Annotated in this window: 167 protein-coding genes, 3 tRNA genes, 1 other RNA gene and 1 pseudogene (1 of these 172 running past the window's edge); 118 read left to right on the top strand and 54 right to left on the bottom strand. The window is 52.5% G+C overall.

Features of this window, described 5'->3' with window-relative positions:
• Nucleotides 1-1,301 (top strand): protoporphyrinogen oxidase (hemG, locus tag OEV59_02850; GenBank protein MDH4226682.1); only part of this gene is annotated, 1,301 nt, incomplete at its 5' end.
• A gap of 66 nt (nt 1,302-1,367) precedes the next feature.
• Here the strand turns inward: hemG and OEV59_02845 are convergent.
• Nucleotides 1,368-1,790: a hypothetical protein gene (locus OEV59_02845; GenBank protein MDH4226681.1), complete on the bottom strand. Its 423-nt coding sequence runs from the start codon at nt 1,788-1,790 to the stop codon at nt 1,368-1,370.
• 246 nt (nt 1,791-2,036) lie between these two features.
• Between OEV59_02845 and OEV59_02840 the strand changes: the two genes are divergently transcribed.
• A complete protein-coding gene (locus OEV59_02840) occupies nt 2,037-2,264 on the top strand; it encodes a hypothetical protein (GenBank protein ID MDH4226680.1) in 228 nt (75 codons plus the stop codon).
• Nucleotides 2,265-2,421: 157 nt separating this feature from the next.
• Here OEV59_02840 and OEV59_02835 read toward each other — a convergent pair whose 3' ends face one another.
• From OEV59_02835 to OEV59_02805, 7 genes are all read right to left on the bottom strand, one after another.
• Nucleotides 2,422-5,961, bottom strand: coding sequence for an SPOR domain-containing protein (locus OEV59_02835; GenBank protein MDH4226679.1), 3,540 nt, complete (start codon nt 5,959-5,961; stop codon nt 2,422-2,424).
• Nucleotides 5,936-6,643 carry a fimbria/pilus periplasmic chaperone gene (locus OEV59_02830; GenBank protein MDH4226678.1) on the bottom strand — a complete coding sequence of 236 codons (708 nt, stop codon included), beginning with the start codon at nt 6,641-6,643 and terminating at the stop codon, nt 5,936-5,938. Before OEV59_02830 ends, OEV59_02835 begins: the two co-directional genes overlap by 26 nt.
• 268 nt (nt 6,644-6,911) lie before the next feature.
• A complete protein-coding gene (locus tag OEV59_02825) occupies nt 6,912-7,421 on the bottom strand; it encodes a spore coat U domain-containing protein (GenBank protein ID MDH4226677.1) in 510 nt (169 codons plus the stop codon).
• 29 nt (nt 7,422-7,450) lie between these two features.
• Complete coding sequence (locus OEV59_02820) at nt 7,451-7,999, bottom strand: spore coat U domain-containing protein (protein MDH4226676.1); 549 nt, start codon at nt 7,997-7,999, stop codon at nt 7,451-7,453.
• A 68-nt stretch (nt 8,000-8,067) separates the two neighbouring features.
• Nucleotides 8,068-8,598, bottom strand: a complete 531-nt coding sequence (locus OEV59_02815; GenBank protein MDH4226675.1) for a spore coat U domain-containing protein — start codon at nt 8,596-8,598, stop codon at nt 8,068-8,070.
• Nucleotides 8,599-8,771: 173 nt separating this feature from the next.
• Entirely contained in the window at nt 8,772-9,209 is a 438-nt protein-coding gene (locus tag OEV59_02810) for a spore coat U domain-containing protein (protein MDH4226674.1), read from the bottom strand.
• Nucleotides 9,203-9,607, bottom strand: coding sequence for a hypothetical protein (locus OEV59_02805; protein MDH4226673.1), 405 nt, complete (start codon nt 9,605-9,607; stop codon nt 9,203-9,205). Before OEV59_02805 ends, OEV59_02810 begins: the two co-directional genes overlap by 7 nt.
• 140 nt (nt 9,608-9,747) lie before the next feature.
• Here OEV59_02805 and OEV59_02800 point away from each other — a divergent pair, with 140 nt between their 5' ends.
• Entirely contained in the window at nt 9,748-10,380 is a 633-nt protein-coding gene (locus OEV59_02800) for a FecR family protein (protein ID MDH4226672.1), read from the top strand.
• Nucleotides 10,381-10,838: 458 nt separating this feature from the next.
• Here OEV59_02800 and OEV59_02795 read toward each other — a convergent pair.
• Together OEV59_02795 and secG are read right to left on the bottom strand one after the other, a co-directional pair.
• A tRNA-Leu gene (locus OEV59_02795) sits at nt 10,839-10,923 on the bottom strand.
• A gap of 25 nt (nt 10,924-10,948) precedes the next feature.
• Nucleotides 10,949-11,293 carry a preprotein translocase subunit SecG gene (secG, locus tag OEV59_02790; GenBank protein MDH4226671.1) on the bottom strand — a complete coding sequence of 115 codons (345 nt, stop codon included), beginning with the start codon at nt 11,291-11,293 and terminating at the stop codon, nt 10,949-10,951.
• Between the two features lie 282 nt (nt 11,294-11,575).
• On the opposite strand from secG, the gene rpoD reads away from it, so the two are divergent.
• Together rpoD and OEV59_02780 are read left to right on the top strand one after the other, a co-directional pair.
• A complete protein-coding gene (gene rpoD, locus OEV59_02785) occupies nt 11,576-13,222 on the top strand; it encodes an RNA polymerase sigma factor RpoD (protein ID MDH4226670.1) in 1,647 nt (548 codons plus the stop codon).
• 305 nt (nt 13,223-13,527) lie between these two features.
• A complete protein-coding gene (locus tag OEV59_02780; GenBank protein MDH4226669.1) occupies nt 13,528-16,665 on the top strand; it encodes an N-6 DNA methylase in 3,138 nt (1,045 codons plus the stop codon).
• Nucleotides 16,666-16,761: 96 nt separating this feature from the next.
• On the opposite strand, the gene hgcB is transcribed toward OEV59_02780, so the two are convergent.
• Genes hgcB through OEV59_02765 form a run of 3 tightly spaced genes read right to left on the bottom strand, consistent with a single transcriptional unit; the run spans nt 16,762 to nt 18,391 of the window.
• On the bottom strand, nt 16,762-17,025 hold the full coding sequence (hgcB, locus tag OEV59_02775) for a mercury methylation ferredoxin HgcB (protein ID MDH4226668.1): 264 nt from the start codon (nt 17,023-17,025) through the stop codon (nt 16,762-16,764).
• Nucleotides 17,022-18,122 carry a mercury methylation corrinoid protein HgcA gene (gene hgcA, locus OEV59_02770; protein ID MDH4226667.1) on the bottom strand — a complete coding sequence of 367 codons (1,101 nt, stop codon included), beginning with the start codon at nt 18,120-18,122 and terminating at the stop codon, nt 17,022-17,024. Before hgcA ends, hgcB begins: the two co-directional genes overlap by 4 nt.
• Nucleotides 18,122-18,391: an HgcAB-associated protein gene (locus tag OEV59_02765; protein ID MDH4226666.1), complete on the bottom strand. Its 270-nt coding sequence runs from the start codon at nt 18,389-18,391 to the stop codon at nt 18,122-18,124. The genes hgcA and OEV59_02765 overlap by 1 nt, the downstream gene beginning before the upstream one ends.
• Before the next feature lie 182 nt (nt 18,392-18,573).
• Between OEV59_02765 and OEV59_02760 the strand changes: the two genes are divergently transcribed.
• On the top strand, nt 18,574-19,311 hold the full coding sequence (locus OEV59_02760) for an isoprenylcysteine carboxylmethyltransferase family protein (GenBank protein MDH4226665.1): 738 nt from the start codon (nt 18,574-18,576) through the stop codon (nt 19,309-19,311).
• A 7-nt stretch (nt 19,312-19,318) separates the two neighbouring features.
• Here OEV59_02760 and OEV59_02755 read toward each other — a convergent pair whose 3' ends face one another.
• Nucleotides 19,319-20,146, bottom strand: a complete 828-nt coding sequence (locus OEV59_02755; protein MDH4226664.1) for a hypothetical protein — start codon at nt 20,144-20,146, stop codon at nt 19,319-19,321.
• Nucleotides 20,147-20,181: 35 nt separating this feature from the next.
• Nucleotides 20,182-20,439: a zinc-ribbon domain-containing protein gene (locus OEV59_02750; GenBank protein ID MDH4226663.1), complete on the bottom strand. Its 258-nt coding sequence runs from the start codon at nt 20,437-20,439 to the stop codon at nt 20,182-20,184.
• Between the two features lie 115 nt (nt 20,440-20,554).
• Between OEV59_02750 and msrB the strand changes: the two genes are divergently transcribed.
• The 4 genes from msrB to OEV59_02730 all read left to right on the top strand — a co-directional run bounded on the left by msrB (nt 20,555) and on the right by OEV59_02730 (nt 23,859).
• A complete protein-coding gene (gene msrB / locus OEV59_02745; GenBank protein MDH4226662.1) occupies nt 20,555-21,646 on the top strand; it encodes a peptide-methionine (R)-S-oxide reductase MsrB in 1,092 nt (363 codons plus the stop codon).
• Between the two features lie 79 nt (nt 21,647-21,725).
• Entirely contained in the window at nt 21,726-22,211 is a 486-nt protein-coding gene (locus OEV59_02740; protein MDH4226661.1) for a hypothetical protein, read from the top strand.
• A gap of 146 nt (nt 22,212-22,357) precedes the next feature.
• Entirely contained in the window at nt 22,358-22,858 is a 501-nt protein-coding gene (locus OEV59_02735; protein ID MDH4226660.1) for a hypothetical protein, read from the top strand.
• Between the two features lie 110 nt (nt 22,859-22,968).
• Nucleotides 22,969-23,859, top strand: a complete 891-nt coding sequence (locus tag OEV59_02730; GenBank protein ID MDH4226659.1) for a M28 family peptidase — start codon at nt 22,969-22,971, stop codon at nt 23,857-23,859.
• A gap of 73 nt (nt 23,860-23,932) precedes the next feature.
• On the opposite strand, the gene OEV59_02725 is transcribed toward OEV59_02730, so the two are convergent.
• The 15 genes from OEV59_02725 to OEV59_02655 all read right to left on the bottom strand — a co-directional run bounded on the left by OEV59_02725 (nt 23,933) and on the right by OEV59_02655 (nt 45,813).
• Nucleotides 23,933-24,766: a hypothetical protein gene (locus OEV59_02725; protein ID MDH4226658.1), complete on the bottom strand. Its 834-nt coding sequence runs from the start codon at nt 24,764-24,766 to the stop codon at nt 23,933-23,935.
• Nucleotides 24,767-25,032: 266 nt separating this feature from the next.
• The gene (tpiA, locus tag OEV59_02720) at nt 25,033-25,794 is read right to left on the bottom strand and encodes a triose-phosphate isomerase (GenBank protein ID MDH4226657.1); all 762 of its coding nucleotides are present in this window, start codon (nt 25,792-25,794) and stop codon (nt 25,033-25,035) included.
• Nucleotides 25,795-25,829: 35 nt separating this feature from the next.
• Nucleotides 25,830-27,035, bottom strand: a complete 1,206-nt coding sequence (locus tag OEV59_02715) for a phosphoglycerate kinase (protein ID MDH4226656.1) — start codon at nt 27,033-27,035, stop codon at nt 25,830-25,832.
• A gap of 19 nt (nt 27,036-27,054) precedes the next feature.
• A complete protein-coding gene (gene gap / locus OEV59_02710) occupies nt 27,055-28,062 on the bottom strand; it encodes a type I glyceraldehyde-3-phosphate dehydrogenase (GenBank protein ID MDH4226655.1) in 1,008 nt (335 codons plus the stop codon).
• A 35-nt stretch (nt 28,063-28,097) separates the two neighbouring features.
• Nucleotides 28,098-28,802, bottom strand: coding sequence for a type I 3-dehydroquinate dehydratase (gene aroD, locus OEV59_02705; protein ID MDH4226654.1), 705 nt, complete (start codon nt 28,800-28,802; stop codon nt 28,098-28,100).
• Nucleotides 28,803-28,940: 138 nt separating this feature from the next.
• Nucleotides 28,941-29,297, bottom strand: coding sequence for a roadblock/LC7 domain-containing protein (locus tag OEV59_02700; GenBank protein ID MDH4226653.1), 357 nt, complete (start codon nt 29,295-29,297; stop codon nt 28,941-28,943).
• Nucleotides 29,298-29,320: 23 nt separating this feature from the next.
• Nucleotides 29,321-32,872 carry a chromosome segregation protein SMC gene (gene smc, locus OEV59_02695; GenBank protein ID MDH4226652.1) on the bottom strand — a complete coding sequence of 1,184 codons (3,552 nt, stop codon included), beginning with the start codon at nt 32,870-32,872 and terminating at the stop codon, nt 29,321-29,323.
• 182 nt (nt 32,873-33,054) lie between these two features.
• Nucleotides 33,055-34,635: a HAMP domain-containing histidine kinase gene (locus OEV59_02690; protein MDH4226651.1), complete on the bottom strand. Its 1,581-nt coding sequence runs from the start codon at nt 34,633-34,635 to the stop codon at nt 33,055-33,057.
• The gene (locus OEV59_02685; GenBank protein MDH4226650.1) at nt 34,632-35,321 is read right to left on the bottom strand and encodes a response regulator transcription factor; all 690 of its coding nucleotides are present in this window, start codon (nt 35,319-35,321) and stop codon (nt 34,632-34,634) included. Before OEV59_02685 ends, OEV59_02690 begins: the two co-directional genes overlap by 4 nt.
• A 62-nt stretch (nt 35,322-35,383) precedes the next feature.
• Complete coding sequence (locus OEV59_02680; protein MDH4226649.1) at nt 35,384-36,937, bottom strand: DUF4173 domain-containing protein; 1,554 nt, start codon at nt 36,935-36,937, stop codon at nt 35,384-35,386.
• A 475-nt stretch (nt 36,938-37,412) separates the two neighbouring features.
• Nucleotides 37,413-39,530, bottom strand: a complete 2,118-nt coding sequence (locus OEV59_02675) for a hypothetical protein (GenBank protein ID MDH4226648.1) — start codon at nt 39,528-39,530, stop codon at nt 37,413-37,415.
• 1,019 nt (nt 39,531-40,549) lie between these two features.
• Nucleotides 40,550-41,950, bottom strand: a complete 1,401-nt coding sequence (locus OEV59_02670; GenBank protein MDH4226647.1) for an adenylosuccinate synthase — start codon at nt 41,948-41,950, stop codon at nt 40,550-40,552.
• Nucleotides 41,951-41,973: 23 nt separating this feature from the next.
• Nucleotides 41,974-42,987 (bottom strand): ATP phosphoribosyltransferase regulatory subunit, encoded by a 1,014-nt coding sequence (hisZ, locus tag OEV59_02665; GenBank protein ID MDH4226646.1) that lies wholly within the window; start codon nt 42,985-42,987, stop codon nt 41,974-41,976.
• Between the two features lie 66 nt (nt 42,988-43,053).
• Entirely contained in the window at nt 43,054-44,640 is a 1,587-nt protein-coding gene (serA, locus tag OEV59_02660; GenBank protein ID MDH4226645.1) for a phosphoglycerate dehydrogenase, read from the bottom strand.
• Between the two features lie 27 nt (nt 44,641-44,667).
• The gene (locus OEV59_02655; protein MDH4226644.1) at nt 44,668-45,813 is read right to left on the bottom strand and encodes an alanine--glyoxylate aminotransferase family protein; all 1,146 of its coding nucleotides are present in this window, start codon (nt 45,811-45,813) and stop codon (nt 44,668-44,670) included.
• A gap of 430 nt (nt 45,814-46,243) precedes the next feature.
• Between OEV59_02655 and OEV59_02650 the strand changes: the two genes are divergently transcribed.
• The 4 genes from OEV59_02650 (at nt 46,244) to OEV59_02635 (ending at nt 50,146) form a co-directional block, all read left to right on the top strand.
• Nucleotides 46,244-46,957 carry an SIMPL domain-containing protein gene (locus OEV59_02650; GenBank protein ID MDH4226643.1) on the top strand — a complete coding sequence of 238 codons (714 nt, stop codon included), beginning with the start codon at nt 46,244-46,246 and terminating at the stop codon, nt 46,955-46,957.
• A gap of 193 nt (nt 46,958-47,150) precedes the next feature.
• The gene (locus OEV59_02645) at nt 47,151-47,720 is read left to right on the top strand and encodes a hypothetical protein (GenBank protein ID MDH4226642.1); all 570 of its coding nucleotides are present in this window, start codon (nt 47,151-47,153) and stop codon (nt 47,718-47,720) included.
• A gap of 17 nt (nt 47,721-47,737) precedes the next feature.
• Nucleotides 47,738-49,294 (top strand): SPFH domain-containing protein, encoded by a 1,557-nt coding sequence (locus OEV59_02640; GenBank protein MDH4226641.1) that lies wholly within the window; start codon nt 47,738-47,740, stop codon nt 49,292-49,294.
• A gap of 138 nt (nt 49,295-49,432) precedes the next feature.
• Complete coding sequence (locus OEV59_02635) at nt 49,433-50,146, top strand: SIMPL domain-containing protein (GenBank protein MDH4226640.1); 714 nt, start codon at nt 49,433-49,435, stop codon at nt 50,144-50,146.
• 45 nt (nt 50,147-50,191) lie between these two features.
• Here OEV59_02635 and OEV59_02630 read toward each other — a convergent pair whose 3' ends face one another.
• Entirely contained in the window at nt 50,192-50,485 is a 294-nt protein-coding gene (locus OEV59_02630) for a DUF1330 domain-containing protein (GenBank protein ID MDH4226639.1), read from the bottom strand.
• A 196-nt stretch (nt 50,486-50,681) separates the two neighbouring features.
• Between OEV59_02630 and OEV59_02625 the strand changes: the two genes are divergently transcribed.
• Nucleotides 50,682-51,875, top strand: a complete 1,194-nt coding sequence (locus OEV59_02625; GenBank protein ID MDH4226638.1) for a murein transglycosylase domain-containing protein — start codon at nt 50,682-50,684, stop codon at nt 51,873-51,875.
• A gap of 15 nt (nt 51,876-51,890) precedes the next feature.
• Here the strand turns inward: OEV59_02625 and OEV59_02620 are convergent, their stop codons facing one another.
• From OEV59_02620 to OEV59_02610, 3 genes are all read right to left on the bottom strand, one after another.
• The gene (locus OEV59_02620; protein ID MDH4226637.1) at nt 51,891-52,727 is read right to left on the bottom strand and encodes a hypothetical protein; all 837 of its coding nucleotides are present in this window, start codon (nt 52,725-52,727) and stop codon (nt 51,891-51,893) included.
• A 68-nt stretch (nt 52,728-52,795) separates the two neighbouring features.
• Nucleotides 52,796-54,031 (bottom strand): ankyrin repeat domain-containing protein, encoded by a 1,236-nt coding sequence (locus tag OEV59_02615; GenBank protein MDH4226636.1) that lies wholly within the window; start codon nt 54,029-54,031, stop codon nt 52,796-52,798.
• Nucleotides 54,032-54,083: 52 nt separating this feature from the next.
• Entirely contained in the window at nt 54,084-54,620 is a 537-nt protein-coding gene (locus tag OEV59_02610; protein ID MDH4226635.1) for a tetratricopeptide repeat protein, read from the bottom strand.
• 229 nt (nt 54,621-54,849) lie between these two features.
• On the opposite strand from OEV59_02610, the gene mdh reads away from it, so the two are divergent.
• From mdh to OEV59_02505, 21 genes and pseudogenes are all read left to right on the top strand, one after another.
• A complete protein-coding gene (mdh, locus tag OEV59_02605; protein ID MDH4226634.1) occupies nt 54,850-55,779 on the top strand; it encodes a malate dehydrogenase in 930 nt (309 codons plus the stop codon).
• A gap of 40 nt (nt 55,780-55,819) precedes the next feature.
• Nucleotides 55,820-56,656 (top strand): fumarate hydratase, encoded by an 837-nt coding sequence (locus tag OEV59_02600; protein ID MDH4226633.1) that lies wholly within the window; start codon nt 55,820-55,822, stop codon nt 56,654-56,656.
• Between the two features lie 97 nt (nt 56,657-56,753).
• Nucleotides 56,754-57,314, top strand: a complete 561-nt coding sequence (locus OEV59_02595) for a Fe-S-containing hydro-lyase (protein MDH4226632.1) — start codon at nt 56,754-56,756, stop codon at nt 57,312-57,314.
• On the top strand, nt 57,311-57,718 hold the full coding sequence (locus OEV59_02590; protein MDH4226631.1) for a 4Fe-4S dicluster domain-containing protein: 408 nt from the start codon (nt 57,311-57,313) through the stop codon (nt 57,716-57,718). Before OEV59_02595 ends, OEV59_02590 begins: the two co-directional genes overlap by 4 nt.
• 90 nt (nt 57,719-57,808) lie before the next feature.
• Nucleotides 57,809-58,660 carry a CoB--CoM heterodisulfide reductase iron-sulfur subunit B family protein gene (locus OEV59_02585; GenBank protein MDH4226630.1) on the top strand — a complete coding sequence of 284 codons (852 nt, stop codon included), beginning with the start codon at nt 57,809-57,811 and terminating at the stop codon, nt 58,658-58,660.
• Nucleotides 58,661-58,663: 3 nt separating this feature from the next.
• Complete coding sequence (locus OEV59_02580) at nt 58,664-58,969, top strand: hypothetical protein (GenBank protein MDH4226629.1); 306 nt, start codon at nt 58,664-58,666, stop codon at nt 58,967-58,969.
• 31 nt (nt 58,970-59,000) lie between these two features.
• The gene (locus tag OEV59_02575; GenBank protein ID MDH4226628.1) at nt 59,001-60,671 is read left to right on the top strand and encodes a glycosyltransferase family 39 protein; all 1,671 of its coding nucleotides are present in this window, start codon (nt 59,001-59,003) and stop codon (nt 60,669-60,671) included.
• Between the two features lie 4 nt (nt 60,672-60,675).
• Nucleotides 60,676-62,649 (top strand): CoB--CoM heterodisulfide reductase iron-sulfur subunit A family protein, encoded by a 1,974-nt coding sequence (locus OEV59_02570; protein MDH4226627.1) that lies wholly within the window; start codon nt 60,676-60,678, stop codon nt 62,647-62,649.
• 12 nt (nt 62,650-62,661) lie between these two features.
• Complete coding sequence (locus OEV59_02565; GenBank protein ID MDH4226626.1) at nt 62,662-63,138, top strand: hydrogenase iron-sulfur subunit; 477 nt, start codon at nt 62,662-62,664, stop codon at nt 63,136-63,138.
• Between the two features lie 5 nt (nt 63,139-63,143).
• Nucleotides 63,144-63,608 carry a hypothetical protein gene (locus tag OEV59_02560; protein ID MDH4226625.1) on the top strand — a complete coding sequence of 155 codons (465 nt, stop codon included), beginning with the start codon at nt 63,144-63,146 and terminating at the stop codon, nt 63,606-63,608.
• Nucleotides 63,609-63,626: 18 nt separating this feature from the next.
• The gene (locus OEV59_02555) at nt 63,627-64,550 is read left to right on the top strand and encodes a 4Fe-4S dicluster domain-containing protein (GenBank protein ID MDH4226624.1); all 924 of its coding nucleotides are present in this window, start codon (nt 63,627-63,629) and stop codon (nt 64,548-64,550) included.
• A gap of 15 nt (nt 64,551-64,565) precedes the next feature.
• The gene (locus OEV59_02550) at nt 64,566-65,576 is read left to right on the top strand and encodes a 4Fe-4S dicluster domain-containing protein (protein ID MDH4226623.1); all 1,011 of its coding nucleotides are present in this window, start codon (nt 64,566-64,568) and stop codon (nt 65,574-65,576) included.
• Nucleotides 65,577-65,679: 103 nt separating this feature from the next.
• Nucleotides 65,680-66,522 (top strand): FAD/NAD(P)-binding protein, encoded by an 843-nt coding sequence (locus OEV59_02545; protein MDH4226622.1) that lies wholly within the window; start codon nt 65,680-65,682, stop codon nt 66,520-66,522.
• Between the two features lie 37 nt (nt 66,523-66,559).
• Entirely contained in the window at nt 66,560-67,348 is a 789-nt protein-coding gene (locus OEV59_02540; GenBank protein ID MDH4226621.1) for a 4Fe-4S dicluster domain-containing protein, read from the top strand.
• A 74-nt stretch (nt 67,349-67,422) separates the two neighbouring features.
• The gene (locus OEV59_02535) at nt 67,423-69,084 is read left to right on the top strand and encodes an FAD-binding protein (GenBank protein MDH4226620.1); all 1,662 of its coding nucleotides are present in this window, start codon (nt 67,423-67,425) and stop codon (nt 69,082-69,084) included.
• An 87-nt stretch (nt 69,085-69,171) separates the two neighbouring features.
• Nucleotides 69,172-70,341 carry an ADP-forming succinate--CoA ligase subunit beta gene (sucC, locus tag OEV59_02530; protein ID MDH4226619.1) on the top strand — a complete coding sequence of 390 codons (1,170 nt, stop codon included), beginning with the start codon at nt 69,172-69,174 and terminating at the stop codon, nt 70,339-70,341.
• A 27-nt stretch (nt 70,342-70,368) separates the two neighbouring features.
• Complete coding sequence (sucD, locus tag OEV59_02525) at nt 70,369-71,241, top strand: succinate--CoA ligase subunit alpha (protein ID MDH4226618.1); 873 nt, start codon at nt 70,369-70,371, stop codon at nt 71,239-71,241.
• Between the two features lie 69 nt (nt 71,242-71,310).
• On the top strand, nt 71,311-71,514 hold the full coding sequence (locus tag OEV59_02520) for a 4Fe-4S binding protein (GenBank protein MDH4226617.1): 204 nt from the start codon (nt 71,311-71,313) through the stop codon (nt 71,512-71,514).
• Between the two features lie 55 nt (nt 71,515-71,569).
• A complete protein-coding gene (locus tag OEV59_02515; protein MDH4226616.1) occupies nt 71,570-72,706 on the top strand; it encodes a 2-oxoacid:acceptor oxidoreductase subunit alpha in 1,137 nt (378 codons plus the stop codon).
• A gap of 30 nt (nt 72,707-72,736) precedes the next feature.
• A pseudogene (locus tag OEV59_02510) lies at nt 72,737-73,599 on the top strand (2-oxoacid:ferredoxin oxidoreductase subunit beta).
• 135 nt (nt 73,600-73,734) lie between these two features.
• Entirely contained in the window at nt 73,735-74,289 is a 555-nt protein-coding gene (locus OEV59_02505; protein MDH4226615.1) for a 2-oxoacid:acceptor oxidoreductase family protein, read from the top strand.
• Nucleotides 74,290-74,487: 198 nt separating this feature from the next.
• On the opposite strand, the gene OEV59_02500 is transcribed toward OEV59_02505, so the two are convergent.
• Complete coding sequence (locus OEV59_02500; GenBank protein ID MDH4226614.1) at nt 74,488-75,984, bottom strand: MFS transporter; 1,497 nt, start codon at nt 75,982-75,984, stop codon at nt 74,488-74,490.
• Between the two features lie 352 nt (nt 75,985-76,336).
• On the opposite strand from OEV59_02500, the gene OEV59_02495 reads away from it, so the two are divergent.
• The 8 genes from OEV59_02495 to OEV59_02460 all read left to right on the top strand — a co-directional run bounded on the left by OEV59_02495 (nt 76,337) and on the right by OEV59_02460 (nt 85,007).
• Nucleotides 76,337-78,007, top strand: coding sequence for an FAD-dependent oxidoreductase (locus OEV59_02495; protein ID MDH4226613.1), 1,671 nt, complete (start codon nt 76,337-76,339; stop codon nt 78,005-78,007).
• Nucleotides 78,008-78,010: 3 nt separating this feature from the next.
• Nucleotides 78,011-78,838 carry a 3'(2'),5'-bisphosphate nucleotidase CysQ gene (gene cysQ, locus OEV59_02490; protein ID MDH4226612.1) on the top strand — a complete coding sequence of 276 codons (828 nt, stop codon included), beginning with the start codon at nt 78,011-78,013 and terminating at the stop codon, nt 78,836-78,838.
• Between the two features lie 4 nt (nt 78,839-78,842).
• Nucleotides 78,843-79,820, top strand: coding sequence for a succinate dehydrogenase/fumarate reductase iron-sulfur subunit (locus OEV59_02485; GenBank protein ID MDH4226611.1), 978 nt, complete (start codon nt 78,843-78,845; stop codon nt 79,818-79,820).
• Between the two features lie 144 nt (nt 79,821-79,964).
• A complete protein-coding gene (locus OEV59_02480) occupies nt 79,965-80,723 on the top strand; it encodes a hypothetical protein (GenBank protein MDH4226610.1) in 759 nt (252 codons plus the stop codon).
• A 215-nt stretch (nt 80,724-80,938) separates the two neighbouring features.
• Nucleotides 80,939-81,808, top strand: coding sequence for a CoB--CoM heterodisulfide reductase iron-sulfur subunit B family protein (locus OEV59_02475; GenBank protein ID MDH4226609.1), 870 nt, complete (start codon nt 80,939-80,941; stop codon nt 81,806-81,808).
• Nucleotides 81,809-81,951: 143 nt separating this feature from the next.
• Complete coding sequence (locus tag OEV59_02470) at nt 81,952-82,839, top strand: diacylglycerol kinase family lipid kinase (protein ID MDH4226608.1); 888 nt, start codon at nt 81,952-81,954, stop codon at nt 82,837-82,839.
• 28 nt (nt 82,840-82,867) lie between these two features.
• Complete coding sequence (locus tag OEV59_02465; GenBank protein MDH4226607.1) at nt 82,868-84,115, top strand: glycoside hydrolase family 15 protein; 1,248 nt, start codon at nt 82,868-82,870, stop codon at nt 84,113-84,115.
• A gap of 10 nt (nt 84,116-84,125) precedes the next feature.
• Complete coding sequence (locus OEV59_02460; protein ID MDH4226606.1) at nt 84,126-85,007, top strand: cation diffusion facilitator family transporter; 882 nt, start codon at nt 84,126-84,128, stop codon at nt 85,005-85,007.
• Between the two features lie 11 nt (nt 85,008-85,018).
• Here OEV59_02460 and OEV59_02455 read toward each other — a convergent pair whose 3' ends face one another.
• From OEV59_02455 to OEV59_02445, 3 genes are read right to left on the bottom strand one after another with little or no spacing between them, the layout of a single operon-like run.
• Entirely contained in the window at nt 85,019-85,597 is a 579-nt protein-coding gene (locus OEV59_02455; GenBank protein MDH4226605.1) for a hypothetical protein, read from the bottom strand.
• A gap of 15 nt (nt 85,598-85,612) precedes the next feature.
• Entirely contained in the window at nt 85,613-86,836 is a 1,224-nt protein-coding gene (locus OEV59_02450) for a radical SAM protein (protein MDH4226604.1), read from the bottom strand.
• Entirely contained in the window at nt 86,823-87,758 is a 936-nt protein-coding gene (locus OEV59_02445; protein ID MDH4226603.1) for a Gfo/Idh/MocA family oxidoreductase, read from the bottom strand. Before OEV59_02445 ends, OEV59_02450 begins: the two co-directional genes overlap by 14 nt.
• A gap of 149 nt (nt 87,759-87,907) precedes the next feature.
• On the opposite strand from OEV59_02445, the gene OEV59_02440 reads away from it, so the two are divergent.
• Nucleotides 87,908-88,315 carry a hypothetical protein gene (locus OEV59_02440; protein MDH4226602.1) on the top strand — a complete coding sequence of 136 codons (408 nt, stop codon included), beginning with the start codon at nt 87,908-87,910 and terminating at the stop codon, nt 88,313-88,315.
• A 61-nt stretch (nt 88,316-88,376) separates the two neighbouring features.
• Here the strand turns inward: OEV59_02440 and OEV59_02435 are convergent, their stop codons facing one another.
• Nucleotides 88,377-88,925, bottom strand: a complete 549-nt coding sequence (locus OEV59_02435) for a DJ-1/PfpI family protein (GenBank protein MDH4226601.1) — start codon at nt 88,923-88,925, stop codon at nt 88,377-88,379.
• A 55-nt stretch (nt 88,926-88,980) separates the two neighbouring features.
• Nucleotides 88,981-89,754: a hypothetical protein gene (locus OEV59_02430; protein ID MDH4226600.1), complete on the bottom strand. Its 774-nt coding sequence runs from the start codon at nt 89,752-89,754 to the stop codon at nt 88,981-88,983.
• A gap of 218 nt (nt 89,755-89,972) precedes the next feature.
• On the opposite strand from OEV59_02430, the gene OEV59_02425 reads away from it, so the two are divergent.
• The 6 genes from OEV59_02425 (at nt 89,973) to OEV59_02400 (ending at nt 98,093) form a co-directional block, all read left to right on the top strand.
• Complete coding sequence (locus tag OEV59_02425; protein ID MDH4226599.1) at nt 89,973-91,124, top strand: citrate synthase; 1,152 nt, start codon at nt 89,973-89,975, stop codon at nt 91,122-91,124.
• A 116-nt stretch (nt 91,125-91,240) separates the two neighbouring features.
• Nucleotides 91,241-91,909: a FecR family protein gene (locus OEV59_02420; GenBank protein ID MDH4226598.1), complete on the top strand. Its 669-nt coding sequence runs from the start codon at nt 91,241-91,243 to the stop codon at nt 91,907-91,909.
• A gap of 174 nt (nt 91,910-92,083) precedes the next feature.
• A complete protein-coding gene (locus OEV59_02415) occupies nt 92,084-93,835 on the top strand; it encodes a FecR domain-containing protein (protein MDH4226597.1) in 1,752 nt (583 codons plus the stop codon).
• A 219-nt stretch (nt 93,836-94,054) separates the two neighbouring features.
• Entirely contained in the window at nt 94,055-95,818 is a 1,764-nt protein-coding gene (locus tag OEV59_02410) for a FecR domain-containing protein (GenBank protein MDH4226596.1), read from the top strand.
• A 184-nt stretch (nt 95,819-96,002) separates the two neighbouring features.
• A complete protein-coding gene (locus OEV59_02405; GenBank protein MDH4226595.1) occupies nt 96,003-97,376 on the top strand; it encodes a peptidoglycan DD-metalloendopeptidase family protein in 1,374 nt (457 codons plus the stop codon).
• Nucleotides 97,377-97,469: 93 nt separating this feature from the next.
• Nucleotides 97,470-98,093 (top strand): methylated-DNA--[protein]-cysteine S-methyltransferase, encoded by a 624-nt coding sequence (locus OEV59_02400; protein MDH4226594.1) that lies wholly within the window; start codon nt 97,470-97,472, stop codon nt 98,091-98,093.
• Here the strand turns inward: OEV59_02400 and OEV59_02395 are convergent.
• Nucleotides 97,993-98,475, bottom strand: a complete 483-nt coding sequence (locus OEV59_02395) for a hypothetical protein (protein MDH4226593.1) — start codon at nt 98,473-98,475, stop codon at nt 97,993-97,995. The two genes, OEV59_02400 and OEV59_02395, sit on opposite strands and share 101 nt — an antisense overlap.
• A gap of 218 nt (nt 98,476-98,693) precedes the next feature.
• Here OEV59_02395 and OEV59_02390 point away from each other — a divergent pair, with 218 nt between their 5' ends.
• The 8 genes from OEV59_02390 to OEV59_02355 all read left to right on the top strand — a co-directional run bounded on the left by OEV59_02390 (nt 98,694) and on the right by OEV59_02355 (nt 105,343).
• Nucleotides 98,694-99,128, top strand: a complete 435-nt coding sequence (locus OEV59_02390; protein MDH4226592.1) for a transcriptional repressor — start codon at nt 98,694-98,696, stop codon at nt 99,126-99,128.
• On the top strand, nt 99,125-100,129 hold the full coding sequence (locus OEV59_02385; protein MDH4226591.1) for a cytochrome-c peroxidase: 1,005 nt from the start codon (nt 99,125-99,127) through the stop codon (nt 100,127-100,129). The genes OEV59_02390 and OEV59_02385 overlap by 4 nt, the downstream gene beginning before the upstream one ends.
• 56 nt (nt 100,130-100,185) lie before the next feature.
• The gene (locus OEV59_02380) at nt 100,186-100,779 is read left to right on the top strand and encodes a peroxiredoxin (protein ID MDH4226590.1); all 594 of its coding nucleotides are present in this window, start codon (nt 100,186-100,188) and stop codon (nt 100,777-100,779) included.
• Nucleotides 100,780-100,867: 88 nt separating this feature from the next.
• A complete protein-coding gene (locus tag OEV59_02375; GenBank protein MDH4226589.1) occupies nt 100,868-101,755 on the top strand; it encodes a sigma-70 family RNA polymerase sigma factor in 888 nt (295 codons plus the stop codon).
• Nucleotides 101,756-101,918: 163 nt separating this feature from the next.
• Entirely contained in the window at nt 101,919-102,896 is a 978-nt protein-coding gene (gene cbiM, locus OEV59_02370) for a cobalt transporter CbiM (protein MDH4226588.1), read from the top strand.
• Nucleotides 102,893-103,768, top strand: a complete 876-nt coding sequence (gene cbiQ / locus OEV59_02365) for a cobalt ECF transporter T component CbiQ (GenBank protein ID MDH4226587.1) — start codon at nt 102,893-102,895, stop codon at nt 103,766-103,768. Before cbiM ends, cbiQ begins: the two co-directional genes overlap by 4 nt.
• A gap of 20 nt (nt 103,769-103,788) precedes the next feature.
• The gene (locus OEV59_02360) at nt 103,789-104,592 is read left to right on the top strand and encodes an energy-coupling factor ABC transporter ATP-binding protein (GenBank protein ID MDH4226586.1); all 804 of its coding nucleotides are present in this window, start codon (nt 103,789-103,791) and stop codon (nt 104,590-104,592) included.
• Between the two features lie 34 nt (nt 104,593-104,626).
• Entirely contained in the window at nt 104,627-105,343 is a 717-nt protein-coding gene (locus OEV59_02355) for a creatininase family protein (protein ID MDH4226585.1), read from the top strand.
• On the opposite strand, the gene OEV59_02350 is transcribed toward OEV59_02355, so the two are convergent.
• Both OEV59_02350 and typA read right to left on the bottom strand, forming a co-directional pair.
• Nucleotides 105,336-105,659 carry a PilZ domain-containing protein gene (locus OEV59_02350; protein MDH4226584.1) on the bottom strand — a complete coding sequence of 108 codons (324 nt, stop codon included), beginning with the start codon at nt 105,657-105,659 and terminating at the stop codon, nt 105,336-105,338. The two genes, OEV59_02355 and OEV59_02350, sit on opposite strands and share 8 nt — an antisense overlap.
• Before the next feature lie 125 nt (nt 105,660-105,784).
• Nucleotides 105,785-107,602 (bottom strand): translational GTPase TypA, encoded by a 1,818-nt coding sequence (typA, locus tag OEV59_02345; GenBank protein ID MDH4226583.1) that lies wholly within the window; start codon nt 107,600-107,602, stop codon nt 105,785-105,787.
• A 276-nt stretch (nt 107,603-107,878) separates the two neighbouring features.
• On the opposite strand from typA, the gene OEV59_02340 reads away from it, so the two are divergent.
• Genes OEV59_02340 through OEV59_02325 form a run of 4 tightly spaced genes read left to right on the top strand, consistent with a single transcriptional unit; the run spans nt 107,879 to nt 112,528 of the window.
• Nucleotides 107,879-108,295 (top strand): cytochrome c, encoded by a 417-nt coding sequence (locus OEV59_02340; protein ID MDH4226582.1) that lies wholly within the window; start codon nt 107,879-107,881, stop codon nt 108,293-108,295.
• A 43-nt stretch (nt 108,296-108,338) separates the two neighbouring features.
• Nucleotides 108,339-109,667, top strand: a complete 1,329-nt coding sequence (locus OEV59_02335; GenBank protein ID MDH4226581.1) for a cbb3-type cytochrome c oxidase subunit I — start codon at nt 108,339-108,341, stop codon at nt 109,665-109,667.
• Complete coding sequence (locus OEV59_02330) at nt 109,664-110,482, top strand: AAA family ATPase (GenBank protein ID MDH4226580.1); 819 nt, start codon at nt 109,664-109,666, stop codon at nt 110,480-110,482. The genes OEV59_02335 and OEV59_02330 overlap by 4 nt, the downstream gene beginning before the upstream one ends.
• A gap of 6 nt (nt 110,483-110,488) precedes the next feature.
• Nucleotides 110,489-112,528 (top strand): hypothetical protein, encoded by a 2,040-nt coding sequence (locus tag OEV59_02325; protein MDH4226579.1) that lies wholly within the window; start codon nt 110,489-110,491, stop codon nt 112,526-112,528.
• Nucleotides 112,529-112,600: 72 nt separating this feature from the next.
• Here the strand turns inward: OEV59_02325 and OEV59_02320 are convergent, their stop codons facing one another.
• Entirely contained in the window at nt 112,601-112,984 is a 384-nt protein-coding gene (locus tag OEV59_02320) for a YbgC/FadM family acyl-CoA thioesterase (protein ID MDH4226578.1), read from the bottom strand.
• Nucleotides 112,985-113,351: 367 nt separating this feature from the next.
• Here OEV59_02320 and OEV59_02315 point away from each other — a divergent pair, with 367 nt between their 5' ends.
• From OEV59_02315 to OEV59_02260, 12 genes are all read left to right on the top strand, one after another.
• Nucleotides 113,352-115,784, top strand: a complete 2,433-nt coding sequence (locus tag OEV59_02315) for a vitamin B12-dependent ribonucleotide reductase (GenBank protein MDH4226577.1) — start codon at nt 113,352-113,354, stop codon at nt 115,782-115,784.
• Nucleotides 115,785-116,141: 357 nt separating this feature from the next.
• Nucleotides 116,142-116,609 carry a hypothetical protein gene (locus OEV59_02310; protein ID MDH4226576.1) on the top strand — a complete coding sequence of 156 codons (468 nt, stop codon included), beginning with the start codon at nt 116,142-116,144 and terminating at the stop codon, nt 116,607-116,609.
• A gap of 410 nt (nt 116,610-117,019) precedes the next feature.
• Nucleotides 117,020-117,193, top strand: a complete 174-nt coding sequence (locus OEV59_02305) for a hypothetical protein (protein MDH4226575.1) — start codon at nt 117,020-117,022, stop codon at nt 117,191-117,193.
• Between the two features lie 582 nt (nt 117,194-117,775).
• Nucleotides 117,776-118,216 carry a hypothetical protein gene (locus tag OEV59_02300; GenBank protein ID MDH4226574.1) on the top strand — a complete coding sequence of 147 codons (441 nt, stop codon included), beginning with the start codon at nt 117,776-117,778 and terminating at the stop codon, nt 118,214-118,216.
• A 280-nt stretch (nt 118,217-118,496) separates the two neighbouring features.
• Nucleotides 118,497-119,033, top strand: a complete 537-nt coding sequence (locus tag OEV59_02295) for a sel1 repeat family protein (GenBank protein ID MDH4226573.1) — start codon at nt 118,497-118,499, stop codon at nt 119,031-119,033.
• A gap of 195 nt (nt 119,034-119,228) precedes the next feature.
• Nucleotides 119,229-120,050, top strand: a complete 822-nt coding sequence (locus OEV59_02290; GenBank protein MDH4226572.1) for a methyltransferase domain-containing protein — start codon at nt 119,229-119,231, stop codon at nt 120,048-120,050.
• 143 nt (nt 120,051-120,193) lie between these two features.
• On the top strand, nt 120,194-120,673 hold the full coding sequence (locus OEV59_02285) for a hypothetical protein (GenBank protein ID MDH4226571.1): 480 nt from the start codon (nt 120,194-120,196) through the stop codon (nt 120,671-120,673).
• Nucleotides 120,674-120,683: 10 nt separating this feature from the next.
• Complete coding sequence (locus OEV59_02280) at nt 120,684-121,577, top strand: tetratricopeptide repeat protein (GenBank protein ID MDH4226570.1); 894 nt, start codon at nt 120,684-120,686, stop codon at nt 121,575-121,577.
• Nucleotides 121,570-122,820 carry an AAA family ATPase gene (locus OEV59_02275; GenBank protein MDH4226569.1) on the top strand — a complete coding sequence of 417 codons (1,251 nt, stop codon included), beginning with the start codon at nt 121,570-121,572 and terminating at the stop codon, nt 122,818-122,820. Before OEV59_02280 ends, OEV59_02275 begins: the two co-directional genes overlap by 8 nt.
• A gap of 127 nt (nt 122,821-122,947) precedes the next feature.
• Nucleotides 122,948-123,664, top strand: a complete 717-nt coding sequence (locus OEV59_02270) for a hypothetical protein (protein ID MDH4226568.1) — start codon at nt 122,948-122,950, stop codon at nt 123,662-123,664.
• A 39-nt stretch (nt 123,665-123,703) separates the two neighbouring features.
• Complete coding sequence (locus OEV59_02265) at nt 123,704-123,922, top strand: hypothetical protein (protein ID MDH4226567.1); 219 nt, start codon at nt 123,704-123,706, stop codon at nt 123,920-123,922.
• A gap of 126 nt (nt 123,923-124,048) precedes the next feature.
• A complete protein-coding gene (locus OEV59_02260; protein ID MDH4226566.1) occupies nt 124,049-124,456 on the top strand; it encodes a hemerythrin domain-containing protein in 408 nt (135 codons plus the stop codon).
• A gap of 79 nt (nt 124,457-124,535) precedes the next feature.
• On the opposite strand, the gene OEV59_02255 is transcribed toward OEV59_02260, so the two are convergent.
• From OEV59_02255 to OEV59_02235, 5 genes are all read right to left on the bottom strand, one after another.
• Nucleotides 124,536-124,856 (bottom strand): DUF167 domain-containing protein, encoded by a 321-nt coding sequence (locus OEV59_02255; protein ID MDH4226565.1) that lies wholly within the window; start codon nt 124,854-124,856, stop codon nt 124,536-124,538.
• Between the two features lie 6 nt (nt 124,857-124,862).
• A complete protein-coding gene (locus OEV59_02250) occupies nt 124,863-125,165 on the bottom strand; it encodes a YggT family protein (GenBank protein ID MDH4226564.1) in 303 nt (100 codons plus the stop codon).
• 18 nt (nt 125,166-125,183) lie between these two features.
• A complete protein-coding gene (gene proC / locus OEV59_02245; protein ID MDH4226563.1) occupies nt 125,184-126,023 on the bottom strand; it encodes a pyrroline-5-carboxylate reductase in 840 nt (279 codons plus the stop codon).
• 4 nt (nt 126,024-126,027) lie between these two features.
• Nucleotides 126,028-126,726, bottom strand: coding sequence for a YggS family pyridoxal phosphate-dependent enzyme (locus OEV59_02240; protein MDH4226562.1), 699 nt, complete (start codon nt 126,724-126,726; stop codon nt 126,028-126,030).
• A 170-nt stretch (nt 126,727-126,896) separates the two neighbouring features.
• Nucleotides 126,897-127,754, bottom strand: a complete 858-nt coding sequence (locus OEV59_02235; protein ID MDH4226561.1) for an EamA family transporter — start codon at nt 127,752-127,754, stop codon at nt 126,897-126,899.
• Nucleotides 127,755-127,829: 75 nt separating this feature from the next.
• Here OEV59_02235 and OEV59_02230 point away from each other — a divergent pair, with 75 nt between their 5' ends.
• Both OEV59_02230 and OEV59_02225 read left to right on the top strand, forming a co-directional pair.
• Complete coding sequence (locus OEV59_02230) at nt 127,830-128,558, top strand: PilZ domain-containing protein (protein MDH4226560.1); 729 nt, start codon at nt 127,830-127,832, stop codon at nt 128,556-128,558.
• A 19-nt stretch (nt 128,559-128,577) separates the two neighbouring features.
• The gene (locus OEV59_02225; GenBank protein MDH4226559.1) at nt 128,578-129,306 is read left to right on the top strand and encodes a hypothetical protein; all 729 of its coding nucleotides are present in this window, start codon (nt 128,578-128,580) and stop codon (nt 129,304-129,306) included.
• 101 nt (nt 129,307-129,407) lie between these two features.
• Here OEV59_02225 and OEV59_02220 read toward each other — a convergent pair whose 3' ends face one another.
• The gene (locus tag OEV59_02220; protein ID MDH4226558.1) at nt 129,408-129,803 is read right to left on the bottom strand and encodes a bacteriohemerythrin; all 396 of its coding nucleotides are present in this window, start codon (nt 129,801-129,803) and stop codon (nt 129,408-129,410) included.
• Nucleotides 129,804-130,018: 215 nt separating this feature from the next.
• On the opposite strand from OEV59_02220, the gene mtnP reads away from it, so the two are divergent.
• The 27 genes from mtnP (at nt 130,019) to OEV59_02085 (ending at nt 152,055) form a co-directional block, all read left to right on the top strand.
• A complete protein-coding gene (gene mtnP, locus OEV59_02215) occupies nt 130,019-130,879 on the top strand; it encodes an S-methyl-5'-thioadenosine phosphorylase (protein ID MDH4226557.1) in 861 nt (286 codons plus the stop codon).
• A 36-nt stretch (nt 130,880-130,915) separates the two neighbouring features.
• Entirely contained in the window at nt 130,916-131,827 is a 912-nt protein-coding gene (locus OEV59_02210) for a PfkB family carbohydrate kinase (GenBank protein ID MDH4226556.1), read from the top strand.
• Nucleotides 131,824-132,597, top strand: a complete 774-nt coding sequence (locus OEV59_02205; GenBank protein ID MDH4226555.1) for a tetratricopeptide repeat protein — start codon at nt 131,824-131,826, stop codon at nt 132,595-132,597. The genes OEV59_02210 and OEV59_02205 overlap by 4 nt, the downstream gene beginning before the upstream one ends.
• A gap of 19 nt (nt 132,598-132,616) precedes the next feature.
• The gene (locus tag OEV59_02200) at nt 132,617-133,591 is read left to right on the top strand and encodes a DUF4115 domain-containing protein (protein ID MDH4226554.1); all 975 of its coding nucleotides are present in this window, start codon (nt 132,617-132,619) and stop codon (nt 133,589-133,591) included.
• A 67-nt stretch (nt 133,592-133,658) separates the two neighbouring features.
• Nucleotides 133,659-134,372 carry a GAF domain-containing protein gene (locus OEV59_02195; protein MDH4226553.1) on the top strand — a complete coding sequence of 238 codons (714 nt, stop codon included), beginning with the start codon at nt 133,659-133,661 and terminating at the stop codon, nt 134,370-134,372.
• A 99-nt stretch (nt 134,373-134,471) separates the two neighbouring features.
• On the top strand, nt 134,472-135,056 hold the full coding sequence (locus OEV59_02190) for a hypothetical protein (GenBank protein ID MDH4226552.1): 585 nt from the start codon (nt 134,472-134,474) through the stop codon (nt 135,054-135,056).
• Between the two features lie 72 nt (nt 135,057-135,128).
• Nucleotides 135,129-135,222 (top strand) — tRNA-Ser (locus OEV59_02185).
• A gap of 73 nt (nt 135,223-135,295) precedes the next feature.
• A tRNA-Ser gene (locus OEV59_02180) sits at nt 135,296-135,386 on the top strand.
• A 245-nt stretch (nt 135,387-135,631) separates the two neighbouring features.
• Nucleotides 135,632-135,731, top strand: an RNA gene (gene ffs / locus OEV59_02175) — signal recognition particle sRNA small type.
• Between the two features lie 57 nt (nt 135,732-135,788).
• Nucleotides 135,789-137,486 (top strand): DNA polymerase III subunit gamma/tau, encoded by a 1,698-nt coding sequence (dnaX, locus tag OEV59_02170; protein MDH4226551.1) that lies wholly within the window; start codon nt 135,789-135,791, stop codon nt 137,484-137,486.
• Complete coding sequence (locus OEV59_02165; GenBank protein ID MDH4226550.1) at nt 137,479-137,799, top strand: YbaB/EbfC family nucleoid-associated protein; 321 nt, start codon at nt 137,479-137,481, stop codon at nt 137,797-137,799. The genes dnaX and OEV59_02165 overlap by 8 nt, the downstream gene beginning before the upstream one ends.
• 14 nt (nt 137,800-137,813) lie before the next feature.
• The gene (gene recR, locus OEV59_02160; protein MDH4226549.1) at nt 137,814-138,410 is read left to right on the top strand and encodes a recombination mediator RecR; all 597 of its coding nucleotides are present in this window, start codon (nt 137,814-137,816) and stop codon (nt 138,408-138,410) included.
• Between the two features lie 116 nt (nt 138,411-138,526).
• The gene (locus OEV59_02155; GenBank protein ID MDH4226548.1) at nt 138,527-139,141 is read left to right on the top strand and encodes a 2-oxoacid:acceptor oxidoreductase family protein; all 615 of its coding nucleotides are present in this window, start codon (nt 138,527-138,529) and stop codon (nt 139,139-139,141) included.
• Between the two features lie 9 nt (nt 139,142-139,150).
• Nucleotides 139,151-139,453: a 4Fe-4S binding protein gene (locus tag OEV59_02150; GenBank protein MDH4226547.1), complete on the top strand. Its 303-nt coding sequence runs from the start codon at nt 139,151-139,153 to the stop codon at nt 139,451-139,453.
• Nucleotides 139,453-140,640 (top strand): pyruvate ferredoxin oxidoreductase, encoded by a 1,188-nt coding sequence (gene porA / locus OEV59_02145; GenBank protein MDH4226546.1) that lies wholly within the window; start codon nt 139,453-139,455, stop codon nt 140,638-140,640. The genes OEV59_02150 and porA overlap by 1 nt, the downstream gene beginning before the upstream one ends.
• Nucleotides 140,641-140,656: 16 nt before the next feature.
• Complete coding sequence (locus OEV59_02140; GenBank protein MDH4226545.1) at nt 140,657-141,586, top strand: thiamine pyrophosphate-dependent enzyme; 930 nt, start codon at nt 140,657-140,659, stop codon at nt 141,584-141,586.
• 104 nt (nt 141,587-141,690) lie between these two features.
• Nucleotides 141,691-142,173, top strand: coding sequence for a roadblock/LC7 domain-containing protein (locus tag OEV59_02135; GenBank protein MDH4226544.1), 483 nt, complete (start codon nt 141,691-141,693; stop codon nt 142,171-142,173).
• Between the two features lie 58 nt (nt 142,174-142,231).
• Nucleotides 142,232-142,819, top strand: coding sequence for a GTPase domain-containing protein (locus OEV59_02130; protein MDH4226543.1), 588 nt, complete (start codon nt 142,232-142,234; stop codon nt 142,817-142,819).
• 110 nt (nt 142,820-142,929) lie between these two features.
• Nucleotides 142,930-143,379 carry a GatB/YqeY domain-containing protein gene (locus OEV59_02125; GenBank protein MDH4226542.1) on the top strand — a complete coding sequence of 150 codons (450 nt, stop codon included), beginning with the start codon at nt 142,930-142,932 and terminating at the stop codon, nt 143,377-143,379.
• A 10-nt stretch (nt 143,380-143,389) separates the two neighbouring features.
• The gene (locus OEV59_02120) at nt 143,390-144,343 is read left to right on the top strand and encodes an NGG1p interacting factor NIF3 (protein ID MDH4226541.1); all 954 of its coding nucleotides are present in this window, start codon (nt 143,390-143,392) and stop codon (nt 144,341-144,343) included.
• Nucleotides 144,344-144,413: 70 nt separating this feature from the next.
• A complete protein-coding gene (locus OEV59_02115) occupies nt 144,414-146,756 on the top strand; it encodes an endonuclease MutS2 (protein ID MDH4226540.1) in 2,343 nt (780 codons plus the stop codon).
• Between the two features lie 11 nt (nt 146,757-146,767).
• Nucleotides 146,768-148,486, top strand: coding sequence for a DNA primase (dnaG, locus tag OEV59_02110; protein ID MDH4226539.1), 1,719 nt, complete (start codon nt 146,768-146,770; stop codon nt 148,484-148,486).
• A gap of 28 nt (nt 148,487-148,514) precedes the next feature.
• Nucleotides 148,515-149,918, top strand: coding sequence for a sigma-70 family RNA polymerase sigma factor (locus OEV59_02105; GenBank protein ID MDH4226538.1), 1,404 nt, complete (start codon nt 148,515-148,517; stop codon nt 149,916-149,918).
• Nucleotides 149,919-149,936: 18 nt separating this feature from the next.
• The gene (locus OEV59_02100; GenBank protein MDH4226537.1) at nt 149,937-150,470 is read left to right on the top strand and encodes a cob(I)yrinic acid a,c-diamide adenosyltransferase; all 534 of its coding nucleotides are present in this window, start codon (nt 149,937-149,939) and stop codon (nt 150,468-150,470) included.
• A gap of 2 nt (nt 150,471-150,472) precedes the next feature.
• The gene (locus OEV59_02095) at nt 150,473-151,108 is read left to right on the top strand and encodes a histidine phosphatase family protein (protein MDH4226536.1); all 636 of its coding nucleotides are present in this window, start codon (nt 150,473-150,475) and stop codon (nt 151,106-151,108) included.
• A gap of 41 nt (nt 151,109-151,149) precedes the next feature.
• Nucleotides 151,150-151,440, top strand: a complete 291-nt coding sequence (locus OEV59_02090; GenBank protein MDH4226535.1) for a hypothetical protein — start codon at nt 151,150-151,152, stop codon at nt 151,438-151,440.
• Nucleotides 151,441-151,464: 24 nt separating this feature from the next.
• Nucleotides 151,465-152,055 (top strand): metal-dependent hydrolase, encoded by a 591-nt coding sequence (locus OEV59_02085; GenBank protein ID MDH4226534.1) that lies wholly within the window; start codon nt 151,465-151,467, stop codon nt 152,053-152,055.
• Nucleotides 152,056-152,070: 15 nt separating this feature from the next.
• Here OEV59_02085 and OEV59_02080 read toward each other — a convergent pair whose 3' ends face one another.
• The 4 genes from OEV59_02080 to OEV59_02065 all read right to left on the bottom strand — a co-directional run bounded on the left by OEV59_02080 (nt 152,071) and on the right by OEV59_02065 (nt 156,432).
• On the bottom strand, nt 152,071-153,009 hold the full coding sequence (locus tag OEV59_02080) for a sugar kinase (GenBank protein MDH4226533.1): 939 nt from the start codon (nt 153,007-153,009) through the stop codon (nt 152,071-152,073).
• On the bottom strand, nt 152,987-154,051 hold the full coding sequence (locus tag OEV59_02075; GenBank protein MDH4226532.1) for an SPFH domain-containing protein: 1,065 nt from the start codon (nt 154,049-154,051) through the stop codon (nt 152,987-152,989). Before OEV59_02075 ends, OEV59_02080 begins: the two co-directional genes overlap by 23 nt.
• A gap of 33 nt (nt 154,052-154,084) precedes the next feature.
• On the bottom strand, nt 154,085-154,774 hold the full coding sequence (locus tag OEV59_02070) for an NUDIX hydrolase (GenBank protein MDH4226531.1): 690 nt from the start codon (nt 154,772-154,774) through the stop codon (nt 154,085-154,087).
• A 128-nt stretch (nt 154,775-154,902) separates the two neighbouring features.
• Nucleotides 154,903-156,432, bottom strand: coding sequence for a YifB family Mg chelatase-like AAA ATPase (locus tag OEV59_02065; protein ID MDH4226530.1), 1,530 nt, complete (start codon nt 156,430-156,432; stop codon nt 154,903-154,905).
• A gap of 229 nt (nt 156,433-156,661) precedes the next feature.
• Here OEV59_02065 and OEV59_02060 point away from each other — a divergent pair, with 229 nt between their 5' ends.
• The 14 genes from OEV59_02060 to gnd all read left to right on the top strand — a co-directional run.
• Entirely contained in the window at nt 156,662-158,668 is a 2,007-nt protein-coding gene (locus OEV59_02060; GenBank protein ID MDH4226529.1) for a thioredoxin domain-containing protein, read from the top strand.
• A 41-nt stretch (nt 158,669-158,709) separates the two neighbouring features.
• A complete protein-coding gene (locus OEV59_02055) occupies nt 158,710-159,033 on the top strand; it encodes a hypothetical protein (GenBank protein MDH4226528.1) in 324 nt (107 codons plus the stop codon).
• Nucleotides 159,034-159,114: 81 nt separating this feature from the next.
• Nucleotides 159,115-160,248 carry an aminotransferase class V-fold PLP-dependent enzyme gene (locus OEV59_02050; protein ID MDH4226527.1) on the top strand — a complete coding sequence of 378 codons (1,134 nt, stop codon included), beginning with the start codon at nt 159,115-159,117 and terminating at the stop codon, nt 160,246-160,248.
• A 5-nt stretch (nt 160,249-160,253) separates the two neighbouring features.
• Nucleotides 160,254-161,252 (top strand): tRNA (adenosine(37)-N6)-threonylcarbamoyltransferase complex transferase subunit TsaD, encoded by a 999-nt coding sequence (gene tsaD / locus OEV59_02045; GenBank protein MDH4226526.1) that lies wholly within the window; start codon nt 160,254-160,256, stop codon nt 161,250-161,252.
• Between the two features lie 6 nt (nt 161,253-161,258).
• Entirely contained in the window at nt 161,259-162,488 is a 1,230-nt protein-coding gene (locus OEV59_02040; GenBank protein ID MDH4226525.1) for a CapA family protein, read from the top strand.
• Nucleotides 162,488-163,303, top strand: a complete 816-nt coding sequence (gene rsmA / locus OEV59_02035; GenBank protein ID MDH4226524.1) for a 16S rRNA (adenine(1518)-N(6)/adenine(1519)-N(6))-dimethyltransferase RsmA — start codon at nt 162,488-162,490, stop codon at nt 163,301-163,303. The genes OEV59_02040 and rsmA overlap by 1 nt, the downstream gene beginning before the upstream one ends.
• Before the next feature lie 43 nt (nt 163,304-163,346).
• Nucleotides 163,347-163,991, top strand: coding sequence for a deoxynucleoside kinase (locus OEV59_02030; protein ID MDH4226523.1), 645 nt, complete (start codon nt 163,347-163,349; stop codon nt 163,989-163,991).
• Nucleotides 163,992-164,135: 144 nt separating this feature from the next.
• Nucleotides 164,136-164,936 carry a 3-methyl-2-oxobutanoate hydroxymethyltransferase gene (panB, locus tag OEV59_02025; protein MDH4226522.1) on the top strand — a complete coding sequence of 267 codons (801 nt, stop codon included), beginning with the start codon at nt 164,136-164,138 and terminating at the stop codon, nt 164,934-164,936.
• On the top strand, nt 164,937-165,809 hold the full coding sequence (panC, locus tag OEV59_02020; protein ID MDH4226521.1) for a pantoate--beta-alanine ligase: 873 nt from the start codon (nt 164,937-164,939) through the stop codon (nt 165,807-165,809). It begins immediately after the preceding gene.
• A gap of 11 nt (nt 165,810-165,820) precedes the next feature.
• Nucleotides 165,821-166,198: an aspartate 1-decarboxylase gene (locus OEV59_02015; protein MDH4226520.1), complete on the top strand. Its 378-nt coding sequence runs from the start codon at nt 165,821-165,823 to the stop codon at nt 166,196-166,198.
• The gene (locus OEV59_02010) at nt 166,195-166,911 is read left to right on the top strand and encodes a DUF502 domain-containing protein (GenBank protein ID MDH4226519.1); all 717 of its coding nucleotides are present in this window, start codon (nt 166,195-166,197) and stop codon (nt 166,909-166,911) included. Before OEV59_02015 ends, OEV59_02010 begins: the two co-directional genes overlap by 4 nt.
• A 74-nt stretch (nt 166,912-166,985) precedes the next feature.
• Nucleotides 166,986-169,001 carry a transketolase gene (tkt, locus tag OEV59_02005; protein ID MDH4226518.1) on the top strand — a complete coding sequence of 672 codons (2,016 nt, stop codon included), beginning with the start codon at nt 166,986-166,988 and terminating at the stop codon, nt 168,999-169,001.
• Nucleotides 169,002-169,058: 57 nt separating this feature from the next.
• Entirely contained in the window at nt 169,059-170,798 is a 1,740-nt protein-coding gene (locus OEV59_02000; GenBank protein ID MDH4226517.1) for a glucose-6-phosphate isomerase, read from the top strand.
• Nucleotides 170,799-170,828: 30 nt separating this feature from the next.
• Nucleotides 170,829-171,028, top strand: partial view of a decarboxylating 6-phosphogluconate dehydrogenase gene (gnd, locus tag OEV59_01995; protein ID MDH4226516.1) — the start only. Its footprint extends 703 nt past the window's final position; the window shows 200 of its 903 coding nt (coding positions 1-200); the start codon lies at nt 170,829-170,831; its stop codon lies off the right edge, out of view.

Here is a 171,028-nt window from a genome sequence, read left to right as displayed (position 1 = left end):
GCACCGAGAAGACAGAGGGTTATCTCATAGAGGGCGGGCCGGATTGTTTCTTATCCGAAAAGCCATGGGCAATGGCGCTTTGCAGAAAGCTTGGGCTTGGCGACAGGCTCATGCCGACCGCCAGGCCAAGAGGCAAGACCTTTGTTCTTTCAAAAGGCAAGCTTCATCTTCTGCCAGAAGGCGTCATATTAATGGTCCCGACAAAGATGCTCCCGCTTCTTACGAGCAGTCTTATCTCCATACCCGGAATGATAAGGATGGGGCTTGAGCTCTTTATACCTAAGAAAAAAGGAAATAAGGACGAGAGCCTTGCCGAGTTCGTGACAAGGAGGCTTGGTAAAGAGGCCCTGGATAAGATAGCAGAGCCGCTCGTTGCCGGAGTGCATGCAGGGGACCCCGATACCATGAGCATTCGCTCGAGTTTTCCGAAGTTCGTTGAGCTCGAAGAAAAGTACGGAAGTCTGATAAAAGGCATGCTGGCGAGGATGAAGAGCGGCGGTATGCACGGCGGCGCAAAGCCCGCGGCTTCTCAGGCAGGCCCGAGGCCCACGATGTTCATGACGCTAAAGGGCGGGCTTGTCGAACTGATAGATAAGCTTGTGGAGAGGTCAAAGGACGCGGTCGAGATACGCACAAATACCATGGCCGCTGATATAAAGGAGAATAAGGAACTCGGGTATGCCATAACACTTGGCGACGGGTCTTCTCTGAGGGCGGATGCGGTAATATTCACAACCCCTGCGCATGTGACCGCGAACCTCATAGGCGGCGTTGACAGAGAACTGCCACAGCTTTTGAGAACGATTGCGTATGTTTCAACAGCGACCGTTTCTATCGCATTCGAGAAAAAAGACATAAAACACCCGTTAGACGGTTTCGGCTTTGTCATACCGAGGACAGAGGGCAGGAAAATCATGGCAGCCACGTGGAGCTCGGTTAAGTGGGAGGGCAGGGCGCCCGATGATAAGGTGCTTATCAGGTGCTTTGTCGGAGGCGCTTCGAACGCCGCGCTCGTTGATATGACCGATGAGGAGATGAGCGCTGTTGTGAGGGCCGAGTTGAAGGACATAATGGGAATAGACGCGGTTCCTGTGCTAACGCGCATATACAGGTGGAAGAACTCCATGCCGCAGTACACTATCGGGCACATAGAGAGAGTGGAGGAGATAATGAAGCTTAGCTCCAGGCACAAGGGGCTTTATCTTACCGGAAGCGCGTATAAGGGCATAGGCATAAGCGATACGGTAAGAGAGGCCGAGGAAACGGCAAAGGCGGCGTTTGGCGCGCTAAAGAACGCCTGATTTTCTCTTAGGTAAGTATATGTTGCGGCGCGGGGATAATTCCCTTGCGCCGTATTTTTTTGTGTTTTACTGTCCCGGCAGCTCGGTCAACGGAGCCATGACATTGTTTGTTTCCTCTATCGTTTGCGCCAGGGTAAAGAAAAGTTCTTTTGTGTCCGTCACAAAAGCCTCTGTGGCGTTTAATATGGATGTCTCGCTTTCCCATTTGCGTATGTATATCTCTGCGGTATTGCCAAGGTTCGCTACTTTTGTTTTTAGTTTTTCCGCGCTGCTTCTTATGTTTTCGTCGACGTGGGCGTTTAGAAGCGGATATATAGACTGGTAGTCCAGCGCAAGGTTTAGTGTCAGCGTGCCGGCAAGTTTCGCAAGAAGCCGCCTTGAGCCGCCCCTGTTTTTCGAGATTTCCTCGCTGTTGATTCCTGTTGCAATATTTTTTGCGATGGTGTGCATGTAGTCGCGATGTATTTTCGGTTTGAGTGTTGGTTGCATCGCGTGTTACCTCCTTTGCGGTTTTTGCAGGCGGGGCAAAGGTGTGTGGCTTTAGGTGTGCGCCGTGCTATGAGTAGAATATAGCCGATATCAGCGGCATGTCAAGGCGCACACAGGCGAAAAATTTTTAGCTCTTGACACTTGCCAAATATGAGAGTAATATTCTTGATTAAACCTATCATGGTTCTTGATATATAACCCTCAGGGTATGCGTTAAAAAAATATTCCATCTGGAGGAAAGAAAAAATGAAGAAGATATTTGCGATGTTTGCAGCGGCAGCACTTGTGCTCCCGCTCGCGGTAATGACCGGTTGTAAGAGCGAGGCCCCGGCCCCGGCTCCTGCTCCGCCCGCAGCACCTGCGGCAGCACCGGCACCTGAGGCAACTCCGGCCCCTGCGGCAGTTCCTGCACCTGCGGCAGCTCCGGCTCCTGCAGCAGCTCCGGCACCGGCAAAGACCACGACCAAGAAGTAAGTTTCAAAGATAATCGTGCAACAGAGAAGGGGCGGCCCTATGGCCGCCCCTTGTTTTTTGAGTAACCAGCTGTTTTTACTTTAGTTTTCCGTGTTTCCAGCGGAGCAGTTTTTTGGTGTTGTTATCGAATTCGAGTGCCAGGATTTTGATTTTGCCTCTAAGGTTGTTTGCCGGGTGCCGGTTTGATTTCAACAACGGAAGTTTCTTTGGCCAAGCGTTTCTTTATCAGGCCGCGTTCTTCTGAGGCTTCTTTTTTTGTATTGAATTTGCCTATCAGCACGCGTATCGTGGTGTTTTCGTATATGTGTGCATCGTAGCCTTCGCTCCGATAGTATTTAAGAAGAGCCTCGGCCTCAGAGCGGTTTTTGAAGGTTCCGGCCTGCACTGCGTAATAGCTGCGTTTGCCTGCGCGAGACGCAAGTTGGGCGCGCGTAACGGCGGTTACGAATGTGTCGAATCCTTCTTTTGCTTCGATGCTTCGCCCAAGCGATGTTGCTTCGGCGAGATTGTCGAACTTACCGACCAGCACCCGTGAGAATGTCCTGTCGCTATATATAAAGGCATCGTAACCTTTTTCTCTTAGAGTGTTTAACCGTTCTTCAGCGTGCTCGGGGACGAGGAAGGCACCGGCCTGTACCGTAAAGGAGCTTGCTGCTCCTGTTGTTTTCGGGGTGAGCGAAGTTTTTGCGAATTCCATGACGTAGGCGTCGCTGTCCGTTGATTTTCTCAGGTTGCGTGCGAGGCGCGCGGCATCGCCTCTTTTTTCGAAGCTGCCGACCCATACCCTGACAAGCGTGTCTTCGTATATAAAGGTGTCGAAGCCGCCGTCTTTGAAGCGGCGAAGAACTTCTTCTGCATTGTCTCTTTCCTTGAATGCGCCGACCTGCACCGAGTAATTTTTACCTTCCATAGAGGTCAGAGCGTAGAGTTCTGTGCAGGTTATGGACGGAAGTGCAATGGAATTGCCGGTAGAGGGCGGTATCATGAGCGGGAAATCGCAAATAGCGTTGCCTGTGGTGTTGGTTGCCGTGCCTTCGTAGGCGCCACCGGCCACGTCTTTGGCTGCAAACGAGCCTTTCTCGTCCAATGCGAAGCTGTGCTCGTCTTTGGCGTTTTCGAGCGTTACCGTCCAATTTGCCGCTGGTTTTGCCGTAGTGCCTTCGAGAATAAGCAGGGTGCCGCTTATAACCGGGATTTTTGCGGCCGGTTTGCCTGCTGCGGCTCCTATCGGATGCGTGGTGCCTGCCGCCGTCGGCTTGGAAGGCGGCGGTGCTATTGCCGTTGCAAAGCCCGTATCCTCGGTCTTAATAGCAACCTTTTCCTTTTCGTCGACACCGGGGCCCTCGGCCATGTTTTTGCATAGTATAAGGCCGACGCTTATCTCTACGGCCTTGCTCTCCGGTACGGAGATATCAACGGAGCAGTTCTTGTCGCCGCGCCGTATCTGCGCGGTATGTTTTCCTACAGGAATGTTTTCGAGGTAGAACTCGCCGTTCTGGATAAGAGGCGATCCGTAGTCAACGCCCGCTGCGGTTACTGTCATGAGCCAGAATTCTGCCGGCGTTATTCTGCCGTTTTCCACTATGTGTACATTTCCGGTTATTGCCTGCAGCTTTGCCGGAGCGAAGTCAAGCAGTGTTCCTCCCCTAGTCTGGAGCGAGACGTAGCGCGTGTAGGTCGGCAGAGAGTATCCGAGCGGCACTTCGTCGTCTTTGATGCTTATGTTGTTTGCCTCATATGCCGTAAGCCTGGTAAGGAGCGTTTCGCCGCGCCAGTCGGTCGGATAGGCTGTCGCGCCGTTTGCCGTTACGCCGAGGCCTTTTATGTTGCCTGTCTTGACTATCGCGAAGGAATCGCTTATCGGTTGTCCGAGATGCACGCTTCCGCCTGCCGTTGCTATGCTGCCGGCAGCCCGCGCGCTGTAGGACGATATGTCGAATGTTTCGTTGTATCGCGCCGAGTAGATGCCGTAGCGCGCATAGTACATGGCTTCGTTGTCGTAGTTTGTTGTTTGCTCTTCCGTGCGCTCTGCCCGAAGCCTCAGGGCCGCGCCTTTGTCGTTAATCGGCGCTTTGTTAATAGTTGCTATGCCTTTGGCCGTGCCGTCGGTGTTTTCGTAGCCGAGCGCGGCCGTGGTGGTATTTCCTATCATGTATCGCAGGTTCGCGAATATCTCTTCAGTGCGTCTGGTGCTCGTTTGGGTGACAGAGAGCGTTGTGTCGAAGGATAAGCCCCTGAACAGGCTCCGTGAGTATTTAAGCGAGTATTTTTCGAAGTCTTCCTGCTCGTAATGGTGGGCGTTGGTATACCCGAGAGATACGCTTCCCATCAGGCGGTTTGCGTAGGATATGGATGCTATGAGTTCTTCGCTTGCCCTGTCCTTCGCAACTGGCATGGAGAGGTTCGTGTAGTACCTGCTGTAGGAGCGGAGCGTACCTCTTAGGTTTACTCCGTACTTGCCGATGGAATAGGTATATCCTACGGAGTACGCATCGCCGGATTTGTCCGTGACCTCTTCTTTGGAGCTTGCGTATGCAGCGTCGAAGAAACCCAGCGGGCCGAGCATGAAGTTCGTCATGAGGCCGCCGCTTGCCATGCCGTTTGTTCCTTCGGCCCTGTAGCCGAGGGTGAGGGCCTCGGTCAGTCCGTAGCGGTGGAAGGCAAGGAATGAGGGATTTTTGTCGTAGTCGTCGCTTTCCTGGCCGAGGTGTAGCCTTCTAAATCCTGTGTTGTATGAGTATTCGTGAAATCCTTTGGCCAGAAGTGTCGAAAAGAAATAAAACGGGACGACGATGCGCTTTTCCTTGCCAAACGAGTCGCGTATGACCATTGAGGCCTCGCCAACGCCGCTTGTAAGAGGAATGTTTTTGAACTCGAATTCGCCCGGGTGAAGGGTCTGCTTGCTTACAAGCGAGCCGTCGACCCATAGTTCTACGTCCGATGGCGATGTTATGATGCCCGTTAGAGTGAGACCTGGGTAGCGAAGGAAGAACGGGTTTAGCGAGTAATTTTTAGAGATGCCGAGTCCGCCTATGGTCGAACCGCCGCCGAGTTCCATGGTCGTAGCGTTTAAGTCGCCGAGTATGTAGCGGCGCATGCGCGCGGTGTCGTCGCGCACGATGTTTGTCATCATGCGAACCGAGGTCTCTCCGTCGTTGTTTTTTGTGTAGGAGTAAGTAGAGTAGAGGAGGTATTTTCTGTACCTTACGCCTAGTTCGAGCGGCATGGAGAAGGCCGTCGGGTCGAAGTAATGGTCGCGCGTGAAGTCGAATGAGTAGTTCAGGAACGCGGAGCTTGTCTCAGGGGACTCTAGCCCCTTGGGCCTTAGTCTGCCGAGCCCTATGACGGTTTGTTCGAATGCGCTTGGCGGGGCTGTCAGCTTCAGTGTGGCTACCGACGCGTCCAGGGCGTAGTCAATGCCGGTGGCTTTCAGAGATTTCAGCGAGGTATGGCGCTGGCCGCCTATGACGGTCTCCTTGCCTTTTACGATGATGCCTATCTCGGTCAGGTCTTCCGAGAGAACGAGCACGTCGCCGGACTCCGTGGTGTAGACGAAGCCGTCGCCTTTTTCGACATCGTTTAGGTAGAATGTAAGGATTGCCTTTTCGCTTGCCGTGGCGGACGTTGAGAAAAGGAAAATGTAAAATAGGGCAGAGAGAAAAAGCGCAATCTTAATTGCACATTTTCTTGTCCACATTGACGGTTTCTTTCAAGGTGAGGCCCGCGGCCTCGGCGGTCATTGCCAGTTTTGCCGCTGTTTTGCATATATCGGGCGGTATCTCTGCAGAGTGTGGCCTTTTTTTGCCTGAAAGCACGTACCAGCTTTTTATGGGCACGTTTCCTATTTCTTTTCCGGAAGCGTCAAGTATTGCAACACTTGCCTTGGTTATCTGGAAGTGCGTCTTGCCGGTGTTTTCTATGTCAAAGGAGAGGGCGCCTTTGGATGTATTGACGCCGGTTATCTTGCCAGACGGCACGGCTTTTTTCGACGGAGCTATGAATATGGGGACCGAGATCCTTAGCGCTATTTTCAGCACCGGAGTATCCGATGTGAACGACTGCGGCACCTCTTCGATTATGATTCTGTAGGTTCTCTCCGCCGGCTCGGAGCCCTTATCATAGTTGTAGCCTATCTTTATTCTGCCTTCGCCCTTTGCGTTAATGGTAAGGATTTTCGGCATGTAGGCGATATCTTCGGCGGCCTTTTCGGTTATGTCAGCGCCCTTGTCGTTCTGGGTCCATTCGTAGACCTTTACCTTGATGGTGACTGTTTCATCGCCTTCGTTTTTAAGGACAAGGCTGTCGGTTTTCTTGTCCGGGGTTATGAATACTTTTAGCGGGAGCACATTCAGGGAACTGGCGTAAACGATCGATGGCATGAGCAGAAATAGCGGTAGTAAAAAAAGAATGGCTTTTTTGGTCATGGTGTTTCTCCTGCCATGGTTTGACATTTTCTTGAAATTACATTGGAATACTACAACTAAAAAGCGCCTAAGTCAAGGATTTTTTTATGTTTATTCGGTTTTTGGCAGCTTGTGGCCAAGTGTGTGGCAATGGCGTTAAATGACCGGTTAAAGATAGTGGGCGGCCGGAAAAGCAAAGGGCCCTCGAAAGGGCCCTTTGAGCATATCTTTATGCAGAAGCTTGTCAGTAGGTTACTGTTACGCCGACTGTGTCTGTATAGGCTCCTGGTACCGCCGCCTGTCCGCCAGGTATTACGCCGTAAAGGCCTTGCGCCTGGACTGCGCCGTTTCCGGTAATCGATGCAGTGGCTGCGCCGCCGGAGACAGAGCCTGCCACCTGCGTTGACCCCGCATCCCAGTAAAGGGTGTAGTTTAGGAGGTTTGCGCCGGCATCCTTCATGCTTCTTTGCGGCGCTGTTCCGTTTGCGCCGTTATCTAAATCTATAGTATAGGGCACGCCGTTTGCGCAGGTGACGTTTACCGGAGCGTTAGGCGCCGCTACGTTGCCGGGCTGCGTTGTTATATACTGCGGGAATACTACGGCGCTGGTCGTTACCGAACAGGCTATTACGACAGTTCCGGAGACGCTTATCGAGCCTGTGGCGCTCATTGCCTCTGCCTTGTGCGTTGAGAGTGAAAGTGCCAGTATTGCCGCTGTTGCTATTATTGCCGAGATGATTATAATGCGCTTCATATTTGTCTACGTCTCCTTATCTGTTTTTTTTAATATGTTACCGTAACCGTTGCAGAATCCGTGTATGTGAGCCCTGTGTTGCCCCACTGATTGCCCGGGACGGTCACGCGAACCTTGAAGTTCTGTGTTGCGCCTGTGCCCGAATCTATCCGTGGGGTGCCAGCGTCAGCGCCAATGCCAGCAGGCCCTTCAAGGGCTTGGGTAAGCGGGTTTATCCAGTTGAGCAGGTATGCTATATGGCTCATATTTAACGGGTCTGCAAGGGCCCTTGTGTTAGTATAGGTTGGATTTGGGGACAGACCCTTATGCAACCCACCATCTATGTCTATGCCGTAATTTGTGCCCATTGGGCAGTATACCGAAATTGTGGCATCTGTTGTGTTATTCGTGGGTTGATTGCTTGCGTATGGCGGTATGGTTACGGCTGAGGCTGTTACCGAGCAAGTGCCTTGCACAAGCATCGAGAAGTTCATGGTCGTTGTCGATGTAAGCGCCTGGGTAGACGGCGGTGCAACCGCTATCAGTGTGATAATGATGGTTGCTATAGCGGCAAAGGTTAAAATAAGACGTTTTTTCATGGCATTATCTCCCTTAGTGAGCGTATGTTCTATATTTTAGCCGTGTGGCACTATACGGGTTGTTATTCTTACCAAGTTACGTCTATGGTGACCGTATCCGCGTATGGTGCCTGCACAGTTACCGGCTGGTTTGCCAGGGCAACACCTGTTAGCTCTATAAGTTGCACCGAACCGTTGCCAACGCCTCCTTTGGAGGTGCCGGTAGGAATGGTCGAGCCGGCAATTTGTGTTTTAGCTGTATCCCAGTATAACCTGTATGAGAGGAAAGTGGTGCCTGCGCCGCCGTCCTTAAGAGACCTGCCGCCTTGCGGACCAAGACCGAAGTTCGAGCCCTGTCCCAAGTCGACTGTATAGTTTACGCCGCTTGTGCAGGTCACCACTATGGCGTTTGTTACCGTGTTGACATTTTCGGTTGGCTGCAGGTTGCTGTAGTTACCAAGGTTTATCGGATTGGTTGCGACACTGCAAGTGTTGGCGGTGCTGAGACTTATGTTCAACGAGGTTGTAGCCAGTGCTGCATGTGACGGTGCCGGGATAAAGACCATTACGGCAAATATAACGGCAATTGTCAGAAGTGTCTTTGCGGCGAAGTTACTCATACTATTTATCCTCCTTATTGGTAAACAAGTTATTTTTACTTATTTATGTTTGGTAATAAACAAAATGACAGTTTAAATGTTACACCTTCGTCCGATATAAGTCAAGTTGTTTTTGCCGGCAATGTGGTTGTAGATAGCTGTAGATAAAGGTATGTGCGGTGCAGGATAAGTGCTTAGTAGGTAACCGTTACGATGACGGTATCTGTGTATGTCCCGGGCGGCAGCGATTGCACGGCAAATACCCTGGAAAAGACCGAGTATGTCTGGTCTGTTCCGGTGCCCATGCCGTATACGAGTTCTTCCGTAAGTGCCAGCCCCCATTTTTGCGTGCGCGAGGCGTCCTTATATAGGTCGTAATTGGCGAAGCTGGCGCCGTTTTGCAGCCGTCTGTAGGGCGCGGCGTAGTGAAGGCCGTTATCAAGGCCGATGTTGTAGGGGGTTGTGCCGGGGCAGTTTACAGTTACAAAGCCACTCGAATCGTTGTTGACCGGCTGATTCGTGGCGTACGTGCCAAGCCCCGGAGTCGTAGCCTTTACAGTGCATGCCATGGCCTCGCCAGAGCAGAGCATAAGGGCCGCGAATGCGGCTATTGCAAATATTTTTTTCACCATGTGACGGTCACGCCGGCCGGTGTGGCCGTCTTGTCACCGCAGCCCTTCTTTTGCAGAGAGCTCTCCTCCACAAGCCCGGGGCTGTAGGCCGTGCTAAACGAATCGAAGTCCTTTGTTTCGTAGAGGGTTTTGGGGTCAAGGGTTATATCCACGTTTGAGCCTGCCGCCGTGCCGGAGCCCGAAAGCAGCGTATCTGCCGAGACGCTTGTTTGCGAACCGGCGCTGTTTGTGCATGTGACCTGGAGGCCGTTGCCTGCGGTTGCGTCGACCGAGCACGCATCAACGACAGTGCCAGATACCGGGACGAAATCCGTTGTTGTCATGCCTTCTTCGGCAGCGGCGGTGGATGCCGAAAACAGGGCCGAGCATGAAAACGCAATGATAACGGCATATGCCATACGTGTGCCCATATAAAATATGTAATCCATATTCGTTTAAAAGTCAAGCAAACATAGATGGGATGTTTAATTGGCGGCGTTTTGCCTGGGGGGAAATAAGTTGTTGACATCCGCCCGGCAAAAATATACGCTTTTTGGGTATGGGAAGGATTATATTGATCATAGCGGTGTTGTTTGCCGTTGTCGGTTATTGTTCTGTAAGTTACGCCGCGGGCCCTGCGGGGCACGTTGCCGCGCTCAAGGGCAAGGTGACGATAAAGCGCGGCAAGGTCGTTCGCGAGGCCGCCCTGAACGATGCCGTGTATGTGAACGACAAGATTGAGACATTTGGCACAAGCAGGGTAAAGCTTCTTATGAAGGACGACAGCGTGCTTACGCTGCAACCCGATTCAACTATGGTTATAAACGAGTTCTCCATGCGTAAAGACAGAAAACGCGGACGTTCCATGGTCAGTCTTTTCGAGGGCAGGCTAAGGTCGCTTGTAAGCAAATCACAGGCAGGTTCCTTCCGCGTCAATACCCCTACCGCGGTTGTCGGCGTAAAGGGCACTTATTTCAGCGTATGGGTTGGCACCGATGCCGGAAGGCTCTTTACCGGCGTCGGGCTGCACGAGGGCGCTGTAACGGTAGAGAACATAGACAGGAAGGTCAAGGGCGAGGTTTCGCTAAAACAGAACCAGATGACCCTTGTCTACGAGAAAGAGCCGCCGCGAAAGCCGACTACCATTCCAGAGGAGCGAAAGGATGAACTGCTAAGCTGTCAGCCCGAGTAGGCGCTAGCCGCCTGGGCGCGGATATGAGCGTATAATATATTGATAAAAAAACCGGCCTTGCGGCCGTTTTTTTATTGTTGTAGGTTTGAACGGGGAATCGCTCTGCTGTATTTTGTTGTTATTTGCTTTTTTTCGTAGAAGAAAACGGTCTGTTGCTTGGATTGATTAGGCTGGTACTGTGAGCGTGTTGCAAGATTTTTAATTACGCCACGGGTTTCTTTGCTTGCTTTCTTTTTTCGTAGAAGAGAACGGTGTGGTGCGTGGGTTGATTAGGCTGGTACTGTGAGCGTGTTGCAAGATTTTTAATTATGCCCAGGTTTCTTTGCGTACTTTCTTTCGTAGAAGAAGACGATGTGGTGCGTGGATTGATTAGGCTGGTACTGTGAGCGTGTTGCAAGATTTTTAATTATGCCCCAGGTTTCTTTGCTTACTTTCTTTTTTCGTAAAAAGAAAGTAAGTGGTGCCGAAGGGGGGACTCGAACCCCCACGGGTTGCCCCACCACCCCCTCAAGATGGCGTGTCTGCCAATTCCACCACTTCGGCGTTTTACCCTGGACTTGAAACTATGTTATTTCGCAGCAGGCGCGTTTTCCGGCGTGCCCTGCTTTACCGGAGCCTCTGGGGCTGCCGGAGCAGCCGGCGCGCTCTCTACCGCCTTTACGTCCGTCATTATGGACGAGGTAGACGGAGTGCTTGCCACGTACGAGAGGTATAGAGAGGTGACCATGAATATCGCTGCGCACGCTATCGTGACTTTGCCCATGAACGACGTTGGGCCGCTGCTTCCAAACATCGTCTGGCTTGCGCCAGCGCCGAAGCTTGCTCCCATGCTCGCGCCCTTGCCAAACTGCATGAGGATGGCGGCCACGAGAAATACGCTTACAAGCACATGGATTATTATTACGAGTGTCATCATTTTGGTTTTGTTTCGCGGGTTGCCCCGTGCCTCCCGAAAAACAATATTAAAAAACATCTTGAGGAAAAAAGCAAGAGAAAAATGGAGAGAAAATAGTTGCGGGTTTTCTTGTAAAAATTATTCTTTAAAAACAACTAGTTAGGGTTGGGCTGTTTGTGGCATCTTGGCGCGTCGGCTTGACACGCGGCATTGTTACGTGCTATACTCGAATATTAAAAAGCCCGTTATTTCGAAGAGATAGATTGTCTTAAAATAACTAATATGGCAGGGAAAGCGACCATGAAAACGGCAAACAAAAAAAAGGACACGGCCGTTAATAAGGCGGCAGCCAAAAAGGCTCCGTTAAAAGCGGCAAAGCCTGTGAAAGCGGTAAAGCCTGTGAAGGCGGCAAAGGCTGCCGGCAGCAATGCAAGCGGCGAGGATATAGTCGTTGTAAAGGGCGGCGACAACAGCACCGAGATTGCCGCGCTTATAAGCACGGGCAAGGAAAAGGGCTTTCTCACCTACGATGAGATAAACGACGCATTCTCGGACGAGAACTTCTCGGTTGAGGAGATGGACACGCTGCTTGAAACGCTTGGCGAGCTCGGCATAGAGGTCGTTGATACGGCCGAGGACGCGCGAAGCGCCGAGGGCGAGGCCCCCGAGGCAAAAGAAGAGTTCGAGACCGAGAGGGTCGAGGACCCGGTGCGCATCTACATGCGCGAGATGGGCTCCGTATCGCTTCTAAAGCGCGAGGAAGAGGTCGTGCTTGCAAAGCGCATCGAAGAGGCAAGAGAGGAGTTAAAGCGTCTTGTGCTTGGCAGTCCGTTTGCCTCGCGCGAGGTGCTTAGGGTGGCAGAGAGGATAGAGCAGGAAAAGGCCTCTTTGAGAAAACTTCTTGACGAGGTGGAGGAAGGGCAGTTCGACGAGGAGTATGCCGAGGACGTGCTCGAGCAGGTCGCGAAGTTGAAGCGCCGTAAGGGCGAGAGCGCGTATAAGCTTCTAAAGGACATGAACCTTAGCGGCGCCTTGCTTGCAAGAATCGTCCGCCGCATCACAAGGCTCGAGGACAGAATCGAGACCCAGGAGCGCAGGAGAAGCGGCAAGAGGGCCGAGAGGTCAAAGCTTCGGATAAAGCGCGTACTTAGAAAGATAGAGATGAAAAGAGAGGAGTTAAAGCAGCTCTCTCGCGACGTCAAGATAAACGACTACAACATGAACGAGGCAAAGCAGCGCCTCATCGAAGCCAACTTGAGGCTCGTTGTCAGCATCGCAAAGCGCTACGTGAACCTCGGGCTTAAGTTCTCCGACCTTATTCAGGAAGGCAACATCGGCCTTATGAAGGCCGTTGACAAGTTCGACTATAAGAAGGGCTATAAGTTCTCTACATACGCCACGTGGTGGATACGGCAGGCGATAACGAGGTCCATTGCCGACCACGGAAGAACGATCCGTATTCCCGTGCACATGATAGAGACAATAAACCGCCTTCTCCAGACCTCAAGGCAGCTTCTTAAGGAGCTTGGCAGGGAGCCTGACCCCGAGGAAATCGCCGAGAGGATGGATATTCCGATAGTAAAGGTAAGGCGTATCCTTAGGCTCATGAAGCAGACGCTTAGCCTCGAAACTCCGATAGGAGATGACGAGGAAAGTTCGCTTGGAGATTTTATCGTGGACGAGAAGTCGCCTTCTCCTGCCGAGACGGCAATCGAGAAAGACCTTTCTTACCAGACAGACCTTGCGCTCGATACGCTTACGCCGAGGGAGCAGAAGGTTCTAAAGATGCGCTTTGGCATAGGCGAGCGGCAGGATTATACGCTCGAGGAAGTCGGCAAGGTGCTTGGCGTTACAAGGGAGCGTGTGCGTCAAATTGAGGCAAAGGCAATAAGGCGGCTACGCCATCCAACAAGGGCGAAGCTGCTTAAAGGCTTTGCCGAGGGTTAAGGTTTACAAGCCGTCGGTTTTTGCAGCAGGCCGAGGGCCTGCACCCGAATATAAAAGCAATCTTTGTTGAGGCCGTTTTTTAGTGCCGGGCGTATTACAAAAATACGCCTCTGCAGGGAAAACGGCCTCGTCGCGTCTGGCGCAAAACCTGACGGCTTGCTTATGTTTTTGTACGGTCTGACGGCCAACTTGCCGGTTTGTTAGAGAGTATATAGTATGCTCCCCCACGCTTACAGCGCGGGGGTTTTTGTTTTGAGGCAAAGGGTTGTTGATATAAAAACCTGTTTATGGTAAAAACATAGGCAATGTTAAAGGAATATTTAAAGGGCATTTATGAAATCCAACAGCGCGGGGACGCGAGGGAAGAAAGTTATTATTCGACCCTTGAAGAATTGTTGGAACGATATTCCGAAGAAAAGAAATTAAAGGAAGTTCAAGTAACAACCCTTCCCAAAAAAACCGAAGCCGGAAATCCTGATTTCAGAGTTTGGGACGGCAAGACGCGGATTACCGGTTATATCGAGGCCAAAGACCCGTCCAAGGAAGACCTTGATAGCATAGAAGAAACAGACCAACTCCAGCGTTACCTGCATACTTTCCCCAACCTGATATTGACTAATTTTTACGAGTTCAGGCTCTACCGCGACGGTAAGCGCATAGCTTTGGCGCGTGTGGCAAGGCCGTTTATATCCAGAAAACTCAAGACCCTGCCTCCTGTCGAAGAAGAAAAAGAGTTTTATGCCTTGCTTGACAAGTTTTTCTCGTTTTCAATCCCAAAGACAGTGAGTGCCGAGGCCCTTGCCGTAGAGCTTGCGAAAAGAACGCGTTTCTTGAAAGATGAGGTAATGCTCGAAGAGGTGACTAGCGGGCGCAAGGGAAGTATCTATGAGTTCTATGAGGCATTTAAGAAATACCTGATTCACGATTTGAGCGAAGAGGATTTCGCGGATTTATATTCCCAGACAATAGCCTACGGCCTGTTTGCCGCGAGGTCGAGGTGCAAGGAGCGGTTTTCGAGAAGGGCTGCTTACGACTTCATACCCCATACAATCGGGATATTGAGGGAGGTTTTTAAGTTCATTTCGTTGGGCGACCTTCCAAAGCAGATGGAGTGGGTGGTTGACGACATAGTAGAGGTGCTGGCAAACGCGGATGTCGGAAAAATCCTGCACGATTATTCCAAAGAGGGCAAGGGAAAAGACCCGATTGTGCATTTCTACGAGACGTTTCTTAAGGAATATGACCCCAAGACAAGGGAAAAAAGGGGCGTCTACTATACGCCGGAGCCGGTTGTTTCCTATATTGTAAGAAGCCTCGATAAAATACTTGAAGACAAATTTGACAAGGAAGACGGTCTTGCAACGCGCGCTGTTACGGTATTGGACCCTGCGGGAGGGACGCTGACCTTTCCGGCTGAGGCCGCGAAACTGGCAGTCGAAAGGTGCGTAAAAAAGTACGGCGAAGGAGCGCGTGAAAAGCTGATAAGGCAGCATGTCCTTGAAAACTTCTACGCCTTCGAATTGATGATGGCTCCCTATGCGGTCGGGCACATGAAGATGGGGTTTTTGTTCGAGGAACTGGGCTTTAGGCTCGGCGATGAGGAGAGGTTCAAGTCCTATCTTACCAATACGCTCGAGTTTGAGGAGTTCGAGCAAAGCAATTTCCCGTTCATGAAGGCGCTTTCCGAAGAATCGCACGAGGCCGGAAAGGTAAAGCGCGAAACCCCAATCCTCGTCATTATGGGCAATCCGCCGTATTCCGGGCATTCGGCGAACGTCGGCGAGTGGATATCTAAGCGTATAGGAGCGTATAAGCAGGTTGACGGTAAACCGCTTGGAGAGAAGAACCCGAAGTGGTTGCAGGACGATTATGTAAAGTTCATAAGGTTCGCTCAATGGAAGATAGATGAGGCAGGCAGAGGGATGGTGGGCTTTATTACAAACCACAGCTGGCTCGATAACCCGACGTTCAGGGGCATGAGACGGTCTTTGATGACGAGCTTTGACGAGGTTTATGTTTTGGATTTGCACGGAAATAGCCTTAAGAAGGAAAAATGCCCGGACGGCAGCAAGGACGAGAACGTATTTGATATTCAGCAGGGTGTAGCGATTTCGATTTTCGTAAAGACCGGCAAGAGCAAGGAAAAGGGCGTTTATCATTCGGAATTATACGGTTTGCGCGAAAAGAAATACTCATGGCTCGAAGGCCATGATTTGTACGATACGAAGTGGAAGAAGCTTAATCCCAAGTCCGACGCCTATTTTTTCATACCGAGAAACGAAAAGGCTCTAAAGGAATATGAGACCTTCTGGAAGGTTACGGATGTATTCCCGGTAAACAGCGTAGGTATAGTTACGGCAAGGGACAATCTGACGATAAAATTTACCAAAGATGAAGTTTGGCAAACGGTTTTGAATTTTTCGAGACTCGACGCTGATTTTGCCAGAAAGGCTTATGAACTCGGCGATGATGCGAGGGATTGGAAGGTTGATTTGGCGCAGAAGGACTTAATGGCCAGCGGTATGCGTAAAGAGATGATAGTTCCTATTCTATACAGACCGTTTGACGTTAGGTATACGTATTATACTGGTAACTCGCGTGGATTTCATTGTATGCCGCGCAAGGATGTTATGCGGCACATGATGAGGGAGAATCTGGGGCTGATAACCGTAAGACAGGTTGCCGAAGGAATTTTTGACCATGCTTTTTGCGTTGATTCAATCGTAGAAAGTAGAATTACATTGAGCAACAAGGGCATCGGGTATCTTTTCCCCCTTTATCTCTACGAAGAAGTCGAGCCTCAGAAGAAAAAATCCACTTTCGGCGGCTCAATGATGATGCTATTCGAGGAAAAGAGCGAGTATACATCCAAAAGGCCGAATATATCGCCTAAGCTCATAGAGGCCTTAACAAAGGCCTACAAAAAGGCACCTACGCCCGAAGAGATTTTTTACTATATTTACGCGGTTCTTTATTCGAATACATATAGGGCAAAATACGCCGAATTTTTAAAGAGCGATTTTCCGCGTGTGCCTTTTACAGGCGATTATAAGTTATTCAAAAAAGTCGGCGTATTTGGTCAGGAACTTGCGGAGTTGCATCTCCTTAAATCAAAGAGCCTCAATAAACCATTGGTAAAATTTCAGGGCAAGGGCAATCATAAGGTGGAAAAGCCCAAGTATGATCCGAAGGATAAAAAGGTTCATATAAACGAAGGTCAATACTTCGAAGGCATATCAAGCGAGGTCTGGGATTACCACATCGGCGGCTATAGAGTCATGGAAAAATGGTTAAAAGAAAGGGCGAAGGCAGAGAGGCCGCTATCGCTCGATGACATTAAACATTATTGCAGAATGAGCGTTTCGATAGAAGAAACAATCGAGTTGCAGGGAAAAATCGACAAGGTATATTCCGAAATTGAAGAGAATGTCATAGAAGCATAGAAAGGCAGCTACCGTGAGTCTATAAGAGCTGCTTGGTTTTTGTTTTAAGGCCCATTCGGGTGCAGGCCCTCGGCCTGCTGCAGGCGTCACGCCTGCCTAGCCGCAGCAGGCTTCTTCGCCGGTGTTCTCTGCGTAAATCAGCGCCTGGGCGCAGCCCACTCCTGCGTCGACCTTTATGGCGTCGTGAGCGCAGTTTTTCTGGCACGCGCCGCACTCCATGCAAAGGTCTTTGTCCGTTATGCGGGCCTTGTTGCCGTCCATAACAAACACTCCTCTTGGGCATACCTGTTCGCACCTGGTGCATCCCGTGCATTTTGAAGTGTTGTATTCGAGGGTGGAGACGTTTTTAAGGTATATCATAGCGTGCCTCCTTTTGTTGCGATGTGCGTAATGAGCGAGAGCGCAGATACTGCTATTGCCGCCTTGTAGAGCGGCAGCGCGTATTTGAGTTCCTTTGCAACCCCGGATTTATTGGTATACGCTGTCGCGCCGGTAAACTGAAGCGCGAGGTACGAGCTTACTGCCGGGAAAAATGCGTAAGCAAAAACAGTAAGGGCCGTGTTCTCTGCTGCGCTTATCCCGGAAATATAGAGCACGCCGAAGGTCGCGAGTATTCCTGTGATAAGCCCCTTTAGCGCAAAGGAGCGAATGGGCACGAGCGGCAGGATTACAGGCGTTATGAGCGCGCCGGTGAATATTGTTGCAAGAGAGAGTATCACGAGCGGCAGCGCATCTGTTGCGTCGGCGTAGAGGAATCCCTTTTCCCCGATACCGGCTATGATGAATAAAAACGCCGCAACATACGGAAGTGTTTTTAGCGCAGGGATGAACTCCATCGGCGTAAGTACCAGCCTGTCAACGTAGCCAAAGTCCGGCACGCGCATCTTTGGCGTTGTCTTCATGTTGTTATCAATAAAGGCCTTTATGTCGCGTGCATTGGCAGGGCCGTAGATAACGTGGAACCCTGTCTGGCGCTTTACTTCATGGGCAGCTACACCCGGGGCGCCAAGAAGCGGAACGATTATCTTTCCGTGCGAGACATGGGAGCCGAGCCGTGCCTTGAATATCCGTGTTACGAGCTCTTCGGTGCCGAAGGTGCCTTTGCCTGCCGCGCACCAGACGTTTATGCCCTTGGTGTCGAGGACAAGGATATGGGCGTTTATTCCCTTTAGTTCGCGCCGCAGCACATCGAAAGAAAGCTTATAGTTTGCGGTGACGAACACATGGCTGTCCTTTGACGGCGTTCCTATGGAGTAGAGCCCGGGTTCTATTGAATAGTTCATGCGGAATCTGTTAGAGAGGCGCGCCATAACTGCGCCGTAGCGGTCGCATAACGCCCACTCAGAGGTTGTCGCCTTTGGCGCGGACGCGGCTTCAGCAGGTGGTGGACAACACGATGTTGCCTTCGGCGTGCCAAAGGCCTTTGGGGATTTTGGTTTTGGCGGACAGCATTCCATCAGAGCACCTCCTTTAAGACCGGGCCGAGTTTATCCTTTACCATACCCACGAGCTCGTCGGTCCTTATAAGCGCGATACAGCATACCTTCCCGTCTTTTTCAAAGCTTGCGAGCGCGAAGCGGTCGCCTGCCTTTATGGACGCTTTTTTTCTTAGTTCCTTCGGCAGTACCATCTGGCCTCTTTCGTCAACGGCGATTATGGTCTCGACCGTGCAGACCGCTTTTACACCGCAGCAGCCGGCGCCGCTTTTTTTGGATGTTTTTGCCATAAGCCCTCCGTAAGTATAATCAGCTTGTTCTGATTATACTGAAAAAGCGCGCTCTTGTCAAGACCCTCAGCCTTTGCCGCGGCGCCAGGGGCCGCGTGGCCGCGGATATTGCCAATTTTGATGACACGGGCATATATTTCTGGTAATATTTCTTATTCAATGACCAGGGATAAGGGAGACACATGCCGCTAAAAGAGGAGTTTCGCACAACCGGAGAATGGATGTTTCGCCACAGGAGCTATCTGCCGCTCCTGATACTTGTGCCAATGCCCTTTGCCGTGTATTTTTCGGTAAGGCCCATAAGCGCGCATTTTGGCGGCCTTGCCTCCGACATATTCTTTATAGCCATCTCCGTTCTCGGGCTTTTAGTAAGGTGCGCGATAGTCGGTTTCACGCCAAAGGGTACTTCCGGAAGGAATACCAAGAGGCAGGTTGCAGAGAGCCTCAACACAGCCGGCATATACGCCTACGTGAGGCATCCTCTATACGTTGGTAATTTTCTCATATTCATGGGCATTGTCGCGGCCGTTGAGTCGCTCTGGTTCTTCGTGTTCTCGTTCCTTACGTACTGGCTCTATTACGAGAGGATAATGTATGCCGAAGAGGAGTTTTTGAGGGACAAGTTCAAGGCAGATTTTGTCGAGTGGGCCGAGAGGACCCCGGCGATAATACCGAAACTTGGCGGGTGGAAGCAGCCGCCACTTGAGTTCTCGCTTCGTAACGTGCTAAAGCGCGAGTACAGCGCTTTTTACCTCATAGTCGTTTCGTTCTTTATACTTGCGACCGTTGAGAGGCTTATCGCGGGTAGCAGTTGGTTTAGTCCCGGCTGGATAGTATTTCTTGCTGCCGGCACGGCTATCTACGTGATGCTTTTGATGCTAAAGAAAAAGACCAAGCTCCTCTTTGTCGAGGGCCGCTAAAGGCCGTTTATTTGAACTCGATGGTTATTTCCGGGCTTCTGTCGTAGCGTATTTCCTCGAATTGTTCGTCGGCGCCGCCAATATCTTCAACGAAGTGGTATGTCGTCCCGAGAAACTCCTCGTAATTCACCGTGCGTATAAAGCGGCGCACCTTGTCTTCGTCCTTGGTTATTTTGTCCAGGTCTATGTCTATGAGCGTTACCGTGGCGTTTCGCATGTCTGCCGTCGAGGCGTTGGTGCTTGTTATTTTGCCGTCTACCTTTACGCGAAATTTTAAGCGGTTTTCCCTGAGCAGTTTTTTTGCCCCGACGATACTTTCCCTCGAAACCATCTTCGAGTCCTGAGTGGAGCGTTTTTTGCCGCTGTTTTTCCCCTTGTCCTTTATGTCGGGCATGGGCTTTATTATGGTAAGCCTGGATTTTTCTCCCGGAGCGAACGTAAAACGGGTTAGCATTTCTTCTTTGTATTGATTGGTGTCGTCCTCAAAAAAACCCACTGTCAGGAGAAATGGGCTAAGCCGCACCTTGTTTATGTCGGCGAACGAGTAGACGGTCTCTATTTTGATGAAGCCGGGGCGCGAGACCGTGTCTGTTTTGAACGAGTCGAGCGTTACGCCGCGGCCGAGTATGGGAGCGATATCCTTGTACATGCGCTCGTCGGGGCCGCTGGGCCCTTTTTTCCCTGGCGTTCCATCTTCGTCCTTTGTGGCGCGCAGGCTTGTTTTGCTTGTAATAGTGCCGCTGCCGTCCTTCTTTACGTTAATGGTTATGTCGGAATCGACGCAGCCGGCAAGAACGAGCGGCAGTAGCGTCAAAAGCAGCAGATATTGTCTCATGCTCAGGTCTCCGGCAGGCGTTTTTTGGGACGGGATTATTTCCCAGTGAATTTTTCGATAACGTTCATTATGTCGTCGAAAAAGATATATGCAAGGATGAAGAATACGACAAGAATAATGGCGGTCTTGATGGATTTTGCGAGGCCGCGCGCTTCCTCGGCCTTTTTGTATTTTTCTATTGTAGCCTGCTGCTCCTCCGCTGTCTTTAGAAGCTTGCCGCACCCGGGGCAGCGCATCGCGCCCTTTAGTATCTGTTTGCCGCAAAACGGACATTTATCCATGCCTGCAGTCATTTCAATATCCTCCGAAATATAAGTTTACCATAAAACCGGGCTGTTAACAGCCATTTTGTGTTTTTGTGATTTGTTAAGGCGCCAATCGATGCTATAATTATTATCGGGGGTGTCTATGAGAGGCTTTTCCGTGGCGCTCCTTTTGGCTGCGGTTTTCGTATTTGGGTGCGAAAGCGCTGCCGTGAACGAGGAGGCCAAAGTGGAACAAAAAGGACAAAAAATTGCCGTGTTCGCCGGCGGGTGCTTCTGGTGCATGGAACCTCCGTTCGAAAAGACCGACGGGGTTATAAGTGTCGTGTCAGGATATACAGGAGGCCGTGATACAGAGCCGACATACGAAGAGGTGTCGAGCGGTTCTACCGGCCACTATGAGGCGATTCGTATTGCTTACGACCCGGCGAAGGTTTCCTACGCCGATCTTATCGAAATATTCTGGCGCCAGATCGACCCAACGGATGATGGCGGAAGCTTTGCAGACAGGGGCCCCCAGTATAGGAGTGTGATTTTCTATGCTGACGAAAAAGAGAGAAAAATTGCAGAGGAAAGCAAAAAGCGTATCGAGGCCTCCGGTATATTCAAGGAGCCGGTTGTCACCGAGATAAAAAAGCTCGATGCATTCTACGAGGCAGAGGACTACCATCAGGATTATTATAAGCACAACCCCGTGCGTTATAAGCTCTACCGCGCAGGCTCCGGGCGCGACGCATTCATTGAAAAGGCGTGGAAGGGTTACCAGCCAAATGCCTTCGTAGAAGCGGGCGCGTACATGCGCCCCTCTGACGGCGAGCTTAAGAAATGCCTCACGCCGCTTCAGTATGTGGTTACGCAGGAAGAAGGCACGGAACCGCCTTTTGAAAATGAGTTCTGGGACAGTAAAAGAGAAGGCATATACGTGGACATCGTAAGCGGCGAGCCGCTCTTTAGTTCAACGGATAAGTTCGACTCTGGCACAGGGTGGCCAAGCTTCACAAAGCCAATAGAGCCGGCTACCATCATCGAGCGCGAGGATAAAAAGCTCTTTATGACGAGAATAGAGGTAAGGAGCAAAAAAGCAGGCTCGCATCTCGGGCACGTCTTTCCAGACGGCCCAAAACCAACAGGACTTAGATACTGCATAAATTCAGCATCGCTTCGTTTTATCCCCACAGAAGACCTTGAAAAGGAAGGCTACGGCATTTATAAGAAGCTTTTCGGTAAGGGTAAGTAAAATTTCGTTTTGATAATCCTTCAGGCCGATGCTATGCTTGTGGCTATCGGCGTAAACGCTATATAAGGCGAGGGGCTAAATGGTTGAGGAGAAGTCAGCTGCACCGGAACCGAGCAATGCAGCGGCACGGATTGAAGGCGAGAAAAGTCTTGGTAGAGGCGTTTTGGCCGGGATTGTGGCGGCAGTTGTACTCGGCGTGGTGTGGGTGGCGGTCGCAGCCCTGACAGGCAGCAAAATAGGGTTTTTAGCCTGGGGCATGGGTGGGCTCTGCGGCTATGCAGTGTTAAAGTTCTCGGGTAGGGGCACGGCGTCTCAGGCCACAGCCATATTAATAAGCGTAGTAGGGATTATAATAAGTAAGTACTTTATAGTTTATTGTGCTTACAAGAGTATTGTTGTGAAGGATTTTGGGGTCGAGGCGGCTTCTGCCGTAAGCGTATTTGGAGCGGAGACGATATACGTCTTTATGGAGAATCTCTGGACTGTTTTCGGCGGCTTCGAGATACCGTTTGAGGTGCTTGCGGTTGTGAGCGCTTGGAAGATTACGGAGCGTAGTTTTTGTTGATAAAAACGGCGGCGCGTTTAAAAAACGCGCCGCCGCAGTTGCCTAACGTGCGAAGCGCTTAAGACCTTGTCTTTTGCCGGCGCGTGGAATATAATTTTACAAGTTTGTTGCGTGTGCTCAAATCGAACATGCCGGAAGGGATATTTATGGAAACAATGAATGCGGAAAAACCAACGGGCGAGCAGTACAAACCAATTGCGCCGGAGGGCGAGGGCTCTCTTGGAATGGGGATAGTCGGGGGCCTTGTTGCCGCTTTGATCGGCGGTGTGGTATGGGTGCTGGTAGTGGTTTTTACGGACACTGAAGTAGGAATTGTTGCTTGGGGGATAGGGTTTATATGCGGCCTCGGGGTTGTATTCCTTGGCAAGGGCAGGGGCGCGGCCTTTCAGATTGCGGCGGTCGCCACCAGTATATTAGGCATAGCCATTGGCAAGTATGGGGCGTATTATGTGTTTGTAAGGCGCGCCGTGATAGAGGAGTATGGAGTAGAGGTGCTCGAGAAACTCTCGCCGCTTTCCGTTGCCATGTTGTCGGCGTTCATAAATGAGGTGCCTTTGTTGTTTGGATGGTTCGATATCCTCTGGGTCGTGCTTGCCGTGGTGACAGCATGGAAGGCAGTAGGGGGAAGGATGCCGCAAGCCGCGTGAGCCTTGTGGAAGAGGCGGTTATATCTCCAATGGCGTGCGCCAGGGCCTTGGTTTCGGCCATTTGCGTACTATCCTGTTTTTTTCTATTTTCCGGTGTATCTATTGCCGCTGTGCCTGCAAACGGGCAGGCGGTTGCAGGAAGCGCGGACAAGGCGCTTCTGTACGGACACGTAAAGTTCCTCTCTACCATCCATCCACGCCGTAATCACGCGTACCCCGAAGCTCTGGATAAGGTTGCGGCCTATATACGAAAGTCCTTCGAGGCCTCGGGGTGCAGCGTGAGCGAGCAGGTATTCAAGCCCGACGGTATAATTGAGTATAGAAATGTAATCTGTTCTCTTGGCCCGGAAGATGGCGCGCTGCTTGTCTTCGGCGCGCACTACGATGTCGAAGGGTATAGCGACGGCGCCGACGATAATGCAAGCGGAGTAGCCGGTGTTCTCGAGCTTGCGCGTCTGCTTGGCGGCAGAAAAGACGCGTTAAAAAGCAGGGTGCAGCTCGTCGCATATACGCTCGAGGAACCGCCTTACTTTTCAACCGACATGATGGGAAGCGCAGTGCACGCAAAGAGCCTTAAGGAGTCGGGTCAGGAGGTACGGCTCATGGTGGCCGTTGAGATGATAGGGTATTTTACTTCGAAGCCAAAGTCGCAGCGTTACCCGGCATTCTTTCTGAAATGGTTTTATCCTTCTACCGGGGATTTCATAGCCGTTGTCGGGAGATGGGGGCAGGGCTCTATAGTGAAGCGCGTCCACCGTATTATGGCAAACGGGTCTTCTGTGCCGGTAAGTTCGCTTGGCGCCCCGCGCTCTCTTACCGGGATTGATTTTTCCGACCACAGGAGTTTTTGGAAATATGGTTTTCCGGCAGTTATGGTGACGGATACGGCGTTTTTCAGGAACCCAAACTATCATGAACTTGGCGACAGGGTAGAGACCCTTGACTTCGACAAGATGTCGGGCGTGGTGGACGCACTTTTAAGGGTCGCGCTCGAGTATTGATAGTGCTGCGTTCCAAAGAAACGGCGGCGCGTTTAAAAACGCGCCGCCGCAGTTGTTTTACGTGTGAAGGTATTTATTTGCTGCTTACCGGCATGATTGCCGTTGGAAGCCCCTTTATCACCAAGTCCACGTAGGTGCCTAAGTTGTTTGAGTCAGGGTCAGTGCCATCGTCGGAGGCGAATGCCTTTGTTATTAGCACCTCTCCGGTGGCCTTCTCTATAACCGACAATTCGAGAGAGATCTCGTCCATCATAATGAAGACGGGTATGTCGCCACCGCCACTGCTTCCGCCAAACATCATGAGCCCGATTAGCAGCACGTTTACGGCCCCAAGCGGCACGTTTGCTGCCATCTGCCCGCCGCTTATGTAGCGGCCTTTTGCCTTGACTACAACGAGAAGCTCTCCGTTTATGTCCTTGGTGTCAGAGGCCGTAAGTGGGGCCTTTGCGGCCACGCTCTTTGCCAGGCTTCTTGCCGAAGCGGTATCAGGCGTTAGCATAAACGGCGCCGAATCGGCTGTTCCGGTGGTAGAGGCCTGGGCCTTCTCATCCGCTGTCTTCAGTAAGTCGTAGGTCTTTCCGCTTGGCAAGTTTATGCCTATTGAGTTGATGCCGGGGGTATGTACCGTGTAGCCCTTTGCCCGAAGCGCTGCTACAGTGCGTTCCTCGACGGCCTTTGCTATGGACATGTTCTCTTCCGTGGCAACGATGTCATTGCCGGTTGTCTTGCCGTGTATTACGCTGCTGTCGACTATGACGGTAAGACCCTGGGCCACAGCTATCCTTCTTAGCGCCGCCTCTTCTTTTTCATTTTTTTGGGGAACATGTGCGCATCCGGCTGCGAATGCCAGCAGGGCTATCGCAACTGTTGACAGTATGGAGCTTTTCCTGAGCTTTTTGAGAATCATGGTCTGTCCCTCCTTCAGGTTAGTGGTTGGCATCTTTGAGCGGTAAGTTAAATTAGACAACACAGAGGCAGGATTGTCAACAGTTTAATGTTGGACACTGTTGTCCTGTATGGTCTGTGTTTTAAAATGTCAAAGGATTGTTACCGAAGGGCTATGGAATTTTCTTTTGGCGTGTCGAAATGGTGCGGTAAACGGCCTGCCGTGGTGCAGGTTTTTATATCCCGCCTGCTTGCAAAAGCTCCTTTGGCAGAATAAGGCGGCGTTTTTTAGACGCTTTTCTTGAAGTTTACTATCCTTGCGAAGTCGTCGGCTTTCAAGCTTGCGCCCCCCACGAGCGCGCCGTCGATGTTGGGCTCTGCCATGAGAGAGTCAATGTTGTCGGGCTTTACGCTGCCGCCGTATATTATACGCACGGCCTTTCCCGAAGCCGGGCCGCCGGTTTCGTAGATTATCGAGCGAATCGAGTTATGAATCTCTTCGGCCTGCCCGGGAGTTGCTGTTTTACCTGTGCCTATGGCCCAGACCGGCTCGTATGCGAAGGTGAGCTCTTTTATTACGCCCGGGCCAAGCCCCATAAGCGCGCTCTTTATCTGGCGGGATACGACGTCCATGGTTTTGCCGGTTTCTCTTTCGTCGAGTGTTTCGCCGACACAGACTATGGGCTTTAAGTTCATCTTTAGCGCTGCAAGGAGTTTTTTCTTGACGATATCGTCTGTGTCGCCAAAGAACTGGCGTCTCTCCGAGTGCCCGAGTATTACGTACTCGCATCCCACGTCCTTTAGCATTTCGGCCGAGACCTCTCCGGTGAATGCGCCGCTTTTCTCCCAGTGCATGTCCTGGCCCGAGAGCTTAAAGGAGCTCTCTTTAGTAAGGAAGTGAAGATGATATAGCGAGGTAAATGGCGGGGCTATGACTATCTCGACGTGCTTTGCCGCCTTGGTAAGCTCGCGAAGCTTCATCACGAGCGCTACACCTTCGGCAACGGTAGTGTGCATCTTCCAGTTGCCGGCTATGAGGGGGGTTAGCACGTATTGCGTCTCCCTTGGTTTTTGTGAAGAGGCAGTTACTTCTTAGAGGCCTTTTTCTTTAAGGCGCTTATGCCGGGTAAATCGTTACCCTGGAGAAGATCAAGGAACGCGCCGCCGCCCGTTGAGATGTAGCTTATCTTGGCGTACTCGCCGGCCCTGTGCACGGCCACGTCTGTGTCGCCGCCGCCGACTATTGTCATGGCGTATGAGTTCGCGACGTTACTTACCATTGCGAAGGTGCCTCTGCTGAAAGCGTCCATCTCGAAAACTCCCATCGGGCCGTTCCAGATGATTGTTTTGGCGTTCTGTATGGCCTCGGAAAATAGCGTCACTGTTGCGGGCCCTATATCCAGGGCCATCCAGTTCGAAGGTATTTCCTGGTATGTAACGACCTTTGTCTCGGCCGAGGCCGAGAACTTGTCTGCCACAACAAAGTCAACGGGCAGATAGAGCTTGATGTCCTTCTTCCGTGCTTTTTCTATGACAGAGAGGGCTTCCTTAAGCGCCTTTGGCTCGTAGAACGATTTGCCGACCTCGTAGTCGAGCGCTTTAAAGAACGTCAGCGCCATGCCGCCGCCGATAACGAGCTTATCGACCTTCTCAACAAGGGCCGAGAGGATGCCTACCTTGTCGGAGACCTTTTTTCCGCCTACAATTGCCACAAGCGGCCTTACCGGGTTGTCCATGGCCCTGGCAAAGTACGTAAGCTCCTTTTTCATCAGGAACCCTGCAGCGGATATTGGCACGTGCTCGGTTATGGCGACGTTCGATGCGTGCGCCCTGTGAGCCGTTGCGAATGCGTCGTTTACGTATACGTCGGCAAGTTCTCCGAGCTTTTTCCCAAACGAGTCTTCGTTCTTTTCCTCTTCAGGGTGGAACCTGAGGTTCTCAAGCAGTATGACCGAGCCCGGTGCCATGGCCTCGACCATCTTCTTTACTTCCGCGCCAACACAGTCAGGGGCAAGGAGCACTTCCTTTTCAAGCAGCCTCGAGAGCCTCTTTGCAACAGGGGCAAGACTAAGGGCCGCGACCTTTTTGCCGCTTGGGCGTCCGAGATGAGAGGCAAGGATGACCTTCGCGCCTTCGTCAAGGGCGTAGTTGATGGTAGGAAGCACGCTTCTTATGCGCGTGTCGTCTGTGATGTTGCCGTCGTCGTCCAAGGGGACGTTAAAGTCCACGCGCACGAGGACGCGCTTTTGTTTTATCTTGACGGTGTCTATGTGGTTCAAGTCCTTGTTCACGAAAGCGGCCTCCGATGTTTTATATGCCGGTCTTTGACATGTGGAGCATCAGATCCTTCATCCTGCAGGAGAAGCCCCATTCGTTGTCGTACCAGGAGAGTACTTTTACGAGGTTTCCGCCCATTACAGAGGTCAGCCCGGCGTCCACGATGGAAGAGTGGCAGTCGGCCCTAAAATCCGATGAAACGCATTCCTCGATGCAAAAGCCGAGTATGCCTTTAAGTTCGCCCTCGGAGGCCTTTTTCAGCGCGGCGTTGACTTCTTCTTTGGATGTCGTCTTTTCGACTTCGCACACAAGGTCCACCATGCTTACTGTCGGCACCGGCACCCTTATCGCGAGCCCGTCGAGCTTGCCCTTTAGTTCCGGAAGTACGAGCGCAACCGCCTTTGCAGCGCCCGTTGTCGTCGGTATCATCGAGAGCGCGGCTGCCCTGGCCCTTCTTAGGTCCTTATGCGGCAAATCAAGTATCTTCTGGTCGTTCGTGTATGCGTGCACAGTGGTCATAAGGCCCTTCTTTATGCCAAAGGAGTCGTTTATCACCTTGGCAACAGGGGCAAGGCAGTTCGTTGTGCACGAGGCGTTGGATATTATTTTATGTTTTGCCGGGTCGTAGAGCTTGTGGTTAACGCCCATGCAAAGCGTTATGTCCTCGTTCTTTGCCGGAGCCGATATTATGACGCGCTTTGCTCCTGCGTCGAGGTGCGCTGCGGCCTTGTCCCTCGATGTGAAGTGCCCCGTGCACTCGAGCACAATGTCGACCCCGAGCTCTTTCCACGGTAGCTTTGCCGGGTCGTGCTCTGCAGTGACCTTTATCTCTCTGCCGTTTACGATTATGGAATGTTCCGTTGCAGAGATCTCGCCGTCGAAGCGTCCGTACACAGAGTCGTATTTAAGCAGATGCGCGAGAGTAGAGGGCGCTGTCAGGTCGTTTATCGCGACGAACTCGAGGGACTTCTCGTTTATCGAGGCCCTTAACACGTTCCTTCCTATGCGTCCGAAGCCGTTGATTGCTATTTTTACTGCCATTTGTGCCTATACCTCCGTTTGTCTGTTGCCTACAGTCAGTTTCTGGCGTTATAGAACGCCAGTTCCTGCTTTAGCCGTTTTACCATCATCTGCCCCGGGGCAGTGGGCTCGCCAAGCGAGCCGTAGGTTATAAGAGAGCCAAGGAGCGGAAAAAACACCCGCGTCATCATGCCGTAGCGCCCCATGGCTATCACTATCAGGTCGCGGTTCGCGGTGAGAAGGGATGCGAGCCTTAGGATGTCGGCCCTGGTGTTTGCGAAAGCCGCTATCTTTACTGCGTCGGCGCCGAGCCCTCTTGCGCGCCGTATGACGTTCTTTAGCGCCGCATCTGGCGGCGTTTTCTTGAAATCGTGGAACGAGATTATAGTTTTCTTGCCGGCCCGCCGGGCTTTTCCAACGACCTCTTTTGCGATTGCCTTTGACGATAGCTCTATGTCAACGGCGTCGACGTGCGGCGTAAGGGCCGTAAAGAGCTCGAGCCGCTTTGCGGCGGTCATTTCTCTCCAGCCGCCTTCATCTTTGCTTCTTACGGTTAAGAGCAGAGGCAGGCACGGTTTTTTAAGCTTGGAGAGCGCGGCCTTCAGCTTTCCGGTATCGAGGTCGTCGAAGGTATCGAGCCTTATCTCGGCCAAGTCCGCGCCGAGGTTCTTCACCGCAGCGAGCTTTTTAGAGCCGATGCTTGTGGTTATAACGCCGCATACAGCCGCGTCCTTTGAAAGGTCTCTACCCCTAAGTTTCATTTCGCGAGGGCTGAAACGGCCGACTCCTTCGATTATTCGACGGATTTTTTACCTTTATATATTTACCCAAACCAGGCGTGTTGTCAAGGAAAATGCCGAAAAAAACAGGGTGTGATTTCGAAGAAAAAGCGGGGCGCTCTACATCTCGGCAAGGAGCCGTTTCGATGCCTTTTTGGTCTCGAACATGGCCCTGCCAAGCTGCTTGTCGCGGTCCATCGTGAGGAGCACGTAGTAGCCGTCCTTTAGCACATGCAGTATGATGCGCGAGTTGGAGGTGGATATGCCGACATGCTCGACCACTGCCTGGTTGTCGACGCGCTGTGTGGCTTCCTTTAGAAGGTTTAGTATTATGCCCTTGTGCGCGCCTAGCGCCGCAAGCTCGAGATTGGCGTCGGTCGAGTACATGTCAACGGCCTCGCCCTCCCAGTCGAGCATGATGGCGCCCTTGGCGCCTGTTCTGTCGCAGAGTTCCTTGAGTATTTTCTTGAAAGGCATGGGGTGAACCTTGCTTGTTCGCCTTAGAGTTCAACGGAGACGGTCTTCGAAACCCCGGGCTCCTCCATGGTTATGCCGTAGAGAGTATCGGCTATCTCCATGGTCCGTTTGTTGTGCGTAATCAGTATGAACTGGCTCTTCTCCGACATTTCCTTTACAAAGCCGTTGAAGCGGTCGATGTTGGCGTCGTCAAGCGGCGCATCGACTTCGTCCAAGAGACAAAACGGCGAGGGCTTTATAAGGAATATCGAGAATATCAGGGCCGTTGCGGTAAGGGCCTTTTCTCCGCCGGAGAGAAGCGTTATGTTCTGGAGCTTCTTACCGGGAGGTGAAGCCACTATCTCGACGCCGCACTCGAGCACGTCGCCTTCGCCCGTTAGCACGAGCTCTGCCTTGCCGCCGTTAAAGAAGCGCGGGAAGTTCTTTGTGAACTCGGCGTTTATGGCCTCGAATGCCTCCTGGAAGCGCTCCCTCGTAGTTCTGTTGATGCGCGTGATGGCGCTTCTTAGGCTCTCGATAGACTTCTCGAGGTCTTCTTTCTGCTCGTTTAAGAAGGTGTGTCTCTTATCAAGCTCTTCGTACTCTTCGAGCGCTCCGAGGCTTACCTCTCCCATGGAGCCTATCTTTTCCCTGAGCTCTGCTATGCGTCCGGCCATCTCTTCGGGCGTCATGGCCGTTGCGGCCTCTGTTGGCGCGTACTCGGCAAGCGAGACGCCGTAGCGTTCTATTGTATTGCTTTTCATGTTCGCAAGGGCCATCTCCGCTTCCCGTGCCTTCAAGCTAAGGGCGGATTTCTCGGCAACGGTTGCGTTTATTTCGGACGTCAGCTTTTTAAGCGCTGCCTCTGCATCTTTTACGCGAGCGTTGAAGGAGTTTAGTATCTCCTCTCTCGATGATTCGTCTTTTTTGAGTTCGTCCCTCTTTGCAAGGAGCCCTTCAAGCGCTTCCTTATGGCGAAGCGTTTCTTTTTCCTTCTCGGCAGCCTCCGTTGCCCCGGCCGATATCTCCGCTCTCTTTACCTCTATGCGGCGCTCCGACTCTGCCATCAGGCGGCTTTTCTCGGCTGCCATGCTCCTTAGATGCTCGAGTCTTTCTATTGCAGCGGCCGCCTTGACGCGGATGTCGGATGCCTCTATGGATATGGCGTCCTTTCTCGTCTTTAGCGCCAGGACCTCTTCCGTAGCCGCGATTGCCGAGCCTTCGGCGTTTTTCAGCCCGGTCTCGAAAGACTCTCTTTCCGTTGAAAGGGTGGATTTCTTCGAGCCTGCCGCATTAAGTCCGGCCTCGGTTGTCTCGAGTTCTGCCTTCAGGCTGGAGAGCCGTTCTTCGAGCCTCCTGGCCTCGTTTTCAAGTCTCTTTATTTCGCCAAGGCTGTTTACTCTGTCTATGTCCTCGGCATGAAGGCTCTTTCTGCCTGCTTCAAGGGAGGTTCTTGCCTCTACTATATCCTTGTCGAGCCGCACAAGCCCTGCCTCTGCCTCTGCAAGGGCCTCTTCGGTTGCCTTTACCTCGCCGGAGAGTTCCTTTGCTTCTCTTCTTTTGTAAAGGAGGCCGCCGTCCGAGCCGTTTGTGGAACCGCCGGTGATGATGCCCTGCGGGTCTATGAGTTCCCCGTCCGGGGTAACGAGCGTTCTTGCAACTCCGTTTTGTCTCCAGATGTCTACGGCGCGGTCGAGGGTATTAACCACAACGACGTTACTAAAGAGGTAATTTATTATCTTAGAATATCCTTCTTTAACGGTTATGCGGCTAAGCAGGTTTTCCGCGCCTTCGGGCAGCGCGTGGCCGTTGCCATTGCCGTTCCCGTTAGAGTAGGAAAGCCTTGCTTCGGTAACAGGGATAAAGCTTGCGCGGCCGGAGGCGTGGGTCTTAAGATAATCTACCGCCTCGATGCCTTCTCGGTGGCTCTGTACGATGACGTACTGGAGCCTTTCGCCAAGCACGGCCTCTACGGCGCGTTCGTAGCCCGGAGCCGTCTCTATGACGTCGGCTATCATGCCGTGCACGCCGGTTCTATTCTCATGTATGAGGCTCTTTACGCCGTCCTTTACGCCTTCCATCGAGGCGTTCATCTCGTTTAGGGCGTTTAGACGGGCGTTCTTGGTTGCGAAGCTTTCTCTTAGGGTTTCGAGGCGGGTAGCATTGTCGCCGCGCGCAGTCTCGAGGGATTTAAGCCGCTCCTCCGTTGTCTTGATGCCCGAGTCTATGGACTCTTTTCTTCTCTCGAGCTCGCTCATAGCGCCCTGTAGCATCTTAAGCGGCGATGCGTTCTCTTCGATCGCGCGCGCGGTAGAGGCTATCTCGCTTGTAAGGCGCGCAGAGCGCTCCCTTAGCGTTTCTTCTTCCTTTATAACGGCCTGAAGCGCGTGCTTTGCGTCAGCAAGTTTGGTCAGAAGCTCTATCTTCGTTGCCTCGATAGAACGTAGCGCGTCTTCCTTTGCCTTCAGCTTCGCGTCCGCGTCGTTTGCCTCGGCCTCTTTTGCGTTAAGAAGGCTCTTTTCCTCGGATGCGATCGTCTCGGCGCTCTTTATCTCGGAAGATACGAATTCGAACTCGCCCTTCATCGTATGTATCTGTGTTGAGAGCTCTTCTATGTCGCCGGAGAGCCGCTCTGCAAGGCGTTTTATTTCCTCTATCCTAAGCGCGGCGATTTCTCTTAGGCGCTCTTCTTCCTGGATGTTTCGTTCGAGGCTGGAGGTTTTTTCCCTTATGTCGCGGTATTCGTTCTCTCTGGATGTCTGCTCGAGCCTTAGCTCGTCTATGGCGCTCTGCTTTGCGCCTGCTTCTGCGCCAAGGGCCGCTTCCTTGTCGTTTGCGGCCGTTATCTCGGAGGCAAGGCGCGTAAGGTCTGCCGAGAGGCGCGCAAACTCAGCGTGCGAGTGGAAGAGGTCGAGCCCCTTAAGCTCGTCCTTTAGTATCTTATAGCGCTCGGCCTTCTTGGCCTGCCTGTTTAGCGAGTTAAGCTGTCTCTTTACCTCGGCGATGATGTCGGTTACGCGCGTGAGGTTCTCTTGCGTTGATTCGAGACGTCTAAGTGCCGCGTCCTTTTTGTGCTTATATTTGTTTATCCCGGCTGCTTCCTCGAATATCTCTCTTCTTTCTTCCGGTTTGGCGTTTACGAGCCATCCGACCTGGCCCTGCTCTATAATGGAGTAGGCCCTGGTGCCGATGCCCGTGTCAGTGAAGAGCTCGACGATGTCCTTTAGGCGCGAGGGGACCTTGTTTATGGCGTACTCGCTCTCGCCGTCCCTGTAGAGGCGGCGCTGAATTTCTATTTCAGAGAAGTTCGCGTACGCGGCAGGCGCTGCTCCGTTGTCGTTTGCGAGGGTGAGCGTTACCTCCGCCATACCGACCTGCTTTCTCGATTCGCTTCCGCCGAAAATCAAATCCTCCATGTGCTTGCCTCTTAGGTGGCGCGCGTTGTGCTCGCCAAGCACCCAGCGTATGGCATCTACGATGTTACTCTTGCCGCAGCCGTTTGGCCCTACGATGCCGCTTACACCTTCGTGAAAGGCAAAGGTCGTCCTGTCGGAGAAGGACTTGAAGCCGTGTATGGTGAGCTTTTTTATCTTCATTGTTAGGAGGTTTTTATCCCGTCTTTTGTATCGTTGAACGTAAGAGTAGCAAAGTTCATTTGCTTTGTCAAAGGAAAAAATACCACAGAAAGTATAATTTTTCTAAATGGCCACAATATGTAGGGGGTGGGGCAATGACCTGATTTTGTTGAGGTTTTTGGGGTGTGTCTGTAAAAAACCTGTTATGAAGGCCTTTTGGGAAGCGTTATGGAGAAGGTTGTCTCGGCCCCGGGTGTGCTCTGTGCGCTTATGGTGCCGCCGTGCGCATCCACGATTGATTTGACTATAGTGAGCCCAAGCCCCGTGCCCCCGGTCTTTCTGCCTGTTGTAAAGAAGGGCTCGAATACGTGTTCAAGGTTCGCTTCGCTTATGCCCCTGCCGTTATCGCTCGTGGTAAGCGTGACAGTGCTGCCGTTATTGGCGGCTGCTATCCTGATAGCAGCCGCCTCGTTTGCTATTGCGTTGTCTATGAGGTTGATGAATATCGTCTCGAGCATCTCCGTGGCCGCAGGGATGCTCATGCCATGCGACGCCGGACGGAATTCGAAGGCAACACCCATGCCTTCGTACTTTGTTTTTATAAGGGCGAAGAGGGCGGATGCATCGGAAGACTCGTCCTTTGGCTTTAGCATATCGGCCCTGGCAAGCTCTGTTAGCTTTTCGGTTAGCCTTTCAAGGCGCTTTGCATCCAGCCGTATCATCTCGAGGAATTTTTCTTTCTCCTCTTTGCTCATCTCCTCCATGTGCTCTTTTAAGAGCTCGACCGTTGCAAGTGTCGAGGCAGTGGGCGTCTTGAATTCGTGAGAGACGCGCACGGCAAAGTCCCTTATGTAAGAGGCCCTTTTTTCGACCGCCTCGGCCATCCTTATCATGCTCTCTGAGATAAGCTCTATTTCCAAAGGCGCCGGGCTTCTAAGCGGCGGCGGCGTTTGAGAGCGCATGACAGCCTCGGCCTGCGCTATGAGGGACTCAAGCGGCCTCGTTATGGCGTACGCGGACGCGAACCATATAAGGAGCGTAAGGGCGATTGCGAGAATAGCTGCGTAGAAAAACGTGTTCAACTGCGAATAAAGCGTTTTTGATAAGCTCTCCGGCGTCCTCGACATGTACACGGCACCGATGACGCGGTTGTCTACCGTTATCGGCATTGCGGTGAATACGCGCACCGCGGTCCTTCTGCTTACGGAGGAGAGGGCTGGCTTCGGGCCGTCCGAGTTTCTTTTTCTTAGAACGCTTGTGAAGGAGCCGGTAAGGGCTTTGTCCACCTCTTCGATGCCAGAGAGCGAGAGCCCGAGTTCGTCTCTTCCGGCAACGACCGTGCCGTTATAATCGAGCACGCGTATGCCGGCAAGGGTTTTCTTCTGCGCCTCGGTAAGGATTGGAGAAATGTCTTTGCCTATCAAGATAGCGCGCGCGTCGGCCTTTACTCCCGGGTTTGCGGCCGCGCGGTCTTCGAGTATCGCAGCACTTGCAAGGTCTATTTGCGGGTTAACGGGGGTGAGCGCGCCTTTTTCCGTTTCTATGACGCCTGCTGGCGCGAGGTTTGGCCTGCCGTAAGTTGAAAAGTTCTTTATATGCTTTGCTGCGGCCTGCTTATACGCCGCCTCGATGAACGCGGACTGGGCAATGAGCTCTGCCTCGGTCCTTCTGATAAGCTCGCCGTCGTAGATGCGCGCAGAGTATATTACCGCTACGGGCACGGCAAGTACCGCGGCATTAACGAGAAGGAGCATGCCTTTGATGCTAAATATCCCTTTTTTCATTCGCAGCCGCCTATGCGGTACCCGACGCCGCGCATGGTCTCGATTATGTCCTTTGCCCCGGCCTCTTCGAACTTTGCCCTTACGTGGCGCACGTGGCTGTCGATGGTCCTGTCGTTTACGTGCACGTCGTTCTTATACACCAAGTCCATCAGGTTGTCCCGTGAAAATACTTTTCCCGGCCGCTGCATGAGGGTCAAAAGAAGAGAGAACTCGGTTGCAGTAAGCTCGATTGGAGTTTTCTTCCAGAGCGCGGTCCTTCCCTCGGTGTCGAGTGTTAAGCTGCCGTGCCTTAGGCGTTCCTCTTTTGGTGTAAGCGCGGCCCCAGAGGCGCGCTTTAGTATTGCGTTTACGCGCGCAACCAGTTCCCTCGGGCTAAACGGCTTTGTTACGTAGTCGTCGCCGCCAAGCTCAAGCCCCACGACGCGGTCTATTTCATCGGAGCGCGATGAGAGAAACAGTATCGGCACGGACGACCTTTTACGTATTTCTCTGCACACCTCGAGGCCGTCTTTTTCGGGCATCATTACGTCGAGTATTACGAGCGAGGGCTTCTCGCGCGTAAAGAGAGAGATGGCCTCTGCCCCGTCCTCGGCAGATATCGCGCGAAGCCCGGCCTTTTCAAGGGCAAAGCGCGCCACTTCTCTTATGTGCGGGTCGTCGTCTGCTATGAGCACGGTGTGCGGCATCATGGTCTCCGTTGTCTTTATACCGGCAGAGTAATTATATAATAATCAAGCCGCGCGTTCACTTATTTTGTGACAGCGGCGCGCCTCTCGGAAGTATCGGCCTTTGTGACGAATGCGAGCAGGGCTCTTCGCCTCACTGTCATGGTGCCGAAGCTGCCGGTCGTTTGCCGTAATTCTTTTACGAGATAGTCTCTTGCGTAGACAGTCTCGGTGAATTTAGTGTCCGTAAGCTTTGCCGTATCTATGTACTTTGTCAGCGCCGGTATTGCCTCCGGGCCGAGCTTTCTTAGGTACTGCACGTCGAGTGTCAGCCCTGTGCCCTCGACCTCGAGGCTGTGCGCGACGTTATACGAGGCGATAAAGCCGCGAAAGTTTACAAAGAGTGATACCACCAGCACAGCAAGAACTGCAGCGCCGTTGGCATTGACGAGCCATGAGTCGGACTTGTTCTTGTATATGCGTATGACGAGGAGAGTAAGGCCCGCTGCAACAAGCCCCATCCACACGAGCGCGGCCACGCGAAAGAGAGTTAGCGAGTACGCTTCTATATAGAGCACTGTCCTTAGCGCGGATGTGAACACGAGAAATATATTCTGCGCTATCCAGAGAGAGAGGAGTTTCTTAACGAGCGCGGACTTGGATGAATCGCTTCCGGGCTTTACAGCAAGCACTGTGAACGCTCCGGCAAGGAGCGCTGTGAATATGAGAATGTACGCGCCTCTGTGCGCGTATTCGGCGAATGTAAAGCCCGGGGGAAGCGCTGCGTTGCCAAGCAGGTAGACGCAGTCCATGGCCGTCTGAACGAGGAATATGGCGTTGAATGCAACCAGGGCGCGCGTAAGAGAGGCAGGGCAGGAGAGCTTGTCCTTTAGCGTCCTGCCTTTTTTGTCCGCGAACGCTTCTTCGTAGAATATGTGGCCCTTCGGCTCCGTGAGCCTGAACCCTTCGGTAGCAAGGAGCGGCCAGCAGAGCATGGCGGTCATAAGCCAGAAAAACACCCTGAACGGGTCCACGAGCGCGTTCCACGCCCACGTGAGGCCGCGCGACAGCGCGCTCTCGATTAGCGGGTTGGCTATTGCAAATAGCATTATGAAGGTAATCGAAAAAAGGGCCGCAGGCACCCAGAACACAGTGGACTTAAGCGCGCCGCCGCGCATACTTTCTCTCGCGCTGCGCTTTAAGTCCGGCATAAGCTTGTAAAAGAAGCGGGGCAGGAACTTTACGATGTTGTTTGCAAGCGACTCGGTGTCGAAGTACCTGCCTGTTGCGTTTGGAAGTAGCGCCAGCGCTATTGCCCCTGCCACTGAGAGCGCGAGCGTCAGCATGGACGGCTCGATAGCGCATGAGAGGGCAAGCGCTGCGTTTAGCGTAAAGAGCAGGTTACGCGCGCTGCGGCGTTCTTTTAGCTCGCTCCACCTGGCAGCTGCGATTGCGGCGTTAAGTACTATGAAGAACGCCCCGGCGCTCCATCCGGCGTAGGCAATCGAGTACGCCTTGGAGCTCCACTTTGGCGCGTAGTTGTAGAGAAGCTGGTCGGTTATCGCCACTACTGCCATAAGCAGCAGCAGCCTCGTTCCCTTTGGCGCGGCCTGTGCGTCTTCGCGGATATTTTCCATAACGTGTCCTCCGTGATTGGGTTTGTTGTTACGCCGATATCTTACATTTCCAATATGGAGGGAGTGTGGAGGGCTTATGGAAAGTTTGTGGCAGAGTAAACCCGCGATTTTGGCGTCATACTTCGTTATCACGGCGTTTTTGTTCCTCGACGTATCGGACGTGTGATACGCCTGCGGACAAAAACGCCGTGCTGCCACGTCTGACACCAAACTTGCGGGTTTATGATGGGGTAAAGACCGCTTCTTCGTCTGACGCGAAATCCCGTATCAAGCACGGGACATGCTTGGCGATTTTTGAGAGGTGTGGTAGAATTGAGGCGGTAAAGAATGGTGGGCGGTGCCCGCCCTACGGCTTATGCCACGTGTAGTTAGTGAGGTTGGTTTGTTATCCTTCTTCCCGCTGCAATTTGGGAAGAGGGCTTTTGTTTTTAGATGTGCGCGGCGGAGGCTGTAGATTTAACAGATAATCCGTATATTATTTTACGGATTTTTTACTTGTGGCGCCTGAAGTGGTGGTTGGTGGTTTTGGGTCGCAAATAGTACCTATGTGTTTGGTTATCTCTTCCTGGCAGTTAAAGTGCTTTCCCGTAAGATGGTATAGCTCGTTGTAGAAAAGTTTCTCGCCCTCTTTTATGGAGCAGTCTTGGTTTGTGCTCTTTTTGTTTTTAAGTTCCGTGTATAATAGACATATTTTATCCTTGACAGTGCCTTGTCCTTCAAGTTTACGCAGCACGGCGCGTTCTTTGTTGTAGCTGTTGTGAACCTCTGTCAGTGCTGTTTTCAGTTTTTCGATGTCAGCCGTGGCTTGCATGTCGGTTATTTTTTTGTTGAATTCCTCCGCACTTGTTTTCAGTTTTAGGTGCGCCGGCGTGCCTTCGCCGCCAAGCGATCTGCTAATTGTAAATACTATATTTGTATGTGTGGGGTATTGCGCAAGGAACGTGTAGGCAGTCGGGTACATTATCACAGGGTACTCGAAGTAAAGCGTATCGCCGGTTTTAATGACTTCCCCAAAACCGTTTGTTCCACTTATGTAAGAATCTGTGTCCTCACCCGTATTTGTGGAAAGTTGCGGCTCCACACGACGAGAATCATCATAGATGCCTTTTACTGCGTCTACGATGCATTGGGCAACATCTACTACGCCAAGGTTTACATTTTCGTTGTAGCCGAGTTTGACCTCGCGCTCTCTTTTTGCTTCTGGGCCGTTAACGTAGTTGTCAAGAATTCCGTTAAATATTTCCCTATCAGTATAGTTACACTTATATTGAGAGCTAATGCTTTTTTGTATCCCATACATTGGACAACTTTTTTGTGCGCTATCTTTACTCCATACCCCAAAGGTCGATAGTGTGATTGCCGAATTGCCTTCCCGTATACCGCCGTAGAGTGTCTTTTTTTCGCCTGCGAGTATGTTTGTTAAGGGGGGGCGTTGGTTCTCCGGTGTTTCACACTTGGTCCCTGTGTAGTTCAATTCGGGATATGGTAAGTAATTGTAAGTTTTAAATATTCTCGATGAATATGTGTCATACCGCATGTCGTTTATTGAAATCGGTGACGTCGATACGCGGGCCTCTTCTCCTATGTTTTTATCGGTAAATCTGTCGGATTGCAGCATCACCACGTATTTGCCGTAAAGTAGCGGGGCGGTGGCGAATTGGGACGGCGTGTCGCTGCCAGGGACCCTTTTAAGTGAAAACCTCTGGTCCAAAATGATGTCGTCGCTATTCATGCTTAAAAGCACATCCATGAGTTCCAATGGTATTGCTGTTGCCGTTGCTGTTCCTGGTTTTAGCGTTGTAGCGACGTTTGCGATTTTGCGAATAAGTATTTTGGTCTCTTCGTTTTCAACCTTGTCTATTTCTATCATGACTAATCTTATTTTAAGGTTGTCACCCTTTATTGTTATAGGGCCTATCATGGGCCAGTCTTCGGCATTCAGAAAAGAACCGCTGGTCTGTCCCTGACTGCCGTATATAAGGATATCGTCCCTTGAATCGTTGCCGCTTTCAAAGGACAGGACAAGCGCTATTTCTCCCTTTTTTTGTTCTGAAGACCAAGGCCATATACTTTTCTTTTCCTTAAAATATTTTATAAACGCTGAGTCCAGCGTGATAGTCACAAGGTCGTCATTTGTGACAGTGTTTTGAGGGCAGTACAGGCCGGCCGTGTCCATCTTATGGCGAAGTTTTACAAAGCGGCCAATATCTTCAGGTAACCAGCTAGCAACGTCATTTTGTATTTTTTGGCTATGTTGCTCGGGTGTTTCTTTGTTGGGCGGCGTAAGTTCGGGTGCATCTGTACCGGCTGCTGCGGATGGGGCGGGCAGTACTGCAGTCGGCGAGGGTGGGGCTGTTTTTGGATTGTTTGCTGCAGGTGCGGCTGCCTCTTTGTCAGCCGAATCGGATGTCACTCCGTTGGTGAGTGGCGGGCAAGCTTTTGGGTTGTCAACCCTTAGTAATGTTACAGTGCCGGTGTGCATGCCTTGGTCGTAAAGTCCTGTTTTGGTCTTGGTTGAGCTGCATCCGGCTACAATCAAAATAATGATTGATAATGCTATATGGTAGAATGCTGTTTTTCTTGGTGCTGGCATGTGGTCCTCGTCGTTTTATGATTAGTTGTGGTGTTTAATTTTCCGGTTCAAGCGTGCTTTGTGGCGGTGTTGTAGTGTTATCATCTAATGCCGGTAAGTGGTGTTTGTCGGCTGGTTTTTCCATCATAGACGGCGTGGTAGATTTTGTTTTTGGAGCAGGCAGGTGTGCACAGCCGGAGCATATTATTAACGAAAAAACAATAAGCCCTGTAGAGTATAATATTTTTTTTGTCGAGGTGATCATTGATGAACTCCTTGGCATGTTAAACTTTTAGCCATATATAGGAATCTATGGTCTTTGAATAGTTTCTTTTTTTATACGAATCTCATCATCCTCTTCTGGTGCTGGTAGCTTGTGAGCTGGGGTTAGGGTCCCACTATCTTTTTTATGTCCCTTAGGTTTTTTAGGTTTATTGGGTTCTGGGGACGGTAAATGTGCGCATGTTAAACAGTCTGATGGTGATATTTTTGCTGGAGCTGGAGCCGGAGCTGAAGGCACGGGTGGTTTTGTTGGCGATACAGTCGGTGGTGCTGATGATTTGTCAGCTGCCGATGATTCGGCGGCATATGTGTGCGTCTGGCTCAGAAATGTGATGGATATTATGAGTAAAAGCAATGTGAACGTAAATAGAATTGGGTTGTTTTTTAAGCATGAGAACATAATTAGCTCCTTGCTTGATAAAATGTTCTATTGTTGCCCAAAGTCGATATTCGTATTTAATTTTTAGTTAGCAGAAAGGAATGGCACTACTATGCAAAATAGTAGTAGAAAGAATAATTGTTGTCAAGATTTATTTTACATGATTTGTCGAAATGTAACTGTTGGTAGGGTTTTTGCTGCAGAGATGGTGTTTGTGGCAGCAATGTTGCTATTTTTTTTGACCCAACAAAGCGGTAAGTTTGCCGTTAGGCAAGGCGCACGGAATTTTTGACCGCAGGCGTATAACGTCCGATACGTCGAGGATCAAAAATTTTCGTGCAACGAAGCATCACGGCAAAATCGCCGCTTTCGTAGCCTGCTATCTGAACGGGTCTTCCCGGAAGATGACACTATTACGTTCCGCGCCAACAGATACGATAATCACCGGCACGCCCGTTACTTTTTCGATTGCCTTTATGTACTGCTTTGCGAGGTTGGGAAGCCTTGCAAAGTCTTTAACCCCGTGTGTGGGCGCCATCCACCCCTTGAAGCTCTCGTACACAGGTGTGCAGTCTTTAAGTATGTGCGGCTCGGACGGGAATTCCGTCAAAACGGTGTTCTTATACTTGTATCCGGTGCAGATTTTTATCTCGGCTATATTATCCAGAACGTCCATCTTTGTAATGATAAGGCCCGAGAGCCCGTTTAGCCTTGCTGCGTAGCGTACGGCCACGGCGTCGAACCAGCCGCACCTTCTCGGCCTTCCTGTTGTAGAGCCGTACTCGCCGCCCTGTTCCCTTAAGTTGTCGCCGTCCTTTTCGAATAGTTCTGTTGGGAAGGGGCCTTCTCCGACCCTTGTTGCGTAGGCCTTGGCAACGCCAACGACCTTGTCTATGAGTGTGGGGCCGATGCCGCTTCCAACCGCTGCCTCTCCGGCTATGGTGTTACTCGATGTGACGAACGGGTAAGTGCCGAAGTCAACGTCCAGGAGCGTGCCCTGCGCGCCTTCGAATAGGACCGCCTTCTTCTCGCGGATGCGGTTATTGATGTACACCGAGGCGTCTATTATAAAGGGCTTAAGCTTCCTGCCAAACTCAACATACGCCCCGAAGATGTCGTCGGTAGAGAAGCCGCTTTCGTTAAGAAGCGTTTTGAAGTACTGGTTTTTCTCTTTAAGATTTGCTTCGAGCTTTGCCTTGAACTCGCTCTCGTTTAAAAGGTCTCCGACACGTATGCCGCATCTCGATACCTTGTCCTCGTATGCCGGGCCTATGCCGCGCCCTGTGGTGCCGATCTTGGATGAGCCTCTTAGCCTCTCCTTTGCCGCGTCGAGTTTCTTATGGTAGGGCATGATGACGTGCGCGTCTTTGCTGATTAGCAAATCGTCGGCATTGAAGCGGCCCTTTGCCTTCAGGTTGTCGATTTCCTTTAGTAGCACCTCGGGGTCGACTACCACGCCGTTTGCAATGACGCATTTTTTCCCTTTGTGCAGTATGCCCGAGGGGATGAGGTGGAGTATCGTCTTTTCGCCGTTTACGATGACGGTGTGGCCTGCGTTGTTGCCGCCGTGGTAGCGTACCACCACATCGGCCTTTTCGCTAAGTATGTCGACGATTTTGCCTTTACCCTCGTCGCCCCACTGCGCGCCGATTATGACGACGTTCTTCGATGCACCGCGCGAGGTTTTTACCGCTTTTTTTACCGTTGTTTTCCCGGTTGCCGAGGCCGTGCTTTTTTTGGCCGCCTTTTTCTGGGCGGATGTCTTCTTTGTCTTCGCCATTTTGTCTTCTTTTTTAGAGGAAGTTATTTTTTGTCGAGCGCTGTTACGAGGTTCGCCATGTTGAAGGCAAACCCTGTTGATTTGGCCGGGAACCCGTACTTCGCCGTAAGGGTGTCGTAGCGTCCGCCGCTAAGGATCGGCTCGCCGACATTCGCGGCGAACCCTTCGAAAATTATGCCCGTATAGTAGTCCAATCCTCTGACCTCGCCCATGTCCACGGTTACGTATTCTTTATAGCCCTTTTTCTTCACTATTGCAAGGATTGACTGCACGTACTCGAGAGATTCAGTGAGCTCGCTCATGCCCTTTACGAGCGAGAGGGCGTTTTTTACCGCGTCCGCGCCGCCGTAGAGTGTCGGGAGCGCCATGAAAAGCTTTTTATTCTTGGGTGACGGCTTTGTCTTAAGAAGCTCGAGCGTGTTCTCGAGGGTCGAGGAGTCCTTCTTGGCTATTGCTTCCTTGATGACGAGCTTTTCCTCAAGAGAGATGTCGAGCCTTAAAAGCGCCTTTTTCACAAACCCCACGTCGCCAAGGTCTATGGTGAACTTCTTGATGCCGGACTTTTTCATGGCCTCCGCTGCCATGACTACCATCTCCGCGTCCATCTCGGGCGTTGCCTCTGCGGATATGAGCTCCGCGCCTATCTGGAGCACCTCTCTTGCCTTTGCAGAGCCGCCGTTATTTGAGGAACGGATTACGTTTTCGTTATAGTAGAGCCGAAGGGGCAGGGGGCAGTCCTTCATTCTGGTTGCAACGACCCTTGCGATTTGCGGCGTGATGTCGGGCCTTATGGCCATGACGCGGCCGCTCTGGGCGTCTATGAACTTTAGAAGGTCGTTTCTTAGCTGCTCTCCGATGCCAAGAGAGAGCACGTCGACGTATTCGAGTAAAGGCGTTATTACGCGGCCGTACTTGAAACGCCGAAAGACCGCCGTAATGGCGGCCTCGGCCTTTGCAATCTTTTCCGCTTCTTCCGGGAGTATGTCTCGTACGCCCTGCGGAAGCGATATCGCCTGGTTTTTTCCGGTGTTCGTCATTTCAAGTTGCGCGTTCCCCGCAATCCTCAGCGATACCGCCTCGCGGCGTTTAAAGGAACTACGGTGTTAGAGTTTTACTGCCTTTGCCGATATCATGTGCGGGAGCTTTTTTAGCTTATCCGACACGTCCTTTGAGAGCGGGCCGTCTATGCTCCATACACTTACCGCTTCTCCGCCGGCCTTTGCCCTTCCAAGGTGCAGCCTTGCGACGTTTACCTTGTTCTCGCCAAGTAGCGTGCCGACATTTCCGATGACCCCGGGCTTGTCCTCGTTATGGAGGATAAGGAGGTTACCTTCTGGCACGGCGTCGAGGAAGAACTTGTCGAGCTTTACAAGCCTTGGCTCGGACTTTCCAAAGAGAGCGCCCTCTACGAGTTGCTCCTTGCCGGAAGCCTTTACGGTTATGGTTACGGAGCTTGCGAAGTCTATTGCCCTCGAGCTCTTTGTTTCGCTTACTTTGATGTTCCTGTCCTTTGCAAGGCTCGATGCGTTTACGAGGTTTACGCCCACGTCCTCCATGACGCAGCTAAGGAGCCCCTTAAGCACCGCCGTTGTTATGGGCGCGGTGTTATGGCCGACCACTTCGCCTGCGTACTCAATTGAGACCTCTTCGATGCCGCCGCTAAGGAGTTGGCCCTGCAGGCTTCCAAGCTTCTCGCCAAGGGTGATGTACGGCCCGATTGCGGCAAGCACGTCTCCGGATACGCTTGGCACGTTTACCGCGTTCCTTACAGTTCCGGTCGTAAGATAGTCCACCATCTGCTCTGCAACCGCTATTGCGACGTTTTCCTGCGCCTCGAAGGTCGATGCGCCAAGATGCGGCGACATGATTACCTCTTCGAGAGCAAGCAGCGGGTGGTCCTTTGGCGGCGGTTCCTGCTCGAACACGTCGAGCGCGGCTGCCGCGACCTTCTTATTCTTTATGGCCTCTAGAAGGTCCTGCTCGTTGACGATTCCGCCTCTGGCGCAGTTGATGAGCTTTACGCCCTTCTTCATCTTGTCAAAGGCCTCTTTGTTGACGATGTTCTTCGTTTCCTTTAGAAGCGGCACGTGTATGGAGAGAAAATCGCTCTTCTCGTAGAGCTCTATGAGAGATACGAGCGTGATGCCCATCTTCTCGGCTGCCTCCGTCGATATGAACGGGTCGTAGGCAATGACGTTCATCTTTAGGCCTTGGGCCCTGTTTGCAACTACACTTCCGATGTTACCGACTCCGAGTATGCCAAGTGTTTTCCCGGTAAGTTCTGTGCCTTCGTACTTCTTCTTTTCCCACTGGCCCCTTTTCATCGAGGCCGTTGCCTGCGGAATGTGCCTTGCAAGCGATACCATCATGGCGATGGCGTGCTCTGCCGTGGTTACGGTGTTGCCGCCGGGCGTGTTCATTACGACCACACCTTTTTTCGTGGCAGCCGGGACGTCTATGTTGTCGACACCCGTGCCGGCGCGGCCTACGACCTTTAGGTTCGTCGCCGCTTCGAGGATTTCCGCCGTTACCTTGGTCCTGCTCCTTACTGCCAGGCCGTGGTACTGGTTTATGGTCTTTTTAAGGTCTTCGGGCGTGATCTTCGTATCTACGACGCACTCGATGCCCTTTGCCTTCTTGAATATCTCTACAGCCGCTTCCGAGAGGCTGTCGCTTATAAGTACCTTCATCTCGCTTTTACGCTCCGTAATTGTTTTTTATTTGTAGCCTTCGAGAAGTATCTTCTGTGCCGCGGCAACACCCTTGCCGAATTCGACCTTGTGGCCGTGCTTACTTAGCGCCATCTCGATTGCCGATACGGCGATTATCATGTCGAATGTGTCGATGTAGCCAAGGTGCGCGATCCTGAATATCTTGCCCTTTAAGTGGTCCTGGCCGCCTGCCATCGTGACGCCAAGGGTATCGCGCATGTACTTAACAAGCTTTCCGCCGTCAACGCCCTCTGGTACGTACACGCCCGTTGTTGCGAAGCTTGGGGCGTCAGGGGCAAGGAGCTTAAGCCCAAGGGCCTTCATCGCCTCTCTTGCGGCGCGTCCGAGCCTTTCGTGCCTTGCAAACGTGTTCTCAAGGCCCTCTTCCTTTATCATGAGAAGGGCTTCCCTGAGGCCGATGATTAGCGATACGCCAGGGGTGTAGGCGGTCGTCTTGTCCGCCATGTTCTTTCTTTCCTTCTTAAAGTCGAAGTAGAAGCGCGGACACTTCGATGTCTCATTGAACTTCCATGCCTTTTCGCTAAGTGCTACGAAGGCAAGGCCCGGCGGCAGCATGAACGCCTTCTGGCTTCCGGATACGAGCACGTCTATGCCCCACTCGTCCATGGGGAGCGACATGACGCCGACTGCAGTAATGCCGTCTACGATAAGAAGACAGTTCTTATCCTTCGTAAGCGCTGCGATTTCCTTTACCGGATGCTGCACGGTAGTTGAGGTCTCGCTTGCCTGGCAGAATACGCCTTTTATATTGGCGTTCTTATCGAGAGCTTCCTTTACTGCCTTCGGGTCTACGGCATTGCCCCACTCTACCTTTATTTCTGTTACCTTAAGCCCGTATGCCTGGGCGATCTTTGTCCACCTTTCGCCGAACTTTCCGGCGTTTATCGTAAGCACTTCGTCTCCGGCGTTGAAGAGGTTCGTGACCGAGCCCTCCATGGCGCCTGTTCCCGAGGCCGCGAGTATGAGCACGTCCTGCTTGGTCTGGAACACATATTTTAAGAGCTCGCACGTTTCCGCGAATATTGCCGAGAACTGCGGGGTTCTGTGGTGCATCATGGGTTGAGCCATGGCGAGGAGCGCTCTTTCGGGTACAGGGGTGGGCCCCGGCGCCATCAGGAAATGCTTTTTCATACGGCGGAAATCCTCCTTTTTCTTTTCGGTTAGGGGTTAGGTGCGTTTTAGGCCTTTTAGTCCAAAAAGGTAAGCCTAACAGAGGTTTTGGGGCCTGTCAAGAGGGAAGTATAGCCCCCCGCGATTTTGGCGTCATACTGCGTTATCGGGGCGTTTTTGTTCCTCGACGTATTGACGACATACGCCTGCGGACAAAAACGCCCCGTTGCCTCGTCTGACACCAAACTTGCGGGGGGTGACGGTTTTTAAGGTAATTTCAGCCTCGTCTGACAGGCTTGCAGGTTTGTGGAGGTGGTAATCTGCCTGTTTCAGACAGATTACCCAATAAAGCGGCAACGTGGCGCGTCCAATGTATAATAGGTAGCATAGCCGGGTAGGGCAAGGCTGTGGATAAGTCCGGCGTGCTGCCAAACCAAGGAGGAGGTTTCCAATGAAAAGACTTTTTTATGTTGTTTTCGTACTGATGTTGGTTTTGAGTGTTCCTGCCATCGGGATGGCAGGGCAAGACGACGGGCGGCGTACCGTCATGGTCCAGGACTTTGCCGAGGGCGAGCTTGATGCCGAGTACGCTACCGTATCGCTCGATGTAACGCATGTAAGCGAGAAAAGCGCATCCGAGAGCTACGAGGCTACCGTGACAACAATGAAAAAGCTCTATGCCTCGCTTAAAAAGACGGGCATGAAGGAAGACGATATCAAGAAGTCACTGATAGTACAACGCATGAGGCGCGATTACAGGAACGAGGATGGAAAGTTCGTGCCCGGATACTTTTCTACCGTGCTTCTTGAAATTACGTTAAAGGATATCGGTATGCTCGGCAGCGTGTATGCCGCGTTGTCAGGCTTTGATAGCGTTACAATTGGCCGTACCGCATTCAAGCGCCACGACGAGGCCGGGCAGAAGGAAAAGCTCCTTAAAAAGGCCCTTCTTTCGGCAAGGGCCAGGGCAGAGGTCATGGCAAAGACGCTCGACGCCGCGGTAGGAGAGGCTTTGCAAATCAGCGCTACCGACATGTCGGAGCAATACCAAGGCCCTGCGTTTGGCATGGTGTCTTATAAGGGCGCGCCCAGTGACGACGTCGGAGGCGATTACGGCAGGCGCAGGCTTAAGATAATGGTCAATGTTTCGTTCGAACTTAAGTAAGGGGCCGGTATTACATTGCTTTGAAAAAAGCAACCAGATGCTTTACGGTGTTCTCGTGGCATGAATGGGCAACGGGCGTATGGCCGGCGCTTTGCAATTCGTTTGACGATTATCCGAATATTGTGATAAACTACCATGAAATTTTCACGCAGTCATAGGTTATATGGCGTGAAAACACGGAGGTGTATCCATAATGTTCGAAGCGATGAGCGGTCTCGAGAAGTTCTTTTTGGTATGCGCCGTGATAGGCGGTCTGCTTTTTCTTGTTAAGTTCATTGCCGAGCTTATCGGCTTTGGCGAGCACGGGGACGTGCCCATAGACGTCGGTAATTCCGACGTCAGCAGCGCCGAGGCCGCGGAGAGCTTCAAGATACTCACGCTCCAGAGCCTGACCGCGTTTTTTATGATGTTCGGGCTCGTAGGGTTTGTAATGTCGAACCAGGGCGGCATAAACGTCGTTATCACGTTTATCGCTTCTATTGCCGCGGGTGTCGGGACTGTATGGGCCATAGCCGCGATATTTTCGCGCGCGAAGAAACTTCAGGCAAGCGGCACGATGCAGATAAACGACATGCTCGGCGCACAGGGTAGCGTTTACCAGAGGATTGCCGAGGGCGGTGTCGGCAAGGTGACGGTTACGGTAAAGGGGCGGCAGAGGGAGTATGAGGCCGTTTCTGCCGATAAAAAAGAGCTCAAGACAGGCGATACGATAAAGGTCGTGGATATCTCCGGCGACAGGCTGATTGTAGAAAAAATCAACTAAGAAGAGAGGGTAAACACATGTCGGCTTTCTGGATACTTCCGATTCTTGCGTTCATAGTTTTCATAGTCTCGACGGTAATATTCCTTGCATCGAGGTACAAGCGCTGTCCCTCGGACATGATACTTGTCGTGTACGGCCGCGTGGGAGAGGGGCAGTCGTCGAATTGCATACACGGCGGAGGCGCGCTCGTGTGGCCGCTCATACAGGACTACGCGTACTTAAGCCTTACGCCGATGACCATACCGATACCGCTCCAAAACGCGCTCTCGCAGCAAAACATACGCATCAACGTGCCAAGCACGTTTACAGTCGGTATCAGCACCAACGCAGCCATCATGAACAACGCTGCCGAGCGTCTCCTGAATCTCCAGACAGCGAAGATAGAGGAGATGGCAAAGGAAATAATATTTGGCCAGTTGAGGCTCACGGTCGCATCCCTTACAATCGAGCAGATAAACCAGGACAGGGAGAGCTTTCTCGAGGCGGTGAGAAAGAACGTCGAGCCGGAGCTAAACAAGATAGGGCTCTACCTCATAAACGTCAACATCACCGACATCACGGATGAGTCCGACTACATACAGAGTATAGGTAAGAAGGCGGCTGCCGAGGCCATAAACAGGGCCAAGGTCGACGTTGCAGAGGAGGAGAAGAGGGGCGCTATCGGGCAGTCTTCGGCAAACAGGGAAAAAGACATCCGTGTGGCCGAGAACACCGCAGAGGCAGAGAAGGGAAAGAAAAAGGCCCAGGCCGACATGCGTATCTACGTGCAGCAGCAGGAAACGACTGCCGCGGTCGGAGAGATAGAGGCAGTAAGGGAAAAGGAGATAAGAACAGCCGAGAATATCGCTCAGGCCGATAAGGGTAAAAAGAAGGCCGAGGCCGATATGCGTATCTACGTGCAGGGGCAGGAGGCTGCGGCAATAGGCGGAGAAAACAAGGCCAAGGCCGACATAGCCGACGCCAATGCAGAGCTTGCGGTTAAGCAGGCCGCAGCGCTTCAGAAGGGCGAGGTCGCGAAGCGCGAGGCCGAGGCGGAGATACAGAAGGCGCAGTACAAGGCCGAGCAGGAGAGGTTGAATGCCGAGCAGGTCGTTATCCAGGAAATCGAGAAGCGCAAGGTGGAGATAGCCGCCGAGGCGATAGCAGAACAGACGCGTAAACACGCCAAAGGAGACGCCGACGCCATATTCATGAAGTACGAGGCAGAGGCCAAAGGTATCAGGCAGCTACTCGACAGCAAGGCCGAAGGTTACGAACGCCTTATAAAGAGCTGCAACGGGGATCCGAAGGCCGCTGCCACCCTCATGATGATAGAGAAGTTAGAAGAGATCGTCGGCATGCAGGTCGAGGCCATAAAGAACATAAAGATAGATAAGATAACTGTCTGGGATTCCGGCAAGGGAGACGACAAGGGCTCTTCTACCGCGAACTTCATATCGAGCCTTATAAAGAGTGTGCCTCCGCTCCACGACATTGCCGCGGTTGCGGGAGTTGATCTGCCAAAGTACCTTGGCGAGGTTGCCAAGTCAGCCGAGGCGCCAAAGCCAGCTGACGTAAAGAAAGAAGAAAAGTAAGTTTTCATGCGTGCTGTTGCCGTAGAAGCGGCAACAGCACGTCTTTCTTTGATTCCGTAATATCCTTTCATTGTATCTTGGCGTCTGTTTCCGAAAAAGTTGTCTAAGTAATAACCCAAAACACACAGGAGGTCGGTTATGAAGAAATGGCTGGCGGCTGGATTGTTTGCTTTGGTAGTGTGCGCGCTGTCACCGGAGGGTGTGATTGCAAAGGACAATGTGGCTGGCGGCGAAGCGAGAAGGACCATTTCTGTTTCCGGGGTTGCCGAGGCCGTGCTGGATGCGGAGTACGCAAAGGTATCTATAACGGTAAGCAATGCCAAACCGAAGATGTCGGAGAGCCACGATGCGACCGTCAATGACGTAAAGAGCCTTTATTCGGACATTAAAAAGGTTGGGGTAAAGGAAAGCGACATAGACAAATCGTTGATGGTGCAAGAGAGAGAGTATGAATACGACGAGAAAAAAAAGAGAAGGTATAGGTCATCGGTGTATATGGTCATTACGGTTAGAGATGTGAACAAGCTTGACGGGGTTTATGCAGCGCTTGCTGGCTATGACAGCGTGACCGCCCCGAGGACACAATTTGAACGTAATGATGAGTTCGAGCAGAGAAAAGAACTTTTCAAGAAGGCCCTTCTTGCCGCAAAGACCAAGGCTGAGTTGATGGCAAAGACGCTTGGCTCCGAGGTCGGCGAGGTAGTAAGCATAGAGGAGAATGCCTGGGCGGAGAATTATTTTGTAGGGTCGCAGCATACCAATGGCACCATACAAGTCGGGGAAAACGATATAAGAAGCTACGGCAGCGTTACGATAAAGGCGCGGGTAATCGTTGTTTTCGAGCTTAAGTAGGTTTAATCTTGACAGATAAGCGGCGGCGGATAAATCCGCCGCCGCTTATCCCTCCAACCCCTCGATTATCACCATGTCCATTGTTGAGACCGGTTGGCGAAGTTTGATTGCCGCCTGGTACTCAGCAGACCGCCAGCACTCGAGCGCCTTTTCGTACGAAGGGAACTCAATTATGCCGTTACGCGGCCTTGATGTGCCTTCCGGGTTCTCGAACTTTCCGGCCCTGACAAGAACTTTAGCGCCGTATTTTTGCAGGGCAGGGGCTGCGGCAGTAACGTACTCCTTGTATTTTTCCATGTCGCGCACCTCGGCGCGCACTATCCAGTAACCCTTTGGCATAATAAGCTCCTTTAGTAATTATTGTGCGGCAAATGGACATTACCATAAAATGCGCGGCGCGGCAACCATGTCCGGACGCGGCCCGTGTATGCTTGACACGGCCTGCTTTTTTATGTGATAAATAAGGGTACCGGTTATTTCATGTGTCTTTTGTCCTTTCGGTGTCTAGCTCTTTAATTTCAAAAGGAGGCTGTTGATGGCGAATCTAAAAACGCTTTTTATCCTGTGCGTTCTTGCCGTGTTCTTTCAGGCCTGTACCGTGCGCGATGCCGTGAAGATAGCGGCCAGTAAGGACCCCAAGGTCGCGCTCAAAGCCTTTGCCAACAGTAAAAAGGAAATATACAAGGAAGACCCGCTGCAGGCCCTCGATGACCTGCAGATGGCAAAAAACGAGTTCTCTAAGGTAATGGGCAAGCTCGAGCGCCTTGCCGGAAAGAAGTGGGGCGGCAAGGAGGCAAAGAAGCTCCCCACACAGAAACAGTACGTAAAGTACACGCAAAACTACGCGAGCCGCGCAATCGTGGACTTTGACAAGGGCATTGTCACTGTCGAGACCGTTGACGAGAAAGACCCGCAAAAGAGCCTTAAAAACGCAATCGTCACTACCATCCTCACCCCTGACGACCCGAGGTCAGTAGATCTTTTCTCGGATAAGGAGATAACTCTTACCGGGAAGCCCTATCTGGACGGCCTTATCGAGGATAATAACGGCAATCCCGTGTCCGGCCCTGACGCTGCCGAGAAGTATGCCGGTTATCTGGTGGCACAGAAGGCAGAGACACGTGAGGTCGACAACGACGGCGTGAAAAAGAAGGTACTATACGTCGAGTTCCTGCTTGTTAGCGACTATAACGAGAAAAAGGCCGCACAGTTCGCCTCAACGGTCGAGAAACACTCGAAGCAGTACAACATAAATAAGAGCCTCGTCTTCGCAGTCATAAAGACCGAGAGTAACTTTAACCCCTTTGCAGTAAGCTATGTTCCTGCGTACGGCCTTATGCAGCTTGTTCCAACAAGCGGCGGTAAGGACGCGTACAAGCACGTACACGGCGAGAACGAGGTGCCGACAAAGGAGTATCTCTTTGTCGCGGAGAATAACATCGAGCTTGGCACCGCGTACTTGAACCTTGTTATGTACACGTACTTCGAGAAGATAGATAATCCTCTCTCTAGAGAGTACTGCACAATAGCGGCCTATAACACGGGTGCTGGCAACGTGTTTAAAACCTTTTCCGGTGATAGAAAGGACAAGGTAGGGGCCATAAACAAGATAAACTCCATGACCCCGCAAGAGGTGTTCGAGAAGATGAAGAAGGATTTGCCGTTTGAGGAAACGCGCCACTATATCGTAAAGGTCACGGATTCCCAGAAGAAGTTCGTGAAGATGTAAGGGTGGTTTGCGGTTTTACCTGGAATAATAGATAAGGTCGTAGCTGTAATCGCGCCATTTCCAATCCACCTTGTACAGATTGAAGCCGTCGTACAGGGATTTGCTCGATTTTACCAGAATCATGATTTCATGCAGGCCGTTTTTGGGCGATGAACCGCCGGCCCATTCAATCGTAAATTTTTCGTTTGGAAATTTTTCTGCGATTTTTTCGCGGGCCTCTGTAAGGCACGGTTCGGCCTCCTCGCCGAAAAATCCTTTGCAGAGCAGGTTAAACCGGAATTCCCCTTCATACAGGGCCCACTCGGGCGTTGGCATGAAGAGCAGATTCCTGTCGTCTTTGAGCTTGCCAAGGAACTCCCTTGCATCTTTGATGGAAGAGAATTCTTCCGTTTTTCTTGCCGGCTTTTTGTATTTATCGGAAAGTTGTTTAATAAGTTCCTTGTGAAAATAATACGACGCCCCGTCCTTTACCAGTGTTCCGCAGTCGTTAGAAAGATTGATATCGAAGCCGTCAACTTCTTTTCTGTCCTTATATAAACGGATCAAGTAATGATAGCCGCAGGCATACATCGGGGCGTACCCGTGCGTAACCCAGATTTTCTTGAGTTCTTCGAGCACCTCAGGGTCGTCTACGTAAAATGTCCTTATTTCGTCCACGATGGGGTCGCCGAAATCGGCCTGAAACCCGATAAGGGTATAGCCGCCTTTCATGAAATCATGCCCTTCGAGAACGTGTATTACGCCTTCGTTTGGCGGCTTGCCGTGCGAAGTGTTATGGTCTGTTGCCCATAGGGAGCATGGTGATAAAATTAATAGAAGCAAAACAAGAAATGTTGTGCCTGATTTTGTCATGGGGCCTCCTGTTATTCAGGGTATTTATCGGCGCTTCGTCCACCCATGTACCGGGTGGGGCGCGTTTTTCACTTTGCGTGTTTTTTAAGTGTCTCGATGACAGCCGTGTTGTTGTTCTTTACGGCGATATCAAGCGGCGTGAGGCCGTTTTCGTCTGTTACATTAATGTCAGCGCCTTTCGATATAAGAAACTCGACCATGGCAGCGCTCTTTGCCTCGTAGATGGGGGTTTGTTTTTTTATATTTTTTGCTTTTACGTCGGCACCATTTGATATAAGAAGCTCGGCTATTGGTATTAAATCTTTCCACGCAGCCGTGTGAAGCGGAGTGTGTCCGTAATTGCTTTTTGAGTTCACGTCCGCGCCTTTTGCCAGTAAAAGCTTTGCCAAGTCGATATTCCTCACTCGGCTAAGAGATGTTTCGTTGTAACTGGTTTTTGCGTTAACATTTGCGCCGTTATCTATAAGTAGTTTGGCGACCTCAATGCTGTTATTGGCTGTTGCATAGATAAGAGGGGTGTGACCAAAATAATTATCTCGTGCCTCTATGTTTGCGCCTTTTTGTATGAGTAATTTGGCAATGTCAGGCAGGTTTTTCAATGCGGCCTCGTGAAGCGGGGTTTTAAGCCATTTATTGTCAGTATCCTTAGGGTTATATCCTTTGCTGTCCACGACCGGCGCGTTCACGTCCGCGCCTTTGTTTAGCAGGTGCTCTACTTCTGTCTTATTGCCGTTTTGTACGGCGTTGAAGAGGGCGGTATTTAGTTCTGTGAGTGATGTACTTTGCGTAATTGTGGTTTCACTGGGCTTTGGCAAAGGCGTGGTGGTTGTAATTTCCTCTGCGGCCGGAGCTGCGCCAAGATTATATTTTTTTGTAATAAGCAGCCGGGCAACATCTTTATTGCCTGTGTTTGCGGCAATTGCTGCTGCCGAGTTGCCGCTATTGTCGTGAGCGTCTATATCCGCGCCGCTCTCGATGAGTAGCCTTGCCGTGTCCGTGTTGCCGTGTTTTGCCGCCGTATGCAGAGGCGTCTGGCCGCGCGCGTCCTTTGCGTTAACATCGGCGTTCCCGGCTATAAGGAGCGTGGCCATTGTTGTGTCATTCTTTGCGGCGGCAATGTGGAGAGGGGCCTGCCCTTGTGCGTCTCTTGAGTTTACGTCAGCGCCGATAGCGACGAGGATGCGCGCGCGTACGAGGCTGCCGTCCTTTAGCGCGCCGTGGAGGCCCGAGTGCACGGTGAATGCCATGTATGCCGCAGCCGCTATGATTATGATTGCTGTTGTTATCAGGATTTTGTTTTTCACAGGCATGTTCTTGTCAGCCGGCAGAGTTTGTTGTTCTTGTGCGCGTACCGGGTTAATTGTCTTTCAGCGTCCTTAGCATGTACGCTGCTTCGTAGTCCGAGGGGTTTAGGCGCACGACCTCTAAGAGTTCCTTTATAGCGCTGTCTTTTTGTCCGGTTTTTATGTACGCGTGCGCGAGGTTGAAGCGCGTATCCGGCCTGTTCGGCGTTTTTTCGAGTGCCTTCTTGTACGCGTTCACGGCCTCAGGGTATCTGCCGTTCATGCTGTAGGCATTGCCGAGGTTGTTGTAGAGCTCCGGGTAATCGGGGTGTATGGCTGCGGCGCGCTCAAGAACCGTGAGTGATTCCTTTATGTACCCGTGCCTGGCAAGCACCATGCCGAGGTTAGTAAACCCGCGCGGCTTGGATTGGCTTTTTTTCGTTATGTCGTTCCAGAGAGATATTTCGTTTTTCCATACAGCGTTACGGGAGAACGTGGCTGCGGTAATGATTACGGCTATTGCCAGGAATATTACGGCACTAAGGTTTGCGGCAAAGTGTTCGTTTGACGCCGTTTTGCCGGCCACATCATTTAGGGAACCGTTCTCCATGCGCCATAATTTATCACTATTTTGTCGGTATATCAAGCGGTTGTGCAGGGGGTGGGTGAGGGCGTATTTTTTACTCATTCTTATGCTTGACAGTGCTTCTTTTTTTGGATACAGTATACAGTAGGCCTTGTGCCGAGCCGTATGGCACAAGGGATTTTTTTTCACAGGGCCGCCCTGTTTGGGTAGTGTTAGCGGCGGTTGTGTCATTACTTTTTGTTAGGGAGGCGCTATGGCGCGTAAGAAAATTACGGTCGTTGGCTCCGGCAATGTCGGCGCAAATACCGCGCTCTGGATAGCGCAAAAGGAGCTTGGCGACGTCGTGCTTGTCGATATCCTGGACGGCATGCCGCAGGGCAAGTCCCTTGACATGATGCAGGCCTCCACTGTCGAGAAGTTCGATTCGAACATTTCCGGCTCAAACGATTACTCCGATACAGCAGGAAGCGACGTCGTTGTCATCACTGCGGGGCTTGCGAGAAAGCCCGGCATGAGCAGAAGCGACCTTATCGTAAAGAACACCGAGATACTAAAATCCATTGTCGGCGAGATCGCAAAACACTCCCCGAACGCAATCCTTATAATAGTAACCAATCCTCTCGACGTCATGGTGCATGTGGCGTGGAAGGAGAGCGGATTCCCGCCAGAGCGCGTTATCGGCATGGCAGGGGCGCTCGATAGCGCAAGGCTTCGGGCATTCCTTGCAATGGAGCTTAACGCCTCGGTCGAGGACGTGCACGCCATGGTGATTGGCGGACACGCAGACGAGATGGTGCCGCTTAAGAGGTATTCGACGGTTTCCGGCATTCCCGTTACCCAGTTCATAAGCAACGCGCGCATGGACGATATCATGCAGCGCACAAAGACCGCGGGAGGCGAGATAGTTGCGCTTCTTAAGACAGGCAGCGCGTACTACGCCCCGTCAGCCGCAGCAGCCGAGATGGTCGAGGCCATCATTAAGGACAAGAAGAGGATAATGCCCTGCGCCGCGTACTGTAAGGGCAAGTATAAGCTCGACGGCGTGTTCGTGGGCGTGCCCGTAAGACTCGGCTCCAAGGGGGTCGAGGAAATCATACAGATAGAGCTCGATAAGGAAGAAAGAGCGGCCTTCGACCATTCGGTCGGCGCAATCAAGGCCCTCATAGCGGAACTTAAACTTTGATAGAGCGCGTTTTTGGCGCTTGGCTTAATAGAGGAATTTCTTGAAGACCGTAAAAGCATCGGATATAACAGCCAGGGTAAGAGACCTTTGCATAAGCGCGGCAACGGACTTGGAGCCCGATGTCGTCTCTGCCCTCGACGGCGCGCTTAAAAAGGAAGAGTCGCCGCTTGGCAAGGAAGTCCTCGAGCAGATAATAGAGAACTTCAATATCGCGAGGCGCGAAAAAGTCCCGATGTGCCAGGACACAGGCGTTTCCGTGTTCTTTGTCGAGATGGGCAAGGACGTTATGGTGGACGGTTCTCTCGAGGATGCGATAAACGAGGGCGTTAGAAAGGGCTATACAGAAGGGTTTCTTAGAAAGTCCGTTTGCGACCCGCTCTCAAGAAAGAACTCCGGCGACAATACGCCCGCTGTCATACACGTAAGGGCGGTCCCGGGCGATAAATTGAAAATCAAGTACGCACCAAAGGGCGCAGGAAGCGAGAACATGAGCGCGCTTCGGATGCTAAAGCCCGCAGAAGGTATCGAGGGCATAAAGGCCTTTGTCATCGACACGATAAAGAACGGCGGCGGTAATCCCTGCCCTCCGATAGTCGTAGGTGTGGGCATAGGCGGGAACTTCGAGAAGGCCGCGCTCCTTGCAAAGGAGGCGTTACTGAGGCCGCTTGGCAATTCGAATAAGAAGGCCGACATAGCCGTGCTCGAGGCGGAGCTTCTTCAAAAGATAAACGGCTTAGGTATCGGGCCAATGGGCTTTGGCGGCACTGTTACGGCCCTTGCCGTGCATGTGGAGACCTACCCCTGCCACATAGCAAGCCTTCCGGTCGCGATAAACATACAGTGCCACGCAGACAGGCATAAGGAAACGGTGTTATAAAGAAGTTATCGGTGGACGGTTATCCGTGAACGGTAAAAGCAACAGGATAACCTATGACCGATAACAGATAACCGATAACAGATAACCGGAAATCGACATGTCGGAAATGAAGAAAATAACAACGCCGCTCTCCGATGCGGACGTTGAAAAGCTTAAGGCCGGGGATAAGGTCCTTATAAGTGGCGTCATATATACGGCCAGGGATGCGGCGCATAAGCGCCTTATCGAGCTTCTCGATAAGGGCGAAAAATTGCCATTTGACTTGAAGGGCCAGCTCATATATTATGTCGGCCCCACGCCGGAAAAGCCCGGAGAGGTTATCGGGGCTGCAGGGCCTACGACTAGCGGCAGGATGGACGCGTACACGCCGCGGCTACTTGAACTCGGGCTAAAGGGCACCATAGGAAAAGGCCAGAGAAACGACGCGGTGCTGGAGGCCATGAAAAAGCACAAGGCCGTGTACTTTGCGGCGGTCGGAGGCGCAGCCGCACTTATAAGAAAGAGCATAAAGAAGGCCGAGATAATAGCGTATGAAGACCTTGGCGCAGAGGCAATACGAAAGCTTACGGTCGAGGACTTTCCGGCAATAGTCGTAAATGATTGCAGTGGCGGCGACCTTTTTAAGGCAGGTATAGAGAAGTACAGGAGAGCGTCATGAAGATGAAATTATCCAACGAGGAGCTTCACTCCGGCGACATCGAGCATGTCGAGAGGGTAAGCGGCGAGGATAGTAAGAAGTGCTACCAGTGCGGTAACTGCTCGGCCGGGTGCCCGGTAAGCTATGCAATGGATCTGCCGCCAAGCAAGATGATACGTATGCTGCAGCTTGGTAAATACGAAGATGTCATGAAGTCGACCTCCATGTGGGTGTGTGTGGGATGCCTGCAGTGTTATTCGAGGTGCCCTAAGTCCGTAAGCGCTGCAAGCTTTTTCGAGGGACTTAGGCAGATAGTGCTTAGAAAAGGCACGAACCACGACGAGATCGGCGATATGGCCGCGTCTTTCATAAAGAAAGCGCCGCAGCAGGCAATCGTGTGCGGCTTTAGAAAGTTCGTAAGCTGATAGAAAAATTGTCGAAGGATGGTTGTCGGAAATATTTGACCACCGATAACCTGTAACCGGTAACCGATAACGGATAACAGATAACTATAAATGAAGATACCGTACTATCCAGGATGCACTTTGAATACAGTTGCCAAAGGCTTTGACCTTTCGGCAAAGGAGTCCTCGAGGGCCTTAGGCTTCGAGCTTGAGGAGCTTCGCCAGTGGAACTGCTGCGGCGCGACATTTCCTCTGACTCCAGATAATGTGATGGCGCTTACAGCCCCTGCAAAGGTGTTGTCCCTTGCTAGGAAGGCAGGAGAGAAGGTAACGACACTTTGCAGCGTTTGTTATAATGTTTTAAAGAGAACGAACCATGCGCTAAAGGGCGATAAGGAAAAGCGTTCGGTCGTAAATGGGTTCATAGAAGAAGAGTACGACGCAAGCCTGAATATCGTCCACTATCTTGAAGTGCTTAGGGACGACGTTGGTTTCGACAAGGTAAAGGCCGCTGTAAAGAGGCCGCTTAAGGGCATAAAGGCTGCTGCGTACTACGGCTGCATGCTCCTTAGGCCTGCCAAGGAAGTCGGCATAGATAACCACGAAGCACCGGTTATTATCGAAAATCTTATGAAGGCACTTGGCGCGGAGCCGATAGACTTCCCGAATAAGATAGAATGCTGCGGCGCGCACCTTGCCATGGACAGGGCAGATGTGGTGGAGAAGCTCTCCGGAAGTGTCATAGAATCGGCAGTTGGCATGGGAGCAGAGATGATAGTGACGAGCTGTCCGCTTTGCCAGTATAACCTCGAGACAGCGCAGGCAAAGTCGGTCGGGAAGACCGTGCCGGTAGTATACTTTACGCAGCTTCTGGGTCTCGCGCTCGGGCAGGATGAGAAGATGCTTGAGTTCGAAAAGAATAAGTGGGATGCGAGGCCGCTTCTTAAGGAGAAGGGTGTATAAGCCGTGAGCGCCGAGCGCATAGCGGAGTTCGAGGCAGCGATAGAAGAGGTAATGAACGAATCAAAGCGCATGGGGTGTAATCCCGTGCGGTTCTGGAAGATGGTTGACCAGACCGGAAGCGTTATGGAGGTCTGTAGAGGTGTTATGGGCATAGACGAGCCCATGCTGACATTCAACCTTCTGGCAGAGAGGGGCAGGCTGGATCTTTCGATAGAGGCGGTTGCTCTAAAGTTTCAGGATATTTTTTCGAAGGAAGATATTGTAAGGGCAGCTTCGAGGTTAAAGAAAGCAGGGTACGAGCCGAGGTAGGATAGTCGGTATGTATTTAACGATGGATACAATGCGTAACAATATTGATATCGAGCGCTACGTTTTCCGTGGTGTGGCGTTTGCGGTAATTGCGGCGGTGTTCTATGCCAGGCTGCGTTACTTAAACGTGCCCTTCGAGAGAGACGAGGGCGAGTATGCCTACGGCGGCTGGCTTCTTCTCCAGGGCATTCTGCCATATGAGCAGATGTATACGGTGAAGCTTCCGGGCATACATGTGATATATGCGCTTATCATGGGCGTGTTCGGAGAAACCGTTGGCGGCGTGCGGCTCGGGCTGCTTTTTGTTAGCGCCGTAAGCACGGCGCTTGTGTTTTTGCTTGCGCGCAGGCTCAGAGGCGAAATGGCCGGTCTTGTTGCGGCCGCCGTGTTTGCGGTTTTATCAATGGGCCATATGTTCCTTGGTTTTACGGCCAATGCCGAGCATTTTGTACTGCCTTTTGTGCTTGGCGGCCTTATACTGATACTTATTGCCGCCGAGAAGGAAAAGAGGCTGTACTTTTTTCTTGGCGGCCTTCTGCTTGGCGTCGGGTATATAGTAAAGCAGCATGCGTTGTTTTTTATACTGTTCGCCGCGGCATGTCTTTTGTGGAGGTTTTATGCCGCGCGCGGAGACAAAGCCGTAATGACAAAACGGTTTGGCGACGGCGTGTACTGCGCTCTCGGTGCCGTGCTTCCGTTTGTGGCCGTATGTCTTGTGTACGTGGCGGCCGGAACATTCGATAAGTTCTGGTTCTGGACATTCGATTACGCCAGAAGCTACGTCTCCATGGTGCCGCTGTCGCGAGGAGCGAGCATGCTGGCAGTGATAGTGAAGATGGCGGCCAGCTTTTATCCGTTTGTTTTTCTGTTGTTTGTGATAGGGTTGGTTGCCCCGTTATGGGACAAGAGCGTAAGGGCGATATATCCGTATGCCGCGTTGTTTTTTTTGTTCTCGTTTTTTTCGGTTTGCCCGGGTCTGTATTTCAGAAGCCATTATTTTTTGTTGCTGGTTCCGGCAGTTGCGATATTATGTGCAATCGGATTGGCTGCGCTGGAGGGAGTATTCTCCGGGGCTAAAAAAAAAATGGTTTCCGTGTTCGTGGCAGTGCTTGTCTTCGGGCAGTTGTTCTACAGCGGCTGGAATTATCTGTTTGTATGGCCTCCTGAGTTGTTGCCATCCGGCATCTATCAGGGGCAGCCTTATGCCGAGGCCGTTGTTTTTGCGGAGCAGATAAAGAAAAATACTGCTAACGACGATACCGTGGCGATACTGGGCTCGGAGCCGCAGATACTTTTTTATTCCGGCAGAAAGAGCGCCACAAGCTATGTATATATGTATCCGCTCACGGAGAGGCATAAATATGCCGACGCCATGCAGCGCGAGGTTACGGAGCAGATAGAGGGAAAAAAGCCAGGGTTCCTGGTTTTGGCGTGGACCAGGTTCGGTTGGTATAACGGGCAGGATAACGGCATTAGGAACATATTCGACTGGTCTGGCGATTATATAGGAAAGAATTATTCGATGGAAGGTTTTGTAAGATTGGACAACATGCACAGATATTATTGGGGAGACGGGGTAAAGGGCGTGCCAAGGGATAAGAACGGCATCCCTGATGGAGAAAAATGGATGGCGCTATTCAAGCGTAAGGATGCGGCCTGGGTAAAGGCGCCGCTTGTAACCACAGGTAAGGAAGCGAGGTAGCATTATGCCGAGGATAGGCGTATTCGTTTGCCAGTGCGGCAACAACATAGAATCAACGGTCGAGACCAAGGACGTTGCCAAGGAGATGGGCGAACTTCCGGGGGTGGTCTATACCTGCAGCTATAAGTTTATGTGCTCGGCACCGGGCCAGGAAATGCTTAGGAACGCCATAAAGGACAATAACCTTGACGGCGTTGTCGTTTCTGCCTGTTCTCCGCACATGCATGAGAAGACTTTCAGGAAGGCAAGCGAGGCAGCAGGGCTAAATCCTTATAAGTGCGAAATCGCGAACATTAGGGAGCAGTGCTCCTGGGTTCATCACGACGAAACGAAGAAGACCGGAACGGTAAAGAGCATAGACTTAACCAGGATGACGATAGAGAGGCTAAAGCGGAACAGGCCTCTAAAGAAGATATCGATACCCGTAAATAAGCGCGCCCTTGTTGTTGGCGGCGGCATCGCCGGCATACAGGCAGCGCTCGATATAGCAGAGGGCGGCAGAGAGGTAGTACTTGTAGAAAAAGAGCCGTCGATTGGCGGCAACATGGCAAGGCTCTCCGAGACCTTCCCGACGATGGACTGCTCGCAGTGCATCCTTACGCCAAAGATGGTCGAGGTCGAGCTTAACGAGAACATCACGCTCTATACGTACTCCGAGGTCGAGAAGGTAGACGGCTACATCGGCAATTTCACCGTTAAGATAAAGAAGAAGGCCAGGTATGTGGACGAGTCAACATGCACGGGCTGCGGCGAGTGCATGGAGAAGTGCCCGTTCAAGGCAGGCAGCGAGTTCGAGCTCGGGCTAAATAAAAGAAAGGTCATATACACGCCTTTCCCGCAGTCGGTGCCCAATATTCCGGTCATCGACGCGCCGAACTGCCCGATGCTAAAAAGCGGCAAGTGCGGCATATGCGCGAAGGTCTGCGGCCCCAAGTCCATAAACTACGAGCAGAAGGATGAGTATATAGAAGAAAAGGTCGGGGCCATAGTGGTTGCAACGGGCTATGAGCTTATGCCAAACGAGCGTTTTGGCGAGTACGGGTACGGTAAAATAAAAGACGTCATCAGCGGTCTTCAGTTCGAGCGTCTTGCTTCGTCTTCAGGCCCGACCGGTGGGGCGATAAAGAGGCCCTCTGACGGTAAAACCCCCGAGACTATCGTATTCATACAGTGCGTAGGCTCGAGGGACGAGGCAAAGGGAGTTAGCTATTGCAGTAAGATTTGCTGCATGTACACTGCCAAGCACACGATGCTATACAAGCACAAGGTGCACCACGGCCAGGCGTATGTGTTCTACATGGACATAAGAAGCGGCGGCAAACGTTACGAAGAATTCACAAGGCGCGCAATCGAGCACGAGGGCGCGATGTATCTAAGGGGCAGAGTATCTCGCGTTTATGAAAAGAACGGCAAGATAATGGTGCAGGGAGCCGACACCATAGCGGGCACACAGGTTGAGATAGAGGCCGATATGGTCGTCCTTGCGACAGCGCTAGTGTCGAGAAAGGGCGCAGATACCTTTGCGCAGAAGCTTGGCATTGGATACGACAAGCACCTGTTCTATAATGAGTACCACCCGAAGCTTAAGCCGGTTGAGACCGTCACTGCAGGCGTGTTTCTCTCTGGCACGTGCGTAGGCCCGATGGATATACCAGAGTCCGTCTGCATGGGAAGCGCGGCTGCAAGTAAAGTCCTTGCGCTCTTCTCAGCTGACAGGATGGCGAGGGAGCCAATCGTTGCCGGCGTGAATAAATCCACTTGCAACGCATGCTGGGATTGTTACACTGCGTGCCCGTACTCGGCAATAGAAAAAGACGAGGTAAAGGACAGGCAAGGCAAAACCGTTAAGTGGCTTGCCAGAGTGAACGAGGGCGTTTGCCAGGGCTGCGGCGTGTGTGTTGCAGCATGCAGAAGCAAGGCCATAGACCTCGCCGGCTATACCGACGAGCAGGTCTTTGCCGCGATAAACGCGTTCTAAGAGGGAAGGGATATGTCTACGGCAACCGTAAAAAATACTGCGGCAGAACAGGCAAGCGGCATACCAGGGCCGAAGATAATGGCCTTTGTGTGCAACTGGTGCACGTACGCAGGCGCTGACCTTGCGGGCACGAGCCGCATGGAGTATAAGCCGAATGTGCGAATCATAAAGCTTCCTTGCACAGGCAGGATAGACCCGCTATTCATAATAAAGGCATTCGAGAACGGCGCAGACGGCGTGCTCGTCTCGGGCTGCCATCCGGGGGATTGCCACTATACCACCGGCAATTACCACGCAAGAAGGCGCTGGATTGCCTTCAAGAGCCTGATGGAATTTACAGGCATAGACATGAGGAGGCTCCACTTTGCGTGGGTTTCCGCCTCTCAGGCGATAAAGTGGGTTGACCTTATTAACCAGATAACAGACGAGGTCGGTAAGCTCGGGCCGTTTGCCGAGTACAAGGAGCTTTCAAAAGGGGAAGGCAGCTAAAGGGGATGATAAGCCGGGTTGACCAGGACAAGGTAAAGGCAGCGTTTGTTGATGCGTTGAAGATTCGCGGTTTTGAGTTATTCAAGAGGTCCGGGTTCTTTAAGTGGATGGACCAGGAAGTATACCTTGCGCAAAGCGAAGACCTCTCGGGCGTGATGTTCATAAGGGCCGAGAGCGAGGAAAAAGACGGCACGGGCTGGATGCTAAACGAAGAGATGTTCGTGAGCTTTCGCGACATGGCCGCAGAGGATAAGGATACCGGGCTCTACGTCGTGCTCCTCGAGAACGAGGGCAATGGATTCCTTCTAAATGGCGAGGAGTTCGACGGCGTAAGGGAAGGCTTTAAGAAAAACGATAAGGGTAATTACTTTGTCGATAGAAATGTTATAAGGGAAAAGTTTCTGGCGAACTCGTTTGCGAAGTCAGAGGAGTTTTTCTTAAAGTTGAATGCCGCGCACAAGGGCGCATAATCGTCGATAGGATAGAAGATGGAAGATATACTTAGAAAAACAGCAAAAGAGCTTCTTGAAAAGGGCGCGGTAAAGGTCGTCATAGGCTACGGCTGGAACAGGCGTAAGACGCATACGACCCCGGTGTTCATAAGAAAGCCCGAGGATGCGGCAAAGCTTGTATTTAATCCGCTTTGCGTCAACAATCTTTCTGTGTACCTGACGCGTAAGTACCCGGATGTGAAGGCCATGGGCAAGGCCGCAATAGTTGCGAAGGGCTGCGACATACGTAACCTTGTCGTGATGATGAGCGAAGGCCAGCTTAAGCGCGAGGACGTGCATATAATAGGCATGACCTGCGAGGGCATGATCTATAAGCAGGAACTCTGGCCAAGGGCCTCTGACGGCACTGCCGACATGGGCGCGAAGCTTAAGCCCGAGGTCATGCCGACAAAGTGCCATAACTGCGATGTCAGGAACCCGCATGTTACGGATGCCGTTATAGGCAATAAGTCCACCTTTACGCCGCCGGAAGAGCCAACGGGCATGGTGTACGATAAGATAAAGGAACTCGATAAGAAGACCGCCTCCGAGAGATGGGCGTTCTGGAGTGAGCAGTTCTCGCGCTGCATAAAGTGCTATGCCTGCCGCCAGACGTGTTCGCTCTGCTACTGCGAGCGCTGCATAGCCGATAAGAACATGCCGCAGTGGATAGAGACCTCGGCTCACCCGAGAGGCAACATGGCGTGGAACCTTATCCGGGCCCAGCACCTTGCCGGACGCTGCACCTTCTGCGGGGAGTGCGAGAGGGCCTGCCCGGTAAACATCCCGCTAAATCTCGTTAACCAGAGAATAGCGCTCGAGGTAAAGGCGGCCTTTGACTATAAGTCGGGTTATAATCCCAACGAGCATCCGCCGATGATAGTGTTTAAGCCCGACGATAAAGAAGAGTTCATTAAATAAAAGAGACCTATAGAGATGAGCAAAAAGATACTTAAAAAAGACAGCATAAAGGCAGTGTTCGAGGCCGTGACAAAGGCCGGGGGCGCGTTCGTCGCGCCGAAGGTCGAGGCCAGGCAAACGGCATTCAGGCCGCTTACCAAGTCCGAGGACATGACCTTCGACTACGTGGTGCCGAGGAATTCCTTTAAGGAGTTCTTCTTCCCGCAGACAGAGCCGGTTCTTACGATTAAGAACACGAAGGAAGGCGTAAAGGTCGAGGGAGTTGAGGTAAATCCGCAGGGTACCGTTATATTCGGCTCAAGGCCCTGCGATGCGGCAAGTGCGGCGTCGCTTAGAAGCGTGTTTACCTGGGATTTTATAGACGAGTTCTATACGAAGAGAGAAGACAAGGCCGTCGTTATCTCTATTGCATGCACAAAGGGCGATGATTCGTGCTTTTGCACCTCTGTTGGGCTTACCCCTGACGCAAAGGAAGGCTCGGATGTGCTGCTTCGTGAAACCGAGTCCGGTGATTTTACGGCAGAGGCAGTGACCGATAAGGGCAAGGCCTTTATCGAAAAGCACAAGGCGGCATTTGTAGAAGGGGATGCAAGGGAAAAGGCGATATTCAAGCCCGCGAAGGTGAACGCGGATATAGATAAAATCAAGGCAAGGCTTAAGGACACGGCGCATTACGACGAAAAGGACTTATGGCCAGACCTTGCCCGTAAATGCGTTGGCTGCGGCGCGTGCACCTTCTCGTGCCCCACGTGCCACTGCTTCGACATAACCGACGAGGGAAGCTTCACAGAGGGCGAGAGAAGAAAGAACTGGGACGCGTGCCAGTTCGAGTTCTTTACTCTTCATGCAAGCGGACATAACCCGAGGGATACGCAGTTCAAGAGATGGCGTAACCGCTTCATGTGCAAGTTCCATATCTACCCCGGAAAGTTCAAGACAAAGGGGTGTGTCGGGTGCGGCAGATGCATACGCGTGTGCCCGGTAAGGCTCGATATAACAGAGGTAATGGAAGAGCTTTCGAAGTAGCAGGGGAGCGCGTTGTCCGGAAGGTTGCTTTCGGGTGACAGATATATAAAGCGTGCAGTAAAGGCATAAGTAATAGAAAGGTCTATTATAAGGGACTAAGAAAATGTGTAAGCCAGGAAACATATATCTTCCGGAGATGATGACTGTAGCCGAGATAAAGGACGAGGCTCCGGACGTAAGAACTCTAAAGCTTAAGTTCCAGGACGAGGCAAAGGGCAATGCCTTTAGCTTCAAGACAGGACAGTTCGCGCTCTATTCTTCCTTTGGGCTAGGAGAGAGTACGTTCTGTATAGCATCTCCTTCTACCCGCAAGGGCTACATCGAATGCACCTTCAGGAGAAGCGGAAGGGTTACGGGCGGACTTAGCCAGTTAAGTGTCGGCGATACCATGGGCTTTCGCGGCCCGTACGGCAACTCCTTCCCGGTGGATGAATGGAAGGGTAAAAATATAGTATTCATAGCAGGAGGCATCGGGCTTCCTCCGGTGCGCTCGGTTATATGGTCGTGCCTTGATAACAGGAAGGACTACGGCGACATAACCATCATCTACGGCGCAAGGACAGTCGCGGATCTGGTCTACAAGCACGAACTCGAAGAATGGGACAAGATGGCGGATGTGAACCTCTTGCAAACCGTTGACCCGGGCGGAGAAACGCCTGAGTGGAAGGGCAAGGTCGGGTTCGTTCCAAAGGTTGTAGAAGAGAGCGGCGTTAAGCCAGCTAACACGGTCTGCGTAATCTGCGGCCCGCCCGTGATGATAAAGTTCTCGCTTCAGTCGCTTGAAAAGCTCGGCTTCAATAGCGACAACGTTTATACGACACTCGAAAACAAGATGAAGTGCGGCGTTGGCAAGTGCGGCAGATGCAACGTCGGCGATGTCTACGTGTGCAAGGAAGGCCCTGTTTACACGGCAACGGAAGTTAAAAAGATGTACAACGACTTTTAAGGGAAGTTTAACCGACAAACTCTACGGAGCATACGCTATGAGCAAGGACACGAAGAAATTAAAACAAATAGCCACCGGCGACATGACCATCCCGCCAAAGGACGCGAAGATGATACCGGTCTTCATCATGGGCCGCGAGTACAAGGTCCCCGAGACCATTACGGTGATGAAGGCCATAGAGTACGCAGGCTTCAAGTACATAAGGGGCTGCGGTTGTAGAGGCGGCATATGCGGCGCTTGCGCGACCTTCTACCGTTTTGTCGGCGATTATAAGCTTCGCGCAGGGCTTGCGTGCCAGACGGTTGTTGGCGAGAATATGATAGTCGTTCAGCTGCCGTTCTTCCCGGCAAACCGCCCGAACTATGAACTCGATAAGATGAGCTCCGACCACCACGGCGAGCTTAGGCGCCTGTATCCGGAGGTCTTTAAGTGCGTTGGCTGCGGCACGTGCACGAGAACATGCCCCATGGACATAGATGTCATGGACTATATCGCCCTTATGAAGAGAGGCGACCTTGAGGGCGCGGCCCATAAGAGCTTCGATTGCGTGATGTGCGGGCTTTGCGCGTCAAGGTGCCCGGCGCAGATTTCCCAGTTTACAGCTGCGATGTTCGTAAGGCGTCTCTACGGCGGCCACATACTTCCAAAGGCCGAGCACCTTGAGAAAAGGGTTAAGGACGTTAAGAGCGGCAAGTACGAGAAGTTTTTAAAAGAACTTACGAAGATGAAGCCCGAGGATGTAAAGAAGCTTTATGTTGAGAGGGAAAGAGAGCCGGATCTCGCAGAGCCCGGCACGTGGCTTCCCAAGGACACAAGTAAGCTTTAATAGCGGCGGAGTTTGGGGAAACGGTTTTTTATAAAGTGCGGGTAAGGCCTGCGCTTTAAGACTCGGAGGAGAAAATGAGCGGCTACACTAAAGAATTGATGGAGCTTGTAAAAAAGGTCGAGGCTACACGCGCAAAGCGCGTCGAGCTTGCCAGAAAGGGCGAGCACTTCCCGGCCCTGACCATGGACCAGAGGAAGGAGTGGCTCGGTAAATACCATCCAGACTATAAGGATGACGGCAGAAGGAAGGTCCTCGTTGGGCCGAATAAAGGTGACGTGTTCCCCGAAGAAGTGGCCGTGCTGCTTGAGTCCAAGAGCAGGCTCGATATAGATAACGTAGACCTTTCCAAGGCAGATATCGAGGTAGATGTGCTTGTCCTCGGCGGCGGCGGCGCAGGCACTGCCGCGGCTTTGACCGCGGCCGACGAAGGCTGCTCGGTTTTACTTGCCACCAAACTTCGCCACGGCGATTCAAACACCGTCATGGCAGAGGGCGGCATACAGTGCGCTGACCAGGAAGGTGATTCCCCGTACTTCCATTATCTGGACGTGCTTGGAGGAGGCCATTTCACCAACCAGCCCGATGTCGTAGCCGCGCTTACAAACGACGCGCCGATAATAGTACATTGGCTTGAAAAGCTCGGCATGATGTTCGATAAGATGCCCACCGGCAGGATGAAGGTCAGGCACGGCGGCGGCACCTCGCGTAAAAGGATGCATTCCGCAGGCGATATGACAGGCGCTGAAATAATGAGGGTCGTTAGGGACGAGGCGCGTAACAGGAGCGACGTCATTAAGGTGATGGAGTTTGCCCCGGCAGTAGAGCTCCTGACTGATAAATCCGGAAGTGTTGCCGGAGCCATCCTTTATAACCTCGAGACAAAGGAATATTACATCGTAAAGGCAAAGGCCGTTATCATGGCAACCGGAGGGTTCGGACGCCTTCACATACAGGGCTTCCCGACTACCAACCACTACGGCGCGACCGCAGACGGCATTGTCATGGCCTACAGGGCTGGCGTAAAGCTTCAGGACCTCGATTCGACCCAGTACCACCCGACAGGCGTTATATACCCCGAGCAAAACGTCGGGCTTCTCATTACCGAAAAGGTCAGGGGCCTTGGCGCGCAGCTCATCAATAACGAAGGCAACCAGTTCTGCTTCCCGCTCGAGCCGCGTGATGTTGAAAGCGCCTGTATCATCAGAGAGTGTTTTGACATAGGCAAGGGCATTGTTACGCCGACCGGAAGAATCGGGACATGGCTCGATAGCCCAATGATAGACATGCTGCACGGCGAGGGAACCGTAAGAAAAGAGCTTCCCGCAAAGTACATACAGTTCAAGCGCTATGACATAGACATAAGCAAGGTGCCGATGCTTGTGTACCCAACGCTCCACTACCAGAACGGCGGGCTCTGGATAGATGCCGAGGGCTCGACAGGCGTGGATGGTCTCTATGCTGCAGGAGAGGTCTCCGGGGGCGTGCACGGAAGGAACCGTTTGATGGGCAACTCGCTACTCGATATACTTGTGTTTGGCAGAAGGGCCGGCCAGAACGCGGCAGAGAGGGCCAAGTCGTTAAAGAAGCCTCTTACACCAACCCTTGACCATGTAAAGGACTTCCACAAGGCCATTTCCAAGGCAGGGGTTAAGAACCCGATAATAGGGCCTATGGTGCTTCCTGACTATGCCCCTGAGCATGTCAAAGACAGGCAGTGGTTTGGCGCAAACATATAGGGCCGGATTCTAAAGAATTTTTAACTTGACTAAGGACGGATTTGCGTATACATTTCTGTCCTACAATTTTTCAGGAGGGCTTGGCGGATGAACATCCACGAGTATCAGGCAAAGGAACTTCTCGGCAAGTACGGTGTGGCGGTTCTGAAGGGCAAAATCGCATTCACGCCGCAGGAGGCCGAGGAAATCGCAAAGGAATTCCTGAAAGACAGGCCCGTGTGCGTTGTTAAGGCGCAAATCCACGCAGGCGGCAGAGGCAAGGCCGGGGGCGTAAAGCTTGCAAAGACGAAGGACGAGGCCGTAGCGCACGCAAAGGAAATTCTTGGTAAGACGCTTGTAACCCACCAGACCGGCCCCGAAGGCAAGGTCGTAAAAAAGGTATTCATAGAAGAAGGCTGTGACATAGCAAAGGAATACTACGTCGGCGCGGTTGTGGACAGGGCGACCCAGAGGGTCTGCCTCATGGCCTCCACAGAGGGCGGCGTTGAGATAGAAGAAGTAGCCGCAAAACATCCCGAAAAAATACTAAAAGAGTTCGTAGACCCGGCAGTCGGGCTACAGGGTTATCAGGCAAGAAACCTTGCCTTTGGCCTGGGTCTTGATAAGGCCGTTATCGGCAAGGCTGTAAAGTTCATGACAGCGCTTTATAACGCATTCGTAAAGCTCGATTGTTCCATGGCCGAAATCAACCCGCTTGTGGTTACAAAGGGCGGCGATGTGCTCGCGCTCGATGCAAAGATATCTTTCGACGATAACGCCCTTTTCCGCCATAAAGATGTCGAAGGCATGAGGGACTTAGACGAGGAAGACCCCAAAGAGGTCGAGGCCTCGAGGTTCAACCTTAATTACGTTGCCCTTGAGGGCAATATCGGCTGCATGGTCAACGGCGCAGGCCTTGCCATGGCAACGATGGACATCATAAAGTTCACAGGAGGCGCTCCTGCAAACTTCCTCGATGTCGGAGGCGGCGCGAATAAAGACCAGGTTACTGCGGCGTTTAAAATTCTTGTAAGCGACCCGAACGTCAAGGCCGTATTGGTCAATATATTCGGCGGCATAATGAAGTGCGACATCATAGCCGATGGCATCGTTGCCGCTGCAAAGGAAGTAGGCATGAAGATACCGCTTGTCGTGAGGCTTCAGGGCACGAACGTTGATAAAGGCAGAGAGATACTAAAGAACTCGGGGCTAAACATCATAAGCGCCGAGCGCATGGACGATGCCGCTGAAAAGGTAGTGAAGGCCGCAAAGGGCTAACTAAAAACCTCGTGGAGCGATACTTCGATGAGCATACTCGTTAATAAGAATACAAAGGTAATATGCCAGGGCATCACCGGAGAGCAGGGCACCTTCCATACCCGACAGATGGTCCAGTACGGGACAAAGATGGTTGGCGGGGTAACGCCCGGTAAGGGCGGGACAGATATGGACGGCATCCCGGTCTTTAATACCGTTGCCGAGGCAAAGAAGAAAACCGGCGCGAACGCTTCCGTTATATATGTCCCTGCGGCTTTTGCAGCAGACGCAATCATGGAGGCAGTTGACGCGGATATAGAGCTTGTAATCTGTATCACAGAAGGCATCCCGGTAATGGACATGGTCGCTGTAAAGCGTTTCATGCAGGGCCGTAATTCAAGGCTCGTTGGCCCGAACTGCCCGGGCGTTATTACCCCGGATGAATGTAAAATCGGCATCATGCCCGGTCACATCCATAAGAAGGGTAACGTAGGCATAGTATCGAGGAGCGGCACTCTTACATACGAGGCGGTTGACCAGGTTACGAGGCTTGGGCTCGGGCAGTCGACATGCGTGGGCATAGGCGGAGATCCTGTAAACGGGACCAATTTTATAGACGTGCTCGAGCTTTTTGAAAAGGACAAGGACACTCACGCCGTGATAATGATAGGCGAGATAGGAGGGAGCGCGGAGGAAGAGGCAGCGGAGTTCATAAAGAAGAACGTTAAGAAGCCTGTCATCGGATATATCGCCGGCGCAACCGCTCCGAAGGGCAAAAGGATGGGTCACGCAGGCGCTATCATAGCAGGCGGCAAGGGCACGGCTGATGAGAAGTACGAGGCAATGGCAAGGGCCGGAATGAAGACCACAAGGACCCCTGCAGACATAGGCAAAACACTTGTAGAGGCAATCAAAAAGTGATATTATTTAACCCCTTCGCCGTATAAGGCGCGAGGGGTCTTATTTTAAGTTTTTTAAAATGGAGGCAAGATGACCGAGGCGGCAAAGAAACTACCGAGGATAGTGATAAACGAAAAACGGTGCAAGGGATGCAGCATCTGCGTTGACTTCTGCCCAACGAACGTCCTTGAGATGAAGGGCGCTCTGGTGACGGTTGTTAACCTCGAGGCCTGCACAAGGTGCCAGCTCTGCGACCTTCGGTGCCCTGACTTCGCAATACAGGTCTTTGACTGATTCCCTTACGCAGCACACGACAATAGAGCCTTCATAAAAAAGGAGCTTTTATAAAATGGCCGAAAAAAGAAAGAAAGTTTTCATGCAGGGCAATGAGGCGTGCGCCGAGGGCGCGTTGTACGCCGGATGCACCTTCTTTGGCGGTTATCCCATAACGCCGTCAACCGAAGTAGCCGAGGTTTTATCGAGAAGGCTTCCTCCGATTGGCGGTAAATGGATACAGATGGAGGACGAAATCGGCGGCATAAGCGCAACAATTGGCGGCGCAATCGCCGGGCATAAGGCACTCACCGCAACAAGCGGCCCAGGACTGTCGCTTAAGCAGGAAGGCCTTGGTTATGCTTGTATGGCAGAGATACCCTGCGTTGTCGTAAATGTCATGAGGGGCGGCCCTTCCACAGGCTACCCGACCGGCCCAGGACAGTCAGACATCATGCAGGCAAAGTGGGGCACGCACGGAGACCATCCGGTAATCACGCTTACTCCTGCGTCTGTTCCGGAGATCCTTACAGAGACGGTAAGGGCATTTAACCTTGCAGAAAAGTACAGGACACCTGTGTTCGTATTCTACGATGAAATAGTCGGCCACATGAGAGAGGCGGTCACAATACCGCTTCCCGGAGACCTTGAGGTCGTAAACAGGGCAAAGCCGACCTGTAAGCCCGAGGATTACCTTCCCTATGACACGAAGTTCGAGGTGCCGCCGCTTGCCCCGTTTGGCACGGGGTACCGCTTCCACATAACGGGCCTTAATCATAAGGACGACGGCTTCCCCACAAACGACGGCGCGACCATTCAGGAAGGCATCAAGCGTCTCATAAGGAAGATAGACAACAACTTAAAGGACATCGAGAAGAACGAAGAGTACATGACCGATGACGCCGAAATCGTGATTTTCGCATTCGGCTCGACCGCAAGGAGCGCCAAGTTCGCTGCAGCAAAGGCCAGGGAAAAGGGCAGGAAGGTAGGAGTACTAAGGCCCATCACCATGTGGCCGTTCCCGGAGGCAGCGGTTAGAAAGCTTGCGAAGAACGCAAGGGCCTTTATCGTTCCAGAGCTTAATCTTGGCATGATGCGCTACGAGGTAGAGAGGTGCGCAGAAGGCGCGGATATCGTTCCAATCAACCGCGTTGACGGCGAGCCCATAAAGCCGCAGCAGATAATAGACGAGATAGAGAAGCTCTCGAAGTAAGAGTTAAACCCCAACGGAGGTTTTTAAAAGATGTCGACCGCAGCCGCAAAAAAAGAGAAGATAAGCGTACCGTTCGATTACGATAAATATCTTAGAAAAGGCAAGCTCCCGCATATCTGGTGTCCGGGATGCGGCCACGGCATAGTGCTAAAGGCCCTTCTTCGCGCAATAGACAAGAGTGCCATAGAAAAAAACGACATATGCATGGTTTCGGGTATCGGCTGTTCTTCGAGAACCCCGGGATATGTCGATTTTAATACTCTCCACACGCTCCACGGAAGAGCGCTTTCGTACGCAACGGGCGTAAAGCTTGGCAATTCGAAGCTCAAGGTTATAGTCACGACCGGAGACGGCGATGCCTCGCAATCGGCGGCAACCACTTCATACACACCTGCAGGCGCAATATCGACATGGTCATCCTCGTATACAGTAATGCTATATACGGCATGACAGGCGGCCAGTTCTCTCCGACAACCCCTGAGGGCTCGATAACTCATACGAGCCGCTACGGCGCGATGGAGCCGGCGTTCGACTGCTGTAACCTCGCAATAGCCTCGGGTGCAAGCTTTGTAGCAAGGGCCACCTCTTATCATGTCCAGGACCTCGAGAGGACGCTCCACGCTGCAATACAGCACAAAGGCACGGCAGTTGTCGAGATACTTGACCAGTGCCCCATATACTTCGGACGTCTTAACAAGTATAAGAGCGCTTCCCAGATGATGGAGGCAATTGAAAAGGACGGTACCGTTGCCGTAGCCCAGGCAAAGAACATGACGCCCGAGCAGCTTCAGGGTAAGCTCCTAAGGGGCATACTCCACCAGGTCGAGAGGCCAGAGTACTGCGAGCAGTACGAGAAGCTTTGCGAAAAGGCAAAGGGCTCGAAGAAGGATTAAGCAGGGAGCGGCGGACAAGGGCGCTGTTAGTCCTTGTTGAGTTGTCGGACGGTTGTAGTCAGGGTGTTTTGGAACATGGCAGACAAACGGGGCTGATTTAACGTCCCGAGGCAACTTAAAGCGGAGGTTTCGAAGATGGAAAGATACGAAATGCGTTTTAGCGGTTCCGGCGGACAGGGCATGATACTTGCCGGCATCATCATGGCAGAGGCTGCCTGCATATACGGCGATAAGAATGCCGTGCAGAGCCAGTCCTACGGCCCTGAATCAAGGGGAGGCGCAAGCAGAGCAGAGGTCGTCATAAGCGGCGGCTCGATAGACTACCCAAAGGCAACTGCCATAGATTGCATGCTCGCAATGACGCAGGTCGCGTGCACGAGCTACCATAAAGACATAAAGGACTCGGGCATCCTTTTAATAGATTCCGACGAGGTTAAGGAGCTTCCGGCAGGGAAAAAGCACAAGATATACTCCTTCCCCATAACCGAGACCGCAAGGGTGGAGCTTGGCAAGACCATAGTCGCGAATATACTCGCTCTAGGGCTTATAACCGAGCTTACGGGCATTGTGCCGAAAGAGGCCATAACCGAGGCAGTTCTCTCGAGGGTCCCGGTTGCATTCAAGGAGCTTAACCAGAAGGCCCTTGAGATAGGCTTTGCAAAGGGTAAGGAGCTTAAGGCAAAGGGCTAAGGGGCAGGTAGGGGGCAATCCGGGGCGTGGGGCGATAAGTTCAGGCAGTTAGTTTTAATGGACAGATAGTTGTATGCAAGGGCCGCGCATCCTGCGCGGCCCTTTTTGTTTGTGCGGCATGGATGTCCTAAAAGCAGATAATAAAAAAGGGAGGCGGATGATTCCGCCTCCCTTTGGTTTTGCGTGGAGAAGTGGTTCTTAGTGCCCGCCCATCAGCTCTTTATCGACGCTCGAGAGCTTGTGCTCCGTTGCGAAGGCGCCTGCCGGCTCCTTCAAGAAGAAGAAGCAGAAGATGAGGGTGGCAAGGCCGGTTGCTCCGATAAATAGGAAGAACTGGCTGTCGGAGACGAAGGTGTAGACCGTCAGGTAAAGAACCGCTCCGACGTTTCCGTAAGCTCCGACGTAGCCAGATATCTGGCCCGTGACCCTGCGCTTTACCATGGGAACGAGCGCGAAGGTCGTGCCGCAACCGCCGGTGACGAACATGGCGCAGGCAAGGGTTACGAGGATTGCCAGCGCAAGCGGCCATGAAGCGCCGATGAGGCCCATGAGACCGAATGTAACGGTGCAGCCGGCGAGATAGAGGAGCATCGCGTTACGCCTCGAGCTCATTCTGTCGGATATCCAGCCGCCAAGCGCCCTTGAGAAGAAGTTCAGGAACGCGAATAGCGACGCGCTAAGCCCTGCGTACTGGGGCGTGAGCGCGAAGGTCTTCTGGAAGAATGCCGGAAGCATTGATATGACGCCGAGTTCGGCGCCGAATGTTGCGACGTAGCAGAGACAGAGCGCGCCAACGTCGGTAAAGCGGTATCTGTCGTCCTCGGGAACGCCCTTCTTGAGTATCGGCACGTTCACCCTGAGGAGCTGTATTATCTGGTATATGACCACGAGCGCTATGACTATGTAGGCTATGGTTGCGGCCTCGGCGCTTATGAAGTTCATACCCTTGATCCTCCAGACGAGGACCGCGAGCACGCCGACGACAGGGATTGTCCACAGGATGGCGTTTACCAGGTCGAGCCAGGTGCTTACCTCTATTGCCGGGGCCTTCCTGGATTTCGGACGCACGGTGCCGGGAGGGCCGTCGGTTATTGCGAACCAGTAGTAGATTCCGTAGAGGAGCATTACAACGCCGGAGAGCGCTATGGCGTATCTCCAGCCCATGGTGCCGCCGATGATGTTGAGGGCGACAATAGGCATGACGATTGCGGCTATGGACGAACCCCAGTTTCCAAGTCCCGCCTCAACACCCTGGGCAAAGCCCATGTCGCGGGGAGTAAACCAGAGAGAGGTCATATGGATTCCGACGACAAAGCCAGTGCCGACCATGCTGAGGATAAGACGCGCAACCATCATCTGTGTGAAGTCGGTTGCGAAGGCGAAGACGAAGCACGGTATTGCCATTACTATCATGACGATGGTAAATGTTTTACGCGGCCCAAGCCTGTCGGAAATTATGCCGACGAGAACCCTCGCAGGGACCGTAAGCGCCACGTTGCAGATGGCGAGCACCTTCATGTGCGCCATCGTGAGCCCCGAGGCCTGGACTATTGTCGTTGCCAGCGGAGCCATGTTGAACCATACGAAGAACGTGAGGAAGAAGGCGAACCACGTCTTATGGAGGGCCACGATGTCGGCCCTTCCAAAACTTAGCAGGTCGCCCCAACTCATTTTTTTGCCAGTGTCTGCAGCCATTTAGTAATCCTCCTTTCCTGTCGCTGTTTTTTGATTTTACTTGAATATCTTGAAGGGGCCCGCTGAAAACAGAAGAGAGTCCTGCGTTCTGTGCGTTTGGCCGCCGTGTGATGAAGATTCCCCGCCTGAAAATGGCCTCCAGGCAAAGGTTCTTAATTTAAGATTAAGTTATTATTAATTAGCCGAAATGTCAAGATTTTTGTTTTTCGCGTAAAAGGGCAATGGAGATTTTTTACGGTAAAGTGCTAACGGGCTGATATTTTTACGGAATCACACTATGGAACGCAGTCAAAAAAGCGCACTACCATATTGACAAGGCACGGATAAGCCGATATTGTTAAGTAATACGAAAATGGTCAGACACGATGTCATAATAATAGGCGCGGGGCTTGCCGGCATGAGGGCGGCGATTGAGTGCGTGAGGGCAGGCTTGAATGTGGCCGTAGTGTCCAAGGTGCACCCTGTAAGGAGCCACTCCGTTGCAGCGCAGGGCGGCATCAACGCCGCAATCGGAAGCGCGGACTCGTGGGAGGCCCATGCCTTTGATACGGTAAAGGGCAGCGATTACTTGGGCGACCAGGACGCAATAGAGACCTTTTGCAAGGAAGGCCCGCTAAATATTCAGGAATTAGAAGAGATGGGCGCGATATTCGATAGAGACGATTCGGGCAACATCGCGCAGCGCCCTTTCGGAGGCGCCGGGTTCCCCCGTACCTGCTACCTTGCCGACAGGACAGGGCACGCGCTGCTGCATGTCATGTTCGAGCAGCTTTTGAAGCACGGGGCCTTCCTTTATAATGAGTGGCACGTTACGGATATCGTCAAGGTCGACGGCGCTGTGGCAGGCGTCATAGCCCTTGAGATAGAAACAGGCAAGCTCCACAGGCTTTCTTCTTCGGCGGTGATAGTCGCAACCGGCGGCTATGGACGCGTCTTTGCCTCCACATCCAATGCGCTAAGCTCAACGGGCGACGGCATGGCCCTTGCCCTCGACGTGGGTGCGCCCCTGATGGACATGGAGTTCGTTCAGTTCCACCCGACCACCCTTAAGCGCACGGGGCTCCTGATGACCGAGGGCGCGCGCGGCGAGGGCGGCTACCTTATAAACTCGCTTGGCGAGAGGTTCATGTCAAAGTACGCTCCATCTAAATTGGAGCTTGCAAGCAGAGACGTCGTATCCCGTGCCGAGCAGACCGAGATAAGCGAAGGCAGAGGCGTTGACGGATGCGTGTTACTAGATCTGCGCCACCTTGGCGCGGAAAAAATAATGGAAAGGCTTCCCCAGATACGGGAAATTGCTATAAACTTCGCGGGCGTTGACCCCATAGAAGCCCCTATTCCCATAAGGCCGGGCATGCATTACTCCATGGGCGGCATAATGACGGACGTTGACTGTAAGACACCTATCCCCGGGCTCTTTGCCTCCGGAGAGGCAGCGTGCGTTAGCGTACACGGCGCTAACAGGCTTGGCGGGAACTCGCTACTCGAGGCGATAGTGTTCGGACGCCGCTCCGGAATAAGCGCTGCCAGGTATGCAAGGGATAAATCGCCCGCAGGGTTCCCGGAAGATGCCTTTGATGCTGCGGCCGCAAGGGTCGCGAGGCTTATCGGAAATAAAGGCGGCGAAAGCCCGGCAAGGATACTTAGCGAGGCGCGCGATGCGATGAGCATGCATGCCGGGGTGTTTCGTGACGAGGCCTTGCTTACAGAGGGGCTAAAGAAGATGCGCAGCTTAAAAGAGCGGCATAAAAACGTCACGCTTACCGATAAAGGCGACTGTTTCAACACAGAACTTCTTAGCGCAATCGAGCTTGGCTGCATACTCGAGCTCTCGGAGGTAATACTTCTTGGCGCGCTAAACAGGAAGGAAAGCAGGGGCTCTCACGCAAGAAAGGATTTTCCAAAGCGTGACGACATTAACTGGCTTAAGCATACGATTGTAAGCCGTGATGGTTCCGGTTACAAGATAAGTTATAAAGACGTTTCGATAACAAAGTATAAGCCCGAGGAGAGGAAGTACTAAGGCATGGATACGCAGGACAGGAATTTTCTTTTAAAGGAGTGCGTTGAAACAGCGCTCGAGGCGGGGGAGGCAGTGCTTGGCGTATACGCCTCTGACTTTAATGTCGAGCTAAAGGACGACAAATCCCCTGTTACCGAGGCTGACACTGCTGCCAACGCCATAATAACCGGGCGGCTTTTCAAGCACTCGCCGCACCCTGTTATTACAGAGGAAGGCGCAACCATTCCCTATCAGGTGAGAAAGTCGTGGAAGCGGTTCTGGCTCGTGGACCCTTTGGACGGCACAAAGGAGTTTGTTAAGCGTAACGGAGAGTTCACGGTGAACATAGCTCTTATGGAGAACGGAGCTCCTGTGCTTGGCGCGGTATACGTTCCCGTCAAGAGGGCCTGCTACTTTGGCGGCCCGGGTATCGGCGCATACAGGCTTGAGGCAAGCGGCGTTTCGTTTGGCTCAATGGATGAGATGCTTAAGGCATCGGTAAAGCTTCCGTGCGTTTCAAAGGGCGAGAGAGTGAAGATAGTTGCCAGCAGGTCGCACATGTCAAAGGAGACTGCCGAGTATCTCGAAGCGGCAAGGAAGCTCCACGGCGATGTGGACACTGTGAACGCAGGGAGTTCTTTCAAGTTCTGCCTCATTGCAGAGGGCTCTGCCGACATATATCCGCGCTTTGGCCCGACAATGGAATGGGATACTGCCGCAGGCCAGGCAGTGGCAGAAGGCGCCGGCGCGGAGGTTCTTGACTATTCAACAAAGAAGCCGCTTGTATACAACAAAGAAGACTTGAAAAACCCGTGGTTCATAGTGAAGCGAAAGGACGTGAAGGCGTGGTAGAGGCATGCAGGTAAAGCTCCTCATAAAAAGATGTGACCCGTCGAGGCGCGAGGTGTGCGAGCCGTTTCTCGAGGCCTTTACAATAGAGGCCGCGGAGGGCATGACAGTGCTCGAGGCCTTAATCGAGATAAGCGAGACAAAGGACGCTACCCTTGCCTTCAGGCGTTCGTGCCGCTCGGCAATATGCGGAAGCTGTGCCGTGAAAATCAACGGTTTCCCCAAGCTTGCGTGCTCGACACAGGTGCTTATGGAATATAAAAAGCACGGACGTTTGACAATCGAGCCACTTGGCAACCATGCTGTTATAAAAGACCTTGTTGTTGACATGGGCCCTTACTGGGAAAAGATGGAGAAGATTACGCCCTATCTTACGCCCGGGGATAGTGACGGCGGCGAGTGCCGTGCCGTAAAGATGAAGAAAGAGGAGAAGGCGCGTATAGACGACTCGCAAAAGTGCATCATGTGCGCCTCGTGCAATTCGAGCTGCAATGCCCTCGAAATAGACCGGCATTACCTTGGCCCCGCGGCCCTTGCAAAGGCGTGGCGGTTTGTTGGGGATGCAAGGGAAGGGCACGCCGGCAAAAGGCTTGAAACGCTAAGCCTTAATCATGGCGTGTGGGATTGCGTGCGTTGCGTTCATTGCACAGAGTATTGCCCAAAGGACGTAAAACCTCTTGAGGCAATAGAGAAGCTTCGGGCAGAGGCCATGAAAGAGGGCTTCACTGACAACCACGGGGCAAAGCATGTAGAGTCAATGCTCGATTCCATAAAGAGGGTAGGTCGTCTTGACGAGGCTGCGATGAGCTTTAAAACGCTTGGGCTTCTTAAGTCCTTTGGCATGATACCGTTTGGCATAAGGATGGGCATGCACGGCAAGGCTCCGCACCCGATTGTATTTCCTTCGATAGAAGGTATTGAAGAAGTCCGTAAGATTTATGAGGTGGTGGAGAGGAAGAGGCGGAAGGAAAAGGCGGAGAAGTGAGCGGCTCTGGCAAGCCTGCGATTTTGCCACCATACTTCGTTGCCGCTCGGTTTTGAGTCCTCGACGTATATTCCATATACGCCTGCGGCTCAAAACCTCCGGCGCCTCGTCTGACGGCAAACTTGCAGGCTTGGAGGGGCTACAATGGTCATGGATGGTGAGTTGTTAGAAAAATTTATAAAAGGTTTTTATGGATACGGAGTTCCTGAAGCCGATTATTGGTTTGTTGGAATGGAGGAGGGGGCTTCTGATAAACCTAAGGAGCTAAAGAAATCTATAGAAAAAAGAATAACCGAGTGGGATAAGTGTGGCCGTACTAATTTTATAGACTTTGGTACATTCCGTAACGATATTGCACCTACGTGGTTTCGTGAAGAATCTACAATACAGCAAACATGGGGTGGATTGATTAGGGTGTTGTTAAGTGGTTTGGGGAAGCAGATTGACAGCAAAACAGTCAGGGATTATCAGAAGGATGCATTTGGCATAGATGGAAAAATGTGTTTGCTTGAGTTGTCTCCATTGCCATGCAAGGGGTCTGGTGAAAAGAAGTGGCTTTATAAAAAATGTTTTGAGCATCTTGGGTTGGAATGGCTAAAAACACGTAAGGGGTTTAAGGACAAATGTTTTCCTGAGCGTATCAAAGTGTTAGAAGAGTTAATAAAGAAACACAAACCCAAGGCGGTAGTTTTTTATGGTTTAACATATAAGGAACACTGGGAATCTATTGCAGAAAGCCAAGATGTTGAATTTGAAAAGTGTGAAAATGGCGAGCATAAATTGTTTTTTGGTCAAAATAAAAATACTCAATTTGTAATAATGCGACATCCAGCGGCAAGAGAAACTAATGGGGAATATTTTATCAAAATTGGCAAGCTGATTGCTCGTAAAATGAGTGGGTGAAGCGTAATCTGAAAATGGATTCCCGCTTACGCTGGAATGACGGAAGGAGAAAGGTCTTTAACCCATCAAACCGTTAAGTTTTGCGCCAGACGAGGCAGAGGCTGTTTTTGCGCGCAGGCGTATACGGAGTATACGTCGAGCAAGGAAAAACAGCCTCAACAAAGTATGGCGCAAAAATCAACGGTTTCGTTTGGCACCAGAAGGATGTTAATGGCATGAAATTACGTTACGCATACTATCCGGGCTGCGCGTCCAAGGAAATGACGAGAGAGGCCGACAAAACCACCAGGGCCGTTGCCTCTGCCTTTGGCATCGAGCTCATGGATATGCCGAGAGCCAACTGCTGCGGCGCAGGGCTTGTTGGCGACTTTGACCCGCTTCTTTCCCTCTCCCTTAATGCGCGTATATTCTCAGAGGCAGAGAGAATGGGCGTTGATATCCTTACCATCTGCTCTACATGCCTTATGATAATGCGTTCCGCGAACTTGAAGCTTAAGACAGACGCTTCGCTACTAAATGAGGTAAACGAGGTGCTAAAGGAGGCAGGGCTTACCTATCGCGCAACTGTCGAGGTAACGCACCTTCTAAACGTCCTTCATAAAGAGGTTGGCGCTGCAGAGGTTGCAAAGCACGTGAAGCGGCCGTTGAACGGCTTGAAGGTCGCTCCGTTTTACGGCTGCCATACCTTACGGCCGTCTTCTGCGCTTGGGCACGACGACCCGGAGAAGCCCGAGTCTCTAGAAGATTTAATCAAGGCCGTTGGCGCAGAGCCTGTCGAGTACTCGGGTAAGACAAAGTGCTGCGGCTTTCAGTCGGATTTGGTAAGTCCTGATACTGCCATACGCATGACAGCTACAAGGCTCATTGACGCAAAGGACTCGGGCGCTGTGTGTGTTGTAACTCCGTGCCCGTTTTGCCATATCAATCTCGACAACTACCAGTCCCAGGCAGAGAAAAAGGCCGGGAGAAAGATCAATCTTCCTGTGTTCCACCTTGCGCAGCTCATCGGCGCTTCCCTTGGCCTTGGCGCAAAGGACATGGGCCTTGAGCGCCACCTCGTAAACCTCGAAGAGCTTCTTTATTAGTCCCCATATCTTGGAAGCATTTTATCGCAAATTCGAATAAAACCTGCGGTTTTTTGGGCATCAAGGGAGATAGTGCTTGAAAAAACCCGAATAATGCATATACTTTAAAAGTTGACGTTATTAATCCGGCATCAGGAGCGTATTTGAAGGTAAGGTTCATAATAAACCCAGCTGCAGGCTCAGGAGCCGGCGCCGAGGTGGTGGCTGACTCGATAAGCGAGGCCCTTGGCACGGAGACAGGGTTCTTCGAGGTCAAGGCCAGCAGGTTTAGAGGCGATGCCCACGAGCTTGCAAAAGAGGCCGTTAGAAATGGCTACGATACTGTCTTTGCCATGGGTGGGGACGGGACCATTAACGAGGTCGCCTCTGCCCTTGTTTCGACCAATACCGCCCTTGGCATAATACCCGCAGGCTCGGGTAACGGCCTTGCAAGGGCTTTGAAGATACCTTTTAACAAGATAAATGCCGTTAAGGTCTTAAAGACCGGCATTGTCCGTTCCATAGACGCAGGGCAGATGAACGACAGGTATTTTTTCTCGACCGCCGGAGCAGGGTTCGACGCGGTCGTTAGCTCCAAGTACGCGGAGTGGGCAAAGACGTACAAGAAGCGCGGCATACTGCCGTACGTGCCAATCACCTTTGCCGCGTATTTTGGTTATAAGCCAGGAATTGTGAAGATAAAGCACGACGGCGGGGTAATAGAGTGTAGCCCTCTTATGTTAACGGTTGCAAACACGAGAGAGTTTGGCGGTAATGCCGTAATCGCGCCAAAGGCCGTGCCAGACGACGGGCTACTTGACCTCTGCCTTGTCGAGGGTGTCGGGTTCTTTGGCACATTGTTTTGCGGCATAAAGCTGCTACGCGGCACGATAGATTCTTCAAAGCACTACCGCGCGATAAAGACTTCCTTTGTAGAGGTCGAGAGAGAGGGCGCTTCCCCGGCGCAGATAGACGGCGAGGCGTTCTTTGCCCCGGCAAAGCTCTCGTTTAAGGTGCTTCCAGGGGCGCTTAAAGTATGGACTCCGGCGTAGCGTAAGGCATTACGGTCGAGGGATATTTATGACGTCAGATACACCGACAATATCGCAGGACATAGCTAATCTCTTTGGCAACGGCAGAAAGTTCATCGACCAGTCGCCAAAGGACAAGCTCATCCTTGCCTATCATCATCTCGAGAACTTAAGGCAGTTAAACGGCGGCTACATCGCGTCTCCGTACAGGGGAGATAAGGGCGGGGACCGTTATAACGTCTTCTGGCTTCGCGACATAATGTATGCCACCTACGCCAACGAGTACGTCGGCGCCTATGATAAGCTAATCGAGAGCTACCGCCTTATATTGAGGATATTCCAGAAGTACCGCCACAAGATATCCTCGGGCGCAAGGAAGCGCCACTTCATGGGAAGCTGCGCAGCAGAGTGCATACACGCGAGGGTGAACCCGGTAACGCTCGATGAAATCACAAACGAGTGGGGCCATCATCAGTTGGATATCTTCGGCCTCTTTCTATACAAGACAGGCGACCTCATAAAAAAAGGCTATAACGTGCTCGGCACGGACAGGGCCGAGTCGCTAATACTACTTCGGGACATCATCCTCTACCTTACAACCGTTGGCTGGCACGCTGACCCTGACTTCGGGGTTTGGGAGGAGGGCCCTGAGCTGCATTCTTCGAGCATAGGCTCTGTGCTCGCAGGTCTTACGATGTGGCACGACGACGGGTACTATCATTACAAGTACGCGCACCAGGTTGCCATAAGCGAGTACCTGCCCGTGCCCCAGGAGTTTATCGAACACGGCAGGGATGCGTTAAATAAGCTTCTTCCGGCAGAGTCCCCGGCGCGGCCCTTTGACATGGCGCAGCTTAGCCTCGTCTGGCCCTATAACATCGTAAGCGATGCGCAGGCCCTGCAGATAGTGAAAAATGTGGAGGAGCAGCTCGTTCGCACAAACGGCGTCATACGTTATCAGGGAGACCTCTACTACAATGCCGATGCCTCGGCGCCGCTTGGCAGGGAGGCGGAGTGGCCGCTTGGGTTTGCGTGGCTAAGCATCGTGCATTCGAAGCTTGCGATGAAGGCATTTACGCTCGGAGCGGTGTTTGGCACGCACAAGGAGCATGTTGAGAAGGCCACCTGGTATATCGACAAGCTCGAGGCCGTAATGACCCCGGACGGCAGAGTGCCCGAGCTCTATAGCGGAGGCGAGATGAACTGGAACTGCCCTCTTGCATGGGCGCAGAGCTTTTATATAGTGGCAAGGCAGAGCCTCTCTCACGCCTTGGATTCGTCATCCAACGGGCGTTAGGATGCAGGCAGTGGAACAAACAGCCAAAGTACCCAAGAAGATGAACCCCGCGGCATTCTGGGCAACGATTGTCAACATAGGCGCCAATGCCGCTCTCTTTGCCGTAAAGCTCGCTGCCGCTCTTCTCTCGGGAAGTGTCGCGCTCTTATCCGAGGCATTCAACTCCCTTACAGATACCGTATCGTCAATAGCAATATTCATCTGCGTGCGTATATCCGATAAGGAGGCTGACGAAGGCCACCCATTCGGCCACAAACGCGCCGAGCCCATAGCTGGGCTTGTCGTTGCCATATTCGCGGGCATACTCGGGTTCGAGATAATAAGGACCTCGATAGACAAGATAGTGCACCAGGAGAAGGCAGTTGTCGGGGCCTTTGCGCTTTTTGTGCCGCTTCTGACCATAGTTGCCAAGGGCGCGATGAGCTGGTATTTTCGTAAGGTCGGCAGGGAAGTTAGAAGCCCTGCCATAGCCGCAAGCGGAGTGGATTCGCTCTGCGACGTGTTCGTGGCAGTGGCCGCGTTAATCGGTGTTGTAGGAGCGTGGCAGGGCTACTGGTGGCTTGACCCTGCGGCAGGGCTTGTCATAAGTATATGGATACTTATTACCGGTTATAGAATCGGCATGGAGAATATAGATTATCTGATGGGCAAGGCCCCGCCACCCGAGATGTTAAGCGATATAAGGACTGCTGCAAGGAGTGTTGGCGGCGTTCGCGACATAAACACCGTGAGGGCGCATTACGTCGGGCATTTTATACATGTCGAGGTGCATATAGAGGTGGATAAGGCGCTCTCGACCCTGGACTCTCATGCCATAGGGAAAAATACCGAACGGGAGCTCCATAAGCTGCCGTTCATAGAAAAGGCCTTCATACACATAGACCCTGTGTGAGGAAGGTTTTTTTAGAAGCCATTCTTGATGTCGCTTACTTTTGGGCCGCCTGTTTTCTGGTCTTTTAGGGTAAGCACGAGCGTGAAGAACTCGCGCGTTGGGCCGTTGTTTTCCCCTTTTGCAGCAGCCTCCCATGCTCCGCGCACAATTACCGTATAGCTTCCCTGCCTTGCGCTCTCGATGTGCGTTTCTACCGGAATAAAGCGTCTCTTTGCCGTTGATTTGAAGAAATCCGCGAAAGCCTTTTTTATCTCAGAGGCTGTTCTGCCGTTTGCGTCCTTATAGTCCTTCGTAAGGAGCCGCTGTATGCCCAATGAGTCTCCTTTTTCAAGGTACGATCCGAGCTTTATTACGAGCGCTTCCATGGCAGCCCTCTTTGTCTCCGGCACCGGGACCGGGAGGTCTTCCTTTATGCCGTGCTCTATGCAAAGTTCGCGTATAAGGGATCTGGGGACCGGTATGGTCTCGAAGTCGTCTGCGCGTTCTTTTAGAAGCCTCGCGGTTTCCTCGGAATTCTTTCTTAGTTCAACGTACTCGGTTATCCACGCAGCTGCGAGTTTTAGAGGAAGGTCGTCGGTTTTTTCCGTCATTTGTAAAATCCCTTTCTAAAGGAATATGTCCTGGGTATAGGCGATGGGGGCGGCCTCTTTTCCTTTTGCCGTGCCCTTGTCCATGGCCTCGAGCCACCAGTTCGTCGAGTTGTATATGCACTCGATGTGCCTGCATTCCTTCGATGCGTCGAAGTTCCTTATCATTGCGGCCGTTTTTTTGCTTGTCTTTATGAGCTTCCCGACACTTGTGTAGCCGTCTTTATTTTCTATTATGTTTACGTCGTCGCCCCTGTATGCCGGGCAGCCGTATATGCCAAGCGGCGTTACTATCTGCCTGAATGCCTGCATGCGGCACATCCTGGGCTGCAGATTCAATTTGTCCTTATCGAGCATGTTAAGGAGGTTTACGCTTGCTATTACCTGGAAGGATTTTCCTTTGTGCCTCTCGGCCGCCTTAAAGCACTTTTTAAGCACGTCAACTGTGCTTACTTCCCTGCTTTTTTTATCGGTGAAGTAGGGGATGGTTTCCTTTCCTTCCTTGTCGCGGACAAGGTAGGGCTTAAACGATATGTAGTCGAAGCCGTGCTTTTTGGCGATAGATGCTGCGGCCTCGAGCTCTTTGTAGTTTACCGTTAGCGAGGAGTCGAATTCGATGGTTTCCGGCGTGATGACCACGAACGAGAAGCCGAGTTGGACCTCGGGGTTGGCTTTTTTGATAAGAGAAGCGCCCTGGCACGCGCTTTCTAAGGTCGTCTTCTTTAGTGGCTTATGGAGCGCGTTAAATGTTTCCTCGGTGCCCGAATCGAGCGAGAGCCTTACCCAGTCGCCTTTTTTAAGGTATCCGGCAACGGCTAGTATTTTCTCGTGGTTGCTGCCGTTGGTTACTATCGCTATGCGAAGCCCGAGAAGCTTGGCTGTCTTTACAACGTCGCTAAAGCGCGTATGGAGTGTTGGCTCTCCGCCGCCGATTATGATGACCGTTCTAAGCCCGGCAAGCCTTAGGGTGGTAAGGGTAGAGACGATATTCTCGAATGGTATCTGTTTCGATGTGTTTATTATGCGCTTATCTATGCAGTGCGGGCATCTATAGTTGCATGCAAGTGTCAGGTCTATATTGATCGACACAGGAGAGCACAGGCGGCCGTTCTCCGATGAAAAGAGCGAGCCAATGGAGCCGTGGCCTTCGTTTTTTACGGCCTCGATGTTCCGCTTTGTGTAGGCGAATACCTTATCCTGCCTGAGTTTGTCCGCGAACCTGTGTATGCTATGCCTTTGCACAATATGCCTCGTAAATTTTTTCCAGGAGCCGCATGTTTTCCGTTATCGCGGTTTCTTCTTCCACTTTGCCGTTTTTGGCGTCCCTGACCTTTTTGATAAAATCGCTTACAGAGTCGAGGAGCAGGTCGGGTATTTCTATTCTTTCCGTGTCAGAGCAGAAAAACGTCTTATACCCGTGCATGTCTACTTCGCGCCTTACGGTATTGTTGTTTATCGTAAAGGACGCGGGCCGCGGCTGCGTTTCTTTGCATTTAAAGACGTATCTTACGTCTGTATCCCTGCCGCCCTGGTTCTTTGTTTTAAAGGAAATCTCCATCCCGTTATTTTTGCCGCTTATCTTGAGGCTGTCCGCACCCTTTAGCCCAAGGGCCAGGGCAATGCTGTTTGCGTGCGGCGCCGCTTCCTTTATCATGAACTTGGCGTCGGGCTTAGACGGCGAAAGATTAACCTCGAGCGAGAGAACGTCCTTTGGCGCTATCTTGCCGTATAGCCTGTCATAATATTTAAGCGCGTATGTCCATTGAACATTATAATGCAAAACAAGGGAAGATGAATAGAAATTTTTGACTATTTCGGCCGCCCTCGGCGCCATGTTCTTGCCCCAGATAAGGGGCTTTTCCGAGAACACGTGCTTATTGTGCTTTAGCGCGAGAAGTATGTCCTTTTCATGCGCCTCGGTAGGCGTGCATATGGCAACGGCGTTGAATGAGCCGTTCTTAAACAGCTCTTCTGTGTTCGCGTGCGCCGCTGCTTCGATGCCATATTTGTCTCGTAGGGCTATCGCGTGCGCCTTCGCGCTCGCAGCCGAAGTTGCGGCAATGTCCGTTACCTCTACGCCAAGTGAGCGAAGGTACTTCGCGACGTACTCTCCGGTGCCGTTATGCTGCCTGCCCGGGCCTATTATGGCTGCTTTTATTTCCATTGGTCTGTTGGCAGAGTGATAGTTTTCAGTCGAATTATTATATACCGTAATTATTGCCAAACACCATATTTTTATTGCTGTTGCAGGCGGCGCTGTGTTGATATATACTTTTTAAGGATTGAATATCAGCTCAAAACGGAGGTTCTTTCATGCTTAAGCGTATATCCGTATTCTTTGCCGCAGGCGCAGTAGGCGGCCTTGTAAACGCGCTGCTTTTCTGGGCAGCCGGAATGGGGGATACAAAGCTCGCATTCGGCTATAAGGTGTCGTCCAAGCTTAGCGAGGCGTATCTCCTGCCAAAGATAGTATGGGGCGGGGTGTGGGCCATGCTCTTTTTCCTTCCTTTTCCGAAAGACTGGAGCACTCTTAGAAAAGGCCTTATCGTGAGTGTGGTGCCATCGGCCTTGCAGCTTTTCTACGTGTATCCGTTTGTCATGGACAAGGGGGTTCTGGGAATAGAGCTCGGGTACACGACCCCCGCGTTTGTTCTTGCATTTAACGCGGTCTGGGGCCTGGCTGCCGGGTACTGGGCGTTTTTTAGCGGCGAAAAGGTGTAGGCCGTTAAGGCGGTATCATCCGGGCGCGGCGCATGCTGCGCCCGTTTTTTTGTGGAATATGTCAGAGCCTTGCCAGAACCCCTGAGTTTACTTCCGTAGCCTTTTCCTTGCCGTAGAGTATCTCAACGAGAGCGAACGCGAACTCGAGCGTTGTTCCGGGGCCCTGGCTGGTTATTATGTTGGAGTCTATAACGACCCTGTCATCTGTAACTTTAGCGGCATCGAGCGATTTTCTTACAGATGGGTGCGATGTGACCTTGCGGCCCTTTAGCAGCCCTGCTGCCGAGAGTATAGTAGGTGCCGCGCATATTGCGGCAAGGAGTTTTCCGGATGCCGCCTGTTTCGTTATGAGTTCTTTTACGCGCTTGTCTGCCTTCAAATTCTCCGTGCCCTTTGCGCCGCCCGGAAGTATTATAATGTCATAGTCGTGTTTTGCCGCTTCATCGAGGGTGGTATCGGCAAGCACCTTGATGCCGTTTCTTCCTTCTACCGGGCCGCTTACAGTGGACGCGAGTGTTACATTGGCAGAGGCCCTTCTAAGTATGTCGGCTGTTGCTAGCGCCTCGATTTCCTCGAACCCGGGCGCAAGGGTGATAAGGATTTTTTTCATAGACAGCCTCCTTTCTTTATTAAAGTATATTGCTTAAAACGGCGTGGTCAAGCTCTTAGAACGAATACCCGAGAGAAAGAAAAACTGCTTTTTTGAGCTCGAGCTTTACATGGTTTGCTATGGGCTGCTTGTCTTCGTACTCGGAGAGTTGGTACTTGGCCGCTATGCCCGCTGTAAGCGATTTTTCGAAAAAGTGCATATCATAGCCAACTGAGGCTTCCGTGATGTTGGGAGTGTAGGGTAGAGGCACCGAGCCCATGAGGTCGATGTAGAGTTCGCCGCCCGGGGCATTGAAGCGTTTTTCAGCGCCTACCCTAAGGGCTGCCTTGGTGTATGAGCGGCGCGCGAACTCCATCCAGCCGTCGGATTCGAGCTTTATCGAGTAGCTAAGGAGTGTAACCTCTGCCTTTGGGGTGAAAAGTTCGAAGTCGCGTTTTACGCCGAGACCGTAGGTGTCGAACAGAAGATGCGTCCTGATACGCTTGCCTGCGGCAAAGTATATCCTGCACTCCAAATCGCTCTCAAGCACGTGCCAGCTTTGTATGCGTATAAGCTCTGCCCTTGCGTACACGGAGTACGGGGCGAGCGTTGTTTGGGCGGATATCTCGTAGACCGGGATGCTGTTTTTTACCCCGAACTCGCGTATTGTCGGCCGCTTAAGGCTTGCGGAGGCGTCCTTACCGCCGTTTGGGGTCTGCATGAATCCGGCAGGGGAGGCTGTGCCGGCCTTTACTGTGATGCGGCCTTTTGTAGCTTCGTCTTTTGCAAAGGAACCAAGCGGGGTTAAGATTGCTGCGATAAGTATGGTGGTTGCTATTATGCTACGCATTGCCTGGTGTCGTCTCCGGACGGTTTTTATGCGGACGGTTATTTACGCCACCTTATGATATGCGAGCATGGCGCCCCTGTCAATGGCCTTATGCGCAGGTTTTAACTGGTGGTTGTAGTAAGCGCTTGACTTTTGGTGACCAGAAAATTAGAATAAATACATCCTACACATCCTGAAAGTTCAGTTTTTGGGTTGGTTATTTGTGAGAGTGTAATGTTATGGAAGAACTTCTTATGGATGTCGTGCCAGGGCTTGAGGGCATACCAGCAGCCGAGTCTGCCGTAAGCTTCATAGACGGCGACAAAGGGATACTCGAGTACCGAGGCATACCCATAGAGGAGCTTGCCGAGAAGAGCACGTTCCTTGAAACGTCATATCTTCTGGTTTTTGGCAAGCTGCCCGCACGGGCAGAACTCGACAGATTTACAAGCGACATACGCGTGCATACGCGGCTTAAGCTGAAGATTCAGCGTATGATGGAGTGTCTGCCTGAGAACGGGCACCCCATGGAGTATCTTCAGGCCGTTACCTCGGCCATGGGTATGTATTACCCGGCAAGGGACGTGCTAAACGAGGAAACGCGCTATTGGTCGATTGTAAGGCTAATCGCCAAGATGCCGACGATAGTTGCCGCGTGCCACAGACTAAGGCACGGCGATGCCCCTATCGCGCCGCGTAACGATTTAAGCTTTGCCGCGAATTTTTACTACATGCTCTTTGAGAAAGAGCCCGATGAACTGACCGAGCGCATCATCGACGTCGTCTTGATACTTCACGCCGACCATACGATGAACGCTTCAACATTTAGCGCGCGCGTTGTCGGTTCCACCCTTGCCGATCCGTACACGATAGTGTCCTCGGCAATAGGGACTCTTTCAGGGCCGCTTCACGGCGGCGCGAACGAAGAAGTGGTAAAGATGCTCGATTCGATAGGCGACAAAGCAGCAGCGGCCGCTTACATAGGCACCAAGATAGATAAAAAAGAAAAGATAATGGGCGTTGGGCATCGGATATACAAGACAAAGGATCCGAGGGCCCTTGTGATGCAATTATACGCGAAAAGGCTTTTTTCCTCCGGAGGCGCATCGGGGCTCGCAGCGATGCTCGAGATAGCCGAGGAAATAGAGCGCGTTGTGCTAGAAAGGCTTTCGCATAAGAAGTTATACCCAAACGTTGATTTCTACTCGGGCGTGCTCTTTAAGGGCATAGGCATACCGTCAGAGCTTTTTACCCCCATATTTGCGATGGGGCGCGTGAGCGGATGGCTCGCGCACTGGGTCGAGCAGCTAAGAACGAACAGGATTTTTCGGCCTACACAGAAATACACCGGCAGCCACGGTGTGCGTTATACAAGTATAGAGCAGCGTTAGTAAAGGTTTTACCCCGATTTACCCAAATACAATTGAATAGGAAGAGGTGTGTTATGATGCCTGGTGCAAGGAGTTTAAGGCGGGTTGTTTTTGCCGTTTTGTTGGCGGTGTTTGTCATGTCAATGGGCGTTGGCCAGGCCTTTGCCGGCGAAAAAACCGTTTCAGCAGGGATGCTCGTGTCCTGGACCGGGGATGTTCAAATAGTCCGTTCCGAGAGCGAGACAATCAAGGTCAAGGGGCAGGAGACTGTGTATGTGGGCGATGCCGTTGTTACGGCCGACGGCGCAAGGGCGAAGCTTTTCATGAAAGACGATTCTGTGTTGTCGCTGGCCCCAAAGACGACTGTCGAGGTTACAAGCTATGTCGTTGATACGAAGAAGCGCGAACGTAGCTGTTTTGTTAAGGTTAAGAAAGGCTCTGTGCGCGCCGTGATAAGCGCTTTGCCGGAGTCCAAGAGCTCGGATGTCTCTGTTGGGTCCGAGGTGTCGTCAGTTGTGGCAAACGGCGCCGACTTTGCAGTGACCGGTACCGATGCCGATGCCGCCGTTGTTGTTTTTAAGGGCAAGGTGGCGGTGACAAGCTCCGACCCAAACATAACCGGAGGAGTAATGGCAGCGGCAGGTACTGTGACCGAAATTAAAAAGGCCAAGGCGCCCTCCGAGCCGGCGGTTGCGGCCGCAGATAAGCTCAGTAAGGCAATGGCTAATACGGAGATAAGCGTTACCGCAGTGACCGATAAGGAAGACGAGAAAACTAAGGGCGGCGCCAAGGGAAAGGGAAAATAAACTGCCTGCGCAGGTAAGCGGCTAGGAACGGGCCGGGGGTGCGCAGTGTTATTTTAAGAAGGGTTTCGGGGCGAGGTCCGCATGTATGGTTTTTATCCGGGCGCGGACGAGTATATTCATACCGGGTCTTGTACAAGAGTTTGGCAAACACAAATGACGAGGAGGAAGCGTGCGATGGCGCTATCTGCGCGAGGTTTTCTGAAGTTCAAAGGAGTTGTAGGCTTGGCGGTGCTTGCCGTGTTCCTGCTGGTTGCGGCAACTTATTCGGCGCAAAAGAAGGTGTCGGCCGGAGCCGTTATTTCATGGAAAGGAAGCGTGTATATAGAGCGCGCTGCCGGCGGCAAGGCCGAGGTGGAGCGCCAGGAGACATTGTACGAGGGCGATACCATAGAGACCATGGAGGGCTCGATGGCGAAGCTCTTGATGAAGGACGATACGGTTATGGCGCTTTCCGCCAAGACGGTCTTTAAGATAGAGGGTTATGCTGTCGACAGCACGAAGAACGTGCGCACGACACGCATTAAAATGACAAGGGGAGTTTTGAGAACCTATGCGGGCCGCTTCTTCGGGGGGGCGGATTCCAAGTTCAGCGTCGAATCTCCGACCGCGGTCGCCGGCGCAAAGGGTACCGGCTGGTTACAGGTGGTTAAAGAGAACGGTGAAACCGAGGTGCTTGTGCTTTCTTCGATCGTTACCGTTACGAATGTCGACCCTAATGTTGTAGGCACGGTCGATGTGGAAACCATGAAGATGACTACCGTTACCCAGGGCAAGCCGCCGACGGAGCCGGTCGATATCCCAGATGGTTATCTGGATCAGCTCTTGAACTCAACGGATATAAGCGTTACAGAGGTAAGTGATGCTGCGGCATCTGCCGCAGGGGGCGAGGAGTTTGGCGCCCAGACGGTAGAAAGCATATCTTGTATCGAGTGTCACGCTCCTGTGAGGGAGAAAATGGTTACCTTCAGGATTCCGCATCCAAAGAGCGATGAATCGTGCATCGTATGTCATTTGTTGCCGTTCGATAAGCCGGTTGTCCTGTCCGCCGATATTTTTACGGACGGAGGCTTGATAGACATGGCTCTTAATGATGGTATCGCATATGATGTAACGATAAAGCTTACGGATGGAGTGGCGCGAACGGCTTCGGCCGGCCCTATTGTCGTTGCTTCTGGCAGCGGCGCCCCTGGCTTGGTTGATGACGGTAGCGCCCCGGTTATTTCGAACCTCAGGGTAACGGAGGTTGTGGCAGGCATGTTTTTTGCGGCCGTGGTCGAGTGGGACACGAATAAGCCGACGAGGGCAAAGGTGAATTTTGGCAAAACAGAGACGCTTGGGACGATAGTGAGAAGCCAAGCCGGAGATTCTGTTTATCTTATGCGTCACAGGATAAGGCTCGACAGGCTCAAGTCCGGCGAGACGTATTATATATCTGCCGAGTCTCAGGATATTTTCGGCAAGGCGGTGCTTTCTCAGGCAATCAAGTTCCTTGTTGAAAAACCATTTGCCAATATCGACGAGGATCCGAATGCGGCATTGCCGCCGGAACTAAAAGGGGTTAAGCTGGTTAATGCCGGAGGGAAGCCGGTCCTTAGCTGGGGCGCAAATAAGAGAGTGAAGGTGGCCGTTGAGTTAAAGGAGAGTGAGGTGAGAACCAAGGATAAGCCGCATTATCCCGGGTTCAAAAGTGGCGCGGCCGTCGGCGTTGATGCCTGCAATACGTGCCACGGGGGCGGTTCTCATAAACAGACCGGTCATCCGGTAGGATCCATGAGATGGGTGATGGCGAAGAAAAATCCCAAGCTGCCGTATGACGCGTCCGGCAATATCATGTGCTCGACCTGTCATCCCGGACATGGCGGGCAGTTCGACAAGATGCTTCGCGACGAAGAGTCGTTACTCTGTGATTCCTGCCACAATAAGTAGGGTGCGGGCCAGGCAGATGTTGCTTGGTTTTTACCGGGGCCGTTTGTATAAACGGCCCCGGTTTTTTGCGGCAGGCGCTACACCTTGACTAATGCGTTTGTTTTAGGTATTATGTGTCCTAGAGCTGGTCTATTCCTTTCAATTTTTTCAATGCGTCGGCAGTAAGTGTTGCCGGCATCCGGTCTTGTTTTAATCAATCTTGCAGGGAGGAAATGCGATATGACGAAATCCTATTATGGCGCAAAAAAAGGTTTTTTTGCCGTAGTTGTTGCGCTTGTTGCCGTGGTTTGTGTTGCGGTCTCCGTTTATGCGGCAACCAAGAAGGTCACTGCCGGCGCGGTAGTGTCGTGGAGCGGTATTGTTTTAATAGAGCGCAAGGGCGGCGAAAGGGTGCAGGTCAAACGGCAGGAGATGGTATTTGTCGGCGACACGGTCGTTACCTCTTCGTCTTCAAAGGCAAAGCTTCTGATGAAGGACGATACCATATTGTCCCTTGCCGAGAACTCTACCATCACGATGAAGGGATATGCCGTTGAGCCGGCAAAGAAGGAGCGTGTTTCCGTCATAAGTATGTCGAGAGGGACGATGAGGTCCATAGTAAGTCGCTTCTTTGGTTCCAAGGACTCGAACTTCAGAATCGAGACCGCTACTGCGGTTGCAGGCATAAAGGGCACTGATTTTATAGTAAAGGATACCGGAGAGGAAACGAGAATACTTGGCATAGAGGGCAAGGTTGCGGTAAAGAGCTCCAATCCGGCTGTTTCCGGCGAGGTGGTAATAGAGCCTGGCTACATGACAGGCGTTAAGGCCGGGGCTGCGCCGACAAGGCCGATAGAGATACCAGCAAATTATTTAAACAGCACCGTCAACGAGACGGAGCTTAGCGTTACAGCGCCTGTAGAAGGCGCCGAAGACGGCAAGGTGGATGCAGGTAAGGCCGAGGCCGTTAAAGGCAGCACTTCCGGCAATCCGTGCCTTGAGTGCCACAGCAAGGTGCTGACGCAGATGAGCAAGTACAGTGTTCCGCATCCGAAGGCGGATACCTCCTGCGCAGTATGCCACATAGAGCCCAAGGGCAAACCAGTAAAGATGAATGTCGAGACGCCTGCCGAGGAGGGTATGGCGGTAGTGGAGCTGAAGAAGGGCGTTTCCTATGCCATAGGGTTCAGGGTAACGGACGACATGTCCAAACAGGCGGCGGTAAAGCCGGTAAATGTTGTGGGTGGGGAGCAGGAAGGCTCTCTTTCCGATAAAAACGTAATGCCGGTGATCTCGAATGTGAGGATAAGCGAAGTGTCCAGCGGGCTTTTTTATAGCGCCGTTGTTGAATGGGATACCGATACGCCGGCCGGGTCAAAGGTCGATTACGGAAAGACGAAGAAGCTCGGTACTTTGGCAGTGAATGCTGGAGAGGTGAATGTGTATCTGAACAGGCATAAGGTCTCTCTCGACAGGCTTTCTCCTGGGGAGACTTATTATATGGTGGTGTCGTCGGAGGATGTATTCGGCAATATCGCGGCTTCCGATATAATAAAATTCAAAGTCGATAAGCCGTTTTCGCAGAAAAGTAATGACACTAAGGCAAAGGCATATCCGGCGGTGAAGGGCTTTGAGGTGGTAAAGGCGGGGAGCAAGGTGGTTGTTAAATGGAAGGTCAATAAGCGCGCAAAGGCTACAGTGGAGTTAAGCGAGACGCAGACGTCCGAGGCGCGCAGCAGCGACCAGCCGCATTACCCAGGGCTTAAAAAGCTTCTTGACGCCAATATGTCGGCGTGCGAAGCGTGTCACGCAGGTCAGATACATAAGAAGACTGTTCATCCGATAGGCGTTGTCAGATGGGGAAAAACCACGCAGAGCAAGGATTTGCCTTATGACGCCGCAGGCAACATCATGTGCACGACCTGTCACCCGGCGCATGGCGGCAATTTCTCCAACATGCTTCGTAAGGAGGAAACGCAGCTTTGTAATTCGTGCCATAAGTAACACACGTCATCGGTGTTTTATGATGATTGTTTCTGCAGGCGGTCTTCCTTACGGAAAGCCGCTTGCTTTTTTGCCGTAACACCTTGACTTATCAGGGGAATCAGGGTATTATTTATAATGGCCTCTGCGGTATTGGCCCTAACAGTCCGAAAATCCTGAGAAACATCCCGGGGTAGCCCCTTAGATGGATTATTACTTCAAAAAAGATTCAAGACTCTCCACCGACCGGCAGAAGATAATAAGCCGGATTGTTCCTTCCAAAGGATTCCTTAAAAAGTGGGCCCTCATGACATTCGTGCTTGGCACAGCTGCAGCGCTTGTGTTTACGCTTATGAGCGCAGGGCCCTCGGCATCGGCGCTTATATCGAGCGGTGTCGAAGCGCTTCGCCTGTCCAGGGACATGCCTCTGAGGCCTGTAAACACCAAAGAGGCGATAGTCGGCAGGCGCGATACTTTTTTTGGTGTTCTTACGGGCCTTGGTATATCCGATGCCGAAGCCAGGGCCGTGATAGCACGTTTTGGCGAGCATTATGATTTGCGTAAACTTAAGGAAGGCGATACGCTTAAGGCTGAGTTCCTCGATGCCGAATTCAAAAGCGTTGAATATTACTATGACTCTCTTCACGGCGTAAGGGTCGAGAAGGGCGAGGCCGGATACGGCGCGCGCATGCTGGAACTCGAGAGCAGCGTTATAACCGAGATAAAGGGCGGCGTCATATCGAGCTCTTTGTATGAGTCGGCGCTTGGCGCGGGAGTTAATCCGAAAATCATCATGGAACTCTCCGATATATTCGCCTGGGACGTGGACTTCTCAACCGATATAAGAACCGGCGATTCCTTCTCCGTTGTCTACGAAAACGTTTATGCAAGGGAGCCCGGAACAGAGGAATTTACGAGATACGTTTCCACCGGACGTGTGATGGCGGCTGAGATAGTTAATGACGGTAAAAAATTCTCCGCCTTTTACTTTGTCGATTCAACCGGCAAGGGCGGTTACTACGACGCCGATGGCACGAGTGTTGCGAGGGCGCTTCTTAAGTCCCCGCTAAGGTACCGCCGCGTATCGAGCTATTTTTCGCGTAACCGGTATCATCCAATTTTGAAACGTTTCAGGCCGCACCACGGCATAGATTACGCCGCCCCAACAGGCACCCCTGTTGAGTCGGCCGGGGCCGGGCGCGTTGAGTACGCGGGGTGGAAGGGTGGGTATGGCAATGTTGTGGTCGTAAAGCACAACGCGGCGTACTCGACCTCTTATGGGCATTTATCAAGGATATCCGGAGACGTTCGTAAGGGCCGGCGTATCGAGCAGGGCGATGTCGTGGGGTACGTGGGCTCAACAGGCATATCCACGGGGCCGCACCTGCACTACGAGATACGCATCAACGGCGCCCTCGTAAATCCGCTTGGCATAAAGAGCCCGCCGGCAAAGAAGCTTAAGGACAGCGACCTTGCAGCCTTCAATGCGGCAAAAACAGGGCTTGTGGCAAAGCTCTCGACAAAGACCGTAACCGAGGTGGCCTCCATCAGGCCGTCCGGCGAAACGCTTGCGCAGTAGGTATTTTCCGCCCTAATCTCTCAAGACCAATATCCCCGCACATTTTTTTCGGCGCACGATGTTTTCCTGGAGTAGTTCTGGTATAATCGCGCTATGGCAGTCAAACGCACGATAAAGGCTTCGGACGGCTCAGTGTCGGATTCCGTAAGCATTGCCGATACGCCAGTTGGCAGCGTCAGCGTTGTTGTAAAAGACGGCTTTGTTGTAGAGGTCTCGATTGGAGGAGCGCAGGGGTGTTTTGCCGCCGATGCTCAACATGAGGCCAGGAAGGCGGCTTTGGCGCTTAAAAGATATTTTTCAGGAGAGCGCGAGAAGTTCTCTTCCTTAAGGCTAAAGCCCGCTGGCAGCGCCTTTGAAAAGGCGGTTTGGAAAGAGATATCTCGAATCCCTTACGGTCATGTAACGACCTACGGCGACATAGCGCGCTCTCTTGGTAACGCTGGTGCGGCGCGCGCAGTGGGTTCTGCCTGCGGCAAAAACCCGATACCCATAATAATACCGTGCCACAGGGTCGTTGCAAAGGGTTCGATTGGGGGATATTCAGGAGGGCTTTCGATAAAAAAGGCCCTCATGAAGATAGAGGGCCTGGGTAGCGCGCTGTCAGGGAAAGGACCCTTTAAAAAGAATACCTGTGCGCGAAAACTATCCCCGCAGCGCTCGCAACGAGCGAGACAAAGAGCAGCACGTAGTGGAGCGCGTTCATCCGCGAGAATATAGTCTCTATATCTATTTTCTTATCCCCGGCCATCATCTTATCGAGCATCTTTCTTATGACAAGCGGCTCGAGCCCAAATAGCATCACTGCCCAGAAAAACCAGATTACCATCATGATAAGGAGCCCAAGGCCTTCTTTTGTAAACACTATGCTTTGCCACCCTGCCATATAGAGCATGGCAAAGCCAGTGATGCCTGTAACAGCGTTATAGACCCTCGCAAGAGGCGCGAACCTGTGCTCTATGCGGCTAAAGAGAAGAACCTTTTGGAGCGCGTCCGGCATCTTTATGACCATCGGAAGGGCCACTATCGTTATAAAGGCAAGCCCGCCTATCCATGCAATAACAGCGAGCACGTGCAGTATGTGCAGTATGGAAAAAAGCATCTATCCTCCTTGGTACCGCGATTTTTTCTATAGATAGATTTTCTCAAATAGAGGGGCTTTGGTCAATGATATATGTCATGGTTGCTCTGCGTCCATCCCCCCACAAAAAAGCTTGACAAGGGAGACAAGGTAGATTATAGTAATTCTAAGATAAGAGTTGATATCAAATTGAAGCCATTTTAGTTTATTAAAAAACGTTAATTCAGGGCTATGCTCATATGAAGATAGACATAGGTAGATACCGCGGTCTTGGCATAAAGATGACCCCGCAGCGCATTGCGATACTCGAGTTCCTCGAGGGCAACCTTAAGCATCCGACTGCGGACGATATATTCAAGGCCATAAAGAAAAAGTACCCAAGCGTTTCGTTTGCAACCGTTTATAACACTGTCGAGGCCCTCAAGACAAAGGGGCTTTTATGCGAGGTCAATATCGACAGAGACAGGCGCCACTACGAGACCAGGTGCGAGCCGCATAACCATGTCATCTGCACCTCATGCGGCAGGATAATGGACGTTGACGCCGATTTCTCAAATGCCCTTAAGGTGAACGAAGACGAACTCATGGGGTTCAAGGTTTCTTCAAGGCAGGTCAATTTTTTCGGAGTTTGCGCATCTTGCATGGAGAAAAACAAAAAAAGGGGAGGGATATGATGAAGAATATATTACTTGCAGTAGCGGTTACGGCGTTTGCTTTCTTTGGCGCAGAGGACGTTTTGGCAAAGGACGCGGTGAAGGGGCACTTTAAGCCTCTTACCGACGGCATTGCCGAGAATGCGGCCGATAAGTCAAACGGCGCAAGGGAGGAACTGGGGAAGATGCTCTTCATGGATCCTAGGCTATCGAAGAGCGGCTTTCTAAGCTGCAATTCCTGCCATAACATCTCAACCGGCGGCGTAGATAACCTTTCGACCTCCATAGGCCACGGCTGGCAGATAGGGCCAAGGAACGCTCCTACGGTATTTAACGCGGCCCTAAACGGAACGCAGTTCTGGGACGGCAGGGCAAAGGACGTAGAAGAGCAGGCAGGCGGGCCGATACTTAACCCGGGAGAGATGGGTTCGAACGAGGCCCTTGTGCTTGAGAGGCTTGGCTCCATCGACCAGTACAAAAAACTTTTCAGGAAGGCGTTTCCGGATGACGCCGAGCCGCTTAATTATAAGAACGTCGCGCGCGCAATAGCCGCGTTCGAGAGAACCCTTATAACCCCTTCGCGCTTTGACGCGTATCTTAAGGGCAAGGACGGCGCTCTCTCGAAGGCCGAGAAGAACGGGCTTAAGCTCTTTGTCGATAAAGGTTGTGTGGCATGCCACAACGGAGTTAATGTCGGCGGAGCAAAGTTTACTTCTTTCGACTACGGCAGCGACGAGGGCCGCTTTAGCGTTACAAAGAAAGAGGCAGATAAGAAGAGTTTCAGGGTCGCGTCCCTTCGTAACGCAGAACTTACGTACCCGTACTTCCACGACGGCAGCGTATGGACGCTTGAAGAGGCCGTAAAGATAATGGGCAAGAAGCAGCTTAATAAGGACCTTACAGACGAGGAGACGGCGGATATCGTAGCCTTCATAAAGGCGCTTACAGGCGAGCATCCGGTAGTCAGGATGCCGGCCCTTCCGCCTTCGGTTGCTTCAACGCCGAGGCCCGAGGTCAGGTAGTATATAAGGGATAGAGAAGCATAAAAATAAAACACACTAATAAGGAGGGTATCAAAATGTCAGAGGCAAGAGTGCAGGGCAAGGCTCCTGAGTTCGCGGCGCAGGCGGTTCACGCAGACGGAACGATGAAGGAATTAAAGCTTACGGATTTTAAGGGCAAGTACACGGTGCTGTTCTTTTATCCGCTCGATTTCACCTTCGTGTGCCCGACCGAGCTTATCGCGCTTAGCGACAGGATCAAGGAATTCAAGGACAAAGGCGCAGAGGTAGTTGGCATCTCTGTAGACAGCCACTTCTCGCATAATGCGTGGAGAAATACCGCGCGTAATCAGGGCGGCATCGGAGAAGTCGCCTTCCCGCTCGTTGCCGATCTTGATAAAAGCATTGCCAGAAACTACGGCGTGCTTCTTGAGAAGCCGGGCATCGCTCTAAGGGGTGTTTTCATACTCGACAAGGACCAGACCATAAAGCATATAACCATAAACGACCTTCCGCTTGGAAGGAACGTGGACGAGATACTGAGAATCATAGACGCCATCCAGTTCGTTGAGAAGCACGGCGAGGTCTGCCCTGCCGATTGGAAAAAGGGCGCTGACGGCATGAAGCCAGATGAGAAGGGGCTTAAGAAGTACGCTTCTTCGAAGTATTAGGAGCCGGGTTCTTCTTCGCGGCGCTTAAAGCGCGCCGCGAAGAAGATGCTTGAAATAAGGGATGCAGGGTAATTTAAGGAGGCCAGCCATGGGACACTACAATTACGCAAGCGATGAAGAACGCGAAAACGACGATTCGACCACTCAAGCGATACCGGATGCCCTGCTCTCTTACTTCAGGCACGTAAGAAAGTACCCGCTTCTCAGTGCGGATGAGGAATCGATGCTCGCAGTCAGGGCGAAGAAGGGCGATAAAGAGGCGCGCGAGCGGATGATACTCTCGAACTTAAGGCTCGTTATCGGCATAGCCAGGCGCTACGCCAACAAGGGCCTTAGCGTGCAGGACCTCATAGAAGAGGGCAACATAGGGCTTATAAGGGCCGTTGAGAAGTTCGACCCGTCCCTCAAGTTTCGTTTCTCGACCTACGCGACGTACTGGATACGGCAGGCGGTAGACAGGGCGCTTATGAACCAGGCCCTTGTCGTTAGAATGCCGGTGCACGTGCACGGAGAGATAAACAAGATAAGCAGGACAAGGGCTGAATTCTCGGCAAAGACAAACAGGGAGCCGTCTAAGGAAGAGCTCTCAAAGCTTCTTGCCATAGGGCGCGATTATATAGAGAAGTTAGAGAGCGTGAACGTCAGGCAAAGCTCGGTGGATGCAGAGCTCTCGGGCGATGACGACAGAACGCTTCTTGATAAGATGGCAGACGACGCAGCGCTCGACCCCGAGGCCGAGGTAAGCAGAGCGGTAAGCGGCAAGAGGCTAAGGGAGTGGATAGGGAAGCTCGAAGGTAACGAAAGGGAAGTGATAACGCTGCGCTTTGGCTTTGGCACAGAGCCCCTTACCCTCGACGATATAGGTAAAAAATTCGGCGTAACAAGGGAGCGTATCCGCCAGATAGAGGGCAGGGCCATAAGGAAGCTAAAGACCATGCTTTTCGATAGTAACGTGCTCTCGCTCGAACATATATAGATATAGCGGTAACGTCTTGACACGGCGCGGCCTTTGAGGTTATAAAATATGCATGGGCCGTGCGCCGCATTTACAGGGAGAACCCCTCTTTTTACGGAAGAGGGGTTCTTTGGTTTATGCGGTCTGCGCCGTGTTCGATATATAATGGAGGTTTTGCCGTTTAATGCACATACCGGACGGATATCTTAGCCCCGCTACCTGCGGCGCGTTCTACGCGGCAATGCTGCCTGCCTGGTACATGGCCTTTAGAAAACCGCGTAAAGATGGCGAAGACGCCTTTCTCAAGGCCCCGCTGGTTGCCCTTGGCGCAGCGTTCTCATTTGTCATAATGATGTTTAATTTTCCTCTTCCCGGCGCCACGAGCGCGCACGTGGCAGGCACGGCCATACTGGCCATAATGCTCGGGCCATGGCCGGCCGTTGCCGCAGTGAGCATCGCCCTTCTTCTTCAGGCCGTCGTATTCGCCGACGGCGGCATCACCACATACGGCGTAAACGCCTTCAACATCGCTCTTGTGATGGCCGTTATCTCGGCGCACGTGTTCGGGCTTTTATCGGGAGGCAGGGGAAGCGTTAGAATGAGCGCAATCGCGGCCTTTATTGCCGCGTACCTGGCATCTTCTGTCTCGGCGTTCCTTACGGCAATGGAGCTTGGCGTGCAGCCAATCCTTTCGGTCTCGGATGCCGGGGTTCCGCTCTACGCGCCCTACCCCTTGAAGGTTACGCTTACGGCCGTGATGGCGCCGCATCTTTTAATCGTCGCTCCTGCCGAGGGGCTCATGACCGCGCTCGTAGTTGCCCTGCTTATGAAGAAGGGGACGTTTGTTGATATTACGGATGCGCTCATGGTAAAAAGGAATCGGCTGGTATCGGCAATTATAGTGCTTGCGGTATTTACCCCGCTCGGGCTCATTGCAAAGGACGCGGCATGGGGCGAGTGGAGTATTGCCGAAATTGAAGCAAGGCTTGGGTACGTGCCCGAAGGCATACGGCGCTGGGGCGAGTTTTGGAGCGGCGTTATCCCGGATTATACTGTTTCCGGCTCGATGCCGGTGGTTGAGTACATAGCCTCTGCGGTGTTTGGCAGCATGGCGATAGTGCTTCTTATGTATGTTGTTGAAAGGTTCAGGAGAAAAAGATGATAGTGCCGGGCTGGCTTACCGGAAAACGGCCGTCTTACGAACGCGGCAAAAGGCTTGGGGCCGGAGTGGTCGAGGCCAACCTTAAGGCCGCAGCCGCTTTTTTGCGCTCTGTATTCGGCGCGCATTCCTTTGCCGTACGGCTCGGGCTTCTTCAGCGCGTGGACGCGAGGGCAAAGATAGCGGGGCTTGCTGCAGTTACGGCAGCCGCAGGCGTTGTAAACGAGTTTGAGCCGCTGCTGGCCTTTTTGTGGCTTGCGGTGTTCCTTGCGTGGATGTCATCGCTTACGCTTCGCGCTGTTGCCAGGAGAGTAGTCGTGCCGGCGCTTTTTACGTTCATCGTCGCGCTTCCTGTGGCGTTCTCGTTTTTTACGCCCGGAGCAGAGCTCTACTCCGTGGCGTTTTATCCGCAAGAACTTGTCGTAACCGTTGACGGCGCGCTGATTTTATCGAAGCTTGTTTTGAGGGTTTTTGTCATGGCCTCGTTCGTTGCGCTTCTTCTGTTGACCACAAAAGAGGAGGAACTTTTCGAAGGTTTTGGCGCGCTGCCGCTGCCCGCGCTATTTACATCGGCTCTTTTCATGGCTTTTCGCTACGTGTTCGTGGTAGCGAGGTTTATGGAGGATTTCAGCATGGCAAGAAAGGCGCGCGTTGTCAGCCGCAAAGGATTTAGGGGTGCCGCAGGGTGGGCCGGTTTTGGGGCAGCGCTTCTTTTCGAGAGGTCGTTTGCCACGGCAGAAGAGGTCTCGATGGCCATGAGGGCGAGGGGTTTTGGCGGCTCCCTGATAACGCCTGAGCCGCCAAAACTCGCCTTCAAGGATTATTTTTTCGTATTTGCGGCTTTTTTTCTTTTCTTTATCTCGTTTACGTTATAGAATTTCCGGGGGCATAAGGAATGCACAGAAAAGAACTATACTCCATCGAGCGCGTAAGCTACAGCTACGGCGGCTTTCAGGCGCTAAACGACATCGAGCTCAAGTTCTACGAGGGCGAGTGCACTGCCGTGCTCGGCGCCAACGGCTCCGGGAAATCAACGCTTCTTAAGCTTCTTGACGCGCTTATCCACCCGACAAAGGGCGTTATAAAGTTCTACGGCGAGCCCATGAAAAAGGGCTTTAACTCAACGGGCTTTAGAGAGCGCGTTGGGTTCGTGTTCCACGAGGCCGACTCTCAGCTCTTTTGCCCCACCGTGTACGAGGAGATAGCATTCGGGCCGCGCCAGCTTAAGCTTCTTAAAGAGGAGATAGAGGGACGCGTCGAGGACACGCTTAAGATGCTCGGGCTCGGGCACCTTAGAGACCGCGCCCCGTATACCTTAAGCAGCGGCGAGAAAAAGAAGGTTGCCATAGCCTCGGTGCTTTCTTCCGGCCCCGAGGTCCTTATACTCGACGAGCCCACAAACGGCCTTGACCCGAGAACGCAGGTCTGGCTTGTCGAACTTCTCGCAGCGCTTTGCAGCTCCGGTAAGACCATCATCATGGCAACGCACGATTTGAGCCTTGCCGCTGATTTTTCCGCGCGTGTCGTTATTCTGGACGAGGCGCACCGGATAGCAGCGGACGGGGACCCAAAAGGCATACTCACCAACAAGACGCTTCTTCTCGATTGTAACCTCATCCACGAGCACGCGCACCGCCACGGCGACGTCGTGCACACGCACAGCCACGGCCCGTTTGCCGTCCACGACGAGCACGATTAAACGGTTAAGGTTACCGAAGAAAAGGAGGCAAGCCATGAGACTTTCCGATATAACGATGAAGGAGTTCGAGGCAGGCCTTAAAAAGACCAAGACACTTGTCGTGCCTTATGGCACTGTCGAGGCCCACGGAACGCACCTGCCTTTGTCAACAGATACGTTCGTCATAGAGGCCGTGCTTAAGGAAGTTGAGGGGCGCGTCGACGCCTTTATCGCTCCTGTCATACATTACGGCGTTTGCACCTCTACCGGGCCGCACCCGGGCACGGTGACCATAACGCCGGCGACACTTCGCGCCCTCACAACCGACATACTCGATGACGCGTACGCAAAAGGGCTTAGGAACTTTATCCTCATATCCGGCCACGGCGGCGGCATGCACGCGGCGGCAATGAAGGAGGCTGCAGAGGCCGTTGTCATGAAATACAAGGCAGTCAAGGCAGCGGCAGTGTGCGTTTACGATATACTTCCAAAGGATGCGCGTAAAATCGCAGAGACGGAGAACGATTCGCACGCAGGGGAGATAGAGACGTCCCTTATACTGCACCTTCTTCCCAAGCTCGTAAAGGGCCGTTCAAAAGAAGAGTATCCGGCCTTTGTCAAGCCTTACATAGTAAGGGATAAGCTTCGCCAGTGGCCCGGAGCGGTGTGGGGCAACCCGGCAAAGGCCGACGCTAAAAAAGGAAAAAAGATATTCGATATGATGGTGGATGCTTCGATAGACCTGATACGCGGGGTAGAGCGGCTCAGGTAAGTCTTGCGTAGTAGTACTCGAGAAGTTCCATGTCCACGAATGTGAACTGAATGCCCATGCCGTTTTTTGTAACTCTTACGAGCTGCGGCGGCACGATCTTGGCCCACATCACGATGCCTTCTGCGGGGTATTCCTTGTCTTCCACCTCGACACTCATGAATATTTTTGTGCCTGGACGGTAAACGGTGTTGGTCTTTATGCAAAGCCCCGTGTCCGACATGTCGGTCAGGAATGACGTGTGTTCGCGTTTTTCGGTTGGCCCGTATTTCACCATCGCCCGAAATGATACGCGTCTGTTGTCCCTTTTCTCTGCCATATCGCGTGTTGATTGGCGCGGCAGGCCGCGCCTTCTTGCCGATGTTTTTTGTGTTCCGGGTCTGATTAAAGCTGCTTACGGATTATACCGCCCTGCGGCTTTTAAGGCAACAATCTTTAGCGCGTCTATTCATGCTTGCCTTTTGGCCTTTTGTTGGCTTCGAGTATCTTCTTTCTAAGCCTTATGGACTTTGGCGTTATCTCGACGAGTTCGTCTTCCTTTATGAACTCGAGCGAGTCTTCGAGGCTTAAATTACGCGGCGGCACGAGCTGAAGCGCGTCGTCGGCTCCTGCGGAGCGCATGTTCGTCAGTTTCTTTTCCTTCGTGATGTTCACGTCAAGGTCGTTCTCTCTTGAGTTCTCGCCAACTATCATGCCCTCGTAGACCTGTATGTTTTCTTCGACTATGAGCGTGCCTCTTGGCTGGAGGTTGAATATCGCGTAAGCCGTTGTCTTGCCGGCCCTGTCGCTAACGAGCACTCCGGTGTTTCTCTTGGTCATGGGGCCGTGCCAGGGCTCGTAGCCGTCGAAGAGGTGGTTTAGAAGGCCCATGCCCTTTGTATCGGTAAGGAACTTCGAGCGAAAGCCGATTAGCCCCCTCGACGGTATCCTGAACTCGAGACGGACGCGGCCGTGGTTGTTGTTTTGCATCTTTAGCATCTTGCCTTTTCTTTGTCCTACACTCGATGTCACGGCTCCCACGAACTCCTCGGGAACGTCGATTACAAGAAGCTCCATCGGCTCGTAGGTCTTTCCATCGATTTCCTTTGTGATTGTTTCGGGCATGGCTACCGAAAGCTCATAGCCCTCTCTGCGCATCATTTCGATAAGGATGGCAAGCTGCAGCTCTCCTCTGCCCTTTACCTTGAAGGTGTCGGCCTTGTCGAACTCGACCTCTATCGAGACGTTGTAGAGGAGCTCTCTTTCGAGCCTGTCCCTTAAATTCCTCGATGTGACGAGCTTACCCTCGGTGCCGGAGAGCGGGGAGTTGTTTATGGAAAACACCATGGAGATGGTCGGCTCATCGACCTTGATTCTCTCAAGGGGCGCCGGGTTTTCCTGCGAGGTTATGGTGTCGCCTATCGTGACGTTTTCCAATCCTGCGATAGCCACGATATCCCCGGCCTTTGCCTCTTTTGCCTCTGTTCTGCCGAGCCCTGAGAAGGTATAGAGCGCCGAGATCTTACCCTTTGTGAGCTCGCCGCCTTTTCTTACAACGCCGATTTGCTGTCCGGCCTTTACGGTCCCGCCAAATATCCTTGCGATAGCGAGCCTGCCGACGTAATCGCTGTAATCTATGTTCGTTACAAGGGCTTGTTCGGTGGAGGCCGGGTCGCCCTTGGGAGCGGGGATCTTTTCTATGAGAAGGTCGAAGAGGGGCTTTAGGCTGTCGGATGAGTCCTCCATCTTTAGCTTTGCCATGCCCTGTCTTGCAATTGCGTATACGACCGGGAAGTCGAGCTGCTCTTCTGTTGCGTCAAGGTCTATGAACATGTCGTAGACCTCGTTGAGTACTTCCTGCACCCTTGCGTCCTGGCGGTCTATCTTGTTTATTACGAGTATTGGCGGAAGCTTAAGTTCAAGCGCTTTTTTCATGACAAAGCGCGTCTGGGGTAGAGGCCCCTCTGAGGCGTCGACCAAGAGAAGCACGCCGTCTACCATCTTTAGCGTCCTTTCTACTTCGCCGCCAAAGTCCGCGTGCCCTGGCGTGTCAACGATGTTTATCTTTACGCCCTTGTACTCGACGGCGGCGTTCTTGGCCATGATGGTTATGCCGCGCTCTCTTTCGAGGTCTATGTTGTCCATCACGCGGTCCTGCACCGATTCGTTGGAGCGGAATATGCCGGCCTGTTTCAGCATCCAGTCGACAAGGGTTGTCTTGCCGTGGTCGACGTGCGCGATGATTGCAATGTTTCTGATGGATTCGTTTACCGTGTTTGCCATGTCCTTTTGTCTTCCCCCGTAGGCGTAAAATGCCGCGTGGACGCCTTTATACTGCCGCGCGGTTTAATTGGATATCATAGCGTATTTCCTGTTGAAAAGAAACTGTTTTCTCGCATTTTTTGAGGCTTGGCGCGAAGTATGACAAAAGTCAGTTTTACGGGCTGCGCAGTGCCAGGTAGTAGAGAGTAAAGGAGTTTTGATTATACTGATAAAAGTCATTTTACGGGGCGCTGTCTTCTGGTTAAATGACCCTATCAATAAGAAAGGAGGTCTTAGATGACCAAGACATCGGCAAGAAATATTTTTATAGGCGGCACACTGGTCGTTACGGCAGTTTTCATAGTTATGACCGTTATGTCGCACGCCTCGTACCCGGAGAGGACGCATCCCGAAAACATAACACCTGCGGTTGCGCACGGCAAGAAGGTGTGGGAAAGGCATGCGTGCATAGATTGCCATACGCTTCTTGGCGAAGGGGCATACTATGCGCCGGAACTCGGCAATGTTATAGCCAGGCGCGGCGAGGACGGCGTCAGGAGTATCCTTCAAACGGCGGCAAAGCAGGGCTGGGGCTCAACGAGAAGGATGCCGCAGTTCAATCTTTCCGAGGAGGATATCAACGGTCTTGTCGAGTTTTTTAAGTGGATGGGACACGTCGATACGTCCAACTGGCCACCCAATGTGCAGGGTTGAGGGCGTAAAATAACGAGAATAGAAAAATAAAGCGGAGGATAAAATGCAAATTAAGTATGAATCTCAGAAGGCGGCGTACCCTTATTTTGTGGGCGCGATGGTGCTTTTTGCCGCACAGATACTTTTCGGCCTGGTAATAGGTATTCAGTACCTTTTACCGGATTTTCTGTTTCCGGCGATACCTTTTAACATCGCAAGGATGATACACATCAATCTTCTGATCGTGTGGATACTCTTCGGTTTCATGGGTTCGGCTTATTTTATGATACCCGAAGAGGTCGAGGGCGAGATATACAGCACAAAGCTTGCCCATGTGCAGTTCTGGCTCTTTCTTGCCGGCGGTGCAACGGCCATAGTCGGGTATCTTTTCGGCTGGCACGACGGTAGAGAGTTCCTTGAGCAACCCACGATAATAAAGGCGGCAATAGTCGTCGTCGTACTAATGTTTCTATTCAATATACTCATGACCCTTATAAAGGGCAGAAAGAGAACGAGCGTGTCGATAGTGTTCTTTATAGGCTTTGTCGGCCTAGCGCTTTTGTATCTTTTCTCTTTCTATAAACCTGACAATATGACCGTTGATAAGTATTACTGGTGGTGGGTCGTTCATCTTTGGGTAGAGGGTGTGTGGGAGCTTATCATGGCCGCCATACTTGCTTTCCTTCTCATTAAGCTCACCGGCGTGGACAGAGAGGTGGCCGAGAAGTGGCTTTATGTGATAATAGGGCTGACCTTCTTTACCGGCATCATAGGCACAGGACACCACTATTACTGGATAGGCACGCCGGAATTTTGGCAGACCTGGGGCGCGTGGTTTTCGGCCATAGAGGTGCTGCCGTTTGCCGCGATGGTCGCGTTTTCGTTCTCCATGGTCAGCAAGCGCGCAAGAGAGCATCCTAACCGCGCGGCCGTTCACTGGACCGTTGGCGCAGCCGTGCTTTCGTTTCTTGGCGCCGGAGTGTGGGGCTTCATGCATACGCTTCCGAAGATAAATTACTACACGCACGGCACACAGATTACGGCTAGCCACGGCCACCTGGCCTTCTTTGGCGCATATGCCGTTATAGTGCTTGCCATGGCTTCTTATGCGGTGCCCCAGATAAGGAACGCGCAGATAACTAACCAGAAGGCCGAGATATTCGCCTTTTGGACAATGGTTGTTTCCATGATATTCATGGCCCTGGCCCTTACCGGTGCCGGCATAGTGCAGAGCTACTTGCAAAGAGTGCTTGGTATGTCGTATATGGAAACGCAGTCGCACATGAGCGTGTTTTACGGCATAAGGTTGTTTTTCGGCGTAACCTTCCTCTTGGGGCTCGTCGTGTATCTTTATGATTTCTTCACAATCGGCAAGAGGTCAAAGACGGCATGAAGATGCGTCAGGGAGTCGTGACGAGCGAGGCCGGCGCCGGTGAATTGCCTTATTACAGGCCGGTAGGGAGCGAAGTCGAGGTTTTTCTCGCAGCCTGCAGGAAAAAGATACCGGTGCTTATAAAAGGGCCTACCGGCTGCGGCAAGACGCGGTTTGTCGCCCATATGGCTGCGCGCCTGGGACTGACGCTCCATACCGTCTCGTGTCACGACGACTTGGCCGGCTCGGACCTGATTGGAAGATATCTCATAAAAGGAAATGAAACTGTCTGGACCGACGGCCCTCTTACCAGGGCCGTCAGGACAGGCGGCATATGCTATCTCGATGAAGTGGTCGAGGCCAGAAAGGATACTACCGTTGTCATACACCCGCTTGCCGACGACAGGCGTGCTATGACAATAGAGAAAACCGGAGAGGAACTGCGTGCGCACGACGATTTCATGCTTGTGGTTTCCTACAATCCCGGGTACCAGCATATACTCAAGGATTTAAAGACCAGTACGCGTCAAAGGTTCGCGGCCCTCGAGTTCGATTACCCCGAGCCAAAGGTCGAGGCTGAAATAGTATGTGTCGAGAGCGGCTTGGGTGCAGAGGCCTCGGAAAAGCTCGTTATCCTCGCCGACAGGATGCGCCGCGCTGCGGCCACGTCTCTGGATACGCCGCCCGGTACGAGACTTCTCGTAAACGCGGCGATGCTTATGGCTGAGGGGCTCGACCCGGTGCGTGCCTGCGAGGCGGCTATAGTCAAGTGCCTGACCGACGATAAAGAATTCGAGAAGGCCCTGATGGATATCGTAACCGCAGTATTCGGATGATGACGAATGGATCTTGGAATAGAGCATCTTGCCGGAAAGGCCATAGACAAGGCCTATAATTACCTTGTCAGGGCGAAACTCGCTGGCCGGACAGATAAAGGCGTTGAGCTTGGCGTTGAGGAGCATGTTAAAAGGCTTGGCCTGGTGGCCTCTATATCCGCCGGCAGGGAAGTGCGTGTTAAGACTTTTCGCGGCGGCCCGGGGGCTGCGCCGTATAAGGCTATCCTGGGTAGGATGGGCAAGGTCTCGCCGCTTGCCGAGCATGCCTTTGGCTTTAGCGATGGAGATACGTTTTATCTGCCCGAAAAGGTAGATGTCATGGACAGCCTGGATGCGCAGTTCGATGCATTGAGGCTTCTTGTTTTTTTTCTTTCCTTCCAGATAAAATACGAAACCCTTGAGTTTGCGGCCTCGCGCAAGGCCGAACTCGCTTCTTGCCGTGTTCTCTCGGATGCATTCTGGATATTGGAGAATAAGCGGCTTGGCTCGCTTATGTTGCGGGAGTTTCCAGGGCTTCTTCGTCCGTGGACAAAGGTGTCGGCCGCGCTCATGGGCAAGCGCCCGGCAGCCGGTATTTTAAATGCCGCCGAGACGAAGATGGAAGCCTTGTTAAGGGATGCCGTGGCCGGTGTCGGCCAGGGCCCCGGTGTGTTGTCGTCCCCTGCGCAGAGTTTTTCGGAGGCAGGGAAGGTTGCCGTGGATATTTTGGGGGTTAAAGGCAGAAAACCGCGCTACGGCGCTGTGATGCCGTTTTTTGTATGGGGAAGACTTGTTTTGGAGTTGTTAGAGGCCGGCACAACGGTATTGGCCGGTTCTGAGCGCGGAGAAAAAAATGATAATAAGGATTCCAGAGGCCCGGGAAAAGAAGGAGAAAGGTCCGGATACTTTGCCAAGCGCGAGAATATAAACGAGCGTGAGAACGAGGCAGGGTGGATGTTGAATATCTACGACAAGATGCTTTCCTGGGCGAGGTTCGTAAACGTGCGGCGCCCCTTCGACGACGACGAAGATAAGGATAACAGGGACAAGGCCGACAGCATGGAGGAGATAAGCATCGCCGAGGTGGAGCGCGGCACCTCGAATTATTTCGATGCCGAACTGGAGAAGGGAAAAACGATAGTATCCATAGAGGCCGGGCAGGAGACGCCAAATGGTTGTTTTGCATACGATGAGTGGGATTACGAGAGGGTTTCATACAAGAAGGAGTACGCAAAGCTCAAAGAAGAGACGGTTGAAGGGAATCATGACAAAGGATTTGGCGACAGAACGCTTGAGCTGCGTGCCTCGCTCATAAAGGAGGCAAGGCGGCGCTTCGAGGCCATAACGCCGGTAAGAAGGTTTACCGGCAGGCAGTTCGACGGCGAGGATATAGACCTGAATGCCGTGGTCGAGGCCTTTACCGACATCAGTGCCGGGCTGCAGCCCGATGACAGGCTCTATATGACAAACCCGCGGACAGAGAAGGACCTGTCCGTGCTCTTTCTTGTCGACCTTAGCATGTCCACGGACGCTTGGCTTAAATCCGCAAGGGTGATAGATCACGAAAAAGAGGCCTTGATAGTGCTCTGCGAGGCACTGGCCGGACATAGAGAGCGGTATGCTATATGCGGATTCTCCGGTAAGACAAGGGAGAATGTCAGGTATTTTCGAATAAAGGGTTTTGACGAGGCTTACGGACGAGAGGTGAGGGGCAGGATAGGCGGTCTCATACCATACCACTATACGCGCATGGGGCCTGCCATAAGACATTCTGCCGCGCTTCTTGGAAAGGAAAAAAGTTCCCTGAAGTTGCTTTTTGTTATCTCCGACGGCAAGCCCAACGATGTCGATGAGTATGAGGGAAAATACGGCGCGGAGGATACACGCATGGCACTTAGAGAGGCAGAGAAAGACGGCATAGCGCCGTTTTGTCTTACGCTTGATGCCGGGGCCCCGGCATACCTGACGCGTTTATTTGGCAGGGGAAATTATGCCGTTGTCCCGGGAGTGGACAGGCTTTCTACGGCGCTTCCTGAGCTTTATGTAAGGATTGCGAGGAATCTATAGAACGCGGCTTCATTTGGCAGTGTTTTTTGGAGGATAGCCGGATGCCTTGCGTAAGATTCGTTATGGGTTGGGTTAAATAATATTGGCTATCTCACGTGGCAGTCGCAGAGGCCTGCCGCCTTCGCCAACACATGCAAGCTGCACAAGTCCTCTGGCCACTATGGCGTCGGAGCCTGCCTTCGTAACTTCGTGAGAGAATGTTATGGTTGCCCCTGTCTTTTCCTTTAGCTCTGTTTTTACATGCAGGAGGTCGCCGTATTTTGCAGGGGAGAGGTAGTCTGCCTCAGCCCGGACCACCACGAAGACGATGCCTTTTTTATGAAGCTCTTCTAGCTCGATCCCTTTTTCTCTTAGGTACTCGGTCCTGCCGCGTTCAAAGTATTTTAGATAATTGGCGTAGTAGACCACCCCGCCTGTGTCCGTGTCCTCGTAGTATATGCGTACTGGTATTATCATGGGTTTTGGGTTTCGTGATTTTATCCCGTTTGATTGTAGCAAAACGCCTTAGAGCGGGCAATAAATAGTTGCTGCAGCCGCCAGGCGCGCCGGTCTTTTTGCCATACCGTATTCAACGTTTATCAAAACCCGCCGGAACCGTTGCCAGCAAAGGCCCGAAAACCACCTCTTTTTTCAGTTGGCGTGGATATTTTTTAGCTTGACAAGAATAGCCAAAGTATACTATATATGGTGTAAGCAATGCGGCTATACGGCATATATAGTACTTTTTCCTTATAAATTAGGTAGTTAAGCCATCCTGGCAGGAAAAACTTTGAATATATCGCTATAGGGCATAGAACGCTACAAGAGGGAGGGTATTTCAGAAATGGCAGAGCACATCGCGCCCCACACGACAGTGGGCAAGGATCATTCCACAGGCAAGGTTCCAAGGGTCACTTCCCCGGCGAACAACAAGAAGGCCCCGGCCAAGAAAACAGGCATAAGCGATAACGCGAGAAAGGTCCTTGAGAAGCGTTATCTTAGAAAAGATGAAAATGGCAAACCGTTAGAGACCCCGGAGGAGATGTTTTGGCGGGTAAGCACCAATATCGCGACCGCAGAGAAGAACTACGGAGCAACCGAGGCCGAGGTCGAAAAGATGGCCAATACCTTCTACGACATGATGACCTCGCTTGAGTTCCTGCCGAACTCGCCAACCCTTATGAACGCGGGTAGGGAGCTTCAGCAGCTGTCGGCCTGTTTCGTTTTGCCGGTAGGCGATTCCATGGAGAGTATCTTCGATGCCCTGAAACACACAGCACTCATACACAAGTCCGGCGGCGGCACCGGGTTTAGTTTCTCTAACCTTCGGCCCTCCGGCGACGTCGTAGGCTCGACCTCCGGCATATCGTCGGGGCCAGTGTCCTTCATGACGGTATTTGACAGCGCGACCGAGGCAATCAAGCAGGGCGGGACAAGAAGGGGCGCCAACATGGGCATCCTTCGCGTCGACCACCCGGATATCATGAACTTCATTACCTGTAAGGAAGATAACGGCCGTTTGAATAACTTTAACATTTCGGTCAACGTCACCGAAGACTTCATGAACGCCCTTGAAAATGACTCGGAGTACGAGCTTAAGAACCCGCGCGGCGGTAAGCCCATGGGCACGCTTAGGGCCAAAGAGGTCTACGATAAAATCGTCAACAACGCATGGCAAAACGGGGACCCGGGCATAATATTTATCGACAGGATAAACATGGACAACCCCACGCCGCATATCGGATGGATAGAGTCCACGAACCCCTGCGGAGAGCAGCCGCTTCTTCCCTACGAGTCATGTAACTTGGGCTCCATAAACCTAAGCCGCATGCTCGTTAAAACAGGCGAGAACGGCCACGCCACCTACGATGTCGACTGGGATAAGCTTGCAGATACAACGAGAAAGGCCGTCAGGTTCCTCGATAACGTCATTGACATGAACAAGTACCCCATTGTCGAGATAGAGAAGATGACAAAGGGCAATCGTAAAATAGGGCTTGGCGTCATGGGCTTCTCTGACATGCTTATAAGGCTCGGCATCCCGTATGATTCCGAAGAGGCCATAGACGCTGCAGAGAAGGTCATGGGCTTTGTGCAGTCCACCGGCAGAGAGGCATCCAGGGAGCTTGCAAAGAAGAGGGGCGCGTTCCCGAACTTCAAGGGCTCTGCCTATGATAAGAGAGGAGACGGCGAGGTAAGAAACGCTACCGTTACGACCATTGCTCCCACAGGCACCATATCCATCATGGCAGGGTGTTCTTCAGGGGTCGAGCCGCTCTTTGCCCTTGCCTTTACGCGTAACGTCATGGAAGGCACGCAGCTTGTCGAAGTAAACCCGCTTTTTGAGGAAATCGCAAAGGAAGAAGGTTTCTACTCAGCTGCCCTCCTGCAGGAAGTGGCAAAGACAGGCGGGCTCCACGACGTCGACGGCGTATCGAGAGAGCATAAGAGGGTCTTTGTAACAGCCCACGATATAACGCCTGAGTGGCATATACGCATGCAGGCCGCGTTCCAGAAGTATACCGATAACGCAGTAAGTAAGACCGTTAACTTCCCGACAGAGGCAACTGTCGAAGACGTCTCGAACGTCTATAAGCTTGCCTATAAGCTTGGGTGTAAGGGCGTTACAGTGTACCGCGACGGCTCAAAGGACGGCCAGGTGCTCACGCGCGGAAGCGAGAAAAAAGAGACGGTCATGACCGCTGCCGCTACTCCGGCGATATCGGCAGAGACAGCGCGCGTAGCCTCTCTTACGCCAAAGCCAAGGGGCGAGGTCGCATTCGGCGTTACCAAGCGTATGAAGACAGGGTGCGGCAACCTTTACGTCACGATAAACGAGGACCCGGAAGGCCGCCCGTTCGAGATATTTACGCAGATGGGCAAGGCAGGAGGGTGCGCAACCAGCCAGTGCGAGGCAATCGGAAGGCTTACCTCCCTTGCCATGCGCGGCGGCATACAGGCCGATGAAATAATAAAGCAGATGCGCGGCATAAGCTGCCACCTGCCCGTAGGGTTTGGAGGCTCGAAGGTGCTCTCCTGCTCCGATGCCATGGCGCAGGCAGTTGAGTGGTATCTTGGGCTAAAGAGGGCCGTTAAGGAGCCTTTGATGCTCGGTAAGGAAGAGCTTATAAACAGGGCCTCTGCAGGCATGGAGCTGCCGTTTACGCTTGCGCCCGATATATTCAAGCGCGGCGCGTGCCCGGACTGCGGAGGGACGGTGGAGCATGCTGACGGCTGCGTTGTCTGCCGCGGATGCGGATACTCCGAGTGCGGTTAAACTTGGCGATTTTGCCGTCAGGCGTCGTTGCCTGACATTTTTGCTTCCTCGACGTATTACTGAATACGCCTGCGGAGCAAAAATGCCAGTCGCCTAGCCTGACAGCAAACTTGCCAAGTTTATTAAGAGATTCTTAGGCGACAAACTTGCGAATGCGAAAGATGGGGCAGCGCGTCTCGTCTGAGCCAAAACCAGGCGGTTTTGTGAATGGCGGCTGGGTTTTCTGGCGCTAAACTTGCGAATGCGGATGAGTAGCATGCCCAAACGCGCCTCTGTCATTGCGAGGAGCGAAGCGACGAAGCAATCTTATGTACAAAAACAGATGAATATTTGCGGCAAGAAGGGCCTTATAAACCTATGACAGTTGAAGCCAGAAAAGTAACCATAGGCGAGGAGCGGGTCTCGGATATCGTAAAGACCGTTAACGCGCTTTTCTACGGCATTGCCAAGAAGCACGGCGAGCTAAAGGCCTCGCGCTTTGGCGTGTTCGCGGACTCGTTTGCAGCTGCCTGCTGGCTGTACCGCGAGAATATAGGCACAGTTGCCTCCAGAATGCATGAGGAGCTATTTAAGGCCATGCACGAAGAGTTCTCCTCCATGGGCCTTAGCGAGGTGGAGCTTAAAGAGATAGAGCGGAATATGTCTGCCCTTACCGAGTTCATAAAGCGGCACCGCTTTGACGGTAAGAAGATGGAAGTGCTTTTCGACGCATCCAGACCGCACGCAGGCATGCATGAGCTTTTACTCGCAAAGGCGCGTGTTACTGGCAGCGAGGCAGGAGGAGGCGGCGCTCAAGGCTCGCTTCTCTCAAAGGCAGGGGCGTGATGTGAGGTCCTTTTTACAGCAAGGTTGCACCCGGGACGATACAGCGATGAGCAGGGGGGCGGTTATGAACCATATAGCCGCCCCTTTGATTTTTCTATTAAGCCGTCGATTTTTGCGCGATACGTTGTTGACGGCGTTTTTTCTTGCTCGACGTATTGAAAAAATACGCCTGCGCGAAAAAACGCCGTCTGCCTAGTCTCGCGCAAAACTTGACGGCTTGGTCGGGTTAGGATATGTTTTGTGCTCTGCCTCGTCTGGCGACAAACTTGCGAACGCAAAAGAGAGACCCGCACGCCTAGCCTGACAGGCAACTTGCCGGTTTATGATTAGGTAAAAGCCGCTGTCTCGCTTGACGGCCAAGCTTGCGGGTTTTTGTGGTAGAATTGGGGCGGAGTAAGGAATGGTGGGCGATGCCAACCATACGGACTGCAGGAGTAGTAACAGATGTTGCGGTCGGTGGATTTGTTAAGACGCCGCCAATAAAAGGTTCGGTTTCTGTAACTGAAATTCAAACGGCAATAGATAGCACAGACATAACAATCACTTTCACTGATGAAATGCTTGATGGTTTGGCATCACAATAAACTACGAGGTTAATTATGAGAATTTTTGAAGGGGTACTATATTTTGCAGGTATTATTTTTTGCATGTATCAATATTTGGCAAGTAAGGGAATTATTTCCGGCGTAAAATTTGAGAATGAGGAGAAGCGAAAGTTAGCTAGTAAGGTCATGCTACCATTGGCAATTTTAATTTTAATTATTTTTTTGGTAGATTTTTTTGATTTGACAAAGGTGAGCCCATAGCCTCAAATTTTTCTGTGAAGCCGGGTAGGTCGGGTTAGAGAAGCGTAACCCGACAAAAAATCTACGGAGCTTACGAAATGCAAATCAAGCCCGGTGCCCCTCTCCCTTTTTCCCTCTCCCCGTTGCAATTGGGGAGAGGGAGTTTTATTTGAGCACTAGTAGTTATTCTCGACCACTGGCATTGGCAGTTTCCTCAAAATCCTCTCCCCTTATAACAAAAGGGGAGAGGATTAAGGTGAGGGGTTACGGCCTTTGCCGCAGGCGGCTTTTGTGGTAAAATTGGGACAGGGTAGGAGACGGTGGGCGATGCCAACCATACGGACTGGTGTTTATGTGAATACTTATAGAGGGCAGTAATTTATGCGAGTTAGAGTGCTGTTTCTAATAATCGGTTTGGTGTTTTGTCTGGGTAATATTTCGAACGCTTCTTCTGATTTTGATATATATGTTCAAAAATATATTTCTGATTTGGAGAAAGAAAAGGCAGTAGTTTTTATGACTAGATGCGGCGGAGAGAGTTCCACAGGCAAACCATATATGGCGACATTAATTTTCCGGGTGGACAAGAAGGGTGGTTTGTTGACTGAAATGCTTGATGGCAGCGTGAGTAATCTAGCCGATGTAGTTATAGATGAAAGTGGTGTGAAACTTACGGAAACTCATGGTGGGGTGTGGTCGTATGAGAGAACGAATAAAATTGTCAAAGAGGGGCTGCTGAAGTATGGTTTTCATATTTTTGCACCCATGACGGTAGATATATTTGCTAACTATATGCCGTCAAATAAATGTTCATTTAGATAAAGTGGCGTAGATACTGCCTTGGAAGTTAAGCGGTTCTTGCTTTGCAAAGTAATATTTCGGAAAAGGGGACAGCGCCCTTTTTAACGGTTGGAGCTTACGACATGCAAATTAAGCCCGGTGCCACTCTCCCTTTTCCCGCGAGTCGGGCGACTTCTCCCCACGTTGATGCGTGGAGAGGGATTTTTTTATGCGGGTGCAGGCCCTCGGCCTGCCTCTCCCCAGTCGCAAAAGGGGAGAGGATTAAGGTGAGGGGTCACGGTTTTTGTCGTAGGTGACTTTTGTGGCAGAACAAGGCACATCAAGGTATGGCGGGTATGACCCGCCATACACGACTTTAGAAGGAGTTGTGATGCTAACTACCATTGAAAGAGGGTGCAAGGCATGGGATGCAGGTAAGCCCAGGGTTGCTTTTGATATATTTAAAAAAGCAGCGCTGTCCGGCGAGGAGGAAGTTTTTCTGAATCTCGGGTATTGTTACGATGTTGGCAAGGGGGTAAGTAAAAATTTTAAAAAGGCAATGTTTTGGTATAAGAAAGCAGTGCGAAGTGGTGACGGGTCTGCAGCAGGCAACATAGGAACAATGTATAGAAGTATTGCCAACTTTCAAAGAGCGAGGCATTGGTTTAAGAAAGCAATTGGTCTTCGTAATGGAGGCGCGGCATTGGATCTGGCGAAGATATATTTACATGTTAGGAATAAGAGTAATATAGGGAAAGCAAGGAAATACCTGAAGATAGCCATAAAGTCTAAGTATATTTCCGAGTATGACAAAGAAGAAGCCGTGGCAATATTGGGAACTTTAAAAAAAGCCTTATAGTGGCGTAGATACCGTCCTGGAAGTTAAGCGGTTCTTGCTGTGTAAAGTGATTTTCAAAAATTCCTCTCCCCAATCGCATTGGGGAGAGGATAAAGGTGAGGGGTTACGGAGCTAAGTCTTTCTTAAACCCCGGTCTTCTGCCGGCGCAAATGTATTTATGTTTGAAATCGATTTTATATTTCGGGAGATACAATTATGGCCAACCACCCGACCGACCACGAACAAAAACTAAAACTCAAGAGCGCATTCGATGCTGCTGCAGAGGGTTACGACTGCGAGGCATTGCGGTTTTTTAGGGACAGTGCCCGTCTCATCCCGGGCTTTCTAGGCCTTAAGGGAGACGAGCGCGTGCTCGACGTTGCCGCAGGCACCGGAAACGCGGCAATAGAAATCGCAGCGGCCATTCCAAACGGCTTTGTAACGGGCATAGACTTCTCAGAGGGTATGCTCGCTGTCGCAAGGAAAAAGGCCGAGGCCAGGGCCATCGAAAATGTCGAGTTCTTTTCCATGGACATGCAGACGCTCGAGTTCCCGCCGGAATACTTCGATGCGGCCGTATTCGCCTTCAGCATCTTCTTTGTCGAGGACATGGAGGCGCTTTTAAAGCATGTTGTAAGCAGGGTGCGGCCCGGAGGAAAAATAATCGCAACGAGCTTTGCCTCCGGCGCGTTCTCGCCAGAGATGGAGATGTTTTTGAAAACAATTGGCAGATACGGTGTCGAGACCCCGGCAAACTGGAAGCGCTTTTATCAGCCAGAGGAATGCATCGGCCTCATGCAAAAGGCAGGGCTTAAGGATTCGCGCTCGGATGAGAGGGATTTGAGCTATAACCTGAAGGACGCTAATCAGTGGTGGGACATAGTCTGGAACGCGGGGCTTAGAAAGTTCGTTGCCGCGCTTACGCCCTCTGACTGCGAGCGTTTCAAAGAGGAGCACCTCGCCGAGGTCGCCTCTCTTGCGACCCCTGACGGCATAAGGCTCGAGATGAAGATCCTTTTCTCGCAAGGTGTGGTGTAGGCAGCCAGAGCCGTCATATTGCGTTTTCTTTTCGTATCTTGTAGAATATGACCTTTACGCGGCTTTTTGGCCGCGGACTCGATTTCCGGCGCCCGGCTAAGGCGCGCCGTCCGGCCTCTAATAAACAAGAGGGTATCTACAGCGTGGACGATCTTCTGACCCCGAGCATAGAAAAGGACTCCGCAGGCAAGCCGCTTTATTCGGCGCGCGCGACGTTCTTTGTGGCTTTTCTCATCGGCCCGTTTGGCCTGCTGCTTTTTGCCGCGCTCAACTCGAGCACCCTCGGGCGGCTTAAGAAGGACGCGCGGTTTTATATCGCGCTCATCGCGCTCTTTACCGCGGCGTATGCGTACGCCCTCTACGTTTACGGCGATTTTACATCGTTAAAGAACCTGGCGGCATCAATGCGAAGCGACAGGCTGCTTCACTATGTGCCGAGGATAGGGGCGGTGCTTTTGTGGGCGCTATATTACCAGATGCATAAGAAGCATTTCAGGGCAATGGAGATGTTTGGCGTAAAGCCGAGAAGCCCGTGGGCAGCAGTTGTGCTGGCGATCGTAGTCGATCTTGCGTTAAAGGGCGCGCTTTTATGGGGCGTGTGGGCCGCCGCTTCGGCGGCGTAAGGTGAATGTCATGGCGGACGAAGAGCTTATCTCATATTATACGCAGATAGAGCATTACGTCGAGATAGGGCGCTACGGCTCTGCCGAGAATCTTCTTGGCAAGGCCCTTGCCAAGTATCCAAACGATACGCTTCTTCTGCTCTTTAAGGCAAAGACCGAGGAAGGCAGCGGCAGTAACGCGCAGGCCCTCTCGACCGTCAGGGAGCTTCTTACGAAGGAGCCTGGGCACTTCGAGGCAAGGGTGCTTCTTGCAAAGCTTCTTGACGAAGCAGGGGATTTATCCGGCTCGGAACTCACCCTGATAGGGCTTTTAAAGGAGTATCCGGAGGCCGCTTCGCTTTATGCCTCATACAGTAATTTGATGCTAAAGACACATAACCACGAAAAGGCCTGGCTACTTGCCAAAGAGGGGCTTCGCTTCGACCCCGAGAGCCATGCCTGCAAGGTCGTATGCGTGCTTATAGACATGTGCCACGGCAAGGTGGAGGGCGCCTCGGCCGGTGTGAGCGAGCTCTTTCGCGACGACCCGGATGCGCTGCACGTAGCGTGGCTGCTCATAATGATACTCGAGGAAAAGGGGCGCTATAAGGAAGCCCTGAGGGTGGCGCGCGAGGTGCTTAGGCAGACCCCGGCAGACGCCGACGCTGTCAAGGCCGTCATAGGTCTGAAGGTGAAATCCCACTGGACCATGCTGCCGCTTTATCCTCTGTTGAGGTACGGATGGACCGGGTCTGCGGCCGTGTGGATAGCCGCGATGGCGTTCTTTGGTATTTTACAAATCATAGGGCCGCCTCCGGCCGTTGCGGTCGTATTCATAGTCCTATGGGTGGGTTATGTTATCATGAGCTGGGTGTGGCCGCCGGCTCTTACTAAGTGGATAGAAAGGAGAGGTGCCGGTGCATAGGACAAGGCAGGACTATGAAAAAGCGCTTTCGGACGACCCGTTCGATTTAAACCTCAGAAGGGAGTACGCCGATTTCCTCATGGAAGAAGAGGCATGGGACGAGGCCTATAAGCACTATAAGCTTCTTATCGGCAAGGTCCCCGGCACCAGCGGGTTCTACATCAACCTCGCGCGTTCTCTCATGCGCCTTGGCAATAAGGCCGATGCCGCGCTGTACTACGACAAGGCAGAAGCATGCCCCGGGTTCGAGCACGATCTCGAGCTTCGCCGCGAGTTGAAGGCAGAGGGTTCGCAGCCGCCTGGCGGCTTGAGGGTCATAGACGGCGGCGGCGCCACAGCGCTATCCTACGGCGGCGACGTCGCAAGGATAGTGCCAAAGCAGGAGAGCGTTACCTTTAGCGACATCGTAGGCATGGAGGATATGAAGAAGGCCGTGCGGTTGAAGATAATCGAGCCTTTTAGGAACCCCGGGATATTCGCGAGGTTTTCCAAGAAGTCGGGCGGCGGCGTGCTTCTCTACGGCCCGCCAGGGTGCGGCAAGACGATGTTTGCGAAGGCCATAGCCTCGGAGTGCGGCTGCGAGTTCATCTCTGTCGGGATAAGCGACATACTTAGCCACTGGATGGGGGAGTCGGAGAATAACCTTGCCGAGATATTCAACAAGGCAAGGGAGAGGCGCCCCTGCGTGCTGTTTTTCGATGAGCTCGATGCGCTGGCCTTTGCGCGCTCCAAGTCCGGCAGCGCCAATACGCGCACAATAGTAAACGAGTTCCTTAACCAGTTAGACGGCGTAGGCAAGAGTAACGAGGGCGTTCTCATGCTTGCCGCGTCCAACATGCCCTGGGACGTGGACGGAGCGATGAAGCGGCCGGGCAGGTTCTCGCGGCAGGTCTTTATCGCCCCGCCCGATGCCGTTGCCAGGGCCGAGATGTTTCGGCAAAAACTCTCGGGCGTGCCTGCCGAGCCCATGGACTTTAATCTCCTTGCCGCGAGGACAGAGCGTTTCTCGGGCGCGGACATAGACGGTTTGATAGATGAGGCAAAGGAGAGCGTCATAGCGCACAGTCTTGAGTCGGGCAGCGAGAGGGCGCTTAGGCAGGAGGACCTTCTTAGTGCTGCAAAGAGGTTCGAGCCCTCTACCGTTGATTGGCTAAGAACTGCCGTTAATCTCGTCAAGTTCGCGGGTGTCGACGGCTCGTATAAAGACGTGGAGAAGTATCTAAAGGCCATAGGCATGGCGTAGTCCGTGAGGGCCGCATTCCGGGCCGTCCAGTGTTGCCTTTTGCTTTGCGATACTGTAGAATGTAGCCTTCGCGCGTTGTTTTGATTTCGGGTAATCGGTTAAATCTCAGGCAGAGGGAGACGGTTGAATGGACACGAGCACCAAAGGCGGAGTTTCGGGGGTGGGGGTAGGGGAAAACAAAGAGCGGCAGAACGCGGTTGCGAAGATATTTACGACAATTATCTTCTCAATCGTCATCTGCGCCGACATTCTTCTTGCGGCAGCAGGGCTTTCGTATTATTTCTTCATATCGCCGATGATAACGAGCGATGTGCTAAGGCTCACTTTCCTCATTTTGTTCCTTGTCTCGTACGCGCTTGGCGGAGCGTTTCTCGGTCTTGTGTATGCCGTTGCGCTCGTTGTCGAGAGGGCGCTTACAGGAGCGGAGAACATAGTCCACAAGGTCGTTGGTATGGCGACCGCTGCCATAATCGCCAGGATTCCGAGGGCCGCAGGCATGGCCATGAGCATCGAGGAATTTACGCGCGTGGTGGATGAGCAGATAGTGGCCATGAAGGCAAACGCAGAGGGCGTTACCGGCTCGGCGTCGTTTGTAGGGGCTTTCATAGTGAGGCAGGTGCTTCGTGCCGTGAGGTTTGTTTATCTTGGAGAGTTCCTCGGGCGCGTGAAGACCGCCGGTGGTATCGTTACCGCCAATAACCTCGACGCGTTTGCGCGCGAGAAGATGATGACACTCGTGACAGACCAGGTCAGGGCATATACGGAAAGTATCAAATACCTTGTTTACGCCGCGCTCGTGTTCATGGCAGCGCTGCCGTTCGTGGCCGCGTACTTCGCCAAATAGCCTGGAAAGTGTTTTCAATAAAACAAACGGGAGAGATTCGTGACAATACAGGAAATAGATAAAATGGTGACTTTCTTGGGCATCGCCTACGGAGCGCTTCTCATAGCGGCTTTTTTCATACGAAATAAGTTCTTTGAGACCATACGCATAGACGCACTCATGATGCCGAAGCCAACGGAAAAGACAAGGCCGCTAAACCTCGGCATAGGCATTATAGTGCTCGGATACTGCCTGTATTCGCTTTTTAAGGAATGGTGATTTTTTTGTTTGAGGGCTTGCATTTCGGTGTGTATTTTTGTTATTATTCCAAAACACACCAATGTTACGTTTTTTACGTTTTGAGGTTTTCGCAGTTCGTATTAATATTCTAAGGAGGGTATTCGTATGGCAATGCTTATTGACGAATTGAAGTCGCAGCACAAGGAACTTGCCGATGCGCTCGAGAGCGTGCGCGTAATAGGCGCTGCCACAAGGGATGGGCAGATGAAGCTTGGCGCAATAAAAAGCAAGCTTCTCGACCACTTGAAAAAAGAGGACATGGAGCTTTATCCGGTTTTAAAGAAAGCGGCTGAGAACGACAAGATCCTTGCCAAGATTCTCGATACCCTTGCGCGCGATATGGACGGGGTTTCCAAGGCCGCGTTAGCATTTTTCGAGAGGTATTCGAACCCGGCAAGCGCGTCTAGCACGGAGTTCAGCGCGGATTTTAGCGGTTTTGTCGGGGCCCTTAAGGCCCGTATCCAGAGAGAAGAGAGCATGCTCTACAGGGAGTATACGAAGGTAGCGAAGTAGTAAGGTTTGTTTGGATAGTGTATGTTTGAAAATGGCGCGGCCCGGCGAAATATCGCAGGGCCGCTTTTTTATTGTACTTTCAGGTTGTCTTTAAAAGGCGCTCTGCCGCGCCGTCAATCGATACGCCGCAAAGCAGCACGGTCTTTCTCTTCGATGTTTCGCCGCTCGTTATCTCGATACTCGATTTGGGTATTTTAAGAAGTTTGGAAAGAAACGATATGAGAGCCGAGTTGGCCTCGCCGTAGACCGGAGGGGCCTTTAGCCTTATCTTGAGCATGTCGCCGTGCTCTCCAAATACTTCGTCCCTAGAAGACCTCGGCTGTACGATTATCGAAATGACAACGCCTCGAGAAGTTTCCTTTAGATACCCGGGAGCCTTGCCGGATAACTGCGGCGGCATCGGCGGCTATGCCTTCGAAAGTTTGAATGCAAGCTGCAAGAGCGATTTTACGAGGAATATCTTTAGAAACACGATTACGAACACGAGTATTATGGGCGATATATCGAACCCGCCCATGTAGGGAAGCCTGTTCCTTATCGGGCGAAGCACGGGCTCTGTTGCCTGGTAGAGAAAGCGCACTATCGGGTTGTAGGGGTCGGGGTTTACCCACGATATTACGGCCCTGGCTATGAGTATGAACATGTAGAGCGTAAGAGCCATGTCGAGAACCGTTGCTATCGCTTCTATAAGGTTTGCAAGAATGCCCATGAATATAGATCCTTTTCTTTAATTTTTTGTCCCGGATATTTCCTTTGCACGTCTTGTTGCCGCACAAACTGCCTCGGACACACTTTCCTTGAACAGGCCTTTCTCGAGTGCTTTTAGACCCTCTATGGTGGTTCCGCCAGGCGATGAAACGTTCTTTATGAGCTCGCCCATGTCCTTGCCTGTTTCGAGCGCTAAAGATGCCGCGCCGCTAACGGTCTTTATGGCCATCTCTCTGGCCTGCTCCACGGGGAGGCCCTGTTTGACGCCTGCCTCTATAAGCGCCTCGATAAACAGGAACACGTATGCAGGGCCGCTGCCGCTTAGCCCTGTTACCGAATCAAGGAGTTCCTCGTTTGCGACCTCGAAGACCGCTCCGACCGAGCCCATGAGCTCTATGATCCCGTCGCGTTTGGCCTTTGGCACGCCGTGCGGGGTAAAGAGCCCGATTACGCCTTCGCCTATAAGGGCCGGGGTGTTTGGCATGGTGCGTATGACCGTGAGGTGGTGCTTTAGCCCGGCTGCTTTAAGCGTTTCCATTATCGAGTCCGTTGTCTTGCCGGCGATTATCGAGACAAGCGCTTTTTCCGGTGCGAGTTCGGAAGCGATGTCCTTTAGCGCCGCCTCCAGGTCCTTGGGCTTGACGCAAAGAAATATTATATCGGATAACGCTGCTGCCTCGAAGTTCTTGCTCGTAACCCGTATGCCGTAGCGCTTGGCCATGTGGGCGAGCCTGTCGCTTGCGCTGTCGCTTGCCACTATCGAGTCCGGCGTTGTTTTTCTAGAGGCGATGAACCCTTTTATGAGCGCCTCGGCCATGTTGCCGGAACCGATAAAGCCGATGGTCCTTGTCTTTGACACGTCTTTATTGGTCCTTCTTTTTTCTCTCGCCAAATATCGCCGTGCCCACCCTTACTATCGTCGCGCCTTCTTCTATTGCCACGTCGAAGTCGGCAGACATGCCCATAGAGAGATCCGTCAGGTATATGTTTGGTATGTGTTCCTTGTTTATTCTCTCGGCGAGCCTCCTAAGCGTCTGAAAATAGGGCCTAGAGTGCTCGGCGCTGTCATGGAACGGGGGAACGGCCATGAGCCCCTTTACGCGCACGTTCTTCATCTCCGATATCTTGCGAAGCGCCTTGTCGAGCTTGGCGGGGTCAATTCCGGTTTTGGTTTTTTCCCTGGCGAGGTTTACCTCGATGAGTATGTCGAGCGGGGTCTCGGCCTTTTTCGATAGTATATCGGCAAGCTCCGGGCTATCGACGCTTTCCACCATGTTAAAGAGCTTTACCGCAAATTTTGCCTTGTTCTTTTGCAGATGCCCTATCATGTGCCAGTCAACGTGCTTCAAGGAGAGGGCCTTTATCTTTTTCTCTGCCTCCTGCACGTAGTTTTCGCCAAAGGTGCCGGCGCCTGCCTTTATGGCGTCTTTTATCAATTTTACGTCAACGGTCTTCGTAACGCAGACGAGTTTTATCTCCGCTTCGCCGCGCCCGGATTTTCTCGCGGCCCTGTGGATGCGTTCTCTTACGCTTGCGTAGTTGTCGGCTATGGATAAGGCCATCGTTTGCCCCCTTTGCCGTTTTTTACGGCGTTGTTTTTTCCGTGTGCGGGATATCTGGGGATGCTTTGGTCAAACAATACCTTTAATATTGAGGCCTATTTTCTATAACATATCGCGGCCCTCAATCCAAGCGAAATCTTTAAGTTTTCGGGATTTTTTTGATTTTCGGGCTAAAATACGGTTATAAGGACTATTCCAAGTATCATAATGGCTGCGCCGAGCAGGCGTTCCCAGGTTTTTTCCTCTTTAAACAACAACTTACCGTAGATTACGCTAAAGAGCAGGCTGGTCCTCTTTACGGCTATCATGTATGCCACATCTGTCATTGTTATGGCAATGAAGTGTGTAATTATCATGATTGACACGAACAGGCCTATCGGCACGAAATACGCCGGTTTTTCGAATACTTTCGCGAACTTGCCTTTTTTTAATATATACACGGTAAGGGCTGCCGTGAGGATAAGCGGGTAGAAAAATGCGAAAAAAAGCGGACTTGAGTGCGATACAGCAACCTTGCCAAATGTCGATGTTATGCTGTATATGAAGGCCACTATAATCATAAGCACCGAGCCCTTTTCCCTGAATATGGCCTTTATCGGGCCAAGCAGCCCGTCCTTTGCCGCTCCTGCGTTTAGCATGTACGCGCCGGCTGCTATAGCTATTATTCCTAAAGCGCCGGAGGTATCGGGCAGTTCGCCAAGCGTTACGTAACCGATAAGTATTATGAAGACCGGGCTTAGCGCCATGAACGGCACGGTCAGCGAGAGGGGCGATATATTTATGGCGCGCACATAGAGAAGAAGCGCCAGTATCTCAAGTGGCAGCAGCGTAAGTACCGTAATGTAAAAGGCCGTGTCGAGTGTTGGTATTTCTATGAAAAAAAGAGGGATAAGGAGAAAGGGCAGAGCGTAGCCCTCTCTTACCCAGACAATAACGTCCTCGTCTGTGTGCTTTAGGGCCTTCTTGCTTATGGCGTCGGCTGTCGAGAGACAGATGGCCGTTGTAAGGGCGACAAAGAACCAGTGCATATGCGTTGACTCCGCACTATCTCTAGTGTATCATAGAGCGGCTTATATTTCCCCACAACCGGAGACAGTAGCGGCATGGTAAACGCGCCCAAGAACGTAATTATAGTAGACAATGACGAGGAACGCTATAGAAGACTGATGGTAATAATAAGGAAGTTCGGCTATAACGTGTTTATTGCCTCAAGCGGGGCCGAACTTTTGAAGTTATCGGGCGGTATAACGGCGCATGCCATAGTGCTTGGGCTTAGAATGCCGGCCTTTGATTCAAAGACCTCTGTTTTGCAAAAGATACGATCTACTGCATCGCTTGCCGGAGCTAATGTCATAATGGTGTCTACTGAGGAAGACCACGCTAAGCTCGATGCCACGATAAACGAAGGCGCCAATGCCTGCATGGTCTGGCCAAACACCGCTGCGGCGCTTTTTTCTGTTTTCGAGCACCTGCTTGGCGCGGGAAAGCGTCAGTCCCCGCGAATAAGGGCCATATACAAGGCCATACTTCTTGTTGGCAGCGAGAAAAAGAACTTTGTTGCAACATCTCTTTCGGAAACAGGCGTGTTCATACGCTCCATAACGCCGCTTCCGGTCGGCACAAAGGTAAGAATGCTTCTTGACCTTCCGACATCAAGACCGCTTGAGGTCGACGGCGAGGTGGTTAGGATTTCGGCTCATGACCCGGCGCACCATACCGAGCCCGGGATGGGCATAAAATTCTTGAACCTTGACGCAGCATTTGGGCAGGTGATAAGGGCTTTTGTGGAGAGCCTGTTGTCGGTCGAGATATCCGACGATATGGCCGTATAATAAAGGAGCGGACGAACCCATGCAAGGCTGGCTTCCCAAAACAGTGCTCATTGCAGATAACGACGAGAGCCGCGCAATAAGGCTCGCACACATGATGAGGAGGTTTGGGTATAATGTTTTTGCCTCCGGCGATAAAGATACTTTTTATAGGCTCTTTAACGGCATAGCGCCAGAGGCCGTGCTTCTTTATGCGGGTTTCCCGTGGGATGCGCCGGGGGGCTGTCTTGCAAGCATAAGAAGCATATCCGGGCCCGGCAAGCTGAAGGTCATAACCTACGGCGAAAAAAATGATTCAAATGCGCTTAACCGTACGCTTTTAAACGGCGCAAATGCCATGTTTACATGGCCCGTTGCGGTTACCGATATATTTGCAATTGTTCAAAGGCTCATCGAGGCAACACCGAGAAGGGTGCCAAGGCTTCGCGCCCTAATAAGAACGCGCGTTGATTCAACGGAAGGAAGCCAGGTGATGTTTGCAACCTCTCTATCCGAGTACGGCGTGTTCATACACAGCCTCGACCCCATGGCGCGCGGCACAAAGATGAAGCTTGCCCTCGACATCCCGGCAAATAAGCCACTTGAGGTCGCAGGCGAGGTCATATACGTTGCCAAGAGTAACCCCGATATGCTCGAGGAGCCGGGCATGGGCGTGCTCTTTAGCGGCATGGACAGAAAGACGCAGTACTGTCTCAGGGGCTTTATCGAGAACTTCCTTTTATCGAAGCTTTCAGACGACCTTTTGATATAAGGCCGCGTATATTTGCTAACGGACGGTTGGAAGTGGAAGACCGGCGCAGGGCCCTGCGCCGGTCTTTGTTTTGCTGGATTTTTGCCTGGCACGCGCTATGCTTACGCGCCAAGGTGTGGGATGTACTTGGTGTCTTCCTTCATTATGTGTTCGAGTATCCAGCCTCTTAGGAACTTTCGTACTTCGTGGCTTAGCGCTACCTTGCCGTCTTTGAACTCGCGCTCGAAGTTTACGACCTGGCCGGTTAAGTCCTGGTGGAACTTTTTATGCTCATCTAGCCAGGGGTACTTCTTCTCGGCCATAAGTTTTTCTTCATCAGAGAAGTGGGTTTTTGTGTACTTTACAAGCTCCGAGATGACTTTGCCGACAATGTCTCTACCCTTTCCCTCGCCAATTGCGTCGTGAAGTTCGTTTATTATGCCAATAAGTTTTTTGTGCTGGGTATCGATGCTTGGATTTTTTACGCTGTAAGTGTCGCTCCATTCGATAAGCGGCATGGCAACCTCCATTTTGGGACCAAGTTGGTCCTGATTAGTTTAGCCTATTATTAATGGAACTGCAATATTAAAATGATTTTTAGAGGACGAAAGTATTTTTGGGGCCATGACCGCAGGGCAGGAGGCATAAATACCTTGACCGTAGCACTCTTTTAATGGTAAAAAATATGCTTGTTTTTGAAGCAGTTATATAACAATCAAGGGAGTTCTTTGCGATGAGCGAGAGAGTGATAGGCGTAATTGGCGGCAGCGGCCTTTATGAAATGGAAGGGCTAAGTGAGGTAAAAAACGTAAAAGTATCGACACCCTTTGGCGATCCTTCGGACGAGTACATAACCGGAAGGCTCGGGGACGCAAAGCTTGTGTTCCTGCCCCGTCACGGCCGTGGTCACAGGTTGACGCCAAGCGAGATAAACTACCGCGCAAACATCTACGGCATGAAGAAGCTAGGGGTTGAGTGGCTAATCTCTGTTTCCGCAGTCGGAAGCATGAAAGAGGAAATCGCGCCCGGGCACATAGTCATAGTCGACCAGTTCTTTGACAGGACAAGTAAGCGCGTAAGCTCGTTTTTCGGCTCGGGAATCGTTGGACATGTGGAATTCGCGGAGCCGGTTTGCGGTAATTTAAGTTCCGTTTTGTATGATGCCTCGAAGAAGGCGGGCGCAACGGTCCACAAGGGCGGCACCTACATCTGCATCGAGGGCCCGCAGTTCTCGACAAAGGCCGAGAGTAAGACCTACAGGAAGTGGGGCGTTGACGTAATCGGCATGACCAACATCCCTGAGGCAAAGCTCGCAAGAGAGGCAGAGATATGCTACGCAACGATTGCCCTCTCTACCGACTACGACTGCTGGCACGAGACAGAGGAGAGCGTTACCGTTGACATGATACTCGAGACCATACGGAAAAACGTCTCAACGGCAAAGGCCATAATAGGGCATGCGGCAAAGGGCATTGCGCATCCGAGAAACTGCAAGTGCGCCTCTGCCATGAAGTTCGCAACCGTTACCGATAAAAAGGCCATACCCGAGAAGACGAAGAAAGACCTCGACATAATACTCGGGAAGTATCTCTAAAAAGCGGCATTTCGTAAAAGGAGGGGTATTGTAGAAATGGACATTATTGCCGTAGGTTCAGTTGCGTTCGATTCCGTCGAGACGCCGTTTGGAAAGGCAAACGAGGTGCTTGGCGGCTCGGTGACGTATTTTTCCGCTTCAGCAAGCTATTTCGCAAAGGTCGGCGTGGTGGCGGTAGTTGGCGACGATTTTAAGCCCGAGCACGAGAAGGTCTTTAAGGACAGGGGCGTTGATACGCGCGGCATAAGGAAGGTTGCCGGCGGAAAGACTTTCAGGTGGAAGGGCAAATACGAGTACGACTTAAACGTCGCGCACACGCTCGATACCCAGCTAAACGTATTTAGTTCCTTCAAGCCCGAGATACCCAAGGAGTACGGCGACGCGGAGTTCCTGTTTCTTGGCAATATCGATCCGGTAATCCAGGAAGAGGTGTTAAGCAAGGTAAAGAAACCCAGGCTCATAGCTTGCGATACGATGAACTTCTGGATAGAGGGCAAGCCCCATGAGCTAAGGCGCCTTCTCTCCAAGGTCGAGATGCTTGTTATAAACGAGGCCGAGGCAAGGGAACTTGCCAAGACGCCAAACCTCGTGAAGGCCGCGAAGGCAATACTTGCGCTTGGGCCAAAGACCCTGATTGTAAAGCGCGGTGAGTACGGCGCGTTGATGTTTAGTAGTAACGGCATATTCTCGGCCCCCGCATACCCGTTAGAAGACATATTCGACCCAACCGGCGCTGGCGACAGCTTTGCCGGAGGGCTCGTCGGGTATCTTGCAAAGTCAAAGGATTTAAGTGAGAAGGGGCTTCGCCGGGCGATAGTGTTCGGGAGCGCCATGGCCTCTTTTAATGTCGAGGCATTTAGCCTGAAGCGTCTTGCCTCTCTTACCGAGGACGAGATAAATAAGCGCTACGGCGCTTTTAAGGCATTGACCCATTTCGAGGAATTGTGATACAGTATAACATTATGAAGTTACGCGGTTTTTCCATGCTCGTGGTCATTGCCCTTGCGCTTACGTCCTGTATGCCGAAGTATATTTCGTCAAAGGACAGAGAGGAGAGCAGCCTAAGGTGCAAGGCCGGAGAGTTTTATTTTGCCAAGGGCGAGTATGCCAAGGCACTGTCGGAGTTCGTAAGGGCGGTCGAGGTTAATCCCGAAAACGACGGCTGCAGGCAGATACTAGGGCTTACTTATCTGGCAAAGAAGCTTTATCCGGAGGCAATAAGGGAATTCAGCGTGATTATAAAGAAAAACCCAGAAAGCGCCACGACACATGTCAACATCGGTGCTGTGTACATGGAGCTTAAGGAATGGGATACGGCTATATATCATTATGACATTGCGGCAAAGAACGTTTTTTATACATCACCGGAGTTGGCGTATAGCAATATGGGTTGGGCGTATTATAACAAAGGGGCTTATGATAAAGCCCTTATAAACCTTGGCAAGGCCATTGAGATAAGGAAAGACTACGCTCTGCCTTACTATAACACGGCCATGGTGTATGAGAAACTCGGCAAGGACGACGAGGCTGTAAAGAGCTATGAAAAGGCGGTAAAGTTCGACGAACGGTTCGTGGACGCGCATTACAGGATGGGGCAGGTGTATCTCAGGCTAAAGAAGAAGGCCGAGGCTGCAGCGGCATTCAAGAAGGTCGTTGAACTCGAACCCGATGGCGACAGGGCCAGGGCGGCAAAAGATTATCTTGGCATGATAAAGTAGAGATAGAGGCTTTGGTTACATGGAAAGACCAGGCGAGTACCTGAAAAGGGAGAGAGAGTTAAGGGGCGTGGCGTTCGACGACGTTTGTGCCGCGCTAAAGCTTTCGAGAAAGAAGATAAAGGCCCTTGAGGAGGATGATTACGCAAACCTCCCCCACTCGACGTATGTGAAGGGCTTTATAAAATCGTATTGCCGTCATCTGGGGCTCGATGAGGCCGATGCGGTGCTTCGCTACGAGGTGTATTTAAGGGATGTCCGCGAGCGCGAGGACGCAAAGGCCGTAAAAGAGACCGAGGTGCGCCAGGAGAAGGTGATCGGCGCTTTGCCGCAGCCGGAAAAGCAGGGCAGGACGGGTTTTGCAGTTGACAGGACGCTGGTTATTTCGATTTCCATACTTGCGGTCTTCATAGGTATAGCGGCATACGCGATGCTCTCTACCGGCGATAAGGCAATCGAATCAAAAACGGCGCTTGAACCTAAAAAAGACGATACCGTAGCGGCGCTGCCAATTGGAGAAGCGGCCGATAAGGCCGTAAAAGAGGCCGAGCCGCAGACCAAGGTTGTGGCACAAAAGACGGTTGCAGGCGCTCATATTCTTGAACTCGTTGCAAAGGCAGATGTCTGGGTCAAGGTGGAGGCCGATGGCAGGGAGCCAAGGGAAATGACGCTTCGCTCCGGAGAGAGAAAGACGCTTGACCAGGCCGCCTCCTATCTGCTGACAGTAGGCAATGCCGGTAACCTCGAACTAATGCTTGATGGCAAGAGCATAGGACTTAGCGGCGCTTCCGGCCGTGTTGTAAAGGTAAAGGTATCTGGCGGCGATGTCGTAAGAACAGAGCTAGAGGTAAAGAAGAAGACCGTGGCCGCGCCTGCAGCAGCACAGACGCCGCCGGCGGTCGCACCGGCTGCGCCAGAGGCATCAGGCGCTACGGCAGCGCCAAAAAATAGCGGCAGCGCCGAAGATACGAAGAGTAACGCGATAAAGAACGAGTAAGCGGCGCATTCGGTGCGCTTGCATATTATAAAAACGCGCGGCGGTTTTGCCGCGCTGTGTGAGGCCCATGGAATCCCTCATAAGATGCAGAAAATGCGGCAATAAGATGAAATCAAGCCGCGTAAACGACAACAAGGTCAAGTTCTTGTGCTCGTGCGGCTTCTCGGAATACCGCCCGGCCCCTTCGAAGAGCAGGGCCATAAACCCGCATTACTCCGATCAGAGCCTGCATGGACTCAAATTCGACCATTCCGGAGAGTTTTACTTCGAGAGCCAGAGGGCCGATAGAGAACGCATGGAGATTATCTCTCTTGAAGAGATAAGCATGCTCGCGTCCTCGGATTATGATCTCGACGAGGTGCTAAGGGGCGTTGCGGAAAAAACAGCAAAGAGGCTCGGCGTCGACATCTGCTCGATATACCTCTGGGACGGCGAGCAGCTCGTGATGAGGGGCACATACGGACTGTCGCAAAACGGCATAGGAAAGGCGAAGTTGAAAATAGGCGAGGGCATAACAGGCTCGGCGGTTAAGGAAGGTAAACCACTTCTTATCCCGGACGTTACGAAAGATTCGAGGTATAAGTATTTTCCCGAGACCAAGGAAGAGCAGTACAGGATAAAGACCATGTACTCGTATCCGATATTTCTATCGGGCGAGCCCTTTGGCGTGCTTAACGCCCAGACCGTGGTTTTAAGGGAGTTCAAGGAAGACGAAATATATTTCGTCTCCGTAATAGCCAATCTGATACTCGGCGCCGTTAAGATGAGGAAGGGCAAATAGCGCCGCGGGTTTGTCTTTGAAAAAAACGGCACAGAATGGTATATTTAAAAATGCCGTGAGGCGTCAAAAAACGGCTAACAAACAGGAGGGAACATAAAAATGAAGCTGAAGCAGTTGAAGAAAATATTCGTATTCGTAGCGGCGATATTCGCCGTGGCGGTATTTAGCGCGTCATGCGGGAAAAAGGAAGAAGCGCAGCAGCCCCCGGCCCAGACAGCGGCCCCAGGACAGGCGCTTCCAGAAGGCCATCCGGCCCCGGGCTCCGGAGCAGCAGGCGCACCCCAGACGCATTCCGGCATAAAGACGGCAAAGCCTGTGAAAATAGGCCCGGAAGTAGCGGCCAAGTGGAAGCAGGTCGAGCTCGCCGTGACCGACAAGACTGCGAAGAAGAAGGCCACTTTGAAGGTGAAAATAGGCGGCTCGGCAAACCTTTCCGGCGGCTATACGTTAAAGGTCAATGCCTTTGCACCTGACTGGACAAGTTATAGCGATTATATAGGCACCAAGTCAAATGACGCCAATAATACGGCGGTACATATTTCGCTGGTAAAAGGCGGCCAAGTAGAGGCCGAAGGCTGGATATTCAACGTGGACGCGTTCAGCGGCTTTAATACTTTTGCCTCGGATAAGTTCGAAGTCGAACTCGTTGCGCCGAAGGCAAAACCCACGGCGCAGCCCAGGTAAAAAGGGCGGTTGCGGCGAAATTTTTGGCAAAGGCCAGGACTGCCAAACGGCAAGCTTAGGCCGTTTCAATAAGGAGAGGTGCCCGAGCGGTTGAAGGGGGCTGTCTCGAAAACAGTTGTTCTGGCTAAAACCGGAACCGGGGGTTCGAATCCCCCCCTCTCCGCCATAAAGAGATTGGCTGCGGCGCATCAGGCTACGTCAGGGCCGCGGCCATATGTATTTTAAAGGCGTAGACGCATGGAGAGATGTCCGAGTGGTCGAAGGAGCACGACTGGAAATCGTGTGTACATTCATCGTGTACCGAGGGTTCGAATCCCTCTCTCTCCGCCAGATTTTAAAACGCCTCGATAGACCGGTAATAACCGAGAATATTGAGAGAACCTTTTTGTAAAAAGGTTCTCTCAAACTCTCTCCAAAAACTTTTTACTTGGGTCTGTGCGGCCTCACATGGGGCCGCACAGACCCAGGCAGTCAAAAGTCTTTGAGGGGGTCTGGTGGAACTTTCTACAGAAAGTTCCACCAGTATCCTCTGTCGTTATCGGTTTATTGAGGTGGTTTTTGCCTGTGGTGCCGGCAGCCGGGTCCCGCGCAATGATTATTTGCCAACCCCGCCAGGTCCGGAAGGAAGCAACGGTACGCATTCCCAATCATGTGCCGCGGGGGTGCCTGGTTGCCGGCAGCGCGGGCAAGGACTAAAAGCTTTTCACCCTTTTATAAGAGGCTCTCTTCTTTATGTCATACCAGGTCATATCCAGAAAGTGGCGTCCTTCGGCGTTCTCCGAGGTAGTCGGGCAGGAGCACGTAGTGAGGACCCTTTCCAATGCCGTAAAGAGCGGCAGGGTCGGGCACGCCTATATTTTCTCCGGGCCAAGGGGGGTGGGGAAGACTACTGTTGCGAGGATTCTCGCAAAGTGCCTTCAGTGCGAAAAGGGGCCGACTGTTGAGCCTTGCGGCACATGCGAGATGTGCAAGGGCGTTAGCACTTCTTCGTCGGTAGACGTTCTCGAGATAGACGGCGCATCGAACACAGGCGTTGACAACATACGGGAGTTAAGGGAGAGCGTTAAGTACGCCCCGACCGCCGGCAAGTATAAGATATATATAATCGACGAAGTCCACATGCTTTCGGACTCGGCCTTTAACGCGCTCTTAAAGACCCTCGAAGAGCCGCCGCCCCACGTTGTATTCATATTCGCAACGACCGAGCCCCACGATATTCCGCTTACCATACAGTCCAGGTGCCAGAGGTTCGATTTCAGGAGGGTGCCGCTAAAGAAGATACATGCGCATCTTTCCGTTATAGCGAAGAAGGAAAATATCGAGATAGACGAAGAGGCCCTCTACATGATAATCAGGGAGGGCGAGGGAAGTGTGAGGGATTCGCAAAGCATACTTGAGCAGGTAGTGGCGTTTTCGGGAACGAAGATAGGAAGCGTCGAGGTCTCATCGGCGCTTGGCCTGATGGACCGTTCAGTCATATGCGACCTTGCCACGGCAGTAATCGCCAGGGACGCTAAGACGTGCCTTACAATAGTTGAACGGATACACGACTTTGGGTATGATTTAAAAAAGGCCGCGTCGGATTTGATAGAGCTTGTTCGCGACCTTACGGTAATAAAGGTGCTTGGCGATTCTTCCTCCCTCGATTTGCCCGAGATTGAGGCGGAAAGGCTCAAGAAGATGGCCTCCGAGGCTGACGAAGAGAGGCTGCAGCTTCTTTTTGCCGTTATTTCGAAAGGGTACGAGGGCGTTGTCAGGTCTTCTACTCCGAGGTTTTCTCTGGAGATGTCGCTTATAGGCGCGTGTTCGGTCGAGGGGCTTCGCCCTGTTTCAGAGCTTATATCGAGGTTTGAGGCATTGGAGAAGGGCTCTACGTCGCCGCGCGGGCCTGTTGGCGCTGTGAAAGGTGTTGGCGCGGATGTGGCGGCAAAGGCCGAGGTAAAAAAAAATAGTTTTTCAAGGCCGGTGAGCGAAGATAGCGGCGCTAGGACGGAGCCTTTGAAAAAGGTTACGGCAGCCGGGGAAGCTCCCTTGCCAAAGCCCGAATCCCCGGCGGCTGCCTCTAATGACGGTGAGGATCGCAAAGAATCTTACGACGAAGAAAAAACGGTAGACGGGTTTTTAAAGCTTATAGAGAAAAAGGATGAGCGTCTTGCAAAGGCGCTTAGGCAGGGAAGCTCGAGTTTTAACGGCATTGATGTCGAGTTCGCGGTAGACGGCGCCGGGTATGGGATGATAATCGTAAGGGATGCTCTTTTAAACGAGACCGCGCGTTCTTATTTTGGCGGCAAGGTCTCTTTCAAGGTTTTAAAGTCAGGCGCGGCCGAGGACGCCGCAGTAAAGCCTGCTCCCGAGGATGCGCTCGTTAAGGCGGCGCTAAAGACCTTTGGCGGCAGGATAATCGATGAACGCAGGAGGGGCGATGTCTAAGAATCTCGGAAATTTGATGAAGCAGGCGCAAAAGATGCAGGAGAAGCTGGCCGAGGTGCAGCAGGGGCTCGGCCAAAAGACCGTGGAGGCGCAGTCAGGGGGCGGCATGGTCACGGCAAAGGTGAGCGGGGACTTAAGGCTCGTGTCTTTGAAGGTGGATAAAACCGTTGTTAACCCCGAGGATGTCGAGATGTTAGAGGACCTCATCATTGCCGCAGTTAACGAGGGCTATAAGCGGGCCCAGGAAATGGCCTCGGAAGAGATGGGCAAGGTAACAAAGGGGCTTGGCTTGAATATCCCCGGTATGTTTTAGAGAGACGGATATTTTTGAAGTACGTCGAACCCATAGCAAGGCTTGTGAAGGCCCTTTCCGGGCTTCCGGGCATAGGCGAGAAGACGGCATCGAGGCTCGCGCTCTATATACTTAACTCGAGGCGCGACGTTGCCGAAGAGCTCTCGAAAAGTGTGCTTAGCGTCAAGGACAACGTAAGGCTTTGTTCCGAGTGCATGACCTTTTCCGAGTCAGATCCTTGCGCCATATGTTCTGATGTATCAAGGGATAAAGGCATTATCTGCGTTGTAGGCGATTATAAAGACCTCGTTGCGCTCGAAAACAGCGGCTCGTATAAAGGCGCGTACCATGTTCTGCACGGCCTGCTTGCGCCGCTAAAGGGCATAGGCCCCGAAGAGATAAAGGTAAACGAGCTTATCGCGAGGGCTTCGAGGAGTAAGGTTACCGAGATAATTCTCGCAACCGGGTTTGACTCGGAAGGCGAGGCAACGGCGCTCTACATAAAGCGGGCGCTAAAGGACTTTGGCGTAAGGCTTACGCGAATAGCATCCGGAATCCCGGCAGGCGGGTTTGTCGAGTACATGGATCCGACGACTCTTGGGCGGGCCATGGAGGGCAGGAAGGAAGCGTAAGTGTCCGGATTGTTTGACAAAAGAAACAGAGTAATTGACACTTTTAATCAAACCTGTTATTCTTTCTGTCTTCCCTTTCCGGGGAATAATACCGTAAGAAAGGCGCACAAAAAGACATGGCAAGCGTAAAGGATAATATTGAACTGCGCTGGCACGGCAGAGCGCAGCAGGGTGTGGTCACTGCCGCGAAGCTTCTGGCCGAGGCCGCGCTTATGGAAGGCAAATACGTGCAGGCATTTCCGGAATTCGGCCCGGAGAGAATGGGCGCTCCGGTAAGGGCCTTTGACAGGATATCGGTAGAAGAGATAAGGGTGCAGTGCCAGGTAAAGAACCCCAACGTCGTTCTTATAGTGGACCCGACACTTATCGGCATGCAGCTTACCGGCGGCATGGAGGGCTCGGGCTCTGTAACGGACGGAACCGACAAGGACGCCGTGTTCATTGTTAACACTCCGAAGTCCGCTTCCGAGATGCGTACGGCCCTGAAGCTCGACAAGGGGTTTGCAAAGGTCTTTACGGTGGATGCCTCCAAGATATCGGAGGAGACCATAGGCCGCCACATGCCAAACACCCCGGCGCTTGGCGCGCTTGCAAAGGCAACCGGGATAATAAACATAGATTCGCTAATCAACAATTTCAAGGAAAACTACGGCAAGAAGTACAGCCAGAAGGTAATAGACGGCAACGTCGCTGCCATGAAACGCGGCTACGACGAGGTAAAGGGGGAGTAATCAAACGCCATGGCAGCGAAAAAGAACGAAGAAGGAAAAAAGAAGGTCCCGCACGCCGGAATAGTTTTTGAGGCCGGAAGCGCAGATAACTACGAAACCGGAGGCTGGAGAAAACTAAAGCCGGTTCTCGATAAGGATAAGTGCACGAGTTGCCTGATATGCTGGGTAATGTGCCCGGACTCGGCCATAATAGTCGAGAACGGCAAGATGGTGGGCTTTGACATGGAGCACTGCAAGGGCTGCGGCATATGCGCGGTCGAGTGCCCGGACAAGGTCAAGGCGATAAAGATGGTAGAGGAGGATAAGGACTGATGGCACAGAGCGCGAAGGCCTCTAAAAAAATAGGGCTTACCGGTAACTCGGCCATAGCCTATGCCATGAGGCAGATAGACCCGGATGTGTGCCCGGCGTACCCGATTACCCCGTCTACCGGAGTCGTCGAGGAGTTTTCAGGCTACGTGGCAGACGGTAAGGTCACTACCGAGTTCGTAACTGTCGAGAGCGAGCACTCCGCGATGAGCGCGTGTGTCGGAGCATCTGCGGCAGGCGCAAGGGTAATGACAGCTACAAGCTCGCAGGGACTGGCCCTTATGTGGGAGGTCCTCTATATAGCCTCTGGTATGAGGCTTCCGATTGTAATGACCGTTGTGAACAGGGCGCTTTCCGCCCCTATCAATATACATTGTGACCATTCGGATTCCATGGGCGCAAGGGATTCCGGCTGGATACAGCTCTATTCCGAGACCGTGCAGGAGGCCTACGATAACCTCTTTCAGGCAGTAAAGATAGCCGAGGACGAGAGGGTGCTACTACCTGTAATGGTTTGCATGGACGGTTTTATCACGAGCCACGCAATCGGCGTCATGGAGCCTTTGGAAGATAAGGACGTAAAGGACTTTCTTGGCGTGTACAGCCCCAAGCAGTCGCTTCTCGATACAGACCATCCGATAACAATGGGCGCGATGACGCTTCCGGATTCGTATATGGACATCAAGCACGTACAGTCAAATGTGATAGCTGCCTCAAAGGACGTCGTAGCCGAGGTAGGAAAGGCATTTGGCAAGCGTTTTGGCCGTGAGTACGGGCTTATGGAAACATATAAGCTCGACGACGCGGATGTGGCGATAGTAATACTAAACTCCGCCGCAGGCACGACAAAGGTGGCAATAGATAAGCTCAGGAAAGAAGGCAAAAAGGTCGGGCTCCTAAGGCCAAGGCTCTTTAGGCCGTTCCCGCACGCGGAGATGGCGGCTGCGCTAAAGAACGTGAAGGCAGTTTGCGTGATGGACAGGGCAGATAGTTTCTCCGGTTTTGGCGGGCCGTTATTTAACGAGATAAGGTCGGCTCTATACGACCTTGAAAAGAGACCGAAGATAATGGGCAGGATTTACGGTCTTGGCGGAAGGGACTACACGGTGGAGAACGCCGAAGCGGTGTTCGCCGAACTCTATAAACTCATGGAAACGGGCAAGGCCGAAGAGCTTACCCGTTACCTTTAGATAAGAGGTTTACGAGATGGCTACCTTAAAGGAATTAGCGTCGAAACAGGAACTCTTTACAGGAGGCCACCGCCTCTGCACGGGGTGCGGCATACCCCCGATAGTAAGGCTGCTCTTAAGAAGCGCCGGGGGCCCGGTTGTGGCAACCACGGCGACAGGATGCCTCGAGGTCGGCACCACCATATACCCGTATTCCTCGTGGCGTATTCCGTGGATACACTCTGCATTCGAGAACGCCGCGGCAACGATAAGCGGCATAGAGAGTGCTTTCAAAGGGCTAAAGAAAAAGGGCAGGATCCCTGCCGATAAGGACGTAAAGTTCGTGGCCTTTGGCGGAGACGGCGGCACCTATGATATCGGGTTCCAGGCCCTTTCCGGAGCGCTTGAGAGGGGGCACGACATAGTTTACGTCTGCTACGATAACGGCGCGTACATGAATACCGGCATCCAGCGTTCGAGCGCTACTCCGCTTGGCTCCGCTACAACGACTAGCCCCGCGGGCGACGTGGTACCGGGCAAACAGGAGTGGAGAAAAGATTTAACCAGGATAGTGGTTGCGCATAATATTCCATATGCAGCGCAGACCTCTCCCCATAACTGGAAAGACCTTGAGAAAAAGGGCGAGAAGGCCTTCAAGACCAAGGGCCCGACATTTTTAAATGTGCTTTCGCCGTGTCCGCTTGGCTGGTACACCAAGCCCGAGCAGGGCATGCAGCTTGCAAAGCTCGCAACAGACACCTGCTTCTGGCCCCTCTACGAGGTCGAGGAAGGCGTGCTGAAGATAAATTACAAGCCCAAGGAGAAGAGGCCTGTCAGGGAGTGGATAGAGCTCCAGGGCCGCTTTAAGCACTTAAAGGGCGCAGACGCTATAATAGAAGCGTTCCAGAAGAAGGTCGATTATGAGTGGGAGAGGCTACTCGAAAACGACGGAAAACGCATATTCTGACGTTTTTGTCCCCTATTACGGGGCAACGTGCATTTTTCTCTTTCACTTAGCATTGTAATTTTGTATACTTTCTTGGGTGTTCGGTTAATACCGGGAGGAGTTCTATGGCTCATACCTCGCTAGTAATGTTCGAGGAAGAATTAAAGGAAGTTGGCGCGACAATAGACAAGCTTCTTAAGGAAGCCAACGCCAAGTGCGTGTTCGTCGTTGACAAGGACGGACAGCTTATTGCCTCGAGCGGCGAGACCCATCATATAGACGCCACGTCGCTTGCCTCGCTCACTGCCGGAAACATCGCGGCTACGGGCGGGCTTGCCAAGCTTATAGGCGAAAAGGAATTCTCCATCCTCTTTCACGAGGGGGAGAAGGACAATATTCATATTTCCATAGTAGCTCAGAGGGTTATACTCGTCGTTATCTTCGACGGACGCTCATCGCTCGGGCTCGTGAGGCTTCGTGTCAAGAAGGCCGGCGAGGAAATGAGCAACGTAATCGGCAAGATTGTCAAAAGGATGGAGTCGGCCACCTCGAAAGAACAGCTCCTCGAAGAGATTTCCGACGACGACATCGAAAACCTGTTCGGATAGACGCTCTCCGGGCACGTTTTCCTGATCGCACAATACAACGGCGCGCAAACGGTGAGTCATGTCATTTATAAACTATTCCGCAAGAGAGATTAACTGTAAGATAGTCTACTACGGCCCGGGTCTTTGCGGAAAGACCACAAACCTGAATTTCATATACACCAAGACCAGGCCCGATTCGAAGGGCAAGATGATATCTCTTGCTACCGAGACAGAGAGAACGCTTTTCTTCGACTTTCTTCCGCTCGCCCTTGGAGAGATCAAGGGCTTCAAGACGCGCTTCCACCTCTACACCGTCCCCGGACAGATATTCTACGACGCATCGAGAAAGCTTATATTAAAGGGCGTTGACGGAATAATCTTCGTCGCCGATTCCCAGGTCGAGAGAATGGACGCCAACATCGAGAGCTTGGATAACATGAAGAGCAACCTCGAGGAGCACGGTTACTCGATAGACAAGATACCCTACGTCATACAGTACAATAAGCGCGACATGCCAAATGTCGCTCCGCTTGACGAGATGAAGAGGGTGCTTAACCCCACCGGAGTGCCGGACTTCGAGGCCGCGGCGGCAACGGGAGAGGGCGTTTTCGAGACACTCAAGGCCGTTGTAAAGCTCGTCTTGGTAGAACTCAAGAAAGGCACCTAAGGGCTGCCGGAACACGCGTTTTTTCTTGCGGCGTCTTCGCGCCAGGGTGTTTGACTGCGGCGCGGACACGCCGCTAAATATTTTAAAGAGCATAAAGAGGAGACGATATCATGGCGCTTATCGATAACGTAAAGAACGACATGACCGCGGCTATGAAGGCAGGGGACAAGGCAAAGGTCTCGGCCCTTCGGATGCTCATATCGGCCGTTAAGTACGCTGAAATCGAAAAAAGAGGCAAGCCCTTTACCGATGAAGACGTACAGTCGGTTACAAAGACCCTTTGTAAGCAGAGAAAGGAATCTATCGAGCAGTTTAAGGCAGGCGGCAGGACCGAGCTTGCAGAGAAGGAAGAGGCGGAGCTGAAAGTTTTGGAGGCGTATCTTCCAAAGCAGCTTCCGGAGGCCGAGGTCGAGGCCATAATAAGAAAGACAGTTGAAGAGGTAGGGGCAAAGGGGCCGGCAGACATGGGCAAGCTCATGAAGCCCGTGATGGCGAAGCTAAAGGGCGCTGCCGACGGAAAGCTCGTGCAGGAGCTCGTTAAAAAAGTTCTTGGAGCCTGAGAGGATACCTATGAAGATACGCGAGATATACGAGAGGGCGTATAAGAGGGGCATAGAGCTCGACCCAAGGGGTAAGGCCGAGGTAGAGGAGCAGCTTAAGGCCGCTAAAAAGGAATACGACGGCCTAAGCGAGAAGAAAAAGGCGCGCTTTGATAAGGAAAGCCTCGTAAACCCGTATGCCGATACGCGCATCCTCCACGGCAGCCCGGATAAGGAGGTAAAGCGCGTTCTTGTTGGCATAGATATAGAGGTCGGCGAGATAGTGCTTGCAGACAGGCTAAGGGAAAAGGGCGAGGCAATAGACCTTGTGATCACGCACCATCCCGAAGGCCGGGCCATGGCAGCGCTCTACGATGTCATGGGCATGCAAAGCGCCATACTCTTTAAGCAGGGGCTTCCTATACACGTTGCCGAGGACGTGATGGATGAGCGCATAAAGGAAGTCGAGCGAAGGCTCCTTCCCGCAAATCACATGCGAGCAGTCGACGCGGCAAGGCTTCTTGACGTTCCGCTTATGAGCATTCATACGCCGTCCGACAACGCAGTGCAGACCTATCTGCAAGACATGTTCGATTTAAAGGCGCCGCGCCTTGTCTCTGATGTCATAGAGGCAATAGACGGCATGGATGAGTACAAGCTTGCGCTTAGCGAAACAGTCGGGCCGCGCGTCGTAGTCGGCTCGGATTCGAGAAGGGCAGGTAAAATTTTCGTGGACATGACCGGCGGCACAGGCGGCAGCAAGATGGTCTACGAAGGGCTCTCGACAGCAGGGGTAGGCACGATAGTCGGCATGCATATCGGCGAGGACCACAGGAAAGAGGCGCAAAAGCACCACGTAAACGTCGTAATCGCCGGGCACATATCCAGCGACAACCTCGGGCTAAATCTCCTCTTCGACGACATACTCGAAGGGGTGGATGTCATAGCATGCTCCGGGTTTAGAAGAGTAAGCAGGAGAAAGTAGCAGAACAGGCAGTGTAATATTTCATGGGCCCTACATTTCGTGCGGCCTGCAAACCCCGTAACCTTACGCCGTGGACCAGATTACCTTAGATGCTCTCGAGTACAGTGCGGTACTCGAAAAACTCGCAAGCTTTGCGTCCACACCCATGGGCGCTAAGAATGCCAGGGCCCTTACCCCCGATAAGTCAAAGGAGGAAGTGGAGGACGGCTACGCCGTGCTTCGCGAGATGGAGGCCTTTATCTCACTTAGAGGCCGCATGGAGCTTTCTTCCGTAGAGGATGTGCGGCCGTATTTCGTAAGATGCCGCGTGGGAGAGTCGTTTCTCGAACCACCCGAGTTCCTCGCCATAAAGCGCTCTGCAGCCGCGCTTCTTGCACTTAAGGCATCGGCGGACACGGATGTCAGAAAGACGTGCCCGAAGATAACCGGCATGCTGGAAGCCCTCTCGGATCAGTCGGCGCTTGTATCCGAGATAACGTCGGTCTTTGACGACGCAGGCGTTATAAAAGACGACGCATCGTCCGCACTTTTATCCATTCGTAGATCCTTAAAGGCAGTTATGGAGAACGCAAGGGCCTCGCTCGAGTCCATGGTCAGGGACAAATCCGTTCTCGAACGCCTGATGGACGACATCATCACTATAAGGGAGGACCGCTTTGTCCTCTGCGTAAGGGCGGCCTGGCACACGCAGTTCGAGGGTGTGGTGCATGGGCAGAGCGCATCCGGACAGACGTATTTTATCGAGCCAATGCGCGTTGTCGAGGCCAATAACAAGGTTGCGATACTAAAAAAGCAGGAGCGCATAGAGGAGATAGCGATATTAAAGGCGCTTACCTCCTTTGCAATGGAGTTCGCCGCTTCGCTTGCAGCTGACTTAGACATTGCAGCGGTGATAGACCTTCTCCAGGCAAAGGCGGTTTTCAAGGACTATATCGACGGCTCCATTCCGGCCGTAAGTGAGGGCGGCGGCGTAAGGCTTCTTAAGGCGCGCCACCCGGCGCTCGTATTCAAGCAAAAGGCCGGGGCAAAGGCCGTTACTGCGGTGGATATACTCATAGATAAGGGTAAGAACGTGCTCGTCATATCGGGCGCCAACACCGGTGGCAAGACCGTTGCTCTTAAGACGCTCGGACTTCTTTCGGTGATGGTAAGGGCCGCGCTCCCTATCCCTGCTGCGTCTTCTAGCGAGGCAGCGCTTTTTACCTCCGTGTACGCTGACATAGGAGACAGACAAGACATTGCAAAAGACCTCTCGACATTTTCGGCGCATCTAAAGCGTATGGGCGAGATAATGGCAAAGGTCGAGAAGTCCTCTCTTGTGCTAATAGACGAGATAGGGGTTGGCACGGATCCGGCCGAGGGAAGCGTGCTTGCGCTGACCATTTTAGAGGAGTTAAGGGACATAGGCGCGGTTGCTGTCGTGACAACGCACCTTAACCTACTTAAGGCGCACGCTGAAAAGGACGCTGCCTTTATGAACGCATCGGTTGCATTCGACGAGTCGAGCCTTAAGCCCTTGTATGAACTGCATTACGGCATCCCGGGCGCAAGCCTTGGCCTGAAGGTGGCTGAGACCTACGGCATACCAAAGCGCATAATCGAGGGGGCGAGGAAAAAGCTTAAAGGAGACGAGGGCGCGTTCATAGAAATGGTAAGGGAGGCGGCGGCGGAGAGAGACCGCCTTGCAATTGAGAATGCAAGGCTTAAAAAGGCGGCGGATGAAAAGGAAAAGGCCCTTACACGCCTTAGAGACGATAGAAAGATTCTTCTTGAAAAAGCGAGAAAAAAGGTCGAAGCTATAGTAAGCGCTGTAACCTCTGAAATAGAGCGTATTGTCAGCGAGAAGATAAGGAGCGAGGCCTCGAAAAAGGACCGGGCAGCGAAGGCCGCTGCCATGGACGAAATAGAGACTGAGGCAAAGAAGGCGGCAAAGGCGCTTGGCTCCGAGCGCGTGGACTTTATCCCCGTTGTCGGCGATACCGTCATGGTCGAGGGCGTGGACGTGCCGTGCGAGGTCTTAAAGGTCGACGAGGGAAAGAAAACAGTTGAGGCGCGTTACGGCAATATCACCTTCAAGACCGATTTTAGAAAGCTTCGGCGCGCCGAGAGTAAGGGCAGGCAAAAGGCTGCGGCAGGGGCGGCCTCCTATTCCGTGCCGTTTACGACCGGGGCCGAGGGCTCTGTGAATGTCATAGGGATGCGTGTCGAGGAGGCGTTAAAGAAAATCGAGGCAGTGCTCGATTCCGCGCACATGCAGGGGTACTCGAGTGTAGAGATAATACACGGCCACGGCACAGGGGCGCTCAAAAAAGCGATTCGCGCGTATCTTAAGGAAAACCCCTGCGTCAAGGGGTATGAAGAGGGCGGCTCGGCAGGCTCTGCCGGAGCCGTTACCATAGCGAAACTCGAATAGGGCATATAGAGATGATACAGAGGGAAAAGATAGACGAACTAAGGGAGCGGGCCTCGATTGTCGAGGTGGTCGGCGAGTACGTGCGCCTTACCAAGCGCGGCAATAACCACATAGGCCTTTGCCCGTTCCATTCGGAGAAAACGCCGTCTTTTTCCGTTAACGAAGACAGAAAGATGTTCTACTGCTTTGGGTGTCAGGCCGGCGGCAACGTTGTAACGTTTCTCATGAAGCACGAGAACATGAGCTTCCCTGAGGCTGCCAAGGCCCTTGCCGCGAAGTACGGCGTGAAGATAGAGGACGACAGAAGCGGACAGGATAGGGAAATAGAGCGGCTCGTGGAGGCCAACAAAACCGCTCTTGCGTATTTTGCCGAGAGCGCGGTTAAGAGGCCCGGAAAGTCCGTTGACTATCTTGGCGGCAGAGGGTATTCGTACAAGACGCTAGATGAGTTTCGCGTAGGATACGCCCCGGATGAGTGGGAGGGGCTGGTGAATTTTCTAAAGCAGCGTAAAATAGACCTTGATATGGCTGCAGCGGCCGGGCTCGTAGTCAAGAAGGACAGCCGCTTTTACGACCGCTTTCGCGGACGCGTGATGTTCCCTATAACGGACTCGAGCGGCAGAGTCGTTGCCTTTGGCGGCAGGTCGATAGACGGACAGGAGCCAAAGTACCTTAACTCGCCGGAGTCGAGGGTCTTTAGAAAGGGCTCGACGCTCTACGCGTTTTACAAGGCAAAAAAAGAGATGTCGGATAAGGATTTTGCCGTTGTTGTGGAAGGCTACTTCGACGTTGTCGCCATGCACAAGGCAGGGTTTGTAAACGCGGTTGCGACCATGGGCACTGCCATAACAGCCGAGCACCTTAGAAAGTTAAAGCAGTACGTGTCGGGAGTGTACGCGCTTTTTGACTCGGATGAGGCAGGGAAAAAGGCCGCACTAAGGACCATGGAGCTTTCGCTTACAGAAGAGATGCCGGTGAAGGTCGTTCGTCTTGGAGACGCTAAGGACCCTGACGAGTTTGTGAAAGGAAAGGGCAAAGAGGGGCTCTTGGTTGCCATAGATTCGGCAATCCCGATAGTCGAGTTCTTTCTCGATACTTTGAAGGAAAAGTACGACATAACCAGCGCCTCTGGCAAGGCCGCATTTTTGGATGAAGCAGTGCCGGTACTCTCGAAGGTAGCAAACGTGGCAGAGAGAGGGCACTACGCCTTTAAGGTTTCGTCGCTTCTTGGCGCTGACCTTGGCGGCGTGCATGCTGCCGTGGATTCGTACAGGGAAAAAGGGGTTGTCTCGATGCCCCTGCAAAAGGGCTCGAAAAAGGCGTCGAACCTTGTCGAAGCCACGATACTCAAGGTGGTTATCAGGCACCCGAACCTCTATACCGACGACGTAAGGCGCGCCTCGGCGCTTTTCAAGGATGATTTCCTAAAGAACGTCGCCATCACCGTTGCGGACGCAATCGAATCGGGCGTTTACGAGGCAGCCGCGATAATCGACTCCGTAGAGGACGACGAGGCGCGCGGCTATATAGCCGCTGCCGCACTTGACGAGGGCAAGGGGTTTGTCGAAGACCCGGAAAAGATGCTCAAAGATTCGCTAAGAAATATATTTGCCGTCGGAAGGCCAAAGCCACATACCGAAGGGCTGCTTAAAATGCTCGAGGAGGGCGGCCACTCCGACGTTGTAAAAGATGCTTTAAGAAGGATAGGCAAGGGAGGAAGCGTCACGTAAGCGGTCATCTTAAGCGGAGGTGTTTCTCGTGCTTGGCCCAGATGATTATGAGGAAAGGCCTTATACTTCCACCGGCGGCGATAGCGAAGGCCGGGCGGAGCTCTATCCTGCTGCCCCGGCCTTCGACCCCGTAAAGGCGTATTTCAGGGAGATGGGCTCGAAGGGGCTGCTTACGCGGGACGAGGAGGTCGGTTACGCAAAGGCATTCGAGAGCGCCAGGAAGGGAATGCTAAGGGAGTTTCTTAATTCTCCGATTATAATCGACGAGCTCTACGGTCTTCGCGACAGGTTGTCGCAAAGGCTCACCGAAGAAGACGGTGATGAAGACGGCGGCGATGAGTATGAGGCCGAGCCTGCCGCAGTGCTTAGCGCGCTTGATAAGGCCATAAAAAAGGCGAGGAAGATGCGCATAAGGCGCGGCGCGGCGTCGAGGGCAATAGACAGGCTCGTTGATAATTTCTATGAGATATCGAAGCAGACAGACGTCATAGCAAGGCTGTATGAACGGTACGAGGCCGGGGCCTCTGCGGTAAAAAGATGCATGAGGGCCATAAAGGCCGCGCCGGTAAAAGGCAAAAAGGCCTCTTCCTTAGGGCGCGTAAAGGACGCGCGAGCCGAGCTTAAACGGTTCGAAACAGCGTTCGCGCTTAAAGGGCCTGAAATAACCGAGGCCGCTACAACCGTACGCGGTCTTTTCAGGAAGGCGGCCGAGGCAAGGGCCGCGCTCGTCAGAGGAAACCTCAGGCTTGTCGTGAGTGTTGCAAAGAGGCACTCGAGTAAGGGCATGCACATTCTCGACCTCATACAGGAAGGCAACATAGGCCTTATGCGGGCCGTTGAGAAGTTCGAATACAAGCGCGGCTACAAGTTCTCTACCTACGCGACATGGTGGATACGCCAGTCGATATCCAGGGCCATAGCCGATCAGTCGAGGATAATACGCATTCCCGTGCACATGACAGAGACCTTGAACCGCATGCAGCGTGTAGCGAGAAAGTTCGTGCACCAGCACGGCAGGGAGCCCGGGGCAGAGGAGCTTTCGAAGCTCCTCGAGATGAATGTGGATAAGGTAAGAAAGGCCATGAAGATATCCAAGGACGCGATATCGCTGGCAACGCCCGTAGGCGAAGATGATGACGGCACCTCCCTTGGAGATTTTATCTTTGACAAGGACGCGGCGGATCCGGATAAGGACATGGAGAGTTCGAATCTTTCCGAAAGGCTAAATGAGATGTTATCTACCCTTTCGCCGCGCGAGGCAAAGGTGATAAGGATGCGCTTTGGCATAGACCAGAATAGCGATTATACGCTCGAAGAGGTGGGCGCGATGTTCAATGTCACGAGAGAGCGCATTCGACAGATAGAGGCAAAGGCCATAAGAAAGCTTCGCCATCCAACGCGAAGCAAGGTGCTAAAACCGTTTTCGGAATAATTTTTTAAGGAGTTAATGGTGGCAGACAGAAAAGGCCTGGTGCACGTATACACGGGCGACGGAAAAGGCAAGACCACGGCGGCCATCGGGCTTGCCTCGCGTGCGGCAGGGAGCGGCATGAAGGTGCTCTTTGTCCAGTTCTTTAAGCCCGAGAGCGATGCTTCGGGGGAAAAGGAAGTATTTAAAGGCATTGCCAATATCGAGCACGTGAGGTCGAATGAGAGGCATGCATTTTTTACAGGCGCCAATACCGACACGGAAAAGGTCAGGGCCTCGGTTAGAAAGACGTTTGAAGCGGCTGTTTTGAAGGCAGGCGGCGGTTTCGACATGCTTATCCTCGACGAAGCGCTTGCTGCAATAAATGCGGGTTTTATCACCGAGGCCGATGTGCTCGGGTTTTTAAAGGGCCGTCCGGCGCACCTGGAGGTCGTGCTAACCGGCAGGGACGCTCCTGTGTGGCTTGTAAAGGCCGCGGATTACGTAACCGAGATGCTCATGATAAGGCACCCGTTTAGCGTGGGGGAAAAAGCGAGAAAGGGAATAGAGTATTAGAGATGGACTCAACGCGCGTATATCTTGCAAGGCACGGACAGGTCGTTGGGCACGCGGACTTTCGCTATAACGGACATACGGACGTTGACATAACGAGTGTCGGAATCTCCCAGATGCAGCGGCTTGCCGAGTTCTTCGCAGATAAGGGCATTGCCGCGCTCTATTCGAGCGATCTTCAGCGCGCGTACAAGGGCGCGGAGATAATAGGCGAGAGGCTTGGCATAAAGGCCTCGCGCATACATGTTTTCAGGGAACTGCATCTTGGAAGGTGGGAGGGCATGACACGGGACGAGGCGGCCCAGAAGTTTCCCGATGAGGCGCATTTTAGCTTCAAGGACCTTGCAAACAACAAGCTAAAGGGCGGAGAGAGCCTTGTCGAACTGAAGGCGAGAGTGCTACCCGCTCTTCATGAGCTTATCGCGAAGTATAGAGGGAAAAGCATCGGTATTGTCGCGCACGGAGGGGTTAACCGCGTTGTGCTCTGCGATGCCATGGGGCTCCCGGTCGAAAGGTTTTTCAATATCGAGCAGGATTACGGCGGGCTTAACCTCATAGATTACTTCGGCGACGGCCATGCCGTTGTGAAGATGCTAAACGGCGGCCCCAACCAGGAAATGGAAAAGACGAAGATATACTAAGCGGTTGTTTTCCGTATGCCGCAAAAAAGGAGAACGCGAACATGAAAAAATACGTGTTGCTGTTGCCGCTCTTGTTGATGTTCTTTTGCATCGACGCGCATGCCAAGCCATCCACGGTAGAGCTCCATATGATAAAGGCCGATGTCGCGGTTTTCCGCGTTGCCGGGTCGTTTGTGTGGGGCAAGATGGAGTACATAGTAGACCGCACAAACGGCGTGTGTTTTGCCAGGATAGACAGGGAAGACAAATCCGGATTTGCCGAAGTCGATTGCCAGAGGCTGCTTGTTAACCCCGAGATAAAGAAGTTCTGGGAAAGCGGCAAGGCAGATTAGCTGTTTTTTGCCGGAAGCAATATTATGCCAACACCTGTCACACATGCTGCTGCCGGGGTCTTCATTGCCTCTTTGTGCCCGGCCGGGCTAAGGGGCAGGGCGGTTCTCTTCTACGTCGCAGTTGTTGCGGCGGCAGCAGTGGTTCCTGATCTAGACATCATACCGTATAAGCTCTTTGGCGTGCAGACGTCCACAATGTTCGGGCACCGTGGTTTTACGCACTCGCTATTTTTTGCCGCACCGGCGGCGTATGCCTTTATGCTGCTGGTGCGAGCGAAGATGAGCGAAGGCTGCGGCGAACAGTGGCGCCGTGGCGTGTTGTTCATAGTCTTCTTCGCTGTCATAATGTCGCATCCGGTGCTCGATGCCTTTACCGACGGCGGACGCGGTGTTGCCTTCTTTGCGCCTTTTACGGAGGCAAGGTTTCGATTCCCCTGGCACCCGATAGAGGCCTCTCCCATACGCCTTTCGTATTTTCTTAGCGGCAAAGGCAATTCCGTACTTTTTAGCGAACTAAAGTACGTCTGGCTGCCGATAGTCGCGGCGACAGGCGTTCGTTATACGTATGTGTCTCTTCGCTGTCTGCTTGAGCGCCGAAGCGTCGAGCGCGGTTAGGCCGGGCCCGCTTGCCTATACGGCAAGGAGCCCGGTCTTTTCGGCTATGGTTATTTTAGCAACCGCCCCGGAATTGAACTCAAGGTAATCTGCCTCCATGCCGTCACTGAATATCACGCCGTTTTCCGCCATCTGGCTCGTTACGACGAGTTCCTTTTTATCGGTTATTTCGCCGTAGACCATGTTTGCCCCTGTCGTAACGCTTGTAAACGGCTCGCGCACACAGTACGCGAGCCGCCTTAGGTTCCACGCAAAGGCCGTGTTGTCCGGTTTTTTTATCTCGGCGCCGAGGTAGCCGCTTGTTATGCCGGCTGCCCCGGCGACTATGCTCTTAAACCATCCGGTCGAGCCGAGCCCGGTCGAGACTATTATTCCGCTCGATGATTGCCGCTCCTTTTTTCCGTTTGCCGCTATCTCATACCTTGCCGAGACGTGGGTTCTTTGCCCGATAAAGATGTCGTTTACGCCGTAGAGGGCTTGCGTGTCGTTTAGCGTTGCCTTCGCAAGGGTTATTTCCCTTACATCCCTTTTTCCGGCAAGTATCTCCGGCATGACGAGCCCGAGCTCGATTGCGTTGAAGGGCAGTAGAAGCCCGCTGTTGCGCCTCGGGTCCGGGTTCACGCCGACCAAGATCTGGCCGTTTAGGTACTTAAGCGTGTTGGCAACGAGCCCGTCCTGGCCAAGCGCGACGACAACGTCCTTTCTCCCGAAGATGTAGTTTGGCAGATACCTTCTCTCAACCGTGTGCAGGATGCCGAGTGTCGCGAGGGCATCCTTTGCCAGAGCAAGCGACGTCTTGTATATGCTGTGCTCTTCTTCGTAGTCGCCAAAGTCAACGCCCAGTCGTTCGACGTGGAACCGTGCCTGCTCGGGCGTGTTGTGGCGCATGATGAGCTCGTCTAAGCGTGTCGGGCGCTCTATGAGTATTATCCTATTTTCTGTTAGCGGGCGCATGGCGAGGGTCTCCTTTCGTTTTTATGAGTTCACCAAGCAGGTCAGGAGTGATGCTTAGAGTGCCTATCTTGCCGCTATTTTCGGCAAGCCCCCTGAATGCCTGCGCTATTATCTTGGCCGGCTCCATGCCGCTTATTGCCAGCGCCTCCAGCATCTTTACGTCCGCGTCCTTAAGCGGCCTTAGCCTTGCCGTCACCTCGTATTCCTCTGCGTCCGCTTCCTTTCTCTTGTTGCCGGCGATAAGCTCAACAAGCGTTGTTCTTTCTTTCTCTGCCTCTATCTGCCCGGCCATCTTTTCCTTTGTAAGAAGCCGCGTCTTTTCTTCCACGGCCCTTAGCCCGTCTATCTTTGTTTCCTCTATCTCCCTGCGCTTTTTTTCGACTGCCACTGCGGTGTTGAGCTCGTTCTCCTTTAGCGCTCGTTCCTGCTCTATTGCGGCGTTTCGCCTGTCGTAGACCGCGAGGTCCGCTTCTTTTAGTATTTCCTCTCTAACCGTTGCCTCGAGGGCCCTGGCAGTTTCCGGCACGGGCTTGACGGCGAGTATGCTAAGCTCGATTACCTCGATGCCGAGCCCTGTTATCTCGTCTTCCTTTTTGAGCGCTGTTTTTATCTTCGCGCCAAACACCTCGCCGGCCTTGATGGCGGTCCTTAGCGCGAGGGTGCGAAGTTCCTCTTTTGCGAGCACCCGGATGCGGTTGATTATCTTTTGCGGCAGCTTTACAGGGTCATCGGTCGAGTACTTGCCGGCTGCGCCAAGCGTGAAGTTCATGGCCCCGGCGAGCCGTACGGGGTCGCTTACGCGGTAGGCGACCTCGCCCTGCACGGTGACTTCCTGGAAGTCCGCGCACGCCTCGGTGAATATGAAGGGCGCGTATGTTCTCTCGAGCGGAACGGCCGCGAGCGAACTAAACGGCGTGAAGTAGAAAAAGGAGAGCCCCGCGCCCTGGCGCACAATTTTACCGCGCCTGTACTGTATTACGTAGGTCGTTGGAATGGTTTTTATGAACTTGAACCCGAACATGGCAGGCCTCCTTTCCATCATGGTTGCTTGCGGCCCCATGCCGCGCTCTTTCTCCTATATCTCGAACACGAAACCTTCCTTTACGAGCTGCTGGTAGCGCCGCTTATCGAAGCCGTAGAGCCTGGCAGCGCGGTGGGCAACGTCTGTTTCTATCTCGTCTGACGCTACCAGTATCCCGAAGCCTAGCATCTTTTTACGGAAGTTCCTTTTGTCGAGTGCCTTATCAAGTATCTTTTCATACATCTCTTGTAACTGGCGAAGCGTAAACTTTTTTGGCAAAAGTTCGAACCCTATTGGCTGGTACGTTATCTTCCCCCTTAGCCTCGTAAGCGCTGTCTCGAGTATCACTTCGTGGTCAAAGGCAAGGCCGGGGACGTCGTCGGTTGAGAACCATGCAGCGTTCCTTGCGTCAGTAGAGGCCTTTATCACGTGCTCTGAGAGGTTCGTTAGCGCGTAGTATACGACCGTTACGACGTGTTCTCTCGGGTCCCTGCCGGGCTCTCCGAAGGTGTAGAGCTGCTCAAGAAATATCCCTTTAAGCCCGGTTTCCTCAAGTAGCTCCCTTCTTGCCGCGTCTTCCAAGGCCTCTCCCGGCTTTATGAACCCACCTGGGAGCGCCCATTTGCCCTTGAACGGCTCTATGTCGCGCTGTATGAGGAGCACCTTTAAGTCCTCGTTATCCAGGCCAAACACTACGCAGTCGGTTGCGAGCGCCGGTCTCGGATATTGGTATGTGTATGTCATGGCAGCCTCCTTAAGCAGTGTTAGTGTGTTTCTGACACTATTATAGTGTATGAAAGACACTAAGTCAAGAGGTTTTTTTGAAATTGTTTTGGCAGGGTGTTTTTGTCGGAAAATGAGAAGGTTCTGCCTTACGCGTCTCTGTCAAAGGCCCTGTACTGCACTGCCTCGGAGACGTGGCGCGAGCCGATGTTTTCCTCGCCTTCCAGGTCGGCTATGGTGCGCGCCACCTTGAGTACTCGCGTGTATGCCCGTGCTGACAGCGAAAGCCTCTCGACCGCTGCTTCGAGAAGCCGCATGGAATCCGCATCCAGGGCGCAGTGCTTTTTTATATGCCTCGAGCCCATCTGGCTATTGGAGAATATCTTTGTTCCCTTGAACCTGTCGTCCTGTATAAGCCTTGCCCTGTCCACGCGGCTTTTTATGGAGGCCGATGTCTCGGCAGTTTTTTCCGAGCTTAGTTCGCGAAACCTCACTGCCGGGACCTCGGCGTGTATGTCTATTCTGTCGAGAAGCGGCCCGGAGAGCCTTGAGCGGTAGCGCTTTGTCATAAGCGGCGAGCAGCGGCAGTCCTTTGTCGGGTCCCCGAGATGTCCGCACGGGCACGGGTTCATCGCTCCAATCAGCATGAAGCGCGAGGGAAATGTCAGCGAAATAGCGGCCCTCGATATGGTAACGATGCCGTCCTCGATTGGTTGCCTTAGCATCTCAAGGACGTTTTTCCTGAACTCGGGCATCTCATCTAAGAATAGCACGCCGTTATGCGCAAGGCTTACTTCTCCGGGCCTTGGTATCTGGCCTCCGCCGATAAGCCCGGCGTCCGATATCGTGTGGTGAGGGGAGCGAAACGGCCGCTCGGTAACGAGCGAGCCTGCCTCGGCAAGCGTGCCTGCCACACTGTGCACCTTGGTTGTTTCTATTGCTTCGTTTAGGGACATGTCGGGCAGTATCGTTGGCACACGCCTTGCGAGCATGGTTTTCCCTGAGCCCGGAGGGCCGATAAGAAGCACGTTATGGCCACCGGCGCTTGCCACCTCAAGGGCCCTTTTTACGTGCTCCTGGCCTTTTACCTCGCTCATGTCTATGGCAGGTGCCGTTGCCGCGCCTTGTGGCGCCACACCTGCTGTGGCGCGGTCATAGGGCGGCATTTCAAGGTTCTTGTTGAGGAACTCCACAAGCGACGAGAGCGTGTTTATTCCGTACACAGTAAGCCCCTCTACTATTGCCGCCTCCCGTGCGTTTGGGGATGGCACGACGAGGGCTTTCTTGTTGCGTAGCGCTTCGACCGCCATCGGAAGAACTCCGCGAACAGCTTTAATGGTGCCGTCCAACGAGAGCTCGCCTGCTATGACATAGTCGTTTAGATTGGCGGCCTTGATGATTCCCTCTGCCTTTAGTATGCCAACTGCAACAGGAAGGTCGAATGTGGTGCCTTCTTTTTTCACGTCAGCAGGGGCGAGGTTTACTGTAACGCGGCCTCCGGGGAAGGTGTAGCCCGAGTTCTTTACCGCGCTTCGTACGCGCTCTCTGCTTTCCTTTACCGCGTTATCCGGAAGTCCGACCGTCTGGAAGGACGGAAGCCCGCTAGATACATCGACTTCGACGTCCACCATGTAGGCGTCTATGCCAAGCACTGCTCCGGATGTGATTTTGGCAAGCATTTATATGTGCCCTTGGATGTAACCGTCTATTTTTAAAGGCTATAGTAACAGGAATATCATGCTTCTTACAAGCCTAAAATCCATTAAAAAAAACAGGCTAATTGGGCTTTATTTTGGCCCTGCGGTTGTAAGTCATGTAATAGGTGCTATACTTAAAGGGTTTTCTTGAAAGCTATTATTTAAGAGATGCGCTGCTTATCATATTGAAAGGTCTTTTAAACGCCCTGATATGGCAAACCGCCTTTTGCACGAGAAAAGCCCGTATCTGAAAAGACACTCAGATAACCCCGTTGACTGGTATCCGTGGGGAGAGGAGGCCTTTGAGCGGGCAAGAAGAGAGGATAAGCCCGTGCTTCTCTCTTCTGGGTATTCTTCTTGCCACTGGTGCCACGTAATGGAGCGCGAATCGTTTAGCGACGCCGAGGTGGGGCGTCTAATAAACGACCGTTTCATCGCCATAAAGCTCGACAGGGAGGAGAGGCCCGAGGTGGACGCCTTTTACATGAGCGCTGCGTACGTGTTATCCGGCACGGGAGGATGGCCCCTTAACATAATGCTCACGCCTGATAAGAAGCCGTTTTTCGCTGTCACATACGCGCCAAAGGACAATGTGCGCGGACGCGTCGGCATAAAGACCATAGTCAAAGAGGTTTACGAGGTATGGAAAAACAGCCGCGCCAATATCGTAAACGCTACGGAAAAGGTGGATGAGGCGCTGCGTTCGTTTTTCCCGGAGGCCGTAAAGCTGCCTCCTGGAAAGGACGTTCTTGACGAGGCGTGTGAGCGGATGCAGAGCCTTTTTGACAAGGCGCACGGAGGGTTTGGCGAAAGCCCGAAGTTCCCGGTGCCGCATAACACGCTTTTTTTCCTGCGCTATCATAAGCGAAGCGGAAGCGGCCCTGCGCTCGATATGGCGTGTAAGACCCTTAAATCCATGCGCCGCGGCGCGATATTCGACCAGCTTGGCGGCGGGTTCCACCGCTATTCAACAGACAGAGAGTGGAGGCTTCCGCACTTCGAGAAGATGCTCTACGACCAGGCCATGCACGTCATGGCGTATACCGAGGCCTATGCAGTGACCGGCGAGGAGTCATTTAGGGAAACGGCAAAGGAAGTGCTCGCTTACGTAGAGCGCGACATGACGCACAAGGAAGGCGGCTTTTATTCGGCCCTGGACGCGGATTCCGAAGGCAGGGAAGGCGCGTATTACCTATGGAGCAAAGAAGAGCTTGAAAACGTTCTTGGCAAAAAGGACGCGGCCTTTGCAATGCGGCTCTTTGGAGCGGAGGCGGAGGGTAACTTCATTGACGAAATAGAGGGGAAAAAGAACGGGAAAAACGTGCTCATCTTCGACGAGGGTGTTCTTACGGACGAGGAGTCGATAGAGCGTGTTGCCATAATAAAAAAGAAGCTCTTCAAGGCAAGGCTTCAGAGGGTAAGGCCGTTTCTGGACGACAAGATACTTACCGACTGGAACGGCCTTATGATAGCGGCCTTTGCAAGGGCCTCGCGCTCTTTTGTCGAGCCGGGGTACGCTGACACTGCGCGCAGGGCCGCAGACTTCATAATAGAAAAGCTCTGCGTCGAAGGCCATGTCTTTCACCGCTGGAGGGACGGCGAGGCCGCGTACAGGGGAACCCTTACGGATTACGCATTCTTTACTTGGGGGCTTATCGAGCTCTATATGGCCACCTTCGACAAGAAGTATCTTATACTCGCAAGGACGCTTACCTTGGTCATGATGGAGCGGTTTCAGGACAGGGCAGGCGGCGCGTTCTTTGGCTGCGACGGAACAGAGAGCGGCCTCTACATGCGCCAGAAGGACCTCTACGACGGCGCGGCTCCCTCCGGCAATTCGGTTGCGGCGTATAACCTCGTGCGCCTGGCGTATCTTTGCTCCGATAAGTCGCTTCTCGATGCCGCAGCGCTCCTTGGCCGCGCATTTTGCAGGAGTGTGGAGGCTGCGCCGCAGGCATATACCATGTACCTTGCGGCCCTTGACATGCAGCTTGGCCCGGCCTGTATCGCGACAGTTACCGGCGATATAAACGCCGTGGAAACGCGCGAACTCGTAAACGCATTGTCCAGGCGTTATGCGCCCTCCGTTGTCGTGTCGCACGAGCAAGGGGAGAAGATGATGCGGCCGTTTGTCAGGGTGTGTACGCTTGGCGCCTGTATCGGCGAGGCTAAAAGCGTCGAGGAGCTGCTCGCGCTCCTTAAAAAGGCCGGGGTTTAATAGAGAGGTTTTGCTTTACCGCGCCCTTTTTCGGCGTTATAATGCCGGGCATGAACAGATGGGTAAGTGTCATAATAGCGTTTATTTATCTTTCGATAATCGCGGCAGCATTTTTCATGGCTGCTTCCGCGCCTTCGGTCCTTACGAAGGCCAAGGGGCTTGCAAGGTTTTCTCTTGGCGCCTTTTTCATGGGGTTCATGTTCTTTCTCTACACGCGCCTTGCGGCTATCAAAGTGGGCAGGCCGTTTTCGCTCGGGATAAACTTTCTTCCCGATACCATGAAGCTCGTGTTCAAGCTCTCGTGGTTCCTTATGGCATTCGGCTTTTTCGTGCAGCTGATGCTTCTTACGCTTCCCAAGAAATAACGGCGGCAGGGGCGTTTTGCGCCGCTATCTTTTTATAACCCCTTCATTGCCTAAACGTCCGTCAAATGGTACTATTATCCGATGATATACTTAGATAACGCGGCAACGTCATATCCAAAGCCCGAGGCAGTGTATGCCAGGGCAGACTACGTCCTAAGGAACGTCGGCGGCAACCCGGGAAGAGGCTCGCACAAGATGGCGCTTGACGCCATGCGCGAGGTCTTCAAGGCGCGCGAGGCCGTTGCAAGGCTGCTTGGCATAAAGGACTCCTCAAGGCTCGTTTTCACCAAGAACGCAACAGAGGCCATAAACGCCGCCATAAAGGGCGTGATGAGCGGCGGCGGGCACGTCATAACGAGCTCGTTTGAGCACAATGCCGTTTTGAAGACGCTTCTCTCCATGAAGAAGCGCGGCGTCATAACGCTTACCGAGGCAGCAGGTAAGAGGCCCGGGTTTCTCGATGCCTCTGACATCGAGGCGCTTATAACCGATGAAACAGAGCTTGTGGTCATCACGCACGCGTCAAATGTATTTGGCGAAATACTTCCGGTAGAGGAAATCGCAAAGGCATGTAAAGAGCACGGCGTAATCTTCATGACCGATGCTGCGCAGACCGCGGGGGCTATCCCTATGGACCTTTCCGGTTCATCTATCGACATACTTGCGGCAACAGGGCATAAGGCGCTCTTCGGGCCACAGGGCACCGGTATACTTTATCTAAGGGACGGCATAGAGATAGAGCCCTTCATAGACGGCTCAACAGGCGCCGAGACAACTGTCCTTAACATGCCGGAAAAGCTCGAGGCAGGCACAGTAAATACTCCGGGCATCGCAGCCCTTGGCGCAGGCGCTGCCTTTATCATGCAGGAGGGCGTTACCGGCATACGAAAAAAGGAAGAACGTTTTGTCGGGATAATCCTAAAGGAACTGGCCTCTATAAAGGGCATCAGGATACTGGGACCAATGGACGCTGCAAAGCGCGCCTCGCTTGTGTGTTTTACAATAGACGGCATTACTGCCAATGACGCAGGTGTCGTGCTCGACAGAGAGTTCTCCATCATGGTAAGGTGCGGCACGCACTGCGCTCCTGCCGCGCACAGGGTTGCGGGCACATTCCCCGAGGGCGCAATCAGGGTCAGCCCCGGGTACTTTAATACCGATGCCGATATCGAGGCTTTCCTGAAGGCAGTGAAGGCAGTTGCCGCGAAGGGGTAGAAGGTATGCTAATCCTTGCCATAGAATCATCGTGTGACGACATGAGCGCCTCGGTTGTGAAGGACGGCAGGGTCGTTGTGTCAAACGTTGTTTCCTCCCAAAACGACATTCATAACAAATACGGCGGCATAGTGCCGGAGCTTGCCTCGAGGCGGCACATAGAGACAGTCGTGCCGGTAGTGGAAGAAGCGCTTTTTAAGGCAGGCGTAAAACTATCCGACGTCGAGTGCATAGGCGTTACATCCGGCCCCGGGCTCGTTGGGTCGATACTTGTCGGCCTTACCTTTGCAAAGGCGGCCGCTTATGTGGCAAAGAAGCCGCTTATTCCCGTAGACCATATAAAGGCGCACGCGCTCTCGGCCTTTATCTCAGATAAGGAAGGCGCGGCGGCCCCTGAGTTTCCGTTTGTCTCGTTCGTTGTCTCGGGCGGGCACACGACACTTTTTCTTGTCGAGGATTTTACGAAGATGAGTGTGCTTGGCGAGACAAGGGACGACGCAGCAGGCGAGGCATTTGATAAGGCCGCGAAGCTGATGGGCCTTGGATACCCCGGAGGAGTTTTGATAGACCGTCTTGCCAGAAACGGCGATAAGGCCGCGTACTCGTTTACAAAGCCGCGCATCAAGAGCGGGGCCCTTGAGTTCAGCTTTAGCGGACTTAAGACCGCCGTGCTCCTCGAGGTGCAAAAGGCTTCGGAGGTAAACGACGAATTTCGGCGTAACATGTCCGCGTCTTTTCAGGAGGCGGTTGTGGATGCCCTTCTCGATAAAGCGTTTCGAGCTGTGAAGGAAACCGGCGTAAAGAGCCTTTCCATCGCAGGCGGCGTTGCCTGCAATTCGAGGCTTAGGGAAAGGGCAGCGGAGCTTGCCTCGGGCGTGGACATAGGGCTCTTCATACCGCCGCCAAAGTACTGCACCGACAACGCCGCGATGATAGGGCACATGGCATATAGGCTTTATAAGGAAGGAGTAACGGCAGGGCTCGAGCTGAATGCTGAGCCGTAAGTCAAGATGCGTTTACTCTATGCTTCGATAGTTTTTATTCTGCTTTGCGCCCCACTGGCGTCGCGCGCGGCTGACAATGCCGTAAAGAGCTCCTCTGGCAAAAAGGCCGAGGACATCACCTTTATCGCCGTTGGCGACATAATGCTCTCGCGCGGCATTTTGAGGATGACAGAAAAGCTCGGCAACGATTACCCGTTCTCCGAGGTTTCTACGGAGCTTAACAAGGGAGATATAGTTTTTGGCAATCTCGAGAGCGTTCTCGGAGTAAAAAGGACCAAGACGTATTTTCAAAAGCCGTTTAACTTTATCGCCCCTCCCGAGAGCGTTCTTAGTCTCAAGGACGCCGGGTTTACGGTGCTTAGCCTCTCTAATAATCACGCCATGGACTTTGGCCCCGAGCCAATAGATGAGACCAGGATACTTCTTGGCGCTGCCGGCATAGCGTACTTTGGCGCGGGACAGAACGCGTCCGAGGCAGCAGAGCCGGTGTATGTGACCGTAAAGGGCGTGAAGTTCGCATTCCTTGGTTATGCCATAGCGCATGACAGCAAGGTCTACGCGACATCTTCGAGGGCCGGCATTATCTCGCCGTGGGACCATGACAGGATAAGGCGCGCGGTAAAGGAAGTGCGTAAGAATGCCGACGTGGTGGTTGTTTCGCTTCACTGGGGCGTTGAGTATAAATTGTTGCCGGAGAAGTCGGACGTCAGACTGGCACATAAGATAATAGACTGGGGCGCGGACTTGATCCTTGGCCACCATCCGCACGTGCCTCAGGGTGTAGAGGAATATAAGGGAGGGCTCATAGCCTATAGCCTTGGCAACTTCGTATTCGACCAGAGAAAGCCCGATACGCTTCTCGGGCTCATGCTGAAGATACAGTTTTCGGGAAGCCGCATGCTGTCCTACGAGGTCGTGCCTGTATCCAGACATACGACATTTTTCCCTGCCGTTGCCAATGGAAGCGAAAGGGACAGGATACTGGGCAAGCTGATGGATATATCAGTGCCGCTTTACGCATCTGCCAGGTGGCGCGGCGTGAAGGATAAGAAGGCGGTAAAGGGCGAAGTTATGGCCGTGAAAACCGATAATGCCGCGCCAGGCGCCAAGGCAGCCGTTGAAGAGGCAGGCGGGGCAGGGGAGGCGGGTACGGAGGCTTTGAACAGGGTTTCTTCCGATGTCGTGCGTTTTGCCATGGCAAGCGGCGCGGCCGCTTCGCGTAAAACATCGCTGTGATGCTAAAGAAGAAATACGGCCAGCACTTTCTCGTAGACCCGAATATCGTAAGAAAGATAATCGGCGCAGCCCTGCCGCTTGACGAAGCCACTGTGCTCGAGGTCGGCCCCGGCGACGGAGCGCTTACCTCGGCTCTTTTAGCCGAAGGCGCGCTTGTGACTGCGGTCGAGATAGACAGAGACCTTGCCTTCATGCTAAAAAAGAAGTTTTCAGGGGTAATGGGCTTTTCCCTTGTCGAGGCCGATGCCTTGAAAACGGATTTTACGGCCCTTGCAAAAAAGGCCGAAGCCAGGTTCAAGTGTGTTGCCAATTTGCCGTATAATATTTCCGGCCCGCTCCTGATAAAGTTTACCGAGGAGCGCGATGCCTTCTTAGAGCTGATACTGATGTTCCAGAAGGAGGTGGCGGAGAGGCTCGTTGCCGCGCCTTCAACGCCGGAGTACGGGTCGATAACGGCTGTGGTCGGGGCCTTCATGGAGGTTAAGAAGTTATTCGACGTTTCTCCAAACTGCTTTAAGCCCAGGCCCAAGGTCTGGTCAACGGTTTTAAGGGTAAGGCCCCTCGAGAGCCCGCTTGTAGGGGCCTCTCTGGAGCCGGTATACAGGAAGGTCGTTCGGGCCGCGTTTGGGCAGAGGAGGAAAACGCTTGCCAATGCCCTTAAAACGCTCGGGCTTGGCGATGAGGTTATAAGCGAGGCGCTAAAAGGCGCAGGCATCGACCCCAAGAGGCGCGGCGAGACGCTCGATGTAGCCGAATTCGCGCGCCTTTCCGAAGAGGTGTCGGCGTTTTTGGATAGCGCCGTTGGCGGAAAATAGCGTTCTTGACTTTTCGGGCTTCCATGCGTTATCCTGAGTTTTTATGAATAAGGCAAGATATATAGCCCTTGAAGGGCCCATAGGGGTCGGAAAGACCAGCTTTGCCGAACTTCTTGCAAAGGAGCTTGGCGGAAGAGCCATGCTCGAGGGCGTTGACGACAACCCGTTTTTAAAGCAGTTCTACGGTGACAGGAAAAAGTACGCCTTTCAGACGCAGCTTTTCTTTCTCCTTAGCCGCTACCAGCAGCAAAAGGAGATTGCGCAGGCAGACCTCTTTAAGAGCTCTGTAGTGTCGGATTATCTTTTTTCGAAGGACAGGATTTTCGCGTATCTCAATCTTGACGAGCACGAGCTCTCGCTCTACGAGCAGGTATACAGGCTTCTTGACGCGAGCCTTCCGAAGCCGGATATGGTAATATACATGCAGGCCTCGACAGAGGTGCTAATCGAGCGCATAGCAAAAAGAAACAAGGACTATGAACAGGGAATATCGGAGGAATATCTAGAGCGGCTTGTCGACGCGTATAACAAGTACTTTTTCTATTACACGGACACGCCGCTTCTGGTCGTTAATACGACCGAGATAGATTTTGTAGAGAACCCGAGGGACTTATCCAACCTTATAAAGGAGATAAAGTCCATGAAGGGTGGCACGCAGCACTACATACCGCTTGGATCGAAGGCTTAGGCGAAAGGCCAAGTCATAGACCGGGACGGAACTCGAAGGATTTTTGTTCGATGCGCTTTGGCGTCTTTCGATGCCGTGCGTTTTCGCCTTCCGGTTTTGTCCGGAAGGCTTTTTTATTTGGCGTGTCTAAAAGAGGAGACGGGTGTGAAGAAAATAACGGTTAGCGACATACTGAAATATAAAAAGGACGGTAAAAAGATAGCCGTGCTTACGGCTTACGGCTTTCAGACGGCGAGGATTATCGATAACGCGGGCATCCCTGTCGTCCTTGTAGGCGATTCAGTTGGCATGGTAGAGGCAGGCCATGAGACCACACTTCCGGTCACCATGGACGAAATGATATATCACGTAAGGAGCGTTTCAAGGGCCTGTAAGGACGCCTTCGTGGTCGCGGATATGCCGTTTATGTCGTACCAGCCTTCTGTTGAGGAGGCCTTAAAGAACGCAGGGAGGTTTCTAAAGGAAGCAGGCGCTGACGGTGTAAAGGTCGAGGGCGGAGTGAGGTCTGCCGCCGTTATAAAGGCAATGGCAGAGGCAGGCATTCCGGTGATGGGGCACGTGGGGCTTACGCCGCAGTCCGTGCTTACCATGGGCGGATATAAGGTGCAGGGCAGGACAAAAGAGGCTTCAAAGGAAATACTTGCCGACGCAAAAGCAGTCGAGGATGCGGGGGCGTTTTCCATGGTGCTCGAAGGCATTCCCTCAGAGCTTGCAAAGACGATTACGAAGGAGCTTTCCATTCCGACTATCGGCATCGGCGCAGGTGTCGGCTGCGACGGGCAGGTGCTTGTCCTAAACGATATGCTCGGCATGGACTTGGAGAAAACAGCGCCGAAGTTCGTCAAGCGTTACGCCAACCTCGACGAGGTTATAAGCAAGGCCGTTACGCGCTATAAGGACGATGTAGAGGCCGGAAAGTTCCCTGACGAGGAGCATTCATATTAGATGAAGGTGATAGACACAGTAGGCGGGATGCGCTCTTATTCGGCCGCGCAAAAGAGAGAGGGCCAAACGCTCGCTTTTGTGCCGACCATGGGGTATCTGCACGAAGGCCACCTTGAGCTCGTGAAGGTGGCAAAGGGGCTTTGCGATAAGGTCGTGGTTAGCGTGTTCGTAAACCCTTTGCAGTTCGGGCCAAACGAGGATTTTGCCAGATACCCGAGAGACATCGAGCGGGATAAAAGGCTTTGTGAAGGTTCAGGCGTGGACGCGTTCTTTATGCCGTCTGCGGATGTAATGTATCCGGGCGGCGAGTCCGTTGGTACCAAGGTCGAGGTCGAAGGGTTGTCTGAAAAGCTTTGCGGCAAATCAAGACCCGGGCACTTTAAGGGGGTTACGACGGTCGTTACGAAGCTCTTTAACATAGTGGCCCCGGATAAGGCAGTGTTTGGGCTTAAGGATTATCAGCAGCAGCTTATAATAAGGCGCATGGTGGTCGACTTAAACATGGATATAGAGATAGTGTCGGTGCCGACGGTAAGGGAGGCTGACGGGCTCGCGATGAGCTCGAGAAATAAGTACCTTTCTACAGAGGAGAGGCTTGCCGCAAGGGCCATTCCGGCTGCCCTGGACGCGGCCTCCCTGGCCTTTGGGGAAGGGGATAGGAAGGCAGGGGTAATAATAGAAAAGATGAGGAAAATCATGGCGAAAGAGCCGCTCGTCATGGTAGAATACTTGCACGTGTGTTCGCCCGAAACACTCGACGATATCGAGGACATAAAGGGCAGGGCGCTCGTTGCGGTTGCAGTAAAAGTCGGCAATACGAGGCTTATCGATAACCGCGTGCTCGAGGACTCGGGGCCGCGGACAAACCGCTAACGGAGGGAAATATGCAGTACACGATGCTGAAATGTAAAATTCATCGCGCTACGGTCACTGACGCGAACGTTAACTATGAAGGAAGCATTGCCGTTGATAAGACGCTTCTCGAGACCTCGGGCATACTCGAGTTCGAGAAGGTCGAGATATATAATATAACCAACGGTAACCGCTTTCAGACCTACGCCATCGAGGCCCCTTCGGGGAGCGGCACGATATCCATAAACGGAGCTGCCGCGCACCTGGCAAAGCCAGGGGACATAATAATCATAGCGGCCTACGCCGTGATGGAGGAAGTTGAGGCAAGGCGTCATAAGCCGGTGCTCGTGTACGTTGACGAAAAGAACGCGGTAAGGAAAGTTTCCAGCGTCCTTGCCGGGGGCTTATGAAGAAAAAAACAAGGAAGCTTATACGTGATTACTTCGTAACCGGGCTCCTTATAGTAATACCGTTTTATCTGGCGGTTTACGTGCTTAGCCTGATTGTCGGGGCCATGGACTCGCTCCTTAACTATCTGCCGGAGGCATCGAGGCCGGAGACGTACCTTGGCTTCAAGATACCGGGGCTCGGCGTCATATTCACGGTTGTCCTGATATTCGGTGTCGGGCTTGTGGCCAAGAATTTTCTTGGCAATAAGCTTGTTGGTTTAAGCGAATGGATAATCGAGCGGATGCCGATAATGAACTCCATATACAAGGGCTCGAAGCAGTTTTTGGAGACGTTTTTTTCGAAGGAGTCGACCGGATTTCAGAAGGTCGTCCTGGTCGAGTACCCGCGCAAAGGCATGTACGGCATGGGGTTTGTTACAGGAAAGGCAAAGGGCGAGGTGCAATATAAGACAAAGGAGGATACGGTGAATGTGTTTATCCCGACAACGCCGAACCCGACCTCCGGGTTTTATTTTGCGGTTCCGGAGCGAGAGATCATAGAGCTCGACATGAGTGTAGAGGATGCGTTTAAGCTCGTCATATCCGGAGGCATGGTGGTGCCGCCCTACGACCCTCTTCATCCGCCGGTAAGAAAGAAGGCCGACGATGACGATGATGACGATGATGAGGAAAAGGGCAATGCCGCTGCCGACACCGTAAAGAAGGATAAGTAAGCCGGCAACGCTACCGGGCCTTGCTTTTTGCGATTTATTGAGTAGACTTTAATATTATTTTCGAGAGGGGTATGATGGAAAATAAGAACAATCACATTGACGAGCTTTGCATAAATACCATACGTTTTCTCTCCGTGGACGCGGTCGAAAAGGCCAAGAGCGGGCACCCTGGCATGCCCATGGGGGATGCCAAGATGGCATATGCGCTCTGGAAAAAGTTTCTACGCCACAGCCCGAAGAACCCGAAATGGGCAGGAAGGGACCGCTTTGTTCTCTCTGCCGGGCACGGCAGCATGCTGCTTTACTCTCTTTTGCATCTTACAGGCTACGATCTTACAATCGATGACTTGAAGAATTTTCGGCAGTGGGGAAGTCACACCCCAGGGCATCCGGAGTACGACTTGAAGCGCGGCATCGAGACAACTACCGGCCCGCTTGGGCAGGGGTTTGCCAACGGTGTGGGCATGGCGATTGCGCAAAAATACCTTGCAGACCGCTATAACAAGCCAGGCCACAATCTGTTCGATTACTTTATTTATGCCATAACGAGCGACGGCGATTTAATGGAGGGCGTATCGAACGAGGCCGCGAGCATCGCAGGGCATCTCGGGCTCGGGCATATAGTGTATTTATATTCCGATAATAAGATAACCATCGAAGGCTCTACCGATATCGCCTTTACCGAGGATGTCGGGAAAAGGTTCGAGGCCCTTAAGTGGCACGTTGTCAGGGCCGATGGTAATGACCTTGACGGTATCACGCACGCAATAGACGAAGCGAGAAAAGAGAAGACCAGACCTTCGCTCGTAATAGTGAGAACGAACATAGGGTTTGGAAGCCCCGCTAAGCAGGACTCGAGCGAGGCCCACGGCTCGCCGCTTGGCCCTGATGAGGCAAAGGCAGCGAAGAAGAAGCTTGGGTGGCCTGACGACGCCCCTGAGTTCCATGTGCCACAGGAAGTAGCAAAGGCCATGAACGCGGCAGTTGAAAAGGGCGAGTTCCTTGAAAAGGAATGGAACTCGAACTTCCATCATTATGAAAAGGCATTCCCTGAGCTTGCCAAGGAAGTGAAGGCCATTTTATCGGGAAACTTCGATACGGGCTGGGAATCGGATCTTCCGAAGTTTAGCGCAAAGGACTCGGCCGTTGCGACAAGGAGCGTTTCTGGAAAGGTGCTCAATGCCATTGCAAAGAAGACGCCGTTCCTGATAGGCGGTTCGGCAGACCTTGCGCCGTCAAACAATACTTTTCTAAAAGATATGGGCGTGTTCGAGCCCGGCAAGTCCGGCAGGAATATCCATTACGGTGTGCGCGAGCACGCAATGGGCTCCATAATGAACGGCATTGCCCAGGGCGGCATACTTATTCCCTACGGCGGAACGTTTCTCGTGTTCTCGGATTACATGAGGCCGGCAATACGCGTTGCCGCGCTCTCGGGCTTCCACGTTATATACGTGTTTACGCACGATTCGATCGGCCTTGGCGAGGACGGCCCCACGCACCAGCCAATAGAGCACCTCTCTGCCTTGCGTGCCATGCCAAACCTTACGGTACTAAGGCCTGCTGACGCGGTTGAAACGGTCGAGGCATGGAGGATAGCGCTTAAGAGGAATAAGGGCCCCGTGGCGCTCTCTCTTACGAGGCAGAACCTTCCTGTGATAGACAGGGAAAAATACGGCAAATCAACCGTTGCAGATATTGCCAGAGGCGGCTACGTCATAGCGGGCGCCGACTCAACCCCCGAGGTCGTGCTTATTGCAACAGGCTCGGAGGTGGAGATAGCGCTTGGAGCCTACGATAAGCTCCAGGCAAAGGGCGTTAAGGCCAGGGTTGTCAGCATGCCGGCAACCAATATATTCGATGAGCAGGATGAGGCCTACAGGAACTCGGTACTGCCGCCGACGGTAAAGACGCGCATTGCCATAGAGGCCGGGTGCACGCACGGATGGCATAAGTACACGAGCAGCCACGGCGAGGTAATAGGAATAGACAGGTTCGGGGCTTCGGCGCCGTACAAGACGATATACGAAAAGCTCGGGCTGACAGCGGATAATGTCAGCACCCGGGCGCTTAAGCTTCTTGGCAAGTAAAGCGTAGCACAGGGCATAACAGCACCATACACCTTTTTTGGGAAAGGGGCGGCTTTGATGGGCGGTTTCGACGACCTTGGCGGAAGCAGGGCGCGCTATAATCTCGGGGCGCCGGGTTCTTTGGCAAAGACCGCTGTAAGCGGCCTTGTGCGAAGGGGGTTTCTTCGAAAACTCTGGGCAAAGGACGCCTCTCTCTGGAAAAACACCCCGGAACACGCGGCAATCATAGAAAACTCGCTTGGCTGGCTAGTTGTGCCGGGGCTGATGAAGGTAAAGGCAGACGAGCTCACGGCATTTGCCGAAGAGGCGCGTAGCGCCGGGTTTACCGACGCCGTGCTTCTTGGCATGGGAGGATCGAGCCTTGCGCCACTGGTATATAAGGATATTCTAGGCGTGCGGCACGGCTTTCTTAGGCTCCATGTGCTCGACTCGACCGACCCCGCTGCAATAAGGCGTGTCGAGAAATCTGTAAACGCCGCAAAAACGCTTTTCATAGTCGCAAGCAAATCCGGCACCACCATAGAACCAAACTGCCTCTACGAATATTTCCTCGACAAGGTAAAGAATGTAAAGGGCAAGGGCGCGGGAAGTAACTTTGTCGCCATAACCGACCCGGGCACGGTGCTCGAGTCCCTTGCCAGGAAGGCGGGGTTTAGAAAGACCTTCGTAAACCGCTCTGACATAGGCGGGCGCTACTCCGCGCTTTCTTACTTCGGCCTTGTGCCTGCGGCGTTAATCGGCGTTGACATAAAGAAGTTTTTATCCTCCGCGCTTCAGATGCTCTCCGAATGCTCTCCCGGAGTTAAAGAGGTATTTAGCCCGGGTGCGGTTCTCGGAGGGGCGCTTGGCGGGCTTGCCAAGGCCGGAAGAAATAAGGTGACGTTCTTTCTTGCCCCCGAGCTTGAGAGCTTTTCTCTCTGGCTCGAGCAGCTCATAGCGGAAAGCACGGGTAAGGAGCGTAAGGGCATCGTTCCTGTAAGCGGCGAGCCGAGGGTTACAGAGGCCGCGTACTCATCTGATCGCGTGTTCGTTACAATAGGGCTAAAGGGCAAAAAGGAGCCGGGAGCCGCGGCCTCTCTCATAAAAAGGAGGCAGCCGGTCGTTTCCATAACCCTTGACGACGCCTACGATATAGCGGGAGAAATGGTAAGGTGGGAGGTTGCAACCGCTGCGGCAGGGTCTATACTCGGTATAAACCCGTTTGACCAGCCCGACGTCGAAGACGCGAAGAAGAGGGCAAGGGCAGTGCTCGGCGATTTCGAGAAAAATAAGGCCTCCGGCATACCGTATAGAATGATACTCGACGATAAGGATATGGCTGTTTATATAAACAAGCCCGGCCAGAGGATAACGGGTGTGGGCAGAAAGCCCAAAGACGCGTTGAAAAAAATATTTACCTCGCTTAAAAAAGGCTCGTACCTGGCGCTCCTGCCTTATCTTGATATGGACGACGCGGCTCTTAAGGGGCCGCTTGATGCCGTGAGAAAGGCCGTGCTGCTAAAGACCAAGAAGACGACCCTTTTCGGCTTTGGCCCGCGCTACCTGCATTCCACAGGGCAGCTCCATAAGGGCGGGCCAAGGGGCGGCGCGTTTTTCTTTATGATATCGGATGGCGGAGTGGATGCGTCAATACCCGGGAAGGCGTATTCGTTTGCCTCACTCGAGAGGGCGCAGCTTCTTGGCGACATGGACGCTCTTGGCGCAAAGGGCAAGGCCGCGGCGCTCTTTGTTTTGAAGGGTAAGGTGGCGGTCTCGCTGGAAAGCGCAGCCGCGCTTATTAAGGCCGCGCTTAAGTAGGTTTTCTTTAGCATACGAACGGAGGGTTTTATGCGTATTGCCATGGTCGGGCTCGGCAGGATGGGCATGAACATGACCAAGCGGCTGCTTCTTGGCGGCCACGAGGTCATCGCCTATACGAGAGATAAAAAGAAAATCGAAGAGGCCGAAAGAAGCGGCGCAACAGGGGTGGCTAACCTGAAGGAACTCGTAGACGCTTTGAAGCCGCCGCGCATCATATGGATGATGGT

The organism is Deltaproteobacteria bacterium, assembly GCA_029858205.1.
Classification (GTDB): domain Bacteria; phylum Desulfobacterota; class GWC2-55-46; order GWC2-55-46; family DRQE01; genus JAOUFM01.
Note: the sequence above shows the minus strand (reverse complement) of the source record. Positions and strands in the feature narration are given on the sequence as shown.

Excerpts from the sequence above, each read along its gene's own strand:
- OEV59_02380 (MDH4226590.1), top strand. The coding sequence starts at position 100,186 with ATGTCAGAGGCAAGAGTGCAGGGCAAGGCTCCTGAGTTCGCGGCGCAG.
- OEV59_02535 (MDH4226620.1), top strand. The coding sequence starts at position 67,423 with ATGAGCGGCTACACTAAAGAATTGATGGAGCTTGTAAAAAAGGTCGAG.
- OEV59_02425 (MDH4226599.1), top strand. The coding sequence starts at position 89,973 with ATGGAAGAACTTCTTATGGATGTCGTGCCAGGGCTTGAGGGCATACCA.
- OEV59_02095 (MDH4226536.1), top strand. The coding sequence starts at position 150,473 with ATGGACTCAACGCGCGTATATCTTGCAAGGCACGGACAGGTCGTTGGG.
- OEV59_02465 (MDH4226607.1), top strand. The coding sequence starts at position 82,868 with ATGACGTCAGATACACCGACAATATCGCAGGACATAGCTAATCTCTTT.
- OEV59_02210 (MDH4226556.1), top strand. The coding sequence starts at position 130,916 with ATGGACATTATTGCCGTAGGTTCAGTTGCGTTCGATTCCGTCGAGACG.
- OEV59_02060 (MDH4226529.1), top strand. The coding sequence starts at position 156,662 with ATGGCAAACCGCCTTTTGCACGAGAAAAGCCCGTATCTGAAAAGACAC.
- OEV59_02485 (MDH4226611.1), top strand. The coding sequence starts at position 78,843 with ATGCAGGTAAAGCTCCTCATAAAAAGATGTGACCCGTCGAGGCGCGAG.
- OEV59_02390 (MDH4226592.1), top strand. The coding sequence starts at position 98,694 with ATGAAGATAGACATAGGTAGATACCGCGGTCTTGGCATAAAGATGACC.
- panC (MDH4226521.1), top strand. The coding sequence starts at position 164,937 with ATGAAGGTGATAGACACAGTAGGCGGGATGCGCTCTTATTCGGCCGCG.
- dnaG (MDH4226539.1), top strand. The coding sequence starts at position 146,768 with ATGATACAGAGGGAAAAGATAGACGAACTAAGGGAGCGGGCCTCGATT.
- rsmA (MDH4226524.1), top strand. The coding sequence starts at position 162,488 with ATGCTAAAGAAGAAATACGGCCAGCACTTTCTCGTAGACCCGAATATC.
- OEV59_02325 (MDH4226579.1), top strand. The coding sequence starts at position 110,489 with ATGGATCTTGGAATAGAGCATCTTGCCGGAAAGGCCATAGACAAGGCC.
- OEV59_02400 (MDH4226594.1), top strand. The coding sequence starts at position 97,470 with ATGGCAGTCAAACGCACGATAAAGGCTTCGGACGGCTCAGTGTCGGAT.
- cbiM (MDH4226588.1), top strand. The coding sequence starts at position 101,919 with ATGCACATACCGGACGGATATCTTAGCCCCGCTACCTGCGGCGCGTTC.
- OEV59_02155 (MDH4226548.1), top strand. The coding sequence starts at position 138,527 with ATGGCAAGCGTAAAGGATAATATTGAACTGCGCTGGCACGGCAGAGCG.
- OEV59_02620 (MDH4226637.1), bottom strand. The coding sequence starts at position 52,727 with ATGACAAAATCAGGCACAACATTTCTTGTTTTGCTTCTATTAATTTTA.
- OEV59_02690 (MDH4226651.1), bottom strand. The coding sequence starts at position 34,635 with ATGAAAAAAGGGATATTTAGCATCAAAGGCATGCTCCTTCTCGTTAAT.
- OEV59_02635 (MDH4226640.1), top strand. The coding sequence starts at position 49,433 with ATGAAGAAATGGCTGGCGGCTGGATTGTTTGCTTTGGTAGTGTGCGCG.
- OEV59_02255 (MDH4226565.1), bottom strand. The coding sequence starts at position 124,856 with ATGCCGCCGCAGTTATCCGGCAAGGCTCCCGGGTATCTAAAGGAAACT.
- OEV59_02650 (MDH4226643.1), top strand. The coding sequence starts at position 46,244 with ATGAAAAGACTTTTTTATGTTGTTTTCGTACTGATGTTGGTTTTGAGT.
- mdh (MDH4226634.1), top strand. The coding sequence starts at position 54,850 with ATGGCGCGTAAGAAAATTACGGTCGTTGGCTCCGGCAATGTCGGCGCA.
- OEV59_02800 (MDH4226672.1), top strand. The coding sequence starts at position 9,748 with ATGGGAAGGATTATATTGATCATAGCGGTGTTGTTTGCCGTTGTCGGT.
- OEV59_02000 (MDH4226517.1), top strand. The coding sequence starts at position 169,059 with ATGGGCGGTTTCGACGACCTTGGCGGAAGCAGGGCGCGCTATAATCTC.
- OEV59_02445 (MDH4226603.1), bottom strand. The coding sequence starts at position 87,758 with ATGGAAATAAAAGCAGCCATAATAGGCCCGGGCAGGCAGCATAACGGC.
- OEV59_02585 (MDH4226630.1), top strand. The coding sequence starts at position 57,809 with ATGAAGATACCGTACTATCCAGGATGCACTTTGAATACAGTTGCCAAA.
- OEV59_02085 (MDH4226534.1), top strand. The coding sequence starts at position 151,465 with ATGCCAACACCTGTCACACATGCTGCTGCCGGGGTCTTCATTGCCTCT.
- OEV59_02755 (MDH4226664.1), bottom strand. The coding sequence starts at position 20,146 with ATGAGACAATATCTGCTGCTTTTGACGCTACTGCCGCTCGTTCTTGCC.
- OEV59_02075 (MDH4226532.1), bottom strand. The coding sequence starts at position 154,051 with ATGATGGAAAGGAGGCCTGCCATGTTCGGGTTCAAGTTCATAAAAACC.
- OEV59_02750 (MDH4226663.1), bottom strand. The coding sequence starts at position 20,439 with ATGACTGCAGGCATGGATAAATGTCCGTTTTGCGGCAAACAGATACTA.
- OEV59_02360 (MDH4226586.1), top strand. The coding sequence starts at position 103,789 with ATGCACAGAAAAGAACTATACTCCATCGAGCGCGTAAGCTACAGCTAC.
- sucD (MDH4226618.1), top strand. The coding sequence starts at position 70,369 with ATGAGCATACTCGTTAATAAGAATACAAAGGTAATATGCCAGGGCATC.
- OEV59_02520 (MDH4226617.1), top strand. The coding sequence starts at position 71,311 with ATGACCGAGGCGGCAAAGAAACTACCGAGGATAGTGATAAACGAAAAA.
- OEV59_02135 (MDH4226544.1), top strand. The coding sequence starts at position 141,691 with ATGGCTCATACCTCGCTAGTAATGTTCGAGGAAGAATTAAAGGAAGTT.
- hisZ (MDH4226646.1), bottom strand. The coding sequence starts at position 42,987 with ATGACGAACACCGGAAAAAACCAGGCGATATCGCTTCCGCAGGGCGTA.
- OEV59_02625 (MDH4226638.1), top strand. The coding sequence starts at position 50,682 with ATGGCGAATCTAAAAACGCTTTTTATCCTGTGCGTTCTTGCCGTGTTC.
- OEV59_02235 (MDH4226561.1), bottom strand. The coding sequence starts at position 127,754 with ATGCACTGGTTCTTTGTCGCCCTTACAACGGCCATCTGTCTCTCGACA.
- OEV59_02385 (MDH4226591.1), top strand. The coding sequence starts at position 99,125 with ATGATGAAGAATATATTACTTGCAGTAGCGGTTACGGCGTTTGCTTTC.
- gap (MDH4226655.1), bottom strand. The coding sequence starts at position 28,062 with ATGGCAGTAAAAATAGCAATCAACGGCTTCGGACGCATAGGAAGGAAC.
- OEV59_02555 (MDH4226624.1), top strand. The coding sequence starts at position 63,627 with ATGGAAGATATACTTAGAAAAACAGCAAAAGAGCTTCTTGAAAAGGGC.
- OEV59_02340 (MDH4226582.1), top strand. The coding sequence starts at position 107,879 with ATGACCAAGACATCGGCAAGAAATATTTTTATAGGCGGCACACTGGTC.
- tkt (MDH4226518.1), top strand. The coding sequence starts at position 166,986 with ATGGAAAATAAGAACAATCACATTGACGAGCTTTGCATAAATACCATA.
- OEV59_02455 (MDH4226605.1), bottom strand. The coding sequence starts at position 85,597 with ATGACGGAAAAAACCGACGACCTTCCTCTAAAACTCGCAGCTGCGTGG.
- OEV59_02290 (MDH4226572.1), top strand. The coding sequence starts at position 119,229 with ATGGCCAACCACCCGACCGACCACGAACAAAAACTAAAACTCAAGAGC.
- tsaD (MDH4226526.1), top strand. The coding sequence starts at position 160,254 with ATGCTAATCCTTGCCATAGAATCATCGTGTGACGACATGAGCGCCTCG.
- OEV59_02610 (MDH4226635.1), bottom strand. The coding sequence starts at position 54,620 with ATGGAGAACGGTTCCCTAAATGATGTGGCCGGCAAAACGGCGTCAAAC.
- OEV59_02760 (MDH4226665.1), top strand. The coding sequence starts at position 18,574 with ATGCCGCTAAAAGAGGAGTTTCGCACAACCGGAGAATGGATGTTTCGC.
- OEV59_02480 (MDH4226610.1), top strand. The coding sequence starts at position 79,965 with ATGGTCATGGATGGTGAGTTGTTAGAAAAATTTATAAAAGGTTTTTAT.
- OEV59_02405 (MDH4226595.1), top strand. The coding sequence starts at position 96,003 with ATGGATTATTACTTCAAAAAAGATTCAAGACTCTCCACCGACCGGCAG.
- OEV59_02590 (MDH4226631.1), top strand. The coding sequence starts at position 57,311 with ATGAAGATGAAATTATCCAACGAGGAGCTTCACTCCGGCGACATCGAG.
- OEV59_02565 (MDH4226626.1), top strand. The coding sequence starts at position 62,662 with ATGTCTACGGCAACCGTAAAAAATACTGCGGCAGAACAGGCAAGCGGC.
- OEV59_02840 (MDH4226680.1), top strand. The coding sequence starts at position 2,037 with ATGAAGAAGATATTTGCGATGTTTGCAGCGGCAGCACTTGTGCTCCCG.
- OEV59_02195 (MDH4226553.1), top strand. The coding sequence starts at position 133,659 with ATGGAATCCCTCATAAGATGCAGAAAATGCGGCAATAAGATGAAATCA.
- smc (MDH4226652.1), bottom strand. The coding sequence starts at position 32,872 with ATGAAGATAAAAAAGCTCACCATACACGGCTTCAAGTCCTTCTCCGAC.
- OEV59_02010 (MDH4226519.1), top strand. The coding sequence starts at position 166,195 with ATGAAGAAAAAAACAAGGAAGCTTATACGTGATTACTTCGTAACCGGG.
- OEV59_02410 (MDH4226596.1), top strand. The coding sequence starts at position 94,055 with ATGACGAAATCCTATTATGGCGCAAAAAAAGGTTTTTTTGCCGTAGTT.
- serA (MDH4226645.1), bottom strand. The coding sequence starts at position 44,640 with ATGAAGGTACTTATAAGCGACAGCCTCTCGGAAGCGGCTGTAGAGATA.
- OEV59_02765 (MDH4226666.1), bottom strand. The coding sequence starts at position 18,391 with ATGGCAAAAACATCCAAAAAAAGCGGCGCCGGCTGCTGCGGTGTAAAA.
- OEV59_02315 (MDH4226577.1), top strand. The coding sequence starts at position 113,352 with ATGGCAGAGCACATCGCGCCCCACACGACAGTGGGCAAGGATCATTCC.
- typA (MDH4226583.1), bottom strand. The coding sequence starts at position 107,602 with ATGGCAAACACGGTAAACGAATCCATCAGAAACATTGCAATCATCGCG.
- OEV59_02540 (MDH4226621.1), top strand. The coding sequence starts at position 66,560 with ATGAGCAAGGACACGAAGAAATTAAAACAAATAGCCACCGGCGACATG.
- OEV59_02230 (MDH4226560.1), top strand. The coding sequence starts at position 127,830 with ATGGTAAACGCGCCCAAGAACGTAATTATAGTAGACAATGACGAGGAA.
- OEV59_02140 (MDH4226545.1), top strand. The coding sequence starts at position 140,657 with ATGGCTACCTTAAAGGAATTAGCGTCGAAACAGGAACTCTTTACAGGA.
- aroD (MDH4226654.1), bottom strand. The coding sequence starts at position 28,802 with ATGAAACTTAGGGGTAGAGACCTTTCAAAGGACGCGGCTGTATGCGGC.
- OEV59_02395 (MDH4226593.1), bottom strand. The coding sequence starts at position 98,475 with ATGCTTTTTTCCATACTGCACATACTGCACGTGCTCGCTGTTATTGCA.
- OEV59_02375 (MDH4226589.1), top strand. The coding sequence starts at position 100,868 with ATGGGACACTACAATTACGCAAGCGATGAAGAACGCGAAAACGACGAT.
- OEV59_02305 (MDH4226575.1), top strand. The coding sequence starts at position 117,020 with ATGCCAACCATACGGACTGCAGGAGTAGTAACAGATGTTGCGGTCGGT.
- OEV59_02835 (MDH4226679.1), bottom strand. The coding sequence starts at position 5,961 with ATGTGGACAAGAAAATGTGCAATTAAGATTGCGCTTTTTCTCTCTGCC.
- cysQ (MDH4226612.1), top strand. The coding sequence starts at position 78,011 with ATGGATACGCAGGACAGGAATTTTCTTTTAAAGGAGTGCGTTGAAACA.
- OEV59_02250 (MDH4226564.1), bottom strand. The coding sequence starts at position 125,165 with ATGGGCATTCTTGCAAACCTTATAGAAGCGATAGCAACGGTTCTCGAC.
- OEV59_02740 (MDH4226661.1), top strand. The coding sequence starts at position 21,726 with ATGGTTGAGGAGAAGTCAGCTGCACCGGAACCGAGCAATGCAGCGGCA.
- rpoD (MDH4226670.1), top strand. The coding sequence starts at position 11,576 with ATGAAAACGGCAAACAAAAAAAAGGACACGGCCGTTAATAAGGCGGCA.
- hgcA (MDH4226667.1), bottom strand. The coding sequence starts at position 18,122 with ATGGAATGCTGTCCGCCAAAACCAAAATCCCCAAAGGCCTTTGGCACG.
- OEV59_02080 (MDH4226533.1), bottom strand. The coding sequence starts at position 153,009 with ATGCGCCCGCTAACAGAAAATAGGATAATACTCATAGAGCGCCCGACA.
- OEV59_02575 (MDH4226628.1), top strand. The coding sequence starts at position 59,001 with ATGCGTAACAATATTGATATCGAGCGCTACGTTTTCCGTGGTGTGGCG.
- OEV59_02130 (MDH4226543.1), top strand. The coding sequence starts at position 142,232 with ATGTCATTTATAAACTATTCCGCAAGAGAGATTAACTGTAAGATAGTC.
- hgcB (MDH4226668.1), bottom strand. The coding sequence starts at position 17,025 with ATGATATACCTTAAAAACGTCTCCACCCTCGAATACAACACTTCAAAA.
- OEV59_02475 (MDH4226609.1), top strand. The coding sequence starts at position 80,939 with ATGAAATTACGTTACGCATACTATCCGGGCTGCGCGTCCAAGGAAATG.
- OEV59_02700 (MDH4226653.1), bottom strand. The coding sequence starts at position 29,297 with ATGCCTTTCAAGAAAATACTCAAGGAACTCTGCGACAGAACAGGCGCC.
- OEV59_02350 (MDH4226584.1), bottom strand. The coding sequence starts at position 105,659 with ATGGCAGAGAAAAGGGACAACAGACGCGTATCATTTCGGGCGATGGTG.
- OEV59_02670 (MDH4226647.1), bottom strand. The coding sequence starts at position 41,950 with ATGGCGAAGACAAAGAAGACATCCGCCCAGAAAAAGGCGGCCAAAAAA.
- OEV59_02675 (MDH4226648.1), bottom strand. The coding sequence starts at position 39,530 with ATGCCAGCACCAAGAAAAACAGCATTCTACCATATAGCATTATCAATC.
- OEV59_02125 (MDH4226542.1), top strand. The coding sequence starts at position 142,930 with ATGGCGCTTATCGATAACGTAAAGAACGACATGACCGCGGCTATGAAG.
- OEV59_02725 (MDH4226658.1), bottom strand. The coding sequence starts at position 24,766 with ATGATTCTCAAAAAGCTCAGGAAAAGCTCCATACTGTCAACAGTTGCG.
- OEV59_02545 (MDH4226622.1), top strand. The coding sequence starts at position 65,680 with ATGTGTAAGCCAGGAAACATATATCTTCCGGAGATGATGACTGTAGCC.
- OEV59_02120 (MDH4226541.1), top strand. The coding sequence starts at position 143,390 with ATGAAGATACGCGAGATATACGAGAGGGCGTATAAGAGGGGCATAGAG.
- OEV59_02320 (MDH4226578.1), bottom strand. The coding sequence starts at position 112,984 with ATGATAATACCAGTACGCATATACTACGAGGACACGGACACAGGCGGG.
- OEV59_02645 (MDH4226642.1), top strand. The coding sequence starts at position 47,151 with ATGTTCGAAGCGATGAGCGGTCTCGAGAAGTTCTTTTTGGTATGCGCC.
- OEV59_02570 (MDH4226627.1), top strand. The coding sequence starts at position 60,676 with ATGCCGAGGATAGGCGTATTCGTTTGCCAGTGCGGCAACAACATAGAA.
- OEV59_02270 (MDH4226568.1), top strand. The coding sequence starts at position 122,948 with ATGGACACGAGCACCAAAGGCGGAGTTTCGGGGGTGGGGGTAGGGGAA.
- OEV59_02050 (MDH4226527.1), top strand. The coding sequence starts at position 159,115 with ATGATATACTTAGATAACGCGGCAACGTCATATCCAAAGCCCGAGGCA.
- OEV59_02820 (MDH4226676.1), bottom strand. The coding sequence starts at position 7,999 with ATGAAAAAACGTCTTATTTTAACCTTTGCCGCTATAGCAACCATCATT.
- OEV59_02040 (MDH4226525.1), top strand. The coding sequence starts at position 161,259 with ATGCGTTTACTCTATGCTTCGATAGTTTTTATTCTGCTTTGCGCCCCA.
- secG (MDH4226671.1), bottom strand. The coding sequence starts at position 11,293 with ATGACACTCGTAATAATAATCCATGTGCTTGTAAGCGTATTTCTCGTG.
- OEV59_02505 (MDH4226615.1), top strand. The coding sequence starts at position 73,735 with ATGGAAAGATACGAAATGCGTTTTAGCGGTTCCGGCGGACAGGGCATG.
- OEV59_02420 (MDH4226598.1), top strand. The coding sequence starts at position 91,241 with ATGTCAATGGGCGTTGGCCAGGCCTTTGCCGGCGAAAAAACCGTTTCA.
- OEV59_02300 (MDH4226574.1), top strand. The coding sequence starts at position 117,776 with ATGCGAGTTAGAGTGCTGTTTCTAATAATCGGTTTGGTGTTTTGTCTG.
- OEV59_02595 (MDH4226632.1), top strand. The coding sequence starts at position 56,754 with ATGTCGGAAATGAAGAAAATAACAACGCCGCTCTCCGATGCGGACGTT.
- dnaX (MDH4226551.1), top strand. The coding sequence starts at position 135,789 with ATGTCATACCAGGTCATATCCAGAAAGTGGCGTCCTTCGGCGTTCTCC.
- OEV59_02225 (MDH4226559.1), top strand. The coding sequence starts at position 128,578 with ATGCAAGGCTGGCTTCCCAAAACAGTGCTCATTGCAGATAACGACGAG.
- OEV59_02355 (MDH4226585.1), top strand. The coding sequence starts at position 104,627 with ATGAGACTTTCCGATATAACGATGAAGGAGTTCGAGGCAGGCCTTAAA.
- OEV59_02335 (MDH4226581.1), top strand. The coding sequence starts at position 108,339 with ATGCAAATTAAGTATGAATCTCAGAAGGCGGCGTACCCTTATTTTGTG.
- OEV59_02815 (MDH4226675.1), bottom strand. The coding sequence starts at position 8,598 with ATGAGTAACTTCGCCGCAAAGACACTTCTGACAATTGCCGTTATATTT.
- OEV59_02430 (MDH4226600.1), bottom strand. The coding sequence starts at position 89,754 with ATGCGTAGCATAATAGCAACCACCATACTTATCGCAGCAATCTTAACC.
- OEV59_02550 (MDH4226623.1), top strand. The coding sequence starts at position 64,566 with ATGAGCAAAAAGATACTTAAAAAAGACAGCATAAAGGCAGTGTTCGAG.
- cbiQ (MDH4226587.1), top strand. The coding sequence starts at position 102,893 with ATGATAGTGCCGGGCTGGCTTACCGGAAAACGGCCGTCTTACGAACGC.
- OEV59_02090 (MDH4226535.1), top strand. The coding sequence starts at position 151,150 with ATGAAAAAATACGTGTTGCTGTTGCCGCTCTTGTTGATGTTCTTTTGC.
- OEV59_02500 (MDH4226614.1), bottom strand. The coding sequence starts at position 75,984 with ATGGCTGCAGACACTGGCAAAAAAATGAGTTGGGGCGACCTGCTAAGT.
- OEV59_02440 (MDH4226602.1), top strand. The coding sequence starts at position 87,908 with ATGCTTAAGCGTATATCCGTATTCTTTGCCGCAGGCGCAGTAGGCGGC.
- OEV59_02030 (MDH4226523.1), top strand. The coding sequence starts at position 163,347 with ATGAATAAGGCAAGATATATAGCCCTTGAAGGGCCCATAGGGGTCGGA.
- OEV59_02190 (MDH4226552.1), top strand. The coding sequence starts at position 134,472 with ATGAAGCTGAAGCAGTTGAAGAAAATATTCGTATTCGTAGCGGCGATA.
- OEV59_02015 (MDH4226520.1), top strand. The coding sequence starts at position 165,821 with ATGCAGTACACGATGCTGAAATGTAAAATTCATCGCGCTACGGTCACT.
- OEV59_02310 (MDH4226576.1), top strand. The coding sequence starts at position 116,142 with ATGACAGTTGAAGCCAGAAAAGTAACCATAGGCGAGGAGCGGGTCTCG.
- OEV59_02515 (MDH4226616.1), top strand. The coding sequence starts at position 71,570 with ATGGCCGAAAAAAGAAAGAAAGTTTTCATGCAGGGCAATGAGGCGTGC.
- sucC (MDH4226619.1), top strand. The coding sequence starts at position 69,172 with ATGAACATCCACGAGTATCAGGCAAAGGAACTTCTCGGCAAGTACGGT.
- porA (MDH4226546.1), top strand. The coding sequence starts at position 139,453 with ATGGCACAGAGCGCGAAGGCCTCTAAAAAAATAGGGCTTACCGGTAAC.
- OEV59_02680 (MDH4226649.1), bottom strand. The coding sequence starts at position 36,937 with ATGGAAAATATCCGCGAAGACGCACAGGCCGCGCCAAAGGGAACGAGG.
- OEV59_02070 (MDH4226531.1), bottom strand. The coding sequence starts at position 154,774 with ATGACATACACATACCAATATCCGAGACCGGCGCTCGCAACCGACTGC.
- OEV59_02495 (MDH4226613.1), top strand. The coding sequence starts at position 76,337 with ATGGTCAGACACGATGTCATAATAATAGGCGCGGGGCTTGCCGGCATG.
- OEV59_02435 (MDH4226601.1), bottom strand. The coding sequence starts at position 88,925 with ATGAAAAAAATCCTTATCACCCTTGCGCCCGGGTTCGAGGAAATCGAG.
- OEV59_02330 (MDH4226580.1), top strand. The coding sequence starts at position 109,664 with ATGAAGATGCGTCAGGGAGTCGTGACGAGCGAGGCCGGCGCCGGTGAA.
- OEV59_02830 (MDH4226678.1), bottom strand. The coding sequence starts at position 6,643 with ATGCCATCGATCGTTTACGCCAGTTCCCTGAATGTGCTCCCGCTAAAA.
- OEV59_02805 (MDH4226673.1), bottom strand. The coding sequence starts at position 9,607 with ATGGCATATGCCGTTATCATTGCGTTTTCATGCTCGGCCCTGTTTTCG.
- OEV59_02065 (MDH4226530.1), bottom strand. The coding sequence starts at position 156,432 with ATGCTTGCCAAAATCACATCCGGAGCAGTGCTTGGCATAGACGCCTAC.
- OEV59_02200 (MDH4226554.1), top strand. The coding sequence starts at position 132,617 with ATGGAAAGACCAGGCGAGTACCTGAAAAGGGAGAGAGAGTTAAGGGGC.
- OEV59_02825 (MDH4226677.1), bottom strand. The coding sequence starts at position 7,421 with ATGAAGCGCATTATAATCATCTCGGCAATAATAGCAACAGCGGCAATA.
- mtnP (MDH4226557.1), top strand. The coding sequence starts at position 130,019 with ATGAGCGAGAGAGTGATAGGCGTAATTGGCGGCAGCGGCCTTTATGAA.
- OEV59_02560 (MDH4226625.1), top strand. The coding sequence starts at position 63,144 with ATGATAAGCCGGGTTGACCAGGACAAGGTAAAGGCAGCGTTTGTTGAT.
- OEV59_02415 (MDH4226597.1), top strand. The coding sequence starts at position 92,084 with ATGGCGCTATCTGCGCGAGGTTTTCTGAAGTTCAAAGGAGTTGTAGGC.
- OEV59_02735 (MDH4226660.1), top strand. The coding sequence starts at position 22,358 with ATGGAAACAATGAATGCGGAAAAACCAACGGGCGAGCAGTACAAACCA.
- OEV59_02780 (MDH4226669.1), top strand. The coding sequence starts at position 13,528 with ATGTTAAAGGAATATTTAAAGGGCATTTATGAAATCCAACAGCGCGGG.
- OEV59_02845 (MDH4226681.1), bottom strand. The coding sequence starts at position 1,790 with ATGCAACCAACACTCAAACCGAAAATACATCGCGACTACATGCACACC.
- OEV59_02640 (MDH4226641.1), top strand. The coding sequence starts at position 47,738 with ATGTCGGCTTTCTGGATACTTCCGATTCTTGCGTTCATAGTTTTCATA.
- OEV59_02280 (MDH4226570.1), top strand. The coding sequence starts at position 120,684 with ATGGCGGACGAAGAGCTTATCTCATATTATACGCAGATAGAGCATTAC.
- OEV59_02260 (MDH4226566.1), top strand. The coding sequence starts at position 124,049 with ATGGCAATGCTTATTGACGAATTGAAGTCGCAGCACAAGGAACTTGCC.
- OEV59_02055 (MDH4226528.1), top strand. The coding sequence starts at position 158,710 with ATGCCGGGCATGAACAGATGGGTAAGTGTCATAATAGCGTTTATTTAT.
- OEV59_02810 (MDH4226674.1), bottom strand. The coding sequence starts at position 9,209 with ATGGTGAAAAAAATATTTGCAATAGCCGCATTCGCGGCCCTTATGCTC.
- OEV59_02240 (MDH4226562.1), bottom strand. The coding sequence starts at position 126,726 with ATGGCCTTATCCATAGCCGACAACTACGCAAGCGTAAGAGAACGCATC.
- OEV59_02655 (MDH4226644.1), bottom strand. The coding sequence starts at position 45,813 with ATGAAAAAGCATTTCCTGATGGCGCCGGGGCCCACCCCTGTACCCGAA.
- OEV59_02685 (MDH4226650.1), bottom strand. The coding sequence starts at position 35,321 with ATGCCGCACACCGTGCTCATAGCAGACGACGACCCGCACATAAGAGAA.
- OEV59_02630 (MDH4226639.1), bottom strand. The coding sequence starts at position 50,485 with ATGCCAAAGGGTTACTGGATAGTGCGCGCCGAGGTGCGCGACATGGAA.
- OEV59_02165 (MDH4226550.1), top strand. The coding sequence starts at position 137,479 with ATGTCTAAGAATCTCGGAAATTTGATGAAGCAGGCGCAAAAGATGCAG.
- OEV59_02220 (MDH4226558.1), bottom strand. The coding sequence starts at position 129,803 with ATGCCGCTTATCGAATGGAGCGACACTTACAGCGTAAAAAATCCAAGC.
- msrB (MDH4226662.1), top strand. The coding sequence starts at position 20,555 with ATGAGAGGCTTTTCCGTGGCGCTCCTTTTGGCTGCGGTTTTCGTATTT.
- OEV59_02150 (MDH4226547.1), top strand. The coding sequence starts at position 139,151 with ATGGCAGCGAAAAAGAACGAAGAAGGAAAAAAGAAGGTCCCGCACGCC.